General features: G+C 59.5%; 222 protein-coding genes, 5 tRNA genes and 2 riboswitches (2 of these 229 only partly in view). Of the genes, 92 read left to right on the forward strand and 135 right to left on the reverse strand.

Annotated features, from left to right (window positions below; all coding sequences use genetic code 11):
- The 6 genes from MGMAQ_RS09115 to MGMAQ_RS09140 all read right to left on the reverse strand — a co-directional run.
- Positions 1-324 carry the 5' end (the start) of a sigma-54 dependent transcriptional regulator gene (locus MGMAQ_RS09115; RefSeq protein WP_046021293.1) on the reverse strand. Its footprint begins 1071 nt before the window's first position, so only the first 324 of its 1395 coding nucleotides appear in the window; the start codon lies at positions 322-324; its stop codon lies beyond the left edge, outside the window.
- On the reverse strand, positions 314-2590 hold the full coding sequence (locus MGMAQ_RS09120) for a PAS domain-containing sensor histidine kinase (RefSeq protein ID WP_046021294.1): 2277 nt from the start codon (positions 2588-2590) through the stop codon (positions 314-316). Before MGMAQ_RS09120 ends, MGMAQ_RS09115 begins: the two co-directional genes overlap by 11 nt.
- The gene (ntrC, locus tag MGMAQ_RS09125; RefSeq protein ID WP_046021295.1) at positions 2587-4038 is read right to left on the reverse strand and encodes a nitrogen regulation protein NR(I); all 1452 of its coding nucleotides are present in this window, start codon (positions 4036-4038) and stop codon (positions 2587-2589) included. Before ntrC ends, MGMAQ_RS09120 begins: the two co-directional genes overlap by 4 nt.
- On the reverse strand, positions 4035-5165 hold the full coding sequence (locus MGMAQ_RS09130) for a nitrogen regulation protein NR(II) (RefSeq protein ID WP_046021296.1): 1131 nt from the start codon (positions 5163-5165) through the stop codon (positions 4035-4037). Before MGMAQ_RS09130 ends, ntrC begins: the two co-directional genes overlap by 4 nt.
- On the reverse strand, positions 5165-6151 hold the full coding sequence (gene dusB, locus MGMAQ_RS09135; protein ID WP_046021297.1) for a tRNA dihydrouridine synthase DusB: 987 nt from the start codon (positions 6149-6151) through the stop codon (positions 5165-5167). The genes MGMAQ_RS09130 and dusB overlap by 1 nt, the downstream gene beginning before the upstream one ends.
- Positions 6152-6227: 76 nt before the next feature.
- Complete coding sequence (locus tag MGMAQ_RS09140; protein WP_046021298.1) at positions 6228-7028, reverse strand: inner membrane protein YpjD; 801 nt, start codon at positions 7026-7028, stop codon at positions 6228-6230.
- Between the two features lie 119 nt (positions 7029-7147).
- Between MGMAQ_RS09140 and MGMAQ_RS09145 the strand changes: the two genes are divergently transcribed.
- Positions 7148-8308: a bifunctional 2-C-methyl-D-erythritol 4-phosphate cytidylyltransferase/2-C-methyl-D-erythritol 2,4-cyclodiphosphate synthase gene (locus tag MGMAQ_RS09145; protein WP_046021299.1), complete on the forward strand. Its 1161-nt coding sequence runs from the start codon at positions 7148-7150 to the stop codon at positions 8306-8308.
- 10 nt (positions 8309-8318) lie between these two features.
- The gene (locus MGMAQ_RS09150) at positions 8319-9269 is read left to right on the forward strand and encodes a response regulator (RefSeq protein ID WP_046021300.1); all 951 of its coding nucleotides are present in this window, start codon (positions 8319-8321) and stop codon (positions 9267-9269) included.
- Here the strand turns inward: MGMAQ_RS09150 and cutA are convergent.
- Complete coding sequence (gene cutA / locus MGMAQ_RS09155) at positions 9266-9580, reverse strand: divalent-cation tolerance protein CutA (RefSeq protein WP_046021301.1); 315 nt, start codon at positions 9578-9580, stop codon at positions 9266-9268. The genes MGMAQ_RS09150 and cutA overlap by 4 nt on opposite strands.
- An 88-nt stretch (positions 9581-9668) precedes the next feature.
- Between cutA and MGMAQ_RS09160 the strand changes: the two genes are divergently transcribed.
- The 3 genes from MGMAQ_RS09160 (at position 9669) to MGMAQ_RS09170 (ending at position 10746) form a co-directional block, all read left to right on the forward strand.
- Positions 9669-9953 carry a hypothetical protein gene (locus MGMAQ_RS09160; protein WP_046021302.1) on the forward strand — a complete coding sequence of 95 codons (285 nt, stop codon included), beginning with the start codon at positions 9669-9671 and terminating at the stop codon, positions 9951-9953.
- Positions 9954-10045: 92 nt separating this feature from the next.
- Entirely contained in the window at positions 10046-10396 is a 351-nt protein-coding gene (locus MGMAQ_RS09165; protein WP_046021303.1) for an STAS domain-containing protein, read from the forward strand.
- Complete coding sequence (locus MGMAQ_RS09170) at positions 10393-10746, forward strand: (2Fe-2S) ferredoxin domain-containing protein (RefSeq protein ID WP_052716277.1); 354 nt, start codon at positions 10393-10395, stop codon at positions 10744-10746. Before MGMAQ_RS09165 ends, MGMAQ_RS09170 begins: the two co-directional genes overlap by 4 nt.
- On the opposite strand, the gene MGMAQ_RS09175 is transcribed toward MGMAQ_RS09170, so the two are convergent.
- The 10 genes from MGMAQ_RS09175 to MGMAQ_RS09220 all read right to left on the reverse strand — a co-directional run bounded on the left by MGMAQ_RS09175 (position 10743) and on the right by MGMAQ_RS09220 (position 16345).
- Positions 10743-10976 (reverse strand): hypothetical protein, encoded by a 234-nt coding sequence (locus tag MGMAQ_RS09175; RefSeq protein ID WP_046021304.1) that lies wholly within the window; start codon positions 10974-10976, stop codon positions 10743-10745. The two genes, MGMAQ_RS09170 and MGMAQ_RS09175, sit on opposite strands and share 4 nt — an antisense overlap.
- Positions 10977-11395: 419 nt before the next feature.
- Positions 11396-11722, reverse strand: coding sequence for a YnfA family protein (locus MGMAQ_RS09180; protein WP_046021305.1), 327 nt, complete (start codon positions 11720-11722; stop codon positions 11396-11398).
- Between the two features lie 57 nt (positions 11723-11779).
- Positions 11780-11856 (reverse strand) — tRNA-Pro (locus MGMAQ_RS09185).
- Positions 11857-11931: 75 nt separating this feature from the next.
- A complete protein-coding gene (locus MGMAQ_RS09190; protein ID WP_046021306.1) occupies positions 11932-12369 on the reverse strand; it encodes a MerR family transcriptional regulator in 438 nt (145 codons plus the stop codon).
- A 17-nt stretch (positions 12370-12386) separates the two neighbouring features.
- Positions 12387-12686 (reverse strand): integration host factor subunit alpha, encoded by a 300-nt coding sequence (locus tag MGMAQ_RS09195; protein WP_046021307.1) that lies wholly within the window; start codon positions 12684-12686, stop codon positions 12387-12389.
- A 113-nt stretch (positions 12687-12799) separates the two neighbouring features.
- On the reverse strand, positions 12800-13810 hold the full coding sequence (locus MGMAQ_RS09200) for a beta-ketoacyl-ACP synthase III (protein WP_046021308.1): 1011 nt from the start codon (positions 13808-13810) through the stop codon (positions 12800-12802).
- The gene (gene plsX / locus MGMAQ_RS09205) at positions 13807-14871 is read right to left on the reverse strand and encodes a phosphate acyltransferase PlsX (RefSeq protein WP_046021309.1); all 1065 of its coding nucleotides are present in this window, start codon (positions 14869-14871) and stop codon (positions 13807-13809) included. The genes MGMAQ_RS09200 and plsX overlap by 4 nt, the downstream gene beginning before the upstream one ends.
- A 49-nt stretch (positions 14872-14920) precedes the next feature.
- Positions 14921-15103 (reverse strand): 50S ribosomal protein L32, encoded by a 183-nt coding sequence (rpmF, locus tag MGMAQ_RS09210; RefSeq protein ID WP_046021310.1) that lies wholly within the window; start codon positions 15101-15103, stop codon positions 14921-14923.
- Between the two features lie 133 nt (positions 15104-15236).
- Positions 15237-15776: a DUF177 domain-containing protein gene (locus tag MGMAQ_RS09215; protein ID WP_158498827.1), complete on the reverse strand. Its 540-nt coding sequence runs from the start codon at positions 15774-15776 to the stop codon at positions 15237-15239.
- A gap of 5 nt (positions 15777-15781) precedes the next feature.
- Positions 15782-16345 (reverse strand): ubiquinol-cytochrome C chaperone family protein, encoded by a 564-nt coding sequence (locus tag MGMAQ_RS09220; RefSeq protein WP_046021312.1) that lies wholly within the window; start codon positions 16343-16345, stop codon positions 15782-15784.
- A gap of 105 nt (positions 16346-16450) precedes the next feature.
- Here MGMAQ_RS09220 and MGMAQ_RS09225 point away from each other — a divergent pair, with 105 nt between their 5' ends.
- Entirely contained in the window at positions 16451-16885 is a 435-nt protein-coding gene (locus tag MGMAQ_RS09225; RefSeq protein ID WP_046023159.1) for an outer membrane protein assembly factor BamE, read from the forward strand.
- Positions 16886-16959: 74 nt separating this feature from the next.
- On the opposite strand, the gene MGMAQ_RS09230 is transcribed toward MGMAQ_RS09225, so the two are convergent.
- The 11 genes from MGMAQ_RS09230 to rpiB all read right to left on the reverse strand — a co-directional run bounded on the left by MGMAQ_RS09230 (position 16960) and on the right by rpiB (position 26783).
- Positions 16960-19056, reverse strand: coding sequence for a sodium-translocating pyrophosphatase (locus MGMAQ_RS09230; protein ID WP_046021313.1), 2097 nt, complete (start codon positions 19054-19056; stop codon positions 16960-16962).
- Between the two features lie 148 nt (positions 19057-19204).
- Positions 19205-19639 (reverse strand): hypothetical protein, encoded by a 435-nt coding sequence (locus MGMAQ_RS09235; RefSeq protein ID WP_046021314.1) that lies wholly within the window; start codon positions 19637-19639, stop codon positions 19205-19207.
- A 112-nt stretch (positions 19640-19751) separates the two neighbouring features.
- The gene (gene thiL / locus MGMAQ_RS09240) at positions 19752-20732 is read right to left on the reverse strand and encodes a thiamine-phosphate kinase (RefSeq protein WP_046021315.1); all 981 of its coding nucleotides are present in this window, start codon (positions 20730-20732) and stop codon (positions 19752-19754) included.
- Between the two features lie 3 nt (positions 20733-20735).
- A complete protein-coding gene (nusB, locus tag MGMAQ_RS20720) occupies positions 20736-21251 on the reverse strand; it encodes a transcription antitermination factor NusB (protein ID WP_046021316.1) in 516 nt (171 codons plus the stop codon).
- Positions 21248-21706 (reverse strand): 6,7-dimethyl-8-ribityllumazine synthase, encoded by a 459-nt coding sequence (gene ribH, locus MGMAQ_RS09250; protein WP_046021317.1) that lies wholly within the window; start codon positions 21704-21706, stop codon positions 21248-21250. The genes nusB and ribH overlap by 4 nt, the downstream gene beginning before the upstream one ends.
- A complete protein-coding gene (gene ribB / locus MGMAQ_RS09255) occupies positions 21703-22833 on the reverse strand; it encodes a 3,4-dihydroxy-2-butanone-4-phosphate synthase (protein WP_046021318.1) in 1131 nt (376 codons plus the stop codon). The genes ribH and ribB overlap by 4 nt, the downstream gene beginning before the upstream one ends.
- Positions 22830-23420, reverse strand: coding sequence for a riboflavin synthase (locus MGMAQ_RS09260; RefSeq protein ID WP_046021319.1), 591 nt, complete (start codon positions 23418-23420; stop codon positions 22830-22832). The genes ribB and MGMAQ_RS09260 overlap by 4 nt, the downstream gene beginning before the upstream one ends.
- A gap of 8 nt (positions 23421-23428) precedes the next feature.
- Positions 23429-24553 carry a bifunctional diaminohydroxyphosphoribosylaminopyrimidine deaminase/5-amino-6-(5-phosphoribosylamino)uracil reductase RibD gene (gene ribD / locus MGMAQ_RS09265; protein WP_371258397.1) on the reverse strand — a complete coding sequence of 375 codons (1125 nt, stop codon included), beginning with the start codon at positions 24551-24553 and terminating at the stop codon, positions 23429-23431.
- Positions 24543-24995 carry a transcriptional regulator NrdR gene (nrdR, locus tag MGMAQ_RS09270; RefSeq protein ID WP_046021321.1) on the reverse strand — a complete coding sequence of 151 codons (453 nt, stop codon included), beginning with the start codon at positions 24993-24995 and terminating at the stop codon, positions 24543-24545. Before nrdR ends, ribD begins: the two co-directional genes overlap by 11 nt.
- Positions 24996-25023: 28 nt before the next feature.
- Complete coding sequence (gene glyA, locus MGMAQ_RS09275; RefSeq protein WP_046021322.1) at positions 25024-26304, reverse strand: serine hydroxymethyltransferase; 1281 nt, start codon at positions 26302-26304, stop codon at positions 25024-25026.
- A complete protein-coding gene (gene rpiB / locus MGMAQ_RS09280) occupies positions 26301-26783 on the reverse strand; it encodes a ribose 5-phosphate isomerase B (RefSeq protein ID WP_046021323.1) in 483 nt (160 codons plus the stop codon). Before rpiB ends, glyA begins: the two co-directional genes overlap by 4 nt.
- A gap of 400 nt (positions 26784-27183) precedes the next feature.
- On the opposite strand from rpiB, the gene MGMAQ_RS09285 reads away from it, so the two are divergent.
- Positions 27184-27612 (forward strand): MucR family transcriptional regulator, encoded by a 429-nt coding sequence (locus tag MGMAQ_RS09285; RefSeq protein WP_046021324.1) that lies wholly within the window; start codon positions 27184-27186, stop codon positions 27610-27612.
- A gap of 169 nt (positions 27613-27781) precedes the next feature.
- Here the strand turns inward: MGMAQ_RS09285 and panD are convergent, their stop codons facing one another.
- Entirely contained in the window at positions 27782-28321 is a 540-nt protein-coding gene (panD, locus tag MGMAQ_RS09290; RefSeq protein WP_046021325.1) for an aspartate 1-decarboxylase, read from the reverse strand.
- 207 nt (positions 28322-28528) lie between these two features.
- Between panD and MGMAQ_RS09295 the strand changes: the two genes are divergently transcribed.
- Positions 28529-29737 (forward strand): ABC transporter substrate-binding protein, encoded by a 1209-nt coding sequence (locus tag MGMAQ_RS09295; protein ID WP_046021326.1) that lies wholly within the window; start codon positions 28529-28531, stop codon positions 29735-29737.
- A 51-nt stretch (positions 29738-29788) separates the two neighbouring features.
- Here MGMAQ_RS09295 and MGMAQ_RS09300 read toward each other — a convergent pair whose 3' ends face one another.
- From MGMAQ_RS09300 to MGMAQ_RS09320, 5 genes are read right to left on the reverse strand one after another with little or no spacing between them, the layout of a single operon-like run.
- Entirely contained in the window at positions 29789-30715 is a 927-nt protein-coding gene (locus tag MGMAQ_RS09300; RefSeq protein WP_173427171.1) for a branched-chain amino acid ABC transporter permease, read from the reverse strand.
- Positions 30715-31578 carry a branched-chain amino acid ABC transporter permease gene (locus MGMAQ_RS09305; protein WP_252508708.1) on the reverse strand — a complete coding sequence of 288 codons (864 nt, stop codon included), beginning with the start codon at positions 31576-31578 and terminating at the stop codon, positions 30715-30717. The genes MGMAQ_RS09300 and MGMAQ_RS09305 overlap by 1 nt, the downstream gene beginning before the upstream one ends.
- A 3-nt stretch (positions 31579-31581) precedes the next feature.
- A complete protein-coding gene (locus MGMAQ_RS09310; protein ID WP_046021327.1) occupies positions 31582-32286 on the reverse strand; it encodes an ABC transporter ATP-binding protein in 705 nt (234 codons plus the stop codon).
- Positions 32283-33092 carry an ABC transporter ATP-binding protein gene (locus tag MGMAQ_RS09315; RefSeq protein WP_252508709.1) on the reverse strand — a complete coding sequence of 270 codons (810 nt, stop codon included), beginning with the start codon at positions 33090-33092 and terminating at the stop codon, positions 32283-32285. Before MGMAQ_RS09315 ends, MGMAQ_RS09310 begins: the two co-directional genes overlap by 4 nt.
- A 19-nt stretch (positions 33093-33111) precedes the next feature.
- On the reverse strand, positions 33112-33318 hold the full coding sequence (locus tag MGMAQ_RS09320) for a hypothetical protein (RefSeq protein ID WP_046021328.1): 207 nt from the start codon (positions 33316-33318) through the stop codon (positions 33112-33114).
- 178 nt (positions 33319-33496) lie between these two features.
- Between MGMAQ_RS09320 and MGMAQ_RS09325 the strand changes: the two genes are divergently transcribed.
- On the forward strand, positions 33497-34789 hold the full coding sequence (locus tag MGMAQ_RS09325; protein WP_046021329.1) for an O-acetylhomoserine aminocarboxypropyltransferase/cysteine synthase family protein: 1293 nt from the start codon (positions 33497-33499) through the stop codon (positions 34787-34789).
- A 153-nt stretch (positions 34790-34942) separates the two neighbouring features.
- On the opposite strand, the gene MGMAQ_RS09330 is transcribed toward MGMAQ_RS09325, so the two are convergent.
- The 3 genes from MGMAQ_RS09330 to MGMAQ_RS09340 all read right to left on the reverse strand — a co-directional run bounded on the left by MGMAQ_RS09330 (position 34943) and on the right by MGMAQ_RS09340 (position 36815).
- The gene (locus MGMAQ_RS09330; protein ID WP_046021330.1) at positions 34943-35560 is read right to left on the reverse strand and encodes a NeuD/PglB/VioB family sugar acetyltransferase; all 618 of its coding nucleotides are present in this window, start codon (positions 35558-35560) and stop codon (positions 34943-34945) included.
- Between the two features lie 113 nt (positions 35561-35673).
- Complete coding sequence (locus tag MGMAQ_RS09335) at positions 35674-36285, reverse strand: thioredoxin family protein (RefSeq protein ID WP_052716278.1); 612 nt, start codon at positions 36283-36285, stop codon at positions 35674-35676.
- Between the two features lie 71 nt (positions 36286-36356).
- The gene (locus tag MGMAQ_RS09340; RefSeq protein ID WP_052716279.1) at positions 36357-36815 is read right to left on the reverse strand and encodes a DsrE family protein; all 459 of its coding nucleotides are present in this window, start codon (positions 36813-36815) and stop codon (positions 36357-36359) included.
- 136 nt (positions 36816-36951) lie between these two features.
- Between MGMAQ_RS09340 and MGMAQ_RS09345 the strand changes: the two genes are divergently transcribed.
- Positions 36952-38439: a fused MFS/spermidine synthase gene (locus MGMAQ_RS09345; protein WP_046021331.1), complete on the forward strand. Its 1488-nt coding sequence runs from the start codon at positions 36952-36954 to the stop codon at positions 38437-38439.
- A gap of 195 nt (positions 38440-38634) precedes the next feature.
- On the forward strand, positions 38635-38964 hold the full coding sequence (locus tag MGMAQ_RS09350) for a helix-turn-helix transcriptional regulator (RefSeq protein WP_046021332.1): 330 nt from the start codon (positions 38635-38637) through the stop codon (positions 38962-38964).
- 130 nt (positions 38965-39094) lie between these two features.
- Here the strand turns inward: MGMAQ_RS09350 and MGMAQ_RS09355 are convergent, their stop codons facing one another.
- The 3 genes from MGMAQ_RS09355 to rpe all read right to left on the reverse strand — a co-directional run bounded on the left by MGMAQ_RS09355 (position 39095) and on the right by rpe (position 42625).
- Positions 39095-40048, reverse strand: coding sequence for a universal stress protein (locus MGMAQ_RS09355; RefSeq protein ID WP_046021333.1), 954 nt, complete (start codon positions 40046-40048; stop codon positions 39095-39097).
- Positions 40049-40070: 22 nt separating this feature from the next.
- Entirely contained in the window at positions 40071-41807 is a 1737-nt protein-coding gene (locus tag MGMAQ_RS09360) for a DASS family sodium-coupled anion symporter (protein WP_198409182.1), read from the reverse strand.
- Positions 41808-41962: 155 nt separating this feature from the next.
- Complete coding sequence (gene rpe / locus MGMAQ_RS09365) at positions 41963-42625, reverse strand: ribulose-phosphate 3-epimerase (protein WP_046021334.1); 663 nt, start codon at positions 42623-42625, stop codon at positions 41963-41965.
- Positions 42626-42845: 220 nt separating this feature from the next.
- On the opposite strand from rpe, the gene MGMAQ_RS09370 reads away from it, so the two are divergent.
- The gene (locus tag MGMAQ_RS09370) at positions 42846-43727 is read left to right on the forward strand and encodes a phosphoribulokinase (protein ID WP_046021335.1); all 882 of its coding nucleotides are present in this window, start codon (positions 42846-42848) and stop codon (positions 43725-43727) included.
- Here MGMAQ_RS09370 and MGMAQ_RS09375 read toward each other — a convergent pair.
- Together MGMAQ_RS09375 and MGMAQ_RS09380 are read right to left on the reverse strand one after the other, a co-directional pair.
- Entirely contained in the window at positions 43724-44230 is a 507-nt protein-coding gene (locus MGMAQ_RS09375; RefSeq protein WP_046021336.1) for a chemotaxis protein CheW, read from the reverse strand. The genes MGMAQ_RS09370 and MGMAQ_RS09375 overlap by 4 nt on opposite strands.
- Complete coding sequence (locus MGMAQ_RS09380; RefSeq protein WP_046021337.1) at positions 44227-45573, reverse strand: methyl-accepting chemotaxis protein; 1347 nt, start codon at positions 45571-45573, stop codon at positions 44227-44229. Before MGMAQ_RS09380 ends, MGMAQ_RS09375 begins: the two co-directional genes overlap by 4 nt.
- A 128-nt stretch (positions 45574-45701) precedes the next feature.
- On the opposite strand from MGMAQ_RS09380, the gene MGMAQ_RS09385 reads away from it, so the two are divergent.
- Positions 45702-46970: a threonine ammonia-lyase gene (locus MGMAQ_RS09385; protein ID WP_065814689.1), complete on the forward strand. Its 1269-nt coding sequence runs from the start codon at positions 45702-45704 to the stop codon at positions 46968-46970.
- Between the two features lies 1 nt (position 46971).
- Here MGMAQ_RS09385 and MGMAQ_RS09390 read toward each other — a convergent pair whose 3' ends face one another.
- Positions 46972-47445, reverse strand: a complete 474-nt coding sequence (locus MGMAQ_RS09390; RefSeq protein ID WP_046021339.1) for a flavin reductase family protein — start codon at positions 47443-47445, stop codon at positions 46972-46974.
- 154 nt (positions 47446-47599) lie between these two features.
- Here MGMAQ_RS09390 and MGMAQ_RS09395 point away from each other — a divergent pair, with 154 nt between their 5' ends.
- From MGMAQ_RS09395 to MGMAQ_RS09415, 5 genes are all read left to right on the forward strand, one after another.
- Positions 47600-48127, forward strand: coding sequence for an RDD family protein (locus tag MGMAQ_RS09395; RefSeq protein WP_046021340.1), 528 nt, complete (start codon positions 47600-47602; stop codon positions 48125-48127).
- 50 nt (positions 48128-48177) lie between these two features.
- Positions 48178-48915 (forward strand): arginyltransferase, encoded by a 738-nt coding sequence (locus MGMAQ_RS09400; protein ID WP_046021341.1) that lies wholly within the window; start codon positions 48178-48180, stop codon positions 48913-48915.
- Positions 48916-49067: 152 nt separating this feature from the next.
- A complete protein-coding gene (locus MGMAQ_RS09405; RefSeq protein ID WP_046021342.1) occupies positions 49068-50162 on the forward strand; it encodes a TRAP transporter substrate-binding protein in 1095 nt (364 codons plus the stop codon).
- Between the two features lie 111 nt (positions 50163-50273).
- Complete coding sequence (locus tag MGMAQ_RS09410; protein WP_046021343.1) at positions 50274-50816, forward strand: TRAP transporter small permease subunit; 543 nt, start codon at positions 50274-50276, stop codon at positions 50814-50816.
- Positions 50817-50820: 4 nt separating this feature from the next.
- Positions 50821-52392 (forward strand): TRAP transporter large permease subunit, encoded by a 1572-nt coding sequence (locus tag MGMAQ_RS09415; protein ID WP_046021344.1) that lies wholly within the window; start codon positions 50821-50823, stop codon positions 52390-52392.
- Between the two features lie 7 nt (positions 52393-52399).
- Here MGMAQ_RS09415 and MGMAQ_RS09420 read toward each other — a convergent pair whose 3' ends face one another.
- From MGMAQ_RS09420 to MGMAQ_RS09505, 18 genes are all read right to left on the reverse strand, one after another.
- Entirely contained in the window at positions 52400-54055 is a 1656-nt protein-coding gene (locus MGMAQ_RS09420; protein WP_162484823.1) for a ribonuclease J, read from the reverse strand.
- A gap of 10 nt (positions 54056-54065) precedes the next feature.
- On the reverse strand, positions 54066-54845 hold the full coding sequence (locus MGMAQ_RS09425) for a type III pantothenate kinase (protein WP_046021345.1): 780 nt from the start codon (positions 54843-54845) through the stop codon (positions 54066-54068).
- Positions 54846-54871: 26 nt separating this feature from the next.
- Positions 54872-55570, reverse strand: a complete 699-nt coding sequence (locus MGMAQ_RS09430) for a biotin--[acetyl-CoA-carboxylase] ligase (protein ID WP_052716280.1) — start codon at positions 55568-55570, stop codon at positions 54872-54874.
- 51 nt (positions 55571-55621) lie between these two features.
- A complete protein-coding gene (gene nuoN / locus MGMAQ_RS09435; RefSeq protein ID WP_046021347.1) occupies positions 55622-57100 on the reverse strand; it encodes an NADH-quinone oxidoreductase subunit NuoN in 1479 nt (492 codons plus the stop codon).
- Between the two features lie 15 nt (positions 57101-57115).
- On the reverse strand, positions 57116-58636 hold the full coding sequence (locus MGMAQ_RS09440) for an NADH-quinone oxidoreductase subunit M (RefSeq protein WP_046021348.1): 1521 nt from the start codon (positions 58634-58636) through the stop codon (positions 57116-57118).
- Between the two features lie 8 nt (positions 58637-58644).
- Entirely contained in the window at positions 58645-60600 is a 1956-nt protein-coding gene (gene nuoL / locus MGMAQ_RS09445) for an NADH-quinone oxidoreductase subunit L (RefSeq protein ID WP_046021349.1), read from the reverse strand.
- A gap of 6 nt (positions 60601-60606) precedes the next feature.
- Positions 60607-60915, reverse strand: a complete 309-nt coding sequence (gene nuoK, locus MGMAQ_RS09450) for an NADH-quinone oxidoreductase subunit NuoK (RefSeq protein ID WP_046021350.1) — start codon at positions 60913-60915, stop codon at positions 60607-60609.
- Position 60916: 1 nt separating this feature from the next.
- Positions 60917-61522, reverse strand: a complete 606-nt coding sequence (locus MGMAQ_RS09455) for an NADH-quinone oxidoreductase subunit J (RefSeq protein ID WP_046021351.1) — start codon at positions 61520-61522, stop codon at positions 60917-60919.
- A gap of 40 nt (positions 61523-61562) precedes the next feature.
- Positions 61563-62051 carry an NADH-quinone oxidoreductase subunit NuoI gene (gene nuoI, locus MGMAQ_RS09460; RefSeq protein ID WP_046021352.1) on the reverse strand — a complete coding sequence of 163 codons (489 nt, stop codon included), beginning with the start codon at positions 62049-62051 and terminating at the stop codon, positions 61563-61565.
- Between the two features lie 9 nt (positions 62052-62060).
- Entirely contained in the window at positions 62061-63089 is a 1029-nt protein-coding gene (nuoH, locus tag MGMAQ_RS09465; protein WP_148560911.1) for an NADH-quinone oxidoreductase subunit NuoH, read from the reverse strand.
- Positions 63082-65145, reverse strand: coding sequence for an NADH-quinone oxidoreductase subunit NuoG (gene nuoG, locus MGMAQ_RS09470; protein WP_046021353.1), 2064 nt, complete (start codon positions 65143-65145; stop codon positions 63082-63084). The genes nuoH and nuoG overlap by 8 nt, the downstream gene beginning before the upstream one ends.
- Before the next feature lie 39 nt (positions 65146-65184).
- Positions 65185-66459 carry an NADH-quinone oxidoreductase subunit NuoF gene (nuoF, locus tag MGMAQ_RS09475; protein WP_046021354.1) on the reverse strand — a complete coding sequence of 425 codons (1275 nt, stop codon included), beginning with the start codon at positions 66457-66459 and terminating at the stop codon, positions 65185-65187.
- Complete coding sequence (gene nuoE, locus MGMAQ_RS09480; protein WP_173427172.1) at positions 66459-67082, reverse strand: NADH-quinone oxidoreductase subunit NuoE; 624 nt, start codon at positions 67080-67082, stop codon at positions 66459-66461. Before nuoE ends, nuoF begins: the two co-directional genes overlap by 1 nt.
- The gene (locus MGMAQ_RS09485) at positions 67079-68257 is read right to left on the reverse strand and encodes an NADH-quinone oxidoreductase subunit D (protein WP_046021355.1); all 1179 of its coding nucleotides are present in this window, start codon (positions 68255-68257) and stop codon (positions 67079-67081) included. Before MGMAQ_RS09485 ends, nuoE begins: the two co-directional genes overlap by 4 nt.
- Positions 68257-68901: an NADH-quinone oxidoreductase subunit C gene (locus MGMAQ_RS09490; RefSeq protein WP_371258399.1), complete on the reverse strand. Its 645-nt coding sequence runs from the start codon at positions 68899-68901 to the stop codon at positions 68257-68259. Before MGMAQ_RS09490 ends, MGMAQ_RS09485 begins: the two co-directional genes overlap by 1 nt.
- Before the next feature lie 44 nt (positions 68902-68945).
- Positions 68946-69500 (reverse strand): NADH-quinone oxidoreductase subunit B family protein, encoded by a 555-nt coding sequence (locus MGMAQ_RS09495; RefSeq protein WP_046021357.1) that lies wholly within the window; start codon positions 69498-69500, stop codon positions 68946-68948.
- Positions 69491-69856, reverse strand: coding sequence for an NADH-quinone oxidoreductase subunit A (locus MGMAQ_RS09500; protein ID WP_046021358.1), 366 nt, complete (start codon positions 69854-69856; stop codon positions 69491-69493). Before MGMAQ_RS09500 ends, MGMAQ_RS09495 begins: the two co-directional genes overlap by 10 nt.
- 84 nt (positions 69857-69940) lie before the next feature.
- Positions 69941-70017 (reverse strand) — tRNA-Asp (locus MGMAQ_RS09505).
- A 203-nt stretch (positions 70018-70220) separates the two neighbouring features.
- Here MGMAQ_RS09505 and MGMAQ_RS21295 point away from each other — a divergent pair.
- Both MGMAQ_RS21295 and treS read left to right on the forward strand, forming a co-directional pair.
- Positions 70221-72293, forward strand: a complete 2073-nt coding sequence (locus MGMAQ_RS21295; RefSeq protein WP_046021359.1) for a helix-turn-helix domain-containing protein — start codon at positions 70221-70223, stop codon at positions 72291-72293.
- 100 nt (positions 72294-72393) lie between these two features.
- Complete coding sequence (gene treS, locus MGMAQ_RS09515) at positions 72394-75684, forward strand: maltose alpha-D-glucosyltransferase (RefSeq protein ID WP_046021360.1); 3291 nt, start codon at positions 72394-72396, stop codon at positions 75682-75684.
- A gap of 31 nt (positions 75685-75715) precedes the next feature.
- On the opposite strand, the gene malQ is transcribed toward treS, so the two are convergent.
- The 8 genes from malQ to MGMAQ_RS09560 all read right to left on the reverse strand — a co-directional run bounded on the left by malQ (position 75716) and on the right by MGMAQ_RS09560 (position 85030).
- On the reverse strand, positions 75716-77881 hold the full coding sequence (malQ, locus tag MGMAQ_RS20100; protein ID WP_046023169.1) for a 4-alpha-glucanotransferase: 2166 nt from the start codon (positions 77879-77881) through the stop codon (positions 75716-75718).
- A 51-nt stretch (positions 77882-77932) separates the two neighbouring features.
- A tRNA-Val gene (locus tag MGMAQ_RS09525) sits at positions 77933-78008 on the reverse strand.
- A 134-nt stretch (positions 78009-78142) separates the two neighbouring features.
- Positions 78143-78448 carry an HU family DNA-binding protein gene (locus tag MGMAQ_RS09530; RefSeq protein WP_256379954.1) on the reverse strand — a complete coding sequence of 102 codons (306 nt, stop codon included), beginning with the start codon at positions 78446-78448 and terminating at the stop codon, positions 78143-78145.
- A gap of 265 nt (positions 78449-78713) precedes the next feature.
- On the reverse strand, positions 78714-81122 hold the full coding sequence (gene lon, locus MGMAQ_RS09540; RefSeq protein WP_046021363.1) for an endopeptidase La: 2409 nt from the start codon (positions 81120-81122) through the stop codon (positions 78714-78716).
- 124 nt (positions 81123-81246) lie between these two features.
- Positions 81247-82515 carry an ATP-dependent Clp protease ATP-binding subunit ClpX gene (gene clpX, locus MGMAQ_RS09545; protein ID WP_046021364.1) on the reverse strand — a complete coding sequence of 423 codons (1269 nt, stop codon included), beginning with the start codon at positions 82513-82515 and terminating at the stop codon, positions 81247-81249.
- A gap of 172 nt (positions 82516-82687) precedes the next feature.
- On the reverse strand, positions 82688-83329 hold the full coding sequence (gene clpP / locus MGMAQ_RS09550; protein ID WP_046021365.1) for an ATP-dependent Clp endopeptidase proteolytic subunit ClpP: 642 nt from the start codon (positions 83327-83329) through the stop codon (positions 82688-82690).
- 43 nt (positions 83330-83372) lie between these two features.
- The gene (gene tig / locus MGMAQ_RS09555) at positions 83373-84809 is read right to left on the reverse strand and encodes a trigger factor (RefSeq protein WP_046021366.1); all 1437 of its coding nucleotides are present in this window, start codon (positions 84807-84809) and stop codon (positions 83373-83375) included.
- A gap of 136 nt (positions 84810-84945) precedes the next feature.
- Positions 84946-85030 (reverse strand) — tRNA-Leu (locus tag MGMAQ_RS09560).
- 197 nt (positions 85031-85227) lie between these two features.
- On the opposite strand from MGMAQ_RS09560, the gene MGMAQ_RS09565 reads away from it, so the two are divergent.
- Complete coding sequence (locus MGMAQ_RS09565; RefSeq protein WP_046021367.1) at positions 85228-86580, forward strand: globin-coupled sensor protein; 1353 nt, start codon at positions 85228-85230, stop codon at positions 86578-86580.
- Here MGMAQ_RS09565 and MGMAQ_RS09570 read toward each other — a convergent pair.
- Positions 86577-88022: a bifunctional ADP-dependent NAD(P)H-hydrate dehydratase/NAD(P)H-hydrate epimerase gene (locus tag MGMAQ_RS09570; protein WP_046021368.1), complete on the reverse strand. Its 1446-nt coding sequence runs from the start codon at positions 88020-88022 to the stop codon at positions 86577-86579. The two genes, MGMAQ_RS09565 and MGMAQ_RS09570, sit on opposite strands and share 4 nt — an antisense overlap.
- Positions 88023-88154: 132 nt before the next feature.
- Here MGMAQ_RS09570 and MGMAQ_RS19540 point away from each other — a divergent pair, with 132 nt between their 5' ends.
- From MGMAQ_RS19540 to MGMAQ_RS09585, 3 genes are all read left to right on the forward strand, one after another.
- Positions 88155-90536 (forward strand): PAS domain-containing sensor histidine kinase, encoded by a 2382-nt coding sequence (locus MGMAQ_RS19540; protein WP_052716281.1) that lies wholly within the window; start codon positions 88155-88157, stop codon positions 90534-90536.
- Between the two features lie 75 nt (positions 90537-90611).
- On the forward strand, positions 90612-91325 hold the full coding sequence (locus MGMAQ_RS09580; RefSeq protein ID WP_052716282.1) for an ImuA family protein: 714 nt from the start codon (positions 90612-90614) through the stop codon (positions 91323-91325).
- Positions 91252-92874 (forward strand): DNA polymerase Y family protein, encoded by a 1623-nt coding sequence (locus tag MGMAQ_RS09585; protein WP_082085360.1) that lies wholly within the window; start codon positions 91252-91254, stop codon positions 92872-92874. The genes MGMAQ_RS09580 and MGMAQ_RS09585 overlap by 74 nt, the downstream gene beginning before the upstream one ends.
- A 1-nt stretch (position 92875) precedes the next feature.
- Here the strand turns inward: MGMAQ_RS09585 and MGMAQ_RS09590 are convergent, their stop codons facing one another.
- From MGMAQ_RS09590 to MGMAQ_RS09635, 10 genes are all read right to left on the reverse strand, one after another.
- Positions 92876-93547 carry a tetratricopeptide repeat protein gene (locus MGMAQ_RS09590; RefSeq protein ID WP_148560913.1) on the reverse strand — a complete coding sequence of 224 codons (672 nt, stop codon included), beginning with the start codon at positions 93545-93547 and terminating at the stop codon, positions 92876-92878.
- Between the two features lie 145 nt (positions 93548-93692).
- Positions 93693-94022 carry a hypothetical protein gene (locus MGMAQ_RS09595; protein WP_046021370.1) on the reverse strand — a complete coding sequence of 110 codons (330 nt, stop codon included), beginning with the start codon at positions 94020-94022 and terminating at the stop codon, positions 93693-93695.
- 58 nt (positions 94023-94080) lie between these two features.
- On the reverse strand, positions 94081-95412 hold the full coding sequence (locus tag MGMAQ_RS09600; RefSeq protein WP_046021371.1) for a dihydroorotase: 1332 nt from the start codon (positions 95410-95412) through the stop codon (positions 94081-94083).
- On the reverse strand, positions 95409-97673 hold the full coding sequence (locus MGMAQ_RS19545) for a bacteriohemerythrin (protein WP_052716284.1): 2265 nt from the start codon (positions 97671-97673) through the stop codon (positions 95409-95411). Before MGMAQ_RS19545 ends, MGMAQ_RS09600 begins: the two co-directional genes overlap by 4 nt.
- Before the next feature lie 49 nt (positions 97674-97722).
- Positions 97723-99501, reverse strand: a complete 1779-nt coding sequence (gene asnB, locus MGMAQ_RS09610) for an asparagine synthase (glutamine-hydrolyzing) (RefSeq protein ID WP_046021372.1) — start codon at positions 99499-99501, stop codon at positions 97723-97725.
- The gene (locus tag MGMAQ_RS09615) at positions 99501-100535 is read right to left on the reverse strand and encodes a glycosyltransferase (RefSeq protein ID WP_046021373.1); all 1035 of its coding nucleotides are present in this window, start codon (positions 100533-100535) and stop codon (positions 99501-99503) included. The genes asnB and MGMAQ_RS09615 overlap by 1 nt, the downstream gene beginning before the upstream one ends.
- A complete protein-coding gene (locus MGMAQ_RS09620) occupies positions 100535-101569 on the reverse strand; it encodes a glycosyltransferase (RefSeq protein WP_046021374.1) in 1035 nt (344 codons plus the stop codon). Before MGMAQ_RS09620 ends, MGMAQ_RS09615 begins: the two co-directional genes overlap by 1 nt.
- Positions 101570-102334, reverse strand: a complete 765-nt coding sequence (locus tag MGMAQ_RS09625) for a glycosyltransferase family 2 protein (RefSeq protein ID WP_046021375.1) — start codon at positions 102332-102334, stop codon at positions 101570-101572.
- On the reverse strand, positions 102324-103280 hold the full coding sequence (locus tag MGMAQ_RS09630) for a glycosyltransferase family 9 protein (protein ID WP_046021376.1): 957 nt from the start codon (positions 103278-103280) through the stop codon (positions 102324-102326). The genes MGMAQ_RS09625 and MGMAQ_RS09630 overlap by 11 nt, the downstream gene beginning before the upstream one ends.
- 17 nt (positions 103281-103297) lie before the next feature.
- Positions 103298-104323: a glycosyltransferase gene (locus MGMAQ_RS09635; RefSeq protein ID WP_052716286.1), complete on the reverse strand. Its 1026-nt coding sequence runs from the start codon at positions 104321-104323 to the stop codon at positions 103298-103300.
- 101 nt (positions 104324-104424) lie between these two features.
- Between MGMAQ_RS09635 and MGMAQ_RS09640 the strand changes: the two genes are divergently transcribed.
- The 8 genes from MGMAQ_RS09640 (at position 104425) to MGMAQ_RS09675 (ending at position 113416) form a co-directional block, all read left to right on the forward strand.
- Positions 104425-105312: a folate-binding protein YgfZ gene (locus tag MGMAQ_RS09640; RefSeq protein WP_046021377.1), complete on the forward strand. Its 888-nt coding sequence runs from the start codon at positions 104425-104427 to the stop codon at positions 105310-105312.
- A 38-nt stretch (positions 105313-105350) separates the two neighbouring features.
- Positions 105351-105971 carry a class I SAM-dependent methyltransferase gene (locus MGMAQ_RS09645; protein WP_052716287.1) on the forward strand — a complete coding sequence of 207 codons (621 nt, stop codon included), beginning with the start codon at positions 105351-105353 and terminating at the stop codon, positions 105969-105971.
- Positions 105972-106266: 295 nt separating this feature from the next.
- Positions 106267-106665, forward strand: a complete 399-nt coding sequence (locus MGMAQ_RS09650) for a hypothetical protein (RefSeq protein WP_148560914.1) — start codon at positions 106267-106269, stop codon at positions 106663-106665.
- A gap of 113 nt (positions 106666-106778) precedes the next feature.
- A complete protein-coding gene (locus tag MGMAQ_RS19550) occupies positions 106779-107999 on the forward strand; it encodes a hypothetical protein (RefSeq protein WP_052716289.1) in 1221 nt (406 codons plus the stop codon).
- Positions 107996-109162 carry a DUF4912 domain-containing protein gene (locus tag MGMAQ_RS09660; RefSeq protein WP_052716290.1) on the forward strand — a complete coding sequence of 389 codons (1167 nt, stop codon included), beginning with the start codon at positions 107996-107998 and terminating at the stop codon, positions 109160-109162. Before MGMAQ_RS19550 ends, MGMAQ_RS09660 begins: the two co-directional genes overlap by 4 nt.
- Positions 109159-110760 (forward strand): glycoside hydrolase family 57 protein, encoded by a 1602-nt coding sequence (locus MGMAQ_RS09665; RefSeq protein ID WP_046021379.1) that lies wholly within the window; start codon positions 109159-109161, stop codon positions 110758-110760. Before MGMAQ_RS09660 ends, MGMAQ_RS09665 begins: the two co-directional genes overlap by 4 nt.
- Positions 110761-110777: 17 nt before the next feature.
- Positions 110778-112244: a glycogen synthase gene (locus MGMAQ_RS09670; RefSeq protein ID WP_046021380.1), complete on the forward strand. Its 1467-nt coding sequence runs from the start codon at positions 110778-110780 to the stop codon at positions 112242-112244.
- 26 nt (positions 112245-112270) lie between these two features.
- Complete coding sequence (locus tag MGMAQ_RS09675; RefSeq protein WP_046021381.1) at positions 112271-113416, forward strand: hypothetical protein; 1146 nt, start codon at positions 112271-112273, stop codon at positions 113414-113416.
- A gap of 13 nt (positions 113417-113429) precedes the next feature.
- Here MGMAQ_RS09675 and MGMAQ_RS09680 read toward each other — a convergent pair whose 3' ends face one another.
- The 4 genes from MGMAQ_RS09680 to MGMAQ_RS09695 all read right to left on the reverse strand — a co-directional run bounded on the left by MGMAQ_RS09680 (position 113430) and on the right by MGMAQ_RS09695 (position 116941).
- The gene (locus MGMAQ_RS09680) at positions 113430-114563 is read right to left on the reverse strand and encodes a DUF2336 domain-containing protein (RefSeq protein WP_046021382.1); all 1134 of its coding nucleotides are present in this window, start codon (positions 114561-114563) and stop codon (positions 113430-113432) included.
- 131 nt (positions 114564-114694) lie between these two features.
- On the reverse strand, positions 114695-115705 hold the full coding sequence (locus MGMAQ_RS09685) for a TAXI family TRAP transporter solute-binding subunit (protein ID WP_082085363.1): 1011 nt from the start codon (positions 115703-115705) through the stop codon (positions 114695-114697).
- A gap of 36 nt (positions 115706-115741) precedes the next feature.
- On the reverse strand, positions 115742-116572 hold the full coding sequence (locus tag MGMAQ_RS09690; RefSeq protein WP_046021383.1) for a 3-keto-5-aminohexanoate cleavage protein: 831 nt from the start codon (positions 116570-116572) through the stop codon (positions 115742-115744).
- A 108-nt stretch (positions 116573-116680) separates the two neighbouring features.
- Positions 116681-116941 (reverse strand): hypothetical protein, encoded by a 261-nt coding sequence (locus MGMAQ_RS09695; RefSeq protein ID WP_046021384.1) that lies wholly within the window; start codon positions 116939-116941, stop codon positions 116681-116683.
- A gap of 316 nt (positions 116942-117257) precedes the next feature.
- Here MGMAQ_RS09695 and MGMAQ_RS09700 point away from each other — a divergent pair, with 316 nt between their 5' ends.
- Positions 117258-119222 carry a hypothetical protein gene (locus MGMAQ_RS09700; protein WP_046021385.1) on the forward strand — a complete coding sequence of 655 codons (1965 nt, stop codon included), beginning with the start codon at positions 117258-117260 and terminating at the stop codon, positions 119220-119222.
- 128 nt (positions 119223-119350) lie between these two features.
- Here the strand turns inward: MGMAQ_RS09700 and MGMAQ_RS09705 are convergent, their stop codons facing one another.
- Positions 119351-120877, reverse strand: a complete 1527-nt coding sequence (locus MGMAQ_RS09705) for a hypothetical protein (RefSeq protein WP_046021386.1) — start codon at positions 120875-120877, stop codon at positions 119351-119353.
- A gap of 292 nt (positions 120878-121169) precedes the next feature.
- Here MGMAQ_RS09705 and MGMAQ_RS09715 point away from each other — a divergent pair, with 292 nt between their 5' ends.
- Positions 121170-121832, forward strand: coding sequence for a recombinase family protein (locus MGMAQ_RS09715; protein ID WP_046021388.1), 663 nt, complete (start codon positions 121170-121172; stop codon positions 121830-121832).
- Between the two features lie 263 nt (positions 121833-122095).
- The gene (locus tag MGMAQ_RS09720) at positions 122096-124018 is read left to right on the forward strand and encodes a DEAD/DEAH box helicase family protein (RefSeq protein WP_046021389.1); all 1923 of its coding nucleotides are present in this window, start codon (positions 122096-122098) and stop codon (positions 124016-124018) included.
- A gap of 221 nt (positions 124019-124239) precedes the next feature.
- Here MGMAQ_RS09720 and MGMAQ_RS09725 read toward each other — a convergent pair whose 3' ends face one another.
- Positions 124240-124755 (reverse strand): BRO family protein, encoded by a 516-nt coding sequence (locus tag MGMAQ_RS09725; RefSeq protein ID WP_198409111.1) that lies wholly within the window; start codon positions 124753-124755, stop codon positions 124240-124242.
- A 279-nt stretch (positions 124756-125034) separates the two neighbouring features.
- Here MGMAQ_RS09725 and MGMAQ_RS21050 point away from each other — a divergent pair, with 279 nt between their 5' ends.
- The 10 genes from MGMAQ_RS21050 to MGMAQ_RS09770 all read left to right on the forward strand — a co-directional run bounded on the left by MGMAQ_RS21050 (position 125035) and on the right by MGMAQ_RS09770 (position 130199).
- A complete protein-coding gene (locus MGMAQ_RS21050; RefSeq protein ID WP_158498828.1) occupies positions 125035-125172 on the forward strand; it encodes a hypothetical protein in 138 nt (45 codons plus the stop codon).
- 125 nt (positions 125173-125297) lie between these two features.
- On the forward strand, positions 125298-125939 hold the full coding sequence (locus MGMAQ_RS19555) for a DUF3102 domain-containing protein (protein ID WP_052716291.1): 642 nt from the start codon (positions 125298-125300) through the stop codon (positions 125937-125939).
- A 1-nt stretch (position 125940) separates the two neighbouring features.
- On the forward strand, positions 125941-126291 hold the full coding sequence (locus MGMAQ_RS09735) for a hypothetical protein (RefSeq protein WP_046021391.1): 351 nt from the start codon (positions 125941-125943) through the stop codon (positions 126289-126291).
- A gap of 586 nt (positions 126292-126877) precedes the next feature.
- The gene (locus MGMAQ_RS09740) at positions 126878-127168 is read left to right on the forward strand and encodes a hypothetical protein (protein ID WP_046021392.1); all 291 of its coding nucleotides are present in this window, start codon (positions 126878-126880) and stop codon (positions 127166-127168) included.
- A 199-nt stretch (positions 127169-127367) separates the two neighbouring features.
- Positions 127368-127847 (forward strand): hypothetical protein, encoded by a 480-nt coding sequence (locus MGMAQ_RS09745; protein WP_046021393.1) that lies wholly within the window; start codon positions 127368-127370, stop codon positions 127845-127847.
- Between the two features lie 41 nt (positions 127848-127888).
- Positions 127889-128806: a hypothetical protein gene (locus tag MGMAQ_RS09750; protein ID WP_046021394.1), complete on the forward strand. Its 918-nt coding sequence runs from the start codon at positions 127889-127891 to the stop codon at positions 128804-128806.
- Positions 128807-128828: 22 nt separating this feature from the next.
- Positions 128829-128975: a hypothetical protein gene (locus tag MGMAQ_RS21055; RefSeq protein WP_158498829.1), complete on the forward strand. Its 147-nt coding sequence runs from the start codon at positions 128829-128831 to the stop codon at positions 128973-128975.
- A 203-nt stretch (positions 128976-129178) separates the two neighbouring features.
- The gene (locus MGMAQ_RS09760) at positions 129179-129481 is read left to right on the forward strand and encodes a hypothetical protein (protein ID WP_046021396.1); all 303 of its coding nucleotides are present in this window, start codon (positions 129179-129181) and stop codon (positions 129479-129481) included.
- Between the two features lie 21 nt (positions 129482-129502).
- Positions 129503-129964 (forward strand): hypothetical protein, encoded by a 462-nt coding sequence (locus MGMAQ_RS09765; protein WP_046021397.1) that lies wholly within the window; start codon positions 129503-129505, stop codon positions 129962-129964.
- Between the two features lie 40 nt (positions 129965-130004).
- A complete protein-coding gene (locus tag MGMAQ_RS09770) occupies positions 130005-130199 on the forward strand; it encodes a hypothetical protein (RefSeq protein ID WP_046021398.1) in 195 nt (64 codons plus the stop codon).
- A gap of 180 nt (positions 130200-130379) precedes the next feature.
- On the opposite strand, the gene MGMAQ_RS09775 is transcribed toward MGMAQ_RS09770, so the two are convergent.
- From MGMAQ_RS09775 to MGMAQ_RS09790, 4 genes are all read right to left on the reverse strand, one after another.
- Entirely contained in the window at positions 130380-131723 is a 1344-nt protein-coding gene (locus MGMAQ_RS09775; RefSeq protein ID WP_046021399.1) for a tyrosine-type recombinase/integrase, read from the reverse strand.
- An 87-nt stretch (positions 131724-131810) separates the two neighbouring features.
- Positions 131811-131887 (reverse strand) — tRNA-Pro (locus tag MGMAQ_RS09780).
- Between the two features lie 61 nt (positions 131888-131948).
- Complete coding sequence (locus tag MGMAQ_RS09785; protein WP_148560916.1) at positions 131949-132470, reverse strand: hypothetical protein; 522 nt, start codon at positions 132468-132470, stop codon at positions 131949-131951.
- A 127-nt stretch (positions 132471-132597) separates the two neighbouring features.
- A complete protein-coding gene (locus MGMAQ_RS09790; RefSeq protein WP_046021401.1) occupies positions 132598-133080 on the reverse strand; it encodes a DUF192 domain-containing protein in 483 nt (160 codons plus the stop codon).
- An 83-nt stretch (positions 133081-133163) separates the two neighbouring features.
- Here MGMAQ_RS09790 and MGMAQ_RS09795 point away from each other — a divergent pair, with 83 nt between their 5' ends.
- The 5 genes from MGMAQ_RS09795 to MGMAQ_RS09815 all read left to right on the forward strand — a co-directional run bounded on the left by MGMAQ_RS09795 (position 133164) and on the right by MGMAQ_RS09815 (position 138033).
- Positions 133164-133532, forward strand: a complete 369-nt coding sequence (locus MGMAQ_RS09795; RefSeq protein ID WP_046021402.1) for a Crp/Fnr family transcriptional regulator — start codon at positions 133164-133166, stop codon at positions 133530-133532.
- 50 nt (positions 133533-133582) lie between these two features.
- Positions 133583-133691, forward strand: a riboswitch (TPP riboswitch).
- A complete protein-coding gene (locus MGMAQ_RS09800; RefSeq protein ID WP_046021403.1) occupies positions 133682-134443 on the forward strand; it encodes an ABC transporter ATP-binding protein in 762 nt (253 codons plus the stop codon). It overlaps the preceding riboswitch by 10 nt.
- On the forward strand, positions 134440-135198 hold the full coding sequence (locus MGMAQ_RS09805; protein WP_046021404.1) for an ABC transporter permease: 759 nt from the start codon (positions 134440-134442) through the stop codon (positions 135196-135198). Before MGMAQ_RS09800 ends, MGMAQ_RS09805 begins: the two co-directional genes overlap by 4 nt.
- Positions 135199-135245: 47 nt before the next feature.
- A complete protein-coding gene (locus MGMAQ_RS09810) occupies positions 135246-136148 on the forward strand; it encodes an ABC transporter substrate-binding protein (RefSeq protein ID WP_252508615.1) in 903 nt (300 codons plus the stop codon).
- A 217-nt stretch (positions 136149-136365) separates the two neighbouring features.
- Positions 136366-138033 (forward strand): GAF domain-containing hybrid sensor histidine kinase/response regulator, encoded by a 1668-nt coding sequence (locus tag MGMAQ_RS09815; RefSeq protein ID WP_052716292.1) that lies wholly within the window; start codon positions 136366-136368, stop codon positions 138031-138033.
- Between the two features lie 99 nt (positions 138034-138132).
- Here the strand turns inward: MGMAQ_RS09815 and MGMAQ_RS09820 are convergent, their stop codons facing one another.
- Positions 138133-138387 (reverse strand): ParB N-terminal domain-containing protein, encoded by a 255-nt coding sequence (locus tag MGMAQ_RS09820; protein WP_046023181.1) that lies wholly within the window; start codon positions 138385-138387, stop codon positions 138133-138135.
- A gap of 134 nt (positions 138388-138521) precedes the next feature.
- Here MGMAQ_RS09820 and MGMAQ_RS09825 point away from each other — a divergent pair, with 134 nt between their 5' ends.
- Positions 138522-138725: a hypothetical protein gene (locus tag MGMAQ_RS09825; RefSeq protein WP_046021406.1), complete on the forward strand. Its 204-nt coding sequence runs from the start codon at positions 138522-138524 to the stop codon at positions 138723-138725.
- Between the two features lie 12 nt (positions 138726-138737).
- Positions 138738-139580 carry a class I SAM-dependent methyltransferase gene (locus MGMAQ_RS09830; RefSeq protein ID WP_046021407.1) on the forward strand — a complete coding sequence of 281 codons (843 nt, stop codon included), beginning with the start codon at positions 138738-138740 and terminating at the stop codon, positions 139578-139580.
- A 29-nt stretch (positions 139581-139609) separates the two neighbouring features.
- On the opposite strand, the gene lpdA is transcribed toward MGMAQ_RS09830, so the two are convergent.
- The 4 genes from lpdA to pdhA form a co-directional block, all read right to left on the reverse strand.
- Positions 139610-141001 (reverse strand): dihydrolipoyl dehydrogenase, encoded by a 1392-nt coding sequence (lpdA, locus tag MGMAQ_RS09835; protein WP_046021408.1) that lies wholly within the window; start codon positions 140999-141001, stop codon positions 139610-139612.
- A gap of 125 nt (positions 141002-141126) precedes the next feature.
- The gene (locus MGMAQ_RS09840; protein WP_046021409.1) at positions 141127-142410 is read right to left on the reverse strand and encodes a pyruvate dehydrogenase complex dihydrolipoamide acetyltransferase; all 1284 of its coding nucleotides are present in this window, start codon (positions 142408-142410) and stop codon (positions 141127-141129) included.
- Between the two features lie 12 nt (positions 142411-142422).
- Positions 142423-143787 carry a pyruvate dehydrogenase complex E1 component subunit beta gene (locus tag MGMAQ_RS09845; RefSeq protein ID WP_046021410.1) on the reverse strand — a complete coding sequence of 455 codons (1365 nt, stop codon included), beginning with the start codon at positions 143785-143787 and terminating at the stop codon, positions 142423-142425.
- 3 nt (positions 143788-143790) lie between these two features.
- Complete coding sequence (gene pdhA, locus MGMAQ_RS09850; RefSeq protein ID WP_082085365.1) at positions 143791-144819, reverse strand: pyruvate dehydrogenase (acetyl-transferring) E1 component subunit alpha; 1029 nt, start codon at positions 144817-144819, stop codon at positions 143791-143793.
- Between the two features lie 368 nt (positions 144820-145187).
- Here pdhA and MGMAQ_RS19560 point away from each other — a divergent pair, with 368 nt between their 5' ends.
- Positions 145188-145619 carry a BLUF domain-containing protein gene (locus tag MGMAQ_RS19560; protein WP_052716294.1) on the forward strand — a complete coding sequence of 144 codons (432 nt, stop codon included), beginning with the start codon at positions 145188-145190 and terminating at the stop codon, positions 145617-145619.
- 4 nt (positions 145620-145623) lie between these two features.
- Here MGMAQ_RS19560 and MGMAQ_RS19565 read toward each other — a convergent pair whose 3' ends face one another.
- The 3 genes from MGMAQ_RS19565 to eno form a co-directional block, all read right to left on the reverse strand.
- Positions 145624-148008: a PAS domain S-box protein gene (locus MGMAQ_RS19565; RefSeq protein WP_052716295.1), complete on the reverse strand. Its 2385-nt coding sequence runs from the start codon at positions 148006-148008 to the stop codon at positions 145624-145626.
- 71 nt (positions 148009-148079) lie between these two features.
- Complete coding sequence (locus MGMAQ_RS09865) at positions 148080-148403, reverse strand: septum formation initiator family protein (protein ID WP_046023185.1); 324 nt, start codon at positions 148401-148403, stop codon at positions 148080-148082.
- Between the two features lie 184 nt (positions 148404-148587).
- A complete protein-coding gene (eno, locus tag MGMAQ_RS09870; protein ID WP_046021411.1) occupies positions 148588-149865 on the reverse strand; it encodes a phosphopyruvate hydratase in 1278 nt (425 codons plus the stop codon).
- Positions 149866-149995: 130 nt separating this feature from the next.
- Positions 149996-150177, forward strand: a riboswitch (cobalamin riboswitch).
- 47 nt (positions 150178-150224) lie between these two features.
- Between eno and bluB the strand changes: the two genes are divergently transcribed.
- On the forward strand, positions 150225-150875 hold the full coding sequence (gene bluB / locus MGMAQ_RS09875) for a 5,6-dimethylbenzimidazole synthase (RefSeq protein ID WP_046021412.1): 651 nt from the start codon (positions 150225-150227) through the stop codon (positions 150873-150875).
- Positions 150876-150924: 49 nt separating this feature from the next.
- Here bluB and MGMAQ_RS09880 read toward each other — a convergent pair whose 3' ends face one another.
- The 5 genes from MGMAQ_RS09880 to tpiA all read right to left on the reverse strand — a co-directional run bounded on the left by MGMAQ_RS09880 (position 150925) and on the right by tpiA (position 155653).
- Positions 150925-151581, reverse strand: coding sequence for a hypothetical protein (locus tag MGMAQ_RS09880; protein ID WP_046021413.1), 657 nt, complete (start codon positions 151579-151581; stop codon positions 150925-150927).
- Between the two features lie 4 nt (positions 151582-151585).
- Complete coding sequence (gene kdsA / locus MGMAQ_RS09885; RefSeq protein WP_046021414.1) at positions 151586-152431, reverse strand: 3-deoxy-8-phosphooctulonate synthase; 846 nt, start codon at positions 152429-152431, stop codon at positions 151586-151588.
- Between the two features lie 13 nt (positions 152432-152444).
- Positions 152445-154070, reverse strand: coding sequence for a CTP synthase (locus MGMAQ_RS09890; protein ID WP_046021415.1), 1626 nt, complete (start codon positions 154068-154070; stop codon positions 152445-152447).
- A 110-nt stretch (positions 154071-154180) separates the two neighbouring features.
- A complete protein-coding gene (gene secG, locus MGMAQ_RS09895; RefSeq protein ID WP_046021416.1) occupies positions 154181-154567 on the reverse strand; it encodes a preprotein translocase subunit SecG in 387 nt (128 codons plus the stop codon).
- A gap of 321 nt (positions 154568-154888) precedes the next feature.
- Complete coding sequence (gene tpiA, locus MGMAQ_RS09900) at positions 154889-155653, reverse strand: triose-phosphate isomerase (protein WP_046021417.1); 765 nt, start codon at positions 155651-155653, stop codon at positions 154889-154891.
- 185 nt (positions 155654-155838) lie between these two features.
- On the opposite strand from tpiA, the gene MGMAQ_RS09905 reads away from it, so the two are divergent.
- Complete coding sequence (locus tag MGMAQ_RS09905) at positions 155839-157692, forward strand: SurA N-terminal domain-containing protein (RefSeq protein WP_046021418.1); 1854 nt, start codon at positions 155839-155841, stop codon at positions 157690-157692.
- On the forward strand, positions 157692-159203 hold the full coding sequence (gene trpE, locus MGMAQ_RS09910; RefSeq protein ID WP_046021419.1) for an anthranilate synthase component I: 1512 nt from the start codon (positions 157692-157694) through the stop codon (positions 159201-159203). The genes MGMAQ_RS09905 and trpE overlap by 1 nt, the downstream gene beginning before the upstream one ends.
- Here the strand turns inward: trpE and MGMAQ_RS19570 are convergent.
- The 3 genes from MGMAQ_RS19570 to MGMAQ_RS19575 are packed head-to-tail and all read right to left on the reverse strand — an operon-like array spanning position 159200 to position 164698.
- Positions 159200-160447: a divergent polysaccharide deacetylase family protein gene (locus tag MGMAQ_RS19570; RefSeq protein ID WP_052716297.1), complete on the reverse strand. Its 1248-nt coding sequence runs from the start codon at positions 160445-160447 to the stop codon at positions 159200-159202. The two genes, trpE and MGMAQ_RS19570, sit on opposite strands and share 4 nt — an antisense overlap.
- A 54-nt stretch (positions 160448-160501) precedes the next feature.
- Entirely contained in the window at positions 160502-162673 is a 2172-nt protein-coding gene (locus MGMAQ_RS09920; RefSeq protein ID WP_046021420.1) for a cation-translocating P-type ATPase, read from the reverse strand.
- A 45-nt stretch (positions 162674-162718) separates the two neighbouring features.
- Positions 162719-164698, reverse strand: coding sequence for a tetratricopeptide repeat-containing sulfotransferase family protein (locus MGMAQ_RS19575; protein ID WP_052716298.1), 1980 nt, complete (start codon positions 164696-164698; stop codon positions 162719-162721).
- A 128-nt stretch (positions 164699-164826) separates the two neighbouring features.
- Between MGMAQ_RS19575 and MGMAQ_RS09930 the strand changes: the two genes are divergently transcribed.
- The 5 genes from MGMAQ_RS09930 to glp are packed head-to-tail and all read left to right on the forward strand — an operon-like array spanning position 164827 to position 168906.
- Positions 164827-165414 (forward strand): aminodeoxychorismate/anthranilate synthase component II, encoded by a 588-nt coding sequence (locus MGMAQ_RS09930; protein ID WP_046021421.1) that lies wholly within the window; start codon positions 164827-164829, stop codon positions 165412-165414.
- Positions 165411-166436 carry an anthranilate phosphoribosyltransferase gene (gene trpD / locus MGMAQ_RS09935; protein WP_046021422.1) on the forward strand — a complete coding sequence of 342 codons (1026 nt, stop codon included), beginning with the start codon at positions 165411-165413 and terminating at the stop codon, positions 166434-166436. The genes MGMAQ_RS09930 and trpD overlap by 4 nt, the downstream gene beginning before the upstream one ends.
- Positions 166429-167232, forward strand: coding sequence for an indole-3-glycerol phosphate synthase TrpC (trpC, locus tag MGMAQ_RS09940; protein WP_046021423.1), 804 nt, complete (start codon positions 166429-166431; stop codon positions 167230-167232). Before trpD ends, trpC begins: the two co-directional genes overlap by 8 nt.
- Positions 167233-167234: 2 nt before the next feature.
- Positions 167235-167711, forward strand: a complete 477-nt coding sequence (gene moaC, locus MGMAQ_RS09945) for a cyclic pyranopterin monophosphate synthase MoaC (RefSeq protein ID WP_046021424.1) — start codon at positions 167235-167237, stop codon at positions 167709-167711.
- A gap of 1 nt (position 167712) precedes the next feature.
- The gene (gene glp / locus MGMAQ_RS09950) at positions 167713-168906 is read left to right on the forward strand and encodes a gephyrin-like molybdotransferase Glp (RefSeq protein WP_046021425.1); all 1194 of its coding nucleotides are present in this window, start codon (positions 167713-167715) and stop codon (positions 168904-168906) included.
- Between the two features lie 95 nt (positions 168907-169001).
- Here glp and MGMAQ_RS09955 read toward each other — a convergent pair whose 3' ends face one another.
- Positions 169002-169394: a hypothetical protein gene (locus MGMAQ_RS09955; RefSeq protein WP_046021426.1), complete on the reverse strand. Its 393-nt coding sequence runs from the start codon at positions 169392-169394 to the stop codon at positions 169002-169004.
- Between the two features lie 161 nt (positions 169395-169555).
- On the opposite strand from MGMAQ_RS09955, the gene lexA reads away from it, so the two are divergent.
- The gene (gene lexA, locus MGMAQ_RS09960; RefSeq protein WP_046021427.1) at positions 169556-170272 is read left to right on the forward strand and encodes a transcriptional repressor LexA; all 717 of its coding nucleotides are present in this window, start codon (positions 169556-169558) and stop codon (positions 170270-170272) included.
- A 383-nt stretch (positions 170273-170655) separates the two neighbouring features.
- Here the strand turns inward: lexA and MGMAQ_RS09965 are convergent, their stop codons facing one another.
- Both MGMAQ_RS09965 and MGMAQ_RS09970 read right to left on the reverse strand, forming a co-directional pair.
- Positions 170656-171687 (reverse strand): IS110 family transposase, encoded by a 1032-nt coding sequence (locus MGMAQ_RS09965; protein ID WP_046020119.1) that lies wholly within the window; start codon positions 171685-171687, stop codon positions 170656-170658.
- Between the two features lie 368 nt (positions 171688-172055).
- Positions 172056-174188, reverse strand: coding sequence for a ComEC/Rec2 family competence protein (locus MGMAQ_RS09970; RefSeq protein WP_046021428.1), 2133 nt, complete (start codon positions 174186-174188; stop codon positions 172056-172058).
- A gap of 118 nt (positions 174189-174306) precedes the next feature.
- Here MGMAQ_RS09970 and gltX point away from each other — a divergent pair, with 118 nt between their 5' ends.
- The 4 genes from gltX to MGMAQ_RS19580 all read left to right on the forward strand — a co-directional run bounded on the left by gltX (position 174307) and on the right by MGMAQ_RS19580 (position 179488).
- Positions 174307-175710: a glutamate--tRNA ligase gene (gltX, locus tag MGMAQ_RS09975; RefSeq protein ID WP_046021429.1), complete on the forward strand. Its 1404-nt coding sequence runs from the start codon at positions 174307-174309 to the stop codon at positions 175708-175710.
- A 111-nt stretch (positions 175711-175821) separates the two neighbouring features.
- Positions 175822-177153 carry a citrate synthase gene (gene gltA / locus MGMAQ_RS09980; RefSeq protein ID WP_046021430.1) on the forward strand — a complete coding sequence of 444 codons (1332 nt, stop codon included), beginning with the start codon at positions 175822-175824 and terminating at the stop codon, positions 177151-177153.
- A gap of 369 nt (positions 177154-177522) precedes the next feature.
- Positions 177523-178554, forward strand: coding sequence for an IS110 family transposase (locus tag MGMAQ_RS09985; RefSeq protein WP_046020119.1), 1032 nt, complete (start codon positions 177523-177525; stop codon positions 178552-178554).
- 529 nt (positions 178555-179083) lie between these two features.
- Positions 179084-179488, forward strand: a complete 405-nt coding sequence (locus tag MGMAQ_RS19580; RefSeq protein WP_052716299.1) for a helix-hairpin-helix domain-containing protein — start codon at positions 179084-179086, stop codon at positions 179486-179488.
- Positions 179489-179650: 162 nt separating this feature from the next.
- Here the strand turns inward: MGMAQ_RS19580 and gloA are convergent, their stop codons facing one another.
- The 19 genes from gloA to MGMAQ_RS10085 all read right to left on the reverse strand — a co-directional run bounded on the left by gloA (position 179651) and on the right by MGMAQ_RS10085 (position 199524).
- A complete protein-coding gene (gene gloA, locus MGMAQ_RS09995) occupies positions 179651-180052 on the reverse strand; it encodes a lactoylglutathione lyase (RefSeq protein WP_046021431.1) in 402 nt (133 codons plus the stop codon).
- Positions 180045-181220, reverse strand: coding sequence for a lipid-A-disaccharide synthase (lpxB, locus tag MGMAQ_RS10000; RefSeq protein WP_046021432.1), 1176 nt, complete (start codon positions 181218-181220; stop codon positions 180045-180047). The genes gloA and lpxB overlap by 8 nt, the downstream gene beginning before the upstream one ends.
- Before the next feature lies 1 nt (position 181221).
- A complete protein-coding gene (locus MGMAQ_RS10005) occupies positions 181222-182064 on the reverse strand; it encodes an LpxI family protein (RefSeq protein ID WP_046021433.1) in 843 nt (280 codons plus the stop codon).
- Positions 182054-182857 (reverse strand): acyl-ACP--UDP-N-acetylglucosamine O-acyltransferase, encoded by an 804-nt coding sequence (lpxA, locus tag MGMAQ_RS10010; RefSeq protein WP_046021434.1) that lies wholly within the window; start codon positions 182855-182857, stop codon positions 182054-182056. The genes MGMAQ_RS10005 and lpxA overlap by 11 nt, the downstream gene beginning before the upstream one ends.
- Positions 182854-183324 (reverse strand): 3-hydroxyacyl-ACP dehydratase FabZ, encoded by a 471-nt coding sequence (gene fabZ / locus MGMAQ_RS21195; RefSeq protein ID WP_046021435.1) that lies wholly within the window; start codon positions 183322-183324, stop codon positions 182854-182856. The genes lpxA and fabZ overlap by 4 nt, the downstream gene beginning before the upstream one ends.
- 3 nt (positions 183325-183327) lie before the next feature.
- A complete protein-coding gene (gene lpxD, locus MGMAQ_RS10020) occupies positions 183328-184350 on the reverse strand; it encodes a UDP-3-O-(3-hydroxymyristoyl)glucosamine N-acyltransferase (RefSeq protein WP_046021436.1) in 1023 nt (340 codons plus the stop codon).
- A gap of 3 nt (positions 184351-184353) precedes the next feature.
- Positions 184354-184938 (reverse strand): OmpH family outer membrane protein, encoded by a 585-nt coding sequence (locus MGMAQ_RS10025; protein ID WP_046021437.1) that lies wholly within the window; start codon positions 184936-184938, stop codon positions 184354-184356.
- 3 nt (positions 184939-184941) lie between these two features.
- Complete coding sequence (gene bamA, locus MGMAQ_RS10030) at positions 184942-187212, reverse strand: outer membrane protein assembly factor BamA (protein ID WP_252508617.1); 2271 nt, start codon at positions 187210-187212, stop codon at positions 184942-184944.
- Between the two features lie 24 nt (positions 187213-187236).
- Positions 187237-188364: an RIP metalloprotease RseP gene (gene rseP, locus MGMAQ_RS10035; RefSeq protein WP_046021438.1), complete on the reverse strand. Its 1128-nt coding sequence runs from the start codon at positions 188362-188364 to the stop codon at positions 187237-187239.
- Between the two features lie 46 nt (positions 188365-188410).
- Complete coding sequence (locus tag MGMAQ_RS10040; protein WP_046021439.1) at positions 188411-189601, reverse strand: 1-deoxy-D-xylulose-5-phosphate reductoisomerase; 1191 nt, start codon at positions 189599-189601, stop codon at positions 188411-188413.
- The gene (locus MGMAQ_RS10045) at positions 189592-190335 is read right to left on the reverse strand and encodes a phosphatidate cytidylyltransferase (RefSeq protein WP_052716300.1); all 744 of its coding nucleotides are present in this window, start codon (positions 190333-190335) and stop codon (positions 189592-189594) included. The genes MGMAQ_RS10040 and MGMAQ_RS10045 overlap by 10 nt, the downstream gene beginning before the upstream one ends.
- Entirely contained in the window at positions 190304-191038 is a 735-nt protein-coding gene (locus MGMAQ_RS10050) for an isoprenyl transferase (protein WP_046023191.1), read from the reverse strand. The genes MGMAQ_RS10045 and MGMAQ_RS10050 overlap by 32 nt, the downstream gene beginning before the upstream one ends.
- Before the next feature lie 3 nt (positions 191039-191041).
- Complete coding sequence (gene frr / locus MGMAQ_RS10055) at positions 191042-191614, reverse strand: ribosome recycling factor (protein WP_046021440.1); 573 nt, start codon at positions 191612-191614, stop codon at positions 191042-191044.
- A 15-nt stretch (positions 191615-191629) separates the two neighbouring features.
- Positions 191630-192355: a UMP kinase gene (gene pyrH, locus MGMAQ_RS10060; protein WP_046021441.1), complete on the reverse strand. Its 726-nt coding sequence runs from the start codon at positions 192353-192355 to the stop codon at positions 191630-191632.
- A gap of 172 nt (positions 192356-192527) precedes the next feature.
- Positions 192528-193454, reverse strand: a complete 927-nt coding sequence (gene tsf, locus MGMAQ_RS10065) for a translation elongation factor Ts (protein WP_046021442.1) — start codon at positions 193452-193454, stop codon at positions 192528-192530.
- 82 nt (positions 193455-193536) lie between these two features.
- Complete coding sequence (gene rpsB, locus MGMAQ_RS10070) at positions 193537-194400, reverse strand: 30S ribosomal protein S2 (protein ID WP_046021443.1); 864 nt, start codon at positions 194398-194400, stop codon at positions 193537-193539.
- Between the two features lie 155 nt (positions 194401-194555).
- Positions 194556-198029: a DNA polymerase III subunit alpha gene (dnaE, locus tag MGMAQ_RS10075; protein ID WP_046021444.1), complete on the reverse strand. Its 3474-nt coding sequence runs from the start codon at positions 198027-198029 to the stop codon at positions 194556-194558.
- Between the two features lie 77 nt (positions 198030-198106).
- Positions 198107-198970, reverse strand: coding sequence for a DnaJ C-terminal domain-containing protein (locus MGMAQ_RS10080; protein ID WP_046021445.1), 864 nt, complete (start codon positions 198968-198970; stop codon positions 198107-198109).
- A gap of 68 nt (positions 198971-199038) precedes the next feature.
- Complete coding sequence (locus tag MGMAQ_RS10085; RefSeq protein ID WP_148560918.1) at positions 199039-199524, reverse strand: RT0821/Lpp0805 family surface protein; 486 nt, start codon at positions 199522-199524, stop codon at positions 199039-199041.
- Between the two features lie 160 nt (positions 199525-199684).
- Here MGMAQ_RS10085 and pdxH point away from each other — a divergent pair, with 160 nt between their 5' ends.
- On the forward strand, positions 199685-200278 hold the full coding sequence (gene pdxH, locus MGMAQ_RS10090; protein WP_046021446.1) for a pyridoxamine 5'-phosphate oxidase: 594 nt from the start codon (positions 199685-199687) through the stop codon (positions 200276-200278).
- On the forward strand, positions 200275-201207 hold the full coding sequence (locus MGMAQ_RS10095) for a cation diffusion facilitator family transporter (protein WP_305727895.1): 933 nt from the start codon (positions 200275-200277) through the stop codon (positions 201205-201207). Before pdxH ends, MGMAQ_RS10095 begins: the two co-directional genes overlap by 4 nt.
- Before the next feature lie 310 nt (positions 201208-201517).
- Here MGMAQ_RS10095 and MGMAQ_RS10100 read toward each other — a convergent pair whose 3' ends face one another.
- The 4 genes from MGMAQ_RS10100 to amrB are packed head-to-tail and all read right to left on the reverse strand — an operon-like array spanning position 201518 to position 206209.
- On the reverse strand, positions 201518-202924 hold the full coding sequence (locus tag MGMAQ_RS10100; protein WP_046021447.1) for an FAD-binding oxidoreductase: 1407 nt from the start codon (positions 202922-202924) through the stop codon (positions 201518-201520).
- 2 nt (positions 202925-202926) lie between these two features.
- Positions 202927-203955, reverse strand: a complete 1029-nt coding sequence (locus MGMAQ_RS10105; protein ID WP_065814690.1) for an L-threonylcarbamoyladenylate synthase — start codon at positions 203953-203955, stop codon at positions 202927-202929.
- A 7-nt stretch (positions 203956-203962) separates the two neighbouring features.
- Complete coding sequence (gene cysQ / locus MGMAQ_RS10110; protein WP_252508618.1) at positions 203963-204724, reverse strand: 3'(2'),5'-bisphosphate nucleotidase CysQ; 762 nt, start codon at positions 204722-204724, stop codon at positions 203963-203965.
- A 48-nt stretch (positions 204725-204772) separates the two neighbouring features.
- Positions 204773-206209, reverse strand: a complete 1437-nt coding sequence (gene amrB, locus MGMAQ_RS10115) for an AmmeMemoRadiSam system protein B (RefSeq protein WP_046021449.1) — start codon at positions 206207-206209, stop codon at positions 204773-204775.
- A 258-nt stretch (positions 206210-206467) separates the two neighbouring features.
- Here amrB and MGMAQ_RS10120 point away from each other — a divergent pair, with 258 nt between their 5' ends.
- The gene (locus MGMAQ_RS10120) at positions 206468-206674 is read left to right on the forward strand and encodes a cold-shock protein (RefSeq protein ID WP_046021450.1); all 207 of its coding nucleotides are present in this window, start codon (positions 206468-206470) and stop codon (positions 206672-206674) included.
- A gap of 62 nt (positions 206675-206736) precedes the next feature.
- Here MGMAQ_RS10120 and MGMAQ_RS10125 read toward each other — a convergent pair whose 3' ends face one another.
- Together MGMAQ_RS10125 and MGMAQ_RS10130 are read right to left on the reverse strand one after the other, a co-directional pair.
- Complete coding sequence (locus tag MGMAQ_RS10125; RefSeq protein WP_046021451.1) at positions 206737-206964, reverse strand: hypothetical protein; 228 nt, start codon at positions 206962-206964, stop codon at positions 206737-206739.
- Positions 206965-206982: 18 nt separating this feature from the next.
- Positions 206983-207849: a TauD/TfdA family dioxygenase gene (locus MGMAQ_RS10130; RefSeq protein WP_198409112.1), complete on the reverse strand. Its 867-nt coding sequence runs from the start codon at positions 207847-207849 to the stop codon at positions 206983-206985.
- Positions 207850-208532: 683 nt separating this feature from the next.
- On the opposite strand from MGMAQ_RS10130, the gene dsrA reads away from it, so the two are divergent.
- From dsrA to MGMAQ_RS10245, 23 genes are all read left to right on the forward strand, one after another.
- On the forward strand, positions 208533-209786 hold the full coding sequence (gene dsrA / locus MGMAQ_RS10135) for a dissimilatory-type sulfite reductase subunit alpha (protein ID WP_046021453.1): 1254 nt from the start codon (positions 208533-208535) through the stop codon (positions 209784-209786).
- 131 nt (positions 209787-209917) lie between these two features.
- Positions 209918-210991, forward strand: a complete 1074-nt coding sequence (dsrB, locus tag MGMAQ_RS10140; protein WP_046021454.1) for a dissimilatory-type sulfite reductase subunit beta — start codon at positions 209918-209920, stop codon at positions 210989-210991.
- Between the two features lie 69 nt (positions 210992-211060).
- The gene (gene tusD, locus MGMAQ_RS10145; protein ID WP_046021455.1) at positions 211061-211420 is read left to right on the forward strand and encodes a sulfurtransferase complex subunit TusD; all 360 of its coding nucleotides are present in this window, start codon (positions 211061-211063) and stop codon (positions 211418-211420) included.
- Positions 211421-211431: 11 nt separating this feature from the next.
- Entirely contained in the window at positions 211432-211824 is a 393-nt protein-coding gene (gene tusC / locus MGMAQ_RS10150) for a sulfurtransferase complex subunit TusC (protein ID WP_046021456.1), read from the forward strand.
- A 20-nt stretch (positions 211825-211844) separates the two neighbouring features.
- Complete coding sequence (tusB, locus tag MGMAQ_RS10155; RefSeq protein ID WP_046021457.1) at positions 211845-212144, forward strand: sulfurtransferase complex subunit TusB; 300 nt, start codon at positions 211845-211847, stop codon at positions 212142-212144.
- Between the two features lie 77 nt (positions 212145-212221).
- Complete coding sequence (locus tag MGMAQ_RS10160) at positions 212222-212554, forward strand: TusE/DsrC/DsvC family sulfur relay protein (protein ID WP_046021458.1); 333 nt, start codon at positions 212222-212224, stop codon at positions 212552-212554.
- 134 nt (positions 212555-212688) lie between these two features.
- A complete protein-coding gene (locus tag MGMAQ_RS10165) occupies positions 212689-213429 on the forward strand; it encodes a respiratory nitrate reductase subunit gamma (RefSeq protein ID WP_046021459.1) in 741 nt (246 codons plus the stop codon).
- 24 nt (positions 213430-213453) lie between these two features.
- On the forward strand, positions 213454-214950 hold the full coding sequence (dsrK, locus tag MGMAQ_RS10170; RefSeq protein ID WP_046021460.1) for a sulfate reduction electron transfer complex DsrMKJOP subunit DsrK: 1497 nt from the start codon (positions 213454-213456) through the stop codon (positions 214948-214950).
- Between the two features lie 47 nt (positions 214951-214997).
- Positions 214998-216947: an NAD(P)-binding protein gene (locus tag MGMAQ_RS10175; protein ID WP_046021461.1), complete on the forward strand. Its 1950-nt coding sequence runs from the start codon at positions 214998-215000 to the stop codon at positions 216945-216947.
- A gap of 5 nt (positions 216948-216952) precedes the next feature.
- Positions 216953-217399, forward strand: a complete 447-nt coding sequence (locus MGMAQ_RS10180) for a hypothetical protein (RefSeq protein ID WP_193788036.1) — start codon at positions 216953-216955, stop codon at positions 217397-217399.
- Positions 217396-218160, forward strand: coding sequence for a sulfate reduction electron transfer complex DsrMKJOP subunit DsrO (dsrO, locus tag MGMAQ_RS10185; protein ID WP_082085368.1), 765 nt, complete (start codon positions 217396-217398; stop codon positions 218158-218160). The genes MGMAQ_RS10180 and dsrO overlap by 4 nt, the downstream gene beginning before the upstream one ends.
- A gap of 14 nt (positions 218161-218174) precedes the next feature.
- Positions 218175-219428, forward strand: a complete 1254-nt coding sequence (gene nrfD, locus MGMAQ_RS10190; protein ID WP_046021463.1) for an NrfD/PsrC family molybdoenzyme membrane anchor subunit — start codon at positions 218175-218177, stop codon at positions 219426-219428.
- Between the two features lie 114 nt (positions 219429-219542).
- Positions 219543-220949 (forward strand): cobyrinate a,c-diamide synthase, encoded by a 1407-nt coding sequence (locus MGMAQ_RS10195; protein WP_046021464.1) that lies wholly within the window; start codon positions 219543-219545, stop codon positions 220947-220949.
- Positions 220946-221752: a uroporphyrinogen-III C-methyltransferase gene (gene cobA, locus MGMAQ_RS10200; RefSeq protein WP_046021465.1), complete on the forward strand. Its 807-nt coding sequence runs from the start codon at positions 220946-220948 to the stop codon at positions 221750-221752. Before MGMAQ_RS10195 ends, cobA begins: the two co-directional genes overlap by 4 nt.
- Positions 221745-222554: a CbiX/SirB N-terminal domain-containing protein gene (locus MGMAQ_RS10205; protein WP_046021466.1), complete on the forward strand. Its 810-nt coding sequence runs from the start codon at positions 221745-221747 to the stop codon at positions 222552-222554. The genes cobA and MGMAQ_RS10205 overlap by 8 nt, the downstream gene beginning before the upstream one ends.
- Before the next feature lie 111 nt (positions 222555-222665).
- The gene (locus tag MGMAQ_RS10210; RefSeq protein WP_046021467.1) at positions 222666-224210 is read left to right on the forward strand and encodes a tetrathionate reductase family octaheme c-type cytochrome; all 1545 of its coding nucleotides are present in this window, start codon (positions 222666-222668) and stop codon (positions 224208-224210) included.
- 48 nt (positions 224211-224258) lie between these two features.
- Positions 224259-224744, forward strand: coding sequence for a thiosulfate oxidation carrier protein SoxY (locus MGMAQ_RS10215; RefSeq protein ID WP_052716301.1), 486 nt, complete (start codon positions 224259-224261; stop codon positions 224742-224744).
- A 16-nt stretch (positions 224745-224760) separates the two neighbouring features.
- Positions 224761-225093, forward strand: coding sequence for a thiosulfate oxidation carrier complex protein SoxZ (soxZ, locus tag MGMAQ_RS10220; protein ID WP_046021468.1), 333 nt, complete (start codon positions 224761-224763; stop codon positions 225091-225093).
- A gap of 46 nt (positions 225094-225139) precedes the next feature.
- A complete protein-coding gene (locus MGMAQ_RS10225; protein ID WP_046021469.1) occupies positions 225140-226267 on the forward strand; it encodes a rhodanese-like domain-containing protein in 1128 nt (375 codons plus the stop codon).
- Between the two features lie 70 nt (positions 226268-226337).
- Positions 226338-226934, forward strand: coding sequence for a cytochrome b/b6 domain-containing protein (locus tag MGMAQ_RS10230; RefSeq protein WP_046021470.1), 597 nt, complete (start codon positions 226338-226340; stop codon positions 226932-226934).
- 90 nt (positions 226935-227024) lie between these two features.
- Positions 227025-227519, forward strand: coding sequence for an HPP family protein (locus tag MGMAQ_RS10235; RefSeq protein ID WP_082085369.1), 495 nt, complete (start codon positions 227025-227027; stop codon positions 227517-227519).
- Positions 227520-227556: 37 nt separating this feature from the next.
- Positions 227557-228513, forward strand: coding sequence for an ABC transporter permease (locus MGMAQ_RS10240; RefSeq protein WP_046021471.1), 957 nt, complete (start codon positions 227557-227559; stop codon positions 228511-228513).
- Entirely contained in the window at positions 228510-229406 is an 897-nt protein-coding gene (locus tag MGMAQ_RS10245; RefSeq protein WP_046021472.1) for an ABC transporter permease, read from the forward strand. The genes MGMAQ_RS10240 and MGMAQ_RS10245 overlap by 4 nt, the downstream gene beginning before the upstream one ends.
- A gap of 132 nt (positions 229407-229538) precedes the next feature.
- Here the strand turns inward: MGMAQ_RS10245 and MGMAQ_RS10250 are convergent, their stop codons facing one another.
- Positions 229539-230686: the final stretch of a S8 family serine peptidase gene (locus tag MGMAQ_RS10250; protein ID WP_158498830.1), read on the reverse strand. The gene runs 2344 nt beyond the window's last position; 1148 of the gene's 3492 nt are visible here — the last part of the coding sequence; its start codon lies beyond the right edge, outside the window — the gene reads right to left on this strand; it ends in the stop codon at positions 229539-229541.

The following is a 230686-nucleotide window of genomic DNA, read 5'->3' on the forward strand; positions in this document are numbered from 1 at the left end:
CTGGAACGGCTTTTCAACGAAGTCATAGGCCCCTTCACGGATGGCCGCGACCGCCGTTTCGATGGTGCCATGACCGCTCATCATGACCACCGGCAAGTCGGGGTTACGGGCCTTGATTTCCTTCAGAATCCCCAGACCGTCGAGGATGCTGCCTTGAAGCCAGATATCAAGCAGCACCAACCCCGGACACCGGGACTGAACCTCTTCCAGCGCCGACGTGGAATCAGCGGCCTCGCGGGTTTGAAACCCTTCGTCCTCCAAGACTCCGGCCGTCAGCATCCGAATATCGGCTTCATCATCGACAATCAGAATATCAAGGGCCATGGGTGGTCAACCTTACCGCTACTGTCATGGGGTCAACGGAGTCGTCATCCGGGACATTCCTCAGCAGCCTATCGCTGCTTGGCGGAAAAACCAAGGACGCCCGTGCGCCCCCCTCATCCCGATTGTTCAACAGCAATTCTCCCCCGTGATCTTCCATGATTTTACGAACGATGGCCAGTCCCAGCCCGGTCCCCGTTGGTCTGGTGGTTACATAGGGGTCGGTAAGGCGATCCTTTTGATCCGATGGCAGACCTGGCCCATTATCAAGCACTTCCAGCACCAATCCCTGATCGTTTTTGCCTTCTTCGTGTCTCGATAGGCGAACTTCGATCAGGGCATCCTTGTCTGCAACGGGGTTTTCCGTCAGGGCCTCGGCGGCATTCTTCAAGATATTGGTCAAGGCCTGCCGGATTTGATGGGGGTCGCACCGAATGGAGACCGGTTCGTCCGGAATGGCCAACTCAAAGCGGATGTGTTCGCCGCGAGATCGCTCCAGAAAGACAGTGTTCCTGGCCAATTGTCCGAGGTCCTCCTCCTTCATGGTTGGTTCCGGCATGCGGGCAAAAGATGAAAACTCATCGACCAGACGTCCAATATCCTTGACCTGACGCACGATCGTATCCGTGCACATGGTAAAGATCTCCGGATCCGCTTCGATCTGCTTCAAATATTTCCTTTTTAGTCGTTCCGCCGACAGCTGGATGGGGGTCAGGGGATTTTTGATCTCGTGGGCAATGCGCCGTGCCACATCGGACCACGCGGCTTGTCGTTGGGCATGTTGCAGGTCGGTGATGTCATCGAAGGTCACCACGTAACCCAGAATGCTTTCCCCCAATGTTTCCGCCGCGACCCGAACCAGAAAAGTTCGTTGCCGGTCTTCAGCCATGACCTTGATTTGATCTTGCCGGGTTCGATCGGGGCGAAGGCAAGCCTCGGCGTAAAGGTCCGCCATCTCCGGAACCGTTTCCACAAGGGGCTTGCCGATGGCCGAGTTCAGATCCTGGGCCAACAGGTGCCCGGCAGAGCGATTGGACAGACTGATCCGCCCCTCGGTGTCCAACCCGATCACGCCCGCGGATACCCCGGCCAGGACGGTTTCGGTGAATCGACGGCGTTCATCCAGTTCTCTGTTGGCCTCCAAGAGACCGCGCTGTTGGTTTTCCAGTTGTAGCGCCATGCGATTGAACACTCGGCCCAAGGTTCCTATTTCATCAGCGCTGCTGCTGACATCGGCACGAGCCGTCAAATCCCCGTGGCGGATGCGCTCGGAAGCGCCAATCAGCCCCGAGATGGGCTGGACCAGCGAGGAGGCCAGCGTCAGACCGACGCGGATGGATGCCATCAGCAAGAGCAACGCCAAAACCACGAAGATCAGGATGAACGTGATCTGCATGCTCTCTCGGCGTTTCTCAACCGCTTTGTATTCTCGATAGGCTCCCTCAGTGCGCTCAATATGGGTGACGACTTCCTGATCCACGAAGCGCCCAACCAGCAAATAGGCATTCACCAGACGTTCCAAGGCGACCATGGCGCGGACCCGATCATCTTGACCGGTGGTCTGCAGCACCACTTTCCCCTGGTCAGCCTGACGGAGTGCCTCGCGGGGAATGTTTTCCAATGACAGGCTCAGGCTCAGAGCCGTGCGGGCCAGGACCTTTCCGGTGCCATCAATGATCACGGCTTCAGACAGAGAGCGCAAAAGAGACTGCGTTTCAAGGTAACGGTTGAAGCGGACCTTGCTGGCGGCAAGTTTGCCTGCATCCCGATTGATATCATTGGCCATGGCAAGAATTTCGGCCCGAATGGATTTCCGGTGCTCTTCGAGATAGGCATGGGCCACGGCTCGGGAATTATCAACCACCGTGGCCACCCGCTCGCCAAACCAGGCTTGAATTCCGAAATTCAGAAACACAGCGGTGAAAACGGCAACCACCACGGCGGGCAACACGGCCACAAGGCTGAACATCATGACCAGACGCACATGCAGCCGCGACCCCGCGCGGCCTCGTCTCCGGGCCACCCAGACCCTTGTCAGGGGGCGGGCGACGACGGCCCCAAGCAACAGCAATAGAACCACGTCCAAATACAGGAGCGCGATCACCGTTCCCGTATCCGGGCCGTAGATGGTTGCAGTTCCAGACATGGTGGCAAAAGTGGCCAGTCCCGAAATGACGGAGGCGACCACCAAGACAATTGTCAATTTGCGGCTCAAATGCGTCCGGCGGGTCCAGGCCAGCAGACGCCGCCATTTCCGCCGCCAGTTCATGAGCCGCCCCTGACCACGGGAATATCAAGTAACTTGATTTTCTTGCGTAAGGTATTGCGGTTCAAACCCAATACCGTTGCCGCCTTGATCTGATTGCCGCGCGTTGCGTCCAAGGTCAATTTGATCAAAGGGCGCTCGATTTCCTTCAACACCCGTTCATACAGTCCCGGGTTGGGCAGATCGCCCCCATGGGCATCAAAGTAATCTTTTAGATGCCGCTCTACCGATTGCGACAGACCTTCGGACTCGGATGGTTGGGTTTCCGTAGGGATGGGAGCTCCACCGGAAAGTTCCGCCTCGATGACGTCCAGACCGAGGGTTTCCTGAGAGTAGAGCGCCGCCAGACGGCGCACCAGATTTTCCAACTCGCGGACATTGCCCGACCATCGATGAACCGTCAAACGTTCCATGGCCGGACCGTCGATCACCTTAATGGGCAGCCCTTCCCCGGCCACCTGATTGAGAAAATGACGGACCAGTTCCGGGATATCCTCGCTCCGTTCGCGCAGCGGCGGCAGTCTGATCGGCACCACATTGAGCCGATAATACAGATCCTCACGGAATTGTCCTTGGCGGATCATCTGGCCCAAGTCCCGGTGAGTCGCGGCGACAATGCGCACATTGGCCCGAATGGGGGTCCGCCCGCCGACGGTCGTGTATTCCCCTTCCTGGAGTACCCGTAGCAAACGAGTTTGAGTATCCAGCGGCATATCGCCGATTTCGTCCAGAAACAGGGTTCCGCCCTCGGCTTGTTCGAAGCGCCCCATGCCCCGTGCCGTGGCGCCGGTGAAGGCGCCCTTTTCATGACCGAACAGCTCGCTTTCGATCAGGTCCTTGGGAATGGCCGCCATATTAATGGCGATAAAAGGACCATCGCGGCGTGGCCCGAAATCGTGCAGCGCCCGCGCCACCAGTTCCTTGCCGGTGCCGGATTCACCGGCGATCATCACCGTCAAATCGGTATTCATCAACCGCGCCAGGGTGCGATAGATGTTCTGCATTGCCGCCGAGCGCCCGATTAAAGGCAGCTTTTCATCGTCGTCGTCATCGGGGGTGCCCACCCCGCCCTCGCCATCGAGAGGGGTCTCAAGTGCCCGTTTAACGACAGACAGTATTTCTTTAAGATCAAACGGTTTTGGCAGGTACTCAAAGGCTCCACGCTGGGTCGCCTTGACCGCCGTCAGCAAGGTATTCTGGGCACTCATACAGATGATCCGCAGGTTCGGGCGGATTTTGCGCATGCGCGGGATCAAGTCGAGTCCGTTGCCGTCAGGCATAATCACATCGGTGATTACCAGATTGCCCTCGCCATCACTGACCCAACGCCACAATGTGGTGGCATTTCCGGTGGTTCGGACCTCATACCCGGCACGGCTAAGCGCCTGATGTAGGACCGTGCGGATGGCGGTATCGTCATCGGCAATGAGGATGGTTGGCGCTCCGGTCATGTCTGCGTTCCTTTCCCGGAAGGCGAATCCGTGTTCCGGCTCATGCCCGAGGCCAAGGGCAACATGATCCGAAACAGTGTGCCCCCGGGTTCGTGGTCCAATTGAATGGCGCCACCGTGGTCGTCGATGATCTTGGCCACCAACGCCAAGCCCAGCCCCGTTCCTTTGGGCTTGGAGGTAACGAAGGCCTCGAAGAGATGGGCTTGCACATGATCCGGGATTCCCGGTCCGTTGTCTTTGATGCCGATGGTCAAGGGGAGGTGAACCCGTTCAGTCCGCCCAGGCATGGACAATCGCACGCCATGGCGATAGGCGGTGGTCAGAGTGATTTCCCCCCCCTCCTCCGGCACCGCTTCCGAGGCATTCTTCACCAGATTGAGCAAAGCTTGCACCAGGCTATCAAAATGACCGTAGACCGGCGGGAGCGACGGATCATAACGCTCGATAAACCGGACTTTCTTGCCAAACCCGTTCCGGGCCACCTGATGCACCCGCTCCAATACCTCGTGGATGTTGATCTCGCCACGCTCCAGGTTCGGATTCTCGGTGAAGACATCCATGCGATCAACCAGATTGACGATGCGGTCAGTCTCGTCACAGATCAGCCGGGTCATCTTGCGCAATTCGGCATCCACGTCCAATTCAAGCAGTTGTGCGGCGCCACGAATTCCCGACAGCGGGTTTTTCACCTCGTGGGCGAGCAAGGAGGCCATGCCGGATACGGAACGCACGGCACTACGATGCTGGGCCAATCGCCGGTCCAGCTGATCGGCCAAGGAACGTTCATGGAGGGTGACGATCACCTGCCCCGGTTGATCATGGTGGGGCACCGCATGAATATTCACCAAATGCCGACCGATCTTAGGCGATTCCAGAGTCACGCCATATTCAGAGGTACGGGTACTGCCGTTGTGTACCTGGGCAATGGCCTGAAACAAGGGGCTATCGTCCGGGATATACTTGTTCAGCGGTTGATTGCGGATATGGTCGCGGCTGGTGGAAAAGAAAGTCTCGCCCGCACCGTTCAGGTAGCAAATCCGATTGTCCCGGGTCAGCACAACGACGGTAGAGGCCAGGGCGTTGAGGATGGATTCCGCTGATCCCGGCCCCTCTTCGGCGCATTTCATCAAGCAGCCCTCCGCTCGATGTGGCTGGTATAGAAATCGATGATCAAGCGCCGGACCTTGAGCGCCTCCGGTGTCACCATGACCGCACTGCGAAACTCCGCGGAATCCTTCATGCCCTTGGAATACCAGGCTATATGCTTGCGGGCCACGCGCACCCCGGGTTTCTCACCATAGTGATCAAGCATGGCCTCGAAATGGGCCAGCAGGGTTTCCAACTGCACTTCGGTGGCCGGGTCCGGCAAATGCTCGCCGGTTTCCAAAAAATGGGCCACCTGGGCCGGGAACCAGGGGCGGCCATAGCAGCCCCGCCCGATCATCACCCCATCCACATTTGTCAGACGACGCATCTCGGCGGCCCCCTCGACCGTCGTGATATCCCCATTGCCAATGACCGGCACGGAGACGGCTTCCTTGACCAATCCGATGTAAGACCAGTCGGCCTTCCCCGAATAAAACTGATTGCGGGTCCGACCGTGGACGGTGATGGCCTTGACCCCACAAGCCTCGGCTTTTCGAGCCAGGCTGACGCCATTTCGATTGTCGTCATCCCAGCCGGTCCGCATTTTCAGGGTTACCGGGATGTCGACGGTGGCGATGACGGCATCAAGAATGCGTTGGGCCAGATCCTCGTCCCGCATCAGGGCGGCGCCGGCATCCCCCTTGACCACCTTCTTCACCGGGCAGCCCATGTTGATATCGATGATATGGGCGCCCCGGTCGGCATTCATGCGCGCCGCCTCCGCCATGACCTGAGGGTCGCGCCCGGCCAGTTGCACGGTGATCGGGCTTTCCTCATCTCCGATCATGGCAATGCGCAGGGTCTTTTGATTGGCGCGGATCATGGCCTCGCTGGCGATCATCTCGGAAACCACCAATCCGGCGCCGAATCGCTTGACCAGACGGCGGAACGGTAAATCCGTAACACCCGACATGGGCGCCAGAATGACCGGACTCTCCAGATCAATATTGCCGATGCTCAGAGGCACGAGCGCCGCTCCACTTGAGTAAAGATTATGCAAACCAGGGCTTCTTGCCTGGATAATAGGCAATACCGTCGGAAGGTCAACCCAACAGCACGTCGGTGACGAACTTCACCCCGGGATAGCCAAGGGTTAGCAACAAGTAGGCCACCAGCACCAAACGGGCCGCCGCCCGCCCGCGCACCCCGGTTCGATAATGGGCGATCAGAAGGCCACCAATAACCAAAAAGGCCGTGATGGACAGCAAGGACTTGTGATCAAGGCTGAAGAGGCTCCCGCTGCCGGCATAAAGAGTGCCTATACCCGTCATCAATCCCAGAGCCAAGACCAGTTCCCCGGCCAGCAACAGCTTGACTTCGATGGATTCGCAATCGGCGACGGAGGGTAGATTTCGGGTCAAGGTGGTGGGCCGCTTGCGTTTCAAGGCCTGTTCTTGCAGGAATGCACCCAAGGCCGCGATGGCGGCAATGGTTACCAGGGCATAGGTCAGTACCGAGACGATGATATGGGCCTGCACCCAACCTGCGGGCGCGGTGCCTGTCAGCGGCTTGGCCCCCAGACCCAGCCACACGGTGGCAATCAGGGCCATGACCAGGAAATAGGGCGAAAGCAAGAATCGCAGTTTCCAGATCTCATCCAGGAAAATGGCCAAGAATCCATAGAGCCAAAGGGACGCACAGACCGTAACCCAAAGGGTTGTGGAAAGGTCCCCTGTCCAATTCCCGGAAAGATGCACGACCACCCAGGCCGTTGTTCCCACCAAAGCGACGATCAGTGCGCTCCACAATTGGGGGGTACTCACGGACGATTGGCCACGCCCGGTGATTCCCAAGGGGACAAGGGAAACAAGAGCGGCGATGGCGATTAACAGATTCTGGCTCATGGACGTTTAATAAGTTGCGGCTATGGTAGGGTTTGCCGGGATACGCCCTTGCGCCGTGAATGGCAAGGGGGATAGCTTTCGCCGCAAGGTAACACAATGAACAAGTCCGAGGAATGGATATGAGCGGCTGCTGGGCCCTGATTGTCAGCGCGGGACGGGGGCGCCGGTTCGGTGGCGACCTGCCCAAGCAATATCAGGCGTTGGGCGGCAAGCCATTGCTGCGCCGGACCCTGCGGGCGTTTTTGGGTCATCCCCGCGTGGACGGGCTTAAAGTGATCATTCATCCCGATGACCGAGAACTCTACGATGAAGCGGCAAAGGAACTGGATCTGCCTGTTCCTGCTCACGGCGGCCCTACCCGACAGGATTCGGTGCGTCTGGGATTGGAAAGCATCCGGGAACAGAACCCGGATTTGGTATTGATTCACGATGCCGCGCGCCCTTTTCCCTCCGCGGATCTGATCGACAGGGTCATCGACCAGCTCGGCGTCACCCCGGGGGTTATTCCCGCCGTGCCCGTTGCCGATACCTTGAAACGGGGCGACGAATCTCAACGGATTATCGGCACCGTGGAGCGCGCCGGACTTTGGCGGGCACAAACCCCACAAGGCTTTCATTTTGATGCTATTATGAGCGCTCACTTGGCGGCGGCAGGTCGGGACGATCTGACGGATGATGCCGCTGTTGCCGAACTCATGGGCCATTCCGTGGCCCTTGTCATGGGAAGCGAGGACAATTTCAAGGTGACCACCCGAGAGGATCTGGACAAGGCGGAGCGGCTGATCGCGCCATCCCATGGAGAGACCCGAACCGGATTCGGCATGGACGTTCATCGGTTTACCGAGGGCGATGGCGTAACCCTGTGTGGAATCACCGTCCCCCATGGAGCCACCCTTGCCGGACATTCCGACGCGGATGTGGCCATGCATGCCTTGACCGATGCCATTCTTGGCGCCGTGGGCTCGGGGGATATCGGCAGCCACTTCCCTCCCAGCGAGCCCCAATGGAAGGGCGCCGCCTCTGAAATTTTTCTGCGTCATGCGGTGAAGGAAGCTGAAAGCCGGGGGGCCCGCTTGATTCACCTTGACCTGACCATCATATGCGAACGACCGAAGATCGGGCCGCACCGCGAGGCCATGCGGACCCGATTGGGCGAGATTTTATCCCTGGCACCAGACCGCATCAGCGTCAAAGCCACCACCACCGAAAAACTGGGTTTCACCGGTCGCGGCGAAGGCATTGCCGCTCAAGCGGTGGCGACCCTGCGGTTCGACGGGTAACGGGGGCCGGATGGCGGGTCTAAACCTCGAAGAAATCCGCGTTTTTGTCGGTTGCCCGGACCAAAACCTCCGGACCACGACCCTGACCGTTCTCCGCAACTGCGGTTTTCGCAATGTGGAGTACGGCCAAACCATAGAAGCGGTCCGTACCGAGATGACCATGCATCCACCGGACCTGCTGTTTTGCGAAACCAAGTTTCCCGACGGCGACCCGGGATCGTTGATCCATGATATCCGCCACCATGAAATAGGCTCCAATCCCTTCCTCGCCGTGGTTATGATGACCTGGGAGCCGTCCGTGGACCTGGTCAGCAAGATCATCAACAGCGGTGCTGATGATCTTTTAGTGAAACCGCTCTCGGCCAAACAGGTCATTCAGCGGGTGGGGGCATTAATCAAGAATCGCAAGGGGTTCATGGTCACCTCCGACTACATCGGACCCGATCGGCGGCGTGATAAGGAGCGCCCTCCCGAGGAAGACAACGAAAACCAGATCAAACCCATCGAGGTTCCCAACGCCCTGCGTGCCAAGGCGCTGGGCGAAGCCGACGCGGCTGAAATTCAAGGATCTATTGATGCGGCTCTCAAGGCCATCAACAGTCGCAAGCTGGAAGGCCATGCCGTCAAGGTGAGTGAACTCGTCGCCCATATCCTGCCCGCCTATCGACAAGGACAAGTGGACAACACGGTCCGGCAGAAGCTCCACAATCTGGTCTATGTGGCCGAGGATACCGCGCGGCGCCTGGTGGATACCGATTTCAGCCATGTGGCCGATCTCTGCAACAGCCTGGTACAGGTGAGCAACGATATCTATGCCAATTGGAAAGAACCCAATCCCAAGGACCTGAAGCTGCTTGAACCCATCGCTAAGGCCATTGAAACGGCCTTTACCGGCTCCCCGGAACAGGCTGAAATGGCGCGACAGATCACCGACACGGTCTCTGGGCGGCGCCCCGGCTAACCGGTCTGTTCATCAATCCATTGCAGGAAAGCCGGATTGCCCTTCTCTATCGGCAGGGCGACCACACAAGGGCAGTCGTAACTATGCAGCTCTTTGACCCGTGCGATAAGAGACTCCACCTGGGTATCTCGGGTCTTGGCGATCAACACGCATTCTTCGTCCTGTTGGACCTCTCCCTGCCACCAATACATTGAAATCATGCCGGGGAGGATATTGACGCAGGCCGCCAAGCGCTCCCCCACCAGGGTTTCCCCGATGGCCAGGGCCTCATCGGGGCTGGACGCGGTGATATATATCAGTAGCTGAGGCATGTTCCGTCTCCGTCGGCTTCATTGCCGTGTTGCGGTGTGACGGATTTCCCTTAACATATCAACTAGTCTGAACTGTAGGGACTTCGCCATGACCGACCAGACGGCCAGTACCGAGTCTCTTGATGCGCCGAGCGCCGATGGAGGGGACAGCAAACCAACCGCGCCACAACGACGGTGGCTGACGCGTGGCACCAAAGAGCCGGGGGGCAAATTGCCGCTGTTCGACGAGCATGGCCAAAAGGTCAGCGAGAGAACGATACGCTCCTGTATCCATCACGGATGGGCCGAGCCATGGTTTGCAAACCCTCTCAAACCGGATTGGCTGGTGTGCAAAATCACCGCCGCCGGACGCGCGGTGGTCAACAAATCCTGATGCGATGCACCCGCATCAGGTCGAAATCGTTACCGCCGTGGCGCCACGCGACCTAGGCAACAACTTATGTATTCGAGGCCAGGCAAAGATCAATGGAATACCGATTAAGTGAAGGAAAACAAAGCCTAACCGTCCATTTGGAGGGAGAGGTGGATCTGCAACATTCCCCGACCCTGCGCAAGATCCTGTTGGGGGGACTGGAAAGCGGTCGGCATGTTGTGGTGGATCTGGGCGGCGTGTCGCTGGTGGATAGTTCCGCCCTCGCCGCATTCGTCGAGGCCTATCAAAAAGCGCAAACCACAAAAAAGGAATTCATCCTCGGAGATGCTCAGGCTCCGGTCTGGCGGATCATTTCCCTGGCCCGTTTGGATCGGGTGCTCCCTCTCTATTCCGACCCCAAAACGATGGCCGAACGATTGGAATCCGGACTCACCTCCGTTTGAGCAAGCCGGTTGCCGAGCCCAAATTTGGACAGGAAGATAACCCGGTCATGTCCGATCCAATGCCGGAAGAATCGTCGGCCCCAGCCGAATCGACCATTGTTGTATGCGTCAATCGCCGCCTGCCGCCGCAGGCCTCCTGTGCCGGGCGCGGCAGCGAATCCCTTGCTGATTACATGGAAGCGGAAATTGTACGCCGGGCGCTGCCGGTACGGGTGAAGCGGTTGGTCTGCCTCGGCCACTGCCAAAAGGGGCCGACTGTTCGATTGGTCCCCGGGGGCCGTTTTCTGTTTGGTCCCAGTTTGGATGACCTGAATGGATTGCTTGACCAGATCGCTGATCGATCCTGCTAGATCACGTCGCGATTGAGCTTCTTGGCCCAGATTTTCTGGGTCAGGGTCGAGAGTTTGAGCATGCAATCGAGGCTATCCTGGCAGCGTGCTTCCGCCAGACAGGATTCCAGACGGGCATGAATGGCTTGAGCCTCCTCAACGCGATCCTCGACCACGGCCGAATGGGCGGATTTGCAGAGCGAATGGCAAACATGGGGCGTCGCCGGATAGTCGGCATCAATGGCATTCATTGATAGGGCTCCTTATCTTTTTCTTGATTATATCCGGATCAATTTATTTTGATATTATACAGGCGTACTAACCGGTTTGTATTAATGCCAATAGCTAGGGCGAATACGAAGAACTCACTCAATGGTATTTAGGTAACTACTTAATATATCAAAATGCACTTTACAATTGGGTGTGCTTTCTAGCCCATGTCGGGTCCAATCGGACCCGTTGAGCACGCCCGACCCTATTGGAATCAATGGCGACGCGATCTAACAGGCTGCCGAAAAAATCCGATTTCGAGCGTGTGGCGACACATGCTTCGACAAGCTCAGCATGAGGGCTTTTGAATTTTCAAGGTGTTCGCCTCACTCTGAGCTTGTCGAAGGGCGAGATGGGCCGTAGGACAACACTTTTCCGGCAGTCTGATAGGTTGACGCCATCATCCGCCCCTGGGACCGAGTAGGATGATCAGAGCCCCGAAAATACAGATACCGCTGCCGATCATGTCCCATCGATCCGGACGAGCCCCTTCCACAACCGCCATCCAAACCAGAGAAGCCGCGATATAGATTCCTCCGTAGGCGGCAAAGGCACGGCCTGCAAAATCCGCTTCGATACGGGTCAAAAGCCAGGCAAACAGAACCAGACTCAGCAGTCCGGGGATCACCCATAGGGGGGATTTCCCCAGTCTCAACCAAGCCCAAAAGGCGAAGCATCCGGCAATTTCGCCGACCGCGGCGAGGATATATAAGGGTATGGCATTCATAAGCGTGCCTCCTCATCAAAAAGGGCCCCACCAGTCGGTGAGACCCTCGTTGATCATTGGTCGGAGCGGCGGGATTCGAACCCACGACCCCTACACCCCCAGTATAGTGCGCTACCAGGCTGCGCTACGCTCCGTCAGTCGGGGGTGACACCCTTGAAAGGGTGCCGGGGACCGGGAATGTACGCCGAAGCGCGATGGGGATCAAGAACTTAGAGAGTCGGTTTGCGCAACAGATTGCGCAGTTCTCCGAGATCTTCCAAAACCGCTTCCAATTCGGCCCGCTTCAAGGGATCCAAGACAATGCTTTCATTGGCTCTTGTGGGCTGCACGGAATCAAAAAGCTCGCCAACCTTCTGTGGTTGCCCTTCTTCCTTGAGCAGCTTCTGCACCCCTTTGATGGTATAGCCTTCCCCATGCAAAAGGTCGCGGATCCGGCGCAGAATGGCGACGTCCTCGGGGCGGTAATAACGGCGACCGCCAGCCCGTTTGACCGGGCTGATTTGGGTGAATTTGGTTTCCCAGAAGCGCAGCACATGCTGTTGCAGATCAAGCTCTTTGGCCACCTCGCTTATGGTGCGAAAGGCGGTGGCGGACTTACCATTATTCTGCCGGGCACCCGCTGGGGCACTTGCGTCTGTTTCGGTCATGAATTTGGACGGCGCCGTCAGGCCTTGCGTTCGTTGATTCGGGCCTTGAGCACCTGCGATGGTCGAAATACCAATACCTTACGCGGTAAAATAGGCACTTCCTCGCCGGTTTTCGGATTCCGTCCGATCCGTTGACCTTTGCTGCGGATGGAGAAACTTCCGAACGAAGAGATCTTGACCGTTTCGTCCCGCCCCAGGGCGTCGGTCACTTCGTTCAGAACGGACTCCAAAAGATCCGCTGATTCGTTGCGGGATAGGCCGACTTCCTGATAAACGGCCTCGCTCAGTTGGGCGCGTGTAATGGTTTTCCCTGACATGCTTCGGCACTCTCCCAAGAGTTGACCCAAGGAGCCTACCTTGCCTATGGAAAGCCGTCAATATCAAAGGGATGCAAGTTTGCATTCGCGCGACCGGGAAAGTCCGGCCGGGTCTACCAGCGGACCAGACAGGCGCCCCAGGTCAAACCGCCGCCCATGGCTTCCATGAGCACCAGATGCCCGGGCTGAATACGACCGTCGCGAACCGCCTCGTCCAAGGCCAAGGGCACCGAGGCGGCGGAGGTATTGGCATGGCGTTCAACGGTCACCACCACCTTTTCCGGCGCGATCTTCAACTTCCGGGCCGTGCCGTCCAGAATGCGTTTGTTGGCCTGATGCGGCACGATCCAGTCCAGGTCCGAAGCCTGTAAGCCGTTGGCGTCCAAGGCTTCCTTGACCACACCGGCCAGGTTCGTGACGGCATGGCGGAACACTTCCCTGCCCTGCATGCGGACCTTGCCAACCGTACCCGTGGACGACGGCCCGCCGTCCACATAAAGAAGGTCATGGCCGCGACCATCGGCATGCAGGTGGCTGGAGAGAATCCCGCGTTGTTGATACGACTCGGAGACACTCGGGGAACCGCTAGCCTTGGGTTCAGCGCTCAGAATCACCGCACCGGCGCCATCACCAAACAGGACACAGGTGCCCCGGTCTTCCCAGTCGAGAATACGGGTAAAGGTTTCCGCGCCGATGACCAAAGCCGTCTTATGTTGGCCGGCACGCAGGAAATTGTCCGCCGTGGCCAGGGCATAGACGAACCCGGAACACACGGCCTGAACATCGAATGCCGCCCCCCGGGACACGCCCAGGGCGGCTTGAACCTTGGTTGCCGTGGCCGGAAATGTGCTGTCGGGGGTCGTCGTTGCAACAATAATCAGATCCAGATCGTCGGCGGTGACCCCCGCATGGGCCATGGCCTTGCGGGCCGCCGCGGTGGCCAGATCAGAAGTATTCTCCCCCTCAGCGGCCATGTGCCGTTGACGAATCCCCGAGCGTTCGACAATCCATTCGTCACTGGTATCTACGGTCTCGGCCAGTTCTTGGTTGGTGACCAACCGCTCGGGCAGATAGGACCCGCACCCGAGAATACGGGAGATGAAAGGCGACGATGGGAGGGTCATTTAGCGGTGTCCTCGGCAGCTATGCTTGGCTCTTCCCGTTCCCGCTGCGCCATCAGCCGTTCCAGGTCTTCTTTAATGCGGTCATTGAATCCATGACGGACCAGTCGCTCCGATGCGCGAATGGCATTGCTAAAGCCCAGGCCATCGGTGCCGCCATGGCTTTTTACGCAGATCCCGTTCAAACCGACGAACATGGCCCCATTGTAGCGTCTCGGATCAACCCTTTGTTTGAACCGCTTGAGGGCAGGCATGGCCAGAAGCGCGCCCAGCTTGCTGCCCAAAGAGGCGCTCAGAGCTTCCCTGAGAAACAGGCCGAACATCCGTGCCGTTCCTTCGGCGGTTTTCAAAGCCACATTGCCCGTGAAGCCATCGGTCACAATCACGTCTACGGTCCCGGCGCCGATGTCGTCGCCCTCGACAAAACCATGGAATTTGATCGGCAGATTGGCTTCTTGCAGCAAGGCCGATGCCTGTTTTACTTCCTCGTGCCCCTTGAGGTCTTCCACACCGACATTGAGAATGCCCACGGAAGGCTGCTCCAGATCCAGAACCTGACGGGCGAAAACTTCGCCCATCACCGCGAATTGCACCAGATTCTCCGCGTCGCAGGTCACATTGGCGCCCAGGTCCAACATCACCGAACGGCCCCGCTGGGTCGGGAAATACGTGGCGATGGCCGGGCGGCTGACCCCCGGCAAGGTGCGCAGCTGAATCATGGACATGGCCATTAGCGCACCCGTATTGCCCGCAGAGATGATGCCGTCGGCCTCTTGGGATTTTACCGCGGCAATAGCGTGCCACATGCTGGATTTTCGCCCGCTACGCAAGGCAACGGACGGCTTCATTTCATTGGTAATCACGCCCTCGGCATGACGTATTTCACAACACCCGGCCAGGGCAGGATGACGCTCTATCAAGGCGTTCAGACGCACCTCATCACCGAATACCAGGAATTTCGCATCCGGAATTCGGCTATGCGCCAGTTCAAGGCCCTCGATCACCATGTCAGGGGCATTGTCCCCGCCCATGGCGTCAATGGAGAGCGTAATACCGGCGTTCAAACGTCCAGTCCCCCTTTAACCGATCCCTTGGGATTGGATGTGACGCCCCTTAGGCGGCATCGGTCTCAACGACCTCGCGGCCATCGTAAAAACCACAGGCACCACAAACATGGTGCGGCTGCTTCAGTTCGCCACAGTTCGGGCATTCCTGATAGCTCGTGGCATTCAGGGAATCATGTGCCCGACGCTGATTGCGCCGCGACTTGGTGACTTTTTTCTTAGGTACAGCCATCTCAAACTCTTCTCTGTCTAGCAAGTCCGCGAAAAACGGACCTTTTCGCCCCACTGACGCGGGGCGCTCTGTTTAAACAATAATGAAACGAAGGGCAAGCGATTACCCGACATTGCCCTCTTCCGCGGTATGTTTACCGGGTTTCCTTCAGCTTTGCCAGCACTGAGAAGGGATTTGGCGGATCTCTTTTTTCATCACCCTCGACGGTCTTGTCGGTGGCGTAACCCTCGAAGGATACGCCGGGCGCTTTGGGATAGGTGGGAATCTCCAGACCGACTTGTTCAGCCAGGCTTTCTCCCAGATCAAAGCGGTCGCCTTCCAGCGGTTCTATATCGATGATGCTCTCTGGGTCCAGTTCGATTTCAGCGACCGGCTTGTCTTGGTCCGGCCGACAATAGACGAAATCAAGCGGGCTATTGATCAGGGTTTCAACCGGCTCCAGTGTCACCACACATGCCTGCACCACGCGACCGCTCAAGGTGCCCTGTACGCGCACCTCCCGTCCACGGCGCCGGACCGTCAAAGAAACTTCGGCAACCAATTCGGGGATCTTTTCCACCCCGAAACGCCGACTCAGGGCGTCACGCTCTTCCACCGAGGTGGAAACGGTCAACTTGAGGCCACCATCCGGGATTTCGGCCACCACGATTGGGCGTGACCATTCGGGGGTCATATCGGTCATTCCCTGACCTCGATCACATCAGGCAGACCGGCGAAAGTAATCTCCCCTCGCCGCAGGTCTCCCATGGATTGCTGCTCCAGGTGGAAGGCCTGCTGACGCACATAGGCCGCCAGAACAGCGACCTGATCATTATCCGGCTCTGTTTTGCGATAAACATTGCGGCGCAGAGAATCCATCAACACTTTGTCGTCGGCAGCCGCCAGTCCACCGTCATAGGCCGCGACCCGACCGAAAAAGCCCTTGGCCACGGATTTGACCCGACCGCCAATGGCGATATCACTGACGCCCATTTCCCGCAAATTGCGGTCCACATCGACAAACATGATGTCGAATACGGTTTGGGAAAGCTTCTGATCTTCGGGATCGGCGTTTTCCGCTTTCAAGCGCCGCATGACGAGAAAGGCATGCAAGGCGATCAAGTCGTAGCGCCCATCGGGGGTATCGGGGACGCCCAGTGTGGAATAGAAAGCCGGTTGCCGCGCTTGCGCCACCAAAGCCTCGTAAAGCGCGCGTGCCGGAGCTTCGTGTTGGTTCCGTTGAAACAGACTAAACAAACCCATGAATTGCGCCCTTGTTGACAACGATTGGCTCGTGGTGCGATGTATCACCCTATCAGGCTGAAATGCCGTCGAACACGGGAACAGTCAAGCATTGCCATGAAGAAAATGTCCATATACACCGGAATTGCTACGATCCTGGTCCTTGGTGGCCTAACGGTTGGCGCTTGTTCTCCACGCATTGATACCCGAGGCAACCTGCCCGAGGATGAAATGCTCGCCGAGCTACGCGTTGGGGAATACACCCGCGAGGATGTGATGGATATCCTCGGCTCACCCTCGGCCACCTCCGAATTTGGTAACCAGACTTGGTACTACATCAGCAAACGAACGGAAACCACGGCATTTTGGGCGCCCGAGGTCAAAGATCGCAAGGTTATCGTGGTTCGCTTCGATGACAAAGGGCGAGTCGCCGCCATTGACAAGGTTGGCCTGGAAGAAGGTAACTTTGTCGAGACCGTGGACCGTGAGACCCCCACGGCCGGACATGAATTGACCGTGTTTGAGCAGTTGTTCGGCCAGATTGGTCGGTTCTCTAAATAGGACTGGCATGGCGACACGAAAAAGGCCCCGGCGGAATACACCGGGGCCTTTCGTCGTTTAGAGTCGCGATCGGCTTAGCCAGCCAGCAGGGCCAGCAGCAGAATGGCAACGATGTTGGTGATCTTGATCATCGGATTGACAGCCGGACCGGCGGTATCCTTGTAAGGATCACCGACCGTATCACCGGTCACCGCGGCTTTGTGGGCTTCCGAGCCCTTGCCGCCGTGGTTGCCGTCTTCGATGTACTTCTTGGCATTATCCCAAGCACCGCCACCGGAGGTCATCGAGATGGCCACGAACAGGCCGGTCACGATGGTACCCAGCAGCATGGCGCCCAGCGCGGTAAAGGCCTGGGCCTGACCGGCCACGGCATCGACCACGAAGTACAGCACAATCGGCGCGAACACCGGCAGCATGGACGGAATGATCATTTCCTTGATCGCCGCTTTGGTCAGCATGTCGACACAGGTGCCGTATTCGGGCTTGCCGGTGCCTTCCATGATTCCGGCGATCTCCCGGAACTGTCGCCGAACTTCCAGCACCACCGAACCAGCGGCACGGCCCACGGCCATCATGCCCATGGCGCCGAACAGGAACGGCATCAGGCCACCGAAGAACAGCCCGACCACCACATAGGGGTCCTGAAGCCGGAACTGCACGTCCAGATCCGGGAAGTAGTGCCCCAGGTCCTCGGTGTAGGCGGCGAACAGCACCAGGGCGGCGAGACCGGCGGAGCCGATGGCGTAACCCTTGGTGACGGCCTTGGTGGTATTGCCCACCGCGTCCAGGGCGTCGGTGGTCTTGCGCACGTCTTCTGGCAGATCCGCCATTTCGGCGATGCCACCCGCGTTATCGGTCACCGGACCATAGGCGTCCAGAGCCACCACGATCCCGGCCAGGGCCAGCATGGTGGTCGCCGCGATGGCGATGCCATACAAGCCGCCGGTGGTGTAGCCGACGATAATACCGGCGCAGATGATCAGAACCGGCAGAGCCGTCGATTCCATGGAGACCGCGAGGCCTTGGATGACGTTGGTGCCATGGCCGGTAACGGAGGCCTTGGCGACGCTGAGCACCGGCTTGTGCTGGGTGCCGGTATAGTACTCGGTGACCCAAACGATCAGGCCCGTCACCACCAGACCGGTGATGGCGCAGATGAACAGATCCATGCCGGTGATCGTCCGCGGACCCATTTCAATGGCCTGGTCGAAGCCAAGCATTTGCTGGATGATCACGCCAATGAAGATGGCCGAGAACACCGCCGTGGCGATCAGCCCCTTGTACAGGGCGCCCATGATATTCTCCGATCCGCCAAGACGGACGAAGAAAGTGCCGATGACCGAAGCGGCGATGCAGACGCCACCGATGACCAGCGGCAGCAGCAGCATGGTTTCCTGAGTGGCGCCGGTAAAGAAGATCACACCCAGCAACATGGTGGCGACGATGGTCACCGCATAGGTCTCGAACAAGTCGGCGGCCATGCCGGCGCAATCGCCCACGTTGTCGCCCACGTTGTCGGCGATCACCGCCGGGTTGCGAGGGTCATCCTCGGGGATTCCCGCTTCGACCTTGCCCACCAGGTCAGCGCCCACGTCAGCGCCCTTGGTGAAGATGCCGCCGCCCAGACGGGCGAAGATGGAGATCAGCGACGCGCCGAAGCTCAGGGCCACCAGGGCCTCCATGATGTGCCGCATCTGCTCGGGTGTCTCGGTGCCAACGGTGTTGCGCAAGATGATGTAATATCCGGCAACGCCCAGCAGGCCGAGCCCGACCACCAACATACCGGTGACGGCACCGGACTTGAAGGAGATGGCCAGACCACCGGCCAGACCCTGAGACCGGGCGGCTTCGGCTGTGCGCACATTGGCTCGCACCGACACGTTCATGCCGATATAACCGGCCAGACCGGACAGGATCGCGCCGATGGCATAGCCGATGGCCACGTCCAGGCCCAGACGCAGCCCGAGCAAAATTCCGATAACCACGCCGACGATGGCGATGGTGGTGTATTGACGATTGAGATAGGCGCTGGCGCCTTCTTGGACCGCAGCGGCAATTTCTTGCATGCGTTCCGTACCCGCCGGTGCCGAAACTACGGACCGGACGGCGTAGGCTCCATACAGCAGAGCCAACAGGCCCATTGCTAGAACCAAGATATACATAGCTGACATTCCGTTTCCCCCTAAAATGGACGGATGGCTGTTAAGCGGGCGAAGCACGGCTCCCCTATTTTCTCGGCCGTGTCTGCCCGGGACTCTGCCACGAGCCACCCTCCGGCGCAATACCGCTGCCGAATCCGCGCCCCAGAGCGTTATATAATTACTTTGATTGCTGAATGTCCGCCTTAACGGTCAAATCCCGAACCAGGTCGGGGTCACCCGTTGCCTTGGCAGATAGCAACAGCAACCGGTCTTTCAGCAGCGCCAGATCCACTTCGCTGGTCTTGCGCAGCATCCGGGGCAGGTAGCTATAGAGATCGCGCAGGAAAGTATCCGAAAGTTTAGGGGCCAAGCGCTTGATTTTGTCCTCGTTTTCCTTGCCCATGCATTCAAATTTCACTTCGATGGTGACCGTGGCCTGCATCCGGTCTCCCTGGATCAAGGGCACAAGAAGCGGTTCCAAATCGACGTACAGGGGTTCTTCTACCGGCACTGGTTCCGGCTCGGGCTCCACTTCGGTTCCCATGATCATGGCGATCAGGTCGTATCCCATCCAATTGGCCACGGCAAAGCTGCCGCCGGTCAACAAAATCAAGACCGCTAATAGTATCGCTAGTTTTTTCATTATTGGATCCTCCCCTGCGCGGCATTATTCCCGCTTGTCGCGTCGGTGAAAAGGGGCATTCGGTGAAAACCGACCGCTGGACTCAGAAGTGGCGGTATCCTTGCTGCTTTATCGAGCGCTCTTTTCCTTGTTCATCAATCACCGTGACTCCCTTCCCCGCCATCATGGTTCCGATGCGGGTCAAGGGCACCCCCGACTCTTGGCTGACCGTGGCGATCTCCCCTTCTCTTTCCAAGGGCATCGTAAAGCATAATTCATAATCATCACCGCCCGTCATGGGCAGGTCAACAAGACCCGCCTCCGCTTGTTGGGCAGCCCGGACCGCATCGGATAGCGGTACCCGGCTTTGGGTAATGCGCGCGCCCAATCCCGATTCATCGGCCAGATGCCCCAGATCGGCCAGCAGACCATCGGAGAGATCCAAAGCCGCCGTCGCGTTCCCGAGCAAGGCCTGTCCGAGGCGCAAGCGTGGCCTGGGGCAAAGATAGCGATCCAGCAAGTAAGCGTGGTCTTGGTTTGATAGCGACGCCAGTTTCCCTCGAGCGGCCAGCAACCCCAAGGCACCATCGCCGATGGTTCCGCTGACGTAGACGCCGTCCCCCTCTTTTGCGCCGTTGCGTCTCAGCAGCCCCCCCTTGGGCACGGCACCATGGGCGGTGACGGTCAGCGACAAAGGGCCGGACGTCGCCACCGTATCGCCGCCGATCAAGGCGACTCCATAGATTTCCTGATCGGCCTTGAGCGCCTCGGCAAAGGCCGCAATCCAGGACTCATCCGTTTCTTGGGGCAAACAGGCAGCCAAGAGATAGCCGACAGGCCGAGCCCCCATGGCGGCCAGATCGGACAGGTTGACCCTCAGGACCTTGCGGGCAATATCGCCGGGGGATTGATCCGCCAGGAAATGCACCCCGGCGACCAGCGCGTCGCTGGTGACCACCAGGTCGTGATCTTCCGGGATATCCAATCGTGCGGCGTCGTCGGTCAGGTTGAACGCGCCGGGAGCGGCCTCGGCCAGGGGCGCGAAATAGCGGGCGATGAGATCGAACTCGTCACGCCCCGCCATGGGTTACCCCGCCTCCCGGGCCATTTCGTCGGCCCGCAAGGTGCGGGCAAGCCGATCAAGCACCCCATTGACCAGTCCGGGCTCCTTGGCCAGGAAAAAATCACCGGTCAGGTCCACATATTCCGTGATCACCACCCTGGCCGGGACCTTGGGACAATCCAGAAGCTCATAGGTGCCGACGCGCAAAGTCGCGCGCAGAACGGCTTCGAGCCGGTGCACCGAATAGCCGCCTGAAAGCGCGCCGTCGATCATGGCATCCAGATCCGCCTGACGCCCATGGGCACCGCGCAGCAACAGGCCGAAATAGTTGCCGTCCGGTTCCGGCAGGGAAACCCCCTCCCCGTCGGTCAGATCAGCGCCGGTCCAGCGCTTGTGGAGAAATTCATCAATCACGCCGTTGAGGCCTGCCCCGGACATGTCGATTTCATAAAGGGCTTGCACGGCCGCAAGGCGTGCGGCGCTACGCCGACGGCTGCCGCCATCGCCGGGCTGTGTTCCCTGAGATTTAGAATCACTCATGCGAGATCGAAGCTTTTCTTGATGTCGAGCAGACGCAGGCAGGCCACGGCGGCACGTCCGCCGAAATCCTTGCCGGTGGTATCGGCGCGGACCAGGGCCTGTTGTTTGTTTTCAACCGTCAACACGCCATAGCCATGGGGCATGCCGTGCTCGATGACCAAATCGGTCACGGCGCGGAAAGATTCCGTGCAGACCACGTCGTAATGACTGGTCTCCCCCCGAATAACGCAGCCCAGGGACACCACGCCCACGTAATGGGACGTTGTGGTGCATTCCGCCATGCCTTGCAGGGCGTACTTGATCACCGAGGGAATCTCCAAGGCGCCGGGCACCAGAATATGCTCATAAGGAATCCCGGCCTTTTCCAGAACCTGGGTAGCGCCTTTCAACAATTCCTGGCCGATATCTTCGTAGAATCGGCCTTCGACGATCAGGATCCGGGGCCCATCAATCATTCCGTGTCTCCTCCCGTGGGGATTGGCTTCTGGTCAACCACTTTCAGACCATAGCCTTCCAGACCAATGATATTCTTTTGCGTATTGGATAGCAGCACCATTTCGCGAACGCCCAGGTCAAGCAGGATCTGTGCCCCCACACCATAGTCCCGAAGCTCCCCACTCGGCGCGGCTTCGCCGCTGAGACGGGAGCGGACCCGGTCAGACAGGCTGGTGCGCTGCGGTTCACGGATCAGCACGACAACACCCCGCCCTTCGTTGCCAATGGTCTTCATGGCTTGATGCAGTTCTGCTGCCTTGCCAGCCCGGTGGTCACCCAAGATGTCATCCAGCACATTGATGGAATGCATGCGTACCAACACCGGCGCGCCATCGGAAATATCCCCCTTCACCAGCGCAATATGCTCAGCGTAGGCCATCTGATTTACATAGACATGCAAACGGAAGTCGCCGCCATAGATGCTCTCCAGCCTGCATTCCTGGGTCTTTTCGATGATCCGGTCATGGCGCAGGCGATAGGCAATCAGGTCGGCGATGGTTCCCATCTTCAGGCCATGATGCTGGGCGTATTTCACCAGATCCGGCAAACGGGCCATGGTACCGTCGTCATTCATGATCTCGCAAATCACACCGGCCGGGGTCAGACCGGCTAATCGGGCCACGTCCACGGCGGCTTCCGTATGCCCGGCCCGAACCAGCACGCCCCCGTCACGGGCGGCAAGCGGAAAGATATGCCCCGGAGTGGCAATGTCATCCTGGCCCTTGGTGGCGTCGATCGCCACGGCAATGGTGCGCGCCCGGTCAGAGGCGGAAATGCCGGTGGTCACGCCTTCCTTGGCTTCAATGGAAGTCGTGAACGCTGTCTCGTGGCGCGAAGTATTGGTCTGGCTCATCAGGCCAAGCCCCAGGTGCTTCACCCGTTCGCGGGTGAGTGTCAGGCAGATCAGGCCGCGTCCGTGGGTGGCCATGAAATTAATGGCATCCGGGGTCGCCATCTGCGCTGGAATGACCAAATCACCTTCATTTTCACGGTCTTCGTCATCGACCAGGATGAACATGCGACCGTTGCGGGCGTCCTCAATGATCTCTTCGGCGGGCGAGAGATACTGGTGATATTCGGAAGTCATTGGCACTCCAGGAGACGCGATACGTAGCGCGCCAGCATGTCTATTTCCAGATTGACGGGATCCCCCGGTCGGCGACCGCCCAGGTTGGTGGCGGTCTGCGTGTGGGGGATAATATTGACACCGAAGCGGCGGTCGTCGACCTCGTTGACGGTCAGCGAGATGCCGTCGATTGTCACCGAGCCCTTGGGCGCGATATAGCGTTTGAGCTCTTCCGGGACTTCGAATACGAAGCGCTTGGACTCGCCGTCGGGGGTAATGGAGACCACGCTGCCAATGCCGTCCACATGGCCCGATACCACATGACCGCCCAACTCATCGCCAATGCACAGGGCGCGTTCCAGGTTGACCGGATCGCCGACCTTCCAACCGCGCATGGTGGTTGTGGTCAGGCTTTCATCGGAAGCCGAGATCCGAAACCAGGTATCGCCGGTCTCGATGACCGTCATGCAGCCGCCATTACAGGCGATGGAAGCGCCGATGTCGATGGTGGCCGTATCATAGGCGGTTTCGAAGGTGAAGCGGGTGTCCCCGTCCCCCGGTTCGACCGCTTTTACCCGGCCCAGGTCGGTGATGATTCCGGTAAACATGGCGCTGGCTACTTCGTCCGATAGGTTTCCATCCAATCCGGTTCCGCCTGACGGCGTCCGGAGGGTTGGAAATAAGGGGTGCGGGCCAGTTTGTCCACACCCAAGGTGCCAAAGGCCGGGGTCCCGTCACCGCCGATCAACCGAGGCGCGCGGAACCAAGCCAGACGATCGGCCAACCCGTCGGCCACGAAGGCCCCGGCGACTGTCCCGCCCCCTTCCACCAGCACGCGGGTCAAGCCACGTTCGCCCAGGGCTTTGGCCATGATCCGCAAATCCGGACGGCCATCCTTGGCGGAGGCCACCTGAATGACCTCGACCCCCTTGTCGCACAAGGCCTTTTTACGGTCACCGGCGGCCCTTTCCGTACAGACCACCCAGACTTTTTCACCCTTGGCCCGCCGCACCAATAAACTGTCCAGGGGCAGTCTCAATGCACTGTCCAGCACCACCGGCAGCGGAGAGCGGCCCTGGAGCCCAGGCAGGCGGCAGGTCAGAGATGGGTTGTCGGTCAGGGCGGTGCCAATTCCCACCAAGATGGCATCGTGATTGGCGCGCAGTTGATGACCCAGGGCCCGTGCCCGGTCCCCCGTCACCCATTGGCTGTCACCGCCATGGGTCGCGATGCGACCGTCCAAACTTGTCGCGGTCTTGATGGTAAACAGGGGGCGTCCTTTGGTCACCCGCAACAGAAACCCGGCGTTGAGTTCAGCCGCATCGGCTTCGCAAACACCCTCGGTCACGTCGATTCCGGCCCGAGACAGGGTTTCCAGCCCCTGCCCGGCCGTGCGTGGGTCCGGATCCCGCAGCGCCGCGACCACGCGGGTCACGCCCGCCTTGATCAATGCCTCCGAACAAGGTGGCGTCTGACCTTGATGATTGCAGGGTTCCAGAGTCACATAGGCGGTGGTGCCCCGGGCCGCGTTTCCGGCCCGCCGGAGGGCTTCGGTTTCCGCGTGGGGCCGACCGCCCGGTTGGGTCCATCCCCGTCCGACGACGCCCCCGCTCTCGCATCCGTCACCTTCTACTAGTAGACATCCGACCGCAGGATTGGGCCAAACCCTTCCTAAGCCACGCCCGGCCAGGGACAAGGCGACGCGCATGAATGACCGATCAGTGACAGGATCACTCTTCACCCAAACTCCCAATAAACTTCTCGAAGTCTTTGGCTTCACGGAAGTTTCTATAGACCGAGGCATATCGGACGTAGGCCACTTTATCCAAATCACCCAGCACGTCCATGACCATCTCGCCGATCACCTTGGAGTGCACTTCGCTTTCGCCAAGGCTTTCCAAACGGCGTTGGATGCTATTGGCGATGCGGTCGATCTTTTCCTCTTCCACGGGTCGCTTGCGCAAGGCGATATGCAGTGCACGCAGCAATTTCTCTCGCTCGAACGGATTCTTGTCGCCGTTCTTCTTGATCACCGTCAGCTCGCGAAGCTGCACCCGTTCAAACGTGGTGAACCGGGACTCACAGGCCGGACAATAGCGACGCCGACGGATGGCGGCATTGTCTTCGGTGGGTCGCGAGTCCTTTACCTGGGTATCGTCGTTACCGCAAAACGGACAGCGCATAGCCCGTCACCTCCCTGTTCTCTTTGATTTACAGACCCTGATAGATCGGGAATCGATTGCATAGCTCGGTGACTTCCGCCAAAGCTTTGGCCTCCGCCGCCGAGTTATCTTCCGGATTGGCTGCCAGGCCGTCCAACACATCGCTGACTAATTCCCCGACGCGCCGGAACTCGGCCTCGCCGAAGCCGCGTGTGGTCGCCGCCGGGGTTCCCAGGCGCAGGCCCGAAGTCACCATGGGCTTTTCCGGGTCAAACGGAATGGCGTTTTTGTTACAGGTCATCCCGGCCCGCTCCAGGCTTGCTTCGGCTACATTGCCGGTCAGGCCCTTGGGGCGCAAATCCACCAGCATCAAGTGAGTATCCGTTCCGCCGGAAACCACGTCGCAGCCGCGCTGCATAACCACTTCGGCCAGCACACGGGCATTATTGGCGACATTCTGGGCATAGGTTTTGAATTCGGGCTTCAGCGCTTCGCCGAAGGCCACGGCCTTGGCGGCGATCACATGCATCAGCGGTCCGCCCTGTAGACCCGGGAAAACGGCTGAATTGAACTTCTTGCCCAGATCCGGATTATTGCTGAGAATCATGCCGCCCCGGGGGCCACGCAGGGTTTTATGGGTCGTGGTGGTGACAACGTCGGCATGGGGCAGCGGGCTCGGATGGATCCCGGCAGCTACCAACCCGGCGAAGTGGGCCATATCCACCATCAGCAACGCGTCGGCTTTGTCGGCAATGGCGCGCATACGCTCGAAGTCAATCACTCGGGGATAGGCCGAGCCGCCCGCAACGATCAGCTTGGGCCTATTCTCGATGGCCAGTGTTTCCAGTTCATCATAGTCGATCTGGCCATCCTGGCGCCGCACGCCATATTGCACGGCATTGAACCATTTGCCCGACTGGGCCGGGGCGGCGCCATGGGTCAGGTGACCACCGGCAGCCAGGGACATGCCCATCAAAGTGTCGCCCGGGGTCAGCAAGGCCTGATAGACCGCGCCATTGGCCTGGGCGCCGGAATGGGGCTGCACGTTAATATAGTCGCAGTTAAACAGTTTCTTGGCCCGCTCAATGGCCAGAGCCTCGGACACATCGACAAACTCGCAGCCACCGTAATAACGGCGTCCTGGATAGCCTTCGGCGTACTTATTGGTCAGAACCGAGCCTTGCGCCTCCAACACCGCCCGGGAAACAATGTTTTCCGACGCGATCAGCTCGATCTGCGTTTGCTGGCGCTCCAGCTCGTGACGAATGGACGCCTGGATATCGGGATCTGCCTCGGCCAAGGAGGCACCGAAAAACTGCTCAGAACTCATGGGACTGCTATTCCTTCGTATGTCGGGCCGTTCATTAAAGGGGGCTCGGACAGCATGGCGACCCGGCGGGCATGGCGCCCTCCTTCGAATGCCGTATCGAGAAAGGTTTCCAAAGCATCCACCGCCACGTCGATGCCGATCATGCGGCTACCGAAGACAATCACGTTGGCGTCGTTATGCAAACGGCTCATCCGGGCGCCCAGGGCATCATGCACCAAGGCAGCGCGAACCCAGGGAAATCGGTTGGCGGCCATGCTGATGCCAATGCCGCTGCCACAAATCAAGATCCCCCGCGCCGCCCGGCCATCTTTCAAGGCAGCGGCCAGCAGGTTGGCGAAATCCGGATAATCCACGCGCTCGGCACCGCCTGTTCCCAGATCCAACACCGCGACTCCCCGCGCCTCAAGCGCCGCCAACAGCGGGCTCTTAAGGGGAAAACCGGCGTGATCGCAGGCGATAGCGACATCGAATGGCGGCATGGCGGGCTCGTCGACAACCGTTGAACAAGGGATCAGCGGTCTTGGTACCATATGTCGGGGTACCTTGTCAGCAGGCCACAAGGTCTCGGACAACAACCTTTTTCTACCGAGGCCGGTTCGGCCTTCGTCGGACGCCGCCCGCCCGTGCCGCCCGTTCCTGCCGCCCGTCCATCCCGTTGTATGGCAAGTCTTTTGATCTCTCCCTTGCTAAAGGCTTGGAATGGAAGAACCCTATTATTCGTAAAGTGTGATAACCGGGGATTACTTGCTCTTATGCTTAAGAGGGGCACACCTTTTTCTATGGCGAAGTAAAATGACAATTGACACAACATCCGATTTGGGATGATAACAGCGTCAACGTCAGTATCCGTACTCTTGAATTGGAAAAGTTAGAAAAATCATGAGCGATGAAAACATGGAAGTGATCTCCAACGAAGATATCCTGCAAATGTCCGTTGATATCGTGGCAGCTTACGTGGGCAACAACTCATTGCCCGCTTCGCAGATCTCTGATGTGATCACCACCGTCTATGGCGCCCTTAAGTCATTGGACAACAGCGGTCCCGCCGCTGAAGAAGTCTTGAAGCCGGCCGTCACGATCAAGAAGTCCATCACCCCGGACTATTTGGTCTGTCTCGAAGACGGCAAGAAGATGAAGATGCTCAAGCGTTACTTGCGCACCACCTACGGCATGACGGCTGAGGAATACCGCTCCAAGTGGAACCTGCCCGCCGACTATCCGATGGTCGCCCCCAACTACGCCGCCCAGCGATCCGAATTCGCCAAGAAGATCGGCCTGGGCAAAAAGGGTGGACGTAAGAAAGCCTGATCAGCGCCGTCTATTTGATGAAAGACCCCGCCCGGCACGTACGACTTTATTGGAATCGATCACGTTTCTCATATTTGATCGAATCCGATCAAATATGACGTGGTCTGGGCGGGGTTTTTTAATTGCAATCAAGGAGTTACCGCCCCCAAAATCATCCGAACGGCCAGAGCTACAAAGAGAAATGCTCCTGACAGAAGCGTTCCACGTCGTCTTCGCTCAGGCCTTTGGCTATCAGGTCCGCCCGTACCGATGTGACGTCCACGTTGGTGTAGGTATGACAGTTATCGGCGCCGCGGGTGGCTTCGTCCACGATGGCAAAACCCATTTGGCCATCGGATTTCGGCGTGACTTCGTAGGCCAACACCTGATCGATGCGATTGTCGGGCAAGAAGGTCAGAATCTTGGGGCGTTGCTCCGGTACCCGCGCCGCCGGCAGATATTGGGCGGCGGCGATGATCAATTCATCCCCAGGCTGGCACAGACGCGCCGCGGCGCCATTCAACACGCAGCAGCGTGATCCCGGCTCGCCCAAAATCACATAGGTGCTTAGACGGGCGCCGTTATTCTTGTTCCAGATATCGACGAATTCCAACGGGACAATCCCGGCGCGCGCGCATTGCTCGGGATCGAGGGTGACCGATCCATGGTAATTAAGGTCCGCATTGGTGACGCGGATGCCATGCAGTTTGGCTTTAATAACCTTCAACATCGAAACGGGGCCCTTGGCGGGTTGCGGGGCGGCGATTGTACTTGTTGTGCGCGGCAAGGCAAATCCCTTCTTTCCGAACCCTTGGATGGTCGTTTAAAGTTCTATTGGGATCGTTGCGCTTGAGGGATCGAGTCAGCCATCCGAAAGAAAGAAATCTGATCGAACGCCCACCTCCGTGGGCGAACCACCTTTAGGGAGAATTTATCCATGGCGAAGAAACTCACCCGTCTGGGCCTGATTTCGGCCGCCGCCGTCGCCCTGACGGCTACCGCCGCGCAGGCGGACCCCTTGAAAATCGGCGCGCTGATGCCGATGACCGGCGATCTGCAGGCCTATGGCGAAACCTGCCACAACGGTATTCTGCTGGCGGTCGAGGAGATTAATAAGCAAGGCGGTGTGCTTGGCAGCAACGTGGTTATGACCGTTGGTGATACTCAAACCGCGCCGCAGGCCGCCGTTGATGCGGCCACCAAGCTGGTCAACATTGGCAATGTTGATGCCATGGTTGGCGCCCTGTCTTCTGGATCCACCATTCCCGTCGCCAAGTCGGTTGCGGCCACCCGAGGCGTTCCCATGATCTCGCCCGCCTCCACATCGCCGGAAATCACCGGATTGGCCGACGGCGACTTCTTGTTCCGTACCGTCCCCACGGACGCCATCCAAGGCGTAGCACTGGCCCAGTTGACCATTGAAAAGGGCATCAAGAGTGTCGGTGTCATCTATATCAACAATGACTATGGCAAGGGTTTGGCCGATGCCTTTTCCGCCGCCTATGTAAATATTGGTGGGAAAGTGACGGCGACGTCGGGATATGAGCCCAAGCAGCCTTCCTATCGTGGCGAACTGCAGAAAGCCGCCAAGGGTCGTCCAGAAGCTCTGGTACTGGTCGGCTACCCCGAAAATGGACAGACCATCATTCGTCAAGCCCTGGAAGGCGCTGTCTTTACCAAATTCATCTTTACCGATGGCCTAAAGGCTCCTGAAATCATCGCCAACATTGGTGCCGAGTATCTGAATGGCTCATTCGGGACCGCCCCGGAAGCCCGAGGCGCCGCCAATGAGCGTTTCAAAGAAGCCTATAGGGCCAAGTTCGGCGAATTGCCGCCCAAGCCTTATATCGATTCGTCCTACGATGCGGTGATGCTCATCGCCCTGGCCGCCGAAAAGGCCCGTAGCACCGATCCCAAGGCCATTCGTGATGCGTTGCGCGCTGTCGCCAGTCCTCCGGGCAAGCCGATTATGCCGGGTGAGTTCGCCAAGGCCCAATTGGCCATCAATAGCGGCCAGGACGTAGACTATGTGGGGGCTTCCGGTCCTCTCAACTTCGACTCCGCCGGCGACGTGGCCGGAACCTATGCCCACTGGGAAATCAAGGATGGCAAGATCGTCACCGTGAAGGTGTTCGAGCCCAAGTAAGGATGTCCAAGGTTATGAAAAAGGTCCGGTGCCCTTGGCCCGGGCCTTTTTTTATTCGCCCGCTTCGCGGCCCAATTTGGGTTTTTCCTCGGGGATCAGGCCTTCGGGGCGGAACAGCAAAATGATCTGCAAGACCACTCCGATCAACAAAACGCGCAAGGCCCCCGCCTGTGTCACATATTCCACCGGCAGTCTGGATGTCAGGATTTCCGAGGCTGACCACAGGCCCCAGATGACCACCGCGCCCAGCACCGCGCCTTTGTTGTTGCCGCTGCCCCCGGCGATGAGCATCACCCAAACCAGGAAGGTCCCGTACAGGGGATCAAAGGCTTCTGGACTGATAAAGCCTAGGAAATGGGCATAAAGAGCGCCGCCCACCCCCATGATCGCCGAGCCGACCACGAAGGCCTCCAATCGGAAGCGGGTCACGTCCTTGCCCGAAGCCAAAGTGGCGTTTTCGTTTTCACGGATGGCCCGCAGGACACGCCCCCAAGGAGAGCGGCGGGCTCGCTCGATCAAAACATAGACCAAGACCACGAAGGCAATGACCACGCCCAACAGAGCCATTTCCCCTTCCACCGGGCGCGGGATCGCAGGAATGCCGCGCACGCCGTTGGTCAGCCAGTCTTCGTTCTTCAAAACATGGCGAATAATCTCGGCAATGCCGATGGTGGCGATAGCCAGATAGTCGGTGCGTAGTCGGGCGGTAATCAGACCAATGAGAAAGGCCACGATTCCTGAAACCAGCAGCGCCGCGCCAACCCCAACCAGAAACGGCATGTCAAAGCCGCCCAGGTGGGAATTGCTGGCCAGGGTGGTGAAGATTGCCCCGGTATAAGCCCCTATGGCGAAGAACCCGGCAATGCCGATATTGAACTGGCCGGTAAAGCCCCACTGCATATTGAGAGCCAAGGTCAGCACCGCATAGATACCGGCCATGGTCAGAAAGAAGATAAAATAGCCCAGCAACCCTTCCATCAGGCACGCCCTCCGAACAATCCTTGAGGCCGCACGATCAGCATCACCACCATGATGGCAAAGGCCACAGCGGGCTTATAGGTGGGCTCCAGGAACAGGGTCGAGACCTCCATGGCGATGCCGATGACCATGCCCCCGGCAATGGCGCCATAAGGACTGCCGATGCCACCCAAAATCGCTGCCGCGAACACCGGTAGCAGCACTCCCCAGCCCATTACCGGATGCAACCGGGTATCCAGGCCCAGGAAAATGCCCGCCCCCGCAGCCAGGGCGCCCCCCATGAGCCAGGTCCACATGATGACTTTTTCCGCCGGAATGCCGCTGATCAGCGCCAGGTCCATATTGTCGCTCATGGCCCGCATGGCCTTGCCCATGCGAGTGCGGGTCAAAAACAGATGGAGACCGATCACCAAAAGCAGCGCACCGAGGACAATCCATACATGGTCCGGCTTGATGATCAGATCGCCGACCCGATGGGGCATTTGAATACCGGTCTTAAACACATGAATATCCGGCCCCCAGATCAATTGGATCAGGCTTCGCAGAATCAAGGCCACGCCGAAGGATGAAATCAGCATGATCACCGGCGCCGTCCGTCTCAGTCGCCGATAGAGTGCTTGATCGATGAGCACGGAGACCAAGCCCGTGGCCAGCAAGGCCAAGGGTAAGGCGACCCATATATTCATCCCGCCCGCGGTGACGAATAATAAAGTGATATAGGCGCCCAGGGTCATCAGATCCCCATGGGCGAAGTTGGCAAACTTGAGGATACCGAACAACATGGAAACGCCAATGGCGCCCAGGGTGAGGATGCTGCCGAGAACGATCCCGTAAATCAGCAATTGAAGGAGTTCAATCATCATCGCTCAGCCCCCCAAAAACATCTCGGCGACCTCGCGGTTCGCCAGAAGATTGGGACCGGTATCCTCGAAACGCTTCTTGCCCATGGACAAGACAAAGCCCCGATGGGCAATGGCCAAGGCATGCTTGGCGTTCTGCTCGACCATCAAAATGGTGATGCCCAAGGCGTTGATGGCCTTAATCTGTTCAAAGGTATGGTCGATGAACAGGGGCGAGAGACCGGCGGTGGGTTCGTCGAGCATCAATAGACGGGGCTCCATCATCAGAGCGCGGCCCATGGCAACCATTTGGCGCTCGCCACCGGACATCACACCCGCTTCCTGATCCTGCCGCTCGGCTAATTTCGGGAACAGATCAAATACCTTGTCCATGGTGGGCTGGAAATCATCGGAACGGGGAAAAGCCCCCATTTCCAGGTTCTCGCGCACGGTCAGGCTGGGAAAGACGTTCTGCTCCTGCGGTACATAGGATACCCCGCGCCGAACCATCTTCTCCGGCGGTTGGTTGGCGATTTCCTTGCCTTCCAGCAGGATCTTTCCCTCGCGCACCTTGACCAGCCCAAAGATGGCTTTCATCAGTGTGGATTTTCCGGCGCCGTTCGCGCCAACGATGACAGCGATCTCCCCCTGCTCCACGGCGATATCGGTGCCATTGAGAATATCCAGGCCGCCGTAGCCGCCAAAAATGCCCTGGGTCTCAAGGAAACTCATGTCTGGCCCTCCGCCGAGGCGCCGCCACCCAGATAGGCTTCCAATACGCGCTCATCATGACGGACCTGCTCCATGGGGCCTTGGACCAGCACTGTCCCCTGAGCCATCACCACCACCGGATCGCAAAGCCGTGTAATCACGTCCATGTCATGCTCGATGATGCAAAAGGTATAACCCCGCTCCCTGTTGAGGCGCTGAATGAACTCGCAGAGTTTGCCCAAGAGGGTCCGGTTGACCCCGGCTCCCGGCTCATCGAGCAACACCACGCGCGGGTCTGTCATCATGGTCCGACCCAGCTCCAACAGCTTCTTCTGCCCACCGGACAGATTTCCGGCTAGTTCATGCGCCACATGAGATAATTGCAAAAATTCTATGACTTCCTCGGCTTTTTCCCGAATTCGCCGCTCTTCTTCTTTGACCTTTCCCGGACGAAACCAAGCCGAAAGAAGGCTCTCGCCCGATTGGCCTTCGGGCACCACCATCAGGTTTTCCAGCAGGCTCATGCGCGGATATTCCTGCGGGATCTGAAAGGTTCGTACCAGTCCCTTATGGAACAGCTTGTGGGGCGATTGGCCGGTCACGTCGCGACCATCAAGATATATGCGCCCGGAACTGGGGGGATAAAATCCCGCGACCATGTTGAACAAGGTGGTCTTGCCCGCGCCATTAGGGCCGATCAGGCCGGTGATGCTGCCTTCAGCAATGCTGAAGGAACAGGACTCCACCGCACGAATTCCGGCAAAATTCTTGGAAACGTTTTCAATTTTGATCAAGGAAGGCAGCCCCCAATTCAGGCTGCGCACCATACCCTTTTATCCAATGGAATCAAAGGCTGTTTCGCTGGTTCCTTTGCTTACGTTCCAAAACCATCTGCAACTTCCGTTTGGCCACGTCGATCAGTTCCTTTTTTGATCGCTTGGGATCTCCGACGATGGAGACTTCGGTATTGGACACCGGATCGATGGCGCTGACCTTGACGTATTTTCCCACATGGTAGAATTCGATCAGCACTTCGGACAGAGGTTTGCGCATTGGCCGATTCGGACTTTCATCAAGAGGTCGTTCGAGCAAGCTAGCACCGACAGCAGGTGCTGAAAACAGGGAGCATTGCCAATCCCCGTGACAAAAGTGGGGAATCCTTGACTTTCACCCGCGAGGTTGGGATTTTGACCTCGCGCATTACAGATAAAGAACAGGGGAGATCCGTAGGATGTCGCGAGACTCGAAGAACCCGGAAACCATCGTGCTGCACGGCGGCTATCGCCATGACCCGGATACCGGGGCGGTCGCGGTACCTATATATCAGACCACGTCCTATCAATTCCGGGATGCGGAGCATGCGGCCAACCTGTTCGCGCTGAAGGAATTGGGCAATATTTACACCCGCATCATGAACCCCACAAACGATGCCCTGGAGATGCGGCTTGCCGCGTTGGAAGGCGGCGTTGCCGGGTTGGCGACGGCCTCCGGACAATCGGCGGCCACCTTGAGCATTCTCAATTTGTGTGAATCTGGCGACAATTTCGTCAGTTCCACGGATCTGTACGGCGGAACTTGGAATCTGTTTGCCAATACCCTTTCCTCCATGGGGATCGAATGCCGGTTCGTGGACCCCACCGATCCGGAAAACTTCCGCAAGGCCGTGGATGACCGCACCCGCTGCTTTTTCGCCGAGACCCTACCCAATCCGAAACTTCAGGTCTTTCCGATTCAGGAAGTGGCTGATATCGGTAAGGAATTCGGCATTCCGTTGCTGGTTGATAACACGGCGTCTCCGATCATCTGCCGCCCATTGGACCATGGCGCTGCGGTGGTCATCTATTCGACCACCAAGTACATTGGCGGCCATGGCACGTCCATCGGCGGCATGATCATTGATGGCGGCCATTTCGACTGGGAGTCCAGCGGCGACCGCCTCCCCACGCTCAATCACCCCGATCCCAGCTACCACGGTGCCGTCTGGACCGAGGCGGTCAAGCCTTTGGGGCCGATCGCCTTCGCCATCCGTGCCCGGGTGGTCTTGCTGCGCGATATCGGCGCCGCCATGAGCCCGTTCAACGGATTCCAGTTCATTCAAGGCCTGGAAACCCTGCCGCTGCGCATGCGCGCCCATTGCCAAAACGCTCAGGCCGTGGCCGACTTCTTGAGTGGTCATCCGAAGGTCACCAAGGTGATTTATCCCAGTCTGCAAGAGGGCGAAATGCGCCGTCGGGCCGATACCTACCTAAAGGGGGGGCTCGGTGGCCTGCTGGGCTTTGAACTGGAGGGGGGCATGGACGCCGGTCGTCAGTTCATCGATGGATTGGAAATGTTCTACCACGTGGCCAATATCGGCGATGCCCGGAGCTTGGCCATCCATCCGGCCAGCACCACTCACTCACAGCTCACCGATGATGAAAAAGAGGCCACTGGCGTCTCCGCAGGGTATGTGCGGCTGTCCATTGGTATCGAGCATATTGACGATATCATTGGCGACCTGACCCAGGCATTGGACAAGGTCTAACAGACTGCTGAAATAGTGTTGTCCTACGGTCCGCCTCGCCCTTCGACAAGCTCAGGGTGAGGCTAACATGTTGAAAGTTCAATGGCTCTCATGCTGAGCTTGTCGAAGCATGTGTCGCCACAGGCTCGAAATCGGGCTTTTTCAGCAGCCCTATCAAGCTCTCACCGTCGCCCCATCGGGGATGTCGGTGAGAACCCTCGCCCCGGCATGGACCAAGACATTCGCGCCGATAGTGACCCCGAATAACACCGTCGCCCCTAAGCCGATGGTGCTGCATTCGCCGACCCGCACATCGCCGCCCAGGGTGCTCCCGGGTGCCACATGGGCGTGATCGCCGATGACCGCGCCATGGCAGACCACGGCGCCTTGATTGATGATGGCGTTGACCCCTACGCGGCATCGCGGCCCCACCGAGGCTCCCGCCAAGATCTGTACCGCCGGACTGAGTTCGCACCCGGGGCCAACGGAGGCCGCGGGATGAATGACGGGCGGCAAGTTGTATCCCGCTTCAAAGGCCTTTTCATAGAGCATACGACGCCCCTCATTATTGGTGGCACCGCCGAGACCAATGAAAGCATGGACGATCCCTTCCCGGCGCAAATCCACCAACAGCTCATCGTCGGCAAGAACGTGCAGACCAGGCAGAATTTCAGTCCCCGGCAACATACCCTGGTCCAACACGCCTTCCAGTTCATATCCCTGACGGATCACCGCTTCGGCCAGACTAACGCCATGGCCGCCGCCGCCGATAAGAATGGATCGCTTGCTCATCAGAATCCCTTTGATAGATCACATTGTTAGCTTTGACCGCCGAGGCGGGCCTGTCAACGACAACGGGGCCCAAATGGGGCCCCGCTCATTGGATCTCGTATGGGGTGATTACCCTACTCGGCCAAACCGCCGGACTCCGCCGATTGCTCCATGATGTAGCGCTGGAAATTCTGATTCTTGTAGCGTCCGGTCTTGACGAACTTAAAGGCCGCTTTCAGATGGAAATTGCGGAAGTAGCCCGGCAACCGGAAGGCCTCGGCCGCCATTCCCTTTTTGCCTTCAATCTCCGCCATGTCCGCGGGGAAGAACTGAATGGTCGGTGTGAAGAGGACGCCATATTTCTGTGCGAATTCCTTTTCGCTCAAGGTTTCGCCGTCGAAATCGGTCATTTCCCGGTCGCCCCACATGTTCAACTGCAAAACCAGGAAATTCTCTTTCAGATAGTCGACCATGTCCGCGTGGCGGAAATTGACTTTGTGGGTTTCCTTGCAATAGGGGCAACCCTTTTGTTCCCAGAGTAAGGCCAACATCTTGCCTTCGGCAGCGGCCTCGGCCAGGTCTTCGCGCAGATCGAGAAAGGTCTCGCCGAACCAGGGCTGTTTATAAAGGCCGTCATCCCCCATGGGGGCCATGGGCAGCAGGGCTTCTTCCTTGGCCTGGGTCAGGCCGGTGGCTCCGGCCAGCAGGCCGACAACCAAAATACCGAAAAGAACTAGTTTCTTCATGTTGCGTTACACCTCCCGTATGCGTGTCCATCGGACATCGTTCTAAACATTGGAATTTTCAAGCCTTGATCTCAAGGAATAATATCGACCCAGCCGCGCAGCCGCCGCTCGATCACTTCGGGAATTCCCGCCTGCACGACTTCCACACCCTCCAACAAATCCTCCTGGGTCTTATGGATGGTATCCAAGGTATTGCCACAGGCCAGAAATTCAATGCCGTATTGCTGGAGACTGGAAACCCGCTCGGCCACCGGCGAGCTTTCGGTCAACAAGGCCCGGACCCCGGCCCCCCAAGCGACAATGACGATCTCCACATTGTCCATGCCATAGAACTTCTGCACGTTCACGGCGTTATAAAGCAGATTATTGACCTCTCCAGGATCCTTGGTATTGAGCCCCAACAGCACTTTGCGCGGCTCGTCCATGGAGGGTGGCGGATCGGCCAATTCGGTTTCCATGCGGGCCATGGCCGACGCACCACCGAGCAGGATCATGACCATCAGCAACCCGCCCGAGATGAATTTCAACATCTTGCCTCTCCCTGTTGTCCTTCGATCCCAGCAGGATCGGTTGTGTTCTCTGGCTGCATCCTACACCATGTGCCTTGGACTGTAAGCTTTTCGCCGCTCAAATAGCGGTGAAGTCACGGGATTTTGAGGAACCTTCATGGGCCTGCGTATCCTCTATTGCCTCGCCTTGATGCTGGTCGCCACGGGCGCCACGGTGTTGATCGCCTTTTCGGGGCGCATGCTGGCGCCGCAATATGGTCTGCCACCTACCTTATGGACGGTCATTTTATCCTCCAGTTTTGCCGGTCTGAGCCTGGGGCTATGGAAGGGAGCCCGGCAGACCGGGACATCCGATAACCCGGTAAAGGCCCGACGCTTTGCCGCCTGGGGATTGGCCTTGTTGGCTTTTTGGGCCTTGCTGGAACCAATCATCGAGGGATGGGTGGCAATCCCGGCAATCGCGCTTGAGAATCCTCTCATTTATGTTGCCGGATGGGTCGCCCTGTGGCTTTTTCTCCCCCCTTTTCTGGTGATCGGCTGGGTCATGTCATTACTGATCGGGTTAACCCTGACGGGTTTGCCGGATCAAAGGTTACCCTGGCTGGGCCGCGCCCTTGGGGCCGCCACGGCGGGCATACCCGTCGGCCTCTTGTTGGCCGAATTTCTGTTCAAGGCCCACCTTGGGATTTCCGCCACCCTGAGCAGTCTAGTGGGTCTGTTTGCTGTTCTCGCTCTCTTCCTGGCTTTGGGCGATTCCCTTCGCGCGGTCCTGCTGGTGGCCCTCTTGGGCGGTGTTTCCCAGCTTCCCGCGGCCTGGGCTTGGCCGACGGGTTGCGATCTGGAACATCGAGACGGATGCCTGGGCGTCGGCATCCCCTCTCGCAACGCCGGCGATTTTCGGACGGTGAAACTCAATGGCGCGGCCAAGGGCGCCGTCAATCCAAAGGACTTGAGCCTCCTGTATGACAACAGGGATCGCTTTATCAATGCGATGGTTGGTCAGCAGATCGGCATGGACCGCCCACCGCGCAGCCTGATACTGGACGGAGGCGCGTCCCCCCTGCCCCGCGCCTGGGCAAAAAAGCACTTTGGACGAAGTCCGGCGGGGGTGTTTCTTGTTTCGGACCCAACACCGTCGGTTTCGCGGATGGCTGAATTACATTTTGGCTTTCGGGAATCTCCCACCATCCAATTGGACCACCGCGATGGGCGACTGTTGGTGCAAAGCCTCCCGGCCGTGGGGGGGATCGAACTGGTAATCGGCGCGCCAAACCTGTTGCCGCACCAGCTGACGCGGGAATTCAATGATGCCCTGGTCAAGCGCCTTGATCCCGATGGGGTCTATCTCCTGCCGGTCAATGACCATGCGGCCGATCCGAGACTCCTTGTCCACTTGGTCAAAACCCTCCAGGTCACATTTCCCCGGGTCGACGTTTGGCGGCATGAAGATGATCATGATCGACGGGACTATGTCATCCGTGCCGCCAATTCGGTGCTGCCCCCACCGCCTGTTGAAATCGTCGGCTGGACCTCATGGCCGCGGGCGGATCTCCATGCGAGGACCGAATCCCCCAATGTCACGATCCTGTCGGATGATCATGCCCCGATACAGGCTTTGTTGGGCTATCCTGTACCAAAAATGTGACCTCTGCCCCCCTGGAAGGGGGTGTTCATAGAGGTGACCAAATACCCCCTCTCTTGACCAGAGTCATTTTTGTGCAATTCATGAATTGAAAATTCAGCGACCTCTAATATAATAGGCCTCGAATATACGGAGCTTGGGGGAGCGGAACCGTATAGATACACGCGGATTTTTTCCGCGCCACAGGGGGTAATCGAATTGGCTGTCGTACTCGCGGATCTGGAAACCAACGCCCGGCTGGCAAGCGGCCTCCTCAAGGCCATGAGCAATGAACGCCGCCTGCTCATTCTCTGTCAACTGGTCCATGGCGAACGCACCGTTAGCCAGCTCGAAGACGTCATCGGCCTTAGCCAGTCCGCGCTTTCGCAGCATTTGGCGGTGCTGCGCCAGAATGATCTTGTGAAAACCCGGCGCGAAGCCCAATCGATCTATTATTCACTGGCAGGCCCGGCTCCCAAGGCAGTGATCGAGACTCTGTATGGCCTGTTCGGCAAGAATACTTCCTGCGATCCTGAAAACTGCGCCTGATTCATTCAGCGCACAACGAAACGCCCCTTCGAGATAGTCGAAAGGGCGTTTTGTTTTTTGTGGTATCCGTCTTTGCTTAAATCACATCGCGTTCAATCGAATTCGATTGAACGCGATGGGCTTTAAATATTTAGCGAACCACCAGCACCGAATTGAATGCCTTTTGCATGATCTTGTAGGCCACGGAGCCCTTGATCAGTCGCTGCAAGCCCGATTTCTCGCTCTCCGATACCACGATCAGCGAGTAGTCCGGGCCGGTCTCGACGATTTGGTCAACCGGATCACCGACCTTGACGATGGTCTCCTCGACATTGACCTTCATCTCTTCCAAGATCGTCTTGGCTTTTTCCACCGCGATTTCGGCGTCCGCCTCGCCGGACGCCTCAAGGGCCACCGACATTAGAGAGATGGGGCACTCGCAGCGGCTGGCCAGTATTGCGTCCTGACGTACCGCATCCAGTGACACTTCCGAACCATCGGTACATATCAGATGACCATTGCCTTCGGTCAACTCTCGGGCCACCAGCACCGAACAAGGTGCCTTGGTCGCCACATGTTCCGCAACTTCCGGGTCCCAGAAGCTGGCCAGACGCCCGCCCCTCCAGCGCTCCGAGGCACCGAGGATGATCAGGTCATACTGACCGATCTCCCATTGTTCAAGGATGCCCGTAGCAATATTGGCGGCGGTCTTGAGCTTGAGGATGATCTGCTTGCCGTCCTCGTTGCGGTAGACGATCTTGTTGTCGCCCAATGGATCCCCCGCAACATCCGTGTGGAAGGACTCGCTGCTCCATCCATCGCCCATGACACCCAATTCGGCCAGCATCTCCAGCCCGGTCTTCAAATACTTGATTCCCGGCAGTTCGAGCCCCCAATCGAGCATGTTCTCGCGGGCGACACTGACCTGCAGACCACCGGAGCGGAGCCCCTGATCCACCGCCCGCACATAGACCAGGCAGATATCGGCATCAACACCGCCTCCCAGTTTGGCTGCATAACGTAGTCCGCGATAGGATTCGTCGGAGCCATCGATACAGACCAGGATTCTAAATCGGCTATTGTCGATTTTCTCTAGTTCCAGCATGACCTCATCCCTCGTTTTTTCGTTATACGCCAAGCATTGGCCAATAAATGGCCGCCGCCACCAACATAACAATGGTCGACATGACGGCCATCTTCCAACCGACATTGAGGAAATCCGTGGTTTTCAGATATCCCGACGCATAGACAATGGTGCAGGCCGGGGTTCCAACCACGGTCAGATAGGCAAAGGCCGATGAGACGGCGGTGATAAAGCCGATGATGATCGGGCTTTCATTGGCCGCCGTGGCCAAGTTCAACACGATGGGCCCCAGAACCGCCACGGCGGCACCGTTGGACATTGTATTGGTGACGCCGGTGGTCAGCACGGACACCGCGGCCCATAGACCATAGCCTTCGCTGGCCCCAATGGGTTCCAGCATGGCCAGGAAGCTCTCAGCCACCCACTTGGCCGCCCCGGTATCCTTCATTTGCACACCGAGCGAGATCGCCGCCGCATAGAGCAAGACAACGCCCCAGTTGACCCCGGAGTTAACGTCTTCCCACTTCACCAGCCCGGCGACCAGGAACATAGCCGCGCCAAGGACCGCAACGGTTCCCATGCCTATCTGACCAGACACCAATATCCAGCCCAGCAGGATCAAGACGAACAGGAAGATCGACACATAATCCGCGCCCTTCATCGGTCCCTGCTCTTCGATCTGCGCGCGCAGCTTCACGACGGCGCGGGACAGGTCCTTATATTCCGGCTTAAAGGTGAACAGCAAAATGATGGTCACAAACGGAATTTGTAGCAGGAACATCGGATAGGCGAACGTCATCCACTTCACGTAGTCGATGAGGAACTTGAAGGTCTCCGGGTTGGTCGGATCATAGAAAAAGTCTTTCCAATAGCCGATCATGATGGCGTTACGCGCGCCGCCCGAAGGGGTACCGATACCCGCCACCGAGCACCCATAGGAAATGGAAAACAACAGCACCGCCGCCAGATTGCGAACCTTTTTCGGATCATCAGAGGTCAGGGTGATCAGAGTGATTCCCACCGGCAACATCATGGCGGCAACGGTGTGCTCACCAATGAAGGACGCCAGCAGACCGGAAACAACGGTGATCCCAAAAGCGATCCGCGCTGTCTTGGTGCCGGTCATCTTGACGATGAAAAAGGCGATGCGCTTGTCGAGCTTCTGTTTCACCACGGCCACGGCCAGCATCAGCGAGCCCATGATAAACAGCACCGAATCTTTCATCAGGCTGCGCGCCACATCCGATGAATCCAGCCCCAACAGCAAAACCTGCGCTACCACGATCAGCAATGCCACCGTGGGCAGGGGAACTGGCTCGGTGACAAATAAGATCGTCGCCACCACCGACATGGTCAGCACCGCCATGCCCGCCGAGGTCAGCCCCTCTGGCGTTGGAATGGACAAGAGCACAACACCAACGCCCATGGCGATGATGAACCAGCGTTTTTCCCAGAAGACCGCCAGGGACTTGGCCTGTTGCAGGCGCGCGGCACGTTTGGCAACTTTCGAAACAGGCGCCTCTCCGGCGGCGGCCGGACGCAAAGCCCGAACGGCGTCCAAATGCATGCCGACAATAAGGATGGGTATTTGGAATAGTCCCTTGGTCAAGGCAAAGATCAGGCTGAACAGAACAACCACACCTTCCTTGAAATAGTAAAGGACTTCACCGATGGCCGATCGCGATTGAACATCTTCACCGCGCTCTGCATCAGTCAAATCACTGGTATCATGATCGGATTCGGTTGGGAATTCCTCCCCGGGCTTTTTAGCCTCGGCCATTTCCCGTTCCCCCTATGTTTCCCCTGGTCGGAGCTGAGCTCTCTATATGACGATTATATTGCCCTAATTTTACACACCACGCCACCGAACATTAGCCCCGCCGCATAAACGCCGGACTCCGTCCATGCTCCATAGAGGGAGTCCGGCATTTGGCATTAGCCCGCAAACGAAGCGCGAATGGCGTCCATATTGGCCTTGTAGGCTTCCATGCCTTCGCCCTTGTAGACGGCGGAACCAGCGACCAGTACGTCGGCACCGGCATCCACCACGGCCTTGGCGGTGGCCGGACTGACGCCGCCATCCACTTCCAACTCGATGGGTCGATCGCCGATCATCTTGCGGATGCGGGCGATTTTTTCCAGTTGCGAATCGATAAAGCTCTGACCGCCGAAACCGGGGTTCACGGACATCACCAAGATAAGATCAACCTTGTCGATCACGTACTCCAGGATCGATTCCGGGGTCGCCGGGTTGAGCGACAGACCAGCCTTCTTGCCCAGCGACCGGATGAACTGCAGGCTGCGATCAATATGGGGATCGGCCTCGGCATGAACGGTGATGATATCGGCACCGGCATCGGCATAGTCCTGCAAGAACGGCTGAGCCGGATTGATCATCAGGTGCACATCAAACGGCAGTTTGGTCCAAGGCCGGATGCATTTGATGATCGGCGGGCCGAAAGTCAGATTGGGGACAAAGTGCCCGTCCATGACATCGATATGGATATAGTCGCAGCCACCGTCGTCGATGGCTTTCACCTCTTCTCCAAGACGGGAGAAGTCGGCGGACAGGATGCTGGGCGCGATCTTAACGCTCATGAATTTTTCCTCCGTGGTCTACTTATCTGGATCGAGCCCACCGCTGTGCGGTCAACTCCCCTGAAAAACGGATCACGGTTTGCCCGAATCCGTTCCCTCTCGCAATATTTTCTGTTTCTAATATACTGTCGGCGCCGTCCTGGCAATCAGGGCCGCCACGACACGAGAATCCGGTCAGCCGAAAACGGCGGCCAACGCAGGGGAATTCCAGGGGGAAACCATGTCCAAAGCCCATCCGATTATTGCCGTGACCGGCGCTTCCGGTTCCGGACGCAGTGTCGTCCGAGACGCCGTTCGCAAGGTCTGCGACCGGCAAGGTTTGAATCCCGCCTATGTGGATGGCGAAAGCTTCCACAAGTATAACCGCGCGGAAATGAAGGTCGCCCAGGATAAGGCCGTCCGCGCGGGTGAGCCCCTGCTGACCCACTTCGGGCCCGATGCCAATCTGTGGGAAGAACAAAAGCAATTCTTCAAAAAGTACGGGGACAGCGGAACGGGGCGTCACCGGCGCTACCTGCATACGCAAGAAGAAGCCGACGCCTATGGCGATGGCACGGTCGGTCCCGGACAATTCACACCCTGCAAGGACATCCCGACCAATACCGACTTCATGCTGTACGAAGGCCTGCATGGCGCGGTGAAAACCAATGATGTGGACATTGAATCCCTGGTGGATTTGCGCATCGGCGTGGTGCCGGTGGTCAATTTGGAATGGACTCAGAAGCTGTTGCGGGACGTGAACCAGCGCGGCTATTCCCAGGACGAAGTGATGAACGCCATCCTTGGGCGCATGGGCGACTACGTGCGCTATGTGATCCCGCAGTTCCACCATAGCCACATCAATTTCCAGAAAGTAGCCGTGGTCGATACCTCCAATCCACTGGTCGCCCGGGATATCCCCACCGATTCGGAGTGTCTGTTCGTGATCCGCTTCCGTGACCCGAAGGACCCCAAGGTGCCCGTGGACTTTCCCTATCTGGTGGACAAGATCCCCAACGCCAAAATGTCCCGGCGCAACACGCTGGTCATCCCGGGTGGTGAGTTCGGCTTGGCTTTGGAACTGATCATGCCGCCGATCCTGAACGTTTTGCTCAGAGGTTAAGCCCCGAAAGGATTGGCGCCGGGGCCGATGTCGAGGAAAGAATCCACGTCCAGAACGACCATAAGATTGCCTTTGAGGCGATAGACGCCGTCGGAATAGGACCGCCAGATATGGTCCATGTTCGTCGGGGTTTGCTCGAAATCGCTGATGGGCAGGCTGATCACATCCCCGACCCGATCAATCAGCAAACTGTATAAATCAGGCCCGTTTTCGACGGTTAAAGCCATCGGCGGCTCATCATCGTCCGTGGCCATTGGCGGCAATCCAAGTCGGGCACGAACATCGATCACGGTGACGATGCGGCCCCGTAGGTTGATCGACCCGGCCACTTCGGGCGGCGCCAAGGGAATGCGGGCAATCTGTTCGGGCTGCAAAATATCCTGCACGCGCAACACCGGGACACCGAACATCTGATCGCCAATATAAAACGTTACGAACTCACTGGATTCGGCTTGAACAACCTGAACATTCCGCCCCCGGGACGCGACCACGATTTCATTCATGAAAGTTCCCCCTTTCGGTCCAGATTGTCACCCAATTGATCCAGCAGACCCAGTACCTGCGCCGAGGCCTGCAACATCTGATGGGCCGACTCCAGGGCTCCGTCCAGATCTCCTTGCGCCAGTCTTTGCAGGGTTTCCCGGCCTACCGAATGCACCTGCTCATGGGGAACGGCCAGATCCAAAAAGGCCGGGTCCCGGGCAATGGCCGGATCCGTGACTTCGTCGTACCATTTGCCCAGGCGGCAATGATGGTGGTCGTCCAGGTCATCCGGACCCAACGCGATCCGACCGATCAGGGCATCCATGATCCGACGCTTAAAGGCCACATGGTCCGATTTGGCCAGATCCACCACTTTGTAGTCGATATCCTGGACGGCAAAAGCCGATACCTGCCCACAGAGCATATCGTTGGTGGAATCCAGATGTCCCACCAGCTTGGTGATCTCCATGGTATTGCGATTGGTCATATCGGCAATCAGATTGATGCCGCTTGAGACCTCGCTGGAGGCCTGACGCTGCTGATTGAGGATCGATGCGATATCATGCATTTTGGCGTTGACGCCATCGACCTGGTCGCTGATCACCTGCATCTCGTCGCCGGTGGCGAGAATAACGTCCTCGCCTTCTTGCACCGCCCGGGCCCCTTGCTGCATGGATCCGACGATGGCCTCCATCTCCCCCCGCAGCGTCCCGATTCGGCTTCGAATATTATCGGTGGCCTTGGCGGTTTGATTCGCCAGGTTTTTGACCTCGCCCGCGACCACGGCAAAGCCCTTGCCCGCCTCCCCGGCCCGAGCCGCCTCGATGGTGGCATTCAGAGCCAAAAGATTGGTCTGCTTGGCGATGGCCTCGATGGATTGGACGATATCGCCGATCTCTTCGGAGGCCTTGGCCAGGGTGTCCACCTTGTTGGCGGCATCCTCCACGGCTCCGGCGATATTGTGCATGGTCTCCACCGCTCTTTGTGCAGCGTCCATGCCGTTACCAGCGGCCTCGCGCACGGCATAAGCATCTTGTGCCGCCGCTTCGGAGGTCTGAGCAATGCCGGTCACGGAGGCGACCATTTCCTCCGCCGCCGCCGCGATTCCTTGAGAGCGGTTGCTCACCTCGCGCATGTCCCGGTACATCTCGGCCAGACTGACCATGGAGTCTCCGCATTCCACGGAAACCTCGATCAATCCGCGCAGGGTATGGCGCGCCCGGTCATGCAGCATGCAAGACAGTTGGTGAATTTCCTTTTCGAAGGGTGTAATGCCTTCGGGAACCAGCCGATACTCGCCGCGTTCCAAATGCCGCAGGGACGCTTCCAAGTCACCGGCATCGCGATTGGCCAGATCATCCATATTCCATTATCCCTGTTGTGGATCGTTCAAATTCTACATTGGGAACGATTTATTTCGTTCGAGTCTAGATCAAGCGGCTGAAGATGTACAGAATGACCCACCCCCTAACAAACCCGGGAATAAACCTCGTGAGCCTCGACCTAGACCGTATCAAGACAGCCCAGCGCACTCTCACCGGCAAGGTGGTCCGCACACCGTTGGTGGATTCCCAATTGTTGTCTGATATCAGCGGCGCCAATGTTTTTTTGAAACTGGAGAACCTCCAATATACGGCGTCGTTCAAGGAGCGTGGCGCTCTGGTCAAATTATCCAGCCTCAGCGACGAGCAAAGGGCACGCGGCGTGATCGCCATGTCGGCCGGCAATCATGCTCAGGGGGTGGCGCGCCATGCCAAGCTGATGGGTATCCCCGCAACCATCGTCATGCCCAAGGACACCCCTTTCGTCAAAGTGGCTCAGACCGAAATGCTGGGCGCCCGGGTGGTCTTGCATGGAGACACCCTGGGCGAGACCACCCGGCATGCGGAGATGCTGGCGGAACGGGAGAATTTCGTATTTGTCCATCCCTTTGACGATGAAGCGGTGATGGCTGGCCAAGGCACCATCGCCTTGGAAATGCTGCAAGATCAACCGGATCTGGACGCCATTCTCGTGCCGGTGGGCGGGGGCGGCCTGCTGGCCGGAGTCGCGGTGGCGGCCAAGGCCATCAAGCCCGACATCCGAATCATCGGCGTCGAGGCGTCATTCTTTCCCTCCATGAAAGCGGCGGTCCAAGGCAGCGCACCGGCAGAAGGCGGCGCCACCATCGCCGAAGGCATCGCGGTCAAGACTCCCGGTGAACGGACCCGGGCCATCGCCGAGCAATGGGTGGACGATTTCCTGGTGGTGGACGAGGCGGAAATGGAAAGCGCCGTTCAATTGTTGCTGGAAGTGGAGAAAACTGTGGCTGAAGGAGCCGGGGCCGCGCCCCTGGCGGCGCTGATCAAGTACCGAGACCAATTTCAGGGGCAATGCTGTGGACTGATCGTCTCCGGCGGCAATATTGATTCCCGGCTATTGGCCTCGATCTTGATGCGTGGATTGGCCCGATCCGGACGCCTGGTGCGCTTGAGGATTTCCATCCCCGACCGACCGGGCCAATTGGCCGAGGTGGCCAAAGCCATCGGCAATTCCGGGGGCAACATCATTGAGATCCTGCACCAACGACTGTTCCACGATGTGCCAGTAAAAGCGACAGAGTTGGATGTGGTCGTGGAGACTCGAGGCCCCGATCACACCAAGATCTTGATGGACGCCCTGCAAGCCGCAGGCTGCCCGGCGCGCCAATTGGCCAATACTTCGGTGGATGCGGTGGCGGCGGCCATGGTTCTGCCGCCTCACCATGCGGTTGAGGAATAGCTCAGGCCAGTTTTTCGTAGGCACCGCGGAAGTAGAGCAAAGGCTGCCCAGCACTGTCGTAGGCGGTTTCTTCCACCCGACCAATCAGGATCAAATGATCTCCGCCGTCCTGGACCGAAGCCAGCCGACATTCCAGGTGTGCCAGACAGCCATCGATGCGCGGCACACCGTTGGAAGCCTCGCTCCAAGGAGTGGTATCGAATTTCTCCCGATCACGCTTGGCGAACAGGGTGGATATTTCCGCCTGGTCGTCGCGCAACACATTGATGTTAAAAGGGCTGTCCGGGGAGGTAAAAGCCTCGATATCGGCGGTGTTGGTCCCCAGGCAGACCAGCACCAAAGGCGGATCCAAAGATACCGAGGAAAAGGCGTTGACGGTCACGCCCACCGGCTCGCCATCGGAAGTCTTTGCGGTCACCACCGTGATGCCGGTGGCAAAATGCCCGAGGGCGTTGCGGAACGTGCGTGGATCCATCGTGTGTCCATCCTTCTGTCTGACCGGCGGCACAGTGCGATATCACCCGTGTGGCGTCAAGAGAGGGAACCATCAATTCCACTCGTGTCACCCATGGATATCGGCATGAAGCGTGTTATATCCATAGAAGGACAATAAATTGACAGGATCCACCATGACCACCACCCTGCCCTCGCTACAAGGCGCCGATAGCGCCTGGACCGAAGAGGCCCCCGATCCCCTCAAGTATCCGGATTTCTATGACGGGATCTTGATGAAGCGGTCGTTGGCTTTTTTGATTGATGCCGTGGCCATCGCCGGGCTCAGCGTCCTGTGGTGGATTATCTCGCTATTCGCCACCATCGGCACCTTCGGCTTCCTGTCGCCGCTATTTGCCGTGTTTATCCTTATCCCTTTGGCCTATCACACCTTGCTGATTGGCGGAGAGCGCTCGGCCACCCTGGGCATGCGAGCCATGGATATCGAGGTGCGCAGATGGAACGGCGATCGTCCAGACTATGTTCAGGCCCTGCTTCAGACCCTGTTGTTCTATGGTTCCATCAGCGTGACCAGCCTGCTGGTGCTGGCGGTGGGGCTCTTCAACGACCGGCGACGTTGCCTGCATGACTATCTGTCGGGGTCGGTGGTTATCAACAAGATCGACATGGCCGCCGTGACCTATCAGGCGCCGGAAAGCTCCTGACCCGGAAGGGCTGGTCATCTGGCAATGGATGAGTCTATTCTAGTAACAGCATGAAACAGAACGTTTATCATCGTCCGGAATTCTTTTACACCACGGCACCTCTGCCCTGCCCCTATCTGCCTGGGCGGATGGAACGGCGGTTGGTGACCGAGTTGGTCGGACGGCGGTCGGTGATCATGCACGACGCCCTGTCCCGGGCCGGATTCCGGCGCAGCCACAATATTGCCTATGCGCCCATTTGCCCCACCTGTCAGGCCTGTGTGGCGGTGCGGATCGTCACAGCCGACTTCACGCCGTCGCGAACCCAAAGGCGGTTGATCCGCATGAACAGCGACTTGATCGAAGAGACCCTCCGGGCGCGAGGGACATTGGAACAGTTCACCCTGTTCGAAGACTATCAGAACCTGCGCCACGGAGACGGGGACATGGCGTCCATGACCTTCCGGGACTACAAAATGATGGTCGAGGACAGCCCCATCGATACCTTTGTTGCCGAGTTCCGTCACCCCGATGACGACCGATTGGCCGCAGCCTGCCTTACCGACCGCATGGCTGATGGGTTTTCGGCCGTCTACAGCTTCTTCGAAGACGACGAAAGCCGCCGCAGCCTGGGCACATATATGGTTCTGTGGTTGGTGGATCAGGCGCGCCGGGCCGGGCTGCCATATGTCTACTTGGGCTATTGGATCGCGGAAACCCGAAAGATGGCTTACAAAACCAACTTCCGCCCCCTGGAAGCCCTGACCGCGGAAGGCTGGCAGCCCATTGAGGAAACCGGGCTAATCTAGCGAAATTCGCCCACTCTTTCGGTTGCGACTCCCCGCCCCTTTGGGTACCCTCTTTGACATAAGCTTGAAAGCGTTGGGAAAAAAACCACCTGAACAAGCCTAGGTTCGCCCCCGAGAGGGATTCGCATATCCAGTTGCTGGGAGAAATATCCATGAAACGTCGTGCATTTATAACCGGTGCCGCCGCGGGGATTGCCGGTGTCGCTGCCTCAAGCCTGCCCAAACCGGCCATCGCCCAGGGCAAGCGCCAATTGAAAATGGTCACTACTTGGCCGAAGAATTTCCCAGGCCTCGGCACCGGCGCCCAACGCGCCGCCGACCGCATCACCGAAATGAGCGACGGTCAGTTGGAAGTGAAACTGTTCGCCGCTGGGGAACTGGTCCCTGCCTTCGAATCCTTCGACGCGGTCTCCAACGGCACCGCCGACATGTACCATGGCGCCGAGTATTATTGGCAAGGCAAGTCCAAGGCCTTCAACTTCTTCGCTGCCGTGCCCTTTGGGCTCACCGCAACGGAACAGAATGCCTGGGTCTACTATGGCGGCGGTCAGGAACTATGGGACGAGCTCTCCGCCGGGTTCAAAATCAAGCCCTTCATGGCCGGCAATACCGGCGTGCAGATGGGCGGCTGGTTCAACAAGGAAATTAATGGCCTGGAAGATTACAAGGGCTTGAAAATCCGCATGCCGGGCCTGGGCGGCGAAGTGCTGCGCAAGATCGGCGCGGCGGCCGTATCCCTGCCAGGCGGTGAAATCTTCCCGTCCCTGCAATCGGGCGCCATCGATGCCACCGAGTGGGTCGGCCCCTGGAACGACCTGGCCTTCGGCTTCTACAAGGTAACCAAATACTACTACTATCCGGGCTTCCATGAGCCGGGCACCACCTTGTCTTCGGGCGTCAACCTGGATGTATGGAACAGCCTGTCGAAGACACAGCAGTCCATCATCACCAATGCCTTCGCGGCGGAAAACAGCCATCTGCTGGCCGAATTCAACGCCCGCAACGGAAACTCGTTGGACACCTTGATCAACAAACACAACGTGGTGCTGCGCAAGTTCTCCGACGAAGTCATGGCCGCCATCGGCAAGGCCTCGGGCGAGGTGGTGAAGGAAGCCGCCGCTGGAGACGCCATGACCAAGAAGGTCTATGACAGCTTCATCGCCGCCCGGACCAAATCCATTGCCTGGTCCAAGATTTCCGATCAGGCCTATTGGAATGCCCGTCTGCTTCGCTTTAAGTACGGCTGACCGGCGGACCGCGCACGAAATCGGAAAAGCCCGTACCCCCGCCGGTACGGGCTTTTTCAAATCCTCGAAATGCCCTAATCTTTAGCCATCGAGCGGACAAGGGGACTTACTTTGCAGGCACTTTCGGGTTTGGCGACCGCCATCGACCGATTCAACGAAACCGTCGGGCGGATCACCGGCTGGCTCGCCGTGGCCATGGTGTTGGTGCAGTTCACCGTGGTGGTGATGCGCTACGTGTTCGGGGTCGGCTCGATCATGATGCAGGAATCCGTGGTCTATCTACATTCGTTGCTTTTTTTGGTCGGTGCCGGATACACCCTGTATCACAACGGTCATGTGCGGGTGGACGTGTTTTATCGCGAGGCCAAGCCCCGCACCAAGGCCTGGGTCGACCTGTTGGGCAACCTGTTTTTCCTCATCCCGGTCTGCATTCTGATCGCCGTTTACAGCCTGCCCTATGTATCCCAGTCCTGGTCGGTTTTGGAGGGATCCAAGGAAACCAGTGGCATTCAGGCGGTGTTCCTTCTTAAGACCATCATCGTGGTGTTTTGCAGTGTGGTCGCCCTGCAAGGATTGGCCATCGCCCTGCATGCCCTGACCTTCCTTACCGGGTCCCCGCCCGCCGACAACCCCTACACCAAAGAGGATTCCTGAGCCCATGGAAACCCGGGAAATCCTTGATGTTTTGATGTTTGTCACGGTCTGCGGCTTTCTTTTGGCCGGGTTCCCTGTCGCTTTTACCTTGGCCGGAACCGGTCTGATCTTTGCCGGGATTGGCTGGTTGTTCGGGGTCTTCGATTTTTCATTGTTCGGCGCCCTTCCCTCACGCATTTTCGGCAATTCCATGACCAACGAGGTGCTGATCGCCGTGCCTCTGTTCGTCTTCATGGGGGTCATGCTCGAACGCTCCAAGGTAGCCGAGGAACTGCTTGATGCCATGGGCATGCTGTTTGGCTCCCTGCGCGGCGGACTGGGGATCTCGGTATCCATCGTTGGCGCCCTGTTGGCCGCCTCCACCGGTATCGTCGGAGCAACGGTGGTTACCATGGGCCTTTTGTCGCTGCCGACCATGCTGCGGCGCGGCTACGACCCGGCCTTGGCCTGCGGCTCCATTTGCGCCTCGGGAACCCTGGGACAAATCATCCCGCCGTCCATCGTTCTGGTGCTGCTCGGTGATCAGATCTCCAACGCCTATGTGGATGCCCAGCGGGCCATCGGCAATTGGTCACCGGAGCCGGTCTCGGTGGGCGACCTGTTCGCCGGCGCTTTGCTGCCCGGCCTGGCTTTGGTCGGCATGTACATCACCTATCAAGCCTTTACCGCCTGGCTGCGCCCGGCCACCTCGCCGGCCATCCCTAAGGAAGAATTGGCGGTGGATGGCCTCGGCTGGCGCATTGCCCATGCATTGATCCCTCCGGTGGTGCTGATCATTGCCGTGTTGGGCTCTATTCTCGCAGGCATCGCGACGCCCACCGAGGCCGCGTCGGTGGGCGCCGTGGGTTCGTTATTCCTGGCCGGGTTGCGACAAGATGAAACACGCGGGTTGCCGATCCATGCCGCGGCCCTTGGGTTGGTCGGCCTGCTGATCGTTTCCAATAACATGGACCTGCGCGTGGCGCGTAACGAGATTTCCCTCGGCGACATGGCGGGAATCGCCCTGGCCGGGCTGTGCCTTTTGCTCATGGCCTGGGGCGGTGTGGTCAGCCTGTCCCGGACCTATAAATCGGGAATCCTGGCCGAGGTAGGACGCGGCACCATGCTGATTTCTTCCATGGTTTTCGTCATCCTCATCGGCGCGTCTGTGTTTTCCCTGGTCTTCCGCGGACTTGGCGGCGACGATCTGGTACACGAAGTGCTCAGTCAGATTCCCGGCGGAAAGTTCGGCGCCATTCTGGTGGTCATGCTGGTGATGTTCGTGTTGGGCTTTTTCCTCGATTTTATCGAGATCACCTTCGTCGTGGTGCCGATCGTCGCCCCGGTGCTGCTGATGATGGACGTCAATCCGGTATGGCTGGGGGTCATGATGGCCATGAACCTGCAGACCTCGTTCCTCACCCCACCCTTCGGCTTCGCCCTGTTCTACCTACGCGGCGTCGCCCCGGCGGAGGTCACCACCATGCATATCTATCGCGGCGTGATGCCCTTCGTGCTCATCCAGGTATTGGCCCTGGCGCTCTTGGCCAGCTTCCCGCAATTGGCCACCTGGCTGCCCAAGGTGGTGTTCGGGTAATACAGCGCTAAATCCGCACCAGGTGCACCTGCATGGTCGGTTTCTTGCCGATGGCGTTGCGGAACACCCGTCGCACCGCCACCTTCACCGCGTCGCCGACCTCGTCGTCGTTTTTCAGGCAAGAGCGCGGCACCTCGTTGACGGCTCCGGCGGCAGCGGCACAGGCTTCTTCTAACAAATCACGCTCACCGGCCTCGATCAGGCCCTGCACCGACACCTGGGGCTCGGCGGCCAAATGGCCCTTGGCATCCAGCACCACGGTGACCAGGGCCGAGCCGTTGAAGATCACCCGGTTGCGGCCTTTGATGACATCGCCGTCGAAGGCTATGGCCCGCTGGCCATCCAATCCCCATCGGCCCACCGGCACCTCGTCGACGATGGCCGGGCCGTTAGGGGCCAGACGCACCATGTTGCCGTTTTCCGCCACCAGGGATTCCGGAACACCACAATCCAGCGCCCATTGGGCCTGTTCGCGGAGATGGATGGACTCCCCATGCATGGGCACCAAAATATCCGGACGCAGCAGGTCGTATAGCTTTTTCAGCTCTCCCCGGGCCGGATGACCGGACACATGCACATGGGCATCGCGCCAGGTCAGCACCTTCATGCCGTGGCGCACCAAGGCATTTTGGATGCGCTGCACCGACAGCTCATTGCCGGGAATGATCCGGGAAGAGAAAATCACCAGTGCGCCGCGCTTCAGCTTCACATCTCGATGCGCATCGTTGGAGATGCGCGATAAAGCACCGCGCGGCTCCCCCTGACAACCGGTGCAGATGTAGAGCAGCTTGTCCTCGGGGATGTAACCGGCTTCCTTTTCGCCGATGAAACCAGGCACACCGTCCAACAGGCCGTGGCTGCGGGCAATGCCGGACATCTTGTGCAGGGATCGGCCCACCAGGCAGACATCGCGCCCCGTCGCCTCGGCGGCGGCACAAATGGTGCGCAACCGGGCCACATTGGTGGCGAAACAGGTAACGGCCACCTGCCCTTCGGCCTCGCCAATGATGCGGGTCAGGTCCTTAAGCAAGTCCGCTTCGGATTCCCCATCGCCTTCGGTCAGCACATTGGTGGAATCCGCCACCAAAGCGGTCACGCCCATATCCCCGAAGGACTTCAGGGTTTTCTCATCCGCCGGTTCACCAATCACCGGGTTGGGGTCGAACTTGAAATCACCGCTATGGGCAATGCGGCCATGGGGCGTATCGATCATCAGCAGGTTAGGCTCGGGGATGGAATGGGTCATGGTGACATATTGCAGCTTGAACGGCCCAACCTCGAAGGCGCCCGACAACGGGATTTCGGTCAGCGGCACCTTGTTCTTCAGCCCCGCTTCGGACAGTTTGGTCTTTAAGACCGATGCGGCGAAAGGTGTTGCATAGACCGGGCATTGCAGCCGCTTCCAAAGGTGATGCACGGCGCCCAAATGGTCCTCGTGGGCATGGGTCAGCACCAGGCCGACCAGCCGGTGCCTTCGCTCCTCGATCCAGGCGATTTCCGGCAGGATCACATCCACGCCGGGCACGGTGCCGTTGCCAAAGGTAATGCCGCAATCAACCATCAGCCATTCCGGGTCCTCTTCCGGGCCCAGGCCATAGAGATAGACATTCATGCCGATTTCGCCAGCGCCGCCCAATGGCAGCCAGTACACACCGTCGCCCACGTGAGTCTCCTTATGAGGTCTTGTTATTGCGCGCGTGCAAAATGAGTAAGCCGCGCATGGTCAGGTCGGCGTCGACGCCGTCGATACAGTCGGTAGCCTCGGTAAACAGATCGGCCAAGCCGCCGGTGGCGATCACTCGCATGGGTGCCCCGAACTCGCCTCGAATGCGATCCACCATGCCTTCGATCATGCTCACATAGCCCCAGAATATCCCGGATTTCATGGCTTCCACCGTGCCCTTGCCGATGACCTGACCCGGACGGCTAATAGCCACCCGGGGCAATTGCGCCGCCGCCATGTGCAAGGCTTCCAGGGACAGATTGATTCCCGGCGCGATGACACCGCCGAGATAACTGCCCTGTCCGTCCACCACATCAAAGGTCGTGGCGGTACCGAAATCGATGATGATCTGTGGCTCCGCATGGGCGTCAAAGGCAGCGACGGCGTTAATCAGCCGATCGGCGCCCACTTCTTCCGGGCGATCCACCAGCACCTTGATGCCCAGATCCACGTTCGCGTCGCCGATCACCATGGCCTGGCTATTGAAATAGTTTCGACACAAGCTGCAAAGATTGAACAGGTTGGCGGGCACCACGGATCCAATGACCGCCGCATCGATTTCTTTCGGATCCAGATTCTTCAAGGCCATCAACTGGGTCAGCCATACCCCGTATTCATCGGCGGTACGATCGGCATCGGTGGCGCAGCGCCATTCACCCCGTTCCACATGATCATCGTCATAGATGGCAAAGACGGTATTGGTATTGCCGGAATCAATGGCAAGCAGCATGGGTCGGTTTCCGTTTGATGAATAAGCTAGTCAAAGAACACATCCCCGGCGCTTATATGGCGCCGCACCATGCCGGTGTCCAGCACCAATGCGCCGGTGTCGTCCATATCAACGAAGCGACCACGCAGGGAATCGTGAGCCAACCGCACCGTAATCGGTTCCCCCAGCCCATGGGCCCGCCCCAGCCAATCGGAGCGTATCGCGACAAATCCTGTCTGTTGCCAGGCCGCGAACCGCTTCTCCAACGAGCCACATACCGCCGCCAGAGCCTCATCCACCGTCACGCCCGTGACGCCTTGGTCCGCGAGGCTGGTCACCGGGTATTCCGTCTGGCCCGGCGCCATGACGATATTGATGCCGAATCCGGCCACCAGCCAATCAATGACGCCACCGCTGGTGCTAGCACTTTCCAAAAGGATGCCGCAGATCTTCTTACCATCGACCATGAGGTCGTTGGGCCATTTGCAGGTGGCATTGGCCGCCCCGCCGCTGAGCTGAAACAAGGCATCGGCAATGGCCAGGGCCAACACGAAGCTGAGTTGAGCCGCCTCACCCGCCGAACAGTCGGGTCGCAAAACCACCGAAGCATGGAGATTGCCCGGAGCCGAAACCCACGCGCGGCCCCGGCGCCCCCGACCGGCGGTCTGATCCCGGGCCTGGATGACGGTGAAATGCGGTGCTCCGGTCTCGGCCCGGCGCCGGGCTTCTTCGTTGGTACTATCCACCCGATCCAGGAATACCGGGTGGAACGCCGGGGGAAAAAGAGGGCTGATGGGTCAGGACCCGAATAGAACAGCCGCCGCTTGCGCCGCGCTTCCCAGGAGCGGCGCCGGGTAGAGGATGAAGAACAGCACCACGAAGCCGGATACGGCCATGACAGCGCCCATTTCCACACCGATGGGCCTGTCGAAGGATTCCGCCGGTTCGTCAAAGTACATGATCTTGACGATCCGTACGTAATAGAAGGCCCCCACCACGCTGGCCAGCACGCCGATCACGGCAAGGCCATAGAGCTGAGCATCAATGGCCGCCATGAACACATAGAACTTGCCAAAGAACCCGGCCAGGGGCGGAATGCCCGCCAAGGAAAACATGAACAAAGCGATGGCCAAAGCCATCATCGGCTGCCGCTTGCCGAGCCCCGCCAGATCATCAATGCTCTCCACCATGCGCTCGTTGCGGCGCATGCAAAGAATGGCGGTAAAGGCGCCGGCATTCATGAACAGGTAGATAGCCATATAGACCAGCACGCCTTTGACCCCCGCCTGGGTCCCGGCGGCCAAACCGACCAGGGCATAGCCCATGTGCCCGATGGAGCTATAAGCCATCAGCCGCTTGATATTGCGTTGTCCGATGGCGGCAAAGGCGCCAAGCAGCATGGAAGCAATGGCGACGAACACCACGATCTGCTGCCACTGAGCCACCAACTCACCGAACGGCCCGGTCATGACCCGCAGGATCAGACCCAGCGCCGCCACTTTGGGAGCTACGGCGAAGAAAGCGGTGACCGGTGTCGGCGCTCCCTCGTAGACGTCAGGCGTCCACATGTGGAACGGCACGGCGGAGATCTTGAAAGCCAGGCCGGACAGGATGAACACCAGACCAATCACCGCGCCGGTGGCGGGTCCATGGTCTCCGGCATGACCGAAGGCATGGGCCAACCCGGCAAAGCTGGTGGTGCCGGTGAAGCCGTAAACAAGCGAAATACCGTAAAGCAACAGGCCGGAAGCCAAAGCCCCCAAGACGAAGTACTTCAGTCCCGCTTCCGTGGAGCGCAGATTGTCACGGCTGAATGCGGCCAGGATATACAGAGCCAGACTTTGCAGTTCCAGACCCATGTACAAAGACATCATGTCCGACGCCGAGACCATCATCATCATGCCCAGGGCGGCCAAAAGCACCAGAACCGGAAACTCGAAGCGCTCGATATTCTGGGCCTTCAGATATCCCCGCGAGACGATCACCGTTACCGCCGTGGCAATCAAGATCAGGGTTTTGAGGAACGCGGCAAACAGGTCACCGATGAACAGGCCATGCATGGCCAAGTCCCCATGGCTGCCATAGACCCAGACCAGCAACCCGGCCAGCAGACAGACCACCACGGCCAGGTGGGATATCAGATCAACGGTCTTGGGCCGATCAACGGATGTGTCTTTCTGAAAGACGCCGAACATCAGCAAAGCCATGGCGGCACAGGCCATAAACAGTTCAGGCAGAACCGGGATGAGGTTGAAGGCGGTGCTCGTGGTATGCATCTCTGGCATCGCTCCTTACTGTCCGAGCCCGGCCATCATGCCGGTGGTATGGGCCTGCGCGGTCTGTACCTGGGTCAGCAGGTTCTCCACCGAGGCATGCATGGGGTCGAGGAAAGTGCTGGGATAGATCCCCATCCACAAGACCAGGGCAATCATCGGCGCGAAAATCAGGATCTCGCGCGGGCTCAGGTCAAGGATTTCCTTCAGATGCTCTTTTTCCAGTTTCCCGAAGATCACCCGACGGTAGAGATACAGCATATAAGCGGCGCCGAGCACCACGCCGGTGGTGACAAAAGCCGCGACAATGGTATCCACCTGGAAAAGGCCCATCAGTACCAGAAATTCGCCGACGAACCCACCGGTCCCCGGTAGACCGACCGAGGCCAGCATGAAGACCATGAACACGAGGGAATAAAGCGGCATACGATGCACCAATCCGCCATAGACCTTGATCTCACGGCTATGGACGCGGTCATAGATCACGCCGACGATGAGGAACAAGGCGGCCGAAACCACGCCGTGGCTCAGCATCTGGTAGATGGCGCCTTCGACCCCCTGGGCGGTCATGGAGAAAGTCCCCGCCGTCACAAATGCCATATGGGCGATGGAGGAATAAGCAATCAGCTTCTTCATGTCCTCCTGCACCAGGGCAACCAGCGAGGTATAGATCACCGCGATAATGCTGAGGCCATAGATGAAGGGGGTGAACTCGACGCTGGCTTCGGGGAACATGGGCAGCGAGAAGCGCAGGAACCCATAGCCGCCGAACTTCAGCAGCACACCGGCCAGGATCACCGAGCCCGCCGTCGGCGCTTCCACATGCGCATCGGGCAGCCAGGTATGCACCGGCCACATGGGCACTTTCACCGCGAAGGACGCGAAGAAGGCCAGCCACAGCCAGGTCTGCATGGAAACCGGGAAATCATGGGCCATCAGTGTCGGGATGTCGGTGGTTCCCGCTTCGCTATACATGGCCAGCAGCGCCAGCAACATCAGCACCGAACCAAGCAGCGTATAGAGGAAGAACTTAAAGGCCGCATAGACCCGGCGCGGCCCCCCCCAAACGCCGATGATCAGGAACATGGGCAGCAACACCGCTTCGAAGAAGATGTAGAAGACCACGATATCCAGGGCGCAGAAGGTGCCGACCATCATGGTTTCCAACACCAAGAAGGCGATCATGTATTCCTTGACCCGCTCTTTGATGCTTTCCCAACTGGCCAGGATGCAGATGGGGGTCAAGGCCGTGGATAGCAGCACGAAGAACAGGGAAATGCCATCGACACCCATGTGATAGGAGATCCCGGCCCCTTCCATCCACATGACTTTTTCTTCGAACTGGAAGGCCGCCGTTCCATTGTCAAAGTTCAACCAGATGAACAGCGACATCACGAAGGTGATGCTGGTGGTCCAAAGGGCCACGCGGCGGGCATTGCGGGCCTCGACCTCGGCGCTCTTGTCTCGGATGAACGGAATCAGGAACACACCCACCAGGGGCAGGAACGTGACGATGGACAGAATGGGTATGTGTTGCATCGGTCAGCTCACCCCAGAGTAAACAAGTACCAGGTCACCAGTCCGGCGACACCGATCAGCATAGAAAAGGCGTAGTGGTAGACAAATCCGGTCTGCATGGAGGTGGCCCGGCGGACCCAACGCAAGACCCCCGACGCGATCCCATCGGGGCCGCATCCGTCGATCACAGCGCCATCGCCCCCTTTCCAGAAACCGCGACCCAGCTTGAAGGCAGGACGGACAAACAGGAAATCATAGAGCTCGTCGAACCACCACTTGTTCAGCAAAAGGTCGTAGACGGAGCGGAAGTTGGTCACCAACCAGCCCGGCATGCTACTCATGGGCCCATAGAACAAGAAGCCCAGGCCCAGACCGCTCACGCCCATGACCAACGGCAGCAGCTTCACCCAGCCCGGCGCGTGATGGGCATTTTCCAAAGCCTGGTGGTGTTCGGCCACATAGATGGCATTGCCCCAGAAGGCCGCCGCGTCATGACCGACGAAGTACTCATACCCCATATACCCGGCCCCAATGGCCCCGGCGGCCAGCACCAGCAACGGCAGGATCATCACCTTGGGGCTCTCATGCACATGCGCCATGGTGGTTTCATCGGCCCGCGGCTTGCCGTGGAAGGTCATCATCAACAGGCGCATGGAATAGAAAGCCGTCATGAAGGCTGCGGCCACACCGAGCCAAAAGGCCAGGTTGCCGACCGAGGAATGGGCCCCCCAGGCGCTTTCCAGGATCATGTCCTTGGAGAAGAACCCGGCAAACGGCGGCACGCCGGCCAGGGCCAAGGAACCAATCCACATGAGGATGTAGGTCATCGGCACCATCTTCCAGATGCCCCCCATGCGGCGCATGTCCTGTTCATCGGACATGGCATGGATCACCGACCCGGCGCCCAGGAACAGCAAGGCTTTGAACGAAGCATGGGTCATCAGGTGGAAGATGCCCGCCGAATAAGCCGAAACGCCGCAGGCAAAGAACATATAGCCGAGCTGCGAACAGGTGGAATAGGCAATCACCCGCTTGATGTCGTTCTGCACCAGCCCCACCGTGGCGGCGAAGAAAGCGGTGAAGGCGCCCACATAGGTCACCACCATCAAGGCGGTTTCGGAGAATTCGAACATGGGCGACAAACGAGCGACCATGAACACTCCGGCGGTCACCATTGTCGCGGCATGGATCAGGGCGGAAACCGGTGTCGGGCCCTCCATGGCGTCCGGCAGCCAGGTATGCAGGCCCAGCTGCGCCGACTTGCCCATGGCGCCGACAAACAGCAGTAGACAGAGCGCGGTCAGGGCATGCACTTCCATGCCGAAGACCTCGAGCATGGTGTCGGCCTTACCCGGCACGGCGGCGAAGATCGCGTCCAGGCTGATGGTGTCAAACAGCAAGAAGGTGCCGAAAATCCCCAGGGCGAAGCCGAAATCACCCACCCGGTTCACCAGGAAGGCCTTGATGGCCGCCGCATTGGCCGAGGGCTTGTCGTACCAGAAACCGATCAGCAGGTAGGAGGCCACGCCGACGCCTTCCCAACCGAAGAACATCTGCAGCAGGTTGTCGGCGGTCACCAGCATCAACATGCAGAAGGTGAAGAACGACAGATAGGCCATGAACCGGGGCACGTCCGGATCATGGTGCATGTAGCCGATGGAATAGATATGCACCATGGCCGACACCGTGGTCACCACGATCAGCATGACGGCGGTCAAGGTATCCACCTTCAGCGCCCAGGACACATCCATAGAGCCCGACTGGATCCAGCGGAACAGCTCGATGGTCACCGGGTTGCCGCCCAGGGCCACATCGATGAAGGCGAAGATGGATAGGATCCAGGAAATCACCAACGAACCGCTGGTCACCCACTGGGCATTGCGGTCGATCCGGTGCTTGTGCTCCTTGTCCTTTGGCGTGACAAACGCCAAAATTCCGGCAATCAGGAAGGCCAAGAACGGCAGAAAGACGATGGCTGCGTACATCTGGGCCTACCCCTTCATCACGTTAACGTCCTCAACCGCGATGGAACCACGGTTGCGGAAATAGACCACCAGGATGGCCAAGCCGATGGCCGCCTCGGCGGCGGCAACGGTCAGGATGAACATGGCGAAGATCTGCCCCACCAGGTCCTGCAGGTGCACCGAAAAGGCCACCATGTTGATGTTCACCGCCAACAGCATCAATTCCACCGACATCAGGATGACGATGACATTTTTGCGGTTGAGGAAGATGCCGAACACCCCAATGGTGAACAACATGGCCGACAGTGTCAGGTAATGGCCCAGGCCGATTTCCATGTCAGATCCCCCCCCCTGTCGGTACTTTGCGAAGTTCCACGTCCTTGCCGCGCGCCACCTGGTCGGCGACCTTTTGCTTGCGCACGCCCGGGCGCTTGCGGTGGGTCAGCACGATGGCCCCGATCATGGCGACGAACAACACCATGCCGGCGGCTTGGAACAGATAGATGTAGTCGGTGTAAAGGACGTTGCCGATGGCTTCGGTATTGCTGACCACGGCCATGTCGGGCGTCGGAGACAGCCCCTTGCCGATCAGGTCCGGATCCAGGTGCAGACCGCCCAGGACCGCGATCAACTCGATCATCAAGATCAGACCGATGGCGCCGCCAATGGGCAGATAACGCAGGAATCCGGCTCGCATTTCGGCGAAATTCACGTCCAGCATCATGACCACGAACAGGAACAACACCGCCACGGCGCCCACATAGACGATGATCAGGATCATGGCGATGAATTCAGCACCCAGCAGCAAGAACAGGGCCGCGGAATTGAAAAACGCCAAAATCAGGAACAGCACCGCGTGCACCGGATTGCGCGAGGATATCACCATCACGGCGGAAAATACCGTGAGTGCGGCGAACAGGTAGAAAGCCAAGGCTGCGATCATATCGTTCCGTTCTCCCCCTTGCGGGTCCCCTTGTCCGTAATCATCGATACGGTGCGTCGGCCCGGATTCGGGCTGCTAATTCCGTTTCCCACCGATCCCCATTGGCGAGCAATTTGTCCTTGTTATAGAACAGCTCTTCGCGGGTCTCGGTGGCATATTCAAAGTTCGGTCCTTCGACAATGGCATCCACCGGACAGGCTTCCTGGCAGAAACCGCAGTAGATGCACTTGGTCATGTCGATATCGTAGCGGCTGGTGCGGCGGCTTCCGTCATCGCGCGGTTCGGCCTCGATGGTAATGGCCAAGGCGGGACAGATGGCCTCGCACAGCTTGCAGGCGATGCAACGCTCTTCACCGCCAGGATAGCGGCGCAGGGCATGCTCGCCCCGGAATCGCGGGCTTAGCGGCCCCTTTTCCATGGGATAGTTGAGAGTCACGCAGGGCTTGAACATGTAGCTGAAGGTCAGGGCCATGCCCTTGACCAATTCGGCCAACAGGAAAGCGCGTGCGGTACGATCGATGAAACCCATATCTCTCTCCTACGCTCCCGGAACCATGTCGAAGGCCACCAGCACCCCGGCCACGATCACCACGGCAGCCAGCGAGACCGGTAGAAAGATCTTCCACCCCAGGCGCATCAGCTGATCGTAGCGATAGCGCGGGAACGTCGCCCGGATCCACAGGAAGAAGAACAACACGAAGCAGATCTTGAGCGCGAACCAGATCGGTCCCGGCACCCAGGTAAAGGGCGCGAAATCGAATGGCGGCAACCAGCCTCCCATGAACAGGATGACCGTCATACCCGACATCAAAATCATGTTGGCGTACTCACCCAGGAAAAACAGGGCGAAGGTCATGGCCGAATAATCCACGTTGAACCCGGCGACCAATTCCGCTTCCGCTTCCGGCAGATCGAATGGATGGCGGTTGGTCTCGGCAACGGTCGAGATGAAGAAGATCACGAACATGGGAAACAGCGGCAGGAAATACCAATTCAGGAAGCCCATGCTCCCCTTCTGGGCCATCACGATATCGGTCAGGTTCAACGACCCGACGCAGAGCAACACCGTGATGATCACGAAACCCATGGAAACTTCATAGGACACCATCTGCGCCGCCGAGCGCAGTCCGCCCAGGAAGGCATAGCGCGAATTGGACGCCCAACCGGCCATCAAAATACCGTACACGCCAAGAGACGAAATGGCGAACAGGTACAAAATGCCCACATTAATGTTGGCCAGCACCATGTCTTCGCCAAACGGAATCACCGCCCAGGCAATCAGCGACAGAATGAAGGTAATCATCGGCGCGGCGATAAACACCATCGGGCTGGCGCTGGATGGTACAACGGTTTCCTTGAGAAACAGCTTCAAGCCGTCGGCCATGGGCTGCAACAAGCCGAAGGGGCCGACCACATTGGGGCCCTTGCGTCGATGCATGGCGCCGATAACCTTGCGCTCGGCATAGGTCAGATAGGCCACGGCGATCAGCACGGGCACCACAATGGCCACGATCTTGATGATGATCCAGAGCGTCGGCCAGATAAATTCCATGAAGAAGTCAACCATTGGTGCCGGTCCTCTCCAGGTTCGCCGAGCCGAATACTTCCGAGCAGCGGGCCATGGTCTCGGAGGCTCGGCTGATCGGGTCGGTTCGATAGTAATCGTCCACCGGTGAAACCAGTGGCGCTGAGGCGATATCTCCAGCGGTACCGAAAGCCCCCCATTCAGCCGCGCTCACCGCGTCGATGGCACCGGTGGTCGGATGGTCGGCGATCATCGCTTTGCGCAAGGCGGGCAAATCATCAAAGGGCAACGCTTTGTCCAAGGCGCCGGACAATGCCCGCAAGATGGCCCAATCCTCTTTCGCTTCACCTGGCGGGAAGACCGCCCGGCGGGCCCGCTGGGCACGCCCCTCGGTATTGACATAAGTGCCTTCTTTTTCAGTATAGGCGGCACCTGGCAGGATCACGTCGGCGCGGGCGGCTCCGGCATCGCCATGATGGCCCTGATAGACCACAAAGGCCTTGCCCAGGCGAGACATGTCGATCTCGTCGGCGCCATGCAGGAACACCACCTCGATATCGCCTTTTTTGGCGCCATCAAGGATCGCACCGATATCACGACCGCCGTCACCCGGCAGGAAACCCAGATCCAGAGCCCCGACCCGTCCACCGGCGGTATGCAGCACGTTGAAGCCGTTCCAACCGTCCTTGATCATGCCCATCTTATCGGCCAGATCCCTGGCCGCCGCGAGAATGGCCGCCCCATCGGGACGCGCCAGGGCGCCCATGCCGAGAACGATCATCGGCTTTTCGGCATCCTTGAGGATCTTGCCGAAGGGATTGCGGCCGCTCAATTTGCTCAACAAGGAAGCGTCGCTGCCCAGATATTCGGTCTTGTAGGTCAGATCGGTTTCCTCGCCGATCACGCCGACCGACAGGCCCCCGGCCATATAGCGCTTGCGGATGCGAGCATTGAGGACCGCCGCCTCGCGGCGCGGGTTGGTCCCGACCAGCAAAATGGCGTCTGCCTCTTCGATCCCGGCGATGGTGCTGTTGAATAGATATCCGGCGCGGATTGAGGTGTCCAAAGCGGCGCCATCTTGGCGACAATCCATGTTTGGCGACCTCAGAGCGGCCATCAAGCCCTTGAGCGCATAGGTGCTTTCGCAATCCACCAGATCTCCGGCAATGGCGGCGATCTTGGATCCGTCCAGACCGGAAACCTTATCCGCCACGGCGGCCAAGGCGTCATCCCAGGATGCCGGGGCCAGCTTGCCATCGGCACCGCGCACATAAGGCCGGTCCAGGCGGCGCTTGGTCAGACCGTCACAAGCATGACGGTTCTTGTCCCCTAACCATTCCTCATTTATGTCGTCGTTATTGCGCGGCAGCACGCGCAGCACTTCCGGTCCACGCGCATCGACCCGGATATTGCTGCCCACGGCATCCAGCACATCGACCGTCTCGGTGCGGCGCAGTTCCCAAGGCCGGGCGGTAAAGGCATAGGGCCGCGAGGTCAAAGCGCCCACCGGGCACAGGTCAACCACATTGCCGGACAGTTCGGAACTCAGGGCCTTTTCCACATAGGTGGAGATTTCCATATGTTCGCCGCGACCAATGCCGCCCATGTCCGGGACTCCGGCCACTTCGGTAATGAAGCGCACACAACGGGTACAATGGATGCAGCGGGTCATGACACCTTTGACCAGCGGACCAAAATCCTTGTTGGGGACGGCGCGCTTGACTTCGGCGTAACGGCTGCGGTCACAGCCATAGGACATGGCTTGGTCCTGGAGATCGCATTCACCCCCCTGATCGCAGATCGGGCAATCCAGCGGATGATTAATCAGCAGGAACTCCATCACCCCCTGGCGCATCTTCTGGACCGCCTCGGTGTTGGTCTTGATCACCATGCCTTCGCCGACCGGCATGGCACAGGAAGCCACGGGCTTGGGCGCCCGCTCCATTTCCACCAGACACATGCGGCAGTTGCCGGCGATGGACAGCCGTTCGTGGTAGCAGAAGCGCGGAATCTCGATGCCGACCTGTTCACAGGCCTGGAGCACCGTCAATCCGGGCTCCACCTCGATTTCCATGCCGTCGATGGTTAGCTTCGGCATTGTTTGTCCTCTTCCCCCAACGATCTCGTTCCCACGTCCTTAGGCCGCGGCCCCGGTGTTTTCCTTGATGCGCCGTTCCAGCTCGGGCCGGAAATGGCGGATTAGCCCCTGGATCGGCCATGCAGCGGCGTCACCCAAGGCGCAAATGGTGTGACCCTCGACCTGGCGGGTCACCTCTTCCAACAAATCAATCTCGTCGATGGTCGCATTGCCTGTCTGCAAGCGTTCCATCACCCGCCACATCCAGCCGGTGCCTTCGCGGCAGGGCGTGCATTGGCCACAGCTTTCATGGCTGTAAAAGCGCGAAAGACGGGTAATGGCGCGAACGATGTCCGTGGACTTGTCCATGACGATCACCGCCGCCGTGCCCAAGCCCGATCCCACCTCGCGCAGACCGTCGAAGTCCATCAGCACCGTATCGCAAACCGATTTGGGGATCACCGGCACGGAACAGCCGCCGGGGATCACCGCCAACAGATTGTCCCAGCCGCCGCGAACGCCGCCGCAGTGCTTTTCGATCAAATCTTTCAGTGGGATGCTCATGGCATCCTCGACCACGCAGGGATTATTCACATGGCCCGAAATGCCATAGATTTTGGTTCCAGCGTTATTCTGGCGACCGATCCCGGCAAACCAATCGGCGCCGCGCTTGAGGATGGCGGGCACCACGGCGATGGATTCCACATTGTTCACCGTCGTCGGGCAGCCGTACAGGCCACAGTTGGCCGGGAATGGCGGCTTCAGACGGGGCTGCCCCTTCTTGCCTTCCAGGCTCTGAATCAGCGCGCTTTCCTCGCCACAGACATAGGCGCCCATGCCGCGGTGCACATAGAGGTCAAAGTCCCAGCCATGGATGTTGTTCTTGCCGATCAGCTTGGCCTCATAGGCCTCGTCGATGGCCGCCTGCAAGGCCTCTGCCTCGCGAACAAACTCGCCCCGAATGTAGATATATGACGCGTGTGCCCCAATGGCGAAACTGGAAATCAGCGCGCCCTCGACCAGCTTTTGCGGATCGTTGCGCATGATTTCCCGGTCCTTGCAGGTGCCCGGCTCGCCTTCGTCGGCATTGATCACCAGGAAATGCGGGCGTTCGCCGATTTCCTTCGGCATGAAGGACCATTTCATACCGGTGGAGAACCCGGCGCCGCCGCGTCCGCGCAGGCCCGATTCCTTGACCTGCTCGATCAACCACTCACGACCTTTTTCCAACAACGCCTTGGTGCCGTCCCAGTCGCCCCGGGATTGAGCGCCCTTGAGTCCCGCGTCATGGAAACCATAGAGGTTGGTGAAGATCCGATCCTTGTCCTTGAGCATCAGGACTTCCCTCCCTCGGTCAGGCCCTCGGTCAGGCTCGTCAGCCCCCCGGCGGGCTCGCAGCCCTTGCGGTCATTTTGCGGTCCGGTCTTGGGCGATTTCCCATTGGCCAGCGCATCAAGCACCTCCGCGGTGCTGGCTTCGTCCAGGTCCTCGTAATAGTCGTCGTTAATCTGCATCATCGGCGCGTTGGTGCAGGCGCCCAGGCATTCCACCTCAGCCAGGGTGAATTCCCCGTCGGCGGTGGTTTCGCCGGGCTCAACGCCGAGTTTCTTTTTGCAGGCATGCAAAACCTCGTCGGAGCCCTTGAGCAAGCAGGAAATATTGGTGCAAACCTGAACATGATGTTTCCCAACAGGTGCCCGGTTGTACATGGTGTAGAAGCTGGCGACCTCGTAAACCCGGATCGGCGCCAGCCCCACGATGCCGGCCACATGGTCCATGGCCGCGATAGGCAGCCAGTTGTCATGTTGGCGCTGGGCCAAATCCAGCAACGGCATCACCGCGCTGTATTCCCGGCCTTCCGGATACTTGGCGATGATCTCTTTGACCCTGGCCTGATTCTCCGCCGTGAACTCGAAGCTGTCCGGCTGCTGCACGTTCTCCATTCCTCCCGCGCTCATCGGTCGATCTCCCCGAACACGATATCCAAGGAGCCGATATTGGACACCGCGTCAGCCAACATGTGGCCCTTGGACAGGAAGTCCATGGCCTGCAAATGGGCAAACCCGGGCGCCCGGATCTTGCAGCGATAAGGCTTGTTGGAGCCATCGGCGACCAGATAAACGGCAAATTCCCCCTTCGGCGCCTCGACGGCCGTATAGGTTTCCCCGGCGGGTACCTGGAATCCCTCGGTGAACAGCTTGAAGTGATGGATCAATGCTTCCATGGAAGTCTTCATCTCGCCCCGGCTCGGCGGCGTGACCTTATGGTCATCGGCCAAGTGCGGTCCATCAGGCATATTTTCAATGCATTGCTTGATAATTTTAAGGCTTTCCCTGAGCTCCGCCATGCGAATCAGGTACCGGTCGAAACAGTCCCCGTGCTTGCCCACGGGAATGTCAAAATCCATCTCGGCATAGGCATCATAGGGTTGCGACTTGCGCAGATCCCACGGCACCCCCGAAGCGCGCAGGTTGGGACCGGTGAAGCCCCAATCAAAGCACTGTTCGGCATTGATCACGCCGATATCCACCGTGCGCTGTTTAAAGATCCGGTTTTCGTCCAGCAGGGTCTCGATGTCTTCGATGATCTTCGGGAACCGGTCGGCCCAGGCCACGATGTCCTCGGCCAAACCTTCCGGCATATCCTGGGCCACGCCGCCAATGCGGAAATAGTTCATATGCATGCGGGCGCCACTGACCCGCTCGCAGAATTCCATCAGGATTTCACGTTCTTCAACCCCCCACAGCATGGGGGTCATGCCGCCCACGTCCATGGCAAAGGCAGTCACGTTAAAGACGTGATTGAGCACGCGACCGATTTCGGCGTAAAGCACCCGAAGGTACTGCCCTTTCCGGGGAGCCTCGATACCCAGCAGCTTTTCCGCCGCCAGAACGAATGCATGCTCCTGATTCTGCGGCGCCACATAGTCCAGCCGATCAAAATAGGGGGTTGCCTGGGTATAGGTCTTGTACTCGATGAGCTTCTCGGTACCCCGGTGCAACAGGCCGATATGCGGATCGGCCCGGTCAATGATCTCGCCGTCCATTTCCAGAATCATGCGCAACACGCCGTGCGCCGCTGGATGCTGCGGGCCGAAGTTGAGATTGTAGTTCTTGATATGGGTCTCGGTCATCAGCCTCCGCCCTCCGTCTTCTCCGGTTGCTCGGCTTTTTCATCTCCGGGCAACGGCCCCGGCCCCTCCCATGGGCTCTGAAAATCGAATGAGCGGAATTCCTGGGTCAGTTTCACCGGTTCGTAAACCACGCGCTTCAGTTCGTCGTCGTAGCGCAATTCCACATAGCCTGTCAGCGGAAAGTCCTTGCGCAGGGCATGGCCTTCGAATCCGTAGTCGCACATGATCCGGCGCAAATCGGGGTGGCCGGCAAACAGGATCCCGTACAGATCGTAGGCCTCGCGCTCGAACCAATTGGCGGTACTGAATACCTCGACCACCGACGGGACCGGGGTCTCTTCGTCCGTATGGACTTTTACCCGCACACGGCGGTTATGGGTCAGGCTGAGCAGATTGTAGACCACCTCGAAGCGGTTTTCCCGATCCGGATAGTCAGCGCCACAGAGATCCACAAGCTGCTTGAATTGGCAGCCGCTATCATCGCGCAGGTAGGTCAGCACCTTGATAACGGCGTCGCGGCGGGCGGTGATCATGAGTTCACCCAAAGCGATGCGGCTATCGAGTACGTCCTGGGGCTGCGCCATTTCGACGCGGGCCTGAACTTCCTCGAGCCCTGCCAGGATTTCGTTGTCCACCGTCATGATCCCCCTCGTTTGCGGTACCGATATCCTTGAACCTCAGTGACACCCTAGCGCCACAGGGTCCCGGTGCGGTGAATCTTCTTCTGTAGCTGAAGGATGCCGTAGACCAGCGCTTCGGCGGTCGGCGGGCAGCCAGGCACATAAACATCGACCGGAACGACCCGGTCACAGCCCCGTACCACGGAATAGGAGTAGTGATAGTAGCCACCACCATTGGCGCAAGAGCCCATGGAAAGCACCCAGCGCGGCTCGGCCATCTGGTCATAGACCTTGCGGAAGGCCGGCGCCATCTTGTTGGTCAGGGTCCCGGCGACAATGATCAGATCCGATTGACGCGGGCTGGGACGCGGCACCACGCCGAAGCGGTCCAGGTCATAGCGCGAACAATAGGCGTGGATCATCTCCACCGCACAACAGGCCAGACCAAAGGTCATCGGCCACAAGGAACCGGTACGGGCCCAATTGACCACCTTGTCCAGATTGGCGACGACGAATCCCTTGTCGGTCAGTTCCTGAGTCACCCGGCCCAGGATCTCGTCTTGTTCGGCGCCCGGTGGAATCGGTGCCAGCCCGGGGAAATTTCCGTTACCGTCTACTCCCATTCGAGCGCTCCCTTCCGCCATTCATAGATAAAGCCGATGGTCAGGATGCCCAAGAACACCACCATCGACCAGAATCCGAAGACACCGACCGTACCCAGGCTGACCGCCCATGGAAACAAAAAGGCGACTTCCAGGTCGAAAATGATGAACAGAATGGCCACCAGATAGAATCGGACGTCGAACCGGGTTCGAGAATCGGAAAAGGCATCGAATCCGCATTCGTAAGCGGAGTTTTTTGCCACGTCCGGTTTCTGTCGCGATACGATATAGGATGCGCCGACCGCAATGAATGCGATGGCAATGGCAATGCCCAAAAAAATCAAAATGGGCAGGTATTCATGAAGCAGCGCTTCCATGGCAGCTGTCTCCTCGGCTCGCGCCCCTGATGTCACCGTTAAACCGATGATCTGAGCCTATCTTACCCGAGCGGGAAAGAAAGATGGCGGGAGTGACGGGACTCGAACCCGCGGCCTCTGGCGTGACAGGCCAGCGCTCTAACCAACTGAGCTACACCCCCACTGAGCTACACCCCTTAAAAACCTAGGCGTTGGCCCGCTTGGGATGCAGAGATGTAAAGCCTCCCCCCCCAGGTGTCAAGCGCTGTTGCCCACCCCATGGTCATATTCTCCCAAGAGACTTGCGAGGCCGTTGACCCGGGCCTTCAGGTATCGCAAACTACGCCGTCCAATTTGGACATTTCGCATACTCCGGGGCAGGACCATGGCGCTTTCGAAGATGGAATCTGATCGGTTGGCCAAGGTCTTGGCGCTGATTGACAGCGATCGGGATGGGGAAGCTTTATCGGCTTTGCACAAAGCCAGAATTCTTCTGTCCCGCTCCGGCCTGGCCATGAAAGACCTGTTGGACCCGCGTCATCTGGAAGCCCCGGACTCCAGCCCCTATGGTGGCGGCTATGCGGAGCGCCCGACGGTCGGTTTGGGGGCGGCGCAGGAAATCCAGCATCTGCAAACGGAAATTGAAGGGCTGCGCTCGGCATTGCAGAATCGCGATGCCGAAGTGGCCTCTCTCAACAAATTTCGCGATGAGTCCTTTACCGTTCTGGAAAATAAAAACGATAAGATCATTGCTCTCAAGCGCGACCTGCACGAGTTGCGCAAGAAATGCCTGGAAATGGGCAACGACCTGCCTGCCGAAATCAATCAGTTGCGGCGAGACCTTGCGGACGCCCTGAACAAGGCGGAAACGGTCGACGAAGACCGCGAACGGGCCTTGGACAAACTCTCACGGCGCGACAGCGAAATCGCTTCTCTTAAAATACGATTGGAGAAGTGGGAAAGCCGCCCCCCCTCTTCCATCAACGACGAGACCGCCGGAGAAACGGAAACCCGCGCCGCCATCGCCCGCCTGGACGCCGAAGCGGCGGGCCTGAGGCGTTTTCGCGATGAAGCCTTGCTGGCGCTCTCGCAACGGAGTGAACAGGTTGATGACCTGCGGCGGCGAATCACCAATCTGCAAAAGGCCATCGCCGTTCTACGCGGCAGCGAACCCACACAGACCGAAGACCTCCGGACGTCATTGGATCGCGCCGAATCCACATTGGAGCATACACAAACCAGCTTGCACCGCGCCCAGGAAGGTCTGCATCGCCATGCCCGGGAAACCGAGGATCTGCGCCAAAGAGTGAATACCTTGCGGCTGGCCATCAAGGACGATGCCGAAAACGATAAAATCATGGAAAGGCGTCTGCGCGAGGCCGTGCTGCGGTTGGATTCCGAGGCCGAGGCCCTGCGCCATCAGCGCGATGACCTAACGGCCCTCCTGTCGGCCGCCCCTCGGATGCAGAGCCCTGAAGAGGAAACCAGGCCGGAATCCACGCCATCAGGGAAATCCCAATCGAAAATTACTGATCTGGAAGCCAAGGCCGCGGATGCTCTGGCGGAACTGGCAACGCGCGAGGCCAAACTGGCGCAGGTAGAGGCCGACCTGGCCGACCTGCGGGCCGCCGCCGCGGACCGTCGCCGCAAGGATATCGCCAAGGCCGCCCAGGCCCAGGCCGAAGCCGCCCATGTGAAAACACTGCTTGCCGCGAAGGTCAAAGAGACGACGGCAGCCATCGAAGCCCAGGATAGCCTGCGAATCGACGTTGAACGGCTTAAAAAGGAAACCGCCGAGATCCACAACCTCCGAGCCTTGCTCGCCGCCCGACGCAAGAACGCGGGAACCGACAAACAGTCCCAGGCCAAGATCGAGCAACTGGAAAGCCAGCTGAGCGAACAGGCCAAGACAGAAGCTGAATTGGAAAGCCGCGTCGAGGTACTGACGTCCCAGCTTGCCGACCTGGAGCGGGATTTGACGGCCACCCGCGAAGACAACGAAGCCCTGAAAGCCGAATTGGATGCCATGGAGCAGGCTGCCGAATCGGTGTCGATCAGTGGTCAACAAGAAGCCACGATCCGCGCCGAGCTGGAAATGGAAATCCTGCAAAAAGTTGGCGCCGAAAGTGGACAGGGCGGCTCCTTTTTGGACAAAGCCCTGCAGGTACTGTCCGAAAAGAACGACGAAATCGTCCGCCTCAAGGGTGACCTGGAACAATACGAGAGTGGCGGGCGCCCGGCGGCTCCGGTCGCCCCCACGCGCGCCGGTTCGACTGCCGCACCGCAAACAGCCCCCGCCGTGCCGCGTACCAATGCGGAAAAACGCGCGGCCGTGCTGGAGTATTTGAAGGACCCGGAGCGTAGCGAACTCTCCGACCGGGAAATCGCCCGCCAAGTGGGAGTTTCGCCGCAAACGGTCTCCAATTGGCGCAAGCGCCTGTCAGAGGAAGAAAGTTAGTCGTCGCACCGGCGAATTTTATTCTTTTTTGACCGATTTGCCTTTCTAATGCGCGAAGCCCCTTGATAGGCTTTGGTTCCTCCAGCGATTGATCCCGCCCATGCAAGACAGCGACCCCCTCTGGTACAAAGACGCCATCATCTATCAACTGCACATCAAAGCCTATTTTGATTCCAATGATGACGGCATGGGCGACTTTGCCGGGCTATGCGAGAAACTGGACTATATTGCCGATTTGGGCGTGACGGCCATTTGGGTCCTGCCCTTCTATCCTTCGCCTCTGCGCGATGATGGCTATGACATCGCCGACTACAAGAACATCAATCCGGCCTATGGCAGCCTGCGCGACTTCAAACTGCTCGTGCGTGAGGCCCACAAACGGGATCTGAAGGTGATCACCGAGTTGGTCATCAATCACACCTCCGATCAACATCCCTGGTTCCAGCGCGCCCGCAAGGCCAAGCCCGGATCGGCGGCCCGCAACTACTATGTCTGGAGCGACGATCCGACCAAATACGATGGCACACGGATCATCTTTTGCGATACCGAACCATCCAATTGGACCTGGGACCCGGTCGCCGGGGCTTATTATTGGCACCGGTTCTTCCACCATCAGCCGGATCTGAACTTCGACAATCCGCGGGTATTGGAAGAAGTCATCAAGGTGATGAAACATTGGCTGGCCACCGGCGTGGACGGCTTGCGATTGGACGCCATTCCCTATTTGTGCGAGCGCGAGGGCACCAACAACGAGAACCTGCCCGAAACCCACGATATCTTGAAGAAATTGCGGACCTGGATGAACGAGAACTATCCCGACCGCATGTTTCTGGGCGAGGCCAATCAATGGCCGGAAGACGTGCTGCCCTACTTTGGCGACGGTGACGAATGCCATATGGCCTTTCACTTCCCTTTGATGCCGCGCATGTACATGGCGCTGGCTCAGGAAGACCGTCACCCGATCACCGATATCATGCGCCAGACCCCGGATATCCCCGATACCTGCCAGTGGGCCATTTTCTTGCGCAATCACGATGAACTGACCTTGGAAATGGTCAGTGACCGGGAACGGGATTACTTGTGGCAGTACTATGCCGCCGACACCCGCGCGCGCATCAACATGGGCATCCGCCGCCGCCTAGCCCCCCTCTTGGACAACGACCGGCGCAAGATCGAACTGCTCAACAGCCTGCTCATGTCCATGCCCGGCACGCCCATCATCTATTACGGCGACGAGATCGGCATGGGCGACAATATATTTCTGGGTGATCGCAACGGTGTGCGGACCCCCATGCAATGGTCTCCAGACCGCAACGCCGGTTTTTCCAAGTCCGATCCGCAATCCTTGTTTCTGCCACCGATCATGGACGCGGTCTATGGCTACGAAGGCGTCAACGTGGAGGCCCAAAGCCGCAGTGCCTCGTCCTTGCTCAATTGGATGAAGCGGCTGATTACCGTGCGCAAGGGCCATCAGGTATTCGGTCGCGGGCTGCTGACCTTCACCTACCCCGGCAATCGCAAGGTCCTGGCTTATTTGCGCGAATTCGAGGATGGCTCGGAGGTGATCCTCTGTGTGGCCAATCTGTCCCGCGCGCCACAGGCGGTGGAATTGGATCTGCGCCGGTTCGAGGGCCGAATTCCCATTGAACTGATCGGTCGCAGCCCCTTCCCGCCCATCGGCAACCTGCCCTATTTCATCACCCTTCCCGCCTACGGCTTTTATTGGTTTGTTTTGGCCGAGGAGACCGACGCACCGGCCTGGCACGAATTGCCGCAAGAAGTGATGCCCTTGTTGGACACCCTGGTCTGGTCCACCGGTTGGGGGGATCTTCTGACCCGGCGCGGCGGCCAGATTCTCACCGGCCATATCATGCCCAAATTCCTGCCCATGCAGCGGTGGTTCGCGGGCAAGGATCAAGGCGTCAAGGACTGCCGTCTGGTGGATCACGCCGACCTGATGGGCCAGGACGAAGACGGCTATCAAATCACCTTCTACGACGTGGAATCGGACGATGGCACGGTTTCGCGCTATCTGCTGCCCATGGCCATTGTTTGGGAACAGACTTCCGGCTCCGCCTTCCCGCTTGGATTGCAGGCCTATGGCTTTGCCCAGGTGCGGCGGTTCAACAAGATCGGCATGATCTATGATGCTTTGGGGGGAGACCGCTTCAATACCCGCTTGATGAGCGCCTTGCGCGCGGCGGAGGAAATCCCCACCCAGAACGGCGGACGCCTGGTTTTCCGCCCCACGGAGTTGTTGGCCGACTACCCGGAAAAAGAAGATCACTTTGTGCGCCGCCTGGGCCGAGAGCAAAGCAATACTTCCATCCGCATTGGCGAAGACATGATTTTCAAGGTCTTCCGGCGCATCGAATCAGGCGTGCACCCCGAGTTGGAAATGAACCGCTACCTCACCGAAGTCGCCCACTACAGCAACGTTCCCCCCATGCTCGGGTCCATGGAACTCATTGACGCCGATGGCCAGCCCGCCGCCCTTGGCATTTTGCAGGCCTTCATCCCCAATCAAGGGGACGGCTGGACAGTCACCCTGGAGCATCTGGAACGCTACCTGGAAGAACGTGCCTTGCTGCCGTTGGAAGAACAGGACGATACCTCGGTGATCGAGAGCTATCGGCGCTATCTTCTGCTTGCCGTCACCATGGGCCAGCGCATCGCCCAATTGCACCTGTCCCTGGCCCAGGAAACGGAAGCCCCCCATTTCAAACCCGAACCGGCGACCGACGCGGATCAGAAAAAATGGCTGGCCAAGATCCGCAAGCAGGCGGAAAAGGCCATGGCGGCGCTGATTCAGGCCAGACATCACGTGGATGAAGAGGTCTCGGCCCAAATCGACGATCTGCTGGCCCATTGGGACAAAGTGGTGGCGCCCATTGATCGGGGTTTCTCCGACAATCTCACCATGTCCAAGACCCGAATCCATGGCGATTTGCACCTGGGTCAATTAGTGGTCATCCATGAAGATATCCACATTCTCGACTTCGAAGGCGAACCGGCGCGGCCCCTGGCCGAACGGCGAGCCAAGAATACCCCCTTGCGCGACGTGGCAGGCATGATCCGTTCCTTCGACTATGCCGCTTGGACCGTGCGCTTCAATCTCGACGATCTGGCATTGGGCGGCACCCCGGAAAGCCAGGTGGCCTGGACCGACGAATGGCAGCGAGAATCGGTGGAAGCCTTCACGCTGGCCTATCAAGACACCATTGGCCGCTGCTGCTCGCTGCCCAAGAACCAGCGTCACTTCAAGCGCCTGCTCAACTTGTTTATTCTCGAAAAGGTGCTCTACGAAATCTGCTACGAGGCGTCGAACCGCCCTGACTGGCTGCGCATCCCGTTGCAGGGGCTGAGCAAGCTGATTTCAGGGCGGGATTGAGGAGCGATCAAACCGGCAGCAACCTGCCCATTCACCTGCTTTGAGACCGCCCCTCTTCCGCCATCATCGCCGCCAAGGCCCGAACGATGGGCTGCCCCGCCAGATCCAACACCTCGCGGGTGTAGCGTCGCCTCCAATTGGGATGCTCATCGATGGTGGCGGGCATGTTGGCCTGTTCCTCCTGACCGAACAGATCCTCGAACTGGACCACGGTCATCAGGCTCGGCGTGCGGGCGAGAAAGCGGTGTACGGCGAGGATCATATCGCCCGAAGGTTTGTTGTCGTCATCTTCCAGGGCGCCGGTCAGGCAGCTCTCGCGCAGCAGGGCCTCGGCCAGCTTGACCCGATCCAGCTGACGCGCTTCAACGGCTTCCACCTCGGCTTCGGCGGATGGATAGAGCTTTAGCTCTCGCCGCCGTTCCAAATCGCGGCTAATCCAGAATCCCGCCAGGGTCGCTTGATCATGGGTGGCCGGCGCCGCCAGGGCAAAGGGCGGATAGTCGGCGGGCGCCTTGTAGTCCCGGTCTTTGGTGCGCTCCCGGTGCAGCACCCGAAATGACAGGGCCTGCTTATCCATGATGCGCTCGCGGAATCCCTCGGGAATAGTCCCCAGGTCTTCGGCCACAACGGCGCAGTGGTTCCGGTGACTTTCCAAGGCGATGATCCCCATCAGATCGTCCATGGGGTAGCTGACGTAGCCGCCTTCCTTCGCCGTGCCGCCCAAGGGCACCCAGAATTGACGCAGCAGTTGGAAGGCATGGTCAATGCGAATCACCGAGGCATGGCGCATGACCGCCCGCAACATGGCAGCAAACGGCGCATAGGCCGCCTCTGCCAGGGCCGTGGGCGAGAATGGGACCACGCCCCAATCCTGTCCCAGGGGGTTGCGCAGATCCGGCGGACAACCGACCGAAATTCCTTCCGGCACCCAGTCCTGATAGGCCCAGCAATCGGCGCCGTCCCGGTCAAACCCAACCGCCAGATCCGTATAGAGTCCCAAAGACAAACCCTTCGCCTTATCGGCGGCCAGCCCCAACTGCCGATCGGCCTCCCATTGCACATAAAGGTGGAATTCAATGCGGTCTTGGTTCTGCTCGGCGAAGCGGCGTACCTCCGGACTATCGGGACGGCGATAAGACGCCGACCAATTCTGCCAGGGAATCCATTCTCCGTCCTGGCCCAAGGCCATCTTTTCACGCAACGCCTCGAACAAGGCGAAAGTCTTGAGAAACGCCCCCTGCCCTTCGACAAAGGTCCTAAATTCCTTGGCGCGCGCGGATCCCTTGGATAAATGGTTACTGCGAAAGGCCTGATACAGGCGCTCCAGCACCGGCATCTTGCAGGCGCTGACGGCGCCATAGTCCAATTGCTCCGCCGCCCGCAAGATCACCAGGCGATCCTGGAAATCCGAGGCCGCGACCATCTTTTGAGCTCGTTCGTCTTCCGCCATGTCAGGCACGGCTTGCAAATCCAGGTAAAGACCGTTGAGCATGGCCCGGCTGTTGGGGGAATAAGGTGTGCAGCGGTCGGGTCGTTCCGGGAACAGGGCATGCAATGGATTAAGTCCCACGAAAGACGCCCCCAGGTCTTTGGATGTCTCGACCAAATCCGCCAAGTCTGTGAAATCTCCCAGTCCCCAATTGCGGTCCGATCGATGGCCATAGAGTTGCACCGAAAAACCCCAGGAACGCTCTTCCTTCTCCAAACACGGAGGCAGGTAGCAGGCACGAGGCACCATGATCAGCGCCATGGCGGCCCCAGGCACCCTATCCAGGATCACCTGGTGATAACCGGGATTTCGTGGCGGGGCAAAGGCGATCCGGCAGCGGACCAAGACCTTTCCATCCCATTCCCGTGTCTCGAAAGGCTCGGGATTTACGGTAACCGTTTGCTCCGCCCCATCTTCTTCCCGGATGGTCAGAATAAGCGGGTCATGGCGGCCCTCGGGCAGGACAACCTCGATGGACAAGGACGAGGCTCCCACCGGCGCGACCATCACCGGCGCCAGCGGCCGACGCCAGGCGCGTTGCTCCAATTCCAGCAAGGAAGTATCCGGGTCTCGGGGATTCGCGCCCAAGGCCCGAATCAAGTGGGCCGCCGTAGACGGTGGCAGATCGACACGATGCCCCCCGGCATGGCGATAGCCAGGCCAGATTTCCAGAGCTTCGGTCAATTGGTCGAACGTGGACTTGGACATGGCCGGGCTCCATGAAAATGTGGCCGGCAGGAGATCGTACGGATCGATCTTTGGTGGGCGGTGACGGGTTCGAACCGCCGACCCTCTCGGTGTAAACGAGATGCTCTTCCAGCTGAGCTAACCGCCCATGACCGTTTTCCCAGATTCCGGCGTGAGATGCAATGGGTTAGAGTGTATCCAGCATCAAACATGTCATCCAAACGCGATGATGCCGACCACGGACCCCGTGATCGGCATCACTATTCGCTATGTCAGCCGGAATTAACCGTTGACGGCGTCCTTCAGGCTCTTGCCAGCCTTAAACTTCGGCTGCTTGGACGCGGGAATCTGGATCTTTTCACCGGTGCGGGGATTGCGGCCTTCGCTGGCGGCGCGAGCCGCGACGCTGAAGGTACCGAAACCGACCAACCGGACTTCCTGACCGCCCTGAAGAGAAGACGTGATGGCACCAAAAACCGAATCAACGGCTTTGCCGGCATCGGCTTTGGACAGACCAGTGCTGCTTGCGACAGCCGCCACGAGATCGTTTTTATTCACTTGAGGCCCCCTTACAAAAGATGTTTGCAATTATTACTCACGCTGAATGTTCACTTGGTGAGACGCCCGGAGTGTAAAGGGCTCTTTGCCGCTCCGTCAATCGGTGAACGGCGGATTTCCCCAGTTTTTTGCGCTTTTTCGACCTTTTTCTTCTTGGCAACGGCACCCTTATGGGAAATCACCCCGCCCCGGATTCTCCAGTAGGGGTAGAAGTGGCACTTCAAACTCGGTTCCACACGAAAAAGGGGCACCCGCATCAGCGGCGCGCCCCTTCAGATCCGAGGATGCAAGAGAATCAGTGGGTGGTCAATTCGCCGCGCTTTGTATCTCCATCCTTGGACGGAACAGCATCCATGGCGGCTTCGTCTGCTTCGGTCCATTCGATGGGAGTCAAAGGAGAGACCAAGGCGTTTTCCAGCACCTCATCGACCATGGATACCGCGATGATCTCCATCCCCTTTTTTACGTTGTCGGGGATTTCGGCAAGATCCTTTTCATTGTCCTTGGGGATCAGCACCTTCTTGATGCCGCCACGCAAGGCTGCCAAGAGCTTCTCTTTCAAGCCGCCGATGGGCAGAATCCGACCGCGCAGCGTGACCTCGCCTGTCATGGCCACATCCTTGCGGACCGCGGTACCGGTGAGCACGGAAACAATAGAAGTCACCATGCCGACACCGGCGGACGGACCATCTTTCGGGGTCGCGCCCTCGGGCACATGCACATGGATATCGCGACGGTCATAGAGGCTCGGCTTGACACCGAAGCGCACGGAGTTGGATTGCACATAGGAGCGCGCCGCCTGAATGGATTCCTGCATCACGTCGCCGAGTTTACCGGTGATGGTCATCTTGCCCTTGCCGGGAACCATGACCGCTTCGATGTTCAGCAGCTCGCCGCCCACCTCGGTCCAAGCCAATCCTGTAACCACGCCGACCAGATCGTCTTCCTCGATCTCGCCATACCTGTACTTACGCACACCGGAGTACTTTTCCAGGTTCTTCGGCGTCATGCGAATACGCTTCAGGCCGCGCATGAGGATATCCTTGGTGCCCTTGCGGCAGAGATTGGCGATCTCGCGCTCCAAATTCCGCACCCCGGCTTCGCGGGTGTAATAGCGGATGATGTCGCGCAGGGTGTCATCGGTGATCGACCATTCGCCCTTTTTCAAGCCGTTGGCTTCCATCTGCTTCTTGATCAGATGACGCTTGGCGATTTCCACCTTCTCATCCTCGGTGTAGCCGGACAGGCGGATGATCTCCATGCGATCAAGCAAGGGCTGCGGCATATTGAGAGTGTTGGCCGTGGTCACGAACATCACGTCGGACAAGTCGTAATCGACTTCCAGGTAATGATCGTTGAAGTTGGAGTTCTGCTCGGGATCCAGAACCTCCAACAGCGCCGAGGACGGATCACCGCGCCAATCGGAGCCCAGCTTGTCCACTTCGTCCAATAGGAACAGCGGATTGGAACTCTTGGCCTTTTTCATGCTCTGAATGATTTTGCCCGGCATGGAGCCGATATAGGTCCGCCGATGGCCGCGGATTTCGGACTCGTCTCGAACACCGCCCAGGCTCATGCGGACAAAGTTCCGTCCGGTGGCGCGGGCGATGGACTTGCCCAACGAGGTCTTGCCGACACCCGGAGGGCCGACCAAGCACAGAATCGGACCTTTCATCTTTACCGTCCGCTGCTGCACGGCGAGGTACTCCAAGATCCGTTCCTTGACCTTCTGCAAGCCGTAATGATCCTTGTCCAGAATCCGCTTGGCTTCCTTGATGTCCTTTTTTACCCGGCTGCGCTTCTTCCAAGGAATGGACAGCATCCAGTCGAGATAGTTGCGCACCACGGTGGCTTCCGCCGACATGGGGCTCATGTGGCGCAGCTTTTTCATTTCGGCCTGGGCTTTTTCCAGCGCTTCCTTGGAAAGCTTGGTCTTTTGGATTTTTTCTTCCAGCTCGGCGATCTCTTCCTTGGCATCATCGGATTCACCAAGTTCCTTCTGAATCGCCTTGAGCTGTTCGTTCAGATAGTACTCGCGCTGGGTCTTCTCCATCTGGCGCTTGACCCGGTTGCGGATCTTCTTTTCCACCTGCAGCACGCCGATCTCGGATTCCATATGGGCAAAGACCTGTTCCAGACGCTCGGCGACGGTGCCCAGTTCCAACAGTTCCTGCTTTTCGGAAATCTTCAGGGCCAAGTGCGAGGCCACCGTATCGGCCAGCTTGCCCACATCGTCGATCTGATTGATGGAAACCAGCACCTCCGGCGGGATCTTCTTGTTGAGCTTAATGTAATGCTCGAACTGGGTCACCACCGAGCGGGACAGGGCTTCGGTTTCATCGTCGAATTCCACTTCTTCAACCCGTGAACGGGCTTCGGCCTGAAAGAAGTCCTCGTTGTCGGTATACCGCAGCACTTCGGCGCGCTCGCCACCTTCCACCAGGACCTTGACCGTCCCATCGGGCAGCTTCAGCAATTGCAGCACCGTGGCTACCGTGCCAACGGTGAAGATATCGTCAGGAGATGGATCATCCTCGGCGGCATTCTTCTGAGTCACCAGCAAGATTTGCTTGTCGTCCTTCATCACGTCTTCGAGCGCGCGCACGGACTTCTCGCGGCCGACAAACAGAGGCACGATCATATGCGGAAATACGACAATGTCGCGAAGCGGTAAAACGGGATAAATCACACCTGAATCAGTCACTGGACCTTATTCCTTTCATCCGGGCGGCGGAAAAGAACCCCCGACCCGCTTTGAAATGTATCTCTTACAAGGAAATGGCGTTATCGCCCGGCGGCTTCAAGCCCGCACCCATGGAAAAACCCGCTCAAGCGCTGGTTTCGACCTCGTCTTGCCGGTCTGCATAGATGTACAGAGGCTTGGCGGCGGAATCGACCACTTCCCGGTTGACCATGATCTCTTCGACCCCTTCGAGCGACGGCAGATCGAACATGGTGTCGAGCAGGATGGATTCCATGATCGAGCGCAGGCCTCGGGCCCCGGTTTTGCGTTCAATGGCCTTTTCGGCAATGCTGTTCAAGGCATCATCGGAGAACGCCAGACTGGTGTCTTCCATCTCGAACAGGCGCTGATACTGCTTGACCAAGGCGTTCTTGGGCTGGGTCAGGATGAGCTTCAGCGCATCCATGTCCAGGTCTTCAAGGGTTGCCAGGACCGGCAGGCGTCCGACAAATTCCGGAATCAGGCCGAACTTGAGCAGATCTTCCGGCTCCACTTCGCCCAGGACTTCGCCGGTCTTGCGGTCATCAGGCGAGCGCACGTCGGCGCCAAAGCCGATGGAGGACCCCTGCCCTCGGGAAGAAATGATCTTGTCGAGGCCGGAGAACGCGCCACCGCAGATGAACAAGATGTTGGTGGTATCCACCTGCAGAAATTCTTGCTGTGGATGCTTGCGGCCGCCTTGGGGCGGCACACTGGCGACGGTGCCTTCCATGATCTTCAGCAAGGCCTGTTGCACGCCCTCGCCCGATACGTCGCGGGTGATGGACGGATTGTCGGACTTACGGGAGATCTTGTCCACCTCGTCGATATAGACGATGCCACGCTGCGCCTGTTCGACGTTATAGTCGGCGGCCTGTAGCAGCTTGAGGATAATGTTCTCCACGTCCTCGCCGACGTAACCGGCTTCGGTCAGCGTAGTGGCGTCGGCCATGGTAAAGGGAACGTCCAGGATTCGCGCCAGGGTTTGCGCCAGCAGGGTCTTGCCGCAGCCCGTGGGCCCGATCAGCAGAATGTTGGATTTGGCCAATTCCACATCATTGCTCTTGGAGCCGTGGTTGAGGCGCTTGTAGTGGTTATGGACAGCCACTGACAGCACTCGCTTGGCGCGCGCCTGGCCGATCACATAATCATTCAAAACATCGAAGATATCCTGAGGCGTCGGCACCCCTTCGCTGGACTTCACGAGGCTCGACTTGTTCTCCTCGCGGATGATGTCCATGCAGAGCTCGACGCATTCGTCGCAAATGAACACCGTCGGCCCGGCGATGAGCTTGCGCACTTCGTGCTGGCTCTTGCCGCAGAACGAGCAATAGAGGGTATTCTTGGAATCGGTGCCGTTGGTGGACTTGGACATGGAATCTCCGGGTTCGGAAGCTTAGATGCATGTTAGCCGTTGTGCCGGACCGGATACAACGCAAAAAATCAGGCCGGTCCCGCCATTTCCGGGCAGTTCCCGGCACAAAGGCCGAAAACCACTCCAAAGATAGGGTTCATTCGGGCTAATTACAGCCCCCATCAGCAAAAAATCAGGACTCTCCGTCCTCGTCCTCTTCGCTCACCGGACGCTGGTCGACCACTTCGTCGATAAGGCCGAAGGTTTTGGCATCCTCGGCGGTCATGAAGTTGTCGCGGTCCATCGCATTCTCGATGGTTTCCAGGGTCTGCCCGGTATGGGCCACATAGATATTGTTCAGCCGCTCGCGCAGAGCCAAGATCTCACGGGCCTGGATCTCGATATCCGCCGCCTGGCCCTGGAACCCGCCAGAGGGCTGGTGGATCATGATCCGGGCGTTGGGCAGCGCATAGCGTTTTTCCGGCGCGCCCGCTGCCATCAGCAACGAGCCCATGGAAGCGGCCTGACCGATACAGACCGTCGACACGGACGGCCTGATGTACTGCATGGTGTCATAGATCGCCAGACCCGAGGTCACCACGCCACCCGGCGAGTTGATGTAAAAGGAGATATCCTTCTTGGGATTCTCGGATTCGAGAAACAGTAACTGCGCACAAATCAGCGAAGCCACATCGTCATGCACGGTGCCGGTGAGGAAGATGATGCGTTCCTTCAGCAACCGCGAATAGATGTCATAAGCCCGCTCGCCCCGGTTCGTGGATTCCACGACCATGGGAACGAGGGAATTCATATAAGTCTCAATGGGGTCGCTCATGAAACACACTCCTTGTCGGCCCGTTTGACCCTATCCAGCTGGATCAGGATTCCGGAGCTTCCTCTGTTGCTGCCTCTTTCTTGGCCGCTTTCTTTTTCGGCGCGGCCTTTTTCTTCGCCGGCTTGGCCTCGGCCTTCGGCGCGTCCTCTTCGTCGGGATCGCGCATCAGTTCCTCGATGGATACCGGCTTGTCGGTGACCTTGGCCAGTTCGATCACGTAGTCACAGACCTTGTCCTCGAAGATCGGCGCCTTGATCTGTTCCATCATCTGGGGGTTCTGGCGATAGAAGTCCATCACCATCTTTTCCTGCCCCGGATAGCGGCTGGCCTCGCTCATCAACGCCTTGTTCACGTCATCGGGAGTGACCTCGATGTTGTTCAGGCGACCAACTTCGGCCAGCAACAGGCCCAAGCGCACACGACGTTCCGCGATCTCACGGTGCTCGTCGGTAACTTCAGGCTCCGGCGCTTCCTCACCTTCGGCGGGCGGCTCGACGCCTTCGGCGGCATTGGCTTCATCCTGCAAGGACTTGGCGACGGCTTTGGCCTCGGCTTCCAGCATGCCCGCCGGAACCTCGAAACTGTGGCCATCGGCCAGGGCGTCCAGCAAGGTCCGCTTCAGCTTGGCGCGGGAATAGTTACCATATTCCTTGCCCTGCTCGTCCCGAATGGCCTGCTTCAGCTCGTCCAGTGTTTCCTTGCCCGCCTTCTTGGCCAGTTCGTCGTCGATGGCCGCCGGAGCGGTCTCGCGGATTTCCTTGACCACGACGGAGAAAACGACCTCTTTTCCGGCCAAGTTCTCGGCACCGTAATCCTCGGGGAAGGTCACGTTGACGTCTTTCTCCTCACCGGCCTTGGAGCCGATCAGTTGATCCTCGAAACCCGGGATAAAGGTCCCGGAGCCGAGCTCCAGGTTATAGTCCTCGGCCTTGCCGCCGGGGAATTCCTCGCCGTCCAAACGCCCGGTGAAATCGATGACCAGAACGTCATCCTTTTTCGCCTTGCGGGCCTTGCTCTTGACGGGCTGGGATTCCTTATAGGCTTCCGACAGGCGCTCCAAAGCGCTGTCCACTTCGCCCTCGTCGATATCGGCCACCATTCGCTCAAGGCTCAAGGAGGCGAAATCCATGGGTTCGAACTCGGGAAACAGCTCGACGGCCATGGTGTATTCCAGGTCCTTGCCCTCGTCGAAGCTGACGATTTCGATCTGCGGCTGCATGACCGGGCGCAGTTCATTGTCGGTCATGGTCTTTTGCGAGCTCTCGTTGACCGTTTCCTCCAAGACCTCGCCCATGACGGACTTGCCGAACCGCTGCTTGAGCAGGGACACGGGCACTTTGCCCGGACGGAATCCCGGCAGCGACATGGTTTTGGCCGCGTCCTTGAGGCGCGCGGTGACTTTTTGGTCCAATTCGGAGGCGGGAACGACGATCTTGTATTCCCGCTTCAGGCCCTCAGAGAGGGTTTCAGTTGCCTGCATCGAAATCTCTATGTTTTTTGGTTGATACGAAAATCTGTCTCACGGTCGCGGCGCTCAAAGGCGGCACGCGGATGTCTTGTTTATCCTAGTCTGCCGGTTATTCCCACTCCGACATCCCCTTCACTAGGGGCTGGACTGGTGCGGGCGGAGGGACTCGAACCCCCATGACTTTCGTCACGTGGACCTAAACCACGCGCGTCTACCAGTTTCGCCACGCCCGCCGGTCCGGGGAGGCACAATCTATACGAACCGCCGTCCCTGTCAACGACCGAGAACAGGCCATGGTTCCGCTCCCACGCGGAGAGCGTGACAAGGGGGTTATCATCGCCCCCCGATTGGGGCTATATAAACAGGAGCCCGTCGAACCCCGTTTTTTTTCACGGCGGCGCGTTCATTCCTCCAAGGGAGTTGGATTTCAATGCTCGACCAGTCCGAAACCTTGGCCGAAAGCATATGCACCGAACGCATGGCATTCATCGGCCTGGATGAGAGTTCCAAAGAAAACCTGCGTGAATTCAAGCCGGTGATGGAATTCCACATTGATGTGATTCTTGAGGAATTCTACAAGCATGTCTACCAATGGCCGGAACTGGCGGCCCTCTTCAAGACCTCCGAAAGCCAAAAGGCGGCCCAAAGCGGCCAGCGTGCCCACTGGGTCGGAAACATCTTCGAAGGCAAGTTCGGCGAAGACTATCTCCGCGAGGTGGTTGCCATCAGTCATGCCCATGAACGGGTCGGTCTGGATTTCCGTTGGCATATCGGCGGCTATTGCCGGATCCTCAACGAACTCACGGCCATCGCCGTGCGCACTTACCGCAAAAAGCCGGAAAAGCTGATCGGGGTGTTGCAGGCCATCAATAAGGCCGTGATGCTGGATCTGGATTTGCCCATATCGGTCTATATTGATTCCACTCGCCGGAACTTCGATACCACCTTGTCGGATCACGGGGACCGCTTCGAACAGAATGTCCACGGCATGGTCCAGGTGGTTGCCTCGGCCTCGACGGAACTTCAGGCCACCGCTCAGGCGATGGAAAGCACCGCCGTCCGAACTTCGGAGCGGGCCACGGCGGTCGCTGCCGCCGCCGAAGAAGCGGCCACCAATGTGCAGACCGTCGCCGCCGCCGCCGAGCAGCTTTCGGGGTCCATCGGTGAAATAAGCCAGCAGGTCGCCCAATCCACCCACATTGCCAGCAACGCGGTGATGGAAGCCGAGCGCACCAACGAGCAGGTCAGCGGCTTGGCCAGCGCGGCGCAGAAGATCGGCGAGGTGGTCGATCTGATCAACGACATCGCCAGCCAGACCAACCTGTTGGCGCTGAACGCCACCATCGAGGCGGCACGGGCCGGAGAAGCGGGCAAAGGATTTGCTGTTGTCGCCTCCGAGGTCAAAAACCTGGCCAGCCAGACAGCCAAAGCCACCGACGAGATCGCGCGGCAGATTTCAGAAATTCAAGCCGCCACCCGAGAAGCCGTTGGAGCCATTCAGGGGATCGGCAGCACGATCAGTGAAATCAACGATATCAGCGCTTCTATTGCAGCATCGGTTGAACAACAGGGGGCCGCAACCCAAGAGATTGCCCGCAACGTCGAACAGGCCTCGGCAGGCACCAACGAGGTGACATCCCATATTGTTGAAGTCACGGCGGCCGCCGACGAAACCGGCCATTCGGCAGGCGAGGTTCTTGCCGCTTCCCGCGAACTCTCTTCGCAAGCGGAATCTCTTACCATCGAAGTTCGTGACTTCCTGGACGAATTGCGGCAATTCTAAAGAGTAGCCAGGACACCGGCTGCGGCCAGCGGCAAATCCTCGGCAATCAATCCGGGACCGATCTTTCCCGCGGCGTTGCCGTGAATCCAGGTCCCGGCGCAGGCCGCTTCGAAAGCGGGCATTCCCTGGGCCAACAGACCGGCAATGATTCCGGCCAATACATCCCCGCTTCCTCCGGTCGCCAAGGCAGGCATGCCGGCTGTACAGATCACCGCCCGTCCGTCCGGCGCGGCGACCACCGTATCCGCCCCTTTCAAGAGCACCACGGCACCACATTCCTCGGCAGCCGCCCTTGTCCGAGACAGCTTGTCCCCCTTATGCGCAAACAAGCGAGCAAACTCCCCTTCATGGGGGGTGAGCACCATATCGGGCCGTAATTGGTCGAACAGATCCCGGGGGGCATCAGCGAAGCTGCTCAGCGCGTCGGCATCCAGAACCAGGGGGCGCCCGCTGGACAGCGCCATGCGGACATCGATGCGGGTCTTGTCCCCCAGGCCCGCCCCTGGCCCCAAGAGACCCGCCGTGATCCGTGACTCATCGAAGCATTCGGCCAAGGCCTCCGCATCGGCACAGCTGCGCACCAGCGGTCCCGGCGCATCCCCCATGTAAGGAAACAGCATGGATGGGGGTACCGCCAAGGTCACCAATCCGGTTCCACAGCGGCGCGCGGCAGCGGCGGCCAACCGCGCCGCGCCGGTCATGCGCCCTCCGCCCCGAATGAGCAAATGGCCTTGGCTGTATTTGTGGCTGGTCGGCCCAGGCCTGGGTAGAACCTGTGACCAGAGCTTCGGCCCGTTACACCATTGATCGGGCGAAATAGGTGTCAGCACCGACCCCGGAATGCCGATATCCGCCACGGTGAGGGCCCCCCGGTATTGACGCCCCGGTTCCAGCAGGTGCCCTGGCTTGGGGCGAAAGAAGGTCACCGTGGCAAGACAGCGGGGCGCACATCCCAATACAGAACCGCTGTCGCCATGAATTCCGCTTGGAACATCCACCGCCACGCAGGGCAGTTCCCGTCGGTTGAGTTCTTCAATGGTTGCCGCTGTCCCGCCCTCCAGCGGGCGGGCCAGCCCGGCGCCGAACAGGGCATCCACCACCAGCGCGCCCCGATTGAGAACTTCTGGAGATAATGGGATGCAAGGCCCCTTCCAACGCGCCGCATTGGCCGCCGCATCCCCTTTCAGACGTGCCCGGTCGCCCAACAGGGCCACCGTCACCGGCCAGCCGCGCCGCTCCAACAGCCGCGCCACCACGAATCCATCGCCGCCGTTGTTGCCGGGACCGGCCAGGACCACCACGGGCCGAGGCGACCATGCCCCGCGAATGACCCGTTCGATGGCAAGCCCCGCTGCTTCCATCAATCGCAGACCGGGGATGCCGGATTGCATGGCCAGCCGGTCGGCCTCGTACATCTGTGCGACAGTCAGGATTTCGGTCATTGCATGAGCCCTCTCTCCACCCTCGTTCCCATGGGACCACAGGCTCGGGAGTCTGGCAACGGCGGACATCTTCTCTCCGGGCCCCAAGGCGTGTAGACTGCCCGACAGATCCCGCCACTGCATGGGCTTTCCATGAAAATCCGCCCCGATTCCAAATTACTCATCGGGACCGCCATCAGTATCGCGGTGGCGGCCACGGTCATCTGGGCCGTGCTCAGCTGGATTACCGGACAACGGGAGTTGAAACAGGAACTGGAGATGGTCGCGAAGCAGGTTGCTCCGCCCATCGATATCCTGTTTGACGAAACCATGACGCACCTGAGCACTCTTTCCAAGATCGAGACTCAGTCCGATCTTTATGCTTATGGCGGCAGACCGGACCGATTGGCCGGTTATAGCCCGGAGGTGGTCCTGGGTATCTATACTCCCATGGGGCGCCACCTATTGAGTTCGGCACCGCTTTTCGATCAAGCCCCCACGCCCCTGCTTGAGGCTTTCCAATCCGCCTCCAAAAGCAAAAACGACGTCTTGCAACAGATTGCAGCCTGGAATGGCAAGACCTATGTCGCCGTGGTCCGCCCCCAGGTCACCGAGGATGGAACCGTGGAGCGGTTCCAGGTCTACAGCTTTTCCAGCGACCGGCTACGGGGCTGGATTCGCAACCTGGACCTAGGCCCCCACATCGTGGCCCGTATCCTGACTCCCAACGGCAATGCTTTGCTGCAAGAGCCCGATAGAGCAACGCTCAACCCAAGAATTGAAGTCAGCCACGGCCTCAACAATTTCCATCTGCGTCTGACCTTTACCGCCGATGAAGCGGGGCTATGGGATTTTTGGGTCCGTCACAAGCTTTCGGAGTTGGTTCCGATGGCCCTGGTCATCCTGATCGCGGGCAGCGTGATCTTTTTCATGATCAAGCTCTATGGCCGTGAGTTCCGGCACCAGCAGGAAGCCACGGCCCTGCGCCAATCCCACATGGCGCAGCGGGAACAAGATCGCCAAAGGTTGGTGGACGCGGTGGACAGCCTGTCGGAAGGGTTCGCCCTCTGGGACGCGGACGACCGGCTGGTGCTGGGCAATACCCCGCTCGACCACTATTTTCCCAGCGAAGTGGTTGGAAATGCCGTCGGACAGACATTTGAAGAGCTGTACGGCAAAATTATCGACAGCGGTTATATCCCCTCCGCCCGCCCTGACCCGGAAGGATGGCTGCGCAACCGGGTCCGCGGCCACCGTAATCCCAGCGGATCCTACGAGGTGCGCCTGAGCAATGGCCGCTGGGTCCGCATTACCGAGCGGCGCACGCGCGAAGGCGGCATTGCCGCCACCTACATGGATATCACTTTGGAAAAAGTGGCCGCCGAGCGTATTCGTAAAGAAAAGGAAACCGCGGAAACTTATCTGGCAATCGCCGGAACCATAATCCTGGCCCTTGATGCCTTGGGTCGCGTCACCCTGATCAACCGCAAGGGCTGCGAGATCCTGGGGCGTCCGGAAATTGAAATCGTCGGCCAGAATTGGTGGGATTTGGCGCTGCCGACAGCGGAACGGACGCGGGTATGGGAGATGTTCAGTTCCGTCATGGCCCGGGAAATCGATCTGCCCGACTATTTCGAGAACGAGATCGTTACCAAGAATGGCGAACGGCGGCTGGTTGCCTGGCATAATGCGATTATTCCCGATAAGGAAGGGCGGCCTGCGGGAACCCTGAGTTCCGGCGAGGACATCAGCGATCGCAAAAAGACCGAAGTGGCCCTGCGCAATGCCATGCAGGCGGCGGAACTGGCCAACCGGGCGAAAACCGAGTTCCTGGCCACCATGAGCCACGAACTGCGCACACCGCTTAATTCGATCATCGGCTTTTCCGATATCCTGTCCAACGAGATGTTCGGCCCCCTCGGTCAGCCCGATTACCGGCAGTACGCCACCGATATTAACGAGTCCGGCAAGCATCTGCTGGACCTGATCAATGACATTCTCGATATCGCCCGCATCGAATCCGGCGGCATGGTGCTGCGCGAGGGGGATATCGACGTGCAAAGGCTCCTGCAAAGTGCCTTGCGCATGGTTCAAGAGCGCGCTCAACAAGCCGGTTTGACCCTTGAAAAGGTTGATGTCCTGCCAACCCCGGCGCCGATCCTGCACGGCGATGAGCGGCGTATCAAGCAGGTGTTGATCAATCTGTTGTTCAATTCCATCAAGTTCACTCCCGTCGGCGGCACCATTACCCTGGCCACCGGCCTGGATCGGGAAAGCCGCTTTTACTTCCGCGTCACCGATACCGGGATCGGCATTGCCGCCGAGGACCTGGACCGGGTGCTCTCACCGTTTGGTCAGGCCGACAGCTCCTTTAGCCGTCAATATGAAGGGGCCGGATTGGGGTTGCCGCTGAGCCGGAATCTTGTCGAATTGCATGATGGCACCTTGGTGCTCGACAGCTCCCCCGGCGAAGGCACCTCGGTCTCGCTGCGGTTTCCCGCCGCCAGAACCACATTCCTGCCTGCTCCCGAGTAATCCAACGGACAAGACCGCCCTTGACTTCCTGTTTGGCCCCATATAGAACAAATAAAGAACATATGGAGCCCTCCTTTGGATCGTCAAGCGACCCTCGTTCAACTGCGCAGCCGCCTCCGGGCGCTGGAGAGCACCCTCCCGGCAAATCGGGATGACCTGGTGTCTCTGGGGCACCCGGCTCTGGACGATGCCTTGCCCTGGCAGGGTCTGCCACGTCGCGGACTGCATGAGATCGGCGGTCTTGCCGCCCCCGGATTTGCCATTGCCCTGCTGGTTCGCCTGTTACGCGGAGAGCCGGAACGCATGGCTTTTTGGTGCCGTCCCGGCCGTGACCTCCATGCTCAAGGCCTTCTGGCTCTGGGCCTGGATCCGGAACGGCTGGTGCTGGTGCAGGGCGAACGGGACCAGGATCTGCTCTGGGCCATGGAGGAAGGATTGCGTGGCGGGCTGCCGGTGGCGGTGCTAGGCGAAGTGGCCGAGGTCCCTCCCCTGGCCGGACGACGGCTGCAATTGGCCGCCGAGAAAGGCGGGCTTCCAGCCCTGTTGCTGCGCCCTGCCGCCCGTCGGCGCCCGCCGGTTACCGCAGCGCTGACCCGCTGGCGAATTGACCCGGCCCCCTCTTTCAACCGGGATCGCTGGCGTCCCTGCTGGCGGGTCTCGCTGCAACGCTGCCGAGGCAACGAAGGACAAGGACAATGGACTGTGGAGTGGAAATATGAAACGGGTGATTTCTCTTTGGCTGCCCCTGTTCGCGACCGAACGCCTGCGGCGGCGCCAGCCATCGTCTGAGTCTTCGTCTGAGTCTCCCTTGGCGGTGACCCGGGTCGAACGGGGCATGCCACGCATTGCCGCCGCCGACCCGATGGCCCAACGGGCCGGATTGACCCCCGGCATGCCCCTGGCCGATGCCCGGGCCTTGGCGCCAACGCTCCGCACCGTAAACGACGATCACCAAGGATTGCGGCGGGATCTGGAACGCCTGGCCGATTGGGCCCGGTGCTATACCCCTTGGGTTTCCCTGGACGACAGCGCGCCCGATGGGAATTGCGTTCCCCATGGTCTATGGCTGGATGTGGGCGGCTCGGCCCATCTGTTCGGCGGTGAACAGGCTTTGCTTGAGGACCTGCGGAAGCGGCTCGCCGGATTCGGCCTGACCGCCCGCCTGGGACTGGCCGAGACCCCTGGCGCCGCCTGGGCCGCCGCCCGCTTCGGCGCGACGTCCCTGACTCTCGTCACCACGGGCAGGCTCCGCGCTTTCCTGGCCCCCCTGCCCCTGGCCGCCCTGCGATTGCCGCCCGCAACCTTGGACGCTCTGGAACGGATGGGTCCCCGGCGGATTGAGGATCTGTTGACCCTGCCCAGGGCCCCGCTGACCCGACGGTTCGGCGACCTGCCGGGACGGCGCCTGGATCAGGCTCTCGGCGGCCTTGGTGACCCCATCTCCCCTCGTGCCGAAGTCGAGCCGCCGCGCGTCCGCCGGAGCTTCGTCGAACCCATTGGCCGCGCCGAGGATGTGGAAGCCGCCCTCAGCGCCTTACTGGCAGAACTCTGCGAACGACTGGCAAAGGAGGATCAAGGGGTCCGCAAACTGATCTTCCGCCTGTACCGGGTCGATGGCAGCGCCCTGTCGGTGACCATTGGGACCCGGCAACCGGTTCGCGATCCGGAGCCTCTGTTCCGGCTGTTTCGTGACACGGGCAAGCTGGATGGCCTGGATAGCGGCTTCGGTATCGAGGCCGTCACCCTGGATGCCGAGCTCACCGATCCCCTGAACGCCCAACAGACCGATCACCAGGATCGTGCCGACACCCGCCGTGACGGAGGCTTGGCACATTTGCTGGACCGCCTGACCCTGCGCCTCGGCCCCGGTCGGGTGGTCCGCCTGTCCCCCTACCCCAGCCATTGGCCGGAACGAGCCAGCCGCGCCGTCGCCCCCCACCTTTCCCGCCGCAAGGAGAACGCCATGCCCCACTCTTCATCCGCCGCCCGTCGCGTTGCCGGTCTGCCCGGTCATGCCCCTCTGCCGCCCCGCCCTCTGCATTTGCTGCCACAGCCGGAGCCCATCGAGGCGGTGGCCTCCCTGCCCGATGATCCGCCCGCCTTGATCCGTCGCCGGGGCCGCATCCATCGCATCGCCCGCACCGAAGGACCCGAGCGCATCGCGCCGGAATGGTGGCGCCGTGATAGCCTGGACCACCCGGCCGCCGGGTTGGCTCGCCGCACCCGTGATTATTACCGCGTCGAGGATCAAGAGGGCCGCCGGTTCTGGGTCTACCGCGAAGGCCTGATGCGTCCCGGCGTGCCGCCCAAATGGTACCTGCATGGGGAATTTCAGTGAATTAACGCCTCAGGGCCCGCCGATGAATGGACATTTCGTGGGCCTGGGCCTGCTGGTCACTATTCAGGCGTTCGACCAAGGACCGGCGAAGGTCCTGGTAGCCCCGAACCCCGGCCCCGGCCAGGTCGGTCCACATCAGCGCCCGGACCAATTGCTCCGGCGCCGCTTCTCCCTGGCTCAACAGGTACCCAAGGCGCAACGCCGCACGGTCGATGCCCCCGTCGTAGGCCGCTTCATACCAGGTCAAGGCGGCGGCCACATCCCGGGCCACCCCCGCTCCGGTTTCCAGCATGACGGCGTAATTAAAGGCCGATCGGGCATCTCCGCCGCCGGCCGCGCGCCCGGTCCACTGGGCAACCTTGGCCGGATTCGCCGGGATGGTGCCCGCGCCGCCATACAAGGCAATGAGCCGATGTAACGCCGGAGCGTAGCCTTGCTTCGCTGATTCCTCATACCAATAAAGGGCCGCTTCCATGTCCGGCGCGCCTTGGACCCCTTGTTCGATACGGACTCCATACAGGAACTGAATTTTCGGATCGCCCGCCTTGGCCGCCTGTTCATACCAGCCACCGATCTCCCCAGGACCACCCGGCGGTGGCGGCACTTGAGCCGTGGCGAGGCCGCCCCAGATCAGAATGGCCCCCATGGCGATAACCCAGACTCGCAGCCTCAAAATCAGGCCTCCGACGCGGCAAAAAATACGACTTACAGCGTTAATGTAGCAAGGATATCGGGGAAACACAAAACACCGGCCAGGCGGCAAATTTTACCCAGCTCTTTCCTCCGGCGGCAAGGATGACCCGGACGGAGCCCGGCCCTTATTCCTCGCCGTAGACCTGCACCAGGGTCCCGCCGTCAGGCACCGGTTCCGGGGTCATCACGTAATATCCGGCAGGCTTGGGGGCTTGCGGTTCCGGGGCCTCGACGGGATCCGGCACGTCGTAGCGACTCGGGTGAGCGCCGTAATAGTTCACCAAGCGCTTGGAATCCCGATGATTTGGCTCTCGATGACAGGTGATCTCGCCAAGGGATTGGTAGCAGTAGACGGGTTCGTAATCGGCCACCCCTTCCTCGTAGGCATCCACATAGCTACAGCCACCCAATGCCGCCGCGAGGGAAATCATGATCCAACGGTTCGCCTGTTTCATCTCGGCCTCCTTCTTTTTGCCCTGCTTCCCTTGCAAGGCAGAGGCCAGATGGAAATGGCTACAAGCACTCTTGGAAGCGAATGGCCGAACCGACAGGATCGCCGATGGTCTGCCCATCGCGCATGACCACATTACCGCGCACCAAGGTGACCTCGGGCCAGCCGGTGACTTTCATGCCATCGAAGGGCGTCCAGCCGCAGCGCGAGGCGATCCATTGGTTGGTGATGGTGCGCTGGGCCTTCAGATTGACAATGGTCAGGTCGGCATCGTAGCCCAGGGCAATACGCCCCTTGCCCGCCACCCCATAAATGCGGGCCGGACCGGCGCTGGTCAGATCGACGAACCGTTGCAGACTCAGCCGACCGGCATTCACATGATCAAGCAGGATCGGTACCAGAGTCTGTACACCGGGCATGCCGGACGGGCTGGCCGGATAATCCTGTGCCTTTTCCTCCGAGGTATGGGGCGCATGGTCGGAACCGATGCAGTCCACCACGCCCTGCTCCAGCGCTTTCCACAGGGCCAGACGATGGCTCTCCTCGCGGATCGGCGGGTTCATCTGAGCCAGGGAACCCAGCCGTTCATAGGCCTCCGGCGCGCTCAGGGTCAGGTGCTGAGGCGTTACTTCCACCGTCGCCAGATCCTTGAAATCGGGCAACAGGGCCATTTCATCGGCGGTGGTGATATGCAGCACATGCACCCGCCGTCCGGTGCCTCGGGCCAGTTTCAACAGTCGTTCCGTGGCCAACCGGGCGGTTTCCGCATCCCGCCATACCGGGTGCATGGATACCGAAGCGCCGCCTTCCACCCGCGAGAATCGCTCGCGCAGGCGGGGCTCGTCCTCGCAATGGACCGCGACCCGGCGGGTACCGTTGGCCAAGACCTGGGCCAGGGATGCATCGTCTTCCACCAGCAACGTGCCTGTGGAAGAGCCCATGAAGACCTTGACCCCGGAACAGGAGGGCAAACGCTCCAGCTCCGCCAGTTTCTCCGTATTGTCGCCCGCCGCACCAATAAAAAAGGCCATGTCGCACCAGGCCCTGTCCTTGGCTCGACGCGCCTTGTCGGCCAAGGCCTCGGCAGTGGTGGTATTGGGCTTGGTGTTGGGCATCTCCATCACCGCCGTCACACCTCCCAGCACGGCGGCCAGGGTGCCGGTGGCGAAGTCTTCCTTGTGCTCCAGGCCGGGCTCGCGCATATGCACCTGGGAATCGATGACCCCCGGCAACACATGCAGACCGCTCACATCGAAGCGCGAGACCGCCTGTTCCGCGCCAAGGTCGCCGATTGCAGCGATACGGCCATAACGAATGCCGATATCGGCAGCGGCTTCCCCACCCGGCAGCATGCAGCTGCCGCCGTGCAGGATCAGATCAAATGGCTGGGTCATTCTTTCTCCGGATCGTCGGCGGCTTCGGTGCGGCGCACCAAGTCCTGTATGGAGGCCATCAGGGATTCCATGTCGGCCAGTTCGGCGAGGCCATCCATCTCGATGGGTTCCAAGGGCTCGCCCACATCATCCTCGCCGCTTCCGGGCGAGGCGGAAATCTCAACCTCCGGATCCAAAAGACCCTCGTCCTCGGCGGCCGCGCCAATGGCCTCGAAGCCCGCCACAACGGCCTGCCCATCATCTTTATTTGTTTGATTAAGAATATCGTCTAATTCATTTATATCGATAGAATCAGAGTCATCTTCCTCGGGCAGATCATCGTCATCCAACAGAACCGCATCATCCACGTCAACCATCATGGAGGCATCCAGATCAAGCACATCGTCGGCACCCACATCGGGTTCAGGCGCCATGATTTCCGGCTCGATGACGTCAATCGGCTCCGGCTCCACATCCCCCGTTTCCGGTTCGTCGATCAGCAGATCATCTTGCGGATCTTCGTCCAAATCATCCATGAGGATCTCATCGGACATGGGCTCATCGGACATGGGCTCATCGGGCTGCGCTGTTGGAGCCGCCTCTTCCCGCGCCACCATCTCAGCCTTGGCTGCCACGGAGGCCGCCGCGGCGCTGGCATCGGAGAGACTCTCGAACAGATTTTCGCTGTCATCGTCCAGTTCATCGTCGGAGAATAACAAGCTCTGGGCCGCCACCTCGGCGGCCTCGTTGTCGCGAACCAGCGGCGCATAGGCCATGTCGTCTTTGAGGATATGCTGGATCAGCCAGGTGCGCAGAAACTCGTACATAAGTTCCAGATCGACCGTTTCCGGCTGAATATCGAACTGATCCTTCAGGGAATGGACGATTTCCTTCATATCGTCGTGGGTCTTCAGGTGGGTGGCCGTCTCACTGTATTCCACCGCCTCCATGATCCGCTGTTCGCGCTCGAAGTGATAATCCGTGTATTCCACCAAGGCATTGAGCACGCTGCCCATGACCTCTTCGCGCTCCAGAGGGCTATCGCTCTCCTTGACCTCATGGAGTTCGTTGATCAGGTCAAGCATCACACGATGATCGTTATCCACCGGTTCCAGGCCGACGCTCATATCATCGGTCCATTGGATACGGCCGCTGTCGGTGGCCAATACCGCTTCTTCAGCCGAGGGCGTATCGCTTTCCGGCTCGTCGTCAAGCAGCAGGTCTTCGCTATCCCCGTCGGACAGACCGTCGGCTTCCGGGACATCATCGATCAACAGCTCATCGTCGACGAGACCCTGGTCATCGTCATCGGTGCCCATCAGGTGATGCCCCAGGCCCGGCTCGTTATCCTCTGAATCCGGCGCCACCGGTTCCCGATCCTCGATTCCCTCGTCTCCGCAATCGAACAACATGCTGCCCAGGTCCAAATCTTCTTCTTCGGACTCCGGCAGGTCTTCAACGAGCGGCATAGCATCTTCCGAGACGGGCTCGGCGATTACTGATGTCGGTTCCGGATCCAGGGAGTCATCCTCGAACCAGTCGGAGCCATCCTCCGTTTCGGCTTCCACTGCACGGATCGGCGCGGAAGCATCGGTCTCGGCGGTCAGATAGGGCACCCAGTCCGGATCTTCGGTACGAATATGGCGATCTATCCAATCGGCCAGCAAATCCAAAAGGTCTCGGGGGTCCCCCTCTTCGTCTTGATGGCGGCGCATCTGGTTAAGCAGGCTCTCATGACGAAGCCTATGAGCTTCCAGGCCCGGATAGTTGCCGTAATCGAGCAATCCTTCTTCGCGGGCAAAGTTGTAGATGCCATCGTCGATCATTTCGCCGACCAGCATCCGGAAGCCGTCCAGATCTCCGTTGGTGGCCAGATCATCCAGGCGTGCCGCCTGATCCACCAGCACCCGATGGCCTTCATCAACCGCTTCCGTGCCCAATACGAGGCCGTCGTCCCATTGGAAGCGCGGCCGCCGAGGGGACGACTCGGCAATCGGCTCATCAGGGGTCGTCTCCGCGGCCTCCAGGGCTTCGGGCAACATCCACCATTCCTGATAAACGTAGGTGTCGCCTTCACGCTCGAAGCCAATCACGCTGACTCCATTGGGATGCAGGGCAATGGTCGCGTTGTGCAAGGGCCGTGCGGCGGGGGTTTCCGGGCTGCTCCAGGCAAAGGTACTCTGATTGTGGGTCTCGAAATAGACACCTCTGCATTCCCGGGGATTCTTTAACGGCTTACCGTTTTCCCTTTGAACGCGGAGCGTGAACAGAAGTTGCGGCATGGAAACGGCTCCCCCTCGACGCGGATGAGGCATGATTGTGCCAGGGGTCTCAGGCGCTTGACAAGCTTTCCCACACATCACCGCCCGACTCTATCCCCAGAACATGGCGTTGATGCCAGAGCGCAAAAAATAACAGGGTCCAAAGGGCCTTGCCCTGACGGGGGTCGGCGGCCTTGAACAGGGCTCGCACATTCCCCGGATCGCAAAGCTGCGCGATGCCCGGCTGCGCGGCAACCGGGTCGGCCAATCGCCCTGCCTCGGCCGCAATCCATTCGCCAACCGGGACGGTAAATCCCCGCTTGGCGGCAAAGGGCTCGCTGCTCGGCAGATGATCCGCCAACCATTGGCGCAGCAGCCATTTACCCCGTCCGTCACGGGCCTTCATACCCGGCGGAAGCCGAAAGGCGAATTCCGCCAAGGCCGGATCGAGAAACGGAACCCGCCCTTCGACCCCATGGGCCATCAGACAGCGATCCAGTTTGATCAACAGATCATTGGGCAACCACCCGGCCACGTCGGCGGCCTGGGCCCGTTGCAGGCAGTCATACTCAGGCGCTCTTTGACGCAGGAGGACTTCGTCTGCGGTCAGGCCGTCCCGCCAGCCCTCAGCTTCATGCAATACATTAAGTTTATCCAGTATACCCGCTCTTCGCATCTTCTTTGCCAATGGCCAGGGGCGGCAGGCAGCCCGATACCGGCCATAGCCGCCAAACAATTCATCGCCCCCCTCGCCGCTCAGGACCACCTTGATCCCGTCGTCCCGGGCGGCGGCGGCCAGCTTGAAAGTGGGCAATATGGCATAGTCGGCCACCGGATCGTCCAGGGCCTCTACGACACGGGGCAGCAGCACCCAGAAATCGTCTTCGCCAAAGGGCACCTCCACGGCTTCGGCCCCGGTGGCCACCACGGCTTTTTTGGCGGAATCACGCTCGTCTCGGGCGTTTGTCCCTGGAAAATAGGCGGTATAGGCCCGCACCGGACGGTCATTGAGCCGCGCCATCATGGCCAGCACCGCCGATGAATCGATGCCACCGGAAAGGAACATCCCATAGGGCACGTCGGAGCGCTGGTGAACCCGCACGGAATCCTCGAACAGGCGATCCAGCTCAGCCAGCAGATCCGCCTTTTCCCGATCCCGGCGAGGTGGCGTCAAAGGCAGGGAATCCCGCTGGTGACGGTCGATCACCCGGCCCTCGCGGATCACCAGCGTCTCGCCGGGCGCCACCCGCTGGATGGTGGTCCAGGGAGTCTGCCGACCGGTGGTGAACTGCAATTGCAGATGCTCGCGCAGCTTGGCCTTATCCAAGGAATCGTTCACCAAGCCAGACGCGATCAACGCCCTGGGCTCTGAGGCAAACAGCAAAGCCTCGCTGGTTTCCGCCACATACAGCGGTTTGATGCCAAAGGGATCGCGACTCAACAGCAACAGATTCTCCGCCGGATCATGCAGGGCGATGGCATACATCCCGCGCAGGTATCGGGCGTAGTCGGTGCCGTGCCGGGCATAAAGGTGCAGCGGAGGCTCGCAATCGGAACGTGTAACGAAAGACACATCGGCCAGGTCTTGACGCAGGTCCGGATCGTTATAGATCTCGCCATTAGCCACCAAAGTCAGGCGTGACTCAGCGGGACCCGGCCCGAACAGCGGTTGATCTCCGGTCTCCAAATCGATGATCGCCAAACGAGTATGGACCAATCCCACAGGGCCGGACAGATGGATCCCGATCCCATCGGGGCCCCGGTGGGCCATGGCACCGCCCATAAGGTCCAAAATGGCGGAATCAGGCGCGGTTCCATCCCGCATCATGATCCCCGCTAGCCCGCACATCAGCCGCACATCCGACGGAAGAAATCCAGGTACCGCGCCACCACGGCCTGTTCGGTGAAATTCTGTTGGTAGGCGACATAGCCCTGCGATGCCAGGTCATAAGCCCGGTCCGGATCCTCCATCAGTCCCCGCAGGGCTCGGGCCATGGCCTCGGCGTCATCCACATCCACCAGCAGGCCGTTCACGCCGTCCTCGATCAGCGCCGCCGGTCCCTGAGACGCGGCGGCGACCACCGGACGTCCCTGGGCCCAGGCCTCCAGTACCACGTTGCCCAACGGCTCGTGGCGCGATGAGCAGACGAACAGGTCCGTGGCGGCGAACAGGGCCGGTATATCCTCGCGCCAGCCCAAGAAGCGCAGACGCGGCAACACCCCCAGGTGTCCAGCCAGGGATTCCAGCTTGCCCCGCTCCGGCCCTTCCCCGGCTATCCACAAATAAGTGCCGGGAACGCGGGCCACGGCCTCTATCAACACGTCAAAGGCCTTGTTTTCGTGCAAGCGCCCCAGACCGAGAATCACCGGGGCATGGTCGGGCGTTGAGAATTCCCTGCGCGGCAAGGGATCCTTGCGGCTGGAATCAACGAAATTGGGTAGATAGTGGGCCCGCTCCTTGGGCCAGCCCTCGCCGATCAGGTAGTCAACGATATCCTGGGTATTGCCCACCAGGTGATCGCAGTGCTGATAGTATTTGAGATTGTAGTAACCGCCCAGGCGCGCCACATGAACGAAGCCGCCGCCATGCACCTTGGGCGGACAGAAGCCGGTGGCCCGGTTCATCCAGGTGAGCACGATATCCGGCTTGAAAGCGTTGATATGGCGGCGGAACTCCAACCGGGTCTTCACGTCCAGCAGGCCGCCGAAGGGCAGCTCACTCACATCCACACCCGCCTCGCGCAGCCGCGCCGCGCGAGCCGGGTGACGACGGATCAGCACCTGCTGCTCCAGGTCGGTTTTTTGCAGCCCTTCCGCCAGACGGACGAAAAACGCCTCGGCGCCGCCCACTTTTGCCCCTGCCATGGCCTGTAGCACGCGCATCAGGGGAGATACTCCTCGAATGCCTCGGCGGCATCGGTCCAGGTCCAGGACCGTTGCAGGCTCAGGGCCGTGTCATGCTGGCTTTGCCAATGGGATTCGTCGGACAGCAGCGCCACGGCGGCGGCGGAAAAGTCAATGTCGCCCTGGGCCACGGTCCCGGTTTCGCCATGACGCACCCGTTCGCCCATGGAGCCCAAGTCCTGCACCACCGCCGGGACGCCCATGGCCTGAGCCTCGCCCACCGCTAGACAGTATGTCTCGTTGAGATCGCCGCGATAGAGCATGCAGCGGGCCTGGCGGAACTCCGCCACCAGCTGGCTCTTGGGCACGGGCCCCCGCAGGACCACGCCTCGGTCCCTCAGCGCTTCCGCCTGATCCAATACCCGCTTCATGGCCTCGGCCTTGGCATCGCCCACCGCGCCATAGGTGGCCGCTCCGGCGAACACATGAAGTTCGGCGCCCGGGACCTTGGGCTGAATGTCCCGTTCCCAGCGCTCCAAGATCCAGTCCAAGGAGCGAAGCGGATTGGAAGTGAACACGGCACGTGGCACGGGTGTGCCCTGCCCGGGCTCGGCGGTGCGGAACTCGTCGGGCGTGCCATAGGGGATCACCCGCCGCCCGCCGTCCGGCACCCAATCCGGGCAGGTGGTGGCATGATATTCGCCGATGAACACGATCACTGGCCTACGCGCCCAGAGCTTACGCAGATAGCGCCATTTCAGCAGATATTGCGCCGGATTGTGGATCCAGAATAGGCAGCGCCCGGCCTTGGGCAGCAGCGGAATCAGTTTGTCGCCGCGATTGGCGATATAGAGATCAGCACATTCGGGCAGGCCCCGGTCGATGGGCGCCCAGTCCACCCCGTTGTGAACGATCGGCGCGGCACATTTGTTGCGCACCAGCACCTCATGCCCGCGCGCCGCCAGGGTCTCGCAAAGATTGACCACCGAGGACTCCACCCCGCCCAGAGGCTTCTTGTCCGGCGTGGTGCCATCGAATTCGATGCCGTCATCGGCAAATACGATGCGGGCCAATCAATGATCCTCCAACTTGGCCTTCAAGTGAGCGAGCAAAGGATAAAGCCCCGCAAACAGGGCGATAATCAGCCCGTAGCCCCCTTCCTTATAGCCTTTCCGTCGGACGTAGCACTTGAAAAAGCGCGAAAACAGGCGTCGAACGTTGTTGGCCGTGGAGCCGATATCGCCACTATCGCGCAAGTCCTTGGCCCGCGCCGTGGCATAGGCATCCAGACGGCGGACCATGTCGGAAATATCCCGATCCACGTAATGACGCAGACGCTGCTTTAGCATCGCCCCCCGGCGCCCGGACCATGTGAGGCTCGGATGCACCCGTTGCATACCCCAGCGTTTCACCCCGCGCTTGAACAGCCCCGGATAGGCGGCCTTGCCGTAGGAGGCGCCCCAACCCCAGCGTACCAGACGATCGCCAATGTAGTTATCCACCAGGATCTCATGCCAATCGGCCTGGGTGGTGCCGATCACCTGGCGGATTTCCGCGGCCAAGGCCTTGGGGACATGCTCGTCGGCATCCACCTCCAGAACCCAGTCGCTACGGCAGGCGTTGATCCCGGCATTGCGCCGTCCGCCCTCCAAGTCCCAGGCCCCTTCGACAAAGCGGTGGGTATAGACCGCGGCGATCTCGCGGGTCCGGTCGGTACATTTATCCAGGACCACGACGATCTCGTCGGCGAAATCCAGCCGCTCCAGGCAGGCAGCGATGCGTGCCTCCTCGTTATGGACCACCACAAGGGCCGACAGGGTCACCGGGTTACCCGTCATGACAAACCTTTTCCCATAATTTCTTCGCCGCCTCCTCGACCAAGTCCACGCTCAGCGGCCCCATGAGGCTGCCGGTGTTGCGATGGTCGAAATTCTCTGGGAACATGGCGTCCCAGGCCATCGGCGGCCGCACATAGGCGCAATGGTCGCCCCAGGGGAAATAATGGTACTCCGGGGTTGGCCCGAACAGGCCCAGGGTCGGGATTTTGGCCGCCGAGGCCAGATGCATCAACCCGGAATCGTTGCCCACATAGAAGGTACAGCGGGTCATGCAGGCCGCCACCCCCAACAGATCCAACCGTCCGATCAGGTCGATACGCCGATCTTCGGGAATCGCCTCGATCAGATGCAGCACCGAGACCCGCTCGTGGTCGGCGCCGAACAGGGCCACCCGGGCGCCAGGCCACAGACCGCTCTCGCCGGTCAACCGCTCGACCAATTCGATGAACCGCTCCGGCGGCCAGGTCTTGGCGATCCAGTTGGCGGTTGGCCCCAGGGCCAGAACCGGTGTCCCGCTGGGAATCAAGGACTTAGCCAAAGTCTTGTGATCGCGAGAGAGCCAACAGGTCGGCGGCTCGGGTCTATCGAGATGCATCACCCGAGCAAGCTGCACCAAGCGGTGATCGTCACTCTTGTCGCGGCCAATGCGGAAGGTCTTGCGGGTCGGCAGCCCATAGGTCAGCGGTGCATTGCGCAGATCCACCAACACATTCCAGAATTGCCCCACGGTGAGTCCCCAAAGGCGCAGCCAATGCAGCGAGAAAGCCATCTTGTCCAACACGATCAGCCGCTCAAGGCCGGGCACCGCCTCGAACAAGGACGCCGCCGCCGGACCACAGGCCACCGTGACCCTGGCCCCCGGATTTTCGCGGATCAGCCGGTCCAGCAATCCGGTGGACAGGATCGCATCGCCAACCCGGGTGGAGGTAACAAACAGGATTTTCACAAGCCTCTCTCCGCCCCCTATCGCCAGGCTATTTCGAATTCAGCAGCCACTTCGTCCCAGTCGGGTTTGCGCTGTTTCTCAAGCGCCTGGGCATGCAGGGAATCATAGGTCGACCCACCGGAGAGAAGATCCAGAGTCAGATTGGCAAAGGCCTCGTCGTCGGGAACCATGTAAGCGGTCTCGCCATTGCGCACCCGCTCCGCCGTCGCCGCCCCGGCAAAAGTCACCGCCGGACAGCCACAAGCCTGAGATTCGGCCAAGGTCCAGGGAAAGATCTCATCATCGGCGCGGGGATAGAGGTGCGCCCGAGCGGACCGGTAAGCTTCTGCCATCTCGGCCTCGGTTCCAGGCAGAACCACTTCAACGTTTTGAATGCGGGCTCGCTTTACCTGTGCCAGAATGCCAGCAAGATTGGATGGCACCACTCCCCCCTCCAAGGCCTTGAACAGGGAAGCCGAATAGACCTTCAGTCGCGCTTCGGATCGACGGGTTTGAATTTTTTCACACCACACTTCAAGAATACGATCCAAACCCCTCAAAGGATGAGATGTTACAACGGCCGTTGGTCCGGTTGCGATACCTTTTGCATCGGCTAGGAACGGCGCCGACAGACCCGGGGCGACGATGGATTTTTGCAGCTCCATGCGGCTCTCGAAGGTGGCCAGATGGGCCCTGCCGAGAAATACGAGCTTAGGCTTATGACGGTCCAGGATCGCCTTGGTCCGTGGCTTGGTTAGGAACCCCGCTGACTGTGCCAGCCATAGCACCTTGTTATAAACATCGGGCATCTCGTCGAGCAGCCCCGGGCGACGAAAGGCAATCAACAAGTCAGCCATCGGCGGTCGCGGCAGGTCCCAGGGAACCCAGGTCACATCCTCGATCTGGCTGGTGTCTTCGGTGCGGGTAATGGCGGTCACGTCATGGCCGCGCCGGGCCAGCGCCGCCGCCAGACTGGCAAAGGCACGCTCGGCGCCACCCAAGGGGCGTTCCGCCGGAGAGGCACCGTCAAAGGGCACGGAATCGTCGATCATGGTGATCAGCATGAAGCCCTTATACGAGGCCGATCCCCTCTTGCCAACCGGCGCCGACGGGCCCACCTTTGGCTCAGCAGATATTGAATGACCCATCGAAGGAGCATACCGGCATGGCCGAAGACCTCTATGTGCCGTTGGAATCCCGAGGCCTGCTGCGCTTGACCGGCGGCGACCGCGTGAGTTTTCTGCAAGGACTGGTGTCCAATGACGTGGCTCAGGCCTCGCCCGACAAAGCCCTGCACACCGCCTTCCTTACCGCCCAGGGAAAATACCTGCATGACTTTTTCATTGCCGTGGATGGCGATGCTTTGATGCTGGACGTTGAAAAAGACCGCCTGCCGGACCTGATGAAGCGGCTGAAAATGTACAAGCTCAAGTCAGATATAACTTTGACGGACGCCAGCGACGACTACCGAATCGCCGCCGTGATCGGCGAGAAAGTGGCGGAAACCCTTGGTTTGTCCGGGGACTCCGGATCGGCAAAAGCCATTGGCAACGGCGTGGTCTTTATGGATCCGCGCTTGGCCCGGGCCGGAGCCCGCGCCATCCTGCCCAAGGATGATGGCGCCGCCCCCCTGACCGCGGTCGGGTTCCATGCAGGCTCGCAAGCGGATTACGACCGGACGCGCATCGCCCTGGGCCTGCCCGATGGCAGCCGTGACCAGACCGTCGACAAGGCGATCTTGTTGGAGAACGGATACGATGAGATGGGCAGCATTGCCTGGGACAAGGGTTGTTATCTGGGCCAGGAACTGACCGCCCGCACCCGCTATCGCGGATTGGTGAAAAAGCGCTTGGTACCGGTGGAAATCGATGGGCCCCTACCGGAACCGGGCACCGCTGTTACCAACGGTGACAAGGAAGTCGGCGAGATCCGCAGTGGCCAGGACGGGGTCGCCCTCGCCCTGATGCGACTGGAAGCCATGGAAAGCACCGAGGGACTGACCGCTGGCGAGGCGGCCGTCACCCCGCGCAAACCAGACTGGGCGACGTTCTGAGCCCCGACAACACCTTTCCGCCGCCGGACGGGCGGCTCTTGCAGCCGGTGGTCGCCGCCTACCGGTCGCGGATCCGCGACTACGGGGCGACCCCGCCGGGGGTTGTCTGGCGATCCGAAGACCGGCAGACCGACCGCTTCATGGTCTTGCTGGACATGATCCCCGAGAGCGACCGACTGCGCGACCTGAGTCTCAACGACCTGGGCTGTGGCTATGGCGCCTTGCTTGAATATGCCCGACGGGACACGGATCTGCGCATCGCCCGCTATCAAGGCTACGACGCCTGTCCGGAGATGATTCAAGCAGCAGGGCAGACTCTGGGCGATGATGAGGGAATCCACCTGGAAGTCGCCAGCGAAGCGACCCGGGAAGCCGACTATTCGGTTGTTTCCGGCACTTTCAACCTGAAGATCTATGCCCGTGAAAAGGATTGGGAGGCCTATGTCAAACAAAGCCTCATGGCGCTGTGGAAGAAATCCCGTCGCGGCATGGCCTTCAATCTTCTTAGCAAACCCTTTGGCCATACGGACGGCACCCTTTATCTGGCCGATCCGGGAAACTATCTGGAGTTCTGCCTGCGCCACATGTCGGGCAACGTGGTCCTGCGGCATGACTACATGCCCGACGACTTTACCATCTGGGTGATGCGAACGCTTTGAAATAGAACCCTAAAATTAGAAAAGACGAACCGCGAGGTCCGCCTTTTCATATTGTGGTTCTGCCATGCCGACCCTTCAAACCCTGACGAGGTTCCCCCCTCTCACGGAAATCGGGCGGGGCGACCACTTTCCTCCCCTACCTTGGGCCCCAGCGCGAAAGATTATTTCGCGAAAGGACGAATATACTAGTCCTTCTTGCGTCCTTGGTCACGAAGATTTTACAACGGTCGTCGTAAAAACCAGTTTTTGTGGCATTATGAACATCCTATTGGCACGAACTCCCCGGGAGACCACCATGATAGCCCGCACGATCCTTATGTTCACCATCATAGGCTTCACCACACCGGCCATGGCGCAGGCCACATTGCAAGTCACCAAACGAGACTGCCAACGTCTGATTCGGCACTCTCCCTCCGCCGATGTGGCCTATAAGCCGGGCGTGGACGTACGCGGCAAGAGAGTCGCTCCTGCGGATATGCACGGCGGTTCGCCCATCAAGCTCCCCAAGGAAATCACCATCCCCATCACTGTCGATCTGGCCGAACGCTATGGCTTTGACGACAAGGGCATGAGCGCGTCGAGCACCATGGGCAAGGTGACGGTCAAGGGTGGGCAGGCCTATTGGAACGGCAAACCGCTCAATGGCGGCGATCAGGCAGGAATCGAAGCGGCCTGCAAGCAGGCTGGTTATTGATTCCACGCGCCAATTCGGTGGATTTTCGAACCCTTTGGCCTTATCCTGCCTCCCATTGGGGAATCTCCTGTCACCGGAGGTTATAAGAAGCTTTTCGGAGGGTTGGCCGGACCATGTCTCGGCAGCGCATCTATCATGCCCTGGGCCTGCATTTGCATCAGCCCCCCGGCAATTTCGATATCATTCGCTCCGGCGCGCCCGACGAAGCGCGCCGTATTCTGGCCGCCTACGCCCGGATCGGACGGTTCGCCGCCAAATATACCGGCGCCACCATGCTCAATGTCTCGGTCTCCGGCACCTTGCTGGAACAACTGGGCGACCCGGCCCTGACCGATGCCGCCGGGGTCGGAGATTCGCCTCCCGATATTCTCAGCATGTGGAAACGGGCAACCAATATCGAATGGCTGGGATGTGGCCACTATCATCCGGCTTTTCCGCTGATCCCCAAAAGCCATTGGGCCGATCAGCTACGCCGCGAGCGCGAGACCTTCGAAACCGTCCTGGGTAAGGCGCCCAAGGGATTCATGCCGCCGCATCGGGCCATCGTGGAAGAAATGATCCCGGCACTGGCGGAGGCCGGATACGATTACGCCGTGGTACCGGTGGAGCTTCTGGCCCGGGCCGAAGATGGCGAGCCGGTGGATCCCTTTTCCCCCTGCATGATCACCGTTGGCAAGACCAGCCTGCCGTTGTTCCCCACCGATGCCGCCCTATGCGCCATGCAGACCAACGGCCAAACGCCCTTTGAGCTGGCCGATACCCTCACAGACCGCGCCATTCATGGTGAGCCCCCGCGTCTCGCGACCACTTGGTCGGATGGCGAGAATGGCCCCTGGTTCCGCCGCGACGGCGATGAAGACGGCTTTTTCGGCGATTTCTATGGTCTCTATGCCGAATACTGCGAACATGGCGAATACCCTTCCCGGTCGGTCAAGCTATCGCGCATCCTGGAAGACTACCCACCGCTTCAGGAAGTGGTGCTGCGGCCGGGCACCCATTTGGTGGACACCACCAAGGGGCCCGACTTCACCTCCTGCGACCCGGACCTGCGCCCGGATCTTCAGCGCTTGTTCCGTCTGGCCGGCATCCCCTCGGAGCGAGCCACCCTGGAACTGCTTTTACAGGCCGAAGGCACCGACTGCATGCTGGGCGAGGATATTTGGCGCCGCCGTATGGGGCAGCTCCTGGACCAGGCCGAACCTCAACGCGCGCCGGTTCCGTCGGCCCCCCAACCGCCCCCCAAAGCCAAGCCTGCCCGGCGCAAAGCCTCGGCAAAATCGCCAGCCAAACCGGCGACTTCGTCCAAGCCCAAAGCCACGGGCAAGCGGCAATGAGCGGAGACCAGGCATCCGGCGGCCAGCCCCGCGCCACAGGACAGAAAAAGCCTTTCACGGCGGCGGAACTGCGCAGAATCAGCGACCGGATCAACGATCATTTCCCTCCCCCAGACAGAGAAAGCCGCCTGACTCTGCTTGATGTGGACCCGCGGCGTATCCATGCCTATTGGACCATCACCCCCGACGACCTGCCGATTGTTTCAGCGGACTCCCCGGCGTCCGGTGCCATGGTCCTGCGGCTCTATGACGTTTCCGCCGCCGATCAACGCCAAGGCCCACCCTCGGCCCCCTTCGACATGGAAGTCCAAGGTCTTAAGGGCAGTTTCTATGTGGATCTCTGGCAGGAAGGCCGCAGCTATGTGGCCGAGTTGGGTCTGAGAAATAAGGATGATTCATTTCGGCGCCTGGCCCGCTCCAACCTGGTGGACCTGCCAAGTACTGAACGGGCGCCGGAATTACCCGAAGAGCGCATCGCCATCGAATTTCCGACCACTGGCCCGATATTCGAGGAGTCACCGCCCCCCTCTTTTGCGGATGCGGATGACCTGTTCGAGGACCTGTATCAGGACGACACCTGGGACTCTTCGTCGCTCGAATTGCCCGAAGAAGAACAGGCTTTTCCAGAAATTCTCGATGGATTCAATTCAGACACCCCGGACTCCACTCCCTTGCCGATCCCATCCAGTTCAGTATCGTCCACACCGCCGATGACCGACGACGAGAGCGATGACAGCTTTCCGGAAATCGACGACGAGACCCTGGTCACCGAATCCATTCATACCATGGTCGAGGAATCCCGCATCCTGGCAGCCATGGGCGGCGATCCTTGGGGCGAGGTCCCGGTGCCGGCAGAGAGCCGCCATCAGCCCGCCTCCGCCGACGCGCCGCCTGCTCCCGAAAGCGCTCCGTCACCGGTTCAGTCCTCCTCTGACACGGTCCCGATTCATTCCAGCTATGTGCTGGCCGGATCGGAGGACTGCCTGGAAATCCACGCCGAACTGCATATCTTCGGCCGGACCAAGCCCGGCCACAATCTGACCCTGCAAGGAGAGCCGGTACCGGTTCGCCCCGATGGCAGCTTCAGCCTCCGCCGTCCGCTGCCCGCCGGAGCCGTGGTGCTGCCGCTGGTTGTCACCGATGAGAACGGCAACGACACATGACTGCTGCTACACCCTCATATGGCTCCCTGTGCCTGGTGCTGCATGCGCATCTGCCCTATGTGCGGCACCCCGAGCACGAATCCTTTTTCGAGGAAATGTGGCTGTTTGAAGCGGTCACCGAATGTTACCTGCCACTGATTCAGATGCTCGAACGGTTGGAGGCAGACCGGTTGCCGGTGCGGCTGACCCTGTCCTTGTCACCGACCCTGATCACCATGCTGCGGGATCCGGTGCTGCAAGGCCGCTATCGCGCCCATCTGGACAAGATGTGTCTTTTGGCCGAGCGGGAAATGGAACGTACCGCCGCCGATCCCCGGTATCACCCCCTGGCCATGCTCTATCGGGACCGGCTTTTACAGGCGCGGGAAACTTACGAAACCCGCTACGCCCATGACTTGCTGGCCGCCTTCGGCGGGTTTCAAGAACGCGGATCGCTGGAGATCATCACCTCCGCCGCCACCCATGGCTATTTGCCGCTCTTACGCACCGAAGTCCAGTCGGTCCGAGCCCAGTTACAGGTTGGACAGCAGGTTTACCAATCCACCTTCGGCCATCCTTCGCCCGGGGTCTGGCTGCCGGAATGTGCCTATTACGAGGGTCTGGAGAAACAGGTCGAAGACGCCGGATTCGGATACTTTTTCCTAGATAGCCATGGCATTGAGCGCGGTCGGCCCCACCCGGTTCGCGGCGTTGCGGCCCCCGTTGCCTGCCCCAACGGCATCGCCGCTTTCGGGCGCGATCCGGAGTCCTCCCGTCAAGTCTGGAGCCGCGACGAGGGATACCCCGGCGACATATGGTACCGCGACTTTTACCGCGATATCGGGTTCGACTTGGATTTCGACGAGATTCGCCCGTTCCTTTTGGACAGCAAGACCCGCATCCATACCGGGTTCAAATACCACCGCATCACCGGCCCAGGGGACCAAAAGGAACCCTATGATCCGAACATCGCCCAGGAGCGGGTCGCCACTCACGCCGAACACTTCGTTACCGAGCGGCGAAATCAGGTGGTGCGTCTGGGTCCTTCCGATGGCCCCAAGCCGATCATGGTCGCGCCCTATGACGCGGAATTATTTGGCCATTGGTGGTTCGAAGGCCCACAGTGGCTTGAATCGGTCCTGCGCCTCGCCGCCCAAGGAGATGGGCCGGTCACGCTGGCGACCCCCGGCGACTACCTGGCCGACAATTCGCAACTGCAAAAAGCCATGCCCTCGGCTTCCAGCTGGGGTGACAAGGGCCACAACGAATTCTGGCTAAACCCGGGCAACGATTGGATCTATCCGCACCTGCATGGCGCCGCCCAGGCCATGCGCGACCTGGTGCATCGTCATGGCGGAGCAGACGTGGGCAGCCCTGAGTATCGCGCCCTGCAACAAGCCGCCCGATCGTTGCTGCTCGCCCAGGCCTCCGATTGGGCTTTCATCATGAAGGCCGGAACTTCGGTAGACTATGCGCTCAACCGAACCCGCGACCACCTGGCTCGTTTTCAATACCTGGAAAAAGCCCTGGACGACGGCGACATCGATGAACGGCGCCTGCAAGCGCTGGAGTTCATGGACAACATCTTCCCGGACATCGATCCGGGTCTCTTTGCCTGAAAGACGGAGCACGTCCCATGTATATCGTGATGGTCTCTTCAGAATGCGCGCCCGTCGCCAAGGTTGGCGGTCTTGGCGACGTGGTCCCCGGATTGGCGCGGGAACTGGCCATTCGCGGCAATTCGGTGGAGGTTATCCTCCCCATGTACGATTGCATGCGCTATGACCGCATCTGGGGCCTGACGCAAGTCTTCGAAGACCTGTGGGTGCCTCACAACGACACCTGGATCCATTGTTCGGTCTTCTTTGGCACCGTTGACGATATCAAATGCTATTTCATCAAACCTCATTCCAGTGAAAACTTCTTTGATCGGGGGTTGTTCTATGGCGCCCCGGACGACGCGGCGCGCTTTGCTTTTTTCTCCCGGGCAACATTGGAATTCATGCTCAAATCTGGCAAACACCCGGACATCATCCATTGCCACGATTGGCAGACCGGTCTGGTCCCCGTCCTGCTCTACGAAATCTATAACGGCCTCGGCATGACCCACCCTCGGGTCTGCTACACCCTGCACAACGTCCACCACCAGGGCCAGTTCGGCGATCAAATTCTAACACAGGTGGGTTTAAACCCAGCCCATTTGATGACCCCAGAAAGGCTTTTGGATCATTCCTATCCTGACGCGGTGAACCTGATGAAAGGCGGCATAGTCTATGCCAACTTCACTACCACCGTGTCGCCGCGCTATGCCGACGAGATCCGCTCCAGCGACCTGGGACACGGATTGCAGCATACCTTGGGGGTGCACCATGAAACCTTCGGCGGTGTCCTGAACGGGGTCGATTACAATGTCTGGAACCCGGAAATCGATCCGCATATCCCGCACCAATACGGCCCGACCAATATCGAGCCGAAGTTCGACAACAAGGCGGCCTTGCGTCATCGGCTGATGTTGCAGGACAAATTCAAGCCCATCGTTGCCGTGATCAGCCGCCTGGACCCGCAAAAGGGCGTGCACTTGATCCGTCACGCCTTGTTCCACACCCTGGCCAATGGCGGTCAGTTCGTCCTTCTCGGATCCGGCTCCGACGCGGGAATCAATGATCATTTCTGGGAACTCAAGCACCACCTCAACGACAATCCCGATGTTCATCTGGAAATCGGCTATGACGATGAACTGGCCCACCTGATCTATGCCGGATCGGACATGATGCTGGTTCCCAGCGCCTTTGAGCCTTGCGGCCTGACCCAATTGATTGCCATGAAGTATGGAACCGTGCCGGTGGTGCGGGAAACCGGCGGCCTGGCCGACACGGTATTTGATGCCAATCACGCCCACAAACCCTACAGCGAGCGGACCGGCTACACCTTCCATCACTTTGACAACGCCGGGCTGGAAAGCGCGCTCGGACGGGCACTGGGGTTATGGTATCAGTATCCGCGCTACTTCAATCAGTTACGCTTGAACGGCATGCATAAGGATTATTCCTGGAACCATCCGGGCACCAATTACATGAACATTTTCAACTGGATCAAGAACTAGGACACAGGTCCGGCGGAGGTTTTTCAATGCGGAACGCGATCATCGGAATCATCATCGGAGTGGTTCTCGGCATGGTCCTTGGCACGTCTGTCATTGCGCCGCGCATTCCCCAGCCGGAGATCGTGCCCGAACCGGAGGAAGCCGCCGCAAAACCGGACCCAGCCCCACCGGAACCTCTCAAAGCCCACACGCATAATTGGAATTTGGCCAGCACCATTCCACCGGATATGCCTTTGTACGGTGAGTCGGTCACCGGGCTGGTCGAACGGGTCGCACACCTGCTGACCGGCGACCTGGAACTGCGTCTGCACAAACCCGATGCCCTCATCCCCATCGGCGAAACCCTTCAGGCAGTGGCCTCGGGAACGGTCGAAGCGGCGTTTGCCCCAGCATCCTTTTGGGCCGAACAGTCCCCCACCCTCGGTCTGATTGGCGGCGCCCCCTTCGGCCTTGGCCCCGCCGAGTTGCTGGCCTGGCTGGACAAGGGCGGCGGTGCGGCATTTCATCGCCAAGCCTATGAGAAATTAGGCGTTGTGGCTCTTGCTTGCGGCATCGACGGTCCCAGAGTCAGTGGCTGGTACGAAAAGCCAATCCGCAATCTATCTGATTTCAAGGACATGAAGATCGGCGCCTCAGGTCTGGAGGCGAGCTTGTTCAAACGCCTCGGTGCCGAGGTTCGACACCTCACGCCCGCCGACATGGTCACGGCCTTGAAGCTGGATGTGGTGGACTCTGTTGTCGCCCTGATGCCCTCCGCGGACCAATCCTTGGGATTGGGCAAGCAGGCGCCCTATTCCTATTGGCCCGCCTGGCATCATCAAGGGGGGGTGCTTGACCTGCTGGTTCATCCTGAATCCTGGGAGGCCTTGTCGCCACGACTGCAATCCGCGCTGGCCACGGTCTGTTCCGCCAATATGCGCCTGGGTCTATCTCAAGCGATGGACCAGTTTGAACCGCTAAAGGCGCAGCAAATGGGCGAAACACCCCCCGCCTCATGGACCAACGAGCTATTGGCTGAATTCCGCGCCGAATGGGACAAGGATTCGGAACGATTGGCGGCCATGGACAAGCTGTTTGCCAAAACCCGGGAGTCTCAGGCCAAATTCCGCCATCGCCAAGCGATTTGGCACGACCTGGCGCGACACGCCCCAGGCGAAAAGCCAGAAAAATAGGGTCAGAATAGGCTCAGCCGTCCGTGCCGGTACCAAGAGACTGGTCCGAGGGCAGCTCGTTCATTTTGGTGAGGAGGTATTCCAGGTCGTCACTTTCAAATTGGACCCCGAGATCATCGTAATGGGTCAACACCCGCTCGATGATCCGCCGCGCATAACGCTCACGGTCCCGCTCACCGCCGTCCAGAGAGGTCTGGCGCATGGCCTCGATGGCCGCCTTGACCGCCGGGTAGAACCTCTCCGGCAGTTCTGCCTTGCGGCAAATTCCCTGCAATCCCAACAAACCATCGTCATGAATGAGGAGACGAGCGTTTTCCAACGGAATCTCCGCCAACCGGGACATGGAAAACTCGAAGAATCGCAAATCTCCCATGCATAGGGCCCGGACCATGATCGACGGAGTCAGGCGACCGGTCCGATCCATTTGCAAAACCATGCGGATCAACTGTTCATCGGTTGAATCCGCGCCGATGCCCAATACCGCCCGCTCGCGACCGGCCAGAAACAGATCAGAGGCCATATGGTCCGATAGATCATGGCGCGACGCCAATTCAGCCTGATAATGTGCTGAAAGGCGCGTGACAAGACGTTCAATGACCGTTGCCGGAAGAGCAGGCCGCGAGACCATGGCCCCTTGCACCGCATCACTATGGCCGAAATTGTCGACCACTTTTTGCAACGAAGGCTCAGCGATTTGCGCGCCTTCGTTGGAGACCAAGGTCGCCACCACGGACTCATCACCACTATCCACCAGCGCATCCGACAGGCCTTCGGAAACGGATTTCCGTTGGGCGATGGCCATTTGTTTGTCGGCCCCCTGGCTGCGTACGATCTCGATCAGATCTTCGTCGGTAAGAACGTCGGAAAACTGCAGCACCGGAAGCGAGACGGATTCCACGTCATTGGCCAAGGACTTGGCCACATCATAGGGAATGGAGGGATTGTCCTTCAGGCTCTCGGCCAGGGCCTCGCGAACGCGCACCTGCGCATCTTTGACCATCACCCGAAAGATATCCTCGGCAATGGAGCGTTCCTGCTCCGAAAGGTTTTCGAGACCGAATTGTTTGGCGATTTTTTCCGCCGTTGCCGCACGGGCCTCCGGCGACGGGTCGCTCAACAGGGCCGCGACGTCTTTGCTGCTCAGCATTTGATTCTCATTGTTCACGTCTCGAAGCCCCACCGCGCCTGACCTATTCAAGCGACAAATATCAAAGCCCAAAGGTTGGTTATGTCCCGAAGGATTACATATTCACCGATCATTGACAATAACATGAAAGGTTAGCGTATGAGGCCGACTTCGCGATAGTAGCGCCGGGCCCCGGCATGCAATGGCGCGCTCAAACCCGCTCTCACCATTTCCGGCTTGGACAGATTGGCGAAAGCCGGATGCAGATCTTTGAAAGCGGCAAAATCTTCGAAAACGGCCTTGACCAATTGGTAAATCGTATCCTCTGAAACACTCGCGGAAGTGACGACCGTCGCTCCGACACCGAACGTTTTCACATCTTTCTGGTTGCCCCGGTACATCCCGCCCGGAACCACGGCGTGGCGGTAATAGATATTATCTTGCACCAATCGATCGATTGCGGCACCACTTACTTCGATCAGACGGCTCTCACAAGAGGTCGTGGCTTCCATGATGGAACCGCTGGGATGACCAACGGTAAAGACCATGGCATCGATCTTGTTCTCACAAAGCGCCTTGCTCTGCTCGGATGAGCGCAATTCGGCCGCGAGCGCGAAATCGGCCGATGTCCAGCCCAGAGCCGCCATGACCACTTCCATGGTGCCGCGCTGCCCGGACCCCGGATTGCCCATATTCACCCGCTTCCCCTTGAGACCGGCCAGATTGGTGATACCGGAATCCGCCCGCGCCACCACGGTGAAGGGCTCCGGGTGCAGGGAAAACACGGAACGGAGATCCTCATAGGGACCATCCTCGACGAATGGGCCGGTACCATGGACTCCGTGATGGTGCCAGTCCGACTGGACCACCCCCAATGTCAAATCACCGCCGCGAATGGTGCGGACGTTATAGACCGAGCCGTTGGTGCTCTCCACCGTACATCGAATTCCGTGATCCTTGCGGCCCTTATTGACCAGACGGCATATGGATCCGCCCGCGGGATAGTAAACGCCGGTCACTCCGGCGGTGCCAATGGTGATGAAGCGGTCGGTTTCCTTCTTGGGCACCGGACCTAAGGCCGCCTCCTCCGCCTCTTGGTCGCAGGCCGCGACGGTCATCGACAGCGCCAATGCCGCCAGAATGGCAACGGTCTTCCGAAGCATTGTGTGAATCCCCTTGGTCTGATTCCACGCAGTCTATCAACTTCCCTCACGCAGCCCAAGGATCCTCCGCGCATCTTCTCCGCTGGCCGCGGGGCGGCCCATCCTCTCGAGCGTTTCCCGCACCCGGACCACCTGTTCGGCATTGTCAGCCAGGGGTTTACCATAGGGAGTCGTGGTATTGTTCTCAAAGCCGATGCGGACATGGCCCCCCAGGGCCGCCGCCGTGGCCGCGCAGGCCACCTCCGACCGCCCGAAAGCGCAAACCATCCAGCTGCCTTCGTCTCCCCCCGCCATCTCCAAAAAAGGAAAGATGGCCGCCGGATCGCCGGGCGCGGAATCCGTATAACGCCCCAACACGTAAAGGACCGCCGGTCGGGTACCCGGAATGAACTTTCTGCGGCGCAGATCGCGGAACTTCATGGCATCGTCCGGCGTATGAAGAATGTATTGCGTGGCGATGCCCTCATCGGCCATCCAGTCCAGAAAATCGGCAACAACATCCAGGTCCGCCTCGGCCATCAGTTCCCGTACCGCCAGCGAGACGGCGTCAGGACGCAACTGCCGGACCACCTCCATCTGCCCTTGCGGTTCATAGATCCCGCCGGCCTCGGTGGTGATTTGCACCACCATGCGATCTTCCACCACCTCCTTCACGGCCGCCAGGGCCTCGCGATACAGCCCGGCATCGAGCACATGGCGTTGCTCGGCATCACGCACATGCAGATGGATCATCGAAGCGCCCGCCGATAGACAGTCCTTGGCACATTGGGCCAATTCAGCCGGCGTGACGGGAAGAGCCGGATGATCGGCCTTGGTGCGTCGCGCCCCGTTGGGCGCCACGGCGATAACAACCGGTGCGTTGATCATGATATGTCTCCCCTGCCCGTTGAAATAACGAGCATGGGTGCGGGCGGCCCCGGCTGTCAATGCGAGGAGTCAAGCCACGGCGAATACCGCCTGGTCGATGGAGTCCTGTTAGTGGAGCATCAGCCCATGAGACGCGCGGTCTTCAAAGAAAGCCACATTGCCTTCGGTCTGAATCATGGTCATGGCCGCCTGCAGGGCTTCCTTGTCCGACGTAAAGGGTCGATACCACTCAACGGAAATCCCTTGATCGTTCACAACCTCCAAAGACCAGAATTCTTGCTCGGCCGATCGAAAGATATCGATCATGAAAACATGGGACATGAAGGGAAATTTGCAGGATAGCTCGGAAGTGATTCGCTCTGTGGTCATGGAAGATAATCCCCCGTTCCTTGGATACCCTATTATCCTAAAGGATATCACAAAGAGTCGCTGTGATTGAGGTCACAGAGCGGAACAGGAATTGAGGCTGTCGGCGGATATTGGTCGGGGAGACTGGATTAAAACACCCACCTCCCAGTATATTGATATATATGAAACTTTCAAAATTATGTGTACCGTTAGCCAATGTGTACCGGTACAGTACACCCGCAGAATCAGCGATACAAGCCCCTTGAACTAACACCCTTTCTAATTCTCCAGGGCCTGCCGCCCTGCCCTCCCCCAATACCCAAAAAAGGAAATGCAGATGACCTCACCACGGTTGCCCGTAAAGGGCCTCCGGGCGGTAGCCACGCCTGTGGACACTTACCACCGCCCGTCACAACGCGGAGTCGCAGCCCCAGATACATCCAAGGCAACCACTCTGGAGCAGCTAGGCAACGCTCTCAGCACCCTGAACCCAAAACTGGAAAACTTCTTTGTCACCCAGAGGAAACAGCAGGAAGCCGCCGCTCTGGCCCAAGGTGCCAAGGTATTTTATGACCGGAAGATCGGGGAGAACCAGCACGGCTGGAATTCCCTCATGGATAGCCTGAAGAAGTCCAACCCCGAGCAATTTGAAGAACTCCAGGGAGCCAACCCGCATGTGAAACGGGGCTATGAGCAGTCCTTTGCCAAACAGAAAGGCTTGGAGTTCCACGATTTCCTGTCCGATGAATACAGCAAGAACCCGGAGATCGACGGCAAGAGCCTGTGGGAAATCGACGACGCCGGTGCCATGGGCTCCTGGATGCACGAAATGCAGCGGACCTTTGCCGAAACCCACGGTATCAATGACATCGACGACGCCACCGCCTTGGACCATTTCTATCCCCAGGTCCGGGAGACACAGAAGAACTGGCTTCGAACCAACGTCTCCGAACGGCGCAAGCAGATGGTGGACAAGCGCCTGTCTCAGGTGGGTGAAGTTGTCACCTCAGCAATCTACGGCGCCATCGTGAATGATGGCTGGCTCCTGGACCCGGAGAGCGCCACCATTCAACTGGCCAAGGTGCTGTCCGAACAAGCCGACAAGGCGAAACAGGATGGTGTCCGCGACTTCAAACGGATCAATGATCAGGTCTTGTCCTCGGTCATTGCCGTAGCCAGGGCCAACAATGATCTCGATATTCTCGACATCCTGGAGCATGTGCAGACCTCCCCGGGGAGCTATCTCTCCCGCATTCCGGCCAACCGTGCCGCCATTGAGCAGGCCCGCACCGCCATCAAGAAGCAGGAACGGGAAGAGATCCTTTGGCGGGAAGGACGGGCAGAGAAGCTGCGGAAGAAGATTTCCGAGGCAGTCGTTGGTCCCGTCTATCAGCAACTGGATGACGCCCTCTTGGATCCCGAGGTAAGTGTTCATGATCTTCGGCAGGCGGTCAGTACCGCCAAGAAGCGCCTGAGTAAGAACAATCTGACAGCCGATGCCCGCACCCTGGAGGACTACTACAGCCGCATGGTCCGTAGTGAGCTGGATACACCGCTGGACGACTTCGCCTATTTCTCCATGGTGGATCGGATCATGCGCGGTGATGCCTCTCTCCAGGACATCTATGCGGGAACCGGGATCAGCTGGAATCAGGATATCGCCCGGCAGCTGACCCAGGACTATAAGTTCTACCATCGTCGCGAGGAGGATAAGGAAAACCGGCTGTCCGAGCAGGATAACCGAGCCCTGAACTCCCTCCGGGCGGTTCAGAACGGCTACAACTCCCGGATCAGACGGGCAGTCACTGGAGTGGATAGTCTCACGGCCATGACCGACACCGGCCTTGCCCGTCGTGCGGCTGAAGCCGAGCTGGCCTTCGCTGCCCGCTTCCGGACCACCCTGGACAAGCTGGACCATATCCCTGATGCCCTGGAGGCCTCGGAGATCGGGGACAAGCTCTATACCAGCATTATCAATGATCCCCAGTTCCTGCCCCCGGAGGCCTCGGATACCCCGCGCCGGGTACTCTCCCCGGAGGAAGGGAGCAAGGTGAAGGAAAAGTCCGGCAACGCGCCCTTCAACTCCAGCATGTGGGATGCCCTGCGGATGGCCCCGGATGCACTGAAGGCGCAAGCCGGGACACAGGGGATGTTCGGAGAGACCCGAGCGGAGTTTGAAACCTACGCCGACCTGTCCAGGGATGGCCTTGGGCCGCTGCCTCAGTTTGCCCAGAAGATGGGTATCAAGGTGGAAAACTTGATCCGGATGCAGATGCGGTTCTATCCGCAGCCTGAGAAATAGGAGGCACCCATGGACCCTTCTATCATCGTGACCGGTGTTCTGGTCAGTGTGCTGCTCTTGGTTCACCTGCCGTGGGATCGGTGGTGGGGCTGAACGAGTAAGACGGGGGCGGCTCTGGTGGGCTGCCTCTACTTGCTTTCTCGGCCCTTGTGGTTCATGCCCATCTTATCCATCACCTTGTCCAGTATAGGATTCGGATGCTTGGTGGCCCCTTTCGGCTCTTCAAGCTTGTCAGCGGGGTTAAATGTCAGCTCGAAGAAGGTTGCGGCTGCGATTTCATTCTCATATTCAGGCGCCTGTTCCTTGAAACCATCAACCCCCATTGCCAAGGAATACTTATACCTATAGTGCTCTTTCAATTGAAATAGGTGGTGGTGCTGCGCCGCGCTGAAGCGTGTCAGCCAAATCGCTGGCACCATCAGCAATACCAGGGCCAAGGTTTTCCCAAGATCAACGCCATCAGCCACAGCATCTATGGCTCCCTCAATCACCTCCCCTTTTGCAGCAACTTCAGGGCCGGTTTTGGCAGCCTCAGAGGTTTGAGTAATCACAGAAGGCGGGTCGCTGAGATCAATTGACTTGTACAGGTATCCTGCCAGCGGTAATGCAGAGCCAATAAGGAGCGTGATCGACACATAGAATGCAAGCTTGGCCCATTGTAGTTTGCCATTGATTTCCTCCAAGGTCTCACTGAATGTCGTAGCCAACCCAGCATTCGTTGCCCCCTTGAGCATCATGTTGGCCTTCTCTATGAGCTGGCCTGCCTCCTTGTTCTTCTCCTCCAAGGACAGCCCCAGATTGTCGGTTAGCTCCTTGTTGGTCTGATACTTGGCATTTCTTTCATCCAGCGCAGCCTGAAATTCCTCGAACTCAATACCATAACGCTCCACTGCCTGCTTGAGTGCAGCGGACTGGTCACTGACCTCGCGGACAGATGCAATCACGGTAGTCGATTCCTGATCCCGCTGGACAACGGCAGCCTGAAGCTCATTGACGTTCTTCAACGCCTTGGCAACCACTTCACAGGCGGAGTTCGCCTGTTCGGCGTGGTTGGTGGCATCGTTGAGTCGAAACGATGCCTCGGAAGTGATTTCTTCGATTTCGGCTCTTTTGGTCTCCGCATCGCTGAGAATTCCAGCCATGGCCTCCGCTGCATGAGCAAATGCGGAGTACCCAGGGCTGCTGACAATTCCGGCGATCTGGTAAAACTGGATCAGGACGGAATCCATTTTGTTGACCACGTTCTGAAGCAGCGACGCGAAATTGTGTTCTGCCCCGGTCGCCGCAATACGCACAACCCAGTTGCTTGGGGTTAGGGTGCTGACTGCGCCTTTCTTGTTACCCTCATCACTCCGTGCCTTCAGTGTCAATACGTCTGGAATAAGCCGATCCAGGTGGCTCTTCAGCCCTGTTATATGGGAATCAGGGATGGGCGAAGTGCTCTCCACGTCCTTGAGAGACTGAAGCAGGCCACACATGGCCACCACCCGCTCATTTACCTCCTGGAGCAGGAAGTTTGTCCCCGGGATCGGTGCTTCCAGGTTGAACCGCTCACCATTCGGAGCCTCAGCCTTCAGCAGGAACCTGTTGATACCCTCCCAGGACTCCTGGATCTGTTCACCCAGCTGCGCTGCTTCTGCTAGACGCTCTTGCATTCCCCTACCTCTCATCCGAATATTGTGTCAAGTATATACACCAATTTCGAGCGTCAGTGTGTGGTAATTGCCAAGCTTCTTTCGGGCCAAATTTCTGAGTGGGTATACGCTATACTCTCGTTGGAAAATTCCCCCCGGTGGGGTGCCCTCTTGGCGTCCAGCCAGCTGAGAGTGCCCTTCCCAGCTCCCCAGTGAATCCACCAGCAACTCTTCCTCCCGCGCTGCTCCAACGCGATTGACCATCCCGCCCAAACCCATTACAATACTCTCATCGTTCGTTGAGAGATATGTCATGGATAAGTTCATCGCCTACTATCGTGTCTCCACCAAGCGGCAGGGTCACTCTGGCCTCGGCCTGGAAGCCCAGCAGACAGCCGTGAAGGCATACCTGGAGGGCAAGGGCTGGCCTCCTGTCGAGGAGTTCACCGAGGTAGAGAGCGGGAAAAAGGCAGACCGCCCGGAGCTGGGCAAGGCTCTGACTCTATGTCGTATCCATGGTGCCACTCTGGTGATTGCCAAACTGGACCGACTGTCCCGCAACGCGGCCTTCCTCATGACGCTGAGAGACAGCGGGGTGAAGTTCGTGGCAGCCGACATGCCCGATGCCACGCACCTGACCGTGGGAATCATGGCCGTTGTTGCTCAGGATGAGGCAGAGAGGATCAGCGCGAGGACCAAGGCAGCCCTAGCAGCGGCCAAGGAGCGAGGGACGGAGCTAGGCGGCTTCCGGGGATACGTCCCCACGGATGATGATAGGACCAGGGCCACCGAGGCCAAGAAGGAGAAGGCCAGGGCCTGGGCTGCGGACCTATTGCCAATCATTGAAGAGATCAGGGCTACGGGGGTGGACAGCCTGGGTGGCATCGCAAGGGCATTGAACGACCGGCGCATTCCCACTGCACGGGGCGGAAGGTGGCAGGCGGTGCAGGTGAAGCGGGTATTGGAATCCGGGTGACACCTCAGTGATACGTGTGCGGCTGCGAGCTGCCTTGCCTGTCTTTTGTACCATTTTTTTCTGTCTATCACGGGCTGGCACCACCGGTGCTCCAGTTGGAAAATGGTGTGGGTGGATTAACCACACATCAAGTTCGTAATACATCATATTCTACAGCATTCTATTAAGTTGCACTTAAGCCCCCACCCGTTGCTGCGTTAGCAACCAATGGGAGGCTAACCTCATCTAGATACATCTCATACAATCACGAAAGGAAGAACGGCATGACCGTTGAACCGAACATATTTGTCGAGTCCATGACCAAGCGCTGGTCCACGCTTGGCAACACTCCCAGCCCACGCTTGCAGGCCGTGTGGCGCATCATGGCTGAAACTTTCAACACTCAAATCGAGAACCACGACAGTGACCAAGCGACTCGCTGGAGGGTCTTGAACCCGGAAACCGGCGCGGGGAAGACGCAGGGCCTCTCGGTCTACTGCTCCTTGCTCGCTGAAGAGGATCACCCCGGAGTTCTGATCATCACCCGGATGAAGGTCCAGGCGGATGAGATCGCCGACACGATCAACCTATTGGCCGGTGACGAAGGTACCGCCCTCGCCTACCACAGTGACAACCGCGTCCCGGTCATCAACCTGCTTCACCATCCCGTCCTAGTCATCACCCACAAAGCCTATGAAATCGGCATGGACGCGGTAAACCGTGGTCAACCTGAAGCGTCGAACTGGGACAACTACCACGCTTTCAAGGAAGGTCAGCGTAGGTTGGTGATCATTGATGAGGCCTTGGATATCTTAGAAGAGGCCCGGGTCAACCTGGACAAGGTGAACCATGTCTTGGGTCTGATCCCCTCCAAGATCCAGGAAGAACACCCGCTCCAGATTGAAGCCGTGAATTGGATCAAAGATATATTCGAAGAGATGCAGAAGCGTGGAAAAGGCCGTACTGAGAACCACAGCCGGGCGCTCTACAATGGGCATTTGGATTATCCTGAGAGTCGGGACATGTCTTGCCTACGTCGTGCCCTTGTTGGCGTTCGGTTCGACCTGAGTGTCAGTGGCAGAGAGGATGCTGCCGAAAACCGCCGTATCCGGATGAAGATCGACGGATACCTGAAGGACATCCAAGCCATCATGAGCCATTGGAACTGGTACACCAAACTGTCGACCGAGGGGCACACGATCAACACCGCCCGCATGATCATCCCTGAAGATATCAAGGGAGCGGTGGTTCTGGATGCTACAGCTTCCGCCAATGTGGTCTATGACCTGTTCGACCGAGCGACCTTCACCGAGACCCCAAGGTGTCGGAAGTACGGGAACGTGACCTTGCACGTCTCCAAGGGGCATTCGGTGGGCAAGGTATCACTGACCAGGAAGGCCAAGGACGTGGCTGAGAAGCTGTTCAGCAACATCACCGAGAAGTTGGGCGAGGACCGGAAGGTCTTCATGGTCTGTCATCAGGCCCTAGAGCCGCATCTGATCCAATACCAGGATGCCCACTTCAGTTCATACGACGTGGGCCATTGGTGGGCGTTGGACGGTCGCAACGACTGGCAGGACTATGACGCTGCCGTGATTTTCGGTTTGCCCTACAGGGATCCGACATGGTCAGCAAATGCCTTCATGGCCCTACAGGGGCAGCGATCAACCAGCTGGCTGAACAGCGATGGAGATCGCCCGTTCAAGACCTACCGTGACATTCGGCAGGCTCTTAACACGGGGCATATCGTGGTGTCAGTGATCCAGGCCATCAATCGTATCCGGACCCGTCGTGTGATCGACGAAGATGGAAACTGTAGTACAGCTGATGTGTTCCTCCTACTGCCTGGGGGCGAGACCGGGGAGACCATTCTTGAAGGGATTGCACGGGAGATGCCGGGAATTGAAGTGGTGGACTGGAAGTTCAAGGACGCCACCCGCAAGCCGCGACGGTCAAACCATGCAGAAGCTCTGGTCCGGTACATGGTGAGTATGAGACCAGGGAAGAAGGCAGTCACTCGGGTACGGGAGGAACTGGGGATCCCGTCGTCCACCTGGGAGCGGCTGACCGTGCGTCTCAAAGATCCTGAAGATGAATTGGCAATTCGATTAGAGGAAGTGGGCTGTCGGTACATCCTGGGGAATGTCGGAAGGCGGGTTCATGCTTTCCTGACCAAGGACGAACGACCACGGGTGACCCCCATATAATCCACCCCCTCCTCTATAGGGATAAGTGGGGGCCATCGATCAATCAATCCTACCCCGCCCTTCTCTTTGGTCACCACGATCAGTGGCCCGGGCGTAGCAACTCTTGTCCATCATCAGCAGGCTTCAGTGTCACCGCCCGATGAGCTGAAGTGGAGACCAGAAAGGGTGGCGGGGTACAGGGAAGCACGATCAGTGGCCCCAGAGATCAACCTCAGTCGGATTTATCTCTCCGGTTCCCTCTCTCTCTGCGCCTCAACCACGGCCTGCGCTTCATCACGCTCCTGGGTCAGGCGTTCAACTTTGGAGCTGAGAATTCCCATGGCCTTCAGGACTAGTTCATCCTCGCTCATCTCCCCCGTCTTCACCTTCTCCTCACCCATGATGTAGGCTCCGTCCTTGCGGATGGTCGGGAGGACTTCGCGAGTTACCCAGTCCTGGAACGGTTGGGCCTTCTCCTTATCGGAGCGCATGATGAGTTTGTAGAGGCCAGACTCAGGCACGATCAGGGTCATCGGATGGAGACCCCCAATGTTGTTGGGGCTCACTTCGCGGAGCTGCGCCACCTCATCTTGGTGCAGGTGACGAACAGCCATCGTGGTGTTCACGTCTACGCGCCCGTGTCTCTCTCGAATGTACGATCCGAGAACATAGCAAACGTCCACTGCGACGAACCACGGCTCGTCATCAATGGTCACCACGCGGATCTTGTGGAGGTCTGCCTCGGTGTAGGCACCCACTATTCAGAATGGTGGGTGGTCTGACAATCTGCCCGACTGACTTGGTGAACAGCAGGTCCAATGTTCCCCCGCACATTATGCTGGGAAGACCGTCATCCAATCGTTGAAAAAGACATCACCCGCCCTGCGGCAACCCGCCTGAGACCTTCTCACATGTGGGAAGTTCTTTCGTAATATCAATAGCATAGATAGAATTTTTCAGACATACAAGGCTGGTATTCTCTGACTCGCTGACTCATTGTCTCTCCTCCACTTCAACAGAATCCGGAGAACAAGCCTGTGTCCATCAACATCAAGAACACCTTTGTCATTGAGCTGCACCGCTGGTCCATCTTTCTCATCGCCCCGTTGGTGGGAGACCTCTTCCTCAGCCGCCACGTCCTGGCAATCAATTCCAAGGAGTATTACTTATCCTAATACCATCAAAATTATTAGGTTGCACTTAAGCGGGAGCAGAACCGCCACGGCAGCCTGTCTCGGTTCCCTCGCCTTCCTCACCAGCGCAATCATGCGCATCCGACATCCGGAAAGGACCCCAAGACATGAACAACACCACTGCACTGACCCGTACCCCCCTGTCCCTCCTTGCGAACGCCATCAACCACCACCATGACCTCGTGAAGTCTCACACCAAAGGGATGCTCCTGGAGGCACAGGCTGCCGGGGAGAAGTTGCTCCAGGCGAAGAAGGAAGTGGAGCATGGAGAGTTCAAGCCGTGGATCGCTGAGAACTGCTGGTTCAGCTACGCCACAGCGAAACGCTACATGCGGGTCGCCAAGCTCCACGACAAAGGGCTCAAGGTTGAGCCTTTTGAGGACGGCATGGCCGCCTTCCTCGACGCTCACGCTGAGAAGAAGGAACGTCCCGCCCAGCTAAACGCATCCCACTTCCACGAAGAGGACGCGGAGTATGTCCTCAAGCTTAACGCTCTGGTCGAGCGTGGTGTCGGTGGAGAGGCCGACAACGCCGCTCGGAAGCTGGATGTCCACGCTGCCCGCTTCGGCATGACCGGTGAAGAGGTGGTCGAGAAGGCGCTGAAGGTGAAACCCGAGGTGGTCGAGAACCCGATTGAAGATGCCATGAACGCGGAGGTGGAACGGCTGCTGAAGCCGTATCTGAGCATGAACAAGGGCGAGCTTCTACATGTGATCCTGGATTTCGTCCTGGCACAGGGAGGGAAATGACATGACCGTACAACTTACAACGAAGCAGAAAGCCGCACTCTTTGATCGGATGCTTGAAGAGGGTGGTGTCGAACCCCAGTACCTGATTGCCGACATGAGCACCTCTCTTGCTGACGCGGTGCGGAAGAAGTCCAAGCACACCTTCACCAGTGAGAACACAGGGCTGACCATCACCTCTTTGTTCGCTGTGTTACAGGCCATGGGGTTCACCTACAACAAGCGGTCGCCGACTGCACGGCAGCGGTGGGCACAGGCGGGGGACATCGCTGCATCGTTCCCGTCCTTCCAACGCATCCCACTTCCACGAAGAGGACGCGGGAGAAGCACAACCTTTCGCACAAATTTTTCATAAGACCTCAATCATAATCAATTAAGTTGCACTTAAGAAGGACATGATATCGTTTCGCTCCCTGTTGCGATGGATTGTCCAGGATCTGGGAACCGGCATTGATGCAGGCGTAGCAGTTCAGCACCGAGGTGAGGACCGCACAGTCCAGCTTGGAGGCCTCCGTTGAACCGGCGATCACCGCCGCTCCTGCCGCGTTCCCAGTTCCACTTTTATCAGCGCTCTTCGAATCCCATTTCCTTTTCTATCTCTGCAAGTTGGAGGGGTTGCCGCTTTGATGTATCAGCGGTGCCCCTCTTTTTTCGCATGTGATATCGGATTGAATCGAAGACCGCTCCTCTCCCCATGAACTTCCAACCAATGGAGGACCCGGAGCCTTGAAGCGTACCCTAAAGACTGGGAGCAACCCAGCACGACGCCTCTTCACACCCACCCCCGCGATTGCATCCGTCCAGGCATCCTACAGCGACTTGGTCGGCACCGACGTGAGCCTGTCTGTATTGCTGGCCCGCGCCGTTGAAGTCCTGGGCAGTCACCTAACACAGACTTCTCCAGGCATTGAAGCAGCCGCACTGGAAAGGATCACCAGACCATGAACACAAAAATCAAAACCGCCAACCTGGAGCAGTTGAAAAGCCTCTGGCAGTCCCTCCTTGATCGGCTGACAGAAGCCCTGAGCAGCTCAGAGAAATGCACCGCTTACCAGCTCTATGTCGCCCGACAGTTCCTCAAGGACAACGGGATCAACGCCGATGCCCTAGTCTCCAACAACAAGAATACCATGGCCGCGCAGCTGGAAACGCTGAAGGACATCGATCTGGACATCGATCTGGGCGGAGATGGACAAGCCAGTTCCTGGGGTGAAGAAGAAAAGTTTCACTAAAAGGACCACGACCATGGACAGAGAAGACCTGTACCGCCGTCTTGAGCGGAACAAAGGGCGGGAATGCGCCGTGTACCGGTGCTACCACCATGTCTCCGGGCTTGGTCAGTACTGTAGAAAACACGCGAACTGCCGCCATGCCCACGGCCACCCTCTCTGACGCCGCGTCAAAAGCTCCGAGCTAAGGCCCCACTTCAAGATGGCAAAGGAGTTCATTCACCTCAACAGCGACCACACCGGCATTGTGAAAGCCTGTGAATTGCTCCAGGGGATGACCCGCCATGCCGTCTGTTCAGACAGTCTACCCAGCCATGCTTCCCCCAAACAGAGGGCGGATCGGTGGCTCTCCCGCATGAGGGAGCAAGGGATTGATCCAAAAGACATGCTTGCCGTCGTTCTGTCTGTCCACCTCCTGCGTAAGTTCAGCCCGGGCACGTTCCAAGACACTCAGCACTTCAATCACCAACTGACACGGCGGCTATTCGAAATTGTGCGTCCCCGGTCCAAATTATCAACAACCGGGAAGAGCATATTATACGACACCGTAACCCCAAAAATCCGGGATTACATGACAGAGCGGCTTAAACCGCTGGATCTTCTACTTCATCGCATGGTGGATGAGATCGACAGCAGGCAGCCCAAACTTATCGAGGGATCAGAGAACCCGTTCCTCAACTGACATCCCACCAAAATCAACTTGTAGAGAAGGATACCCACACCATGGGAACCACTGTAGTAACCCCGGATGGCACGTTCAGCCACCCGAACGATGCTGGAGGCAAATCAACTGCCCCGCCCCCCGTCACCGCTGTTGACCCAGAAGGTCGGATCACCCAGGCAAGAAGCGAAGGTGGGCGCCGCCTGACCGGGGACAAGATCACCGAGAATGACATTGTCTCCATCAACGGAGGTGAATCCACCATTAAGGCCTGGGAAGCAATGGGCTATCTCCAGCGCAACCACGATGGTTCGTTCTCCATGACGGATAAGGCCACCGGTATGGACAAGCTGCGTCCGAAGGGCATCAAACCCGGCAACCCTACTGAAGCTGCCCCCGAGACCGGGGAGGCAGCCTCCGACGATGAAGATACGGATCAGCCCGCCATGGAAGGGCTAGACGGAGATACCGAGACCTTGATTACCGAAGTCGCCAATGGAGCCCAGCCCAGCGACGTTCTGAGTTCCATCATGTCCGTAGCCAAGACTGGCGAGTTCAATCAAGCCGCAATGGGGCGCATTGCTTCCTCTTTGGGGCAGGAACCGGAAGCGGTGATGGAGAAAGCGAACAGCGTCCGTGCTGCCTTCGAATCCCAGGCCATCCGAACTGTTGAAAAGACAGGCCTGAGTAGCGACGACGTGTTCGGTTGGGCCTATGAGCATGAACCGAAGATGATGCAAGAGGCAATCCGGCAACATACCAATTACCGCCATACCGAGGGCTACCAGCCGGTCATTCAGAAGTACGTCCAGAACCTGGATACGATCAATCCGGACATGATCCTGAACGCCCAGTTCGGTGAAGGTGTCGAAGCTTTCCGGGACGACGGGGGACGGATTGTTCTCAAGTCCGAAAAGGGCACTGTTCCTTGGAAGACAGCGGTACGGATAGGGATGGTCTCTCTTGGCCGCGCCCGATGAACCGGTAGCAGGCATCAAGTGTATGTCGTGGCTGTGGCCGCCAGACTGGAATGTGTTTCAAGAGGTAGTCGGCCAACGCCACGGCGGGCTGCCCTTCCGCATCCTGTGGTTCGACAACGGGGAGCAGGTTCGACAATTCACTGTTCCAATCCACGGCTACGACACCTGACCAACAAGAACGAAAACACAAGACGGGAAACACAATGCCCGAGTTCGAATGGCAGACAGAGAAAGCCTTGAAATGGCGGCGGAAGGATACGGCGACATGCCGCGCTGCCCGCCTCAGATCCAAATACCCAGACTATGACCAGACCAAGGACCCCTATGGGCCATGGTTTCAAGCATTCCAGAGTACGAGAAAGGAACGAGCGTATGAGCGCGATTTCACAAGACGAACGCCTGAAAGCAGGCAAGACGACGATTCAGGTGAATCGATCAGGCCCCCGAACCCGGGTAAGCTTCGTTGATTCCCGTGGCCGCGAGGTGGTCACCTACGATGACGAAGTGGTCCGCTTGGTCGAGACCATCCGTGATGGATCGGGCGAAGTGCAGCCCATCAAGCGGGTTGAGAGTAAGGGCCTGACTGATGTGAATACCGGCAAGCCCCGGCTGCCCAAAGGCTGGGAATCCAAGATGATCGATTTCAGGCTTCCGCCCGGCTTCCGGTACGGTTGATCAATGAAGGATAAAGTCAGGATGCAATTCAAGAGCCAGAAAATGGTGACCCTGCTCAATGGGGACACCCAGACCGCCACGCATACCACGACCACTGTATTTCGGGATGGTACGCGGAAGGTCACCACCACCAGCTATCCGCTTACGCCTCAAGAGGTCAACAGCGTTCAATCTGTGCCAGAAGACGATACCGCGAAGAGCTACAGCAGCCTATCAATCCCAGCGGTTGAGGCCGAACCTCATTTCGGTGATCTGAAATTCCCGCCTACTTCGATCCCAACAGACGACAGCGAGACCGAGGACAGTGGTGATGGTGAAGATTTCCACCGGAGCGATGTAACCAAAATCAAGCAGAATGAAAACGGCTCCTATGTGGTCTGGTTCTGGGATGGCTCCTGCCATGAGCTGCCACCCGAGGACCACGTAAAGTACCTCTATGACATGCTCCGGGACCTCAACGAAGCCAAGCGCATGGTGCACTGACCGCCCTTGCCCCTCTCAATCAGATGAAGGAACTCTCTCCATGCTCGCAGGCAATCAAACCAAAGTCACAGTTCGCAGGGCTCTCGGTCCCTCTGGCAATTCCGCCAAGGGTCTGGAGATCACCCGCTATGGAAACGGTGGAATCACTTTCACCGATGTTCGCGGGCATACCGTCCGCACCGACTCCAACGAAGCCATGACCAAGTTGTTCGAAGCCCTGAAGGCTTTGAGCTGACTCCAGGCCGTTGGAGAAACGACAACGATAAAAAGAACACCGCCCCACCCCCTCATGACATTTTTGAAGAGGCTCCGACGCGGCGAAGCTGCGGCTCGCTGGACCCGAATCACTTCAGGTGCCCATGAGGTGGCAACTTTCTGGCTTCCATGGCGACCCCACACTGGGGACCGTGGGAGCCTATTCTTCTTCTTCCGCTTCTAGCTTCACGTCCGACAGCTCCCCGATTTCCGCCTCAACCCGCTTAATTCCCTCCAGCAGCATCTTCCGGCCTTTGTGGCCTCGGTTGTAGACAGCAGCAGCGAGTGTGGGCGCGGTATGGCCCATCATGCGAGACCATTGGACAGGATCGAGCCCGGCATCTTCGCAGGCACCAGAGAAGGTTCGACGTATACTATAGGTGTCCACGGGCAGGCCCTTCAGTGCCTCACGCCTCCAATCATTGGCATGGCGTTGCAGCCGGTCCCACCGCTTTCCATCCACCCCTTGCGGCTCGACATCGTGGAATAGCAGGCCCTTCTTAGCCTCTTCCACGCGCCTCTTCAGCACAGCGACTGCCTCCTTCGAAACCACAGGCATGACGCGTGTATTGGATTCCGTTTTTCCTTTGAGGATGGTCAGCCACCCCACCTCCTCTTCCTCATCAAACAGGACCCTGTCCGTGGTCAACCGGCAAATATCATCCTGACGAATGCCGGTGTGCCAGAACAAGGTAAGGACATCGAATACCGCCTGTTTGTATTTGCTCTTTCGGGTATCAACAAAGGCGCGGTACTTCGCAGCCTCCTCAGCCGTCATGGCCCGAAGCTCTTTGACCGTGCTCCCCCGCTTGGCTTCCCCTGGTACATCCTGAAGGAGTTCGCCCCACGGGTTGGGGCCATCATGCAGCTTCCGGGCCTTCATCCACTTCCAAAGCCTGTTGAGGCTACCCACCTTCCGGTTCAGCGTGTTGGGGGCAATGACCGACTTGTTACGGGTTGGCGTGGCCTTGAGATGATCCCACCAACGGACGGCAAGATGCTCATCCACGTCTTGGGCCGGGATATCGCCGGACCAGTCAATGAAGGCCTGAATATCCCGCTCATACTGGTACATCGTCCCCTTCTTGATCCCCGTCGCGGCCACCTTCCATTTCTCAAGGGCTATGGACAACGGGACGGCCTCATTGGTGGCGATCCTCCAGAAGCGGGATGCTGCGGCAGGCCCCTTGCGCTTCTTCACTCGCTCTGTCTCAGCCTCCAGTGCATCCCAGAAGCCCGGGTTGTCCATCTCTTGGGACATAGCCAGAGCATCTTCAGTGGGATCATCCAAGGTGGCCAGCTTCGCCTGGATTCGGGCGATCACCGATAGCTTCTTCCGATTGGCCTCCCGGAGATCCCGTGTGTCGAGACCAACGACTACCTCTTTCAACCGCTTCGTTCGGCGGTTGAAGGCCTTCGCAGCCAATTCCTGGAGTTCAAAAGGGACGAAGACAACAGCAGCCCACCCGCCGCCGCGTCTCTTTTTCAGGTTTCGAGTGTTCATGTCATCGCTCATATGTGTAAGGTTACGGTACACACACGGACACGTACACTTCTTTTTTTCTTTTATATATCAACTACTTATAAGGTTTGGTCGGGGAGACTGGATTCGAACCAGCGACCCTCTGCTCCCAAAGCAGATGCGCTACCAGGCTGCGCTACTCCCCGCCGGGGGGGACATTACCGGCTGAAACAGATTCCCACAACCCACCGGTTGGGGGGCCAGCTCTCAGGCGACCAATTGCCCACGCCGGGCCGACGTGGCGTGCCAATGGGCATTGGAACAGTTCTGAATCATCTCGACGGCGTGGTTGTGAACAAAATCAAATACCTGATCCATTGTCATGAAGAATTCGGCGTCCTCTTGATGCTTCAGGTGGCCAAGAATCACGTCCACCAAAGGACCACCGCCGGGATCGAAGCCGCGGCGCCAGGGTTTGGGGGAAAAGCTCTCATAGGAAAACAGGCTGATCACATGGCCCATGCGATGGGCCGAGGTCAACATCTGCATGGTGTAGGTCTTGAACTCGATTTCCAGCACATGGCAGAGATTGGCCGTCTTGCCCGCCAGCATACCGCCTGAAATCACCTCTTCGACCCGCGTTGAGAGACCGGGTACCGCTAGCCCTCGGGCAAAATCGTCAATCTCTTCCAAAACCGGTCGAATCGGCCCTTCAGGCATATCAGCACCGCAAATCACCACGGATTTATTGATGTCGTAGAAGCTATCAGGGGTAAAGGTAATGGTCATGCCTTGAGCTCCGCGTGCGCATTCTTGGCTGAATTTTTTTTCGTCGGCATAATGCACCGTATGTTATTGCATTGCAACAAATGCCTGCGTAAGGGAGCTTTGCGCGGGACGCAACTGCCAGCAAAAGTCAATTGCCGCCTGTCATGAACATGTCATGGCGTACATGATCACCAACGGCAATGCCCTGCCGCCGGGCGGTTCCCGCTGGCAGTTCAAGAACCGCGCGGACCGGCTGACCGGCTTCGATCATCCGTTGAGAACCCGGTTGCGTACTATGTTCCACGGCGACAATGCCGCCATGGGAATCGATGAATACCATATCCAATGAAATCAAGGTGTTCTTCATCCACATGGCAACGTTACGCGGGGTCTTGAAGTCAAACAGCATACCAGTTCCCTCGGGCATATGTTCCCGGAACATCAAGCCGCGCGCCCGCTGGTCGGGGCTTACCGCCATTTCAACTTGAACCTCGTGTCGCTTGTCCCCGGATTCAATCACCACCTTTGACCAATCGAAACGCACGGGTCCTTGGGCAGCAAGCAGCATCACTGCGAGCAGTAGAACCATGGGGTGCTTAAAAAGAGACAAGAAACGGGCCAGAAACATCATAGCCCTATTCTTTACCTTTTTTGTCGGACACAATTCACCTATAATTTTGGCCTTAATTATCAAGAGGGTGACGCGGGGAGCGAATGGAACAGCATCTGGACACCAGGACATACCCTGCGGGCGAAGTGATTTTCGACGAGGGCGATCCCGGGCACGAAGTCTTCATTATAAAATCCGGCCTGGTGGAGATCGCGCAGACCGATCTCAATGGAACCCGTCAGACCCTGGCCTTTCTCGGCGAAGGAAACCTGTTCGGCGAAATGGCGTTGGTGGATCAAGAACCCCGCTCGGCTTCGGCCAAGGCCCTGGAAAACACCGATTGTTACGTCCTGCCCGAACCCTTGTTCCGCGAGAACATGGATAAGACCCCGCCCTTGATTCAAAGCATGGTGCAGCTGCTGGTACAACGGCTGCGTCTGACCACGCGGGAAGCCTCGTCACAGCGGCTGTAGCCTGAATTCCCTTGCCAAAGCGCCCAACCCTGGCCATAGTCCCGCCCCACCACCTGAGCGGGGGGAGCCGACCAGTCGGCTGAGAGGTCTTCAACGGGAAGACGACCCCTAGAACCTGATCCGGTTGAGACCGGCGTAGGGACGCGTTGATGACCGAAATTCAGACTCCCTCTCCTCTCTCCATCCATGTGCGAGCCGGAAGTCTCTCTTTTGGAGGCAAGGTCCTGTTTGAAAACCTGGACATGGATTTGGCCGCCGGGCAATGGACCTGCCTGTTGGGCGCCAGCGGAGTGGGCAAGAGCAGCCTGTTGCGACTGATAGCCGGATTGGAGACTCAGACCGCCGGAGAGACGCGGGTCGAAACCGGCGACGGGGTGTCGCTGGATGGGCGCATCGCCTATATGGCGCAATCGGACTTGTTGCTGCCCTGGTTGTCGGTGCTCGATAACCTGGCCCTGGGCGAACGGCTGCGGCAAGGATCCATTGCTCGGCCTGTCCGGGACCGAGCCGAGCACCTGTTGGACCGGGTCGGGCTGACCGGCCACGGGAACGACCTCCCAAAGACCCTGTCAGGCGGCATGCGACAAAGAGTAGCCCTGGCCCGTACCCTGATGGAAGACCGGCCTTTGGTGCTCATGGATGAGCCCTTCGCCTCGCTGGACGTGCTGACCCGCCTCAAACTACAGGATCTGGCCGCTGAACTGCTCGAAGGCCGCACGGTGCTGCTGGTCACCCATGACCCGCTGGAAGCCCTGCGCTTGGGCCACGAGGTTCGGGTGCTGTCCGGGCGCCCGGCCCGCTTTCTGCCGCCGTTGCATCCCGAAGGCAGCGCGCCGCGCCATCCAGACGATCCAGCGATCCTGGCCAAACAGGGCGAATTGCTGGCCCGCTTGGCGGAGGGTCAGCCATGAGCCGATCCCTTAGAGGCCTGATCGTGATCTTGGGACTCTTGCTCCTGTGGCAGGGGCTGGTCTGGGGGACCGGCGCGCCCCACTATATCCTGCCCGGCCCCGGCAAGGTCGCCCTGGCGCTGCTGGAGCGCTGGGACGACATTCTCACCCACGCCCTGACCACCGGCACGGAAATCGTCCTCGGCCTCATTCTCGGTACCTTGCTGGGCGGCGGCAGCGCCATCGCCATGGCCTCGGCGCGCCCGGTGCGGCGCTGGTTAATGCCGGTTTTGGTGGTCTCCCAGGCCGTGCCGGTCTTCGCCCTGGCGCCTATTTTGGTCCTGTGGCTCGGCTACGGCATGGCCTCCAAGGTCGCCATGGCGGTGCTGATCATCTATTTCCCGGTCACCGCCGCCTTTCTTGACGGCCTGCGCCGTGCCGATCCCGGATGGTTGGATCTGGCCCGGACCATGGGGGCCACGCGCCGCGCGGTGTTGTGGCAAATCCGCCTGCCCGCCGCCCTGCCCGCCTTGGGATCGGGCCTTCGCGTGGCCACCGCCGTGGCGCCCATCGGTGCCGTGGTCGGCGAGTGGGTCGGGTCCTCATCGGGGCTTGGCTACCTCATGCTGCATGCCAACGGCCGTATGCAGGTGGACTTGATGTTCGCCGCCTTGCTGGTGTTGGCGGTGATGGCCGTGATTCTTTACTTCGCTGTCGATGCGGGGGTTAAACGCCTCACGCCCTGGCAGACGGAAACCCATCCAGACGACGACTAACACAGGAAAATTCAATGACCTATCGTGTGTTTCTAATTTTTTGCCTTATGTTTTTGAGCCTGCCCGCGCAGGCGGCGGACAAGCTGACCGTCATGCTCGACTGGTTCGTCAATCCCGACCATGGGCCGTTGATCGTCGCCCGCGAAAAGGGCTACTTCAAGGCTCAGGGCCTGGAGGTTGAGTTAATCGCCCCGGCCGATCCCAACGATCCGCCGAAGCTGGTCGCGGCGGGCAAGGCGGACATTGCCGTGTCCTATCAGCCTCAACTCCATATGCAGGTGGCCGAAGGCCTGCCGCTGGTGCGTATCGGCACGCTGGTGGCAACCCCGCTCAATTCCCTGGTGGTATTGAAAGACGGCCCCATCAAGAGCATTGCCGACCTGAAGGGCAAAAAGGTTGGTTATTCGGTGGGCGGCTTCGAGGACGCCATGCTGGGCATGATGCTGGAGCGCGAAGGACTGAGCCTGGAGGATGTCACCTTGATCAACGTCAACTTCTCCCTGTCTCCGTCGATCCTGTCGGGCAAGGTGGACGCGGTGATCGGCGCCTTCCGCAATTTCGAACTCAATCAGATGGATATCGAAAAGCACCCGGGCCGGGCCTTCTATCCCGAAGAGCAGGGGGTGCCGGTCTATGACGAACTGATCCTGGTGGCCCACAAGGACAAGACCGCCGACCCTCGCTTGCGCCGTTTCCTGGCCGCCGTGGAACAGGGCGTGACTTTCATGCTCAATCACCCGGACGAGGCCTGGGCCCTTTTTTCCAAATCCGACAAGGGGCTGGACGACGAACTGAACAAACGCGCCTGGCGCGATACCCTGCCCCGCTTCGCTCTGCGCCCGGCGGCGCTGGACAGCGCCCGCTATGCCCGGTTCGCCCAATTCCTCAAGGGACGTGGGCTAATCCCGGAAGCGCTGCCGGTGAACCGGTATGGTATCGAATTGCCCTAATCCGGTTCGTCGCAGGCCATGGAAGCCCATGGCCTGCGCCACGACGATCAATAATTGGAGCACGACCAATCAATGGCGGCGTTCCTAAAAGGACTCAATTGCGAACTGGTATCAATTGGAGTTACACTCCATATTCAATGAGAGGCAGGCAGGTGCTCGCCGCCTGACTTTTGTTCATGCCCTTGATCTTGGGCACAATTCATGGGAGATCGAGCGTATGATTCCGGCACCATTCCCCGAAAATGAAGCCCAGCGGCTCGAAAAGCTCTATGATCTCAACATACTCGACACGCTCGAAGAGCAGGCCTACGACGATATCACCTTTTTGATCTCGCGAATCTGCGACACGCCAATCGCCCTCATCAGCCTCATCGACAAAGACCGCCAATTTCTCAAATCCCATCGGGGCCTGGATACCAATCATGTTTCCCGTGAGCTGGGGTTTTGCCCCCATGCCATCCTCGACAACGACTTGACCATTGTTGAGGACGCGACCAAAGACGAACGCTTTCACGACAATCCGCTGGTCACCGGAGGCCCCAAGGTACGTTTTTATGCCGGGGCGCCCCTGATCATGCAGGATAATCTGCGCGTCGGTACCCTGTGCGTGGTTTCCCAAGAGCCGCGCTCGCTCACACAAGAACAAGCCGAGTCCTTGCAGGCCTTGGCTCGGCAGGTGGTGAGCCAATTGGAATTGCGGCAAAGCAACCGGGACTTGGAACTGGCGCGCGTCGAGGCGGAAGCGGCCAGCAAAGCCAAGAGCGAGTTCCTCTCGACCATGAGCCACGAACTACGCACCCCACTCAATGCCATTCTCGGCTTCTCGCAAATTCTCGAACGCAGTGCCAAGCACCCGCTGGATGACCGCCAGAAACAGCAGGTCCGCCACATCATCCACGGGGGCGAGCACCTTTTACGCTTGATCGACGATGTTCTCGATCTGGCCAAGATCGAGGCTGGCAAGCTTGAGCTTTCCCTTGAGCCGGTCGCTCCATCGGTCCTGATCAATGATTGCCTGACCATGATCGAGTCCCTTGCCACCCGGAGCGACATAACAATCCAAGACCGGACCCCCACGTCCTTGCCGGATCTGATGGTCGATCCCCGGCGCGCAAAGCAGGCCCTGACCAATCTGCTTAGCAATGCCATCAAGTACAATCACACCGGCGGGCATGTGCATATTGACGCCGAAACCCCGACAGCGAACATGCTTCGCCTTAAGGTCACAGACAGCGGTAGCGGTATTCCGGCGGATAAGGCCGACGACGTATTCACACCCTTCACCCGTTTGGGAGCGGACGATTCGGCGATCGAGGGCACCGGAATCGGGCTCGCACTGACCAAAAGACTGGTGGAAGAAATCGGCGGCGCCATCGATTTCAAGAACCTTGACGGCAGTGGCTGCTGCTTCTGGATCGATTTTCCCCTCGCGGACTCCCCTTCCGCTCATAACCAAGCTGCTGAAAGCTCCGTCGTCCCGTTCCCCACCCAATCCGGCCCTGAAGTTGCTGAGAAACTGATTCTTTATGTGGAAGACAACGTCGCCAATATGACGCTGATGGAAGAAATCATCGAAGACGAACCGCAGACGGCCTTGATCACAGCCCCTTCGGCGGAGGTTGGTCTACTCATGGCCCAAGAACGGCAACCGGACGTGATCCTGCTGGATATCAATCTTCCCGAGATGGACGGATTCGAGGCCCTTCGGCAGCTCAGGGAATCGTCCAATACCAATACCATCCCGGTGCTGGCCTTGAGCGCCGACGCCATGGCTGGGACGATCACGCGGGCAAGGGAAGCCGGTTTTGACGACTACATCACCAAGCCGTTCAATGTGGCGCAATTGAGGGAAACCCTGAAACGCTTCCTGAGCGAAAGGCATTAGATCACGTCGTGCCTGATCGGATTCGATCAAACACGAAAAACGTGATCGATTCCAATAGGGTCGCGCGTGTCCAATGGGTCCGATTGGACCCGACACGCGCTAGTGCAGCCGCGCGCCGACCAGATAGACCGCCACGGTCTCATCGCCGACCACCTTGCGGGCCTCCAACCGGTGCACGCCCTTGACCAGCACATAGCGCTTTTTCTTGGTGTCCAGTCGTACCTGGATCGGCGGTAGATCCTCATCGTTCATCAATTGCTCGACCACCTGCTCGACCTTTTGCGGGTCCAATTCCTTGCGGCGGTCCAAGGGCAGATAGATCTCATCGATATTCACTTGTACGGGTTTCAGCACGGCGGATCCCTCTCCCCTGATCAACAACGCAGCCGACAGTCTACGCTCCTTGGGCCAAAGTCCCATAGGAGAAGCTCGGCTTTCATGACAAGATAAGGTCAGACTCTTTCAATTGCAGACGAAGGTAACCTCCCATGACCAAGGCACGGGCCCGCGAACGGGCAAAAGCCAAAGCGGCAGACAAGCGCAAGAAGCTTCACGCCCCCGCCGAACCGCAAGGCAAACCGGAGCACCCGGGGCGCTTCAATCCGGAAGCCAGCTCCATCAAAGGCCCGGGAAAGACCGGCTCATCCAAGAGCTTCGGCCCCGCCAAGCGCGGCTCGGCCCGCTCGGGATAAGGCGCGCGCGGCATGTTCGATCAATTGGCCACGATTCACCAGCGCCCGCTTCCCTTTTCGGTCTATACCGCCGACCTGCTGTGGACAGAGCCTTATCTGGCCAAACAGATGCTGCAATACCACCTCAACCAGGATACGGATCTGGCCTCGCGCCCCCTGCCCCGCATTGACGACTTGGTGGGCTGGATCGACGAGACATTTTCTCTTGATGGCAAAGCGGTCTGCGACCTGGGCTGCGGTCCGGGGCTCTATGCCCAACGCTTCGCCGCACGGGGTGCCCGGGTCAGCGGCGTTGATTTTTCGGTCCATTCCATCGCCCATGCCCGCAAGGCGGCGAACCAAGCCGGTCTCGCCATCGCCTATGAGGTGGACGACTACCTGCAAGGTTCCCTACCAGGCGAACAGGACCTGATTACATTGATCTATTGCGATCTATGCGCGCTCTCGCCGGAGCAACGGGCCACCCTCTACGCCAAGATTCGCGCCGTTCTCAAGCCCGGCGGCCACTTCCTGTTCGATGTCAGCGCTCCGGCAGCCTATCAAGCGCGCAGCGAAGGCTGTGAATTCGGTTTCCGCACCATGAACGGTTTCTGGGCCGAGGGCGACTATTACAGCTTCCAGAACACCTTCAAATACGACGCCGACATGCTGGTTCTCGACCAATTCACCATCATCGAGCCCCAGCGCACCTGGCAGGTATTCAACTGGATACAATCGTTCGAAAAGAAGGCCTTGGCCGCCGAACTGGCGGAGCATGGGTTCGAGGTGGTGTCCATGCATGATGATTTGGGAGGGACCGGGGGCAAGGACGGCGCGGTGGAGACCTATGGCGTGGTGGCGCGGATCAAAGCCTGAAGTCGCCATAAGCGGCCTCATGGAACCTCTTAAAAATGCACCGCCCTTCCATGGGCATCCAGCACGCTTTCGTGCATCATTTCCGATAGGGTCGGATGGGCGAAGACGGTCTGCATCAGCTCGGCCTCGGTGGTTTCAAGGGTCTGGGCGATGCCGTAGCCCTGGATCAGTTCGGTAACCTCGGCGCCGATCATGTGGGCGCCCAGCAGTTCACCGGTCTTGTCGTCGAAGATGGTTTTCACCAACCCCTCGGGCTCGCCCAGGGCAATCGCCTTGCCGTTGCCCATAAAGGGGAAGCGACCGACACGCACCTTCAGCCCGCGCTCCTTGGCCTGCTGTTCGGTCAGGCCGACACTGGCAATCTGCGGCGTGCAGTAGGTGCAGCCGGGGATGCGGTCGAAGTCCAGGGGATGGGCGTCCTTGAATCCGGCGATCTTTTCCACGCAGAGCACGCCTTCGTGGCTGGCCTTGTGGGCCAGACAAGGCGGTCCGGCCACGTCGCCGATGGCATAGATCCCCTTGGCCGAGGTGGCGTTCCACTTATCCACGGCAATGAAGCCCTTGTCGGAGAGCGTGACCCCCGCCGCCTCCAGGCCGATTCCCTCCACGTTGGGGGACACGCCCACCGCCGAGATTACCCGATCCACGGTCACATCCCACTGCTTGCCATCGGCTTCCAGGGTGGCGGTGACGCCCTTTGAGTCCTTCTTCAGCCCCTTGACCATGGTCGAAGTGAGAATCGTCATGCCCTGTTTTTCAAAGGCTTTCCGGGCAAAGGCGGAGATTTCCTCGTCCTCCACCGGCACCACCCGTGGCAGCACCTCGACCACCGTTACCTCAGCACCCAAACTGTTGAAGAAACTAGCGAATTCGATTCCTATGGCGCCGGAACCGATAACCAGCAGGCTCTTCGGCATGTCCTTGGGCACCAGCGCTTCCTTATAGGTCCAGACCCGATCTCCATCGGGCTCCAGGCCGGGCAGCACCCGTGCGCGGGCGCCGGTGGCAACGATGATATGCGGGGCTTCGAGGGTCGGGCCACCGGACACAGCCAGCTTGCCTCCACCGAGCAATTTGCCCTCGCCGTCGAATAGGGTGACCTTGTTCTTTTTCAACAGGTGCTTGACCCCGCCGGAAAGCTGCGCCGAGACCTTGCGCGAGCGCTGCACCACCTTGGGCAGATCGAAGCCGAAATCCTCGACCACCAGGCCGAAATCGGCGGCATGCTTCATATGACCGAAGATCTCCGCCGAGCGCAGCAGGGCCTTGGTGGGGATACAGCCCCAGTTGAGGCAGATTCCGCCCAGATGCTCGCGCTCCACCAGCGCCGTCTTGAGGCCCAGTTGCGCGGCGCGGATGGCGGCCACATAGCCCCCCGGTCCGCCGCCCAACACGACGATATCGAACTTGGTCTCGCTCATGGTCTTGTTCCTGTGAGTTGGTTCACTGGTCCGTCTCGTCCTTCGACAAGCTCAGGATGAGGCTAAGGCTGGGTCAAAGGGACTCGTCATGCTGAGCCTGTCGAAGCATGCGGCTCCCGGCGGAGTTAAAGCATCAGGGCAATGGGATCTTCGATCAGCCCCTTGAGTTCCTTGACGAAAGCCGCCGCCGTGGCGCCGTCGATGCAGCGGTGGTCCACAGCCAGGGTCAAAGTCATCACCGTGGCGATACCCAAGGCACCGTCCTTGACCACCGGGCGTTGCTCCCCGGCGCCCACCGAGAGGATGCCCCCTTGCGGCGGATTAATGATGGAATTGAAGCCTTTGACCCCGAACATGCCCATGTTGGAAATGGTGAAGGTGCCGCCCTGATACTCCTCGGGCTGCAACTTGCCATCGCGGGCCTTTCCAGCCAGTTCCTTGGCTTCGGCGGACAGAGTCGACAGACCCTTGGCGGCGGCATTCTTGATAATCGGCGTGATCAGCCCGCCGTCCACCGACACGGCGATGCACATATCCACCTGTTTGAATTTCAAGATGGCGTCATCGGTGTAGGCCACATTGCAATCTGGCTGACGAGTCAGGGCCAGGGCCGTGGCCTTGACCACGAAATCATTGACCGACAGCTTGTAGTCGGCGCCGTCGCGGCTGTTCAATTCCTGGCGCAGGCCCAACAGCTTGTCGATTTCCACGTCCACCGTCAGGTTGAAGTGGGGCACGTCCCGGGCGGAATCAGTCAGGCGGTTGGCAATGGTCTTGCGCATGTTGGAATTGGCCACGGCCTCGAATTCCGGCATCAACGCGAAGATGGGATCATCGACGGTCGCCACAGCGGCGGGCGCTGCAGAGGCGGCGACAGCGGGTTTCGCCGCAGCGGCGGGGGCTGCCATGCCGGTCCCCTCGGCCAGGGCCTTCTCGATGTCTTTCTTGATAATCCGTCCATGGGGGCCGGAGCCGGGAATGGCGGCCAGGTCCAAACTTTCCTGAGCGGCGATCCGTCGGGCCAGAGGGCTGGCGAACAGCCGCTCGCCGGAGGCCGTCACGGGCGCGGCGGGCGCGGAACCTGCGGTCGGAGTCTCGACGGGCGCGGCGGCGGCAGGGGCCGGTGCGGCCTCCAGTGGCGCATTGTCCAGGGCCGAGGCGTCTTCGCCCTCTTCCAGCAACAGAGCGATCACCGCGTTCACCGCCACGTTGTCGGTCCCGGCGGGCACGACGATTTTGCCCAAAATCCCTTCGTCCACGGCTTCCACTTCCATGGTCGCCTTGTCGGTCTCGATCTCGCAGAGCACGTCGCCCGCTTCGACCGTTTCGCCTTCCTTCTTGCCCCAGGAGGCCAACTTGCCCTCGGTCATGGTCGGCGACAGGGCGGGCATCAGTATATTGATTGGCATCTCACGCCCTCCTTAGCGATAGCAGACCGTTTTGGCGGCCTCGACGATCTGATCCACCCGTGGCAGGGCCAAGGCTTCCAGGTTGGCGGCATAGGGCAGCGGCACATCCTCGCCGCAGACCCGGGCCACCGGCGCGTCCAGCCAGTCGAAGGCCTGCTCCATGACGATCGCCGCCAGTTCCGAACCGATGCCGGAGAAGGCCCAGCCTTCCTCGATGCTGACCAGTCGATTGGTCTTGCGCACCGAATTGAGAATGGTGGCGGTATCCAACGGGCGGATACTGCGCAAGTTGATGACTTCCGCCTGGATACCCTGCTCGGCCAGCTTCTCTGCGGCTTCCAAGGCAAACCCGACCATGCGCGAGAAGGCGGTGATGGTCACATCGGCACCGGGCCGTTCGATCTTGGCCAGGCCAATGGGCACCACATAGTCGTCGGATACTGGCACGTCAAAGCTTTGGCCGTACATCAACTCGTTTTCCAGCACGATCACCGGGTTCGGGTCCTGGATAGCGGCCTTGATCAGACCCTTGGCATCGGCGCCGGACCAGGGAGACACCACTTTCAGCCCCGGCACATGGGCATACCACGAGGCATAGCACTGGCTGTGCTGCGCTCCGACCCGCGAGGCGGCGCCGTTGGGGCCCCGGAAGACGATGGGACAGCCCATCTGGCCGCCGGACATATACAGGGTTTTGGCCGCCGAATTGATCACATGGTCGATGGCCTGCATGGCGAAGTTGAAGGTCATGAACTCGACAATGGGCAGCAACCCGCCGAAAGCGGCGCCGACACCCAGACCAGCAAAACCGTATTCGGTGATCGGGGTATCGATCACCCGCTTGTCGCCGAATTCGTCCAGCAGCCCCTGGGACACCTTGTAGGCGCCCTGATATTGGGCCACTTCCTCACCCATCAGGAAGATGCTGTCCTTCTTACGCATTTCCTCCGCCATGCCGTCGCGCAAGGCTTCTCGGACGGTGATGGTATGGGTTTCACCCAGGGATGGTTCATCGGCGGACGGTTCGGCCACCGGCGCGGCCGCTACCGGGGTGGCTACCGGAGCCGCTTCGGCCTCGGTCGGCGCAACGGAAGGCGCGGCGGCAGCGGCCCCTTCCAGAGCCGAGGCGTCCTCGCCTTCTTCCAGAATCAAGGCAATCAGCGAATTGACCGCCACGTTGTCGGTGCCTTCGGCAACGACGATCTTACCGATGGTCCCTTCTTCCACGGCTTCCACTTCCATGGTCGCCTTATCGGTTTCGATTTCGCACAGCACGTCGCCGCTGGAAACCGTGTCGCCTTCGGCCTTGCTCCACTTGGCGATCTTGCCTTCGGTCATGGTCGGCGACAGGGCCGGCATCAAAACTTGAATGGGCATGGATCAGACCTCCACCAGCACGTCGGTATACAATTCGGACGGATCCGGCTCCGGGCTTTCCTGCGCGAAGGCGGCGGCCTCGGTGACGATGGCCTTGACCCCCTTGTCGATCTCCTTCAGCCCGGCATCGTCCAAATGGCTTCCTTCGGCAATCAATGCACGGACCAGATCGATGGGATCGCTTTCGGAACGCACCTTGGAGACTTCTTCCTTGGTTCGGTACTTGGCCGGATCGGACATGGAATGGCCGCGATAGCGGTAGGTCTTCATTTCCAGGATATAGGGCCCTTTGCCGGATCGGCAGTGCGCGGCGGCCTTGGCCACGGCGTCGCGCACCTCGACCACGTTCATGCCATTGACCTGCTCGCCTGGTATGCCATGAGCGGCACCGCGATTGGCCAACTCAGTGGTGGCCGAATGACGTTCGATGGAGGTGCCCATGCCATACTTATTGTTCTCGATGATATAGATCACCGGCAATTGCCACAGGGCGGCCATGTTGAAAGCTTCGTATATCTGCCCCTGGTTGGCCGCGCCGTCGCCGAAATAGGCATAGCAGACACCTTTGTCGCCCTTGTATTTATGAGCGAACGCCAGACCGGTGCCGATGGGCACCTGGGCCCCGACAATGCCGTGACCGCCATAAAAGCCGTTCTCGGCCGAGAACATATGCATGGAGCCACCCTTACCCTTGGAATAGCCGCCCCGGCGTCCGGTCAATTCGGCCATGACGCCTTTGGGATCCATGCCGAAGGCCAGCATCTGACCATGGTCGCGGTAGCTGGTGATGACAGTATCCTGGGGCTCCGAGGCCGCCTGGGTGCCGACCACCACGGCTTCCTGACCGATATAGAGGTGACAAAACCCGCCGATCAGGCCCATGCCATACAACTGCCCGGCCTTCTCTTCGAAACGGCGGATCAGCAGCATGTCGCGATAGTACTGGACCAATTCCTCCGGCGTCGCGGTGGGTTTCGGGGCCACCTTTTTTCGGGTGCCGCCGCGACGGGGCGCGGGTTTCGTCGTTGCCATATTCACATACCTCCCGGTAAAGGGCCTTCCATGGATGCTCTGTTCCCTGACCCTACGGAGGTAAAAGGTCCTTTGCAACTCCTTTTATTTATACGCAACTCATTGCGTTTATTATATTATTTATATGTTTACTATATTTCAGTTAAATTGCTGCGACGCACCCATTACTCCATAACTTCTTGTCGCAATATCCGTACGAGGAGAGCACATGGCTTGAAAGAATGCTGCCCAATCCCCTATTTCATAAGGGGTAGCTGTGAAACCCACCCATGCATGACAAGCATGCCCACCGTTATAAGTTTTGAACCTCGGGAAATTTTTTGGTACTCAATGGGTCACGAAATCTCGCATTGTTCGTAGAGAATTCCATGCCCCTAAGCCACGTAATCTATAGTTCTGTTTTTCAAGATGGCCTTGGTCAAACGGACTTGGAGGCCATCCTCAAGGCTTCGCGCGAAAAAAACGCGGCTTTGGGGCTGACCGGGATCCTCATCCATGCGGATGGTCTGTTTGTGCAGTTGCTGGAAGGCGAGTCACACCACGTCAATCAGGTGCTGGACTCCATCATCACAGACCCCCGTCATTGGCAGATTCATGTATTGCTGAAAGAAAACATAGGCGAACGGTCATTCCCAGATTGGACCATGGCCTTCATGGAGGAAGACCTGATTCAAATCCAGAAACTCCTGGATATTGAAGGTGCGATAAGTGCGGAAACCATGAATGGCAAACTACAAACAGCAAAAGGTTGGCCGCCGCTGTTTCTTGAATACTATTCGAACAAATTCCGCCAAAGCTGAGCCCTTATATTGCCGCTGCCGAAATCACTTGGTTTCGCCCCCCGTCCTTGGCCGCGTAGAGGGCGGCATCGGCCAGGCGCAGGCATTCGAACTGGTCGCCGGCATCGGTGGGGATCGTCGCCAAGCCACAAGAAATGGTCAGCTTGGGCAGCGGTTTGCCATTGTATTCGATGACCGCCTCTTCGACCGCCTGGCGAACCGCTTCGGCCTTGACCAGGGCCCGTTCCTTATCCAACCCGACAAAGACCAAGGCGAACTCCTCGCCGCCATAGCGGCAGGGCAGATCTTCTTGGCGGCAATTGTCGCGCAGGATCTGGGCCACGGCTTGCAGCACCACATCCCCGGCTTCATGCCCATGCTGATCATTGAAGCTCTTGAAATGGTCAGCATCGACCAGCAACATGGAAATGGGCGCACCGGACCGTTTGGATCGGCGCATCTCCAGTTCCAGGGTTTCATCGAAGAAACGCCGGTTATAGAGTTTAGTCAGGGGATCGCGCACGGAATCCTGATGTAGTCTCTCACGCAGGCGCAGGTTGGCAATGGCCGTCCCCAAACGCTCGGCGACGGAAGCCAACACATCCCGATTGCGGGCGATCCGCTCGGATGACGCCTTGCTTTCCGGCGGGCCATAGAGGGTCAACAGCCCAACCGCTCCATCGCGGGTATTCACCGGACAACAGATAGCGTGATCAAGACAATCCCGGTCGAGATGCCGACAGATCAAGTGGTCATCAGGGCTTTCAAGCACTTTCGGCTCTCCCTGCCGTAGGGCCCAGCAATCCCCGACTTTGAAATCCGTCTCGCAGCGGTATTCACCGCCCCAACCGACCGCCATTTCCGCTACCCGGTTTTCGATGACATTGAAATAGGCGCCCTTTTCCCCATCGAACAAATCAGCGCCATACTTGACCAAAGCGTCCCAAAGCTCCTCTTGGGATTCCGCAGCCTGGAAGAAGGCATTCATGCGGTTGATCTGGGAATTGACATCGTTCAAGGCGTCCAGGGCGCCAACCCGCTGCGATAAATCCTCGTTCAGCCGCTTCAATTCCTCCGCACTGCGTTTCTGCTCGCTGATATCGCGGATAACCCCGGTGAACATATTGCGGCCACCAATGGTGATGTGGTTGACCGACAGGAACATGGGGAACGTCGTACCGTCCTTGCGCTGCCCCACCACCTCGCGGCCCTTGCCGATGATCTTGGCGATACCCGTTTTCAGATAGGCATCAAGATAACCATCGTGTTCCTTCTTGAAGGGTTCCGGCATCAGCATCCGGACGTTATTGCCCGTCAGTTCGTCGATCCGGTAACCGAAAATCTTTTCCGTTGCCGGATTGGCTTCCTCGATATTGCCCGTCTCGTCGACCGTGATGATGGCTTCTGTCGCCCCGGTGAGGATGGCCCGCCCCCTGGCCTCGCTTTCGCGCAGGGTGGTCTCTGCCTCCTCGCGCCGTTTTTCGGTACGCAGAGTAATGATCAGATTCGAACAGGTGACCAGGAAAGGTTGCAGGAAGTCGATCAGGTCCTCGCTATAGCCACCGGGCCGGTTGGCGATTCCCACCATACCGACAAATTCCTCGCGGGAGAAAAACGGCAGGCCCAGAAAAGCATCCAAAGACGGGTGCCCCTTGGGCAGGCCGCCGCTACGCGGGTCCGCCGAGGGGCTGTTGGACAGCACCGGCTTACAACTCGTCAAAACCCGGCCGAACAGGGTTTCCGTGTTGGTGAACTTCAATCCCTCGGGGGCATTCTCCTCATAGAATTTCCGGATTTCATCGTCCCAGGCGATATTGGTGATGGCAAGGGTGGTGAGAAACGGCTTGCCTTCATCGGTGTAGCTCACTTCACCGATGAAGCCATATTCGCTTTGGGTCAGATCAAGCAGTTCGTTGAGCAACTTTTCAAAAATGAAACGTGAATCGGCCTTGCGGGAGATTTCCTGTTGCGCGGTGGTCACCGCATTGAGCAGGCGGCTATAGCCGCGCCGGTCGGAAATGTCGCGAATGACACCGGTGAACATGCGCCGTTCACCCACCGCCATTTCACTTACCGCCAGTTCCATATCGAAAAAGCGACCATCCTTGCGCCGACCCAACACCTCCCGGCCTTGACCGATAATGCGTTTTTCGCCGGTTTTCAGATATCGCTTCAAATAGGCATCATGCTTGGCCCGATGGGGCTCCCCCATGAGCATGGAGACATTCTCGCCGATGACTTCGGATTCCGTATAACCGAACAAGACCTCGGCAGAGGGGTTGAAGCTCTCGATGATACCCTCTTGGTCAATGGTGACGATGCCGTCCACCACCGTCTCGAACATGGCTTTCAGGCGATTGGCCTGATCTTTGAGGGTTTCCTTGCGTTTGTTGGTTTGGGTTCCTGTCATAAGTGCCAGCCTTTTGCTTTGTGTTTTTTGGCCTTTATGTAGAAGCACCCTGGTTGGTGCCAGGACGCCCGCTACTTCCCTTGATCCTGCTCAAAGATGATCAGGTCATCTTCCCCCGCATAGTTCAGCATGGCCCGCACCCGTTCGTCCAGCAAATCCGGGTCCAGGCTGTTGGGGTGCAACAGATGCACCCGGCGCTCCCAGGACTGCCGATCCTCGGCCACCTGGGCGGCCAGGAGTTCGACCTGCTTCACTTCCTCGCGCAATTGCACCCAGGCGCGGAATCCCCGATCGCCATTAAAGACATGGAAAGCGAAATAGGCCACCAGGCAGGCGCCCAAAACCGGTCCGGCCACTTGACGGAGTCCCAGTCTGATATCGTCCCGTAACGCCATGATCGACAAAGCCCCGCCTTCACCACACACCCCGAATCGAGCCGATTTCCGACTCAGATTCACCATGCCATGAGGAGTCTTGCCGAGCCGTTAACGGCCCCACGAAAAAACACCGGATCCCAGCCAAAGCCGGACCCGGTGTTCTTCATTCGTGACCTTGGCAGCCTCTCGGCCGCTGGTGCCCCTACGCGCGCAGAATGGTCCGCCCGGCATAACGCGCCGCCGGGCCCAATTCCTCTTCGATGCGAATCAACTGGTTGTACTTGGCGATCCGGTCGGAGCGGGACAGGGAGCCGGTCTTGATCTGCCCGGCATTGGTGGCCACCGCGATATCGGCGATGGTGCTGTCCTCGGTCTCGCCGGAGCGATGCGAAATGACATTGGTGTAGTGGGCCTTGTGGGCGATCTCCACAGCTTCCAGGGTTTCGGACAGGCTGCCGATCTGGTTGACCTTGACCAGCATGGAATTGGCGATGCCCTGGCTGATGCCGTCCACCAGACGGGCCGGGTTGGTGACGAACAGATCGTCGCCCACCAGTTGGCACTTGCCGCCCAGTTCCTCGGTCAGGATCTTCCAGCCGTCCCAGTCGTCCTCGCCCATGCCGTCCTCGATGGAAAAGATGGGATAATTGGCGGCCAGACCAGCCAGGTACTTGGCGTTGCCTTCGGCGTCCAGGGTCTTGCCCTCGCCCGCCAACTCATACTTGCCGTCCTTGAAATATTCAGAAGAGGCGCAGTCGAGAGCCAGCACCATATCGTCGCCCGGATTATATCCGGCGGCCTCGATGGCCTTCATGATGAAGCTCAGGGCCTCGTCGGCACTGGCCAGGCCGGGGGCGAAGCCGCCCTCGTCGCCGACATTGGTATTGTGGCCGGCATCCTTCAGGCCCTTTTTCAGGTTATGAAACACCTCGGCGCCCATGCGCACGCCCTCGGCGATGGTCGCGGCGCCCACGGGCATAATCATGAATTCCTGGATGTCGATGGGGTTGTCCGCATGGGCGCCGCCATTGACGATGTTCATCATCGGCACCGGCAGGGTGCGGGCATGAGAGCCGCCGATATAGCGGTACAGGGGTAGCCCGGCCTCGTCGGCGGCGGCCTTGGAGACGGCCAGGGAGACTCCGAGAATGGCGTTGGCGCCCAGGCGTCCCTTGTTGTCGGTGCCGTCCAGGTCGATCATGGCCTGATCCAACACTTCCTGATCTTCGGCCTCCAGACCCACCAAGGCATCGAAGATCTCGTCATTGACCGCATCTACGGCCTTGGTGACGCCCTTGCCCAGGTAACGGCTCTTGTCGCCATCGCGCAGTTCCACCGCCTCGTGGACCCCGGTGGAGGCGCCCGACGGCACAGCCGCGCGGCCAAAGGCGCCGGTCTCCAGAATAACATCGACCTCGACGGTCGGATTGCCTCGGGAATCGAGGATTTCGCGGGCATGGATATCGGTGATCGCGGTCATGGCGGGAGCCCCCTGTGTAAATTGGGATGGGTCTACAGGTCGGATGTGCAAATGTTGAGTACTCCAATCCAGGGAGCACCGCAACATTAACCCTAACAACGCAGGGTTTCCGTTTTGTGACAGCTCCCCTATGCTGCCGTCGCCTTCCGGTGCCTGTACGCAGGAGAATCGGAAACGCGGTGCCAATCCGCGACGTGCCCAACGCTGTAAGGGGGACCCGGCGAGCATCATGCCACTGATTGCAAATCGGGAAGGCGCTCGCCCTGGGAACGATCCCAAGTCAGAAGACCGGCCGGAAGGACGAGGCCCGGCTCCCAGGACAGGAGTTCGGGCGTACCGCCATCGAAAGGGGACTCCCGATGAGCGATCCGAATGCCTTCACGCCCGAAGACCGCGAAGCCGTCTACAAGGCCATCTTCACCCGTCGCGACGTACGCGGGGAATTCTTACCCGACCCGGTGGACGACGCCACCCTCACCCGCCTGCTCACCGCCGCCCATCACGCACCGTCGGTGGGCTTCATGCAGCCCTGGGATTTCCTGGTCATCCGCGACGTCGCCACGCGGCAAAAGGTCCATGGCCTGTTTACCAAGGCCAACGACGAGGCCTGTGCCCAGTTCCCCGAGGACCGGCGCGCCACCTATCAGTCTCTGAAGCTGCAAGGTATCCTCGACGCGCCGGTGAATCTCTGCATCACCTGCGACCGCGACCGGGGCGGCCCGGTGGTCCTGGGCCGCACCCACCAGCCGGAAATGGACCTCTACTCCACCGTCTGCGCCGTGCAGAACCTGTGGCTCGCCGCCCGCGCCGAGGGCCTAGGCGTCGGCTGGGTCTCCATCCTCGACCCGGAGGCGCTCAAGACCGTACTCGAAATCCCCGAGAAGCTAACGGTAATCGCCTATCTCTGCATCGGCTGGGTGTCGGCATTCCACGATATGCCGGACCTGGAAAGGAAAGGCTGGCGGGAACGGATGGGGCTGGAGGGGGTGGTGCATTGGGAGGGGTGGTGAGGGGCCCCGATCATAAACCGATCCTCCTACTCCCTCCAAAAACCTTGGTTCACTCCACCGGTCGGGGCAGGCACCCTGAGAGGATCCCGTCTCGGGCCAGAGGCTCCATGATACTGCGCGACAAGTTGATGGCTTTCTCTTCTGGGGAAAGCACCCATCCCAGACTGCCCCGGTTGGATAGGTTTGCTCCCCAGAGGGTTTCCCCGGATCGACGGTCAACGTAGCGGATACGGTATTCCCGCGACACATCTTCTGTTCCGCCCGCCTTCCGCAATTGGTGGCTCATGGTCTCGGTCACCAGCAAAACCCCCTGCGCCGGATAGTCGCGAACGGCTTCCAGGGCCTGCTGGTCGGACACCGGAATCCAGGGCTCCCGGTACATCCGGTCCAGTCCCAACAGAAGGCTCAACAGCCCCCCCATGGAAGGATTGGTGCTCTTATAGGTGATTTCGTTCAGCCGGAATCCCCCAGCGATGCCGCAGACCTTCAGGTGATCGACCATCAACTGGCCGAACAGATAGGGGTCCACCGCCCCCGATTCACGCGCCATGGCTGCCGAAATCACCACCGACTGGGGTCGGTCCTGGGCGGATTGGGCAACGAACTTGTCACTAACATCGGAGGTTTCGCAGGCGGCAAGGGTGATCCCGAGCAAGCCGAGACACAACAGCCGGATCGTATGGATAGGATGCTGTCCCATCATCATGACCCTACAGGATCACCGGATGCGCCTTCGCCACCTGATCGAACCGGATCAAGGTCTCCAACAGCCCGCCCAGGTCTTTCAGGGCGATCATGTTGGGGCCGTCGGAGGGGGCTTTGTCCGGGTCCGGGTGGGTCTCGATAAACAGACCGGCGACGCCGACGGCGACGGCGGCGCGGGCCAGGACCGGGGCATATTCCCGCTGACCGCCCGAGGAGCCCCCCTGCCCGCCCGGTTGCTGCACCGAATGGGTGGCGTCGAAGATCACCGGCGCCCCGGCATCCAGGGCCATGCGCGGCAGGCCCCGCATGTCGACCACCAGGGTGTTGTAACCGAATGACGTGCCGCGCTCGGTGAGCATGACGTTGGGATTGCCGCTCTCGGTGACCTTGGTGACCACGTTGCGCATGTCCCAAGGCGCCAGGAACTGGCCCTTCTTGACGTTGACCACCTTCCCGGTATGGGCGGCGGCGATCAGCAAGTCGGTCTGGCGGCAAAGAAAAGCCGGAATTTGCAGAATATCCACTACCTCCGCCACCGGGGCACATTGGGCGATCTCATGCACATCGGTGAGCACCGGCAGGCCGACCTTTTCGCGGATCTCGGCGAACACCGGCAGGGCTTTTTCCATGCCGATGCCCCGCTCTCCGCCCAGGCTGGTGCGGTTGGCTTTGTCGAAGGAGGCCTTGAACACCAGACCGATATTCAGCCGATAGGCCAGTTCCTTCAGCGCCACGGCCATCTCGATGGCATGGTCGCGGCTTTCCATCTGACAGGGCCCGGCGATGATGGCCAGGGGCAGATCATTGCCAAAGGTCACGGAACCGGCGGTGACGTGAAGATGCTTGCTCATGATGGCGCCTACTTTACACCAAACGGGACTGTTTGACCGCTGCTTCGATAAACGAGGTGAACAGCGGATGCGGATCGAAAGGCTTGGACTTCAATTCCGGATGGAACTGCACGGCAACGAACCAGGGGTGATCCGGGAATTCGACGATCTCCGGCAACAATCCGTCCGGTGACAGGCCGGAAAACACCATCCCGGCGGCCTCCAGACGCATCTTGTAGTTCAAGTTGACCTCATAGCGATGCCGGTGGCGTTCGCTGATCATGGCTTGACCATAAATCGCGCGGGCCTTGGTGGCGGGCATGGTCTCGCAGTCATAGGCGCCCAGACGCATGGTGCCGCCCAGATCGGTTTCGGCGTCACGCTGCTCGACCCCGTCCTCGCCCATCCATTCGGTCATCAGACCGACCACCGGTTCGTCGCAGGGACCGAATTCCGTGGAGTTGGCGCGCGGGATGCCGGCCAGATTACGCGCCGCCTCGACCACCGCCATCTGCATGCCAAAGCAGATGCCGAAATAGGGCACGCCGCGCTCGCGGGCAAAGGTCACGGCGGAAATTTTACCTTCCGCGCCGCGCTCGCCGAATCCACCCGGCACCAGGATGCCATGCACCCCTTCCAAATGCTGGACGGCGTCTTCCTCTTCGAAGATCTCAGCCTCGATCCACCGCAGCTTGACCTGAACCTGATTAGCAATGCCGCCGTGGGTCAGCGCTTCGGCCAAGGACTTGTACGCATCCAAAAGTTCCGTGTACTTGCCGACCACGGCAATGGTCACATCGCCCTCGGGATTGACCACCCGACCGGCGATTTCCTCCCAAATGCTCAGGTCCGGCGCCGGGGCGGCCAGGCCGAAGTGCTTGCAGACCACATCGTCCAGGCCCTCGGCATGGTAGCTCAGCGGCACCTTGTAGATGCTGTCCACGTCCAGGCAGGGAATCACCGCTTCCTCGCGCACGTTGCAAAACAGTGCGATCTTGCGCCGTTCCCCGGCGGGCAGTTCGCGGTCGGAGCGACAGAGCAGCACATTGGGATGGATACCCACCTGCTGCAATTCCTTCACCGAGTGCTGGGTCGGCTTGGTCTTCAACTCCCCCGCCGCCGGAATATAGGGCACCAAGGTCATATGCATATAGAGCACCTGCCCCGGCCCCACTTCGTTGCCGAACTGACGAATGGCCTCCAGGAACGGCAGGCTCTCGATATCACCCACCGTGCCACCGATCTCGCAGAGGATGAAGTCTTCCTCGCCGATATTGCTGCGAATGAACTCCTTGATGCCGTCGGTGACATGGGGAATCACCTGGATGGTGGCGCCGAGATAGTCTCCGCGCCGTTCCTTGGCGATCACGTCGGAATAGATCCGCCCGGTGGTCACATTGTCGCTCTGGGCCGATGGAACGCCGGTAAACCGTTCGTAGTGGCCCAGGTCCAGATCGGTTTCGGCGCCGTCATCAGTGACAAACACCTCGCCGTGCTGATAGGGACTCATGGTCCCCGGGTCGACGTTGAGATAAGGGTCCAGTTTGCGCAGGCGGACATTGAATCCGCGCGCCTGCAGCAGAGCTCCCAGAGCAGCCGAGGCCAAACCTTTTCCAAGAGAGGAGACCACGCCGCCGGTGATGAAAATAAATCGCGCCATGGGCCCGCACTATACATGATCACGCGCCCCCAAAAAGCGAAAAGAGGCGGCAAATCTGCCCCCTCTTTTTCTACCCTATGGGAAGCGGGGAAAACCCGCCATTTTCGGCCCTATTCAGCCAACGGCGCAGCCGGGGCGGCGGGCTTTTCAGGCTCGGCCGGGGCAGCGGGAACCACCGTTTCGGTCTCCGGTATGGCGGAAGATTCGGCTCCGGGCTTGGTGCCACCATCGAGAATCGAGGTTGGCTTGCCGGTATTGTTGGCCATCAGGGCCAGGGTCAGGCTGGTAGCCATAAAGGCGGCAGCCAGAACAGCCGTGGCCCGGGTCAACAGATTGGCCGTGGCGCGACCGGTCATGAAACCGCTCATGCCGCCACCACCGCCGCCGCCGCCGCCGCCGCCCATACCCAAGGCACCGCCTTCTGAGCGTTGCAGCAGAATCAGGACCACCATGGCAATGGCAATCAACAGATGAATGACGAGCAGGACGGTGGTCATGATGCCTCCGGAAAACACAAATAGGTTCGGCGACGGCAAATCCGTCCCGGTCGCGGGGTTTTATACCCTTCGCCCGGGGAATGCCAGTGGAAATGAAACGGGGCGCCCCAAGACACCCCCCAGACTGCTGAAAAAGTGTTGTCCTACGGGCCGCGTCACCCTTCGACAAGCTTAGGGTGAGGCTAACATGTTGAAAATTCGAAGGCTCTTATGCTGAGCTTGTCAAAGCATGTGTCGTCACACGCTCGAAATCAGACTTTTTCAGCAATCTGAGGGGCGCCCCTAGACGCCCCTCTTACGCGATGAAGTAGGTTTCCCGACTTACTTCGCCGCTTCGGCGATGCCCCAGAAATCCTCGACCTTGAGGGCCGCGCCACCGATCAGCCCGCCGTCGATGTCGGCTTGGCCCATCAGCTCGGCGGCATTGCCGGGTTTCATGGATCCGCCATAGAGGATCCGCATGCCACCGGCGATGTCACCCCCGACCATGGCGGTGAGTTCGGCACGGATGGCCGCATGAACTTCCTGAGCCTGTTCCGGGGTCGCCACCTTGCCAGTGCCAATGGCCCAGACGGGCTCGTAGGCAACGATGCAATTCTCGGCGGTGGCGCCATCGGGCAGCGAGCCGTTGAGCTGGCTCTTATTGATATCGATGGTCTTGCCCGCCTCGCGCTCTTCCAATGTCTCACCGATGCAGACGATGACCTTGAGCCCGGCGGCCAGGGCGGCTTCGGCCTTGGCCTTGACCGTGGCGTCGGTCTCGCCGTGGTCGGTGCGGCGTTCGGAATGGCCAACGATGGCAAAGCCGCAACCGGCGTCTTTCAGCATGGTGGCGCTGGTATCGCCGGTATGGGCCCCGCTGACATTCATGTGACAATCCTGACCGCCCACGGCAACGCCGCTTCCGGCCACCGCGTCAACCACCGTCGTGATCAGCGGAAACGGCGGGCAGACCAGGATATCGAACGGCGCGTCAGCCCCGATCCCCTTGCGCTTGTCAGCCACCCCGGCGGCCAAGGCCTTGCCGTCGGCCAGCAGGCCATTCATTTTCCAGTTACCAGCGATCATCGGACGCCGTGCGCTCATGGTTTGGTCTCCCCCCAATATCGGTTTCAATCTCGATTAAAAGCTGGCTTCGTCTAGCACGAAACCCTCGCAGATTCCACCTCTCCCGAAGGCCCGGTTTTTCGTGGTTGCGGGTCCAGGCCTCGGCTTCTATCATCCGGCACCTTTTTTTTCGTTGATCCACACCCTTAAGGTCCGGACTCATCATGCTGGAATTCATTCGAAGCCGCTCCAAATCCATCGCCGTGCAGGTCCTGTTCGGCTTGTTGATCCTCAGTTTCGTGGCTTGGGGTGTCGGCGATTTTGTCAATAGTTCTTCGCAGGGCACCGCCATCGCCAAAGTCGGCGAGCTGGAAATCGACCCCTTGCAGTTTGACTACGAATACCGCCGCGAAATCGAAAACATGCGCAACATCCTGGGTGGCAATTTCACCAATGAACAGGCCAAACTCATGGGGATCGGCCCATCGGTGTTGGAGCGATTGATTGAGCGCAATTTGTTGAGTCTGGCCAGCCACGAGATCGGCCTGGCGGTCAGCGACAATATCGTCCGCGAGGAAATTCAGAATCTCCCCGCCTTCCAAAACGAAGTGGGACAGTTCGACCGTTTCAAATTCAACCAGGTTCTACAGACCAGCAATTTGACCGAAGGCATGCTGGTGGAACAACTGCGCGGCGACCTGAACCGCGGCATGCTGGTGGATAGCCTGCGCGGCGCCATGATCGCGCCCCGGACCCTGGTCGAGCCCGCCTTCACCCATCGCGAGGAACGCCGCATTGCCCAAACCTTGCTGGTCGCCAATGATAAGGCGGGGGAGATTGCTCCGCCGGACGACAGCACCATAAAGACCTATCACGAGCAAAACGCCGGTCGATTTACGGCCCCGGAATACCGCAAACTGACGTTCGTTTCTCTAAAAGCCGAGGATCTGGCCGGAAACGTGGCCGTTTCCGAAGATCGCGTCGTCGAACTGTTCCAAGAGCGTAGCGGCACTTACAACATTCCCGAACGACGCAAGCTGTCTCAGGCCGTGCTCCCCGACGAAGCGGCCGCCAAGGCCTTGGTGGAAAGCGCCAATGCCGGAGGGGAACTGACCGGCGCCGTGGACCTGGGCGTCATGGATAAGAGCGGCCTGCCCCTGCCCGAACTGGCCGACGTGGCCTTCAGCCTGTCTAAGGGACAAGTGGGCGGACCGGTCAAGAGCCCCTTTGGCTGGCATGTTTTCAAGGTCGAGGACATCGAGGCCGCCCGCACCAAGACGCTGGATGAGGCGCGCGAGGAACTGACCCGCGATATTGCCTTGGAATTGGCGGTGGACGACCTCTACAAGCTCTCCAATGATCTGGAAGACACTTTGGGTGGCGGCGCCACCTTGGAAGAAGCGGCCCGGGATCTGAGCATCTCCATCGCCACGGTCGCCGCCGTGGATGCCCAGGGCCGGGATACGGAGGGCGGCTCGGTAGAAGGTCTGGCCGCCGATCCGGATTTCCTGCGCGTCGCCTTTGCAACCGAACCCGGCCAGGAAAGTGCTCTGACGGAATTCGGCAGCGACGGCTATTTCATTGTCCGGATCGATTCGGTCACGCCGCCGACCTTGCGCCCGCTGGATAGCGTTCGCAATGACGTGATCAAAGCCTGGACCGCCGAGCGCAAGAGTACCGCTGCCTTGGACCGGGCCAAATCCCTAGCCAAACAGATGGAAAGTGGTCTGAGCCTCGACGACGCGGCCAAAGCGGTGGATACAACCCCCATCACCACCCCGGCCCTGACCCGCGATGGCACGGGCGCCGCTCTGCCGCGGCCTTTGGTGGACGCCCTATTCAATGCCGAAAAAGGCGCCGTGGTCACGGCGCAAGGTCCAGCTGGTGCCTATGTGGCCCGGCTCACCGAGATCATCGTTCCCAACGCGAAGGCAGATAGCGAGAAAGGCAAGGTTGCCGCCCTGACAACCGCCGTCACCCAGGAAATGTCATCCGACCTGATGGTACAGTATCTCAATGCCTTGCGGTCTCAATACGGCGTGACCGTCAATCAGCGCGCCCTTGACGAGGCCCAATAATGCAAATCCGGCCCGATTTCGCCCAGTTCAAGGCAACCTACGAATCGGGTCGCGCGCAGGTGGCCTGGACCACCCTGGTCGCTGACCTGGAAACGCCGGTCTCCGCCTATCTGAAATTGGCCGACGGACGGTGCAATTCCTTCCTGTTGGAATCGGTAACCCAGGGCACCAATCGCGGCCGCTATTCCTTTATCGGCCTGAAACCCGACGTCATTTGGCGTTGTCACGGGCCCAAGGCAGAGATCAACCGGCAGGCGCGCATGGACCCGGATTCGTTCGAGGCCTGCCAATTGGACAGTCTGGCCTCTTTCCGCGCCCTGCTGGCCGAGAGCCATATTGATCTGCCCGAGGAACTGCCGCCCATGTCAGCGGGTCTGGTGGGCTACATGGCCTATGACATGATCCGCCAGATTGAGACCCTGCCCGACGACAATCCGGATGAGATCAATATTCCAGACGGTATCTACATGCGGCCCAGCGTGATCGCCGTGTTCGACAATATCGAAGATCTGGTGACCGTCATCACCCCGGTCTGGGTCGATGAGGACAACATCAGCGCCGAGGCGGCGCATGAACAGGCCCGCACCCGGCTTGCCGATGTGGTGGCCGATTTTCAGCGCTCCCTGCCCTATCGGCGGGAACGGCCTTCGGACACGGCGGATCTGGGTGAACCGCAGTCCAATATGACCCGCGAGCAGTTCCACTCAATGGTCGACAAGGCCAAGGAATACATCCTGGCCGGGGATATCTTTCAAGTGGTGCTGTCGCAGCGTTTCCGGCTGCCATTCAATCTGCCGCCCTTTGCGCTGTATCGATCTTTGCGTCGGTTGAATCCATCGCCCTATTTGTTCAATCTGGATTTCGGTGATTTCACCATCGTCGGCTCAAGCCCTGAAGTGCTGGTGCGGGTGCGCGATGGCGAGATCACCATCCGCCCCATTGCCGGAACCCGCCCCCGTGGCGCCACGCCCGAGGAGGATCGGGCACTGGCCAAGGACCTGTTGGGCGATGAAAAAGAGTTGGCCGAGCACCTGATGTTGCTGGACCTGGGCCGCAACGATGTGGGCCGGGTGGCCAAAGTTGGGTCTGTCCGGGTGACGGAACGTTCGATCATCGAGAACTATTCCCACGTCATGCATATCGTTTCCAACGTGATCGGAGAATTGGACCGTGATCGGGCCGATGAGCTGGATGCCCTGTTCGGCGGTTTCCCGGCAGGCACCGTCTCCGGCGCACCCAAGGTGCGTGCCATGGAAATCATCGATGAGTTGGAACCGGAAAGGCGCAGCTTCTATGCGGGCTGTATCGGCTATTTCGGCGCCAACGGCGATATGGATACCGCCATTGCCCTGCGCACCGCCCTGGTCAAGGACGGCACCCTCTATGCCCAGGCGGGCGGCGGAATTGTCCACGATTCAACGTCCGAAGGCGAATACCAGGAAAGCCTCAACAAGGCCCGCGCCATCATCCGCGCGGCCCAGGAAGCGGTCCGCTTCGCGGCTCGGGGCTAACCCAGGATATCCACCATGCGGCTGAGCGGCACCAAGGTGATTCCCTTGGCCTTCAACTTCGGCAGCCACTCGCCAAGCATGCGGATGGTGGCGTCGCGCGGGTGGCCAATGGCAATGGCCCGACCATTGCGTCGCGCCAATTTCTCCAAGATTGCCAATTGCTTGGCCACGGCATCATCTTTGTTGACGTTATCCAAAAACACATTGCGCATGGCAAAGGGAATGCCCACCCGACGCGCCACGTCAGGCCCGGCCGTCTTGCCGGTGGTGCGGGAATCCAAAAAAAACAGCCCGCGGTCCCTGAGTTCTTCGAGAACCACGGCCATGGACGAGGCATCGGCGGTGAAGGCGCTGCCCATGTGGTTATTGACCCCAACGAAGCCCTCGAAACGGCTGAGGCCCCAATTAAGACGGCGGCGGATCTCGTTCGGCTCCAGCCCCAATTCCAAGACCTCAGGCCCCGGGTCCAGCTTGGCATTGCCCGGCTGCATGGGAAAATGCACCAACAGTTCATGCCCGGCGGCGGTGGCAGCGCCGGTCTGACTTGCCAAATCTTCGGCATAGGTCAAAAAGGCCATGGTCAAGGGACCGGGCAAGGCAATGGTTTTACGGGTGCGCTTGTGATCAATCCCCAGATCATCAATCACCACGGCCACCATGGGTCCTTCCTTGGTCGGCGCAGGTAGCGCGGCAGGCGGCAGGGAGGCCACCTGTGGCGAGGCCGCTGCACCCGGCGGATCGAGGGGGAACAGCTCCTGAAACACCTGACCAACGGGCGCCGCCTTGGGCGGTGGCATGACACCCCCCGGCTTGATCCTGGGCTTCGGGGCCTGCGCCAGCATGGCCACGGCGCTGGTCTCATTGACCACCGGTTCCTGAACCACCGGCGCCGGGGCGGCCAGGAATGGTTCGGGTGCCTTTGGGAGCAAAGATTCGGGCGGCGTGGGATCCGGGCCTTCATAGATATCGTGAGGCAGCGCTTCCTCGTAGGGCAGGCTTTCCAGATGAGCCAGTTCTTCGATCGGGTCGGGAAAGATCGGTTCCGGCGGCGGTAACTGGTATGGCGCCCCGCCATTGCGGCGCTTGTAATAGGGAATCTCCTGCGAGACCTTTTTAATGCTGACCACGCGGGAATCGTCGCCGCGCAGCATCACCCCGGCCCCATAGCCGAACGCCAGGGTTCCCACGGCCATCATGCCATAGACAACCCAGCGAATCAGGGGCTTGGTCGGTAAAAGCGGCATTGGTCCCGGTCCCGGTTAATGATCCTCGACCCCTACCCCGGCGCGAGGATGGCGTCAACGACCTTGGGGCTTCCACCGCCTGAGAAGCAAGGAATTGCTGACCACGCTGACACTGGACAAGGCCATAGCCGCGCCGGCCACAACCGGACTCAGTTGCCCGGATACGGCCAAGGGAATAGCAATGACGTTATAGACGAAGGCCCAAAACAGGTTTTGGCGGATCTTGTTGGCCGTGGCCCGCGAGATATCCAGCGCATCGGCCACCAGGTCCGGACGACCGCGCATAAGGGTTATCCCGGCGGTGGCCATGGCCACGTCGGTGCCGGTCCCCATGGCGATCCCCACATCCGCCGCCGCCAGGGCAGGCGCGTCATTGATGCCGTCGCCCACCATGGCCACGCCGCCCTTGCCACGCAAGGGCGCCACCATATCGGCCTTGTCGCCGGGCATCACCTGAGCGATGACCTCGTCCAGGCCCAGGGTCCGGCCGACTTTTTCCACTGCCGCCCGACTATCGCCACTGAGCAGAATGGTCCGCCGCCCCATGGCCTTGAGGCGGGCGACGGCCGAGGCCGATTCGGCCTTGATATTGTCCCCGAACGCCAACAATCCTGCAGCTTTGCCGTTGATCGCCACATAGACCACCGTATGACCTTCGGCTTCCAGATCCGTCACCGGCTCGACGGGAATATCCCTCTCGGCCATCAGGCGAGCATTGCCAATCAGCACATTTTTCTTGCCGACCCGGGCTTCCAGGCCGCGCCCCGGCAAAGCGGTAAAGCTTTCCAACTTGGGCAGGGTTTTCACTTCGCATACATCCAGCAAGGCCCGGGCCAGGGGATGTTCACTGCCCTGTTGGGCGGCAGCCGCCAGGATCACCAGAGATTCGGTCTTGCGGCGTCTATCCAGGCTCTTGGCCAGCACCATTGTCGGGCGCCCCTCGGTCAGGGTGCCTGTCTTGTCGAACACAACGGTTCTCGCCTTATGCGCCCCCTCCAGCGCCGCCGCGTCGCGGATCAAGATGCCCGCCCGGGCTGCCGCGCCCGTCCCGACGATGATCGCCGTCGGCGTCGCCAGGCCTAGGGCACAAGGGCAGGCAATAACCAGCACCGACACGGCATGGATCAGCGCTTCGACCCCGGACGCACCAGCCAGTAGGTGCCCGGCAAAGGTCCCGTAGGCGATTACCGTGACCACCGGCACAAAGATCGCCGCCACCCGGTCCACCAAACGCTGCACAGGGGCTTTGCTGGCCTGAGCGTTCTCGATCAGACGCACAATGCGCCCCAACACCGATTCGGCGCCAATGGTGGTCGCCGAGACTCGAAGTAGCCCCTCGCCATTCAGGGCCCCTCCGGTCACCCTATCGCCTGGCGCCTTGGCCACCGGCAGGCTTTCTCCGGTCAATAGGGATTCATCTGCCTGGGACTCGCCTTCCATGACCTCGCCGTCCACCGGGAAGCGTTCACCAGGCCGCACGATCACCAGATCACCACAGCGCACCGCCTTGACCGGAATGGCAATTTCCTCGCCATCGCGGAGAATGCGCGCGGTCTCGGGACGGAGATGGCCGAGGGCCCGAATGGCCGCCGTGGCACTCCATTTGGCGCGTCCTTCGAGCACCTTGCCCAGCAGGACCAGGGTCACCACACTGGCCGAGGCTTCGAAATACAGATGATCCGCCTCGCCGCGCAGCATCAGGAAAAGGCTCAATCCATAGGCCGCCGAGGTACCCAGCACCACCAGCAGATCCATGTTCGACGACTTGGCCCGCACCGCATTGTTGGCCGCCACATAGAATCGGAACCCGGCCCCGAATTGGACAATCGTCGCCAAGACCAATTGGACCAGGGGGGACAAGACCAACCAGCCGCCGGTCCACATGGCAATCATTTGCAACCAGAATGGCAGGGTAAGGGTCAGGGCCCCGGCGAGCACCCACAGATCCCGGCGCAGGCGGGCATTCTGTCTTGCTTCCAAGGCCTCATAACCGTCTTCCGCCGCCGGTTCGGCGCCGAATCCGGCCTTCTCCACCGCCTTGATCAGGTCGGTGGTGGCCAAGGTGGCATCCTTATAGGCGATGGAAGCCTTTTCATTGGCCAGGTTGACGGTCGCCGAGACCACCCCCGGCTGATTATTGAGCACCCGCTCCAACCGCCCGGAGCAGGCGGCACAGGTCATGCCTGAAATGGTCAGCTCCAGGCTTTGTATATCAATCTTGTTCATGGGCCTTATGTAAGCCTGCCCGCATTGACACGCAATCACCGGATCTCAGCATTGGTACCCCCAGTGCCGGGCCCAGGGCGCCAAAATCGGCATAACCGGCTCCATTTGAGCCCGATAGCGTGTCCACCGGCCCGAGGCACTTCGATAGATCGGCTGAGTCACCTGATCATAGCTTGGGGTGCGTACCCGCCCCCGTTGCCGCGCGGTTTCGGCAAAATCCCTGAACGCGTCAGTCCACTCCAAACCGAGAAAATCCACCAGCGGTCCAAGCGTACCTTCGAAATCATCCACCAGGTCTTCGTAGCGGATGGTGTAAACCGCTGGATCGAACAGAGCCTCGTAGCGGCTCCACAGGCCGAATACGCGGTCGTAGAGCGTCGCCGCGCTCTCCAGCTCACGGAAATTGGCCATGGCGTCGTTTTGCTTGAAGTTCTGCATAAAGCAACTCAGCACACAGTCGCAGGGATGGCGCAGGGCAAGGATAAAGCGAGCCTTGGGAAACAGGCGGCAGATCAATCCGGCTTCGACCATATTCAATGGCATCTTGTCGACGATATGGGGGACGTCGCCGGCTTCGTCGCGAAATGTCTCCAATCGTTCGAAATACAGGTCCCGAAGCGTCCGGATCTCGTTCGGGTCAAGGGTGGCCAAGGCCTCCGGATTGCCCCTCTCCATGGCGGCCAAACGGGTACTCACGGCTTCGAGCATCGGACGTTCCTCGATGACCCCGACCAAGGGATGACTGCGGAGAATGCTATCCAACAGCGTGGTTCCCGAGCGCGGAAAGCCGACCAGGAATATGGGATCGAGTCGGTCGTCGAGCCCCTGTGCGCCGGTCCAGTCGTGAGGGTCAACCGTGGCAAACCAGGCGCCCAGGCGATCAATAAACGCCGCATATCCAGCCGGATTCACCTCCTGAGCCTGTTCCGTCCGCGCCGCCCATTCGTTGGATTGGCGGAAGTAATCAAAGGCTGCCGAGGGGTCATCAATACGGTCGCAAGCCTCGCCAAGCAATTGGGCGCGGGCAGCGTTAAAATGGGGATCTTCCGGTCCCGGCTCCCGCGCTTCGAGAATCTCTCTAACAGCTGAATAGGCCCCTTCGCGTTTTTTGACCATCGCTTGCCAAAGGGTCAGTCTCGGGTGATCTGGACAGGCCGCTTCCACCGCCGCTACGGCCTCTGTTAGCTCGTTGACTTGATTGGATTGTTCAAGCAATTCGATCAACGAATCGTGGGTTGCCGCACGCTGCGGTTCCAGCTCCAGAGCGCGATGGAAATGAACCTTTGCACGCTCCATGTCGCCCAGAAACCTTGCTGCAATGCCCAGATTGTGATGCGCCTCCGCCATGGTCGGCTCGAGGGCCAAGGCTTGCTCGAAATGGCCCAATGCCTTCTGCGTTTGATCCAATCGATGGCTGACCGCCCCCAGCTTCAAATGAGCAAGGGCATGGCGGGGCATGAGGTGCACGGCCTGACCATAGGCCGCCGCCGATTCTCGAAGCTGCCCCAGTCCTTCCAGGGCAATGCCCAGATTGTAGTGGGCCAAACCAAAGTCGGGCTTGAGGTGGATCGCTTCGAGAAAGGATTTTGCCGCTTCCTCGCCCTCATTCAAGGAAAGCTGCGACACGCCGATATTGTACCGAGCCTCGCAATAATCATGCTTCAGGCTCAATGCCTTGCGAAATTCATCAATGGCCTTGATGGATCGCCCCTGCGCTTCTAGGACCAGCCCTAGATTCGTATGGGCCTCGGCGCTTCCCGGATCATCGCGCAGCGCCTCTGCAATGTGTAGTTCCGCTTCATCCAGGCGTCCGGACTGATAGGCCGCGACCCCTAAATAGTGACGGGCATGGCTTTGATGCGGATCCTTGGCCAGCACCCGCCGATACAAGGCCTCGGCCTCGGCCACTCGGCCTGACTGGTGCAGAGTCAGAGCCTGTTGTAGCCACCCGATCCCCTCCTCGCTCGCCTGGGACCCGGCCCGCTTGGCTTCCCGTTCCCGTCGTCTTCGTTCCGCCCGGTTCATGGCACTCCCCGTGATTCGGCCACAGGATAGCTTGATCCAAGAAGCCTCGAAAGGCTTGACCCCAACCCGCCCTTGACGCCCTCCCCCCGCCTGGGCAGGATGGCCGCTCCGCTGAGAGAGAGGCATCCATGTTTCTGCTGATCGATAACTACGACAGCTTTACCTATAATCTGTGGCATTTCCTGAGCGAATTGGGCGCCACCGTCGAAGTGCACCGCAATGACGCGCTGACCGCCGACGAGGCTCTGGCCCTAAACCCGCAAGGCTTGATCATCTCACCGGGCCCTTGCGACCCTGATCAGGCAGGAATCTGCCTGGAACTGATCGACAAGGCGGCAGGCAAATTGCCTGTTCTGGGGGTCTGCCTCGGCCATCAATCCATCGGACAGGTCTTTGGCGGGAAAGTCGTGCGCGCGCCCACCTGCATGCATGGCAAACTGAGCCCGATCGCCCATACGGGAAAAGGGATTTTTGCCGGGTTGCGCAATCCCTTCACCGCCACCCGCTATCATTCCTTGCTCGTGGATCGCGAGAGCCTGCCCGATGACTTGCAGATCACGGCGGAAACCAAGGATGGCCTGATCATGGGATTGCAGCACAAGTCGCTGCCCATATTCGGTGTCCAATTTCATCCCGAGAGCATCGCTTCGGAGTTGGGGCACGACCTGTTACGAAATTTCCTGAAAATCACCTCCAAGGAGCCTTTGGCGGCATGAGCGATACGGCCCACTACCTAAAACCCCTTCTGGCCCAGGTGGCCGACGGCGTCTCCATGAGCGAGGACGAAGCGGCCCAGGCCTTTGAAATCATCATGTCCGGCCATGCCACCGACGCCCAGATCGGCGCCTTTTTGATGGCATTGCGGCTGCGCGGCGAGACGGTGGAGGAAATCACCGGCGCCGTGCGCACCATGCGCGCCAAGATGCTCACCGTCACCGCTCCGGACGGCGCCATGGATATTGTCGGCACCGGCGGCGATGCCTCGGGCACCTACAACATCTCCACCGCCTCGGCCTTCGTGGTCGCCGGTTGCGGCATCCCCATCGCCAAGCACGGCAACAAGGCCCTGTCGTCCAAGTCCGGCGCCGCCGACGTCCTGACCAGCCTGGGCGTGAATATCGGTGCTGAAATGGATGTGGTGGAAAAAGCCATAGCCGAGGCCGGGATTGGCTTCCTGATGGCCCCGCGCCATCATAGCGCCATGAAATACGTAGGCGCTCCCCGGGTTGAGATGGGAATCCGCACCATCTTCAACCTGCTCGGCCCCATGTCCAATCCCGCCGGGGTCAAACGGCAGATGACCGGCGTCTTCTCCCGTGACTGGGTCCGCCCCATGGCCGAGGTTCTGGGTCGCCTGGGCTGCGAGAAGGCCTGGGTGGTGCATGGCTCCGATGGTCTCGATGAACTGACCACCACCGGCCCCTCCTTTGTTGCCGAACTGAAGGATGGCGCAGTTGCCGAGTTCGAGGTCTCGCCTGCCGACGCGGGCCTGCCCATGGCGGCACCGGAAGACCTCAAGGGGGCCGACCCGGAAACCAACGCCAAAGCCCTGCGCGATGTGCTGGGTGGGACAGAGGGTGCCTATCGCGACGTGGTGCTGTTGAATGCGGCCGCCTCCTTGGTGGTTGCCGACAAGGCCGGGGATCTGAAACAAGGCGTGGCCCAGGCCGCCGACAGCATCGAGTCCGGCAAGGCATTGGCGGCATTGGACAAATTGGTCGCGCTGACCAATGGATAATGTGCTCGACAAGATCTGCGCCGACAAACGCGACCATGTGGCCCGCTGCAAGGCTGACCGCTCCCTGGCCGATGTGGAGCGTGCCGCCAAATCCGCCGAACCCACCCGTGGATTTGCCGAGGCCCTGACCCAGGCCGTGGCGGAAGGTGGACACGGCCTGATCGCGGAAATCAAAAAGGCGTCGCCCTCAAAAGGCCTGATTCGCGGTGATTTCGATCCCGAAACGTTGGCCGCCGCCTATGAGGCCGGAGGCGCTTCTTGCCTGTCCGTACTCACGGATCAACCCTACTTTCAGGGCCATGATGACTATCTGGTGGCTGCCCGATCGGTGGTCGATTTGCCGGTCCTGCGCAAGGATTTCATGGTCGATCCCTATCAGGTCACCGAGGCCAGGTCCTTAGGTGCCGATTGCATCTTGTTGATCATGGCGGCGCTGGATGACGGCCTGGCCAAGGAGCTTGAATCGGCAGCCATGGACTGGGGCATGGATGTGCTGATCGAAATCCACGATGGCGAGGAATTGGACCGGGCCTTGGCGCTGCGCTCTCCCCTGCTCGGCATCAACAACCGCAACCTCAAGACCTTGGAGGTCAGTTTGGCCACCACCGAGACACTGGCCCCCCGCGTGCCCACGGACCGCCATCTGGTCTGCGAAAGCGGATTGTTCTCCGCCAAGGACCTGCATCGCATGTCCAAAGTTGGCGCCCACCGGTTTTTGATCGGTGAGTCTCTGATGCGTCAACCGGATGTGGCGGCGGCGACCAAGGCCATCCTCGCCCCGATCGAGGACCTCTGAGAATGGCGGAATTCTCTCATTTTGACACCAATGGCAACGCGGTCATGGTGGATGTGTCCAAAAAAGACAGCACCGAACGCACCGCCACGGCCGAGGGAAAGGTTTTGGTCTCGCAGGAAACCATGGACCTGATCCAGGGCAAGGGCTTCAAGAAAGGCGACGTGCTCGGCGTGGCCCAACTGGCCGGCATCATGGGCGCCAAACGGACCCCCGATCTGATTCCCTTGTGCCACCCCCTGGCCCTGACGTCGGTCAAAGTCGATCTGTCGTGCGACCTGGTGGATACCGCCGTGGTCATTTCCGCCACCTGCAAGCTGGCCGGTAGGACCGGGGTGGAGATGGAAGCCCTGACAGCCGTCGCGGTCGCCGCCCTGACCGTCTATGACATGTGCAAGGCGGTGGACAAGGGCATGCGGATCACCGACATTCGGCTCACCCACAAGGCCGGAGGCAAATCCGGCACCTATGAGGCCCCCTGATATGATTTCGGTTGCGGAAGCCCTAGAAACAGTCCTTTCCGGTATCGTAACATTATCGGCGGAGACAATCTCCGTCGCCGATGCGGTGGACCGTGTGTTGGCCGAGGATGTCTCGGCCCGGCTCACCCAGCCGCCCATGGCGGTTTCGGCCATGGATGGTTACGCGGTGCGGGCTTGCGACGTGAAATCGGTCCCCACGGCCTTGACCTGCGTCGGCGCCGCTCCCGCCGGAGGGACCTATGAGGGTGCGGTCTCCGAGGGCGAATGTGTGCGAATCTTCACCGGCGCCCCCATCCCCGCCGGGACCGATGCGGTGATTATGCAAGAAGACACCGCCCGTGAGGGCGACCGGGTGTTGGTCAAGGAACCCTACCAGAGCGGCAAATTCGTCCGCCAGGCGGGCTTGGACTTTTCCGCGGGCAAAGTGCTTTTGCGCGCCGGGCATCGGCTCAAGGCCCGCGATATCGGGCTCTGTGCTGCCATGAACGTGCCTTGGCTCCGGGTAACCCGAAAGCCCCGGGTGGCAATCTTGGCCACCGGTGATGAATTGGTCATGCCCGGGGACCCGGTGGGGCCAAGCCAGATCATCAGCTCCAATAGCCTGGCCGTGGCCGCCTTCGTGCGAAAGCTTGGGGGCGACCCGCTTGACCTGGGTATTGCCCGCGACACCCCGGAGGCCTTGGATTCATTGCTTGCCGGCGCTGACCGGGCGGATCTTCTGGTGACCTTGGGGGGCGCGTCTGTAGGCGATCATGATCTGGTTGTCGATGGTCTGACCGAACGCGGCTTTGAACTGGGCTTCCACAAGATCGCCATGCGTCCCGGCAAGCCCTTGATCTTTGGTCATGTGGGCAGTACGGCTGTGCTCGGTCTACCGGGCAATCCGGTCTCGGCAGGGGTGACGTCCGTGCTGTTCTTGCGCCCGGCCTTGGAAAAGATGGCCGGCCTGCCGCCCTCGGCTCTCCCCCGGGATACCGCGACGCTGGGCTGCGACCTGCCGGAAAACGACCGGCGACAGGACTATCTGCGCGCCGATTTGTACCGGGAACGGGACGGCACCTTCATTGCCACCCCTTTCGACAAACAAGACAGCGCCATGCTGGCTCTCTTCGCCCGCGCCGACTGTCTGGTGGTGCGCACCCCCTTCGCCCCGCCCGCCAAGGCCGGTGACAAGGTTGATATCATTCGGTTCTAGATCACGTCATGTTTGATCGGATTCGATCAAACATGACGTGATCGATTCCAATAAGGTCGCGCGTGTCTAGCGGGTCCGATTGGACCCGACATGCGCTAGCGGAATACCCGCATGGCAATGTTGACCACCCGCATCTGTTCGGTGGTCAGGTTGACCCCCCGCTGCCGCACCGCGACCAGATCCACCACCATGTTTTCCCGCTGAGGCTCCAAGGCGTATCGGCACAAGATGGTATCGCGCTGCATGGTCGGCTGGGCCTGCCGTTGCGATGTCACGGCCACACGATAGGGAATCGTGATGTTGAGGCTGCCTTCGCCCTCCCAGACCCGGGGCTCATCGGCGGTGGTTTCACCCAAATTCCGATTGAGGAAATTCAGCACCGTCGTGCAATGGCGGGTTTCCATCACACCGGGGGCCAGCTCCTCGGCACAGGCTCCCAGCAACAGCAAAGGCGATATCAATAGGATCCAGGCCAAAAATGGTCGCATGAAGGCTCCATTGGTTTGGGTCTCCAGAATACCCGTTTGGACGAAGAAGGAACAGAGATCCCTTGACCTTGAGATGGAACTAAAGTAGAACGAGTATTGAGTTTGGCTTTTGTTCCCTGCCCCTTGCCGGGATGGGACCCATTGAACGGGAAACCGCACGGATGTTGACCAAGAAACAGTATGAACTCCTGACCTTCATCGATGCCCGCCTACGGGAATCCGGAGTCTCGCCCTCCTATGACGAGATGAAGGACGCCTTGGGACTGGCCTCCAAATCAGGCATTCACCGGCTGATCACCGGCCTGGAGGAACGCGGCTTTATCCGCCGCCTGCCCCATCGGGCTCGGGCGCTCGAAGTGGTCAAGCTGCCGGAAAACATCGACGATGCCCTGCCCCCGGCCCCGGCAAAAACCCGCGATGCCTTTGCCCCCAACGTCATTCAGGCCGATTTCCGCATTCTCGGCTCCGAACCGGCGCGGCCTTCCGACGACACGGTCCGCTTGCCGCTTTATGGGCGCATTGCCGCGGGCACCCCAATCGAAGCCCTGCGCGACCCGGGCAGCGCGGTGGAAGTTCCCGCCGGGCTGCTGGCTCAGGGACGCGGCGATCACTATACCCTTGAAGTGGATGGGGATTCCATGATCGAGGCAGGCATTCTCGATGGCGACACGGTGATCATTCAGCAATGCAGCGCCGCCGATACGGGCGAGATCGTTGTGGCCTTGGTGGAAAATCAGGAAGTCACGTTAAAACGGCTGCGCAAGAAGGGGCACTCCGTGGCTCTGGAACCGGCCAATGCCCGCTACGAAACCCGCATCTATGGCCCGGATCAAGTGCAGATTCAGGGGCGCCTTGTCGGTCTGCTGCGCCAGTATTGATCCTTGTGTGGATTTTGGAATCGATGTTCCTTTCGGTGCCCACGCCAATCAATGATAGGACCCTCGTTTCCATCAAACGAGTGCGTGCCGGGTCCAATTGGACCCCTTGGACAGGCGCGACGTGATCTAACAGGCTGCTTCTGTAATCGAGTCATTTGAGTCAAGCTGATTTCCAAGCCGTCGGTTTGAACCTGGGGTATGTGGCGCCCTTTGCTTCTGTCCGCGGTCGACGTCGTCGCCGCATGATGGGGATCAAGGGGGATCGGGTGCAGCAATCTGAAAAGCGTGGTCTTACGCCACTGCAGCCTGCGCGCTGTCATCCGAGCCCCGCGCGTCGCCACGCGTCCTGGCCGCCCTTCAGGCGATCTCGGTTTTCGTTGTGTTTAGATGGCGGTCTCCTCCTTGCGGTACTGGAAGTCCGTGCCGTCGATCCACATGCGATGCATGATTACGGCGAGACGCCGGGCAACGGCTACCTTGGCGCGTTTCATCCCGCGCCTTTTGGCGACCGCGAGCCCCCAGTGTTTGAGCCAGGACCAACGGCGGGTTCGAGTGAGAAGTGCATTGGCGGCCTCGAACAAAAGCCAACGAACCATGGCATCTCCGCACTTGCTGATGGGGCCGCTTCGGTCCTGCTCTCCCGAGGCGTATCTGCGTGGGACAAGCCCGAAGTGGGCGCCGACCATGACCGACTTTTGAAACCGTTCCGGCACGTCGAGTCCTGTCCTGAAAGCGAGGGCGGTAACCGGGCCGACGCCGGGAACGGTCATCAGGCGTCGGCAAACGCTATCATCGCGCGCAGCGGCATGAACCTGCCGGTCGAGCTTGTCGAGTTGTTCGAGCAAGGCTTGGCGCGCAAGCAAGAGCGGCTCGGCGGCTGCGCTGAGGTGCGGGTTATCAGCCGTCAATTCCCGAACCCGCGCCGCGAAAAGGCGTCCGCGCGCCATACCGACCTTGAGGCCGAAAGCTTTCAATGTTCCTCGTACCGTATTGGACAACTGACGGACCTGATGAACCAGGGTCTCCCGATGGGTCAGCACCATCCGGAGCTCCTGACTGCGCGCGGTCTTGACGTGGGTCGCGCGGTACAAACCGGTCCGCATCGCCTGGCTGATCAAGCGGGCGTCGCGACGGTCCGTCTTGACTGGGCTGGCGCTGGCAAAGGCCTTCATTTGCCGGGTCTCGATACAAATCACAGGGAGGCCCCGACTGGACAGTCCTGCGTACAGCCAAGGCGCCAGAGGGCCAGCTTCCAACCCAATTCGCGCAAAGCCACGCCCGCTTTCCTCGAGCCAAGTGGCGACCGCCTCGGGTGTGCTTGACACCTTGCCTTCGCGAATGACGGTTCCCTTTGCATCAATCTCACAGATCGAAATGCTTGCCATCGATACGTCCATTCCAACAAAATACTCCATGGCTGGTCTCCTCTGTTCCATGTCCAGGAATTGACCCGGATACTTGATCAAGACCGAGTGTGGAGACCAGCTGACTGTCTAGCGCGTGTCGGGTCCAATCGGACCCGCTAGACACGCGCGACCTTATTGGAATCGATCACGTTTTTCGTGTTTGATCGAATCCGATCAAACACGACGTGATCTAGGCAATCCCTGACTGCTCGATTACCGCCATCTGAAAAAGTATTGTCCAACGGCCCGCCTCGCCCTTCGACAAGCTCAGGGTGAGGCTAACATGTTGAAAGTTCAAAATCCCTCATGCTGAGCTTGTCGAAGCATGTGTCGCCACAGGCTCGAAATCGGACTTCTTCAGCAGCCTGCTAAAGTATTTAGCCTTCGGTACCGGGAGATTTTCCGTTTTCGCCGGGCCGCGGCTTGTCGGGGCGCAGGACCCAGGGACGATCGCCCCGGCGCCCGTTGACGCTGTCCACCCGTACCGATCCATCCGGGTTCAGCCACAGGGCATGACTGCCGCCGCGCCACAGATCGAATCGGTCGATCACCACCCGGGCGGAAGGACAGCGCCCACGCACCGGCACAGAGCTGACCACCACGTTCGCCGTCCGGCAATCATCGTCCAGCGCTTCGGCTTCGCGTACCAAGGCGACCATGTGGGGGTCGTTACGCAGAATACAGCCAAAAGAATCACACGAAAAAACAGCCGGTTGGCGCGGCGCGAAGCCTTTCCAGGATATGGCCTCGGGCACCGCTTCCCGGTCCATCCAGGATTGCCTGAGGAAATTACCTCCGCGCAGGCTGGAAAAAGCCAGTTGGCCGTCGGGCAAACGCACGGCCATCTGCTTGCCCTGTCCATCCACCAAAATATCCGGTGGCGGCATATGGGACAGAGCCACGCCCCCCGCCACCAATCCCAAGGCACCCAAGTAGCGCCATCGCCGCCGCCACAGGCACATCCAGGTGCCCCCCAGGGCCACGACGGCCACGCCCCAGCCCGGCAGGCCGGGAAACAGCACCACCGAGCCCTCCATGCCCGCCACCCAATGGGCAACGGCCACCACGCCCTCAATCCCCCACCCCATGGGCACCAGAGCCAAGGACTCCAGCCCCAAAGGTGCCAGCACATAGGCCATCAAGGCCCAAGGCATGATCCATAGCGCGGTAAGCGGCACGGCCAGCAGGTTAGCCAACAACCCGAAAGTGGCCATACGATGAAAATGATGGATGGCAAAGGGCGCGGTCGCCAATCCGGCAACTATGGTGGTCAGCGCCACCGCTGCCAAATAGAGCCCTGGCCCGCGCCACCACCAAGCTCCTGTCCGGCGCCCGGCGGCCAGCCGCTTTCCCATGATTTCATAGACCGCCACCAAGGCCATGGCGGCGGCGAAAGACATTTGAAAACTGGGACCCAAGAGGGATTCCGGCTGGATCAGGAGAACCACCGCCGCCGCCCAGGCCAATCCGCGCATGGAGAGTCCCTGGCGATCCAGCAGAACCCCCATCAGCACCAGCCCGACCATCAAAAAGGCCCGTTGGGTCGGCACCGTTGCCCCGGTCATCTGCGCATAGCCAAAGGCCACAAGGATCGCCGCCAGGGCGGCCCATTTCTTCACCGGGTACCGCAACGCCACCGCCGGAATCAAGGCCAGCAAGGCACGCAATGAAAAAAACGCCAATCCGGCCACCAGCCCCACATGCAACCCTGAAATGGCCAGCAAATGGGCCAGACCCGCGTCCCGCATGGCCTGCATGGCCTTTTCCGGGATTGCTGCCCGATCCCCGGTCATCAGGGCGGCGGCTACCCCTCCGGCGGTGGGGTCATCGATGGCGGCTCGGATCCGCTCTCCCAAAGCGTGGCGCAGGCTTGATAGGGCAATGCCATAGGCAGCGAACCCGGAGGTGACCCCACGGGCGGTGATCTCCGCTCGCCCCAAGCCATAGCCCACGGCCCCCAGACCTTCGAAATAAGCTTTGAACTGAAAATCGAAGCCGCCCGGCAACGATGGCGGCGGCGGAGACAGGAGCATGGCGGGCACCTGAATCCAGTCCCCGGGCGTCAAGTCCGGCTGCTCTCCTCGCAATCGGATGCGCGCCCGCTGGGGAGTCTGTTCCGCCCCCAACCGACTGACCCTCAGACGCTCCAAGGTGATGCGTTTTTGCTTCGGCAGCGCCTCCACCTGCACAATTCGCCCAGACACCGTTGCCGGTCCATGACGTTTTTCAAGCACCGTATCGGCCACCAAGGCGGTGCGCAGCTGAGAAACGGCGAACCCCAAGGCCAAGGCCACGGCCAAAACGGCCAGCATTCGCCCGATGCCATGGTGCCAAAGCATCCACGCCCCCGCGGAGGCCGCCATGAACAACGCCGTGCCGAGCCACCAGACGGGCTCAAAACTCAAGGTAAAATAGACCGCCACCCCGATGGCCATGGCCACGGGCAGCCACAAAGGCCAACGCTCCCGTTCCCCATGGAATCCCTCTGCCAAGGCGGTGGCTCGCAGCACCTTTTAATTCTCCATTTGTCCTCAAACAGTTACACAACGACGCCCGTAAATCTTTGCTGCGCGTGCGAAGATTGTGGTAAACACCTCCATCACACAAAGGAATCTAACAGAATTGCCCATGACGGTCGTTACTCGATTTGCCCCTTCGCCCACCGGCTTTCTCCATATTGGAGGCGCTCGGACCGCCCTCTTTAACTGGCTTTTTGCCCGCCACCATGGGGGCCAATTCCTGCTGCGAATCGAAGACACGGATCGTCAGCGCTCCAAGCCCGAGGCCGTCGAGGCCATCTATGAGGGCCTGAAGTGGCTGGGTCTGGATTGGGATGGCGATCCCCTTTCCCAGTTTTCCCGAGTTGATCGGCATGTGGAAGTGGCCAAACAGCTGCTGGCCGAAGGCAAGGCCTATCACTGCTATTGGACTCCGGACGAACTGACAGCCATGCGCGAAGCCGCCCGCGCCGAAGGTCGATCAGGCTATTTCGATCCCAAATGGCGGGATGCCGATCCGGCCACGGCCCCCGAGGGCGTGCCCCCGGTGGTGCGGCTCAAGGCTCCCCGTGATGGCGAAACCGTCGTCCAGGATGAGATTCAAGGTGAAGTCCGCACCGCCAATGCCCAAATGGACGACATGATTCTGTTGCGCGCCGATGGGACACCCACCTATATGCTGGCGGTGGTGGTTGATGATCACGACATGGGAGTGACCCATGTGATCCGTGGCGACGACCATTTGACCAATACGTTCCGACAGATGCAGCTTTATCAAGCGCTGGACTGGACGCCGCCGACATTTGCCCATCAGTCGTTGATCCATGGCGACGACGGCAAGAAGCTATCCAAGCGCCATGGGGCTCTGGGCGCCGAGGTCTATCGGGACATGGGCTTCCTGCCCGAAGCCATGCGCAACTACCTGCTGCGGCTGGGCTGGAGCCATGGGGACGACGAGATCTTCAGCACCGAACAAGCCATTGAGTGGTTTAATCTGGAAAATGTCGGTCGGGCCGCCGCCCGCTTCGATATGGAAAAGCTGACCACTCTGAACGGTCACTACATCCGGCATACAGATGATGCGGCCCTGGTCGACCACATCGCTCCCAGGCTCGAAACCGAATTGGGAGTCAATTTGGATGAAGCCGGACGTCTGCGCCTGCAACAAGGCATGCCGTCGCTCAAGGAGCGCGCCAAAACGCTAGTGGAGTTGGCCGAGGCTGCGTTATTCTATGTGCGCCCCCGGCCCTTGGTGATGACAGACAAGGCCGCAAAGTTGCTGAACGCCGAGGCCCTGGAAACTCTGCGGCTGCTGAGTGTGCGGCTGAGCAATACCCATTGGACCCGCGACGCGTTGGAGAACCTGACGCGCGAGACCGCCGAAGAATTGGATCTGAAATTGGGTAAAGTGGCGCAGCCCCTGCGGGCCGCTCTGACCGGCACCAACGTATCGCCGCCCATTTTCGAAGTCATGGAAATTCTAGGCCAGGAGGAAGTCCTGGCACGCTTGCAAGACGCCCAAAAAGGGCAATAGGACCATCCGGGTCCAAAAAGGGATTGGAGACCGAAAATATCCATCGACAGCCGCGCGAACACCGATCAATCAAACCAAGGTGGCGGCCGACTGCTTGAGGAGAAATAAATCATGAGCGATCAGAAAAATACCGTCAGCATGACGGACAACAGGACCGGCAAAACATGGGAATTTCCAGTAATTGAGGGCAGCACCGGCCCGGACGTGATCGACATCCGCCGTCTCTATGCCGAAACCGGCATGTTCACCTACGACCCCGGCTTCACATCGACCGGCAGCTGTGAATCCAGCATCACCTATATCGATGGTGAAAAAGGCGTTTTGCGCCATCGCGGATACGATATCGCTGATCTGGCCGAGCATTCCGACTTCATGGAAGTCTCTTATTTGCTGCTTTACGGGGATCTGCCGACTCCGCCACAGAAAGCCAAATTCGAATCCGACATCACCCATCACTCGATGGTCCATGAACAATTGCACGACTTCTACACCGGTTTCCGTCGTGACAGTCATCCCATGGCCGTCATGGTCGGCGTCATCGGCGCCCTGTCGTCGTTCTATCACGACAGCACCGATATCACCGACCCAAGGCACCGACTGATCGCCTCCTACCGCATGATCGCCAAGGTACCGACCATCGCGGCATGGGCCTATAAGTACTCCATCGGACAGCCGTTCATCTATCCGAAGAACAATCTGTCCTATGCCGAGAACTTCCTGCAAATGATGTATGCGGTTCCCTGTGAAGAGTACATGGTCAACCCGGTCCTGGCCCGGGCCATGGATCGCATCCTGATCTTGCATGCCGATCACGAACAGAATGCCTCTACCTCCACCGTGCGACTGGCGGGTTCTTCGGGAGCCAATCCGTTCGCCTGTATTGCTTCGGGCATTGCCTCCCTTTGGGGTCCGGCCCATGGCGGCGCCAACGAAGCCGTGCTGAAGATGCTCAACGAGATCGGTCACAAGGACAATATCCCCGAGTATCTGGCCAAGGCCAAGGACAAGGACGATCCGTTCCGCCTCATGGGCTTCGGGCACCGGGTCTACAAGAACTACGATCCGCGGGCGACCGTCATGCAGAAGACCTGCCACGAGGTGCTCGACGAACTGGGCATCGCCAACGAGCCGCTGCTCGACTTGGCCATGGAACTGGAGCGCATCGCGTTGGAAGACCCCTACTTCGTCGAGAAGAAGCTGTTCCCCAATGTGGATTTCTACTCTGGCATCATCTTCAAGGCGATGAACATCCCGGTATCCATGTACACGGTGCTATTCGCCCTGGCCCGGACCGTAGGCTGGGTGGCACAGTGGAACGAGATGATCGAGGATCCGACCCAGAAGATCGGTCGGCCGCGTCAGCTGTTCATCGGCGAAGTGCAGCGCGAGTTCATCCCCCTGCACAAACGAGTCAGCAAGAACCGGGAACTGGCACCGGAATAAGGCCTCGGCAGATTTGGATAAACACAAGGGGGGCGCTGCCCCCCTTTTTCACGACGGCTCGGCAGTCGGCTGCATGGAAGTCAAGGTCTAACAGGCTGTTGGGAAAGTGTTGTCCTACGGCCTGCCTCGCCCTTCGTCCCTCGACAAGCTCGGGATGAGGAAGCTCAGGGTGAGGCTAACAAGTTGAAAATTCAAAGGCCCTGATGCTGAGCTTGGCGAAGCATGTGTCGCCACACCCTCGAAATCGGACTTTTTCAGATGGCGGTAATCGAGCAGTCAGGGATTGCCTAGACAGTCAGCTGGTCTCCACACTCGGTCTTGATCAAGTATCCGGGTCAATTCCTGGACATGGAACAGAGGAGACCAGCTATGGAGTATTTTGTTGGAATGGACGTATCGATGGCAAGCATTTCGATCTGTGAGATTGATGCAAAGGGAACCGTCATTCGCGAAGGCAAGGTGTCAAGCACACCCGAGGCGGTCGCCACTTGGCTCGAGGAAAGCGGGCGTGGCTTTGCGCGAATTGGGTTGGAAGCTGGCCCTCTGGCGCCTTGGCTGTACGCAGGACTGTCCAGTCGGGGCCTCCCTGTGATTTGTATCGAGACCCGGCAAATGAAGGCCTTTGCCAGCGCCAGCCCAGTCAAGACGGACCGTCGCGACGCCCGCTTGATCAGCCAGGCGATGCGGACCGGTTTGTACCGCGCGACCCACGTCAAGACCGCGCGCAGTCAGGAGCTCCGGATGGTGCTGACCCATCGGGAGACCCTGGTTCATCAGGTCCGTCAGTTGTCCAATACGGTACGAGGAACATTGAAAGCTTTCGGCCTCAAGGTCGGTATGGCGCGCGGACGCCTTTTCGCGGCGCGGGTTCGGGAATTGACGGCTGATAACCCGCACCTCAGCGCAGCCGCCGAGCCGCTCTTGCTTGCGCGCCAAGCCTTGCTCGAACAACTCGACAAGCTCGACCGGCAGGTTCATGCCGCTGCGCGCGATGATAGCGTTTGCCGACGCCTGATGACCGTTCCCGGCGTCGGCCCGGTTACCGCCCTCGCTTTCAGGACAGGACTCGACGTGCCGGAACGGTTTCAAAAGTCGGTCATGGTCGGCGCCCACTTCGGGCTTGTCCCACGCAGATACGCCTCGGGAGAGCAGGACCGAAGCGGCCCCATCAGCAAGTGCGGAGATGCCATGGTTCGTTGGCTTTTGTTCGAGGCCGCCAATGCACTTCTCACTCGAACCCGCCGTTGGTCCTGGCTCAAACACTGGGGGCTCGCGGTCGCCAAAAGGCGCGGGATGAAACGCGCCAAGGTCGCCGTTGCCCGGCGTCTCGCCGTAATCATGCATCGCATGTGGATCGACGGCACGGACTTCCAGTACCGCAAGGAGGAGACCGCCATCTAAACACAACGAAAACCGAGATCGCCTGAAGGGCGGCCAGGACGCGTGGCGACGCGCGGGGCTCGGATGACAGCGCGCAGGCTGCAGTGGCGTAAGACCACGCTTTTCAGATTGCTGCACCCGATCCCCCTTGATCCCCATCATGCGGCGACGACGTCGACCGCGGACAGAAGCAAAGGGCGCCACATACCCCAGGTTCAAACCGACGGCTTGGAAATCAGCTTGACTCAAATGACTCGATTACAGAAGCAGCCTGCTAAAGCCCCTTTGCTCGTCTGCTGACAACCAGCAGCGGAAGGCTGTGCGAAACGGTTCTTATACTGTAGTATCATATCTGTATGGACGGATACGCCCGGCCCAAAGGAGAGATATTGGCGTGTCTCGGATCCACACAATCAAGAAACTGGCACGGAATCTTGGTGCTCTTAGTCAAAAACCGGGTTGGGGCGGTTGAAAACGTTTGCCTTTGGATAGGTTTTTCTGGGATTCTGGTCGTAGCATTCATGAATAATGGTTCTGGGAGGTGAATAGCATGGTTGAATTGATAAAAGTCAAAGGGGTAGGCCCCACACTGGCGAAAGGGCTCATGGCCGTGGGCATTGCGACCGCGGAGGATCTTGCCGGTGCATCGCCAGAGGCCGTCGTCGCGGTTCGTGGTATCAGCCCGACCACCGCCCCAGGCATCATCGCGGCCGCCGGCGAAGCGACGGAAGCCAACGAGCAGGCAGCAGAGGATAGCAAGGCTACCAAAAAGAAGGGCCCCAAAATCCATAAGGCAGACAAAGTCTATAAGGAGGCTAAAAAGAAGGCCGCCAAGGTCCAGAAAAAGGCTAAGAAGAAGGCCGACAAGGCTGAGCGAAAAGCCAAGAAGAAGGCAGCCAAGGCCGAGCGAAAGGCTAAGAAGAACGCCGCATCTGAAAGCATCGCCGCCGAGTAGAATGCCGGGGGTGACTCAAAGAACGGATTTCTGTCTAGATCACGTCGCGGACACACATTCCAGACCGAGGAGAACTCAGTCTGGGATCGAAAGGCGTGCGCCCTCTGCTAACCTGGGCCCTAACGCGGGATCGAGCCCTTGGCTCCGACCGGGACAACCTTCTTAGAACCTTTGGACCAATTCGATCTTATAGCCATCCGGGTCGTCGACGAAGGCAATGACCGTGGTGCCATGTTTCATGGGACCGGGCTCGCGGGTGATCACCGCGCCTTCGGCCCGCAAGGCGTCGCAGACTCCATAAGCATCGGGAACACCGATAGCCAGATGGCCAAAGCCATTCCCCAGATCATAGGGCTCCTCCTGATCCCAGTTATGGGTCAGTTCGACCACCGTGGTGTCGATCTCGTCGCCATACCCGACAAAGGCCAAGGTGAATTTCCCACCAGGATAGTCCTTGCGCCGCAGTTCATTCATACCCAACAGACGGCAATAGAAATCCAGGGATTTATCCAGGTCTCGCACCCGGATCATGGTGTGCAGTAAACGGAACTTCGATTTATCCATGATTGGTGTCCTTCCTCGCTTCAAGGATAGTGGCAAGGGCCTCGGCAGCACGCAGGCTGGGGGAGGCCCCGCCCCGGCCCATGGCCTCCAGAGCCGGCGCACAAGCGCGGATCTGTGCCCTGCGTGCCTCCGGGTCATCCAGGTACTGGGCAAGCATCGGCGATATCAATGACGCCTGGCAGCGATCCTGCAAAAACTCGGGCAGCACTTCGCGCTCTTGAATGATATTGACCAGGCTGGCGAACCGGACCTTGATCAAACGCCGGGCCAGCCAAGCGGTCAACGGATTGAGCCGATAGGCTACCACCGAAGGGCAACCCGCCAAAGCCAGCTCCAAGGTCACGGTCCCCGAGGCTGCCAAGGCCGCTTCCGAGGCCGCGAAAGCGTCGAACTTTTCCCGCTCTCCTTCCACCACGGTCACCGAACAGGACCAGGACCGCACCGCTTCTCGCACAGGCTCGGCGACACCGGCCACCGTCGGCAGCACCACCGCCAGACCGGGGCGCTCCCCGCATAATTGATCAACCACGTCGCGAAAGACCGGCAAGTGGCGACTCACTTCGCCCAGACGGCTACCGGGCAACACGCAGAGCACCGGTCTGGTTGGCTCGATTCCATGCTTGTCACGGAACGCGCTGCCATTGCCCAGATCAGCACCGCCTTCGATCACGGAATGGCCGACAAAGGTGGTCGCCAGCCCCTCTTTCTCGAAGTATGGCGGCTCAAAAGGCAGCAATACCAACAAATGGTCGAGGAACCGAGCAATCTTGGCCGCCCGCTTGGGCTTCCAGGCCCAGACCGTCGGCGCCACGTAATGCACCAAAGGAATGCCCAGATCCCGAACCCGCTTGGCCAGCCGGAAACAAAAACCCGGAGAATCAATGGTCAATACCACATCGGGGCGCAAGCGGCGGATATCCGCATCCGCCTCCGACAAGCGCCGCATCAACTTGGGAAGATGGGGCAGAATCTCGGCAAGCCCCATGAGCGAGAGATCGGTCATGGGAAACAAACTGTCCAGCCCCTGCCCGGTCATGTGCGGGCCTCCAATCCCGGCAAATCGCACCCCTTCGGGATAAAGGGATTTGAGGCCCGCCATCAGACGTCCACCCAACAGGTCGCCAGATGGCTCCCCGGCCACCACATAGACCAGGGGGCCTTGCGCCATATCAGAACTCTCCGTTTTCCGACAAGCCCACCAGGAACAACCCGCGTTGGTTGGCGGCGTCAATCAACGCATCCCTGTCGAGCAAAACCGTGCCCCCCGCCTCCACCGCGATCCCGCGCAGACCCGCGTCGGCGGCCCGTGCCACGGTGGGCGCGCCGATGGTCGGCAGGTCGGCGCGGCGCTCTTGTTGCGGTTTCTTGAGTTTGACGAGCACCCCGCCCGGCCCCTCGCGTCGCAAATGGGCACAGCGATCCAGCATGGCGTCCGTGCCTTCCACCGCTTCCACCGCCAACACGATGCCCTGTTGCACGACCACGGCCTGGCCCACATCCAGATTGCCTAGGCCACGGGCCACAAGCCAGCCTCGTCGCAGGTCCTCGCGCGCCCGATCATCGGGGGCGATGCACCCCAACTGCCCCTGGGGAGCCAGCAGGTCCGGAAGAATGTCGTCGATGCCCACCACCTTGAATCCTTCCTTTTCGATTTCGGCGATCAAGGCTGAGAGCAGGCCATCATCCCCAAGGGACTTCCATCCCACCTTGGCGATGAAACGGGCGCTCCACATATCCGGGCGCAAAGCCCCGAGACTGGGACGGGTCACCCCCCCGGCCATGACCAAGTCAGAGACTCCGGCCTCGTGCAATTTCTTGATACCGCCGCCCGCCCCGCCCAGTCGTATCCAGGCATGGGGGACATCCCCGGCCACGGTCTCCGGGTCGGCCTGATCCTGCAAGGCAAGAACGAAGAATGGGCGATTTTTTGATCGACAGGCGTCGATCAGTCGGGCGGGAAGATCGCCCCGGCCGGCCACGATGCCCAGCGTCGTGGCGCCGTCAGTCCGCATGGCCGTCAGTGGAGGGCACACAGACCCCGCGAGACGACTCGTCGCGAATAAAATCGACGATTTCCATGACCGGTTCGTTTTCGGCAAAATCCTCCACCAGATCAGCCAGACGTTCGGCCATGGTGCCTTCTTGGGCAAAAATCAGCCGATAGGCTTTGCGGATATCATGGATCATGTCCCGGGAAAAACTGCGCCGCTTCAGGCCGACGATATTCAGGCCGGACAGCTTGGCCCGATTACCCATTACCGAGCCATAGGGGATAACATCGTTTTCAACACCGGACATGCCGCCGACCATGGCGTGACGACCGATACGCACGAACTGATGCACCGCCGACAGGCCGCCGAGAATGGCGAAATCGCCCACATGCACATGCCCGGCCAGGGTCGCATTGTTGGCCAGGATCACCGAATCCCCGACGTGGCAATCATGCGCCACATGGGAGCCCATCATGAACAGGCAGCCGTCGCCGACTCTGGTCAGCATGCCGCCGCCATCGGTCCCGGGATTCATGGTCACATGCTCGCGGATGGTGTTCTCGGCGCCAATCACCAATTCCGATGGCTCGCCACCGTACTTCAGGTCCTGCGGTTCGTGTCCGATAGAGGCAAAGGGGAATATCCGTGTACCCGGACCCACCTTGGTTCGCCCTTCGACAACCACATGGGATTTGAGCACCACGCCGTCGGCCAGTTCCACGTTGCTGCCAACACAGCAATAGGGTCCGATCGCCACGTCGGCACCGATCCGGGCGCCTGATTCGACGAGAGCCGTGGGATGAATCTGACTCATTCTTCGGTCCGAATCATGGCGGCGAATACCGCCTGCGCAACCACTTGGCCATTCACTTTGGCTTCGCCGGTAAACTTCCATACCGCGCCACGACTATGTTTCTTTGTGACATGAATATGCAATTGATGGCCTGGCTCCACAGGCTTGCGGAAACGGGCGTCATCGACAGACATGAAATAGACCAGCTTGCCTTCGGCTTCCTCGCCCATGGTCTCAACCACAAGAACCGCCGCGGTTTGGGCCATGCTCTCGATGATCAACACGCCAGGCATGATGGGCTTTTGCGGAAAGTGGCCTTGAAAAAAAGGCTCGTTGATGGTGACGTTCTTAATGCCCGTCGCCCGTTCGCCGGGGACCACATCGTCCAGACGGTCGATCAATAGCATGGGATATCGGTGCGGAATCATATCCATGATGCGTCCAATATCGATGGAATAGGGCTCGGTCATGCTTGCATTGTCCTCCATGGATCAAAGATCCTTTTTCTTCGATAGTTTAGCCAACATGGCGACCTGTCGCCAGTGCTCCTTGGTGGGCATGGCGGGTGATCCGGATACGGTCTGTCCAAGTTCGATGTTCCGGAAAACGCCCGATTGGGCCGAGATCCGCGCGCCATCACCAATAGTCAGATGCCCGGCAATCCCCGCTTGCCCGCCGATCATAACGAAATCCCCGATTTTGGTACTGCCAGAGATCCCCACATGGGCCACGACGATGCAATTGCGCCCCAGCTTCACGTTGTGGCCAATCTGAACCAAATTATCGATCTTGCACCCGGCGCCGATTTCCGTATCAGGGCCGGTACCCCGGTCGATCGTGGTATTGGCACCGATTTCCACGTCATCCCCGATCAAAACACGTCCCAATTGGGGAACCTTTAAATGACCTTGAGGGCCGAGGGCGAAACCGAAACCATCCTGACCGACCCTGACGCCGCCATGGATTACCACCCTGTCCCCGACCAGGCACTTGGCCAGCCCGGCACCGGGGCCGATCCGGCAATGGTCCCCAATGACCACACCATCACCGATGACGGCGTTGGCTTGAATATGGCAGCCATCGCCGATCTTGGCCCGTCGGCCGATGATCGCGCCTGATTCGACATGGGTGTTTGGGCCTATTTCCGCATCATCGGCAATGATCGCCCCTTCTTCAACCACGTCACGAGCTGGCGGATCCGGATAAAAGGCAGACGCAATCATGGCGTAAGCCCGATAGGGATCCGGCGAAATCAACAACACCATGCCGCTTGGAGCCTTGTCCGCGTGGGCAGACTTGACCAGACAAGCCCCCGCCTTGCTTTGGGCAAAGGCAGAGACGTACTTGGTATTGTCGAGAAACGAAATTTCTTCCGGTCCCGCCGTTTCAAGGGGGGCAACATCCTTGAATTGGCGTCCTGCCTTGACGTCCGGGTTCAACGTCGCACCGCACAAGACCGCAAGTTCACCCAGCGTGAAGGGTCCCGCCCGGTTAAAAAAGCGTGGATCGGCCATGGATCAGGGCTCAACCGGCCACTGCACATCGACGGTAACCGCGGGTAATTTCTTATTGAGAAGAGCCAGGACTTCTCGATCAAGCTCCAGCGCCTTGGGAGCAATCACCACTTCGCGCCGACGAAACAAAAGCGAAATCCCCTTCTCGCTTGCCACTTCAATGATGGCCTCTCGCATGGCGTTTTCAAAGGTTTTCATGGCAACACCCTTGGCGGCCGATACGGCGGCCCGGTTGGCCTGCATATGACGCTGGGCCTTGCTCATGGACTCAAGAAACTCTTTTTTCTTAGCTTCGAAAACTTCGGCGGAAACAACACTGCGTTGGCGTCCCAATTCCGCTTCGGATTCGCGGAGCGTCTTCTCCACCGTGCGAATGTCGGTTTGAATGCGTTTGGCATGCTCCGCGACCTGGGAATCGATATCCTTGCGCGCCTGGGCGTCGCGGACCACGGCCTCCATATTGATCACACCAATCAATACTTCCATGCTGTTGGAAGCGGAATTGCCATCCTGGGCGTGGGCTTCCCATTCGCCGCTCAGCGGGACGGCCAACAAACCAATGAGAATAGCTCGAACGATCAAACCCATGCCTTAAAACCTCGTACCAAAGTTAATTCGGAAGGATTCCTTCTCATCGAAGGACTCATTCACAATTGGAAAACCAAAGTCGACGCCAATGGGACCCACCGGGGATTCCCAGCCAACCCCAAACCCGGCGGAAACGCGGATGGATCCCGTATCTTGGACCGTGGCATTGCTCGGCGAGATGCCGCCCAGACTACCAAAATCGCTAAATACCCGCCCTTTGATCCCGAATTCGTTGGGAAGTCCCACAGGAAACGTCAACTGAGTCGACCCTGTATACTTCCACTCACCGCCCAAAGCATCATCGGTCGAAGAATCACGCGGACCGATGCCCGCTGTTGCAAAACCACGCAAATCATCACCGCCAACGTTGAAACGGTCGATGAGGACCACGTCCTCGCCTATTCCGTATATATGCCCGACGGTGCCCTTGAAAGAGAGGATCCATTGATCATCCACAGGGATGTATTTGGCACCGCTCAAGGAGTTGCGAATATAGTGACGATCACCGCCCAGCCCGCCCAGATCATTGGAAAGGCGCACCACATATCCGTCCGTAGGCGAAACCTTGCTATCCCTACGGTCATAAATGAGGTTGTGGGTCAATTCCGACAGCAGGGTCGTCCCTTCTTGTGATTTGATAAAGGACGAAGCGGTGCTCTTGACGTTGGTCACCTCGGTTTGTTTGAGCGTATAACGCCAGCTCTGGCTCAATCGTTCGGTAATCGGATACCCGGCGCGCAAGGCGCCACCGGTAATCGACGTATCGTGAGACTGGGTGTCCTGCAGGTCCGTGGATGTATGGAACAGGTCGAAACCAGCCGAGACCTCGCGATCCAGGAAATAGGGCTCCGTGAACGACAGGTTCAGCTTGCTTTGCCGCTGGGCAATGGTCGTGGAAAGGCTCAGCTTCTGGCCTTTACCCAACAAATTGGATTCTTGAACCCCGATTTCCGCCAAAGCACCATTGGTGGTGGAGAAGCCGGCTCCCAGCGAAAGCGATCCTGTCGATTTCTCTTCGACCTCGACTTCAACGACGGTCTTGTCGGGCGCGCTCCCGGGGACCTGTTCGACTTCCACCTTCTCGAAGAAGTTCAAGTCCTGTATTCGCTGGCGGGAACGGCGCAATCGCGACTGGTTGAATGGATCGCCCTCCACCAACCGGAATTCTCGACGGATGACTTTGTCCTCGGTCCGCACATTGCCGTTGATATCGATGCGCTCAACAAAAACCCGGGCTCCTTCGTTGATGGCAAAATTGATATCAATGGTGTTGTTTTGCTTATTTCGTTTGATGTTCGGACGCACATCCACGAAGGCAACCCCCAGTTCCCCAACCTCATTGGTCAGGTCGGTCACGGTCTTTTCGATCTGATCCGCTTCGTACCAGTCGCCATTCTCGATTTCGACAACATCTTCCACGTCTTCGACATTGAAATCTTTGATGTTACTGCTCAGCGTCACCTGGCCCAATTCATATCGGGGACCTTCGGCAATGGTGAAGGTAATGAAGAAATCTTCCCGGTCCGGCGTCATCTCCGCCACCATGGACATGACCTGAAAATCCGCGAAGCCCTCGTTCAAATAGAATCGGCGCAGCAATTCCCGGTCAAAGGCGAGACGATCCGGGTCATAGCTATCTTCACCGGACAGGAACCGCCACCAGCGGGTTTCCTTGGTCCGAATTTCTTCACGCAGGCGGGAGTCGCTGAATTCTCGGTTGCCGACAAAGCGAATGCGCTCGACTTCGGTCGCCTTGCCTTCCGAAATCTCGAAAACCAAATCAACGCGGTTCTGTTCCAGCTGAATAACCTTGGGATCCACTGTCGCGGCAAACCGCCCGCGAGACCGATATAGCCCGAGGATACGCTGAACATCATTTTGGACCTTGGTCCGGGTATAGATGATGCGGGGGCGCAACGTTACTTCTTGTTCCAGATCTTTATCTTCAATCCGACGATTGCCTTCGAAGGCAATTCGATTGATCACCGGATTTTCGACCACTCGCACATAGAGTAAGGCACCGCGTCGCTCCAAACTCACATCGGCGAACAGGCCGGTCCCGAACAGCTTTTTCAGCGATCGGTCGATACGCACTTGGTTGAAGATATCGCCCTTGCGAATGAGCATATAGGACAGGACGGTTTCCGGTTCGACCCGTTGCGCCCCTTCCACCACGATGTCGCGGATGATACTCCCGGACTGAGCCTGGGCCGAAGACCCGATCAACCCACACCCCATGAGCAATAGCGCGACGATAGTGGCAAAGCGGTTCAAAACTATCCCCTTCCGAGCCCCAGGTTAGGAAACCAAGTCCTTGAAGAACTGAAAGACATTCATGTTCACCAAGTCGTTCCAAGTGGCGAAAACCATTAAAGCCAATACCAGAACCAGGCCAAAACGGAAACCGTATTCTTGGGCTCGCTCGCCTAAGGGCTTTCCTCTCAAGGCCTCAATGCCATAGAACACCAGGTGCCCCCCATCCAACATGGGAATGGGAAACAGGTTGATGAGCCCCAGATTCAGCGATAGAGCGGCCATAAAGAAGACCAAATTGGATAGCCCCCCCTGCGCCACGTCCCCTGACATCTTGGCGATCATCAACGGACCACCCAAGTCTTCCGACCCCCGATTGCCGGTGATCAATTCACCCACATAGCCCAGAATCTGAGTGGTCATGACCCAGGATTTCTCGAATCCGGCGCCCACGGCCTCCAGGGGCCCATAAGTTTCGGTTTCGATCTGGGAAGCGTCCGGCGACACGCCGAGGAAACCTTTTGATTCGCCGCCCACTTCCCGCGACTTGGGAACGGCGGTCAAGGTGAGGATCGTATCCTTCCGGCTGATCTGGAAATCCAGGTCTTTCCCGGGATTGACCTCCACGATCGCTTTCAGGTCGTCGAACCAGCGGACATCCTGTCCGGCGATGGATAGAATCTTGTCTCCACTCTCGAATCCGGCTTCGTAAGCGGCAGACCCTTCTTGCACGGTCCCCACCGCCGCCATGGGGCGCGGATGCCCCACGGCCCAAAACAAAATGGTCAACGCCACGATGGTAAAAGCGAAATTGGCGAACGGACCAGCCGCCACCACCGCCGCCCGCTTCCCCAAGGGCTTATGCTGAAAGGAGCCGTCTTTTTCCTCGTCGGTCATAAGGCGTTCGCCGCCCTGCCCGTCATCGGTGGTATCGCCCGTCTCGCCGAACATTTTGACATATCCGCCCAGCGGAATGGCGCTGACTTTCCAGCGCGTGCCGTGCTGATCGTTCCAGCCTTTTATTTCCGGGCCGAAACCGATGGAAAACACCTCGATGCGGACGCCGGACCAGCGGGCCACGAGATAATGGCCCAGTTCGTGAACGAACACCAAGACCGACAAAACAAACAGAAAAACGATGACGTAATAGGGAACGCTCCCGACGAATTCCATGGCTCTTTCCAGCTTTACGTTAAAGGGGCAACCGGCAGTGAGCCGCTTACCTCGTCATATGGTCTATTATTTCCTCGGCGCAACGGCGGGCCCAAGTATCCATGGCCAGCACATCGGGAATGGATTGTACCACCCCGGCGCCATCGGTCTCCATGGTCCTCTCGACCGCGCGGGCGATATCCAAGAACCCTATACGTTTGTCCAAGAAGGCCGCCACCGCCACTTCATTGGCGGCATTGAGTACGATAGGCATGGCCCCACCCGCCCGCAACGCCTCGCGGGCCAGTCGCAGGGCCGGGAAACGGTCCGTATCCGGCGCCAGGAAGGTCAGTTGGGCGATCTTGGCCAGATCCAGCTTTTCCACCGGCGCGTCCATGCGATCGGGCCAAGCCATGCTGTAGGCGATGGGCGTGCGCATATCCGGCGAACCCAGTTGCGCCAGCACGCTACCGTCCGCATAACCGACCATGGAATGGATCACCGATTGCGGATGGACCAGGATCTCGATCCGCTCTTCGGGAATCGGGAACAGGTGCGAGGCCTCAATCAGCTCCAGGCCTTTATTCATCATTGAAGCGGAATCCACCGAAATCTTGGCACCCATGCTCCAATTGGGGTGCGCCACAGCCTGCTCCGGCGTCGCGGCTTCCATGAAAGCTTTGTCAGCTTCGCGGAAGGGACCGCCGGAGGCTGTCAGGATGATCCGCTCGATCCGCTCGGGGCGTTCGAAATCAAAGACCTGGAAGATGGCATTGTGCTCGGAATCCACCGGCAGGAGGGTCGCCCCATGACGGCGGACCTCTTCCATCATCAGGTCCCCGGCGCAAACCAATGTCTCCTTATTGGCCAGAGCCACCACGGCGCCGCGGCGCACGGCGGCCAGGGTCGGTTCCAAACCCGCCGCCCCGACGATGGAGGCCATGACCCAGTCAGCGGGCCGTGCCGCCGCTTCGGTCACCGCTTCGGGGCCGGCAGCGACTTCGATACCGCTGCCGGACAATGCCGATTTCAAATCATCGTAGGCATCAGGATCGGCGACAACGGCCAAACGGGCACCGAGCTCCTTGGCCTGTTCGGCCAGCAGATCCACATTGCGGTTGGCGGTCAGCGCATCAACGCGATAGGCATCGGGGTTGCGCTTCAAAAGATCAATGGTGCTGCAGCCGATGGAGCCGGTGGACCCGAGAATGGTCACCGATTTGGGGGCGGGTGCGGCCTTTAGTTCCGTTACAGCCATGCGCCGCCGCCTCCTTCGGTCAATGCAAACAATAGAGCCAGAGCCAACCCGGCGGCCAACAGGCCGTCCATACGATCAAGCAACCCTCCATGTCCGGGGATCATACTGCCTGAATCCTTGACGTTGAAGTGCCGTTTCACCCAGGACTCGAATAGATCACCAATTTGCGCCACCACGGCCAGAACGCCGCTCACCACCATCAAGGGTCCCACGGGTGTCTGCCCCAGCCAATGGGCCGCGCCAGCTCCCACGGCCATGGCACAAGCCATACCGCCCAGCAATCCGGCCCAGGTCTTCTTGGGGCTGATTCTCGGCGCCAATTTCGGGCCGCCAATTGATCGACCGGCGGCATAGGCCCCGGTGTCCGTGGCCCAAACGACCCCCAGCAGCCATAGGAAGGCCGCCAGACCCCATCCGTCCGCGCCTCTGATCCAGACCATCGCCGCAATGGGCAGGGCGATATAAGGGATCCCCATCAGCACCCAGATTATTTTTCCTTGGACAAGACGAGCCCATTCGATCCCGAGCAAGGCCAGACAAATCACGGCCAAAATCTCAAAGTAAGGAGAACCGAAATAGACGGCCGCCAGCACGGGTGGAATCAAAACGACGGACGAGCCAATTCGCATCGCAAGGCCGCTGCCGCCCTTAGAGGGGGCCGCCTCGCCCTCTGTCTCCGGCTGGTGCAATGTCACGATATCGTCAGCTCCCGACCGCGCCGAACCGTCGCTCACGGCCCTTGAAGTCCATCACGGCCTTTTCCAGGTCATCAGCCCCGAATTCCGGCCAGAACTTTTCGACAAACAGGAACTCGGTATAGGCCATTTCCCAAAGCAGGAAATTACTGATGCGTTGGTCGCCGCCCGTGCGGATCAACAAATCCGGCTCGGGCATGCCCGCCGTATCCATATGGTCTGAGAAAAGGTCCTCGGTGATATCCTCGGCATTCAAGCGGCCAGCGGCCGCCTCGGCGGCCAAGCGTTGAGCGGTCGCCGCAATATCCCCGCGACCGCCATAGTTCAGGGCCAGCACCAAAGTCAGGCCAGTATTCCCACCCGTTTTGGTCTCGGCAATTTCGATCAGATCAACAATATCCGCCGCCAATCCCGACCGATCACCTATAACGAGCAATCGGACATTGTTCTTGTGCAAATCAGCGATTTCGCTTTTCAGGTGCAGGCGGAGCAAACCCATAAGGTCCTTGACCTCGCTGGGCGGCCGCTTCCAGTTCTCAGACGAAAAACTGTACAGGGTCAGATAGGACACGCCCAACTCGCCGGCGGCGCGCACCACCTTTTTTACCGCATCGGCGCCCTTCTTGTGACCCGCGGCGCGCGGCAGTTTGCGCGCTTTGGCCCAACGCCCATTGCCATCCATGATGATGGCCACGTGGACGGGCGGCTGCGGATCGTCGGGAATTTGCGGCGCCGGTTTCATCATCTAGACCTGCATGATCTCCGTTTCCTTGTGCGACAAGGCTTCGTCGATCTGTTTGACGTGACTATCGGTCAGGCCCTGGATCTCCTTGCCGTAGTCCCGGTGTTCGTCCTGGGAGATATCGCCATCCTTCTCCATGCGCTTGAGCTCGTCCATGCCATGTCGGCGGATGTTGCGCACGGCGATGCGGGCTTCCTCGGCATACTTGCCCGCGATTTTCGTATACTCAGTGCGGCGTTCCTCGGTCAGGGGCGGGATGGGAATCCGCACGGTTTGACCATCGGCCATCGGGTTGAGGCCCAATCCGGCATCGCGAATGGACTTCTCCACCGCCTTCACCATGCCCTTGTCCCACACCTGGACCGTCAGCATGCGCGGTTCCGGCACGCCGATGTTGCCCACCTGGCTGATCGGCATGAGGCTGCCGTAGGCTTCCACCTGCACCGGCTCCAACAGACTGGTCGAAGCCCGGCCCGAACGCAGTCCGGCGAACTCCTGATGCAGCACTTTCAGGGCACCATCCATGCGGTGCTCCGAGTCCTTTCTCAGTTCCTTGAAATCAGCATGTTGAGTCATGTGTTTCTACCCCCGTCAGTTCGGGTCTTCGATGATCGTGAAGCGGCCACCACCGGCCACAACCCGTGCCAGTTCGCCCGGTTCGTGAACGGAGCAGACTAGCATGGGAATATGGTTTTCCCGTGCCAGGGCGACCGCCGTTTGATCCATGACCCGAAGATTATCGGCCAAAACCTGTTGATAGGTCAGCCGTTCGTATCGCTTGGCATTCGGAACCTTTTTTGGGTCCGCGTCGTAAACCCCATCCACCTGGGTCCCCTTGATCAGGGCGTCGCAGCCGGTCTCGGCGGCGCGTAAGGCAGCGGCGGTATCGGTGGTGAAAAACGGATTGCCGGTGCCTCCGGCAAAGACCACCACTTCGCCTGCTTCCAGACGGGCCACGGCTTCACGCCGAGTATAGGAATCGCAGACCACCGGCATGGCGATTCCCGACATGACAGATGACGGCACGCCCTGTGCCTTCAAGGCGCTGGACATGGCCAGAGCATTCATCACCGTCGCCATCATGCCCATATAGTCTGCGGTCGTGCGTTCGATCCCGGCGGCCGCATCGGATAGGCCGCGAAAGATGTTGCCGCCGCCGATCACCAGACCTACCTGGGCGCCCAGGTCGCGCACGGCTTTAACCTCGGCAGCCGTTCGAGCCACTTCCTCGGAGTCGATACCGAAGGGCTGATTGCCCATCAGTCCCTCACCCGAGAGTTTCAGCAAAATTCGTTTATATTTCGGCTCGTCCGGCATGGTTTCTTATTCCGTCGCCTGTTTCGCAGGTCGTGGTTTATGGCACAGGCGGGCTTCCGGCGGAAGGCCCGTCGGCGCCCATCTCCCAGATTCCAGCCTCCACAAAGGCTGACGGCCCGGATCATACACAATCCGGGCCGTCTGGTCTTTCGAAAAAAGGCTGATACGCCGATTACTTACCGGCAGCAGCGGCCACCTCGGCGGCGAAGTCCTCTTCCTTCTTGTCGATCCCTTCGCCCAGGGCGTAACGAACAAATCCGGTCACCGCGATCGGCTTCCCGGCTTCCTTGCCAGCGGCCTCGACAACCTTGCCGACATTGTTGTCGGGATCCATCACGAAGGCTTGTTCCAAAAGGCAGACTTCTTCGTAGTACTTGCGCAGGCGGCCCTCGACCATCTTCTCGATGATGTTCTCCGGCTTCCCGGACGCGCGGGCCTGATCGGCCAGCACTTGGCGCTCGCGATCCAGCAAGGAGGCATCCACATCATCGCGGGACACAGCCTGCGGATTGGCGGCGGCCACATGCATGGCCAGCTGCTTGCCCAGCGCTTGCAATGCAGCGCCTTCGGCTTCGGATTCCAGAGCCACCAACACGGCGATCTTGCCCAGGCCGGGCACCGTCTGATTGTGAATATAGGAGGCCACCAAACCGCTGTTGACCTTGAGCACGGCGGCGCGGCGCAGGCTCATGTTCTCGCCGATGGTCGAGATCATATGGGTCAGTTCCTCGGAGACGTTCCGCTCGCTGCCCGGGTAAGCCTGAGCACCCAGGGCTTCCAGATCACCATCGACGCCCATGGCCAGGTCGGTCACGTTGGCGACGAAACCCTGGAAGGTTTCATTGCGGGCCACGAAGTCGGTTTCAGAGTTAACCTCGGCAACGGCGCCGGTCGTGCCACCGGTCTTGGCGCCCACCAGGCCTTCGGCGGCCACGCGGCCGGCCTTCTTGGCGGCGGCGGCAAGGCCTTTTTTGCGCAGCCAGTCGACGGCAGCTTCCAGGTCGCCGTCGGTCTCGCCCAGCGCCTTTTTGCAATCCATCATCCCGGCACCGGTCTTCTCGCGCAGTTCTTTCACTAGCGCAGCGGTAATCTGGGCCATGATTCCCTTGTCCTTTTGATATCTCTGTTAGTCTTGAAAACCGGCGGCGGGAGCTAGCCCCCGCCGCATTTGGTTACCTTGATCAGGCGTCCGGCGTGGTTGCGGGAGCGGTTTCCTCGGCGGGAGCCTCCGCGGGAGCCTCGACGGCGGCGGCTTCAGCAACCGGTGCGGCAGCCTCGGCTTCCGGCGCTGCGGCTTCTGGCAGAACCTCGGCGGGAACTTCTTCCATTTCGCCCAGATCGGTGCCGGTAGCCGCCATCTCGGCCTGGATACCGCCGATGGCCGAACCGGCGATCAGGTCGCAATAAAGGCTGATGGCGCGCACGGCATCATCGTTGCCGGGGATCGGGAAGGTGATGCCGTCCGGATTGGAGTTGCTGTCCACCACGGCGGCGACGGGAATGCCCAGCTTGTTGGCTTCTGCCACGGCCAGGGCTTCCTTGTTGGTGTCGATGATGAACAGAATGTCCGGCAGTCCGCCCATGTCCTTGATGCCGCCAAGAGAGCGTTCGAGCTTATCTTTTTCGCGGGTCAGGCCCAGGGTCTCTTTCTTGGTCAGGCCGGTGGTGTCTTCTCCCAAACGGGTTTCCAGTTCCTTGAGCCGCTTGATGGAGATGGAAATGGTGTTCCAGTTGGTCATCATGCCGCCAAGCCAGCGGTGATTTACATAGTACTGACCACATTTCTCGGCAGCCTCGGCGACGCGCTCGGATGCCTGACGCTTGGTGCCGACGAACAGCACGCGGCCACCGCCGGCGACGGCACCCTGTACGGCTTCCATAGCCCGGTGCAGCATGGGCATGGTCTGGCGCATGTCGATGATATGAACATTGTTGCGGGAGCCAAAGATATAGGGCTCCATTTTCGGATTCCAGCGGCGGCAGCTATGGCCGAAGTGAACGCCGGATTCGACGAGTTGGCGCATGGTGAAGCTAGGAAGCGTCATGGTTACTGTTCCTTTTCCGGTTAAGCCTCCGCGGACGAGAGTTCCTCCAACAGGAACACCGGAGCGACAAGACGACGAATTTGCGCCGCCGCCGCGAGCCCGCGTGCGAAGTGGGCGCTTGATACGCGCCTCCATTTGAAAAAGCAAGGGGGAATCTAAACTTCCCTCACCTCGGCGACGCCTTCCATGAACTGCAACGCCTGAACAAGGGTCGGCGAGACCGAATAGCGGTCCTTCAGGGTCATCTCCACTTCCGTGGCGTCCTCCAGGCGGGCGGTCAGTCGGATCTCGCCCCGACCCTTCTTCTGCTCGGCCAGCAAGGAACCAAGAGGTTCTAGAACATCTGTCCCCATGACCCGCAGGCGCAGGCCCGTATCGGTTTTCCCGGCCACCACTTCCAGGGATTCCACCGAGTTGGCGGTCAGCCGCAGGCGATCATCGTCGAATTCCGCCGCCGCACGAATGAACAGGGAATTGCCCGCCTCCAACAGGTCGCGCGCCTGCGCCAATTGCTCGGAGAACAAGGTGACCTCATAGGCCCCCGAAGCATCGGACAAGGAAACAAAGGCGAAGCGGTTGCCCCGGGCCGAGGTGCGCTCCTTCTTGGCGACCACCGTCCCGGCCAGCTTCACCGCGCCGGAGCGTCCGGTTTCCAGCAGTTCGGCGCTTGCCACCACATCCAGCCGCTTTAGGGCCTGACCATAGGCGTCCAGCGGATGGGCCGAGAGGTAGAAGCCGATGGCGTCGAACTCCTCCTTCAGCTTGTCCATGGGCATCCATTCCGACACATTGGCCAGCTTCGGCTTGGCGCTTTCCATGCCGGAATCGCCGAACATGCCCATTTGGTTGCTGTTGCGCTCGGCGGTGGCGACATTGGCATGGGCGATGAGGGTTTCCAGGCTCTCGAACAGCTTGTGGCGATTGCGTTCCAGGCTGTCCAGGGCGCCGGCCCGCACCATGTTTTCAAGCTGCCGTTTGTTGATCGCCTTGGTATCCAGGCGATCGAAGAAATCGAACAGGTCCTTGAACGGCCCGTTGGCACGACGTTCCTCGACAATGGTCCGCACGGCCTCGGCGCCGACATTCTTGATCGCCGCCAGGGCGTAGCGCACGGCGCTGTTGCCCTCCCCGTCCCGCTCCACCGAGAAGGTCACCTCGGATTTGTTCACGTCCGGCTGCCGCACCTCGATCTTCAACCGTGTCAGTTCCTGACGGAAGGCGTTGAGCTTGTCGGTGTTGTTGATATCGAGGGTCATGGACGCGGCCATGAACTCGGTCGGGTGATTGGCCTTCAGATAGGCGGTGTGATAAGCCACCAGGGCATAGGCGGCGGCATGGGATTTGTTGAAGCCGTAGGAGGCGAACTTGGCCACCAGATCAAAGATCTCCGAGGCCTTGCGCTCCGGCACCCCCTTGGCCACCGCGCCATCGACGAAGATCTTGCGCTGCTTCTCCATTTCCTCGGCAATCTTCTTGCCCATGGCCCGCCGCAACAGGTCGGCGCCGCCGAGGCTGTAGCCCGCCAGCTCCTGGGCAATCTGCATCACCTGTTCCTGATAGATGATGATGCCATAGGTTTCCTTGAGAATGCCTTCCAGGGTCGGATAGAGGTAGTCCGGCTCCTCCGCCCCATGCTTGCGCCGGATATAGCTGGGGATGTTGTCCATGGGACCCGGCCGATACAGGGCCACCACGGCGATGATGTCTTCCAGGGTATCGGGCTTCATATTCTTCAGCACGTCGCGCATACCGGCGCTTTCCAACTGGAATACGCCCTGACTCTCGGCCCGGCCCAGCATCTCGAAGGTCGGACGATCTTCCAAGGTGATGGTCGACAGATCCACCGTCACCCCCTTGTCGGCGATCAGTTTGACCGCCGTGGACAGAACGGTGAGGGTCTTGAGCCCGAGAAAGTCGAACTTCACCAGCCCGGCGCTCTCGACAAATTTCATATTGAACTGAGTGACCGGCATGTCCGAACGCGGATCGCGGTAGAGCGGCACCAGTTCATCCAAAGGCCGATCACCGATCACCACACCCGCCGCATGGGTCGAGGCATGGCGGTACAGACCTTCCAGTTTCAAGGCCTTTTCGGTCAGGCTGCGAACGGTCTCGTCGTCCTCGATCATCTCGCGCAGTTGCGGTTCGTCCTCGATGGCCTGGGCCAGGGGCACCGGCTTGCCCGGCGGATTGGGCACCAGCTTGGTGATACGGTCCACCTGGCCATAGGGCATTTCCAGCACCCGCCCCACGTCGCGCAGCACGGCCCGGGCCTGTAACTTTCCGAAGGTAATGATCTGGGCCACATGGTCGTAGCCATATTTGTCCTGCACGTATTTGATCACCTCGTCTCGCCGGTCCTGGCAGAAATCGATGTCGAAGTCGGGCATGGACACACGCTCGGGATTGAGGAACCGCTCAAACAGCAGCCCAAAACGCAAGGGGTCCAGGTCGGTAATGGTCAAGGCCCAGGCAACCACCGACCCGGCACCGGAACCGCGCCCCGGTCCGACAGGAATATCATGGGTCTTCGCCCATTTGATGAAGTCCGACACGATAAGAAAATAGCCCGGAAAGCCCATCTGGGCGATGACATCGAGCTCGTAGTCCAGGCGCTCGCGATAGGGCTTGGCGACCTGTTCCCGTTCATCGTCGGACATGCCGTCGGGGAAGACCCCGGCCCAAAGCCGTTTTTCCAACCCGGCAGCGGCCTGCTCGCGCAATTCATCGGCCTCGCCACGGCCCTCGCCACAGTCGTACGGCGGCAGGATGGGATCGATCTTCTCCACCATCACCGCACAGCGCTGCGCAATGATTAGGGTGTTGTCGATGGCCTCGGGCAGGTCGGCAAACAGGGCCCGCATCTCGGCGGCGGTCTTGAAGCGGTGCTCGGGGGTCAGGCGGCGGCGCTCGGTCTGCGAAACATAGGTGCTCCCGGCGACACAGAGCAGTGCATCATGGGCCTCGAACATGTCAGCATCGGCGAAAAAAGCCTCGTTGGTGGCCACCAACGGCAGCTCAAGGGCATAGGCCAGATCCACAAGAGGCCCCTCGATCCGCTTCTCGCCATCCAGGCCATGTCGCTGAAGTTCTACATAAAGTCTTCCGGGGAATGATTTGTTTAATAACAAAAGACATTCCTTAGCTTTGTCATCCTGGCCCTCGGCCAACAGCCGCCCGACCGGTCCGGCCAAGCCGCCGGTCAGGCAGATCAGCCCCTCGCCCAAGTCCGCCAGGGCGCTCAATGGGATCTGTGGGTCGTCGCCTGGTTCGGTCTCCAGGAACGCCTTGCTGACCAACTTCAAAAGATTGTGGTAGCCGACTTCGTTCTGGCACAGCAGCACCAGGGAATCCGGCGGCGGGGCCAAAGAGCCTTTGCTTGGCGCCTTGTCAAAACGCGTGACCCCCAACTGACAGCCGATGATCGGCTGCACCCCCGCCCCGGCCATGGCGCCGGAAAACTCCATGGCTCCAAACAGGTTGTTGGTATCGGTAATGGCCAGCGCCGGCATGCGTTCGTTGGTGCAGAGCTTGGGCAGGTCCTTGACCTTGATCGCTCCTTCGGAAAGCGAATAGGCCGTATGGACACGCAGATGGACAAACTCGGCGTATGAATTGGAGGAGGTCATGGGAAGAGAATTCCATGTCCAACCGATTCCCGCCACGTCCCTTTTTGCTTTTCCACAGGAAAAGCCTCGGGCAGCCCCTAAAGCTTGCGTCGAACCGTATAGGGGTGTTTCTCGCCCCACTTGCGGACGAATTCCTCAAGCTCTTTGTCGTGCTTGCTGGGCAGCATGATCGACAGCTTGACGAAATGGTCCCCGGCCCCCTTGTTGCCCGGTTTGACCCCTTGGCCTTTCATACGCAGCACGGTGCCTGAATTGGAGCCCGGCGGCACGCCGACCGTAACGGTGCCATGCAGGGTTTCCACGTCGATCTTGCCCCCTAGGAGCGCTTCGGGCAGAGTCACCGCGGTTTCCGTATGCACGTCCAGGCCCTCGACCCGAATCCGGTCGCTGGCGGTCACGGCAACGGTGACCAGAGCATCACCCGCGGGCTCGCCACCGATCCCCGGCATGCCCTGGCCTTTTAGCCGCAGCACTTGGTTATCGCCAGTCCCGGCGGGGACCCGCACATCCAGAGTTTTGCCATTGGTGGTCCGGATGCGCTTGGAGACCCCGCGCGCCGCTTCCAGGGTATCCACGGTGACCGTATAGGTAACATTGGCGCCGCGCACCTTGACCCCGGCAGCCGCGGCTGTGCCCTCTTCTTCGAACCAGGCTTTCTTGCGGCCCCGGCGAAATCCCGAAGTGGAATTCCAAAAACCGCCGCCACGCTTATGGATAGGATGGCCTTGGGCATCAATGGTGCCCCGATCGAAGGCCTGGCGTTTCTTGGGATCCGACAACAGGTCATAGGCCGTGGAGATCGTCTTGAATTCCTCCTCGGCCCAGGGATTGCCTGGGTCCAAGTCAGGATGACGCTCTCGGGCGAGCTTCCGATAGGCTTTTTTGATTTCGTCCTGGGAGGCCCGCCGGGCCACGCCAAGGGTGATATAAGGATCGTTCATGCGCCGAAATGGGGACCGGTTGTTGATCGGTCCCCCAGGCTACTCTTGCCCGCCAAAGGGAACAAGGCTCAGTTGATCACTTGCCAAGACCCATCGGGCTGACGGCAAGCCGTGCCATAGGCTTCTTCCACCCGGCCATCGATGGTCACCGTGGTCCGGTATTCCCGGCAATCCTCCTTGGCCGAGGAGCTATAAGTGCGGGTGGGCGTAATGGTGCCCTCGTGGCCGCTGTCTGGATTGGACCAGCTCGACGTGGTTCCGGCCTTGTTGTATTCCAAGGCGCTCTGTGTGGTGCCCTGCATCTTCATGCGGTCCACTTCGTCCAGCTTCGATCCCACGTTGCCGCCCAGCCAGGCCCCGGCCAGCGTCCCCACGGCGATGGCAGCCATATTGCCCTTGCCGCCGCCGATCTGTGATCCGGCCAGGGCGCCCAGTCCGGCACCCAAAAGGGTGCCCATGGTCTTGTTGGGATTGTTCTGCGCGTCGGTGACGCACCCACTGACCAGCAGCAGGCTGGCCGTGGCGGCGATGGTGGTCTTGCGAAGGCTCATCATGGGTCTCATTCCTCTTAGCTCCGGTACGACGGGGATCGCCCCCAATCCTTGATCAAACAATGGCACATTTTTGTGGCGTTCGGGAGGCATCCATCGCATATGAGGGAGACAGATGCCCTTTTTCATTGAGTGACCAACGCTCTTAAGAAGTTCTGAATCCATGACCGAAACCACTGAATTCCAAGCGCCGTTCGATCACTTTGCCCAATGGATGAGCGACGCGGAAGAGCAAGAAACGAACGATCCCAACGCCTTATCCCTGGCCACCACCACCAAGGAAGGGCGCCCATCCGTGCGCATGGTGCTGCTCAAGGAGATGGATGAAAGGGGGTTTGTATTTTATACCAACCTGGAAAGTCGCAAAGGTCGGGAGCTGTTGGAAAATCCCCATGCCTCCATGTGTTTTCATTGGAAATCCCTGCGCCGTCAGGTGCGAATCGACGGGCCGGTGGAACAGGTCACCGACGAGGAAGCCGACGCCTATTTCCACAGCCGTCCGCGCCTGAGCCAAATTGGCGCCTGGGCGTCCTCCCAGTCGCGACGGCTGGAGAATCGTTTTCATCTGGAAAAGCGGGTGGCCGAGTATACCGCCAAGTTCGGTATCGGCAGCGTGCCGCGTCCCGACTATTGGCATGGCTTCCGGCTCATTCCCCAATGGATGGAATTCTGGGAAGACCGGCCTTTCCGCTTACATGACCGGCTGGTATTCACCCGCGCCGGTGATGGATGGACAACGGAGCACCTGTTCCCATGAGCGAGACTCCTGCGCCCAACTCTCCCCTGCAAGCCAACGCCACCGACGCCCGGCTGATGCGCTCGGCCACCTATGCCTCGGTAACCGTGGCGACGTTGCTGATCATCGTCAAGGTAATGGCTTGGCTGATGACCGGCTCGGTGGCAATTCTGGCAACTTTGGTCGATTCCATCCTCGATGCGGCGGCCTCCGTGGTTAACATGTTCGCCGTCCGCCATGCTCTGGAACCGGCGGACAAGGACCATCGATTCGGCCATGGCAAGGCGGAACCCCTGGCCGGATTGGCTCAGGCGGCGCTCATCGGCGGCTCGGCGGTTTTCTTGTTGTTTCAGGCCGTGGAACGGCTGATTAATCCCGAAGCCGTGGCAGCATCGGACGTGGGCATCATTGTCATGGTGATTTCCATCGGCTTGACCCTGGTTTTGGTGCTGTTTCAGAAATTTGTCGTACGCAAGACCAAGTCCGTGGCCATTTCCGCGGACTCGCTGCATTACCAGGGCGACCTTCTGGTCAATGCCGGGGTGATCGCAGCATTACTGCTGGGGGATCATTTGGGATGGGTCTGGGCCGACGGAGCCTTTGCCCTCGCCATCGCCGGGTACATCCTCTGGAACGCCTTGGAGATCGTCCGCGAATCCCTGGACCTGTTGATGGATAAGGAATTCCCACCGGAAGACCGGGCCAGAATCCACGAAATCGCCATCGAGCATCCGCTGGTCTCGGATATCCATGACCTGCGCACCCGCTCCACCGGCCCACACAAGTTCATTCAGTTTCATTTGGAACTGGAGGGAGACATGATGCTGTCCAAGGCCCATGCCATCGCCGACAAGATCATGTATCGGGTGGAAGCCGCCTTTCCCGGGTCGGAGGTGCTGATCCACCAAGACCCGGAAGGCGTCAAGGAACGGCGGGCGACGTTCAAATAGACACCAGCATGAATAGCTGTTTTTCTGGGAGGCCTAAAGTCTTTCGCGTTTCATATGACCCATTGTGATGGTCTCCGGTGAGTCGAACCGCCAGGAAAGGTCCCGAAAGCGATGCGGCGCATCGGTGAGGGAGCTTGACGCCGCGGGCGGCCACCGGAGACCACCCTGCGGGCCGATCCTTTTGCCTAAGGGGAGCGTCGCGACCCTTGATCGTAGCCCCGCTACGCCCTGCGCGCCACTCCTGCCCCTTAGGCAAAATGATTCGGTCACAATGGGTCATATGAAACGCGAAAGATTTTTAGCTCCGGCCCTACTCGGGAACCACCTTCCCCGGATTCATGATGTTGTTGGGGTCCAGGGCCGCCTTGACCGCCCGCATCATCCGGATCTCGACATCCGGGGCATAATGGGCCAATTCGTCGCGCTTCAGCTTACCGATGCCATGTTCGGCCGAGATACTGCCGCCCAGGTCGATCACCAGGTCATGGACAATGCGGTTCATGGGCTCCCATTGATCCAGGAAAGCGGCTTTGTCCATGCCCTCGGGCTGGGTCAGATTGAAATGAATATTGCCGTCGCCGATATGGCCGAAGGGACAGGGACGGACGCCCGGCATGGCCTCGCTGACCAGTTCCATGCCTCGCATGATGAAATGCGCCACTTTGGAAACCGGCACCGAGACATCATGCTTGATGCTGCCGCCTTCATGCTTTTGGGCCTCCGAGATGGATTCTCGCAGCCGCCAGAGTTCCTCTGCCTGGGTCAGACTGCTGGCGATCACCGCGTCAGTCACCCATTCTGATTCGAAAGCCTCGCCAAGGACGGTTTCCAAAAGCTCTTCCAAGGAATCATCGGGCCGAGAGGAGGTCAGCTCCACCAAGGCGTACCAGTCATGGGCATCATCGAAGGGGTCGCGTAGGCCTTCCATATGCCTGGTCACTACCTCCACCGAAAACCGGGCCATCATCTCGAAAGCGGTCAGGCTGTCCCCGGCCCGAATCCGTGCCACATTGAACAGCTTCATCAGGCTATCCAAATCCGGGCAGGCGGCCAGGGCCGTGGCCCGGGCGCTCGGTTTAGGGAACAGTTTGATCACCGCCGCGGTGATGATTCCCAAGGTGCCTTCCGACCCGATGAACAACTGCTTCATATCGTAGCCGGTGTTGTCCTTGCGCAGCCCCCGAAGACCGTTCCAGACCTCACCCTCGGCGGTCACAACCTCAAGCCCCAGCACCAGTTCACGGGTATTGCCATAGCGCAGTACGGCGGTCCCCCCGGCATTGGTGGCGATATTCCCACCGATGCGGCAAGTGCCTTCGGCGGCCAGGCTGAGGGGAAACAGACAGTCGGCCTCGTCCGCCGCGACTTGCACGTTTTGCAAAATCACTCCGGCCTCGACGGTCATGGTCATATTGAGCGGGTCGATCTCGCGGATCCGGTTCAGGCGTTCGGTGGACAGAATCACGCCGCCTTCGGCCACGGCTCCCCCCACCAGGCCCGTATTGCCACCTTGAGGAAAGATCGGCAGCCCCGATTGCGCACAAAGCCGCACCACCGCCGCCGTTTCGTCGGTGGTGGCCGGTTTGGCAACAGCCAATGCCTCGCCGCGGTACAGATCCCGGGATTCCTCCAAATAGCCTTCCATATCCGGTCCCGGCGCCACCACACCTTTGGGGCCCAGAATATCGCTCAAGGCTGCAATTAGTTTATCGGTCATGGTCAGTCACCGTCATCATAGGGATCTGTTATGGCTAGGCAGGGCATGGCCGCCCCACAGGCCTCGGGCCAGTCATCCAATGGGGCCGCATCTTCAACCGGCGTGGCGGCCCGGCGCAAGCGGTCATTGATGGCCGCGCCGAGCCCGGTATCGGGAACAGGCGCCACGGCAATGCGCGCGAAGCCGCCCGCATCCAACTCCCGCAACATGGCAAACAGATTGGCCGCGGCCTCGATTGGATCCCCGGATACGCTGAGGTTCATGGTTCCAGGCAATCCGCCAAAACTCAAAAAGGCCTCGCCCGGACGCGGTGCGCCGGCGTTCAAACGCAACGGCTTGCCGGGGGCATAATGGCGGCTGAGCATGCCCGGTGATCGGGGTGCCTCGCCCTCGCCCGCTTTGGCCAACGGCCCGCAAACCCGCTGAATATCTTCCACCGCCAAGCCGCCGGGACGCAACAAGGTGGGCTGTGCCCCGCTCACATCCACAACCGTCGATTCCACGCCGACCCGGCAAGGTCCGCCATCGAGGATGGCTGCAATCTGGTCTTCGGTGAACTCGGAAAGAACGTGATCTGCGGTGGTCGGACTCACATGGCCGGAGCGGTTTGCACTGGGCGCCGCCACCGGCACATTGGCCGAACGCAGCAGATCGCGGGCCAACGGATGGGCGGGCACCCTCAGTGCCACCGTATCCAGCCCGGCACTGACCAAATCCGACAGGCGACATTGGGGCAGTCGCTTCAGGACCAAGGTCAAGGGACCGGGCCAGAAGGCCTCGGCCAGATCAAACGCCGGGTCATTGAACAGAGCGAAGTTTCCCGCCGTCTCCAAATCCGGCAAGTGAGTAATCAGCGGATTGAAGCTGGGGCGCCCCTTGGCGGCAAAAATAGAGGCGACCGCCTTGTCATCGGTGGCATCGCCGCCCAGGCCATAGACGGTCTCGGTGGGAAAGGCCACCAGACTGCCGCGATCCAACAGCCCCGCCGCTTCGGCAAGGCTGTCGGGTGACGCAGGCAGAACTCGGGTCACGGCAGCCTCAGCGGCCCCAGACCACGAATCCGGAATCGTTGGCGAAATCCGGTTTAACATAGGTAAAGGGATTGCCGTCGGGATCGGTGACCCGGCCTCCGGCGGCGGAAACCACCGCATGACCGGCCCCGGTATCCCATTCCATGGTCCGGCCCATGCGCGGATACAGATCGGCTTCGCCGGTGGCAACCTTGCAGAACTTCAACGACGACCCGGCGGGGGTCATGTTGGCCACGGTGAACTGGGACAGGAACGCCTCGTCCTTTTCCGAACGGTGGGAGCGGCTGCCCACCACGTTGATCCCGTCGGCGGGCATCTCCCGCGTGGAAATGGCCTGCGGCGCGCCGCCGTCCTTGCTCATGAAGGCCCCCAACGGGCTGCCCCAATACATGGTGTTGTTGAGAGCCGGAGCCAGAACCACGCCCATGACCGGCACCTTGTCCACCACCAAGGCGATGTTGACGGTAAATTCTCCCCGGCGATGAACGAATTCCTTGGTGCCGTCCAGCGGGTCCACCAGCCAAAACGGTGTTCCGGTCACGTCCGGCACCCGGCCCGCCGCCACCGATTCCTCGGCCACCACGGGATAGGCATCGATCAACTTACCGCTTATTTCGTTTGCAAGGGCGGCGAGGATCAGGTCCTCCGCCTGCTGATCGGCTTCGGTCACCGGCGACTTGTCGTCCTTGGCTTCAACGGCGAAGTCGCTTTCATAGATCTCCATGATCCGGGCTCCGGCACGAAGGGCGATGTCGCGGACGGCGTCCACGAGGGGCTGTTCAATAGTCAAAGACACTGGATTCTCCCGAGCAGGCGGTTAGTCGGACCAGAGGACCTTGGGATCGGGCAGATCAGCCGCCGCCAATTCCTCGGCAATGAAACGTTCCGCGCGGAAGGTATCCGACCAATGGTCAATGGGCAATCCCGCTTTACGCTTCAAATGGGCCAGAAACTCTTTTTTATCCGGCAGCTCCCGCCATACCGCGGGCAGGAATAGCGCCCGTTTCGGGCCGTCGGAGATAATCAGGCCATCGATCCCGGGCCGCAACTGATCCAACAAATCAGCCTCGTTCTTGATGGTGAACGGCCAGGACGGACTAAGCAGGGACAAAGATAATTCGAGCCCCTCCACTTCATGAGGTCCCAAAGGCGGGAATCGGGGGTCCTTGAAAGCGGCGGAAATGGCATTGCGGGCCACGTCCAGGGCCAAGGCTTGATGCGCGGATACCGAGCCGATACAGCCCCGCAAACGCCCGCCGCGTTTCAAGGTCACGAAGCAGGCGCCCTCGCGCCCCAGTTCCGGCGGAAAATCCTTCAGGTTCAGCTTCATGCCCTTGCCGCCAGCCAAAGCGTCACGAATGACCTTTGCCGCCAACCGAAGCAGCGATTCCCCATGACGGTCAAGAATCGCCCGGGTCCGGGCGGCGAAATCATTGCCCGCTTCTTTGCGCCCATCTGGATTATCGAAGAAGGCCCAGGAGCCATATCCCACCACCCGGTCCTTGGGACCGGCGGTGTCACCTGAATTCCGCAGATCCAGCGTTTCAACCCTCAGCCCCTTCCGTCGGGCCAATGTCAGCAGACCGCGCACCGGCACGCGGCCGCAAGCGGAGTCCCGGTCCAGTCCAGTGGGATCCAAGGCTTCGATGGCAAGGCAGGCGGCTCGATCCGAGCGCTGGGCGGCCTGATAATCCAGATAGTGGCTGAGATCGGAACTAATAACGATCAGCGTTTCCGCCCCGCCCCAAACGGTCTCCAACACATCCGCCACCTCCTCGCCGGTGGCTTCGCCCACCACCAGGGGCAACAAGGAGAACGCACCCAACACTTCTTGCAGGAATGGCACATGGACCTCCAGGCTGTGTTCTGCCTGATGGGCGGCGTCGAACAGGGATACCTGGGGGAAATGTCGGCACAGGGAATCGAGAGTCGAGCGATCCAGCGGCACATCGCCCAACGGGGTTCGCCAGGCATCGGCGCCACTGCCCGCCAACCCGCGCACCGCCACGCGATGGCAAGGCCCCATCAAAACCACCTTGGAAATCCGGTCACGCGCCGGAGCGATACGGGCATAGGCGGCAGCGGCCACCGGACCGGAATAGACATAGCCCGCATGGGGAGCGATCAAAGCCTTGGGGACCGTTCCATCCCGCGACGGAACATCCGCCAAAAACCCTTGGATCTCCGCCTTCAGGCGATCCGGCTGGTCGGTATAAAAAGCCCCGGCCACGGCGGGGCGGCGGACAACAGTCATGGGGCGGGCTCCTTGGTAAGGGTTCCCCCCCAGTGTGACTCCGGATCCATGCCCTGTGAAGGCTACCCTTCATTGATCATTTGATTTTCCCTGAAAATGCGTTACATAGGATTCATACGTGTTGCATTCGTTTCGAGCTATCTAAGTAACGGCGTGCCGTTTCGCGAAGTTATTCCTGACAATGTGAGCGTAGAAGACCCGTGCGTCCACGCGGTGTGGGCAACGGATTTAAGCCACCTGTTAGAGGAAAATACGCAAATGGCTACTGGTACTGTTAAGTGGTTCAACCCCACCAAGGGTTTTGGTTTCATTGAGCCGGAAGACGGCTCCAAGGACGCCTTCGTTCACATCTCCGCCGTCGAACGCGCCGGCCTGAGCACCCTGAACGAAGGTCAGAAGGTCTCTTATGAGCTGCAGGAAGGCCGCAATGGCAAGTCCTCGGCCGAGAACCTCCAGGTTCTCTAAGGTTCCGAATTCAGAACCCGCCTCCGATTTCGGTCGGAGGCGGGTTTTGTTTTGCCTGGAATCTACCCCTGCTCTTGCATATCGACCCACAAAGCCAACCGGTCGCGCAGAATCTTGGCCGTGTCGATATCCAATTCCAGATCGGTAAAACGCTTCTTTTCCTTGATCCGCAGACGCAGCATTTTGAAGCCGCCGTCGAAAGTCAGGTCCTGTAGGGCGACTTCCTTGGCCCAGGGTGTCGGCAGCACTTCTAGCTCCCGCACCTCTTCCCCATGTCCACCCGAATTCATCTGATACTCTCCCTCTCTTTAAGTATGGGCGACGCGATCAAAATAGCGCCCTCGGTACATCAATCGCCCTTGGCCCGATGCGGCGTCCCCATCGTCGAAACCGGTGCGATCATGCAAAACATTGTTGCCGATGAGTCCCTGCCCCGCCGCCATGCGGTGGCGGAAGATATAGGGGCTGTCACCGTTGAGCAGCGCCTCGAGAAAGGCCACGGCGGCCGTCGTCGCGCCCTCGTCGCGCCAAGCCATGTTCCGCTTGCGCATGGAATAGTTCATGCCCAGGGCGCCGGTTTCATCGTCCACATAGAACACCGGATTGGGCCGCTCTCCCCGAATCTCCTCGCCGCCTTCCACATTGGGCGGCACCACAAAGGATCGTGGATGACAAAGGGCCGCCACCAGGGCCGGGTCCTCATCGCGCATCAGGATATAGGCGACCTCATGGTCCATCAAAGCATTCTCGCCGCCCGTCACCGCCGGACGGGTACAATGCAGGATCAAGCCCCGGATTCTTTCCTGCGGCACATTATAATAGCCGTCCGTATGCCATTTGATGGGCCGGTTGGTATAAGGAATGTAACGGGACCGCCCGCCTTCGTCGGCCACCTCCAAAGCGGTGATACAGCTTGAATCCGACTGCAAATGCGCATCCAGGCGCAGCAGCCCGAAATGATCCCCCAACGCCTTGACCTCGGCCGGGCCACCGCCGCCCGATCGCAAGGCATAGACGGCCATGTTGGTCTTGCGGATGCGCTCCAGGATGGCCACGTTTTCCTGCTCGCTGAGATGAAATGGATCGCTCACCGGGACCAGCAAATCCGCGGCGGTGGCCGGGTAATCGCGCAACTTATCGTCCCGCCAGGCCTTGTAGGCCCGATCATCATCCATCCGAAAGGCGTTTCCAGACATCGCTGTCTCCATCGGTTCATTCGGTCCCTTATATAGAGTGTGAATCACCGCTTGGGCAGTCCTCTCGCGTACCAAACCACCGCACATGCGAAATAAAATTCGATTCCCTCCCCTTAAGACGAACGATTCGGACCAAGGATTCCCCGGGACCAAAGCACCCGTTGCGGCGCGAAGCGGACGCGGGGCACCCCAAATGGGGGAATCCCCTACAAAAATTGGCCTTTTAGCGGGTCGATCAACCCTATCTCCGGAAGCGATTCTAACTTATAATAATTCCAATCAGACGACCAACGTCTACGACTAGCGAAAAAATAACAATGTTAACAATACGTTACAAGAATACCGGCGAAAGCAAAAATCCTGTGGATTCAAACCGCCACATTGGGTACATTAGCTTACCTTGATATAAAGGTGCCGGATCGTTATCGAGATGGCCTGCCCTGAACAAAAATCATGAAGGGGGCGGCCAAAGGCAGGGAGATCGTTCAAGCTGTAGGCGGCGTTGCCGCTTGCGGAATGTTCCCGGGGAGGGCGTCGATCGGTGATCGAACGCCGAGGGAATTCTTGGACCAAATTTCCCATAAGAATGAATGCGCGCCTTTCGTGCCCTTTAGGTGTTGGGGTTCGGAGGCAGGAAGGAAAAATTCTGGAGGTCGACAGACATGGCGAACAAGATGCCCGATACGCCCTTGCTTGATCAGCTTGAGGACGGTCCGTGGCCGAGCTTCATCACTGGTTTGAAGCGCTTGGCGAACGACGAAGGTAAGCAGTATGCCCCGACAGTGAAAAGCCTGCTGGGTCAGCTGGAGCATTCCTATGAAACCCGCAAAGGCTATTGGAAAGGTGGTACCGTTGGTGTCATCGGTTATGGCGCCGGTATTATCCCGCGTTTCTCCGAAGTGGCCGACAAGTTCCCGGAATCCAAAGAGTTCCACACCCTGCGCTTGATGCCCCCCGCGGGCATGCACTACAACACCAAGCTGTTGCGCGACATGTGCGACGTTTGGGAGCGTCACGGATCCGGTCTGATCGCCTTCCATGGCCAGTCCGGCGACATCATGTTCCAAGGGGCCAACACCGAACAAGTCCAGACCGCCTTTGACGAGCTCAACGAAATGGGTTTCGATCTGGGTGGCGCCGGTGCCGGCGTCCGGACGTCCATGAGCTGCGTTGGTGCAGCCCGTTGCGAACAGTCCTGCTATGACGAATCCAAGGCCATGCAGGGTGTTATCAATGGCGTGCTCGACGACATGCACCGCCCGTCCCTGCCCTACAAGTTCAAGGCCAAGTTCTCCGGTTGTGCCAACGACTGCGTGAATGCCTCGCACCGCTCCGATTTCGCGGTTTTGGGCACCTGGGCCGACGACATGAAGGTCGATCAGGACAAGTTCAAGGAATACGTGGCCGAGCGTGGCCGCAAAGAGATCATCGATCAGGTGATCAACCTTTGCCCGACCCGCGCCCTGTCGCTGAACGACGACGATACCTTGGACGTGGACAACGGTTCCTGCGTCCGCTGCATGCATTGCATCAACGTGCTGACCAAGGCGCTGTCTCCGGGCGACGTCAAGGGCTGCACCATCTTGGTGGGTGGCAAGCGGACCCTGAAGATCGGTGATCTCATGGGCTCGGTGGTCGTTCCGTTCATGCGTCTCGAGACCGATGAGGACTACGAGAAGCTGAATACCCTGGCCGCTGACGTGCTGGACTTCTTCGCCGAAAACGCTCTGGAGCATGAGCGGACCGGTGAAATGATCGAGCGGATCGGCCTGGTCAACTTCCTCGAAGGTGTCGGTTTGGATGTGGACCCGAACATGGTCAAGCATCCGCGCACCTCGTCCTACGTCCGCATGGACGATTGGGATGCGGAAGTGGACAAGTGGAACAAGCGCAAGCAGTCTGCGGCCGCCGAGTAAGCGACCGAGGCAAGTTTGCCGATATCATTCCCGAATAAGGGGACGCCGCCTTTAAGACGGCGTCCCTGACGGGGGAAACGTGACGAGGCCCCGAAGGGGTCCGAGAGAAATGTGTTCGGAGGCAGGAAAATATGAGCGACAAGCCGCGTATGCCCGATGAGTGCGGGGTCCCTGATCCCCAGCAGTACATGCACCCTGTAATGGTGAAGAACTACGGCAAGTGGGATTGGCATGACCGTCCCCGTCCCGGCGTGCTGCACCACGTTGCCAAGAGCGGCGACGAGATTTGGACCGTCAAGGCCGGTACCCAGCGTCAGATGGACCTTTACACCATCCGCACCCTGTGTGACATCGCCGACGAGTTCGCCGAAGGCCACGTGCGGTTTACCGCCCGTTCCAATCTGGAGTTCATGGTCAGCGAGGCCTCCAAGGTCGATCCGCTGATCGCCAAGCTCAACGAGCATGGCTTCCCCGTCGGTGGCACCGGCAACTCCATCTCGATGATTTCCCATACCCAGGGCTGGCTGCACTGCGATATTCCGGGCACCGATGCCTCGGGCGTGGTCAAGGCTTTGATGGATGAGCTCTACGAAGACTTCATCCACGAAGAGATGCCGAACCGGGTCAAGATGACCACCTCTTGCTGCCAGATCAACTGTGGCGGCCAGGGCGACATCGCCATCAACATTCAGCACACCAAGCCGCCGATCATCAATCATGATCTGGTTGCCAACATGTGCGAACGTCCCGCTGTTATCGCGCGCTGCCCGGTTGCCGCCATTCGTCCGGCGCTGGTCAATGGCAAGCCGAGCCTCGAAGTGGATGAGCGCAAGTGCATCTGCTGCGGTGCCTGCTTCCCGCCCTGCCCGCCGATGCAGATCAACGATCCGGAGCACTCCAAGCTGGCCATCTGGGTCGGTGGCAAGCACTCCTCCACCCGTTCGACCCCGGCTTTCCATAAGCTGGTCGTCGCCGGTCTGCCGAACAACGCCCCGCGTTGGCCGGAAGTTGCCGAGACGGTGAAGAAAATCCTCAAGGCGTACAAGGAAGACGGACGCCCCTGGGAGCGGATGAACGAGTGGATCGACCGTATCGGTTGGCCGCGGTTCTTCGAACTGACCGGTCTGCCGTTCACCAAGTACCATATTGATGACTGGCGGGGTGGCCGTAATTCCTTGAACACTTCCACTCACGTCCACCTTTAGGGTGGGCGTGGCGGGAGCCACGTTATTGATCCAAGAGCAAACCTAGGGGAACCCAAGGGGGAGAAGACCATGAATATCGGCATCCTCGTCAATGAAGGGCCGTTCACCCACCAGGCTTCGGATTCGGCGTACATGTTCGCCAAATCCGCCATTGCCAAGGGGCACCAAGTGCCGCGGGTGTTTTTCTACTATGACGGCGTCAACAACGCCAACAAGCTGTCCGAACCGCAGTCGGATGACCGCAATCTGGTCAAGCAATGGGGCGACCTGGCCACCGAGCACAACATTGACCTGGTGGTCTGTGTGGCGGCGGGCCTGCGTCGCGGCATCAAGGATGATATCCTTGCCGACGGCTTCCGCATCTCCGGCCTGGGCCAGCTCATCGAAGCTGGCATGGGTTGCGAGCGGCTTGTGACATTCGGTGATTAAGGGGGACAATTATGCCTGAGTTCGAATTTGACACCGAAGGCGTCATCAAAAAGTTCATGTTTTTGAACCGGAAAGCGCCCTACGGCACCATCTACGCCCTGGAAGTCCTGGAAACCGTGCTGATCTCAGCCGCTTTCGATCAGGATACCTGCCTGGCATTCGTCGATGACGGCGTCTACCAGATCATGAAGGGTGTCGATAATTCCGAAACCAATGACATGAAGAACTTTTCCAAGACCTTCCGGGCGCTCGACGGCTATGACGTCGAACGGCTGTATGTGGAAAAGGAATCCATGGAAGCCCGGGGCCTGAGCGAAGACGACCTGATCGTTGACGTGGAAGTCCTCAGTGCCGAGCAACTGTCCGTGCTCATCGCCGAGCAGGACGTGGTCATTTCCGGTTAAACGCAGAGGAGAGCGAAGACATGCTGCATATCGTCAACAAGTCGCCGTTCGAGCGGAACTCCCTCGATGCCTGCCTGCGTCTGGCCGAGAAGGGAAGCTCGATTCTTTTCATTGAGGACGGCATTTATGGCGCCCTCGACAATACCTCCGTGGCCGATAGCGTTAAAGCGGCCATGGCGGATCACGACCTCTATGTCCTGAGTGCCGATCTCAAGGTGCGCGGAGTGGATGGACGGGTAGTTGACGGCGTTACCGTGGTTGACTACGACGGGTTCGTGGATCTGGTGGTGGAAAAAGGGCCGTCCAATTCCTGGCTCTGATTTCGTCGTTCCGGCGACCACTATCTAGGTTTCAAGAGTGGGCCTCGTGTCCATCGTAAAACAAGGAGAGCATTGAAATGGCTTATGAAGTGAATGGTAAAACCATCGAGCATGACGAGGAAGGCTACCTGACCAACCTCGCCGAATGGTCCAAGGATGTGGCCGAGCTGATCGCCAAGGACGAAGGCGTCGATATGGGTCAAGAGCACTGGGAAGTGATCGACTTCCTGCGTGAGTACTATGAAGAGTACCAGATCGCCCCGGCGATCCGTGTGCTGGTGAAGGCCATTGGTAAGAAGTTGGGCCCGGAAAAGGGCAGCAACAAGTACCTGTACGAGCTGTTCCCGTATGGCCCGGCCAAGCAGGCTTGTAAGATCGGTGGCCTGCCGAAGCCGACCGGCTGCGTCTGATCGCGGATTGGCGGAGGGGGTCTCTCCTCCGCCGATGACCGGTTTTCCGGATTGGGTGACGCCTTCAGGGTTTCCCCATCCGGCATCCGGGAACGTGTTGAATTTTCTGGTTTTTCGTGAGGGAGAGCGCCTCCATGACGCTCCTAACGGTAGTCTACGCCCTACTTTTCTACTTCGCGGCCATTGTTTTGGTCGTCTTTACAGGGCTGAAGATCAAACAGTTTGCGACGGTTCCGTCGCCACTGGTGATCCCGACGACGCCCGCGCCGATCACCAAGACCGGTGTGGTATTCCGTGTCGCCAGAGAGGTGGCATTGTTCGAGAGCCTTTTCAAGTCCAATCGTTGGATTTGGATCTTTGCCGTGCTGTTCCATGCCGGCATGGCCATCGCGCTGGTGCGTCATCTGCGATACTTCGTGGAGCCGGTTTGGGGCTGGCTGGCCCTCATGCAACCTCTTGGAATTTATGGCGGCATGGCCATGGTGGTGGGACTCTTGGGCCTCTGGGCGCGGCGGCTGCTCGTTGACCGGGTGCGCTACATCTCCAACCCCTCCGACCATCTCATGCTGGCTTTGCTGGTGGGTATCGGCGCCTCCGGTCTGGGCATGAAGTTCGTTGCCCATACGGACATCGTACAGCTCAAGGCTTTTGCCCTGGGTCTGGTACGATTCGATTGGCAGCCCCTGCCCAGCGACCCTGCCCTGCTCATCCATTTGGGCCTGGTAGCCGTTCTCATGATCGTGTTTCCGTTCAGCAAGCTGCTGCACGCGCCGGGCGTGTTCTTTAGCCCGACCCGGACCATGGTCGATAACCCGCGCGAACGACGCCATGTGGCTGCCTGGGCAGCTCCCATGGACGCGACGCGGGAACGTTAAACAAAGGGACGACTGGAGGAAACCGTGGCCAAGGCTAAAATCGAGACTCCGGCACTTCGGGCTTACCGAGAAATCCCGGCCATTCAACCGGGCGCGATGGACCATTCACAGCCGTTCATTGCCAAGCCCGAGCATCAGGAGCCCCTGGGATTCCCCGGCGAGCTGGTGGACGATTGGGAAAACAAGGCCGTTGCCAAGATGGGTGACTTGCTGGGCAAGTACAAGTCCTTGCAAGTGTTCATGGATTCCTGTGTAAAGTGCGGTGCCTGCACCGACAAATGTCACTACTATCTGGGCACCAGCGATCCCAAGAACATGCCGGTGGCGCGTCAGGATCTGCTGCGCAGCGTCTACCGCCGCTATTTCACCCTGGCCGGCAAGATCGCGCCGAAGCTGGTGGGCGCCCAGGACATGACCAAAGAGGTCCTGGACGACTGGTACAAGTATTTCCACCAGTGCTCCCAGTGCCGCCGCTGTTCGGTGTTCTGCCCTTACGGCATCGATACCGCCGAGATTTCCATGGCCGCCCGCGAGATCATGGACCATATCGGCGTCGGTCAGAAGTATTGCAACGAGATCCTGACCAAGGTTCACAAGATCGGCAACAACCTGGGCCTACCAGAACCGGCCCTGGAAGCCACCCTGGAGGACCTGGAAGAAGACGTGAAGGACGAGACCGGCTTCGACGTGAAGTACCCGGTCAATCAGGAAGGCGCGGATGTACTGCTGGTGACTCCGTCCGCCGACTTCTTTGCCGAACCCCACATCGATGGGCTGATCGGTTATGGCAAGGTGTTCCATCAGGCCGGCGTGAGCTGGACGGTCAGTTCCTATGCCTCCGAAGCGGCCAACTTCTCCATGTTCATCGGCTCATACGACCAGATGTTCAAGGTTGCCAACCGCATCCGCAAGGCCGCGCTGGACTTGGGTGTCAAAAGGATCGTGTTCGGTGAATGCGGCCATGCCTGGCGCGTGGCCTACTCGTTTTTGAATACCATGGCCGGTCCTTGGGATTTTCTGGATCCGAAGTATCCGGTGCCGCAGCATATCTGCGAATTCACCAATGATATGATCAAACGCGGCGCCTTGAATCTGGACAAAGAAGCCAATGACCACATGACGGTCACCTATCATGACTCCTGCAACGTGGCGCGCGGCTCGCGCATGGGCGACATGCCGGGCGGCCAGTTCCATATTCCACGCGAGGTCATCAAGGCGAGCTGCAACAATTTCGTCGACATGGCCCCGGACACCATCCACGAGAGCACCTATTGCTGTGGCGGTGGCGGCGGTCTGCTGACTGACGATTTGATGGAGCTCCGCGTCAAGGGGGCCCTGCCCCGCATGGAAGCTTTGTCGGAATCCCGGGATCAACACGGGGTCACGCACATGGCTGCCATTTGCGCCATTTGTAAGAGTCAATTCACCAAGGTGATGCCCTACTACGGGTTTGACATGGACGCCATTGTCTCTGTCCACCAACTGGTGAGCAACGCCATCCAACTGGGTACGAAGGAATAATCCCCGGCCCTTTCGGTTCAAGAGTTCTGTAGCACGGTGAGGAAGCAATGAATCAACAAACGTCGAATACGGCCCTGAATTACCGTCGGTATACCGACGGCGATCAGAATTGGCAGCGCTTCGAAGACAAGATCTTCCAGGCGGGTTGGTCCTACAAGTGCCCGACCTACATCCATAAGACCCCGCCGTGCCAGGGCAGCTGCCCCTCGGGTCATGATATCCGTGGCTGGCTGGCCATTGCCCGCGGCATGGACAAGCCGCCGGTGGAAGGCATGCCGTGGCAGGAATATGCGTTCCGGCGCATGACCGAAGCCAATCCCTTCCCGGCGACCATGGGCCGCGTCTGCCCGGCGCCTTGCGAAGACGGCTGCAACCGTAACGAGGTCGATGATTTCGTTGGCATCAACTCGGTCGAGCAGTATGTCGGCGACTGGGCCATCGAGAACAAGATGTCGTTTCCGAAACCAGCCAAGGAATCCGGTAAGAAGGTCGCCGTCATCGGTGGTGGCCCGGCCGGTCTCGCCGCCGCCTTCTTCCTGCGCCGAGATGGCCATGGGGTGACGGTGTTCGAATCCCTGCCTGAACTGGGCGGCATGATGCGCTACGGCATTCCCGGGTATCGTACCCCGCGTGAGATGCTGGACGCTGAAATCGGTCGGATCATCGACATGGGCGTGGAAGCCAAGACCGGCGTCCAAGTAGGTGTCGATATGAGCATCGGTGATCTGGAAAGCGAATTTGACGCCATTTTCTGGGCCATCGGCGCCCAGAAGGGCCGTGGCCTGCCGATTTCCAGCTGGGAAAACACCCCCAACTGTCTGACCGGCGTGGACTTCCTGCGCGCCTTCAACGAAGGCCGCCTAAAATATGTGACCAAGCGCATTGTCGTGGTTGGCGGTGGTGACACCTCCATCGACGTGGCCTCTGTGGCCCGCCGCCTGGGTCACATTTCCACCGTCAACGAAAAGGATCGTCCGGAGAACATCGTTTTGGGTCATACCGCCCACGACGTGGCCGGCGCCGCGGCCCGCGAAGGCGTGGCCTCGACCCTGACCTCCTTGTTCCCGATCGAGGAAATGACCGCCGCCGATCACGAGCGTCAGGATGCGCTGCGCGAAGGTGTCGACATCAAGGGCGGCGTGATGCCTTTGGAAGTTCTCAAGGACTCCAACGGTCGCGCCATTGGCCTGAAGATGTGCGAGTGCGACATGGACGGCATGCGCCCGATCCCGCGCGAAGGCACCGAGTTCACCATCGATTGCGACCTGGTGGTTTCGGCCATTGGTCAGATGGGCGACATGACTGGCATCGAGTCCGTGGACAACGGCAATGGTTTCATCGAGGCCGACAAGACCTTCCGGGTCAAGGGCCAGGAAAAGCCGCACTTTGCCGGTGGTGACATCATCCGTCCGCACCTGCTGACCACCGCCATCGGTCAGGGCTCCATCGCCGCCGAGAGCATCGACAAGGTTCTGGCCGGGGCCGAGGAACTGGGCAAGCGCCCGCGTGTCGACGTGCATCACTTCAATTTGATGGACGAGCTGCGCGGTCGTGGTCTGGAGCCCGAAAAGGCGCAGGGTCCGACCCGGGGAACCTCGGACGAAGATTTCGCGGTTCACAACTACGAAGACCGCTCCTTCGCCGAGATCATCCCGCACAACGACCTGTTCCTGGGCCACTTCCCCTTCAAGGAGCGCAACAAGCGTCCGGAAATCCAAATCGGATCCGACGAAGTGCTGGGCAACTTCCAAGAGCGCATCCAGTCGCTCTCTGAAGAAGGCGCACAGGACGAAGGCGCCCGCTGCATGAGCTGTGGCATGTGCTTCGAATGCGACAACTGCGTGATCTATTGCCCGCAGGATGCCGTACATCGCACCAAGAAAGCCGAGCGCGCCGTGGGTCGGTACGTGTTTACCGAATACACCCGCTGCATCGGTTGTCACATCTGTGCCGATGTCTGCCCGACCGGCTACATCGACATGGGCCTCGGGGAGTAACACCCATGATCCGGATGACGTGGTTAATGGTCGTTGCCGTGCTGGCGCTGGGGTTTGCCCCGGCCCAGGCCGGTGACGGCGTGCCCATGCCCCAAATTATCAAGGGCAAGGGCGCACAATGTGTGGAGCCCACCAATGTCATGCGGCGCAACCACATGGACTATCTCAAGCATCAGCGCGACGAGACCATGCGGGAAGGTATTCGGGGAAATAAGTATTCCCTGACCGAATGCGTCGAATGCCATGCCACGCCGGATCCCCGCCCACAGATCAAGGCGGAAACCCTCTATGGGTTCTGCAAACAGTGCCATGCCTATGCCGCTGTCACCATTGATTGCTTCGGCTGCCATACCCCGGTCAAGGGTGAAAGCGGCCATAGCGAGCTGAAAGACGGTGCCTGGAAAGGCTTTGAACTGGCACATAAGCGCATGGGAGAGGAGACGGCCCGATGACCGACCATCGCCAAGAACTCTCGCATGATGCCGCCAAACGTCAGTTCCTTAGTGGTTCCGTCGCCGCCGCTGCGACCATGACCCTTGCCCCCGGTATTTTGCTGGTGGCACCGAAGGCCGCCGACGCGGCGGTCACCGGCCCGGTCACCGACAAGGTCCGTTGGGGCCTGTTGATCGATACCACCAAATGCGATGCCGGTTGCGACACCTGTGTAGGTGCCTGCAAGACCGAGCACGGCTGGGGCGACGAAAAAAAGAGCGACTCCTTTCAAGATACCCAGTGGATCCGCAAGGTGGCCGTGAAGAACCCCAGCACCGGTTTTTCCTTTTCGCTGCCGATGATGTGCCAGCATTGCGAAAACCCGCCCTGCGCCGACGTCTGCCCCACCGGGGCCTCGTTCAAGCGCGCGGATGGGATCGTGCTGGTGGACAAGCATATCTGCATTGGCTGCCGCTATTGCATCATGGCCTGCCCCTACAAGGCACGGTCCTTCGTGCATGAAGACCTGATGATGCAAAAGCCGCATTCGCCGCGCGGCAAGGGCACGGTGGAGAGCTGCAACATGTGCTCCCACCGGGTGGATAACGGCAAGATCCCTGCCTGCGTGGAAGCCTGCGCGGCCAAGGCCAAAGGCGCCATGATGTTTGGGGATCTCAACGATCCCAATAGCGACATCGCCAAAAAGGTCGCCACGATCGCAACGACCCAGATCCGGGCCGACCTGGGACTGAACCCGGGCGTTCTGTACCACGGCTTCTGAGGGGGAATGAATTAATGAAACGGATCTATCTGGATCATGTGGACGCCTCGGGCAGCAAGTACTACACCCTGCTCGCCTGGCTTGGCCTGATCGTCGCCGTCGGACTGGGCTGCATGTATTACATGGAGCACAACGGACATTGGGTCACCGGCATGAACAACGAAGTCGTCTGGGGCACCCCGCATGTCTTCGCCGTGTTCCTGATTGTTGCCGCCTCCGGCGCGCTGAATGTCGCTTCTGTCAGCTCTGTTTTCAGTCGCAAGATGTATAAGCCCCTGGCGCCGCTTTCGACCGTGCTTTCCGTCTCGCTGCTGGCGGGAGGTCTGGCGGTGCTAGTGCTTGATCTGGGCCGTCCGGACCGCCTTACGGTGGCCATGACCAGCTATAACTTCAAGTCCATCTTCTCCTGGAACATCTACCTGTACACCGGATTCTTTGTCATTGTGCTGGCCTATCTCTGGACCATGATGGAGCGCCGGATGCACGCCGTGGCGCCGCGCATGGGCCTATTCGCCTTTGTCTGGCGGCTGGCGCTGACCACCGGTACCGGCTCGATTTTCGGCTTCATTGTCGCCCGTCAAGCCTTTGACGCGGCGATCATGGCGCCCATGTTCATCGTCTTCTCGTTTGCCTACGGCTTGGCCTTCTTTAACCTTGTCGTGATGGCCATCTACAGCTGGACCGACAGGGAGATGGGACTTTTCGTCACTCACCGCATGAGTGGCATGCTGCGGATTTTCGTCGCCGGTTCCTTCTACTTCGTCATCGTCTATCACCTGACCAACCTCTATGCCACCGAGCATCATGGTTGGGAGACGTTCGTGCTGATGAATGGCGGGATCTACACCACCTTGTTCTGGGTCGGCCAAGTGGGCATCGGCTACGTTCTGCCCATGATCCTATTATTCCATTCCGGAACCCGCGAGAACCGTGGCGCCATTGCCGGGGCCTCGATCCTGGTGATCCTGGGCGGCATGGCACAGATGTATGTAACCATCATCGGCGGTCAGGCTTTCCCGCTGGTTTTGTTCCCGGGCTTGGAAGTGTCGAGCAGCTTCGCCGATGGCGTGGTCGCCTCCTATACGCCCAGCGGCTGGGAAGTGGGTCTGGGCGTGATGGGCTTTGCGATCACTTTGCTGATCGTCACCGTGGCCATCAAGGCCCTGCGGATCGTGCCCAATTCCTTGGCGGACAAGTTCCTGGATCCGGACTATGAAAAAACTCAGGCACAACTGGCCAAGGAAGAGGCCCTCGCCGAACAGGCCTGACCGGCACCACATAAAGCGACGACAGGGGGCCGGTTCAACGGCCCCCTTTGCATTTCCGGGGTTTCGATCGCCTGAATCCCCCCCATATAGGGACCAGACCACCAAGGGGAATCCATGGGTCACGTCTATATATCCGCCGCCCACAAGTCGTCGGGCAAAACGACGGTCAGCATCGGCCTCTGTGCCGCGCTGGCCCGTCGTGGGTTGGATGTGCGCCCCTTCAAGCGCGGGCCGGACTATATCGACCCCCTTTGGCTGGGCCGCGCCGCCGGATCTCCTTGCCACAACCTGGATTTCCACGTGCAGTCCGCCGACGAGATCCGCGATGCCTTTGATCATCGAAGCCAAGGGGGCGATATTTCCTTGATCGAAGGCAACAAAGGTCTCTACGACGGCATGGACCTGGAAGGCGTCGATTGCAATGCCGCTCTGGCCAAGTTATTGCGGGCGCCGGTGATCCTGGTCATCGACTGCCAGGGCATGACCCGGGGCGTGGCCCCTTTGGTGCTGGGCAATCAGGCCTTCGATCCCGAGGTAGAGATCGGCGGAATCATCCTCAATAAAGTCGGCGGGCCGCGCCACGAAGAAAAACTGCGGGCGGTGTTGGCGCACTACACGGAAATACCGGTGCTCGGCGCGGTGCATAAGAACGTGGGATTGGAGATCAAGGAACGGCACCTGGGCCTGATGCCCAGCAACGAGGATCCAATGGCCCGGGCGCAAATCGAGGCCATCGCCGATGCGATCGAGGCTTGCGTGGATCTGGACCAATTGCTGACAATTGCCAACCAGGCACCGGCCTCGCCCGCCCCCTCCCCTCGCCCGACCCCGCCGACCAAGGACCTGCGGATCGCTGTGGCTCGTGATGCGGCCTTCGGATTCTATTATCCCGGCGACCTGGAAGCCCTGGAAGCGGCCGGGGCAGCGCTTGTGTTCCTGGACATGACCCGCGACCAGAAACTTCCGCCCGTGGACGGCTTGTTCCTCGGCGGTGGTTTTCCGGAAACCCAAGCGGCGGCGCTGAGTGCCAACCATGCCATACGAACGCAGGTGCGCGAGGCTTTGGAGGGCGGCCTGCCCGCCTATGCCGAATGTGGCGGCCTGATGTATCTGTCGCGCTCGGTGGAATGGCAAGGCGAAACCCACGAGATGGTCGGCTTTATCCCCGGACGCACGGTAATGGGTGCCCGGCCCCAAGGACGCGGCTATACCCGCCTGAAGGAAACCGGCGCGGGCCCCTGGCCCCTGTGTGACGAGACAGGACAGCCAATGGCCTTTCCGGCCCACGAATTCCATTATTCCCGTTTGATCGATTGCGACCCGGGTTTGACCTATGCCTGGCAGGTCTTGCGCGGACACGGCATCGATGGGCAGAATGACGGCATCGTCATCAACAATGTTCTGGCCGGATACGGCCATATGCGCCATGTGGCGGACAACCCCTGGACAGAGCGCTTCGTCGCTTTCGTCCGGGCACAAAGACAAGACCGCCGAAATCTGGTGGCCGGAGGAACCCGATGACCGAAGAACAAAGCACGGAACCGCAACCCCAATCTCCTTGCGTGGCGCTGGTCGGCGCAGGCCCCGGAGACCCGGACCTGCTGACCGTTAAGGCTCTGCGACTCATTCAAGAAGCCGATGTGGTGGTCTACGACCGCTTGGTATCCGAGGAGATCATGGACCTGATTCCCGCCGGAGCGACCCGCATTTTCGCCGGCAAGGCGGCCCTGCACCATCACATGAAGCAAGATGACATCAACGAGACCCTGGTCAACCTGGCCAAGAGCGGTCGCCGGGTCGTGCGTCTGAAGGGCGGCGATCCGTTCATTTTCGGACGCGGCAGCGAAGAAGCCATGTATCTGGCCGAACACGGCATCTGTTTTCAGATCGTGCCGGGCATTACCGCCTCGGCGGGCTGCACCGCCTATGCCGGTATCCCCCTGACCCATCGCGGGCTGGCCACCGGCGTTCGGATCGTCACCGGCCACGTGCGCGAAGGCGAGGAACTGGACCTGGATTGGGCGGGTCTGGCCGATCCCAACACGACGCTGGTGATCTATATGGGCCTGACCAATGTGGAGCGCATCACCCGCGAGCTGATCGCCAATGGTCTATCGCCAGAGATTCCCTCCGCCGCCGTGCAATCGGGCACCACGCCCCGTCAGCGGTCGGTCACGGCGCCCCTTTCGGATCTAGCCGCGGTATTGGATAAGGAACAGTTCAAAGCGCCGAGTCTCCTGGTCATCGGTCGTGTGGTCGCCCTGGCTGATACACTGGCCTGGAAAATCCCGCAGTCAGCTTGCGACATTGAGGCCCATGGATAGGTCATTCAAGGACGCGGCTCTGGTGATCATCGGCCATGGGTCGACCCAGAATCCCCAGTCCTCCAAGGCAACCCTGGACCATGCCGACGACCTGCGCCAACGCGACCTGTTCGCCGAGGTCCGGGTGGGGTTTTGGAAAGAAGCACCGAAATTGGACCAGTGCCTGGAAGGTATTGCCGCCGAGACGATCTATTTGGTGCCCAACCTGGCCTGCAAAGGCTATATCACCGGCGAGGTGATCCCGGCGGCCATGGGACTGACTGGAACCATTACCGAACGGGACAATAAAAAGCTGGTGCTCTGCGATCCGGTGGGTACGCACCCGCTAATGGCGGAAGTATTGGCCGACCGGGCCTGCTCGATCATCACTGAGCATGGCCTCCACCCGGATCATACCTGCCTGATCCTGGTGGGCCATGGGTCCAGCCGCAATCGCAAATCCGCCATTCAAACCGAGGCCGTGGCCGCCAAGCTTGCCGAGATGCAGCTGGCCGCCGATGTGCGCACCGCCTTTTTGGAACACCCGCCCTTGGTCAACGAATGGCACAATGATACCGCCAAAGGTAATGTCATCGTCATTCCCTTCATGATTTCCAACGGCTTGCACGGAGCCGAAGATGTGCCCCGTTTGTTGAGCCTGGACCCTCTCGACCCCGCGCTGATTCATTTGGCCGAGACCGGCACCCCTGCTGGCCCCTTTGAACGCCACGGACGGCAAGTGTGGTACTGCCGCGCCGTCGGCTGCGAACGGCGAATCGCCGACGTCATTTTGCGTCAGGTTGAGAGTGCTTCCAGGATTTAAGAGTTTCCCCTGCGTCTAACGCATTGCAGCAATTCCTAATATACACTGGTGACAACACGGTCAAAAACGATAAAGTGTAACAAAGCGTACAGTGTATCTTCGGGGGTTGATATGCGTTTGCGACTAATGGATCGTGCCGTCTCGTTTGTGCTTGGTTTCCTGGCTTTGACCCTGATCATGGGGGGCGCCGGTCCGGTTAGCGCGGCCGACAAGGGCTCCACCGCCGATCACACCAAATTCAAGGAACTGGAAGGCCCGTTCGAAACCGGACCGCAAGTCACCGAGGCCTGCCTGAAATGCCATACCGAGGCCGCCAAACAGGTCCACAAGACCAAGCATTGGACCTGGTCCGTGGTCAACAAGGATACCGGCCAGAAGCTTGGCAAGCGGAACGTTATCAATAACTTCTGCATCTCCACCCAGTCCAATATCGGCTCTTGTTCCACCTGTCACGTGGGCTATGGCTGGGTTGACAACGAGTTTGATTTCTCATCAGAGAAACATGTGGATTGCCTGGTCTGCCACGACGGCACGGGCACCTATGACAAGAAACGCCTGCGGGATAAGAAAAGTGTCAATCTGCGCCTGATCGCCCAGAACGTCGGCCCGACCAGCCGTGCCACCTGTGGCGCCTGCCACTTCAAGGGTGGCGGCGGCGCAGCCGTGAAGCATGGGGACCTGGATCCCTCCATGACCACGCCGGACATGTTCCTGGACGTGCACATGGATGCCGACGGCCTGAATTTCTCCTGCGCCACCTGCCATACCACCGATGCCCACATGGTCGCTGGCAGCCGCTATACCCCGAAAGCCAAGGGTGCCGAGGATATTGTGGTACCGGGCAAGAAGGAGCAGAACCGCGCCTCCTGTCAGGCCTGTCACGGCCAGCGCCCCATGAAGAACGAGAAATTGAACGATCATACGGATCGTCTCGCTTGTACAGCCTGCCACGTCCCGGCCTTTGCCCGCGGCGACTTCCCCACCAAAATGTGGTGGGACTGGTCCACCGCCGGTCGCATGGACGAAAATGGCAAGCCCATGCATGAACTCGATGCCAGGGGCCAAGAGATCTATAATTCCAAGAAAGGTGACTTCAAGTGGGGCAGCGATGTCATCCCGGAATATGTCTGGTTCAATGGCGACGTGCGCTACACCCTGGTCGGCGATGAGATCGATCCCAAGAGCATCGTCGAAATCAACCGCTTCGAAGGCAGCGCCGACGATCCCGACTCACGCCTTTGGCCGGTCAAGGTGATGCGCGGCAAGCAGCCCTACGATGCCAAACAAAACACCATGGCGCCGGTTCATACCACCGGGAAAGACGGCTATTGGACCCAGTTCCAATGGGAAGACTCCGTTGCCAAGGGTTTGGCGGCCGTGGGTATGGAATTCAGCGGCGAATTGGGCTTTGTTGAAACCACCATGATGTGGCCCATGGCCCATATGGTCGCGCCGACCGAAAAGTCCCTCGATTGCGTCGATTGCCACGCCAAGAATGGGCGCCTGGCGGGCGTAACGGGAATGTATCTGCCCGGTCGTGACACATGGCCGCTGGTGGACTATGCGGGCTATGCCCTGGTCATCCTGACCCTGGTGGGTGTGCTCGGCCATGGTTTCCTGCGTATCGTCTCGCCCAAAAACCCACGCAAGCACTAAGACACGTTTAGATCCCGCCCCACGGGGACGATAGGATGGAGGATCGAAATGGATCGAATGGACCACATCGAAGTACGAATGACCCGGCGCCAAGTGCTGGCCATGGGCGGCACGGCGGGGCTGGCCGCCGCGCTCACCACCCTGCTGCCCGCTGAAGCCCTGGCCGGGCGCAAGGAAGCCAAGCAACTGTTGGAGCAACTCACCGGCGGCACGAAGCCCGAGTTGAGCCGCATCGCCATCGACCTGCCGCCCTACACCGAGTATGGCAAGCAGGTGCGCGTGGCGATCGCCGTGGATAGCCCCATGACCGCCGACGACCGGGTCAAGGCCATTCACATCATTGCCGAACGCAACACGGTGCCAGAGATCGCCACCTACCGTTTCGGTCCCATGTCCGGCATGGCCAAGATTTCAACGCGGATTCGCGTCGCGCGCACCCAGATCCTCACGGTTCTGGCGGAAATGGGCGATGGTTCATTTCATATCGGCAAGGCCCGCTGCAAAATCGCCCGCGGTGGCGGTGGATGCGGTTGATCAGGGAGGACAGGATATGAACGACAAAGCACCCGAAGTGAAGGTTCCGGCCCTCATCAAACCTGGCGAGGACTTCCTTATCCGCACCAAGGCCTGGCATCCCATGGAGACCGGCTGGCGCAAGGACCATGAAGGAAAGACCGTACCCCGCAACCGGATTCGCACCTTCACCTGCACTTTCAATGGTCAGGAAGTGGTAACGTCTGACTGGCATTCCGGGGTTTCGGAAAACCCTTACTTCACGTTCCATGCCCGGGTCCCCGGCGCGGGAACTTTCGAATTTGCCTGGGTCGCTGACGACGGTACCACCTATCGCCAGAGCGCCACCGTTGCGGTGGCAAGCGCCTGATACTGAATGAACGCCTATTAAAAAACGTCCTGAGGAGGGTTTCACGATGACACGGTTAACCGGTTTCCTGTTCCTTCTGAGTTTCGTCCTGGCCCCTTGGGTCGGAGACGCCTCGGCAGCCGAAGAAGCGGCCTTTAAGAAGTATACGAAAATCATCGATTACGATGCTTTCAAGGCCTATGCGGTGATTCCCGTCCGCGACGACGTGGTCATCGTCGATTCCCGCCCAACCCGCAAGAAATACGACATCGGCCATATTCCGGGAGCAATCAACATACCCAACACCTTCTTCGACAAGAAAGTGGATATGCTGCCCAAGGATAAGGCCAAAGCCTTGATCTTCTACTGCGGCGGCCTGAAATGCCCGCTCAGCCATAAGTCCGCCTACAAGGCCGAGGCTTTGGGCTACACCAACGCCATGGTGTTTGCCGAAGGCTTCCCGAAATGGAAGAAATCTGGCAACTACGCATCGGTCTCCGAGGCCTATGTGAAAAAACTGATCGACAAGCCCGACGGCTCGGTAATCATTGATGCCCGCCCGGCCCGCAAGAAATACAACAAGGGTCATGTGCCCACGGCGATCAACATTCCCAACACTTTCTTCGACAAGCAGAAAGATAAGCTGCCCGCCGACAAGGCGACCCGGTTGATCTTCTATTGCGGCGGCCCGAAATGCCCGCTGAGCCTGAAATCCGCCAACAAGGCCAAGGCCCTGGGCTACACCAATATCATGCTGTTCCAGGCCGGCTATCCCGCCTGGAAGAAGGCCTATGGGGCCGGTGATGCGGCGGCGGCGCCCGCCGAAAAGGCCATGCCGAAGCAGGCGGTGAAGCTGGAAGTGGGCCCCGATGGCGATACCATCACCATCAATTCATTCAAGGCCATCCTCGCCAACGCGCCCGATAGCATCCACCTGCTCGACGTGCGGGATCCGGGCGAATTCAAGGCCGCCCATATGCCAAACGTCGGCAACATCCCGGTGGAAGAACTGGAAGAACAGGTGGCCAGTTTGCCCGCGGACAAGCCCTTGGTTTTCGTTTGCGCCACCGGCGCCCGTAGCAGCGAAGCCTATGACATCGTCAAGATGGTGAAACCGGACATGGAGGTCTATTACCTGGACGCCGTGGTGGACTTCGCCAAGGACGGCGGCATCAAGATCTCGCCGCCGGAATAAGACCCAATCCGTTACCGACGGGGCGGCCCCGGTCGCCCCGTCGGGCTCAAATCCTACAGGGGATAGGTTCATGGCACGCGTCTATATCTTCAAGAAGTTCGAACGGTTCTGGCACTGGAGTCAGGCAGCCTTGATCATCACCATGATGGTTACCGGCTTCGAGATTCATGGAACCTTTGCCTTCCTTGGATTCGAAAAAGCGGGAGAAGTCCATACCACCGCTGCCTGGATTCTGATCGGGCTGTGGTTGTTCGCCATCTTCTGGCACTTCACCACCGGCGAATGGAAGCAGTATATTCCGACCACCGAGAACCTGTTTGCCATGATGAAGTACTATACGGGCGGCATATTTTACGACGGCCCCCACCCTTTCAAGCAAACCACCCTGCACAAGCACAACCCTTTGCAACGACTAGCTTATCTAGGGGTCAAGCTGATGATCAACCCGTTGATCTGGATCAGTGGCCTGCTCTATCTCTATTACAACGAATGGCCCGCCTGGATTGCTTGGACCGTGACCTTGGAATTCGTTGCCTTCGTCCATGTGGTGGCCGCCTTCATGATGACGATGTTCTTGGTGGTCCATATCTACTTTGCGACCACCGGCCATACGCCCATGGCCCATATCATCGCCATGATCACCGGCTACGAGGATATCGAAGACTAAAAGATATACTTGACCACAATCAATCCCGCAGGGGGGAGAAGGCGGTTAGGGTTTTCGACGTGTCTTATCAGTCGGGAACTCTAACCGTTCATGCCTAAACGCTTTTTCCACCGCCCCTTACCACCCTTGCCCTGGGTCTGTTGGCTGAAAATCGGCCTCGGCGGCGGCGTGGGAATTGCCCTGGTGGCCGGGATCGGCGAAATGAGCGGTATTCCCCTGCTGATTGCTCCCTTCGGAGCCACCGCGGTTTTGCTGTTCGGAGCGCCTTCCAGTCCCTTGGCCCAACCGCCCAATGTCATTCTCGGCCATGTCGCCGTCTCCATTCTGGCCATCGCCCTGCGCGCCATCCTGCCGCCGGATTGGTGGGCGATAGGTCTGGCCGTCGGCTTGGCCATGTTGTTGATGGCCATATTGCGGGTTACGCATCCTCCGGCGGGCGCCGATCCCATCGTCATATTCTACGCCGATCCTGGATTTGAGTTCGTTTTGGTGCCCATTCTCACTGGATCGCTGCTATTGGTGACCCTGGCCATGATGGTCCATAGAGTTCCGCCCCGCACCCGCTATCCCCTCGAACCCAAATAGGATTCATTGTCGAGGACAACACCGCTATACTCCGGCCATGCTTCGTTCCATAATCCATCGGCTGCTGCAATCGCTGATCGTCTTGTTGGCGGTTTCCTTTGCGGTTTACGGCTTGATGGGGTTGATGCCGGGCGATCCCATCGATCTGATGGTCTCCGCCGATCCTAATCTGACTCCTGCCGACGCGGCCCGTCTGAAAGCCTTGTACGGCCTGGACCAGCCCCTTTTGCAGCGCTACGGCCATTGGCTGAGCGCGGCGCTGAATGGGGATTTCGGCTATTCCCGATTGTTCGCCAAGCCGGTATTGGAAGTCCTTCCCGACGCCCTAAGCCATACCGCCCGGCTGATGGTCGCGGCCTTGGCGTTATCCCTGCTCATCGGCCTGCCCATGGGCATGTGGGCCGCCACCCGGCCTTATTCCAAGTTGGATTACGGAGTCAATCTGTTGGCCTTCGCCGGAATTTCCATTCCGCCCTTCTGGCTGGGCTTGCTGTTGATTCTGGTTTTTGCGGTATTCCTGGGTATCCTTCCGGCAGGCGGCATTGGTCACGAAGGCGGATGGAGCGGCCTGAGCTATCTTGTCCTGCCCGTGGCCAGCCTGACCATCGCCAGTATCGGCGGCCATACCCGTTATATGCGCGCCGCCATGATCGAGACCTTGCGGGCCGATCATGTTCGCACCGCCCGAGCCAAAGGGCTGTCGGAACAACGGGTGGTTCTCGGCCATGCCCTGCGCAATGCCTTGCTGCCGGTGGCGACCATTGTCGGCATGGATTTCGGTATGTTGTTTTCCGGTGCCTTGATCACCGAGACGATCTTCGCCTATCCGGGCATGGGACGACTGATCTATGACGCGGTGATGGGGAATGATTTTAATCTGGCCCTGGTGACCCTCCTCCTGGCCACCGCCATGACCCTGCTGGGCAATCTGCTGGCGGATCTGGCTTATATGGGCCTCGACCCCCGCATTCACTTCCGCGAGGCCAATCCATGATTCGCCGGAACTCCCCGGCTCGAGCCCGCTTTCTGCGCCATCGGCTGGCGGTTGCCGGCATGATCGGCCTGATCTTGATGGCGACCCTGGTACTCTTGGCACCCCTGGTCGAATGGTTGCTGGGTATCGATGCGGAATCCATTGATCTGTTCGCCCGTTTCGCGGCCCCTTCCATGGCTCATCCGTTGGGCACCGACGAACTGGGCCGGGACCTGCTGGCCCGCCTGCTGCGCGGTGGCCAGGTTTCCTTAATGGTCGGCCTGACCGCAGCCTTGGCGGCGGCGATCATCGGCACGACCCTGGGTCTGCTGGCCGGAGTCCGGGGTGGCTGGGCGGATGCCCTGCTGATGCGGCTCACCGACGGGGTGATCTCCCTGCCCCTGCTTCCCCTGCTGATCGTGCTGGCCGCCGTGGATCCGGCGAAGGTGGGTTTTGATTGGGCCACCAGCGAACAGGCCAGCCTCTATCGGATCATTCTGATCGTCGCCCTGGTGGGCTGGACCACCGTTGCCCGGCTGGTGCGCGGCGCCGCTTTATCTCTGCGCGAGCGGGAATTCGTATTGGCCGCCCGTGCCCAAGGGGCCGGACAACTCCGGATCGTGCTGCGCCATATCCTGCCCAACTTGCTATCACCTGTGATTGTCGCCACCACATTGTCCGTGGGCAACGTGATCTTGTTGGAATCCGTGCTTAGCTTTTTGGGATTGGGTATTCAGCCGCCGGTGCCCAGTTGGGGCAATATGCTGACCAACGCCCAGGAACTGGTGTGGGAGAGCCCGGCCCTGGCCCTGTGGCCCGGTGCCCTGATTTTCGTCACGGTCATCGCCTTCAACTTTCTCGGCGACGGCCTGCAGGACGCCCTGGATCCCAGAGCGACGGAACGGGGTCACTAAAGCTTTTCGCGTTTCATATGCCCCCTTCTGACCGAATCATTTTGTCTCAGGGGCAGGCGTGGCGTGCAGAGCGTAGCGGGCTACGGTCAAGGGTCGCGCCTGTCCAACGGGTCCCAATGGACCCGACTGGCGCTAGGCGATCGGCTCCAATGCGAACTGGACAGTCCCCTCATCGGTCTCGGTAATCGAGTAGCTCCCGGTATGATCCCGGCTCGGCGTATCAACGCGAACACTGTCGGTTGTTCCATTGATGGACAAAATGACATCGTCACCCAGGGTATCCACGGACAGGCTATCGGCGGATATACCGACAAATTCAAGTAGATCGCCAATATTGAAATCTTGAATCCGGTCGGCGCCATCGCCCAGTCCAAAGCGGAACACGTCATCTCCGGTCCCGCCAAACAAAATGTCATCGCCGGCACCGCCCATAAGCAGATCAGCCCCTTCATCGCCACGGAGAAGATCGTCGCCACCGCCGCCGGTCAATACATCGTCGCCCTCGCGACCATAGAGGTTTGAATCATCAGCCCATCCGGAAGCATCAAAGTGATCCGCAAAATCACCGCCAACCGCATATTCGACTTCCGAAACCGCGAGATCCAGCTCCAATCCGCTGTTCCCTCGGGCATAGACCCAGTCAATGCCATCGCCGCCGTTCACCAAGGTGTCGTCTGCATCCACATAGAGCTTGTCATCGCCCGCACCGCCGATCAGCACATCGGCGCCATCGTCGCCCCGGACAAGGTCATCACCGTCGCCACCACTCAATGTGTCGTCGCCGCCCTTGCCATAGAGCACCACGCGTTCGGTCGCGGTGGAAGCATCCAGCACATCGGCCCCGGCATCGCCGGTGGCGGTCTCGATACTGGCGGCCCCAAGATCAATGCTCACGCCCCCGGTATCGTTGACGAAAAGCATATCAGAGCCGGTTCCGCCATCCACCAGGAGATCATCGCCATCCACATAGAGCCTGTCGTTTCCAGCGCCGCCGATCAGGGTATCGGCACCCGCGTCGCCCTTGATGATGTCCCGTCCGCCACCGCCAATCAGAACATCGTCGCCGCCCTTGCCATAAAGGAAGGCTTGTGAATCGAGGCCGGAGGCATCGAAGGTGTCATTACCACCATCACCCGCGGCCTTTTCGATATTGGTGGCGGCCAAATCAAGGGTCAGACCATCGCCACCCTTGGCAAAGGCCCAGTCCACCCCCGCGCCGCCATCCACGAACACATCGTCGCCATCCAGGTAGAGCCGGTCATTGCCTGCCCCGCCGATCA

The sequence above is a fragment of the Magnetospira sp. QH-2 genome, assembly GCF_000968135.1.
Lineage (GTDB): Bacteria > Pseudomonadota > Alphaproteobacteria > Rhodospirillales > Magnetospiraceae > Magnetospira.

Coding starts and splice junctions, on each gene's coding strand:
- MGMAQ_RS09955 (WP_046021426.1), bottom strand. CDS start 169,394: ATGCGACCATTTTTGGCCTGGATCCTATTGATATCGCCTTTGCTGTTG.
- dsrB (WP_046021454.1), top strand. CDS start 209,918: ATGAGCGACAAGCCGCGTATGCCCGATGAGTGCGGGGTCCCTGATCCC.
- trpD (WP_046021422.1), top strand. CDS start 165,411: ATGAGCGATACGGCCCACTACCTAAAACCCCTTCTGGCCCAGGTGGCC.
- MGMAQ_RS09375 (WP_046021336.1), bottom strand. CDS start 44,230: ATGAATGAAATCGTGGTCGCGTCCCGGGGGCGGAATGTTCAGGTTGTT.
- clpP (WP_046021365.1), bottom strand. CDS start 83,329: ATGAGCGACCCCATTGAGACTTATATGAATTCCCTCGTTCCCATGGTC.
- gltA (WP_046021430.1), top strand. CDS start 175,822: ATGAGCGATCAGAAAAATACCGTCAGCATGACGGACAACAGGACCGGC.
- MGMAQ_RS09230 (WP_046021313.1), bottom strand. CDS start 19,056: ATGTCAGCTATGTATATCTTGGTTCTAGCAATGGGCCTGTTGGCTCTG.
- MGMAQ_RS09920 (WP_046021420.1), bottom strand. CDS start 162,673: ATGAACAAGATTGATATACAAAGCCTGGAGCTGACCATTTCAGGCATG.
- MGMAQ_RS09200 (WP_046021308.1), bottom strand. CDS start 13,810: ATGACCCTCCCATCGTCGCCTTTCATCTCCCGTATTCTCGGGTGCGGG.
- MGMAQ_RS10165 (WP_046021459.1), top strand. CDS start 212,689: ATGACGCTCCTAACGGTAGTCTACGCCCTACTTTTCTACTTCGCGGCC.
- tig (WP_046021366.1), bottom strand. CDS start 84,809: ATGCAGGCAACTGAAACCCTCTCTGAGGGCCTGAAGCGGGAATACAAG.
- MGMAQ_RS09680 (WP_046021382.1), bottom strand. CDS start 114,563: ATGCTGAGCAGCAAAGACGTCGCGGCCCTGTTGAGCGACCCGTCGCCG.
- MGMAQ_RS10040 (WP_046021439.1), bottom strand. CDS start 189,601: ATGGCTGTAACGGAACTAAAGGCCGCACCCGCCCCCAAATCGGTGACC.
- MGMAQ_RS09175 (WP_046021304.1), bottom strand. CDS start 10,976: ATGAATGCCATTGATGCCGACTATCCGGCGACGCCCCATGTTTGCCAT.
- MGMAQ_RS09715 (WP_046021388.1), top strand. CDS start 121,170: ATGGATAAGTTCATCGCCTACTATCGTGTCTCCACCAAGCGGCAGGGT.
- MGMAQ_RS09570 (WP_046021368.1), bottom strand. CDS start 88,022: ATGACCGAAATCCTGACTGTCGCACAGATGTACGAGGCCGACCGGCTG.
- kdsA (WP_046021414.1), bottom strand. CDS start 152,431: ATGAGCAAGCATCTTCACGTCACCGCCGGTTCCGTGACCTTTGGCAAT.
- MGMAQ_RS19540 (WP_052716281.1), top strand. CDS start 88,155: ATGAAAATCCGCCCCGATTCCAAATTACTCATCGGGACCGCCATCAGT.
- MGMAQ_RS09800 (WP_046021403.1), top strand. CDS start 133,682: ATGACCGAAATTCAGACTCCCTCTCCTCTCTCCATCCATGTGCGAGCC.
- MGMAQ_RS21055 (WP_158498829.1), top strand. CDS start 128,829: ATGTCGTGGCTGTGGCCGCCAGACTGGAATGTGTTTCAAGAGGTAGTC.
- nuoH (WP_148560911.1), bottom strand. CDS start 63,089: ATGGTTGACTTCTTCATGGAATTTATCTGGCCGACGCTCTGGATCATC.
- MGMAQ_RS09625 (WP_046021375.1), bottom strand. CDS start 102,334: ATGACGGGTAACCCGGTGACCCTGTCGGCCCTTGTGGTGGTCCATAAC.
- MGMAQ_RS09415 (WP_046021344.1), top strand. CDS start 50,821: ATGGAAACCCGGGAAATCCTTGATGTTTTGATGTTTGTCACGGTCTGC.
- tusC (WP_046021456.1), top strand. CDS start 211,432: ATGCCTGAGTTCGAATTTGACACCGAAGGCGTCATCAAAAAGTTCATG.
- MGMAQ_RS09285 (WP_046021324.1), top strand. CDS start 27,184: ATGAGCGATGAAAACATGGAAGTGATCTCCAACGAAGATATCCTGCAA.
- MGMAQ_RS09830 (WP_046021407.1), top strand. CDS start 138,738: ATGTTCGATCAATTGGCCACGATTCACCAGCGCCCGCTTCCCTTTTCG.
- MGMAQ_RS09890 (WP_046021415.1), bottom strand. CDS start 154,070: ATGGCGCGATTTATTTTCATCACCGGCGGCGTGGTCTCCTCTCTTGGA.
- MGMAQ_RS09660 (WP_052716290.1), top strand. CDS start 107,996: ATGAGCGGAGACCAGGCATCCGGCGGCCAGCCCCGCGCCACAGGACAG.
- MGMAQ_RS09670 (WP_046021380.1), top strand. CDS start 110,778: ATGTATATCGTGATGGTCTCTTCAGAATGCGCGCCCGTCGCCAAGGTT.
- MGMAQ_RS09355 (WP_046021333.1), bottom strand. CDS start 40,048: ATGCTGGAACTAGAGAAAATCGACAATAGCCGATTTAGAATCCTGGTC.
- MGMAQ_RS09310 (WP_046021327.1), bottom strand. CDS start 32,286: ATGAGTTTCCTTGAGACCCAGGGCATTTTTGGCGGCTACGGCGGCCTG.
- MGMAQ_RS09330 (WP_046021330.1), bottom strand. CDS start 35,560: ATGAGCAAGCGATCCATTCTTATCGGCGGCGGCGGCCATGGCGTTAGT.
- rpmF (WP_046021310.1), bottom strand. CDS start 15,103: ATGGCTGTACCTAAGAAAAAAGTCACCAAGTCGCGGCGCAATCAGCGT.
- secG (WP_046021416.1), bottom strand. CDS start 154,567: ATGACCACCGTCCTGCTCGTCATTCATCTGTTGATTGCCATTGCCATG.
- MGMAQ_RS09485 (WP_046021355.1), bottom strand. CDS start 68,257: ATGACCGAGACCCATATCAAGAACTACAATCTCAACTTCGGCCCGCAG.
- MGMAQ_RS09360 (WP_198409182.1), bottom strand. CDS start 41,807: ATGGCCGAGGCTAAAAAGCCCGGGGAGGAATTCCCAACCGAATCCGAT.
- MGMAQ_RS21295 (WP_046021359.1), top strand. CDS start 70,221: ATGGCGCTTTCGAAGATGGAATCTGATCGGTTGGCCAAGGTCTTGGCG.
- MGMAQ_RS10225 (WP_046021469.1), top strand. CDS start 225,140: ATGACACGGTTAACCGGTTTCCTGTTCCTTCTGAGTTTCGTCCTGGCC.
- MGMAQ_RS09160 (WP_046021302.1), top strand. CDS start 9,669: ATGACCGACCAGACGGCCAGTACCGAGTCTCTTGATGCGCCGAGCGCC.
- MGMAQ_RS10175 (WP_046021461.1), top strand. CDS start 214,998: ATGAATCAACAAACGTCGAATACGGCCCTGAATTACCGTCGGTATACC.
- panD (WP_046021325.1), bottom strand. CDS start 28,321: ATGTTGAAGGTTATTAAAGCCAAACTGCATGGCATCCGCGTCACCAAT.
- tsf (WP_046021442.1), bottom strand. CDS start 193,454: ATGGCCCAGATTACCGCTGCGCTAGTGAAAGAACTGCGCGAGAAGACC.
- MGMAQ_RS10080 (WP_046021445.1), bottom strand. CDS start 198,970: ATGAACGATCCTTATATCACCCTTGGCGTGGCCCGGCGGGCCTCCCAG.
- MGMAQ_RS09690 (WP_046021383.1), bottom strand. CDS start 116,572: ATGATCAACGCACCGGTTGTTATCGCCGTGGCGCCCAACGGGGCGCGA.
- pyrH (WP_046021441.1), bottom strand. CDS start 192,355: ATGCCGGACGAGCCGAAATATAAACGAATTTTGCTGAAACTCTCGGGT.
- asnB (WP_046021372.1), bottom strand. CDS start 99,501: ATGTGCGGGCTAGCGGGGATCATGATGCGGGATGGAACCGCGCCTGAT.
- MGMAQ_RS10205 (WP_046021466.1), top strand. CDS start 221,745: ATGGATAGGTCATTCAAGGACGCGGCTCTGGTGATCATCGGCCATGGG.
- MGMAQ_RS10210 (WP_046021467.1), top strand. CDS start 222,666: ATGCGTTTGCGACTAATGGATCGTGCCGTCTCGTTTGTGCTTGGTTTC.
- nuoL (WP_046021349.1), bottom strand. CDS start 60,600: ATGTACGCAGCCATCGTCTTTCTGCCGTTCTTGGCCTTCCTGATTGCC.
- gltX (WP_046021429.1), top strand. CDS start 174,307: ATGACGGTCGTTACTCGATTTGCCCCTTCGCCCACCGGCTTTCTCCAT.
- MGMAQ_RS19565 (WP_052716295.1), bottom strand. CDS start 148,008: ATGACAGGAACCCAAACCAACAAACGCAAGGAAACCCTCAAAGATCAG.
- MGMAQ_RS09650 (WP_148560914.1), top strand. CDS start 106,267: ATGATAGCCCGCACGATCCTTATGTTCACCATCATAGGCTTCACCACA.
- MGMAQ_RS09150 (WP_046021300.1), top strand. CDS start 8,319: ATGGCGGGTCTAAACCTCGAAGAAATCCGCGTTTTTGTCGGTTGCCCG.
- MGMAQ_RS09770 (WP_046021398.1), top strand. CDS start 130,005: ATGCTCGCAGGCAATCAAACCAAAGTCACAGTTCGCAGGGCTCTCGGT.
- MGMAQ_RS09825 (WP_046021406.1), top strand. CDS start 138,522: ATGACCAAGGCACGGGCCCGCGAACGGGCAAAAGCCAAAGCGGCAGAC.
- MGMAQ_RS10180 (WP_193788036.1), top strand. CDS start 216,953: ATGATCCGGATGACGTGGTTAATGGTCGTTGCCGTGCTGGCGCTGGGG.
- dnaE (WP_046021444.1), bottom strand. CDS start 198,029: ATGACCTCCTCCAATTCATACGCCGAGTTTGTCCATCTGCGTGTCCAT.
- malQ (WP_046023169.1), bottom strand. CDS start 77,881: ATGTCCAAGTCCACGTTCGACCAATTGACCGAAGCTCTGGAAATCTGG.
- MGMAQ_RS09190 (WP_046021306.1), bottom strand. CDS start 12,369: ATGACCGAAACAGACGCAAGTGCCCCAGCGGGTGCCCGGCAGAATAAT.
- MGMAQ_RS09145 (WP_046021299.1), top strand. CDS start 7,148: ATGAGCGGCTGCTGGGCCCTGATTGTCAGCGCGGGACGGGGGCGCCGG.
- MGMAQ_RS09295 (WP_046021326.1), top strand. CDS start 28,529: ATGGCGAAGAAACTCACCCGTCTGGGCCTGATTTCGGCCGCCGCCGTC.
- MGMAQ_RS09795 (WP_046021402.1), top strand. CDS start 133,164: ATGGAACAGCATCTGGACACCAGGACATACCCTGCGGGCGAAGTGATT.
- rpiB (WP_046021323.1), bottom strand. CDS start 26,783: ATGCCGCCATTCGATGTCGCTATCGCCTGCGATCACGCCGGTTTTCCC.
- MGMAQ_RS09325 (WP_046021329.1), top strand. CDS start 33,497: ATGTCGCGAGACTCGAAGAACCCGGAAACCATCGTGCTGCACGGCGGC.
- MGMAQ_RS09215 (WP_158498827.1), bottom strand. CDS start 15,776: ATGACCCCCGAATGGTCACGCCCAATCGTGGTGGCCGAAATCCCGGAT.
- nuoK (WP_046021350.1), bottom strand. CDS start 60,915: ATGGAAATCGGCCTGGGCCATTACCTGACACTGTCGGCCATGTTGTTC.
- eno (WP_046021411.1), bottom strand. CDS start 149,865: ATGACCGCGATCACCGATATCCATGCCCGCGAAATCCTCGATTCCCGA.
- rpsB (WP_046021443.1), bottom strand. CDS start 194,400: ATGACGCTTCCTAGCTTCACCATGCGCCAACTCGTCGAATCCGGCGTT.
- MGMAQ_RS10050 (WP_046023191.1), bottom strand. CDS start 191,038: ATGAAACCGGCGCCGCAAATTCCCGACGATCCGCAGCCGCCCGTCCAC.
- MGMAQ_RS09395 (WP_046021340.1), top strand. CDS start 47,600: ATGACCACCACCCTGCCCTCGCTACAAGGCGCCGATAGCGCCTGGACC.
- MGMAQ_RS09695 (WP_046021384.1), bottom strand. CDS start 116,941: ATGACCACAGAGCGAATCACTTCCGAGCTATCCTGCAAATTTCCCTTC.
- MGMAQ_RS09760 (WP_046021396.1), top strand. CDS start 129,179: ATGAGCGCGATTTCACAAGACGAACGCCTGAAAGCAGGCAAGACGACG.
- MGMAQ_RS09220 (WP_046021312.1), bottom strand. CDS start 16,345: ATGGGTTTGTTTAGTCTGTTTCAACGGAACCAACACGAAGCTCCGGCA.
- MGMAQ_RS09985 (WP_046020119.1), top strand. CDS start 177,523: ATGGAGTATTTTGTTGGAATGGACGTATCGATGGCAAGCATTTCGATC.
- MGMAQ_RS19580 (WP_052716299.1), top strand. CDS start 179,084: ATGGTTGAATTGATAAAAGTCAAAGGGGTAGGCCCCACACTGGCGAAA.
- MGMAQ_RS09260 (WP_046021319.1), bottom strand. CDS start 23,420: ATGTTTACCGGAATCATCACCGACCTGGGCCGGGTAAAAGCGGTCGAA.
- MGMAQ_RS09880 (WP_046021413.1), bottom strand. CDS start 151,581: ATGATGATGGGACAGCATCCTATCCATACGATCCGGCTGTTGTGTCTC.
- MGMAQ_RS10240 (WP_046021471.1), top strand. CDS start 227,557: ATGCTTCGTTCCATAATCCATCGGCTGCTGCAATCGCTGATCGTCTTG.
- MGMAQ_RS09775 (WP_046021399.1), bottom strand. CDS start 131,723: ATGAACACTCGAAACCTGAAAAAGAGACGCGGCGGCGGGTGGGCTGCT.
- MGMAQ_RS09765 (WP_046021397.1), top strand. CDS start 129,503: ATGCAATTCAAGAGCCAGAAAATGGTGACCCTGCTCAATGGGGACACC.
- nuoG (WP_046021353.1), bottom strand. CDS start 65,145: ATGCCGAAGCTAACCATCGACGGCATGGAAATCGAGGTGGAGCCCGGA.
- MGMAQ_RS09845 (WP_046021410.1), bottom strand. CDS start 143,787: ATGCCCATTCAAGTTTTGATGCCGGCCCTGTCGCCGACCATGACCGAA.
- MGMAQ_RS10215 (WP_052716301.1), top strand. CDS start 224,259: ATGGATCGAATGGACCACATCGAAGTACGAATGACCCGGCGCCAAGTG.
- ribB (WP_046021318.1), bottom strand. CDS start 22,833: ATGACTTCCGAATATCACCAGTATCTCTCGCCCGCCGAAGAGATCATT.
- MGMAQ_RS10195 (WP_046021464.1), top strand. CDS start 219,543: ATGGGTCACGTCTATATATCCGCCGCCCACAAGTCGTCGGGCAAAACG.
- MGMAQ_RS09320 (WP_046021328.1), bottom strand. CDS start 33,318: ATGCGCAAACCTCTGTCCGAAGTGCTGATCGAATTCTACCATGTGGGA.
- dsrA (WP_046021453.1), top strand. CDS start 208,533: ATGGCGAACAAGATGCCCGATACGCCCTTGCTTGATCAGCTTGAGGAC.
- gloA (WP_046021431.1), bottom strand. CDS start 180,052: ATGGATAAATCGAAGTTCCGTTTACTGCACACCATGATCCGGGTGCGA.
- MGMAQ_RS09745 (WP_046021393.1), top strand. CDS start 127,368: ATGGCAAAGGAGTTCATTCACCTCAACAGCGACCACACCGGCATTGTG.
- nuoN (WP_046021347.1), bottom strand. CDS start 57,100: ATGCATACCACGAGCACCGCCTTCAACCTCATCCCGGTTCTGCCTGAA.
- MGMAQ_RS10160 (WP_046021458.1), top strand. CDS start 212,222: ATGGCTTATGAAGTGAATGGTAAAACCATCGAGCATGACGAGGAAGGC.
- MGMAQ_RS10245 (WP_046021472.1), top strand. CDS start 228,510: ATGATTCGCCGGAACTCCCCGGCTCGAGCCCGCTTTCTGCGCCATCGG.
- MGMAQ_RS19570 (WP_052716297.1), bottom strand. CDS start 160,447: ATGCCGCTTTTACCGACCAAGCCCCTGATTCGCTGGGTTGTCTATGGC.
- MGMAQ_RS09930 (WP_046021421.1), top strand. CDS start 164,827: ATGTTTCTGCTGATCGATAACTACGACAGCTTTACCTATAATCTGTGG.
- MGMAQ_RS09425 (WP_046021345.1), bottom strand. CDS start 54,845: ATGCTGCTTGCCATTGATTCCGGCAATACCAATACCGTCTTTGCCATC.
- lpxB (WP_046021432.1), bottom strand. CDS start 181,220: ATGGCGCAAGGCCCCCTGGTCTATGTGGTGGCCGGGGAGCCATCTGGC.
- fabZ (WP_046021435.1), bottom strand. CDS start 183,324: ATGGAGGACAATGCAAGCATGACCGAGCCCTATTCCATCGATATTGGA.
- MGMAQ_RS09500 (WP_046021358.1), bottom strand. CDS start 69,856: ATGGAAGCGCTGCTTCATGAATACCTGCCCATTTTGATTTTTTTGGGC.
- MGMAQ_RS19550 (WP_052716289.1), top strand. CDS start 106,779: ATGTCTCGGCAGCGCATCTATCATGCCCTGGGCCTGCATTTGCATCAG.
- dsrO (WP_082085368.1), top strand. CDS start 217,396: ATGACCGACCATCGCCAAGAACTCTCGCATGATGCCGCCAAACGTCAG.
- MGMAQ_RS09600 (WP_046021371.1), bottom strand. CDS start 95,412: ATGACCCAGCCATTTGATCTGATCCTGCACGGCGGCAGCTGCATGCTG.
- MGMAQ_RS09305 (WP_252508708.1), bottom strand. CDS start 31,578: ATGATGATTGAACTCCTTCAATTGCTGATTTACGGGATCGTTCTCGGC.
- MGMAQ_RS09665 (WP_046021379.1), top strand. CDS start 109,159: ATGACTGCTGCTACACCCTCATATGGCTCCCTGTGCCTGGTGCTGCAT.
- amrB (WP_046021449.1), bottom strand. CDS start 206,209: ATGACTGTTGTCCGCCGCCCCGCCGTGGCCGGGGCTTTTTATACCGAC.
- MGMAQ_RS10025 (WP_046021437.1), bottom strand. CDS start 184,938: ATGGGTTTGATCGTTCGAGCTATTCTCATTGGTTTGTTGGCCGTCCCG.
- MGMAQ_RS10235 (WP_082085369.1), top strand. CDS start 227,025: ATGCCTAAACGCTTTTTCCACCGCCCCTTACCACCCTTGCCCTGGGTC.
- MGMAQ_RS10095 (WP_305727895.1), top strand. CDS start 200,275: ATGAGCGAGACTCCTGCGCCCAACTCTCCCCTGCAAGCCAACGCCACC.
- treS (WP_046021360.1), top strand. CDS start 72,394: ATGCAAGACAGCGACCCCCTCTGGTACAAAGACGCCATCATCTATCAA.
- MGMAQ_RS10005 (WP_046021433.1), bottom strand. CDS start 182,064: ATGCGGACTGACGGCGCCACGACGCTGGGCATCGTGGCCGGCCGGGGC.
- lexA (WP_046021427.1), top strand. CDS start 169,556: ATGTTGACCAAGAAACAGTATGAACTCCTGACCTTCATCGATGCCCGC.
- MGMAQ_RS09905 (WP_046021418.1), top strand. CDS start 155,839: ATGCTGGAATTCATTCGAAGCCGCTCCAAATCCATCGCCGTGCAGGTC.
- nrdR (WP_046021321.1), bottom strand. CDS start 24,995: ATGCGCTGTCCGTTTTGCGGTAACGACGATACCCAGGTAAAGGACTCG.
- MGMAQ_RS10230 (WP_046021470.1), top strand. CDS start 226,338: ATGGCACGCGTCTATATCTTCAAGAAGTTCGAACGGTTCTGGCACTGG.
- thiL (WP_046021315.1), bottom strand. CDS start 20,732: ATGGCGGGGCGTGACGAGTTCGATCTCATCGCCCGCTATTTCGCGCCC.
- rseP (WP_046021438.1), bottom strand. CDS start 188,364: ATGGAATTCGTCGGGAGCGTTCCCTATTACGTCATCGTTTTTCTGTTT.
- MGMAQ_RS09495 (WP_046021357.1), bottom strand. CDS start 69,500: ATGGGAGTAGACGGTAACGGAAATTTCCCCGGGCTGGCACCGATTCCA.
- MGMAQ_RS09225 (WP_046023159.1), top strand. CDS start 16,451: ATGTCCATATACACCGGAATTGCTACGATCCTGGTCCTTGGTGGCCTA.
- MGMAQ_RS09440 (WP_046021348.1), bottom strand. CDS start 58,636: ATGCAACACATACCCATTCTGTCCATCGTCACGTTCCTGCCCCTGGTG.
- MGMAQ_RS09340 (WP_052716279.1), bottom strand. CDS start 36,815: ATGTTGAAATTCATCTCGGGCGGGTTGCTGATGGTCATGATCCTGCTC.
- MGMAQ_RS09735 (WP_046021391.1), top strand. CDS start 125,941: ATGACCGTACAACTTACAACGAAGCAGAAAGCCGCACTCTTTGATCGG.
- MGMAQ_RS09405 (WP_046021342.1), top strand. CDS start 49,068: ATGAAACGTCGTGCATTTATAACCGGTGCCGCCGCGGGGATTGCCGGT.
- MGMAQ_RS19555 (WP_052716291.1), top strand. CDS start 125,298: ATGAACAACACCACTGCACTGACCCGTACCCCCCTGTCCCTCCTTGCG.
- MGMAQ_RS09640 (WP_046021377.1), top strand. CDS start 104,425: ATGGCCGAAGACCTCTATGTGCCGTTGGAATCCCGAGGCCTGCTGCGC.
- frr (WP_046021440.1), bottom strand. CDS start 191,614: ATGACTCAACATGCTGATTTCAAGGAACTGAGAAAGGACTCGGAGCAC.
- MGMAQ_RS09195 (WP_046021307.1), bottom strand. CDS start 12,686: ATGTCAGGGAAAACCATTACACGCGCCCAACTGAGCGAGGCCGTTTAT.
- MGMAQ_RS09700 (WP_046021385.1), top strand. CDS start 117,258: ATGACCTCACCACGGTTGCCCGTAAAGGGCCTCCGGGCGGTAGCCACG.
- MGMAQ_RS19545 (WP_052716284.1), bottom strand. CDS start 97,673: ATGCCGCAACTTCTGTTCACGCTCCGCGTTCAAAGGGAAAACGGTAAG.
- MGMAQ_RS10125 (WP_046021451.1), bottom strand. CDS start 206,964: ATGAATTCGGGTGGACATGGGGAAGAGGTGCGGGAGCTAGAAGTGCTG.
- pdhA (WP_082085365.1), bottom strand. CDS start 144,819: ATGGCAACGACGAAACCCGCGCCCCGTCGCGGCGGCACCCGAAAAAAG.
- MGMAQ_RS09805 (WP_046021404.1), top strand. CDS start 134,440: ATGAGCCGATCCCTTAGAGGCCTGATCGTGATCTTGGGACTCTTGCTC.
- MGMAQ_RS10120 (WP_046021450.1), top strand. CDS start 206,468: ATGGCTACTGGTACTGTTAAGTGGTTCAACCCCACCAAGGGTTTTGGT.
- nusB (WP_046021316.1), bottom strand. CDS start 21,251: ATGAGTGATTCTAAATCTCAGGGAACACAGCCCGGCGATGGCGGCAGC.
- MGMAQ_RS19575 (WP_052716298.1), bottom strand. CDS start 164,698: ATGAACCGGGCGGAACGAAGACGACGGGAACGGGAAGCCAAGCGGGCC.
- nuoE (WP_173427172.1), bottom strand. CDS start 67,082: ATGAGCGCGGGAGGAATGGAGAACGTGCAGCAGCCGGACAGCTTCGAG.
- MGMAQ_RS09790 (WP_046021401.1), bottom strand. CDS start 133,080: ATGATGTTTCTGGCCCGTTTCTTGTCTCTTTTTAAGCACCCCATGGTT.
- tpiA (WP_046021417.1), bottom strand. CDS start 155,653: ATGAGCGCACGGCGTCCGATGATCGCTGGTAACTGGAAAATGAATGGC.
- bluB (WP_046021412.1), top strand. CDS start 150,225: ATGAGCGATCCGAATGCCTTCACGCCCGAAGACCGCGAAGCCGTCTAC.
- moaC (WP_046021424.1), top strand. CDS start 167,235: ATGGCGGAATTCTCTCATTTTGACACCAATGGCAACGCGGTCATGGTG.
- glp (WP_046021425.1), top strand. CDS start 167,713: ATGATTTCGGTTGCGGAAGCCCTAGAAACAGTCCTTTCCGGTATCGTA.
- lpxD (WP_046021436.1), bottom strand. CDS start 184,350: ATGGCCGATCCACGCTTTTTTAACCGGGCGGGACCCTTCACGCTGGGT.
- MGMAQ_RS09965 (WP_046020119.1), bottom strand. CDS start 171,687: ATGGAGTATTTTGTTGGAATGGACGTATCGATGGCAAGCATTTCGATC.
- MGMAQ_RS09815 (WP_052716292.1), top strand. CDS start 136,366: ATGATTCCGGCACCATTCCCCGAAAATGAAGCCCAGCGGCTCGAAAAG.
- MGMAQ_RS09455 (WP_046021351.1), bottom strand. CDS start 61,522: ATGATCGCAGCCTTGGCTTTCTACCTGTTCGCCGCACTCACGGTATTT.
- MGMAQ_RS09390 (WP_046021339.1), bottom strand. CDS start 47,445: ATGGATCCACGCACGTTCCGCAACGCCCTCGGGCATTTTGCCACCGGC.
- MGMAQ_RS10130 (WP_198409112.1), bottom strand. CDS start 207,849: ATGGATGATGATCGGGCCTACAAGGCCTGGCGGGACGATAAGTTGCGC.
- rpe (WP_046021334.1), bottom strand. CDS start 42,625: ATGAGCGTTAAGATCGCGCCCAGCATCCTGTCCGCCGACTTCTCCCGT.
- trpE (WP_046021419.1), top strand. CDS start 157,692: ATGCAAATCCGGCCCGATTTCGCCCAGTTCAAGGCAACCTACGAATCG.
- tusB (WP_046021457.1), top strand. CDS start 211,845: ATGCTGCATATCGTCAACAAGTCGCCGTTCGAGCGGAACTCCCTCGAT.
- MGMAQ_RS09165 (WP_046021303.1), top strand. CDS start 10,046: ATGGAATACCGATTAAGTGAAGGAAAACAAAGCCTAACCGTCCATTTG.
- MGMAQ_RS09685 (WP_082085363.1), bottom strand. CDS start 115,705: ATGCTTCGGAAGACCGTTGCCATTCTGGCGGCATTGGCGCTGTCGATG.
- MGMAQ_RS09675 (WP_046021381.1), top strand. CDS start 112,271: ATGCGGAACGCGATCATCGGAATCATCATCGGAGTGGTTCTCGGCATG.
- MGMAQ_RS09635 (WP_052716286.1), bottom strand. CDS start 104,323: ATGCTGATCACCATGATCGACGATTCCGTGCCCTTTGACGGTGCCTCT.
- MGMAQ_RS09130 (WP_046021296.1), bottom strand. CDS start 5,165: ATGAAATGCGCCGAAGAGGGGCCGGGATCAGCGGAATCCATCCTCAAC.
- soxZ (WP_046021468.1), top strand. CDS start 224,761: ATGAACGACAAAGCACCCGAAGTGAAGGTTCCGGCCCTCATCAAACCT.
- MGMAQ_RS09810 (WP_252508615.1), top strand. CDS start 135,246: ATGTTTTTGAGCCTGCCCGCGCAGGCGGCGGACAAGCTGACCGTCATG.
- nuoI (WP_046021352.1), bottom strand. CDS start 62,051: ATGGGTTTCATCGATCGTACCGCACGCGCTTTCCTGTTGGCCGAATTG.
- trpC (WP_046021423.1), top strand. CDS start 166,429: ATGGATAATGTGCTCGACAAGATCTGCGCCGACAAACGCGACCATGTG.
- MGMAQ_RS09335 (WP_052716278.1), bottom strand. CDS start 36,285: ATGAAGAAACTAGTTCTTTTCGGTATTTTGGTTGTCGGCCTGCTGGCC.
- MGMAQ_RS19560 (WP_052716294.1), top strand. CDS start 145,188: ATGCCCCTAAGCCACGTAATCTATAGTTCTGTTTTTCAAGATGGCCTT.
- nrfD (WP_046021463.1), top strand. CDS start 218,175: ATGAAACGGATCTATCTGGATCATGTGGACGCCTCGGGCAGCAAGTAC.
- MGMAQ_RS09315 (WP_252508709.1), bottom strand. CDS start 33,092: ATGGTGCGCAGCCTGAATTGGGGGCTGCCTTCCTTGATCAAAATTGAA.
- pdxH (WP_046021446.1), top strand. CDS start 199,685: ATGACCGAAACCACTGAATTCCAAGCGCCGTTCGATCACTTTGCCCAA.
- MGMAQ_RS09785 (WP_148560916.1), bottom strand. CDS start 132,470: ATGACCATTACCTTTACCCCTGATAGCTTCTACGACATCAATAAATCC.
- clpX (WP_046021364.1), bottom strand. CDS start 82,515: ATGTCCAAGTCCACCAACGGCACCGATTCCAAGAATACCCTCTATTGC.
- ribH (WP_046021317.1), bottom strand. CDS start 21,706: ATGATTGATGGGCCCCGGATCCTGATCGTCGAAGGCCGATTCTACGAA.
- lpdA (WP_046021408.1), bottom strand. CDS start 141,001: ATGAGCGAGACCAAGTTCGATATCGTCGTGTTGGGCGGCGGACCGGGG.
- MGMAQ_RS09565 (WP_046021367.1), top strand. CDS start 85,228: ATGCTCGACCAGTCCGAAACCTTGGCCGAAAGCATATGCACCGAACGC.
- MGMAQ_RS09705 (WP_046021386.1), bottom strand. CDS start 120,877: ATGCAAGAGCGTCTAGCAGAAGCAGCGCAGCTGGGTGAACAGATCCAG.
- MGMAQ_RS09585 (WP_082085360.1), top strand. CDS start 91,252: ATGAAACGGGTGATTTCTCTTTGGCTGCCCCTGTTCGCGACCGAACGC.
- MGMAQ_RS09370 (WP_046021335.1), top strand. CDS start 42,846: ATGTCCAAAGCCCATCCGATTATTGCCGTGACCGGCGCTTCCGGTTCC.
- MGMAQ_RS10085 (WP_148560918.1), bottom strand. CDS start 199,524: ATGATGAGCCTTCGCAAGACCACCATCGCCGCCACGGCCAGCCTGCTG.
- MGMAQ_RS09595 (WP_046021370.1), bottom strand. CDS start 94,022: ATGAAACAGGCGAACCGTTGGATCATGATTTCCCTCGCGGCGGCATTG.
- MGMAQ_RS09180 (WP_046021305.1), bottom strand. CDS start 11,722: ATGAATGCCATACCCTTATATATCCTCGCCGCGGTCGGCGAAATTGCC.
- MGMAQ_RS09840 (WP_046021409.1), bottom strand. CDS start 142,410: ATGCCAATCAATATACTGATGCCCGCCCTGTCGCCGACCATGACCGAG.
- MGMAQ_RS09120 (WP_046021294.1), bottom strand. CDS start 2,590: ATGAACTGGCGGCGGAAATGGCGGCGTCTGCTGGCCTGGACCCGCCGG.
- tusD (WP_046021455.1), top strand. CDS start 211,061: ATGAATATCGGCATCCTCGTCAATGAAGGGCCGTTCACCCACCAGGCT.
- glyA (WP_046021322.1), bottom strand. CDS start 26,304: ATGAGTTCTGAGCAGTTTTTCGGTGCCTCCTTGGCCGAGGCAGATCCC.
- MGMAQ_RS10100 (WP_046021447.1), bottom strand. CDS start 202,924: ATGACCGATAAACTAATTGCAGCCTTGAGCGATATTCTGGGCCCCAAA.
- MGMAQ_RS09345 (WP_046021331.1), top strand. CDS start 36,952: ATGGGCCTGCGTATCCTCTATTGCCTCGCCTTGATGCTGGTCGCCACG.
- cutA (WP_046021301.1), bottom strand. CDS start 9,580: ATGCCTCAGCTACTGATATATATCACCGCGTCCAGCCCCGATGAGGCC.
- MGMAQ_RS09400 (WP_046021341.1), top strand. CDS start 48,178: ATGAAACAGAACGTTTATCATCGTCCGGAATTCTTTTACACCACGGCA.
- MGMAQ_RS09615 (WP_046021373.1), bottom strand. CDS start 100,535: ATGCGCGTGCTACAGGCCATGGCAGGGGCAAAAGTGGGCGGCGCCGAG.
- MGMAQ_RS09750 (WP_046021394.1), top strand. CDS start 127,889: ATGGGAACCACTGTAGTAACCCCGGATGGCACGTTCAGCCACCCGAAC.
- nuoF (WP_046021354.1), bottom strand. CDS start 66,459: ATGCTCAAGGACAAGGATCGGATCTTCACCAACCTCTATGGTTTCCAT.
- cobA (WP_046021465.1), top strand. CDS start 220,946: ATGACCGAAGAACAAAGCACGGAACCGCAACCCCAATCTCCTTGCGTG.
- MGMAQ_RS09720 (WP_046021389.1), top strand. CDS start 122,096: ATGACCGTTGAACCGAACATATTTGTCGAGTCCATGACCAAGCGCTGG.
- MGMAQ_RS09865 (WP_046023185.1), bottom strand. CDS start 148,403: ATGGCGTTACGGGACGATATCAGACTGGGACTCCGTCAAGTGGCCGGA.
- MGMAQ_RS09380 (WP_046021337.1), bottom strand. CDS start 45,573: ATGGATGATCTGGCCAATCGCGATGCCGGTGACTTGGAAGCGTCCCTG.
- MGMAQ_RS09300 (WP_173427171.1), bottom strand. CDS start 30,715: ATGGAAGGGTTGCTGGGCTATTTTATCTTCTTTCTGACCATGGCCGGT.
- MGMAQ_RS09140 (WP_046021298.1), bottom strand. CDS start 7,028: ATGAGCCAGAATCTGTTAATCGCCATCGCCGCTCTTGTTTCCCTTGTC.
- MGMAQ_RS09740 (WP_046021392.1), top strand. CDS start 126,878: ATGAACACAAAAATCAAAACCGCCAACCTGGAGCAGTTGAAAAGCCTC.
- lpxA (WP_046021434.1), bottom strand. CDS start 182,857: ATGAGTCAGATTCATCCCACGGCTCTCGTCGAATCAGGCGCCCGGATC.
- ntrC (WP_046021295.1), bottom strand. CDS start 4,038: ATGACCGGAGCGCCAACCATCCTCATTGCCGATGACGATACCGCCATC.